A 230686-nucleotide genomic window follows, 5' to 3' on the forward strand; every position below is an offset into this window, starting at 1 on the left:
ATAATTCTGATATGTAATGACCTCCTGTCAAGAGAAAGCTTACAGGAATCCACCACATAATTATTTAGTTGTTTCTGAAGGCACCTTGAAAGGGCCTCGGGGTATCAGTTCCCGGCATTGGCCACTCTGATATACGTGGATTGGTTACCGACAGGTCAATGGTCCGCCGTGAGCTCTACCGTCTACCATCGTGGATCACAGATTGCTCCGTGCCAACATAGAATTATCGTAGATAGCTCGAACCTTGAAATGGCCGAAGCCCTTTCAAGATGTCTTCAGTTGTTGCTTTTGTTTTGGCCAGATGTAAATGGCGTAAGCCATCTTACATCTGCTTGATTACCCACTATAACAGTGGGATGATGATGTCAAGGCTGCGAAGCACCGCCTTGGGCGGCTTGGCCTTGAGATTAGCAGCGCACTGTTATAACAGATTAAGCTATATTATCGGTCATCATGCCCCACATAAAGCAAGCGAGTTCTCTTGCAACTGCCATTATTGCCACATTTCGCTTTTTTCCATTATTTAATACCATTTTGTAGTATTTGCGTTTCAGACGTTCATTAGCTTTATCTGCATATGCAATAACTTGTGGAGTATTTCCATTTTGACGAGCTTTGATTGTTTTGGATTTGTAACCAACTCTGCCTCTAGTATAGCATTGAGATGCTTCTGTTAACAGAGTTCGTACGTGACTATTTCCTGCTTTTGTAATGCTAAGCCTAGTGGTATCGTCTCCACTGGATGCTTCGCCAGGAACAAGTCCTATATATGAGGCAAACTTTTCTGCGGAAGAAAAACGATTAAAATCTCCGACCTCAACAATAACTGATAATGCAGAATGAGTCTGAATACCAATGAAACAACATAGCTTTTTTACAGATTCTCTGTATTCATCTACTGATGCAAGTTCTTCGATTCGCTTATCAAGACGTTCTATTTTATCAGTAAGCGTAGCATATGTAAGCAAGTACTCATCAAGAATCTCTTTATATAAACCTTCGGGTTTTAATGCTTTTAACCAATTGATATGTGCTATTGTCCAGTGACTTTTACTTTCGTATCTATAGTCGTGGCGAAGGCAAAAAGACTGAATTTGTTGTTTGATCTTTTTTAGTGCAAGTTTATGATCATTCCGCATGCGCAGATATTCTTTAGTCTGTTCATCTTTGGCAGTAGGAATATGTACTGGACTATAATTGTTTTGACACAAACATCTGCCAATAAGCTCAGCATCACGCTTATCAGTTTTTATTCTCTTGTTATTACGCTGAGAAAGCATGGTAGATGGCGCTAGTATCACACAGTTAACATTTCGGTCTGTTAGCTGATGATATAAAGTATAGCCAAGACACCCGGCTTCATAACCGCATATAAATGTAGTATCGTTACCGTAGATTGAGCGAAGGAATTCAAGATACTTTAAAACTGCTTTGTAATCTGCTGAAGTACGCTGGTAATACAAACCTTTTTCGACTTCAATTGTATAAGCGCAAAGTGTAAAACTTTCCTTATGGACATCCATACCTACGTAAACTGTGTTATTATTCATTTAGTGACCTCCTTTTGTATGCGGTAATCCCTGTTACCATTGACTCGACATCTTTAGTATACAGGTGAATCCACGTTGCTACAAAATGGAGGTCATTACATATTGTCTACTATCTGACTGAATTTAACATCCTTGTGATAAGAACCATTTCTTGGTTTTAGATTTAGGCTAAAGGCTTTTATAAGCCTAAAATAGGATATGTCATTCAACATCCTTTTTGCATATTCTTCATTATCTATTTGCAACCCTAACGATTTAAGATTCTCAATCTGTTCGTCAATTGTCATGGCTTGTTGATGCTTTTTTAATGTTTCTGCCATATTTTCATCCTTAAAAAAATGACCCGACGTGGTCCGCATCATAATGAGAGGCGTGTCGGGTTCTGTTAGCTATATTATATGTATGATTTTTGGGCTAGTCAACCTTTTCTTAATTGATGATCAACTTCTATTTGAGAGCATGGCTCTGTTTAGTTGAAATAAACATTTTGTCGATTTATTTTCTGCGTTTTAATGCTTTAAAAAAGTGGTGCCAGTCACCGTGAACAGAAAAAGAAGTAGTATGTAAGTGATTAATATAACTAGCCCCTCAGGTGCGTTACTTTGAGGGGCTGTAGTTAACGAGGAAATACATATAAAAAGTTACTATGCTATTTTTCAACGCAAAGAATTACTGCTGGAGCTGGTTTATCATATCCTTTAAGAAACAAACCTCTATCTTTTGCTTCGCTTATAATTGCTGAAGGAAAATAACTACAGCACACAAGATATTTTAGCCAGTTAGGAACTGACTTAAGATGCTTTGGAAGTTTAACCGGCTTTCTAACAAGTTCTATCATTTTGCCGTGATAGGTTTCAACAATTTCCTTTTTATATTTATTACTAAGTGAATACAATTCCCACCTGTCTGACATAGTAATGACTGGAATATTGACTTTTAACTTACCTTCCTCATCACGATACATGATACTGAATTCCAGAATCTGATTAATGTCTTTCAGCATCTTATTATCAAGCATCTCCATCATGTCTGTTTTTCCTAGATATATAGAATATACAAATTTTAGATAAGCATCATCGCTGTTGTCATGATAGTTTGCTCCCAAAACAGATGAATCTGTATCATAGCTACACATACTCACTTCTTTTGCACCGAGGAGATTTTGCTGTGTATGAACGCATTCACCACTCATATTGTATCTGCTGTAAGGACAATTTTCATAATCATAACCATGTGGATAAAGGTTCCCCATAGCATACCATTTCCCTCCATTAGGTCTCTCCGGGTAATGCTCTGAAGGTTCTCTTCCTCCGCCGGCTTCATCTCTAACGTCTAATGTAGCTGATGTAATGGTTCTCAAAAAGAAAAAGCTTTCTAATTTAAGCGCTTGATCCATACTTTGTTGTTTATAAAACTCATTCTGACGTAGTTTCACAAGACCTTCGGAAACAATATGCCATATTCCATCGCAAAGCTCTTTTGCTAGTTTTAACTGAAGGTCAAGATTAGCCATTCGGTCTTGCTCCGAGTAGATAATAAAATCAGTATATACTTTATCAGATACCCGCTTCATCAATTGGCCTGCAACAAGCTTAGCGACTATTGGTTCAATATAAGCAGTTGGGATGCCGATAGCCTTAGATAATTCACTTAGTGTAATTGGTTTTTTATAAGCCAATATCAACAAGTTCATAGTAATACGATCATCCCTTACAAGAGAAAAAGGTTCATCATTATATCCAATCAGACCTGAGTTAGAAATAAAAAGATCATCCGGTTCATAACTTTGCTTAGTATAAGTCTCCATTGTAAACTCCTTCTGAATATGCTTTCTGCCTGTGAATAATCTGGTTTTAACTGTATCTTCAGGAATTTTGAGCAGCTGAGATATATCTGATACACTCTTACCATTCATATAGTATTGTACTAGGACTTCACGGTAGGTACCGGTAAGTGTAGCAAGGCAACGACGAATGTTCTCTGCGTCTTCAGCACTTTCATCAAAAGTGCTTTCATCAGGTATTTCGCCAATTTCATCAATGCACACAGTTGGTTTTCTATATTTTTGTCTAAGCATATCGTAATACTTGTGGTTTAGTACCGTCATAAGCCAGTTCTTGGTATCAGATATCTCTTTTCCTTTATTGATGGATGTAAGTGCAGCTAATAACGTCTCCTGTACAAGATCCTTAGCATCTTCGAGATTGTCACATTTACTTATGGCAACTTTCATTAGTATGTCGGCATATTCTGTTAATTTGTTTTTGTTCATTTGGTACCCCTTTTGAAGCTTCACTTATAAGTCGCAAAATAATCCGACAAGTTTGATGGATTGTAAAAATTTATTTCTTTTTCCCTCTTCCTTTAGAAGGCTGTTGTAAACGGCAAGTAGTTTTCCATAAATTACGGCATTTTATTTTCCATACCGACAGTTACTATAATATCAGCATTTGTGGGCTCCGCCCACAAATACCGGTAGTATTCTTGATTAAAGAATTGCTGCGTACTTGGGATTGCTTCGCAGTTTAGAAATGACATCTTCTGAGAAAAGCCCGATATACTGTTTAAAAGTTCCTTCATTAATATAGACAAAACGGGAAGGCAATTCAGTTGCGTTACTTATGCCTGCACTGGTCGGCCTTTTTATGGGCTCTTTGGCGGCTTCTGTAAAGCAATCACCATGATCATGGGCTTTTTCAAAGCAACTTATGGCTTGTTCATAATCTTTATTTCTGTTACAAATACGTGCTGCATTCAAGTAAAGCAAGCATATATCGCTATTAAACCATCCATAATTACCATCTCCAAAAGCAGACTTATAAAGCATAACAAGCGAAAGATAGATCTCCGGATTGTTGGTAGTTGCAAAGTGTTCAAAATTCATGTTTAGCACATCTGCCAGTTGATGAAGTAGTGCAAGAAAAGCTTCACTTACATATCGGTCATAATTGCTGTCGTGTAACAGCACTGTACGCACCAACTCTCTGCAACTTGATAAAGAAGAACTTTGACCTGCAATCTCTTTTATCTTCTGATAATCTCTGAGTGTACCAAGTACGCCAATAAGTGAGGAATGAATACGCTCTTTCATGTGAGCATCGTCACTGTTCTGATAAGCTTGCTCAAATAGTTCAGCAGCGTCTTTTAATGTCGCAGTATCATTCTTTTTCCTTTTATCAGCCGAAGCCATTATCCAAAGAATCATTCCAAGTCTTTCCTGTAAATGCCATTCGTTTGGAAATTCAGATAATGCTTCTCGAAGAAACTGTTCGTGCCTTTTTAATTGCTTTTTATCAGGAATAGCGCCTGGCTCCAATAGTCTGTTCGCTTTCTCAATGTATCTTGAAAGAGTACTTTCACGATCATTGTTGTAACCGAACAGTTCATCGATTGAAACATGGAAGTAGTTGGCTATAGCAGGAATCATTTCCATATCTGGATATGCCTTATTGGCCTCCCATCGCGATACAGCTTGATTTGTTATTCCTAGCGCTGTTGCAAGATCATCCTGCGTTCTTCTGTCTCTTTTACGTAATTCCTTGATTTTGTCGCCTAACATTATCCTCATATTTAATCTCTCCTTAGATGAATTCACCGGTGTGATTTCATTATATCGAAGGATATGTAGCAGACCAATAATCAATTAATTGTTTGATACTAAACTATTAATTTATACAACTGCTTATAAGTCAGAAAATATCGATTTCTTCAGAACCATCCGAAAAGTGGTGCCAGTCACCGTGAACAAATTGTGAAAACTCTTGACATAAGCCATGGGTGCGCTCCCTGGGGCTTTTTCAATATGGATGGTGTAAAATAGCAATACAGGAAATCCTGAGACGTGATTCGTGATGTATGCTTTTTCATGTAGCTACGAGAAACATAAGAAAGGAGGTGACGACGTGTACAAAGATCAGATTCAGAACGTTATTGATTATATCGATCAGAACCTGAAGACAGAACTGAGTGCAGTAGAACTGGCGGACTTGGCAGGGTATTCAGTGTTTCATTTCTACCGAGTTTTTCAGAGCGTCATAGGAATGCCCATCATGCAGTACATCCTTAGAAGGCGACTTCTGTACTCCATCTATGAGATCGGCTCAGGCCGCAAAAAGACGGATGTGGCGCTGGAGCACGGATTTGATACCTACGCCGGATTCTACAAATCATTTGTGCGCGAGATCGGATATACGCCGGCAGAATACCTCCGGAAGTTTACGGCGAAAAAGCCATACAGGATCAACGTTTTACAGGAGGAACAAATAATGGTAAGCAGTAAAAAGATAGCAGAAATACTGAGTTTCTGGGGACTGCAGGATGAAAAAGTAGCTGACGTGGTCTTTGGAGATACAGGCAAGATAAGCGAGACTGCCAAATATGTTGGAGAGGATCACGTCATCAAGTACACCAACAATCTGGGCAACGTGCTCAAAGCAATCGATATATCCAAAGCCCTCGAAAACGTGGGGCTTGCTTCTCTTATGATCGTCCCGACTTTGGAGGGAAAAGAGTATATCGAAAACGGAGAGTTATACTTCTATCTGGCCAAGAGAGTGCAGGGAGAGAGCATCCTGGCAAGCAATGTCTATCTGGATGAATATGAGAAAAAAGCTCGTTTCATAGGCGAGATCGTGGGTCAGCTTGATCTTTCGCTGGAGAAAATAGATGTAGTTGTAGATGAAGGAGATACTCTGAGTGTAGTACGAGACCAGGCTCTTCCAAAGTTAAAAGATATGTTCCCGATTAACGGACTCATAGGTGAAGAGCTTATGAAGGCACTGGAAAGACTGTATCCTCAGCTCCCAAGGCAGATAATCCACAGAGATCCCAATCCTCATAACATAATTGTAGCCGAGGATAAATGGGGCTTCATCGACTTTGACCTCAGCGAGAGGAATGTAAGGATCTTCGATCCCTGCTACGCAGCAACAGCGATACTATCCGAGACCTACGAAGATGGCAACGAAGAGAAACTCATTAAGTGGACCAAGGTCATGAAGGAGATCATGTACGGATACGACTGCGTAGTGCACCTCTCAGAAGAGGAAAAAGAGGCTGTTCCCTACATAATTTTGGCAAACCAGCTCTTGGCAACTTCCTGGTTCGAAGGGAAGGATAAGTTCGCAGAGCTGTTTGAAGTTAACAGGAAGATGACAAGCTGGATACTCTGCAATTTCGAAAAAATGCAGCTTGAAGAAACCTGACAGAATACCTTGTTTTAAGCAACAAAAAAGCCCGGATCAAAAGATCTGGGCTTCTCTTATATAGAGCGATAGACGGGGCTCGAACCCGCGGTCTCCACCTTGGCAAGGTGGCGCTTTACCAACTAAGCTACTATCGCGTATATATAAAACGAACTACGATGCGTCAGCTGGTACATCAAGTTCGCTAGAGCGATAGACGGGGCTCGAACCCGCGGTCTCCACCTTGGCAAGGTGGCGCTTTACCAACTAAGCTACTATCGCATTTCGCCGTCCACATTTATTAGTGGCGACAACGAATTGATTTTAGAATAAATTTGTTGTATTGTCAACATATATTTTAAAATTTTTTTGATTTGTTTGTAGAAAGGTGAAATATATATGAGTAAAATAATCTGTTCCGACGCACAGGTAATCCTGAAAAAGCGCGAGGGCCGTGAGTTTAAGGCAGGCGGAGCCTGGATATATGACAACGAGATCGACAGGATCGAGGGTAAATTCGAAAACGGAGATATCGTGGAGCTCCACGACTTTGACGGATATTTTCTGGGATACGGCTTTATCAATATGAACTCCAAGATCAGAGTTCGCGTCATGTCCAGGAAAAAGGAGAATCCTGTGAACGAGGAGCTCATCGAAAGAAGAGTCCGTGACGCCTGGAACCACAGGAAGGAAGTCATGAAGAGCTACATGCAGGAGTATCTTTCTGCTGACAGGACATCCCCCGATTACAGGCCCGGAGCAGATGAATTTACCAGACTCTCCACAAGACTCATATTCGGAGAAGCTGATTTCCTCCCCGGAATCACCATAGACAAATTTTCAGATGTTCTTGTCATCGAGTCTCTGGCTCTTGGTACGGATCGCATGAAGGACCTTATCATCGACAAGTGCAAAAAGGTCTTTGCGGAGGACGGTGTCAAGATCCGCGGCGTATATGAAAGAAGCGATGCCAAGGTAAGAGAGCTGGAGGGCCTTGAGAGATGCAAGGGCTTTATCGGAGAGCCCTTTGACACCAAAGTAATGATAGAGGAGAACGGCGTTAAGTATTATGTTGACGTTGAGAACGGCCAGAAGACCGGATTTTTCCTGGATCAGAAGTTCAACAGACAGTCCATCAGAGGCCTCTGCAAGGGTAAAAAGGTTCTGGACTGCTTCACCCATACAGGTTCCTTTGCTCTGAATGCGGCGGCAGCAGGGGCCAGCTCAGTTATCGGTGTTGACGCCTCGGACCTCGGCTGCAAGCAGGCGGAGGAGAATGCGGCTCTCAACGGCCTTGAAAAGGTGGCAACATTCCAGTGCGCAGACGTTTTCGAGCTCCTTCCCGACCTGGAGAAAAAGGGCGAGAAGTTCGATGTTGTTATTCTTGATCCTCCTGCCTTTACCAAGTCCAGAGCATCCATCAAGAAGGCCGTTACCGGCTACAAGGAGATCAATCTCCGCGGTATGAGACTGGTTAAGGACGGCGGATACCTGGCAACCTGCTCCTGCTCTCATTTTATGGATGAGGAGCTCTTCCTTAAGACCATCGCCGATGCGGCAAGGGATGCCCATAAGCGCCTTAAACAGGTGGAATTCCGTCAGCAGGCAGCAGACCATCCCATTCTCTGGGGCGGAGCCGCTTCCTACTATCTGAAATTCGTGATCTTCCAGGTATGCGACGAGCTGTGATCTCTTGTTTATAATGCATAAATAATTGCTTAATTATTTGTTAATTTGCATATATAATTCATCGAAATTACAATTATACTATGAGTAATTCCGATGAAAAAATGCTCGATAGAGCCAAAGCAAATCTCGACAAAGAGGTCGGCGACTACCTATCCTGGAAACAGTATCTGTGGGTGGCGGCCACTCTTGGCGTGACCCATTGTTTTCTGGAAGTTTTCTATCTGTGGTTGGGCTGCACCCCAATGATCATCATCAACATAGCAAGTATTCTGAGCTATGTTGTCAGCATTGCTTATATCCTCAAAGGTAATACGACCATCACAATATATATCATGGAGCAGGAGGTCTTTCTCCATGTTATTCTGGCGACGATTTTTCTTGGAATAGACTGCGGATACCATCTGTGGCTCTTCGGAATCTTCGCCAGTGTTTTTTTGCCCTTTTTCCTTCCGGGAGTTGAGCGAAAGCCCAGGGCTCAGATAGGGCTTTTTGCGGTGCTGGTCATTATCGCTTTTGAAGTATTGGTGTTTCTGGGAAATCACCATATGCTGCCTACGACCTATGAGCTGAAGGGGGACATGGCTGAATTTATTTATCATGTGAATTCTTTCCTGACCTTTGCATCCATCATGGCCTACACCTCCTTCTATAACTACAGTATGTTCCTGAAGGCAAAAGAGCTCCAGTGGGCCGCGGATCACGATTTCCTCACGGGACTTTTTAACAGACAGAAGAGTCAGGAGATCCTGTCCCAGGAGATTGAAAGTGATACTGAGGATAAAAAGCTTTCCATCGCTATCCTTGATATAGATTTCTTTAAGCAGGTCAACGACAGCTATGGCCACGCAGCAGGGGATGCTGTGCTTCGGGGGCTGGCGGAGATATTCAGAAGCTACAAAAATAAGGGCATTATCTGCGGAAGATGGGGCGGCGAGGAGTTTATTCTTATTTCGTCGCAGCATTCCTATGAGGACTTTGTAAATGTTTTGGAGGATATCCGAAGAGAGACGGAAAATATCACTTTTACTTCAAGAAAAAATCACATGAATGTCACTGTTTCCATGGGAGCTGTGGCCTATGAAAAGGGCATCAGCGCCGAGAAGCTGGTACACAGAGCCGACGACAGGCTCTATGAAGCCAAGGAATCAGGCAGAAACAAGGTTGTGGCCGGATAATAAAGAGAAGAAATAAAAGATTGTGCACAAGATAAAAGCGTGCTAGAATTTGGGGTATGAATTCATTGGATTCATACTCTTTTTTACGTAATTATTTTGGATATTTGCGAGGAAAAAACTATGACAGATTACAGATTACTGACACAGCAGCTTAAGTCCCTGGCTGAGGATGAGCCCAATTTTATCCCGGTTTTATCCAACGCCTCGGCTTTGATCTATGAGAACCTTGAAGACCTTAACTGGGCAGGTTTTTACCTGATGGATAAGGGCGCTCTGCTTCTGGGACCCTTCCAGGGAAAGGTTGCCTGCATCAGAATTCCCCTGGGAAAAGGAGTCTGCGGCACAGCGGCAGGAGAGGATAGAACCCTTCTTGTGCCCAACGTCCATGAGTTCCCGGGTCACATCGCCTGCGACGGAGCCTCCAACTCAGAGATCGTGGTTCCTATCCACAGAAAAGACGGCAAGGTCATCGGAGTTCTTGATATCGACAGCCCCAGCCTTAACAGATTCAGCGAAGAGGACAGAGAAGGCCTTGAGAACCTGGTGAAGGCTATAGAGGACGTGACAGAGTTTGACGGAATCAGCTTTGAATGATTTTTTGAGTAAAAAGAGGTGCGGATAAAATGATATCTTTTTCAAGTGATTATACAAAGGGTGCCCATCCACAGATTCTTAAAAGGCTGGCTGAGACCAATATTGAGCAGAACCCGGGCTATGGCACCGACGACCACTGCAAAGCAGCTGCAGAGAAGATAAAAGAGGTCATCGGCATTAATGATGCCCAGGTGTTCTTTCTTGTGGGCGGAACCCAGACCAACCAGACCATAATCGACATGCTGCTTAAGCCCTATGAGGGCGTGGTGGCAGCTTCCACGGGACATATCGCAGCCCACGAGGCCGGCGCCGTCGAGTTTTCCGGACATAAGGTCCTGACACTGGACTACCGCGGGGAAGAGACGGATACAGACAAATACGGGGACAATATAGGCAAGATCTCCGCCAAGGCCCTGACAGAGCTTCTTGAGAGATTCTATGGGGATGACAACCATGAGCATATGGTGTTCCCGGGAGCGGTTTACATCTCCCATCCCACAGAGTATGGAACTCTTTACACCAAAAAAGAGCTCACTGATATCTCCAAGGTCTGCAAACAGTATCAGATCCCTCTTTTCCTGGACGGAGCAAGGCTTGGATACGGCCTTATGAGCCGCAGGACCGATGTGACAATCAAGGATATAGCAGAGGCTGTTGATGTGTTCTACATCGGCGGAACCAAGGTGGGAGCCCTCTTCGGAGAGGCGGTGGTGTTCACAGGGCCTGAGGCTGTAAAGCACCCAACCCCTATCATCAAGCAGCACGGAGCCCTTCTTGCAAAAGGGTGGCTTCTGGGACTTCAGTTTGAGACCCTCTTTACAGACAACCTCTATTTTGACATCAGCAAAAATGCCATAGATATGGCGGAGCTTCTTAAGGAAGGCCTGCTTGCCAAGGGCTACAAGCTCTTCCTGGATTCTCCCACCAATCAGCAGTTTGTCATTATGGACAACGCCAAGCTTAAAGAGCTTGACGGAAAAGTGGGCTACAGCTTCTGGGAAAAATATGATGACACCCACACTGTTATCCGCTTCGCCACAGACTGGGCCACAACTAAAGAAGATGTGGACACATTGATGTCTATATTGTAAATAAGCAAAAAATTACCCTGATTAGGGCTTTTTTATGCTTATTTAGTTCTCGGAACGCTGTGGATCCTGTCGAAGCTCACATTCTCGCAGAACTCCATGTGTATGGAATCCACGCCCGCAGCGGGATTCTCCATGGAAATGTCTCTGAACATGACATTTTTCAGCTGGAAGCCCGGTGTGTCGAAGCCCCGAAGGTCAATGGAGGGGCAGTCGTGCCAGGTGTTGCTTCCGTTGTTGTTATCAAGATACCTGCCCAGCAGATGCATACGCTCGAACAGGCAGTTCTCGAATACCGGAGGCACGGGAGCGCCCTCTCCGTCGTCGTTGTAGCCCACGGAGTGCATCTGAACATGGGATGCGGTGATGTCTCTTACAATAATATTTCTTACGTAGCCGCCGCGCTTTTTGGTGGCCTTTATCTCAATGCCGGACCAGGTGGGACCCATATCGCAGTCCCAGAGCCTTACATCCTCAACGCCTCCGGACATCTCGCTTCCGATGCAGAGGCCGTGGCCGAAGTGGCAGATGCTGTCAAAGACACGGATGTGCTCAGTGGGCCTGTTTATCACATTCCCCTCAGGATTTTTGCCGGATTTAATAGCCACGGAATCATCCTCTGTATAAAAATCGCAGGCATAAAGGGTGGAGTTGGTGGAGGAATCAGGATCCCAGCCGTCTCCGTTCCAGACACCCTGGGATTTGATGGTGCAGTGGTCCGTAACTATCTGGTCCGAGTAGATGAAATGCAGGTTCCAGGCCGGTGAAAAACCAAGGGTCAGGCCGTGGATCCAGATGTTCTGGCAGTTACTCATGTTGATAAGGCGGCCTCTTGCTCTGTTAGCAAGAGTTTCCGGCTTCTCATACTCTTTTATCCGATCTCCCAGAGAGTTGATAAAGTCCTTGAGACGAACCTCCTCCAAAGAAGCAATGGACTTGCCAAGGGTGGAGCCTCCGCCTAAAATGGAGCCCTTTCCCCGGATGACCACGTTGGAGCAGTTGTAGCCCTGGGTGTGGTCCAGAAAGCCCATATTTATAAGGCTTCTGTAACATTCCATCTCATAGCCCTCAAAGCGGCTACGAATCCTGGGGAGATAGTCCTCGGGATTCACACTTCCCTGCAAAAGAGCTCCTTCCTCCAGGTAGAGTTCAGAATCGGAGTGCATATCAAGGGCTCCCGTCAGGAAATCTCCCTTGGGAATATAGACATAGCTGCCGGGGCCGCAGTCGTTAAGGGCCATCTGAATGGCAGCAGTGTTCATGGTCATGCCGTCGCCTACGGCGTTGTAGGGGGCGGCGGTTATATCAATTCTCTTTTTGGTCTTGCCGGTGCAGAAATACACTCTTCCCAGAGGCATGGGCGGCATGCCGTTTCTGGCATCCTCGGGGGTGGCCAGAAGGATCTCCACCTCATAGTCTGTCTCGGGAGTCAGCCCGGTGAGAGAAATGTGGGTCTTTTCGATGGCGTCTATGTTGGCGCCGTTCAGATTGATAAGATACCTGCAGCCGGGAACAGCCTCCAGGGGCATATCCCAGAAAATCTCAGCTTCTGTATCGGTGGTGCGATAGTCCAGTAAAAAATCGAAGTCCATAGAAGTCCTTTCCGTAGCAAAACAAGCAGTGATGTGCATCTGAGAATACAAGTTCTATGTTAAATCATACCGTTGCCGGCGCCATAATTCAAATGATAAGTTTATAAAATTCAGAAGTTTAAAATAATCAGTAAATAAGCGGATTTTAGGGCTTTTGACGGTTGACGTTACAGCAGTTGCGGCATAAAATTAGTATGTTTGATAACATATTTTATTAAGGGAGAAATTGTGTATGAAAAGAAATTTTATGGGAAAATTTCTTGGCTTGACCCTGGCTGCCGTTATGGCTGTTTCGTCAAGTGTCCCTTCATTAGCGGCTGAGGAGCTTTCTGAATTCGCCTCAGAGGAAGCCGTTTATGAGGAAGTTCTGGAAGAAATCCCGGAAGAAGAAAATGAAGAACCCGAAGCTGAGGCTGAGGAGGATTATCAGGAGCCCGAGGATACTCAGGAAGAGGAATCCGAGGATGTTCAGGAAGAGGAGGCTGTTTCCGAAGAGGCTGTTTCCGAAGAGGCTGTTTTGACAGAAGAGCCTGAGGCACCTTCAGAGGAGCCTGAACAGAATCCCGCAGAAGAGCCTTCTCTTGAGCCCGAGGAGGAGAGCACCTGGGCCAATGAGGAATATACCTTTGTCTATCACGACAAGACCAAGACCAAGGACTATCAGGAGAAAAAGACTTATACCTTCGCCGATAAGGATCAGGAGCTTGCAGCTTCTTTTATCAAGACAGGTTATAAGATAACAGGCTGGACCTACAAATATGCCAAGGGCATGCTTGAGAGCGGAGCCACTGTTGATGACGTGGTTGCTCTGGCAGATGCAAACAAGGATACCAAGATCGATCTTTATACCAACTGGGATCAGATCCGGTATTCTATCGTTTTCTATGGTTCAGACGGAAAACAGCTGGAGTTCCAGCCTGAGGGATACACAGGAATCAAGTACACAGATTCCGTTGATTTTACTTCCGCTGCAAAGCAGATCAGTAAAACCCTTCCCGAGGGCGTTGCCGTAGTTGGATTTTCCAAGAGCAATACCGGCAAGGTTGAATATGCCCTTGGCAAGAAGTTCAGCAAGCTCATGAACACAGAGGGCGAGATCGTTCTTTACCCTGTTCAGGGTGCAGGCGAGTACTCCATCAACTATGAGCTGGAGGATGGCGAACTTTCCAAGGAAGTTATATCCTACATGCCCGGCAAAAGAGTTGTACTTCCTACAGCTAAGAAGACCGGCTACAGATTCCTGGGCTGGGAGCCTGAAGATGACATTGACAGCACTATCTTCGAGACCAAGACTGTCAAGGACTACGATGGCGAGAAGCATGAGGTAGTGGTTGCTCTCAAGAAGACAGCCAAGTCCGCCGTTAATCTCAAGGCCATCTTTGAGCCCATCAGATTCACACTTTATATCGATCCCAACGGAAAGGGCGTTGTTGACGGAGAGACAGCCCTTAAGAAAAAGATGAAGGTTGGTGTATTTGATTACGAGGGCACTCTTATAGAAGAGGGCAAATACCTTCCTGAATCACCTGAGAAGAGAGGAAGCATCTTCATTGGATTCTCACTGGATCCCAAGGCAACAGCGGAAAAGGGTGAGTTCGTTTCCGGAGATGACCTTTCAGCTCTTACAACCAAGAAAAGTGCTACACTTTACTGCATTTGGGAGAAGATTCCTTACGAGATCATGTACCTGAATGAGGTTGTAATCATCGACTCAAAGTCATTTAATGAAGAAGAAAAACTCTATGATTACTCTTTTAACTGCATAGATGAAGAGGCAGGAGAATTCGCCAAGGTTGAGACAATCTATTACGGCAGCAGCTATTCTCTCAAGCCCATCCAGATTCCCGGATGTACATTTATGAAGTGGGCAGTGGAGGAGCTTAATGATGCTTCACTGGTAGTTGACAAGAATACAGGAAAAGTTTCCAAGGTAAAAGCAGACAATGAGAGCAGCTTTGTTGTTCGTGGTTTCTATACTGAAAATGCCTGCAAGATCAAGTTCAATACAAACGGCGGAACCTATACAGAGAACAAAGTTACCAAAAAAGGCGCTGTTTCACTTATCGAAGGTTATGCAAAGCCTTTCACCAACCCTGACGAGATCTATTCAGCAATGGACAAGTTTGAGAACGGTCTTAGCAGAACAGGTTACACCCTCAAGGGCCTTTACCTTGACGCCAAGGGCAAAAAGCCTGTACCGGCAGACCTTCGCGGACTTTCCAAGAAGCTCAACGGCACTGTTACAATCTACGCAGTATGGCAGAAGGGCAATGCTCCCAAGAACGTAAATTCTGCTGCATTTGAGGAAGAGACCTCTGAGGAGGAGACACCCGGTGAGGAGACTCCCGGAGAGGAAACTCCGGGCGAGGAAACACCCGGTGAAGAAACACCCGGCGAAGAAACTCCCGGGGAGGAGAATCCTGCGCAGACTGCTACATATAATGTGAAATTCCATATCGATGGACTTACATTTACAGCTGCAGTGGAATATGACAGCAAAGATCCTGAGAAGCAGTCCACCATTGAGGATGCAAGACTTATTGCCGCTAAGGAGGATGATGAAAATTATCTTCTTAAGTGGATCTACAAAAACGGATATGACGATTTCTGGTTTTATGACGAGGCATGCACACAGGAAGCGGATATGAAGGCTGTTGTGTCTGACAACCTTGAGCTTTTCGGCAAGTGGGTCAATGTCACCGACTGGGAGGATGAAGTATATACCTTCGTATTCCATGAGAATAACGGCGGCAAGAATCGCACCGTAAAGAAGACTTATAATTTCGAAAACGCAGATGATATCATCGGTGAAGGCACAGAATCTTTCAGCAAAAAGGGATATACTCTTGATGGCTGGAGAACAAAGGATGAGGAGTGGCATTTTGAGAAAAATTCTACAGCTACTGAACTCATAGGCTTTGCACACAGAAAAACTCTTCATCTTTATGCTGAATGGAAACCGATCAGCTATACAATGAAGTTCTACTACAGCGATGGCAAAGAGTTTGAGACTCAGCCTACACACTGCTTTGAATACTTTTCTACTGAACCGGTTTTCAGTTATGAGGATGTGATTGATTTCACTGCTGCAGCAGATTATTTAAATGATTATTATGACGCAGGAACCGCTATTGTAGGTTTCTCCAAGACAATGGGCGGCAAGGCAGACTTTGCTGTAGGAAAGAAGTATAGAGGCTGCTACGATAAAGAGGGAGAACTGGCACTTTATGCTGTAACCAAGACAAAGACTTATCCCATCTCCTATTACACTGACGGCGGTGAGCTCACCAAGCCTGTAAATTATTACAAGGCAGGAAAAAGAGTTGTGCTTCCCAAGGCTGTTAAGCCCGGCTATGTATTTAAGGGATGGCATGGGTCTGAAGATGAAGACAACATTTTTGAAAAGAAGAAATACATAAATGAAGAGGGCGATGTTGATTATTTTGTTACAGCCATAAAGTCAAAGGCCAGGACAGCAGTTTACCTGGAGGCAGTATATGAGCTGGCTTATTACGACATCAGCGTTGATCCCAATGCAAAAGGCGTAACCTATTACAATGAACCCTTCAAGAAAAAGCTGAATTTGGGAATTTATTCCGGAGAAGGCGACAGAGTAGATGTAAAGGCAAGCTTCTCAAAAGCAGGAGTTGCAAGAAAAGGTTATGAGTTTGTGGGCCTGTCACTGAATCCCAAGGCAACAACAGAGGATGAATGCATTTTTGAAGATGATTATTCCTGGCTTACAGATAAGTCCAAAGCAACACTTTACTGCATCTGGGCAAAGAAAGAGTATCACCTTAGACAGGACCTGGAGGCACTGATCATTTCTCCTGAGTCTTCTGATGATATAGAAGATACAAGAACAACAATAGAATATGATCTTGAGGCTGATTCCACTGATCTGTACTCTTTTGATCAGTCAATCTATTACGGAAAGAAATACAAGCTCAAGAGCCTTCCGAATCTTGTTGGAGCAGATTTTGTAGGTTATGTCCTTGTAGAGTCTGACTGTGAGGGAACCCCAAGCGTTAAGTATAAAGAGAAGTATGGCTACAAGACTGTTACACAGATAAATGCCGATAATGAGGCAGATATTACAGTGATACCTGTATTCCTTCAGAAATACTACACACTTACCTTTGATACCAACGGCGGTGTATACGAGGATTATGAGGGCACCAAGACCGGCAAGGTATCAGTTTTAGAGGGATACGCTTTCCCTGTTACAGATTATCAGACTGTTGAAATGGCAGTTGAATGGTTTAGAGAGGGAGTATCAAGAGAAGGCTATACCTTAAAGGGACTTTCCCTTGATCCTAAGGGTAAAAAGCCACTTCCTGCAGACCTCAGAACATTAGGCAAGAAGTACAAGGATGAAGTGACTGTTTACGCTGTTTGGGAAAAGGCTGAGAAATAAGAATAATGTGCGGCAAAGCACATAAAATAGGAGGAAAGAAAGTATGAAGAAATATGTTGCTGAATGTATTGGAACCTGTGTACTTGTAGTAATGGGCTGCGGAACAGCAATGCTGGTAGGTTGCGATGCCATGAGCGGCAGCGGTTATCTTTTAACTGCTCTTGCTTTTGGTCTTACAATCGTTGGAATGGCTTACTGCATCGGTAATATCTCAGGCTGCCATATCAACCCTGCTGTATCACTGGCAGTTTTCCTTACAGGTGGAATGAACCTTGCTCAGTTTATCGCTTATGTTATCGCCCAGTGCCTGGGCGGCGTTGTTGGATCTGCTATCCTTGCAGGCATCTTTGCCCTGGGCGCAGTTGATGATGCTACAGGCGGATTCGGTGCCAACGGCCTTGACGGCGTAAGCGGAAACCCTATCGCTGGTCTTATCGTAGAAATTGTTCTTACATTTATATTCGTTCTTACAATCCTTGGTGTTACATCACCTAAGGCTAAGCACGGATCAGTAGGAGGCCTTATTATCGGTCTTACACTTACTCTGGTTCACATCCTTGGCATCGGCCTTACCGGAACATCCGTTAACCCTGCAAGAAGCCTTGGCCCTGCAATCTTCGCAGCAATCGGAGAGAACACAGCACCCATCATCAGCTTATGGGTATTTATCGTAGGACCCCTTGTTGGTGCAGCTCTCGCAGCATTTACCTACAAGTTCCTGGACAAGGAGTAATCTGACATTCTAAATATGTCTTCAAAGAGCTTGTTTCCGCCAATAACGGAAGCAAGCTCTTTTGCGTTATTTTGCGAATTTTCTGTGTATATTCTGATGTAGTGGTGGTTTTTTGACAGATTTTTGTGTACTATTCTTTTGCTATGTGAGACTTTTTTAGTTTTCATAAATAAATGAGAATTTGTTGAGGGTTATTTATGTCAGAACAAAAAGAAAAGAAAAAGAAGAGATTTCCAATTTTAAGGACAATTGTATCGCTGATCATTATACTTACCATCTGGTTTGAAGTGCCGGTAACGGAGGAGATTACCCTTGGAGATGCGGAGAATAGTGGGGATTCCGCCCGCTTTGCACTTGTAACGGACCTTCACTCCTGTTTTTACGGGAAGGACCAGAAGGGTCTTTTGAAGATGATCGAGAAGGGCAATGTGGACGCAGTTCTTTTATCCGGGGATATCCTTGATAACAAGTTCAAGAACGACAATGCCAAGATCTTCCTTGAGCAGATAGCTGAGAAATGCCCCTGCTATTATGTTACAGGAAACCACGAGATCTGGAGCGGCATGGAAAAAGAGTTTAAGGAATACCTGACAGGTATTGGGGTAACCGTGCTTGATGGAAATTACGTTACCACTCAGATAAAGGGAAAGACCTATGAGATCTGCGGTGTGGACGATCCCACATACATGAGCGATGAGGAGTGGAGAGCGCAGCTGGAATCGGCAAGTTCAGGTTCCGATAACTACAAGATTCTTTTATCTCATCGCCCTGAAAGAGTGGATTACTATGACGACTACGACTTTGATCTGGTAGTCTCCGGCCACGCCCACGGCGGACAGTGGATAAATCCTTTTACCGGCATTGGAACATTGGCTCCGGATCAGGGATATTGGCCTAAATATGTGGACGGCCTCTACACCCTCAGTAACGGAACCAATATGGTAGTCAGCAGAGGCCTTTGCAGAGAGCGCATGCCCTATCCCAGATTTTTTAACCATCCTGAAATCGTAGTGATAGAGGTAAGGGGTTAACTTATGAAAAAAATAGAGGGGCATATAAGTCATAATTAAATGTGATTGGGAGCGAAAAAAGTATGTGGGACAAGAAGTTGGGGAAAGTATTTACAAGTGCAGTCTGTGTAGGCCTTACGGCTACAATGCTTGCGGGCTGCGGCAAGGCAAAAGAGGATTCTTTTGTTGCAGAAGAATATGAGGATGACTTTTTTGACAAGCTGCTGTTTTATCCGACTGAGCAGGATGACAAGCCGGTATATGTGAATCTGAAGGATGAAACTGTAGCCAAATACGATCTGGCTGATTTCAAGACTATTTTTGAAGATAAGGGCAGTGAATATGAGCCTGTGACTTTGCTTCTGGAAAAGGGCGGTATATTGTACTTGCTGTGCTCCAAGAAAGATGCTGAGAGCTCGGCAAGAGAAAGAGATGCAGTATTTGCGGTTGATAAAAGATCCAAAGAGATCAAGATGATAGTTGACCGTGACCACTGGGACACTCTGGTAGCCTTTGATTATTATGACGGGGCTTTTTATGCAATATATGATACTTCAGAGCAGTACATCGTCTATAAGATCCTCAAGGAGAAAGGCGAACTGAACTATCATGGAGAAACGGACAGCAGTATGTATCCCTTTTTCCATGAGCTGTACAATTATGAATGCATATTGCCAGGTGAGGAATATGAACTTGCATGTTATGAGCGAATCCTGGGAGAATACGGATTTATTGTTGGAAAAAAGGATGATGGATTTTACAGGATAAATGCTGATGGAGAGGCTGCTCTGCTCAAGGGTTTTCCCGATGAAGACGATATTGAGATAATAGATTATGATTCGAAGTATGTTATTTTTTCATCCCGTTTCGATTATCCGAAGTGCTCTTTTTATCTTGATATAGATAAGGAAAAGTATGATTATCTTCCTCCGATAGAAGGTTCAGTGGGCTATTCCCGCTTCTTTTTGGAGTATCAGAACGAAAAGGTGTACTACAAATATTTTAATGGCAGCTATGTAATTGATCTTCATTCCTATGATATAAAAAGCGGCGATGATAAGATGTTGGTTAGCAAAAGTGAAGTAATAGGTTCCCTGTTAGGCTACTATAGCGGAGGGGTTCCGCTGGATTCGCTTATCATTAGGAATGGCAAGCTGATATTTAGGGACCGTGTTGACGGTGTTGTGGACTGGTGTATTGCAGACATGGATGATGCCGATAATACGCAGCATAGTCTGGGCATAGATCCGATGGATTTCGGACTGGCAAGATATGGACATGTTGAGTCTGTGACAGCCAAGGCTGTTTGCCCTCGCTGCAATGCGGTTATTGATGAGCTTGTGTCAGAGTACTATGTATTCGAGGGATGGTATTCAGAAACAGTAGATCAGGCTAATGAAACCTTGATGGCGCACACAAATGAAAGAGTGGCCGAAATTGAGAAGCTTAATGCCCAGTACGCAGCGGCGGGATATACCGAGGATGATTGCAAAAAGCATACCCATAAGAGTGAAATATACCGGATTTATTCAGTAAAGCTTATTGATGATACATATCTGGCTGTATCCGAGAATTGCACCCGGATGGCGGAGGGTGAAGAAACCTCCCATGATGCTTACCATCTTTACAATCTTCAGACCGGAGAAGAGCACAATATCATGGACTTTTATCCGGGAACTGTGGAGGAGCTTCAAAAGCTTCTTTCGGACAAAGCCGGAGATGCAGCTCTTACGCCGGACATATCCGGGATCGCCTTTGAGGAAAAAGGCATTAAGTATTCGAAAAAGGATAATTCGGGATATAATTTCTTAAGCTATGAGGAGCTCCTCGGAAGGCAGACTTTGGCTGATTTCCCCCAGGAAGATGACGATTACAGCCATTTTTCCGGAGGCTTCAGTGCCGGAATGGAGGCCGGTACACTTTCTGTTAATGAAGAGGGAAAGGTCGTTGTTAAAAGAGGCCATGAGGAGCCTATGGAAGATGTGCCGGTGGATGAGATGGTTTTGTATGATGAGCCTGAAAGAATATGCGAACTGGCTGATGATGTATATATCTCCCTGTTTTATCCTGTAAACGATGTGTACGGTGCCCGTGTTCCGAAACAGAACTTCATTAAACTTATGAAGAATTACAGCGTGAATTGCTATTACAGATTTGACGAGAACGGAAAGCTTATCGAAATCCTGGGAATCTATTATTCATGATGGTATCCGGTCCATAGATTAATTCTAGTTGCAATATACAGTAAACAGTAGTATTATATGTGCAATATATGTAAAAAAGGCTGTGACGAAGACAGTAGCAGGTTTGAGAAAGCTCCAGAGAGCTGCCGGCAGGTGAGAGGCAGTGCAAGTAACTACCATGTGAAAATCACTTCTGAGCTGCAGGATTGAAGGTTACATCAGTAGATCCTGACGTATTCTTTGGCGTTAACGAAGAGCGTATTCAACCGAAACAGTGTTTTGGCGCGTATGTGTAAACAGGTGGTATAACGAGATTATTCATGAGTCTTGTCCTTTTTACGAGGGCAGGACTTTATTTTTTGCGTGAGAAGCAGAGCCATGCAGTGATGTACAAATACATGCTCGCATGCATTTGTACATCAATATATGGCGAGCAACACGAACGAGGAAATGCGTAGCATTTTCGAGTTTGGGGCTGATTCTAACGCAAAGGGAGAAAGGAGAAGATATGTATAACAAAGTCGAAACTGACATGAACTTTGTCGGCAGAGAGAAGAAGATTGAAGAGTTCTGGAAAAAAGAAGACATATTCCAGAAGAGTGTGGACACAAGAAGCAAGGGTGAGATGTATATGTTCTATGACGGACCCCCTACAGCTAACGGTAAGCCCCACATCGGACACGTTCTTACACGTGCCATCAAGGATATGATCCCTCGTTACAGAACCATGAAGGGTTATACAGTTCCCCGTAAGGCTGGTTGGGACACACACGGTCTTCCTGTAGAGCTGGAAGTTGAGAAGATGCTTGGCCTCGACGGCAAGGAGCAGATCGAAGAGTACGGAATGGAGCCCTTCATCAAGAAGTGTAAGGAATCCGTATGGAAATACAAGGGAATGTGGGAGGATTTCTCCGGCACAGTTGGTTTCTGGGCTGACATGGATCACCCCTACATCACTTATGATGACAATTTCATCGAGTCCGAGTGGTGGGCTCTTAATGAGATTTGGAAGAAAGGCCTCCTTTACAAGGGCTTCAAGGTAGTTCCTTACTGCCCTCGCTGCGGTACCCCTCTTTCATCTCACGAGGTAGCACAGGGCTATAAGGTATTAAAAGAGCGCACAGCTGTTGTACGTTTCAAGGTTGTAGGTGAAGATGCTTACTTCCTCGCATGGACCACAACACCCTGGACACTTCCTTCAAACATCGGCCTCTGCGTAAACCCTGACGAGACTTACGTTAAGGTTAAGGCAGCAGACGGCTATACATATTATCTTGCACAGGCTCTTGCTGATACTGTTCTTGGTTCTCTCGCAAAAGAGGAAGGACAGGCAGCATACGAAGTTCTCGAGACCTACGTTGGTACAGACCTCGAGCACAAAGAGTATGAGCCTCTTTACCAGTGCGCTAAGGACGAGGCTGACAAGCAGCACAAGAAGGCATTCTTCATCTACTGCGACAACTACGTAACTATGTCAGATGGTACAGGTATCGTACACATCGCTCCTGCATTCGGTGAAGACGACGCAAGAGTAGGACGTAAGTATGATGCTCCTCTTGTACAGATGGTAGACAGCGAAGGTAAGCTCAAGCCTGAGACTCCTTTTGCAGGCTACAGATGTAAGCCCACTCAGAAGGAAATGGACGAGGGTGCCATCAGTGCAGATCCTGAGGTTCTGAAGGACCTTGACGCAAGAGGACTTCTTTTCTCCGCACCTAAGATGGAGCACGATTATCCTCACTGCTGGAGATGCGGCACACCGCTTCTTTACTACGCTCGTTCATCATGGTTCATCAAGGTTACAGAGGTTAAGGATGACCTTATCCGCAACAATAAAGAGATCAACTGGGTTCCTGAGTCAATCGGTAAGGGACGTTTCGGCGACTGGCTTGAGAACATTCAGGACTGGGGGATCTCCCGTGACAGATACTGGGGAACACCTCTTAATATCTGGGAGTGCGATGACTGCGGCCATCAGCTTTCAGTAGGTTCAAGAAAAGAGCTGGCTGAGCTTTCAGGAGATCCGTCCGCTGAGACCACAGAGCTTCACAGACCTTATATCGATCAGTTTGAGATCACCTGCCCTAAGTGCGGCAAGAAGATGCACAGGGTAAAAGAGGTTATTGACTGCTGGTTCGACTCAGGAGCAATGCCTTTTGCACAGCTCCACTATCCATTTGAGAACAAGGAGCTCTTCGAGAAGCAGTTCCCTGCTGAGTTCATCTCAGAGGCTGTAGACCAGACAAGAGGATGGTTCTACTCACTTCACGCAGAGGCTACACTTCTTTTCAACAAGCCTGCATTTAAGAACGTTATCGTTCTTGGTCTTGTTCAGGATGAGAACGGACAGAAGATGAGTAAGTCAAAGGGCAACGCCGTTGATCCTTTCGACGCTCTTGAGAAATACGGTGCAGATGCCATCAGATGGTACTTCTACACCAACAGCGCACCATGGCTTCCCAGCAGATTCTCCGGTGACGCCGTTATGGAAGGACAGCGCAAGTTCCTTGGAACTCTTTGGAACACCTACGCATTCTTCGTACTTTACGCTAATATCGACGGTTTCGATGCAGCTAACTACAAGCTGGAGCTTGATAAGCTTACCGTTATGGATAAGTGGCTTCTTAGTAAGCTTAACAGCTGCGTAAAAGCTGTAGATGAGAACCTTAATAACTACAGAATTCCTGAGGCTGGTAAGGCTCTTGACAACTTTGTCGACGAGATGTCCAACTGGTATGTACGCCGCAGCCGTGAGAGATTCTGGGCTAAGGGAATGGAGCAGGACAAGATTTCTGCTTACATGACTCTTTACACTGCTCTTGTAACAGTATCCAAGGCAGCAGCTCCTATGGTTCCTTTCATGACCGAGGAGATTTATCAGAACCTTGTTCGCAACAGCTTCAAGGATGCACCTGAATCAATCCACCTCTGCGACTTCCCTGCAGTAGATGAGTCACTCATCGATTCCAAGCTTGAGAAGGACATGGAGGAAGTTCTTGATATCGTAGTTCTTGGCCGTGCAGCAAGAAATGCAGCTAACATCAAGAACCGTCAGCCTATCGGACAGATGTATGTTAAGGCTGAGCAGACTGTAGGCGAGTTCTACACAGACATCATCAGAGAAGAGCTCAATGTTAAGAACGTAGCATTTACAGATGACGTTCGCGACTTTACAAGCTACACCTTCAAGCCACAGCTTAAGACCTTAGGACCTAAGTATGGCAAGAACATCGGAGCTATCAAGGCTTACCTTGAGACCCTCGACGGAAACGCTACAATGGATGAGCTTAACACCAACGGCGTTATCAAGTTCAATGTGAACGATGTGGATGTAGAGCTTGTTAAGGAAGATCTTCTTATCGAGATGGCTCAGAAGGAAGGCTTCATTTCTCAGGAGAACTGGGGAATCACAGTGGTTCTTGATACCAACCTTTCAGAGGAACTCATCAGAGAGGGCTTCGTCCTTGAGGTTATCAGTAAGGTTCAGACCATGCGTAAGGATTCAGGCTTCGAAGTTATGGATCACATCAAGGTTTCACTGAACGGAAACGACAAGCTTGCTGAGATCGTTAAGGCCAACGAGAGCAGCATCGCCACCAAGGTTCTTGCAAACGAGGTGGTTTACGGTTCAGACGTTGCCAACGCAAAAGAGTGGGATATCAACGGCGAGAAAGTAACAATCGGTGTTGAGAAGGTTTGATAAAAAATAATATTCAGGGAGCTGACTTTTATCGAGTCAGCTCTCTTTTTTTTTGTGGAAATTTTTAAAAAGTGTTATTCGTCCGATTTCAAGTGTCATTCGTCAGAAATCCAACAAACTATAAAAAACAAGTGCTACAATGACTACGCATTACAAAAAGAGTCAAAAGGAGATTCAAATGTCACGTTTTAGTATTAAACCATCACTTGTATTACAGAATTGCAATGTTCTTGATAATGTGTCCCAGGCACTTAATAAACATGCAGTTGAGATAGATCAGGTAAAATGTGAGCTGGATACCAGTTTGGCAGAACTGGCCCCGGCCCTTGAAACTTTATCATTAAATACAAAAAATGAAGCAACAGCCATCAATGTGCTGTCCGATGCTCTGAGAAGAATTGTAACTATCTTCACAGATGGAGAGAAGAAGATTAAGGAGTTCTTCGTCAGGAAGGATCCTATCAATATTCCTAAACCCGAGCCTGTACCGGATCCAACACCACAGCCTACACCGGATCCTAAGGAGGAAGTAGAGCCTACACCTGCACCCACACCTACACCGGATCCAGCACCTACACCGGATCCAACACCTACTCCCGACCCGACACCATCACCGGAGCCTCAGGATGGACCTGCTAACGGCCTCAGCGATGAAGGCTTTGATATTCTGTGCGCATACGAAGTAGGAAGAGCCGGTGTTTATGATGAAAACGGCAATCTTGTTGGCCTGAAGATAATGGATATCGGCGATGGCAAGTACACCCTTGGCTTCGGAATAACAGTAGACAAAAACGACGCTGACGCCATCCAGTGGTACAAGGATAATTACGGAATAGATGTAACTCAGGTTGGTCAGGTAATTGATGCCGATACCAGCTACAAGATCTATAAGGCAAAAGAGACATACTACAAGGGCGTTGTAGACGGACTCTGCTCCAGAACAGGATTTACACCTACTCAGCAGCAGTATGACGCATTGTATCTTGCAATCTATAACAGACCTGCCCTTGCCAACGGCGGACATGCTTTAGACAACTTCCTCAGATCCGGCGGCAAAGACCGTGATGGCTTCTATAATGAGCTTATCAACGAGTATAAGGGACTTGAGAAGTGGGGTGATTACGGAGATGGCTGGACAAACAGAATCCTTGATGAGTTAGAGCTCTTCTTCGATGGTGATTATGCAAGAACCCACTGATAGTTCTTTGAAATAAAATGGTTACAAAAGGAGATTTAAATGTCACGTTTTAGTATTAAACCAACAGTTGTATTACAGAATTGCAATGTTTTGGACAGTGTTTCCCAGGCACTTAACAAACATGCAGTTGAGATAGATCAGGTAAAATGCGAGCTGGACAGCAGTTTGGCAGAACTGGCCCCGGCCCTTGAGACCTTATCGGTTAACACTCAGAAGGAAGCAAGTGCCATCAATGTTCTGTCTGATGCACTGAGAAGAATCGTTACTATCTTCACAGAAGGAGAGAATAAGGTTAAGGAGTTCTTTGTTAAGAAGGATCCTATGAATACTCCTGCACCACAGCCCACACCGGAGCCTACACCGGAACCTACTCCTGAGCCCACACCGGAGCCTACTCCCGAGCCTAAGCCGGAACCTACTCCGGAACCTACACCGGAGCCTACACCACAGCCCACACCGGAGCCTACTCCTGAGCCCACACCGGAACCTACTCCTGAGCCCACACCGGAGCCCACACCCGAGCCCACACCGGAACCGAATCCGGATAACGGCGACAGAGCACTTTCACCTGAACAGAGACAGGCTCTTGTTGATAAGGGTATCTACTATACTCAGGAAGGAAATGGCGAGTATATTTACGGAGCTGACGGCGGAGATGCTGACGGCGACGGAATAATTGATTTCGACTGCTCAGGATTTGTTCGCACTCTTTACAGAGAGCAGGGAATCAACTTCGACTACCGCAGAGCAACAGATCTGTACTACAAGGATTCACACATCCAGCACCTTAGCAGCGAGAGCGAGCTTCAGCCCGGAGACCTTATCTTCATGGATAACGGCAGTGGAATCCACCATGTTGTTGTTTATGCAGGTAACGGAATGGTTGTTGAGGCTGCAAGCACAAAGAGCCAGATGAAGTACAGACCTCTTCATCCCACATGGGACAAAGAGACATTGCGTTTTGCAAAGGTAGTAAATAACTAAATAATTCGAGGAGTCATTATGAAAAGAGTTTTATCAGCGTTTTTAACCGGAGCTTTGATCTTATCCATGACAGCCTGCGGCAAGGATGCTACAGAAACACAGGTTGTATCAAAGGATGAGGTGGTTTCCGATATTTCCCTGGAAGATATTGCAGTGCAGTCTGAAAGCCTTGAGGCAGAGCCTGAAGAGGGACAGGTCAATCAGATTGAGCAGGTTGGCTCTGGGGAATCTGAGGTAGCACTTACACAGGAAGAACTTAGTGAGATAGAGCAGATCATCGGAACAAGCGAGTACGGCAGCTTTTTGATGTCAGAATATGAGACAGCCCAGGATATCGACTGGAATGATGTTTTCTACAGCGGCGCCGGCATCGCAGTAGTTGGGGATATTTCCGATGAGGAGTATGCTGCATTTGAGCAGGAGCTTGGTTATGAGCCGACAGGAGATGTGCTTGCGATAAAGAGGGGAGATCTGGAGGCTTTTGTAAAGAAGAACACAGGTCTTGATTATTCAGAGGCCAGAAAGCCTTACAAGGCTACTTACATTGAAAAGTACGATAGCTACTATGTAGAGCGCTCAGACGGATGCTTCCCCAGGTTCAAATGTGTATCCGGAACCAAAAAGGGTGATGTTTACACCGTTTACACAGAGGATGAGGAGGGCTACAGAGGCAGAAATGCTTCCTATTTCACCTTCAAAAAGGATGGAAAGAATCTGGTTGTGATATCTCACAGATTTGCATGACCATTAATGTTTACTGTTATTTAATAAAATAGTAACCGCTTTTGCGGTAAAATAAATACGTACATGTTTGCCCTGTTCAAGGAAAGCTTGATTTTTTGGCAAAATGTGCGTATTTTTTATTGTGATAGGAAATGAGGAAAAATCTATTACACGCAATAACGAGGAGGCTTTATGAAGAAAAAACAACTATCTTTTGACAAAGACCTATTCAAACGAAGCGTGCAGTACAACGTTAAGACACTGTACAGGAAGACTATGGAGGAGGCTACGCCCCAACAGCTCTACCAGGCATCAGCCTACGCCATCAAGGATGCCATAGTTGACCACTGGATGACCACCCAGAAAGCTGCGGATGAGCAGGATCCCAAGATCGTCTACTACATGTCCATGGAATTCCTTATGGGAAGAGCCTTTGGCAACAACCTTATCAACTTACAGGCTTACAAGCCGGTAAAAGAGGCTTTGGACGAGCTGGGAATTGATGTAAACCTTGTTGAGGATCAGGAGCCGGATCCGGCCCTTGGAAACGGTGGTCTCGGAAGACTTGCCGCATGTTTCCTGGATTCCCTTGCAACACTTGGATATCTGGCTTACGGCTGCGGTATCCGCTACAAATACGGAATGTTCCGTCAGGTCATTCAGGATGGCTACCAGGTTGAGGCCCCGGATACATGGCTTGAGAACGGCAATCCCTTTGAGCTTAGAAGAAACGAGTACGCCAAGGAAGTAAAGTTTGGCGGCTACGTAAATGTATATACAGATGACTATGGCAGAACCTGCTTCAGGCAGGAGGGCTACCAGGTAGTAAGGGCGGTTCCTTACGATCTGCCGGTTCTTGGCTATGGCAACGGCGTTGTAAATACCCTCAGAATCTGGGATGCGGAGCCTATTCAGTGCTTCCAGCTGGATTCCTTCGACAAGGGCGACTATCAGAAGGCTGTAGAGCAGGAGAACCTTGCCAGCCAGCTCTGTGAGGTGCTTTATCCCAATGATAACCACATCGCAGGTAAGGAGCTGAGACTTAAACAGCAGTATTTCTTTATCTCTGCTTCTGTTCAGACAGCCCTTAAGAGATATCTTAAGCACCACGACGATATCAGATATTTTTACGAAAAAGCTGTATTCCAGCTTAACGATACACATCCTACCGTTGCGGTGGCAGAGCTTATGAGGCTTCTCATGGATGAGTATTATCTCTCCTGGGATGATGCATGGAATGTGACCATGAACACCTGCTGCTACACCAACCACACCATCATGTCTGAGGCTCTTGAGAAATGGCCTATGGATCTGTTCCAGAGACTGCTTCCCAGAATCTTCCAGATCGTTGATGAGATCAACAGAAGATTCGTTGACCAGATCATGCGTCAGTACTCAAACAGCGCAGGAATCGATGTTCAGGCCAAGATCCGCAGCATGGCTATTCTTTATGACAATCAGGTCAAGATGGCTCACCTGGCTATCGTCGGCGGTCATTCCGTTAACGGCGTTGCCAAGCTCCACACAGAGATCCTGAAAAAGAGAGAGCTTAAGGATTTCTACGAGATGATGCCCGAGAAGTTCAACAACAAGACCAACGGTATCACCCAGAGAAGATTCCTTTTACATGCAAATCCGCTTCTGGCTGACTGGGTAACAGAGAAGATCGGCGACGACTGGATCACAGACCTGTCCCAGATGGAAAAGCTGAAAGAATTTGCCAACGACAAGAAGGCTCTGGCTCAGTTCATGGATATCAAGCTCAAGAACAAGGAGCGCCTTGCCGCTTATATCTTAGAGCACAACGGAGTTAAGGTTGATCCCAAGTCAATCTTCGACGTACAGGTTAAGAGACTTCACGAGTACAAGCGTCAGCTGCTCAACATCCTGACAGTTATGTACAAGTACCACGATATCAAGACTCATCCGGGAAAAGATTTTTATCCCAAGACTTATATCTTCGGCGCCAAGGCTGCTGCGGGATACCTCACAGCCAAGCTTACCATCAAGCTTATCAACTCAGTTGCTGATGTTATCAACAACGACAAGGATATCAAGGGTAAGCTCAAGGTAGTATTTATCGAGGATTACAGAGTATCCAATGCGGAGCTTATCTTCGCTGCGGCTGATGTTTCAGAGCAGATCTCCACAGCTTCCAAGGAGGCTTCCGGAACAGGTAACATGAAGATGATGCTTAACGGCGCGGTTACCCTGGGAACTCTTGACGGTGCTAACGTTGAGATCGTCAATGAAGTGGGTGAAGAGAACGCCTTTATCTTCGGTCTTACTTCTCAGGAGGTTATGGACTATGAGAGAAACGGCAACTACAATCCTCAGGATATCTACAACAGCGATCCTAACGTAAAGGTGGCGCTGGATATGCTGGTGGACGGCACCTTCTCCAAGGACAGAGAGCTCTTCAGACCGCTTTATAACTGCCTCCTTAATTCGGTAGGCGGCAACAGGGCTGACCAGTACTTTATCCTCAAGGACTTCGAGGCATATCTCGAGGCCCAGAACCGTATCTCCGATGCCTACGCTGACAAGAAGCGCTGGGCTAAGATGGCTCTTCTTAACACCGCAAGCTGCGGCAAGTTCTCATCAGACAGAACAATCCAGGAATATGTTGATGAAGTATGGCATCTTAATAAGCTCAATATAGAAATTAAGTAATGATCATAAAAATACGCCTTGGCGGCCTAAAAAAGTCGCTAAGGCGTTATTTTTTGGAGAAAGTCTGCTACAATAGAAGTGATGGGAGGGACGGCTATGGAAAGTGCTTATCTTACAGCGGAAAGTATTTTGAGGTACGTGGTTGAGTTTTCCACGCTTCTTTTGGAATTTTTCGGAATCTGTATCCTTGTGTTCACCGGCGTCAAGAGCTTTATTCTGTGGATAAAAAAGAGCGACTTCATCAGACTGGAACTGGCTCAGGGCATTGCTTTGGCATTGGAATTCAAGCTGGGAGGCGAGGTCCTTAGAACCGTTGTGGTCCGGGACTGGGCTGAGCTTGGTATCCTTGGAGCCATCATAACCCTCAGAGCTGTGCTGACCTTCCTTATCCACTGGGAGATCAAGAACGAGAAAAAGGCTCTGGAGCCCGGCAAAGAAGTATAATTTGAGAAAATTAAAGGCCTCAACCACTTGCGTGGACGAGGCCTTTTGCTATGTCTGAATTTATTTGTTCTCGTGCTCCAGTGAAGCCTTGATGAATCCTGAGAAAAGAGGATGTGGTCTGTTAGGTCTTGACTTAAGCTCGGGATGAGCCTGTGTAGCCATGTGGAATGAATTGGAAGGAAGCTCGATCATCTCAACGATTCTTCCGTCAGGAGATAATCCGCAGAGCTTCAGGCCGTTCTGTACAAGAACTGCTCTGTAGTCGTTGTTAACCTCGTATCTGTGACGATGACGCTCTGTGATGTTCTCTGAACCAAAGAGCTGGAAGGCCTTGGACTCTTTATCAAGAACACAGGGATATGAGCCAAGTCTTAAGGTTCCGCCGATATCCTCAACTCCGTTCTGGTCAGGTAAAAGAGCGATCATAGGATGCTGTGTGTTAGGATCAAACTCGATGGAGTGAGCATCTGTGAAGCCTACTACATTTCTTGCAAACTCTACGATGGCAAGCTGCATTCCAAGGCAAAGACCAAGGAATGGAAGGTTGTTCTCACGGGCATATTTGATTGAGGTGATCATACCCTCGATACCACGGTCGCCGAAGCCCCCGGGAACAATAAGTCCGTCTACATCTGAAAGAATCTCTGCTACATTATCGGGAGTAACAGTTTCTGAATCTACCCACTTGATATCTACTGCGGTCTGATTGGAGATACCGCCGTGTTTAAGAGCCTCAACAACTGAAATGTATGCGTCGTGAAGCTGTGTATATTTTCCTACAAGAGCAACTCTTACTTCGTGTTTTAATGAATAGAGAGTGTCAACCATTGCCTTCCAGTCTGTAAGGTCGGGCTCGGGACAATCAAGCTTGAGGCACTCGCAGGCAACCTGAGCCAGGTGCTCTTTTTCCATGGCAAGAGGAGCTTCATATAAATACTCAAGGTCAAGGTTGTTAAGAACGTGGCTGCTGGGAACGTTACAGAAAAGAGCGATCTTGTCCTTGGTCTCCTGGTCAAGCTCCATCTCACTGCGGCATACGATAACGTCGGGCTGAAGTCCCATTCCCTGCATGGTCTTAACTGCTGACTGTGTGGGCTTGGTCTTGATCTCCTGGGAGCAGCGAAGGTAAGGAATAAGAGAAACAAGGATAAGCATTGCGTTCTCATGTCCAACCTCGTGCTGGAACTGTCTGATGGCCTCAAGGAAAGGCTGTGACTCGATATCTCCCACGGTTCCGCCTACCTCGATGATGGCGATGCGGGTCTCGTCGTCTGTAAAGTTGCGATAGAACTTGCCTTTTATCTCGTTGGTAATGTGAGGGATAACCTGTACGGTGCGTCCGCCGTAATCGCCGCGACGCTCCTTCTGAAGAACGGACCAGTAAATCTTACCGGTTGTAACGTTTGAATTTTTATCAAGATTCTCGTCAATAAATCTTTCGTAATGTCCAAGGTCGAGGTCAGTTTCTGTACCATCTTCGGTCACGAATACTTCTCCGTGCTGAACAGGGTTCATGGTTCCGGGGTCGATGTTGATATAGGGGTCAAACTTCTGCATCGTCACCTTGTAGCCTCTTGCCTTGAGAAGCCTTCCCAGTGATGCGGCAGTGATCCCTTTTCCAAGTCCGGACACAACTCCACCTGTAACAAAGATATACTTGACAGCCATTTTCTTTTTTCCTCCTGATTTAAGACGAGATATTAGTTAATGATAATTTAATAGAAATAGATATTACGAATCAAAACAAAGTCATATTATATAATTTTAGCAGGGGAAAATCTACTGCTAAACTACAATTTTATTAATAAATCTTATATAATTAATGAGTATTGATGTTGAAATATTAAATTGTGTGCGATATAATATCGCAAAATAAGAAATATAAAAGTACGTAAGTTGCAGAAACCTACGTAGACATCATAACACATTACGTATTATATTAAACAGTAGTATTTAACAAGGAATGGAAAGAAAATATGGATAATAATAACAAACAGAGGAACAACAATCCCATGGGGGACGGTTCCAACTCACCAAGAAGACAAAACCTGATTCTTCTTCTGGTTGCGGCACTTATCACCATGCTGCTCATGACTTATTTCCTGAGAGCTTTCTCAGAGAACACCAGCAAGGAGATCACCTATTCCAAGTTCATTGAGTACGCCGAGGGCGGCTATGTTGATCACATTGTCATTGAGTCCGACAGGATCAACATCACAATGAAGACTGTGGATGAGATCAAGAAGCTCAACAAAGAGCAGGGCAAACCAGCCAACTATGCATTGGAAGAAACCGACGGCGAAGAGCTCGCAGATGAGGGCTACGGAAGGCTTTCCATCTGGAGCATCGGCAATATGAAGAATACCCGATATACAGGTATTGCCGAGGAATATACGGAGCTTACCAACAGGATGCTGAAGCTGGGAGTTACAGTCAGCAGCGAAGTTCCTGACAGTTCGGGAGTTATTCTCAACTTCATCCTTTTGTACATCGCACCTATCCTTATCATGTGGTTCCTTTTGTCCATGATATTCAGAAAAATGGGCAAGGGCGGCGGTCCTTTAAGTGTCGGCAAGAGCAATGCCAAGGTCTATGTTCAGAAAGAGACCGGAGTTACCTTTAAGGATGTAGCCGGTGAGGACGAGGCAAAAGAGTCTCTGGTGGAGGTTGTAGACTTCCTTCACAATCCCGCCAAGTACGCCAAGATCGGTGCCAAGCTTCCCAAGGGAGCCCTTCTTGTGGGACCTCCCGGAACAGGTAAGACTCTTTTGGCAAAAGCGGTTGCAGGCGAGGCCCATGTGCCGTTTTATTCCCTGGCAGGTTCAGACTTCATCGAGCTTTACGTCGGTGTTGGTGCCAGCCGTGTAAGAGACCTTTTCTCAGAGGCAAGTAAAAATGCCCCCTGTATCATATTCATAGACGAGATCGATGCCATCGGCCGCAGCCGTGATAACAAGTATGGCGGCGGTAACGAGGAGCGTGAGCAGACTCTTAACCAGCTCCTTTCCGAGATGGATGGTTTCGATTCCTCCAAGGGTGTACTTATCCTTGGTGCCACCAACAGACCTGAGATCCTTGATAAGGCTCTTCTTCGTCCCGGACGTTTCGACAGACGTATCGTGGTTGACAAGCCTGATCTCAAGGGTAGAGAGGATATCCTCAAGGTTCACTCCAAGGATGTTAAGATGGATGAGACCGTTGATCTTAAGGAAGTTGCTCTTGCCACAGGCGGAGCCGTTGGTTCAGATCTTGCCAACATGATCAACGAGGCGGCCATCAATGCGGTTAAGGCAGGCAGAGAGTATGTTTGCCAGCAGGATCTTATGGAGGCCTTTGAGCAGGTTATCGCAGGAAAAGAGAAGAAGAATTCAATCCTCAGCAAGGAGGAGAGAAAGCTTGTAAGCTATCACGAGGTTGGACATGCCCTTGTAAGCGCTGTTCTTACCAATACAGAGCCCGTGCAGAAGATCACCATCGTTCCCAGAACCATGGGATCTCTGGGATATGTGCTCCATGTGCCGGATGATGAGAAGAACCTCAATACCAAGGAAGAGCTCCTTCAGGAGATCAAGGTGCTTCTGGGCGGACGTGCTGCGGAGGAGATCATCTTCAATACAGTAACCACCGGCGCTTCCAACGATATCGAGAAGGCCACATCCATTGCAAGAGCCATGATCACCCAGTACGGTATGAGCGACAGATTCGGTCTTATGCAGCTTGAGTCCATCCAGAACAGATATCTGGACGGCAACAGGATCCTTGAGTGCAGTGATGAGACCGCAACTCTTATCGATGAAGAGGTTAAAAAGCTTCTGGCTGAGTGCTATGAGGAGTCCAAGAAGGTTGTCAGCGCACACCTTGATACCATGGACAAGATCGCAGCCTTCCTTATAGAAAAAGAGACCATCACAGGTAAGGAGTTCATGAAGATCTACCGCGAGGCGGAGGGTCTTACAGAGCCCACCGAGGAAGAGGTAGAGGCAGCTAAGAAAAAGAGAATTTACGCCACAAGAGCTGAGTCAGCACTGGTTGGCGCCAATATTCCCGATAAGAGAGAAAGAAAGGAAGAAGAGGAAAAGAAGGAGGAGCCCGGTCAGGACGACCAGTCAAAGCCTTCATCCGAAGCCCCTTTCGAGGATTCTACCGGAATCGATTATAACGAGGGAATCTTTGCCAATGAGAATTCATCACAGTCTCAGGCCCAGAGCGGCGGAAGATTTTCACACGCACCGGAAGATTTTGACAAATAAGATAATAAAGTCCCGCAGACTTAAGGTCTGCGGGATTTTTTGCGTTCTATTACTTAATTATGGAAGAAGTCGAAGATCTGCTGTGCCACTTTCTCGTTTATTTCCGGAACCTGGGACAGCTCCTCCACGGAAGCGTTCTTGATATCTTCTATGGAATGGAAGTGCTTCATCAGAGCTTTTCTTCTGGCGGGCCCGATGCCCGGGATGTCGTCCAGGGAGCTCTTTACCTGGGCTTTGCTCCTGAGGGAGCGGTGGTACTCTATGGCGAAGCGGTGGGCTTCGTCCTGGATACGGGTGATGAGCTTAAAGCCCTCGGACCTGGTATCTATGGGAAGTTCCACATTGTTAAAGTAGAGGCCCCTTGTCCTGTGGTTGTCATCCTTGACCATGCCGCAGACGGGGATGTTTATGCCCAGCTCATCCAGCACCTGAAGACAGATATTGACCTGGCCGCGACCACCGTCCATGAGAATCAGATCCGGGAACTTGGTAAAGCTGCCGTACTGAGCATCTATGTCGCGAACCTCCATATCGTGGCGCTCCTCGATGCCGTGTAACAGGCGCCTTGTGAGAACTTCGTGCATGCAGGCGTAGTCATCGGGGCCTGCCACGGATTTTATCCTGAACTTTCTGTAATCACTCTTTTTAGGCTTGCCCTTTTCGTAGACCACCATGGAACCTACGTTGGCAAAGCCGCTGATGTTGGAGATATCGTAGGCCTCCATTCTGTTGAGGCCCTTTATTCCTAAGAGATTCTCTATCTCTTTTACCGCGCCGATAGTTCTTCCTTCCTCGCGCTTGATGCGCTCCTTATCCTTGGAAAGAACAAGGGCAGCGTTCTGAGCGGCCAGCTCCATGAGCTTTTCCTTCTCGCCGCGCTCGGGAACTGTGATGTATACGCGGCTTCCCTTTCTCTGGGAGAGCCATTTTTCTATGATCTCCATATCCTCAATGGGCTCCGGAAGAAGGAGCTGTCTTGGGATGAAAGGAGTTCCCGCGTAGAACTGTTTTACAAAGTTAAGAAGGATCTCCGCCTGGGGATTTTCAGACACGTGTGTCATATAGAAGTGTTCTCTTCCTATGAGACGGCCGTCCCTGACAAAGAAAACCTGCACCACAGCGTCCTTTTCATCGGAAGCAATGGCTACAATGTCCTTGTCCTCCATGGAGGAATCCGTCATCTTCTGCTTCTGGGCCACAACTTTTACGCTGTTTAGAAGGTCTCTGTACTTGGCGGCGGACTCAAAGTCCAGCTCCTCGGAGGCACTTTCCATCTTTTGCTGAAGGTCTTTTATTATAAGGCCGTAGTTGCCGTTTAAGAATTCCAGGGCCTTGTCGATGCGTTCCCGGTATTCCTCTTTGGTCACATTGCCGGTGCAGGGGCCGCAGCACTGCTTCATATGGTAGTTGAGGCAGGGCCGCTCCAGGCCGATGTCCCTGGGCAGAACCCTGTTGCAGGTCCTAAGGCCGTAGATCTTGTTGATGAGATCGATGGTATCCTTAACCGCAGCGGCGCTGGTGAAGGGGCCGAAATATCTGGACTTGTCTTTTTTCATAAGTCTGGAAAAAAGGACTCTGGGATAATCCTCGGACACTGTTACCTTAATATAAGGATAGGTCTTGTCGTCTTTTAACAGAGTGTTGTATCTGGGGCAGTGCTCCTTGATGAGGTTGTTCTCCAGCACCAGAGCCTCCAGTTCGGAATCCGTGACGATATATTCGAAGCGGGCGATCTGTTTTACCATCTGATCGATTTGAGGTCCGCGGCCGATGTTGGCGCGAAAATAGGACCTGACACGATTGTGCAGATTCACCGCTTTTCCCACGTACATGATGGTATCGTTCTCATCATGCATGATATAGACTCCCGGTTCGTTGGGGAGCTTTTTTAATTCTTCTTTGATATCAAAATTGCTCATGTCACTATTATAAATTCTGCGGGGAAAAACAGCCAGCAGAGATTGGCACCAGTGGAAAAAGTACCACAACTGTGTTATTATGAAGCCGTGTGAGTTTGGTTCACGTGCACACTTTTCTTGGAGGAGGATAATAATGGCAAGCGTAAGTCTTAAAACTATCATTGAAAAAATGAAGCTTGAAAACCTGACCCCTGAGCTTGATATCAAGAAGATCAGGATCAGTCAGCCCGATATCAACAGGCCCGCCCTTCAGCTGGCAGGCTACTTCGAGCATTTTGAGGCCACTCGTCTTCAGGTAATCGGCTTCGTTGAGTATACATATATGGAATCTTTTCCTGATGACAAAAAGGAAGAGATGTACAGGGAATTCCTTTCTTTCGATATTCCCGGTGTTGTTTTCTGCAGGGAGCTTGCTCCGGACCCGCTGTTTATCAAGATAGCAATGGAGGAGAAGGTACCCGTTCTTTTGACCAAGAAATCCACTTCAGCCTTTATGGCAGAGATAATCAGATGGCTTAATGTCAAGCTTGCTCCTTGTATTTCCATACACGGAGTTCTGGTAGATATCTTCGGTGTCGGCGTTCTTATCACCGGTGAGAGCGGAATCGGTAAGTCCGAGACCGCCATCGAGCTCATCAAGAGAGGACATCGTCTTGTATCGGACGACGTTGTTGAGCTTCGCCGTGTAAGTGAGGAGACCCTTATCGGTACAGCCCCTGATATCACCAAGCACTTCATCGAGATGAGAGGTGTAGGTATCATCGATGTTAAGACTCTTTACGGTGTATCCAGCGTAAGAGAGACCCAGACCATCGACCTGGTTATCAAGCTTGAGGACTGGGACAAGGATAAAGAGTATGACAGACTGGGCCTTGAGGAGGAGTATACAGAGTATCTTGGAAACAAGATCGTATGCCACAGAATCCCCATCAGACCCGGACGTAACCTGGCTGTTATCTGCGAGTCCGCAGCTGTCAACCACAGACAGAAGGCCATGGGCTACAACGCAGCTCAGGAGCTTTACAACCGCGTACAAAATTCGCTCGCACGTCGAAGAAATGAAGACGAAGATGACGAGGCGGATGACTAAATAAAATAGAGGAGACGAAAAAAGATGGCAAGATACGTATTCGGAGCAGACATTGGAGGCACAACAGCAAAGATCGGACTTCTTACAGAGACCGGCGAGAAGGTGGATTTCTGGGAGGTTCCCACAAGAACAGATAACGGCGGCGAGTTTGTTTTAACAGACGTTGCCGAGGCTATCAGAGCCAAGATAAATGAAAAGGGCATCAACGACGCAGACGTAGTCGGTGTCGGAGTAGGCGTTCCCGGTGCCGTTAATGTTGACGGCCTCTGCTATCAGGCAGTTAACCTGGGCTGGGAGAACAGAGCCGTTGTCAACGAGCTTCACTCCAAGGTTAAGCTTCCCGTTAAGGCAGGAAACGATGCTAACGTAGCAGCTCTCGGAGAATCCTGGAAGGGCGGCGGACAGGGCTATCAGAACATGCTTCTTGTAACTCTCGGAACCGGCGTTGGCGGCGGAATCATCAACGAAGGCAAGATCTTAAGCGGAGCCAAGGGCTCAGGCGGAGAGATCGGACATATCCATCTTGTGGATGATGAGCCTGATACCTGCGGATGCGGCAAGCACGGCTGCTTTGAGCAGTATGCCAGCGCGACAGGCGCAGTTAGAATTGCCAAGAGAATCCTGGCTGAGACCAAAGAGGACAGCGTTCTTCGCGGCGGCGCTTTCGAGTGCAAGGACATCTTCGATGCAGCCAAGAAGGGCGATGCTGTAGCCACCAAGATCGCAGAGAGATACGGCTACTACCTTGGAAAGGGTATTGCCATCACAGCCAGCGTAGTTAACCCTGAGATCATCGTTCTGGGCGGCGGTGTATCCAAGGCAGGAGACATGCTCTTTGACCTTCTTATGCCAAGCTTCAAGAAGTACGTATTCCCGGGCTGCGGCGATGCAAAGTTCGCTCTGGCCAAGCTTGGAAATGACGCAGGCGTATACGGCGCAGCAAAGATGCTTTTATACTAATGGAGAGAAGTCTTTTGAAGGAAGAATTATTAGAGTCCCTACGGGGGATACTTTCGGAAGAAAACATATTAATAGACGAACCCATGAGCAGGCACACCACGTTTAAAACCGGTGGGCCTGCGCGCCTTTTTATAAGGCCCGATAACAGGCAGCAGCTGCTGGAGGCCCTGGATATCATCAGGAAGAGCGGAGAGCAGCACTATATCCTTGGTAACGGCAGTAATCTTCTGGTTTCTGACAAGGGCTACGAGGGAGTTATCATTTCTCTTTCAAACCTCAAGAACCTTGAAGTTGTGGATGAAACCAGGATCCGTGCCGAGGCAGGCTGTCTCAACTCACAGATCGCGGCCCTGGCCAGGGAGAATTCCCTTACGGGCTTTGAGTTTGCGGCAGGAATCCCGGGAACCATCGGCGGCGCCATGATCATGAACGCAGGAGCCTACGGCGGTGAAATGAAGATGATCACGGAGAGTGTCACGGTTCTAAGTCCTGAGGGAGAGATCGAAATCTTCAGCAACGAAGCCATGGAGTTCAGCTACAGAACCAGTGCCATCAAGAACAAGGGCTATGTGGTCCTTGAGGTGATCCTTTCCCTGGAAAAAGGTGACAAGGACGCCATCATTGCAACCATGAACGACCTGGCTCTCAAGAGAAAAGAGAAGCAGCCCCTGGAATACCCCAGTGCAGGCTCAACCTTTAAGAGGCCCGAGGGCTATTTTGCCGGAAAGCTCATTGAGGATGCTGGGCTTCGAGGCTACCAGGTGGGTGGCGCAAGGGTTTCCGACAAGCACTGCGGCTTTGTGGTGAACATGGGAGAAGCCACTTCTGCCGATGTTTACAGACTTATCTGCGATGTAAAAGAAAAGGTACTTGAAAACTCAGGGGTAACACTGGAACCTGAGGTCATAATGCTGGGAGAATTCTGATTATGAGATTTGTTATTGTTACAGGAATGAGCGGAGGTGGTAAATCCACAGCCATACATATGCTTGAAGATGCCGGCTATTACTGCGTTGACAACCTTCCGGTTTCACTTATAGAGAAATTTGCCGACCTTATAACCATGCCCGACAACGCCATCAACAAGGTGGTTCTGGGAATCGACGCCAGAGCCGGACAGGCCTTTGAAGAGGTGGCGGGAATGATCGACTCCTTTAAGCAAAGGGGGATTCCTGTGGAGGTCCTCTTTATGGAGGCCAGCGATCAGGTGTTGATCAAGCGCTACAAGGAGACAAGACGTGTACATCCCATGAATGTCAATGATGTGGGAGCCAGGATCGAGGACGGCATTGCCAAGGAGAGAGCGGTTCTTTCCGAGGTAAAAAAGCGTGCGGATTACGTTATCGATTCTTCACAGCTTCTTACCAGGGAACTCAAGGAGGAGCTTGACAGAATATTTGTAAAAAACAAGGCCTACAATTCACTGATGGTGACCATCCTTTCCTTCGGATTCAAATATGGAATTCCATCAGATGCGGATCTTGTTTTTGATGTAAGATTTTTACCCAATCCTTTTTACATTGATGAGTACAAGCACCAGACCGGAAACGACAAGGGAGTTCAGGACTATGTAAAGAGCTTCCCGGAGTGCGGACAGTTCCTGGACAAGCTGGAGGATATGCTCAAATTCCTTATCCCCGGATATGTTCAGGAGGGAAAATACCAGCTGGTGGTGGGAATCGGATGTACCGGAGGTCAGCACAGAAGCGTAACCATAGCCAATGAGCTTTTTGACAGACTGAGGAACAGCGGCGGCAACTTCGGACTTAAGCTTGCTCACAGGGATATTAAGAACAATAAATAGGATAGCTAAATATGTCTTTTTCAGCAGAAGTTAAGGAAGAACTTGCTGCCAAAATAGGAAATTCCAGGCATTGTCAGCTGGCGGAGATTTCTGCCATCATTGCCTGCGAGGGTTACATAGCCTCCGACGAAAGCGGCGTGGTTGCGCTGTTTTTGCAGGATGAGAATGAGCTGGCAGTTAGAAAGTTCTTTACATTATTAAAAAAAGCATTTAATATAAGAACTAGCTTTTTGGAGAATGCCCCTGAAGTTAAGGACGGAGGCAGAGTTTACCGCCCGGTTCTTACCGACAGACAGAGTTTAACGTCTGTCCTTGGTGCCATCAGGATGTTGGATGAGGACCATCACGTCAGAGGTTTTGAAAACGGGGCGAGCCCTATGGTCACCAGGAATTCCTGTTGTAAAAGGGCTTTTTTACGTGATGCATTTTTGTGCACAGGCTCCATCAGCGATCCAAACAAGGGATATCATTTGGAGTTTGTCTGTAACTATGAGGGACAGGCACTTCAGCTCCAGCAGCTCATTGAGAGCTTTGACATAGAGGCAAGGATAGTCAAGAGGAAGAAATACTTCGTACTGTATGTCAAGGAAGGCGCCGGAATCGTGGATCTTCTTAATATAATGGAAGCTCCCGTGAGCCTCATGAATCTTGAGAATCTCAGGATTGTCAAGGAGATGAGGAATTTCATCAACAGGCGTGTCAACTGTGATGTGGCCAATATTGCCAAGACTGTAAACGCAGCCACCAAGCAGATTGAGGATATCACTTATATCAGAGACCATTACGGATTTAACAGGCTTCCGGAGGGACTTAGGGAGATGGCCGAGGTTCGGCTCGAACATCCTGAAGCAACGCTTGGTGAACTAGGGAAGTTCCTTGATCCACCGGTGGGTAAGTCCGGAGTCAATCACAGACTTCGCAAGCTCAGCGAACTGGCTGAGAAAATTAGGCTCTGATACAATGTATCTATGAAACACCTGCATTTTTAGCTTACACAGTGTAAGCTCGCAAGGAGGGGAATTATGATCACAAAATCTATCGAAATCAAGTTACCAAGAGGACTTGAAGCAAGACCGGTTGCAGAGCTTGTTCAGCTTGCATCCAAGTACGAGAGTACAATGCACATCGAGGCTCAGTCAAGAAAGGTTAACGCCAAGAGCATCATGGGAATGATGACACTTAACTTAAATTCCGGTGAGGAAGTTACAGTTATCGCTGAAGGAAGCGATGAGGAGACAGCAGTAGCAGATCTTGAGAGATTTCTTCAGGGTAATGCTCAGTAATTATTCTAGGGATTAATAAAAAAAAGACCCTGTAAAAAGGGAGGATGCCAGGTAAGCTTCCTTACCTGGCATATTATGAAAAAGTTTTTTAATTTGGTATTGTCTTAACTCATCTGACAATATTATATTAACAAGCCGATATGTACAAAAGATGATTCTGAGTAACGAATCTTTTAATTATTTGTAAACAATTTATGAACGTGGCCCAAGGCAGTAAATATGCGGGCTGCGTTTTTTTGATGTTTATTAAATGGAAACGTTGCCTTATAATGAAGGTGATAAACATGTAACGAGGTAACAGAATTGCTGAAAACAGTGGCTTTTGTGCTGAAGGATGGCACGAAAAAGAATGAAAAAATAGTCGGAGATATAAAAGAAACTCTTGAATATATAAAAGAAAACGGCATCGAAGCCGGGTCCTGCTTCATTTCTGAAGAGGATGATTCATTTGTATTACCCGGGGATAAAAAGGAAATGCTGGTGATCTGCGATTCCGGCAGGCTGGCGGAGAGGCTTTTTGACCAGGGGTATTATGTAATAGGCCTCTGGCATGAACTTAATACCGGGGAGCATTTCAGGAATCTTAAGTATATTTTTTCCAATCTTACAGATATTGATTTCGATTCTTTTGTTAAGACCTATCAGAGATACGCCGGGGAGCCCTGGGAGGTGATCCGTACCGACAGGCTTATCATAAGGGAGACCACCCTTGAGGATATAGATGAATTTTACAAGATCTATGCGGACCCTGACATGACCAGGTATATGGAGGGGCTTTTTGATGATCCCGCGGATGAGAAGCGTTATCAGAAGGATTATATAGAGAAGGTTTACGGCCTGATGGGCTTCGGAGTGTGGACACTGGTCCGCAGAAGCGACGGAAGGATCATAGGAAGGGCCGGATATTCCGTCAGGAACGGTTTTGAGGATGTGGAGCTGGGATTTCTTATCGGAAAAGAGTTCCAGAGGCAGGGCTATGCCTATGAGGCCTGCAGCGAGATCCTGAAGTTCGGCCAGGAGATTCTTTTATTTGATAACGTACAGACTCTGGTAAAAAAGGAAAACGAGGTTTCCCTGCACCTATGTGAGAAGCTGGGATTTACCCCGGTTGAGGAGACCGAAGTCGAGGAAAATATCTACGGACACAGCTACGACGGCACCAAGGTGGCCCTTAGCCAGTGCAAATACGGAACCTATATAAAAATGGTTAAGCACTTCCTTTGACTTTTGACACCTTTATCATGTAATATGTATCTGTAGCAATAGAAAAGGTAAATAAAATTGTAGGTACAGAGCGGTGTGTGGGCCGTTTGGGAGAGAGTACCTATCGGAGGAAAAATGACAACACTAGAAATGTTCAGTTTGGTAGCAGGACTTGTAGGCGGTCTTGCCATGTTTCTTTATGGAATGAATGTTATGAGCGGAGGCCTTACCAAGGCAGCGGGAGGTAAACTGGAGGCGGTTCTTGCCAAGGTTACCAAGCATCCTGTCATAGCATATCTTTTCGGAGTCGGAGTAACGGCTCTGGTTCAGTCTTCATCAGCATCAACCGTAATGGTTGTAGGTCTTGTTAATTCAGGAATCATGACTCTTAAGCAGGCAGTAAGCGTTATCCTCGGTGCCAACCTTGGTACAACCTTTACCGCATGGCTGCTTTCATTAAACGCAATCAGCAGTGACAACTTTGTTATAAACCTTTTGAAACCCGCTTCTTTTACACCTTTCCTGGCGATCATCGGTATCGGACTTTACATGTTTGCCAAGACTGATAAAAAGAAGAATATCGGAACCGTACTTCTTGGTTTTTCCGTTTTGATGTTCGGTATGAACAGCATGTCCAGCGCGGTTTCACCCCTTAAGGAAGTGGATTCCTTCGTGGAATTCCTTACAACCTTCTCCAATCCGCTTATCGGATTCATGGTAGGTATCATTTTTACAATGGTAATTCAGAGCTCCGCAGGAACCATCGGTGTACTGCAGGCTTTATCCCTTTCTGTTGATGTTAAGTACAGCATGGCTATCCCCGTGGTAGTAGGCGCTGAGGTTGGAACCTGTATTACAGCCATCCTCTCATCCCTGGGAGCCAACAAGAACGGTAAGAGAACAGCTCTCATGCACCTGTACTTCAATGTTATCAAGGCTTCACTGTTTATGATCATCTTCTACACAGTCAACGCCTTTGTACACTTCGCATTTATGAACAATCAGAGCGGTATGGTGGGCATCGCCGGAATCCATACACTTATCAATCTGGTGGCAACACCGCTTATGATGCCCTTTGCAGGTATTCTTGTCAGCATGGCTCTTAAGACTATTCCTATCGATGATAAGGAGAAAAAGGAGCAGGAGGAGCACGAGAGTATCCGTACTCTGGACGAGCGCTTCCTCAAGAACCCGCCCTTCGCGCTTCAGCAGGCCAGAACTGCAGCCGTGGAAATGGCTACCATGTCCAGAGATGCGCTGGTTAAGGCTGTGGGACTTATCAATGACTTTAATCCCGAGATCGCGGAAGAGGTTGACTACCTTGAGAGAAAGGTGGACCGCTACGAGGATCAGCTGGGAACCTATCTTATGAAGATCAACTCCCACCACCTGGGTGAGGAGGACAGCCATACACTTTCCGTTCTTCTGCACTGCATCACTGACTACGAGCGAATCAGTGACCACGCCCTCAATATCATGCAGAAGGCAAAAAATATGTCCGACAACAAGAGACAGTTCTCTCCCAAGGCCCAGACAGAGATGGATATCTTCTCTGCAGCGGTTCAGGAGATCGTGGAGCTGTCACTTCACAGCTTTGAGAACCTTGATATGGATGTGGCCAAGCAGATCGAGCCTCTTGAGGAGACCATCGACGGCATCCAGAAGGAAGTTAAGCGCCGTCATGTAAGGAGACTTCGCAAGGGCAAATGTACCATTGAGCAGGGCTTTGACCTCTCCGACATCGGAACAGACTTTGAGAGGATCGCGGACCACTGCAGCAATATCGCAGTTGGTATCATCGAGGTCAATGATGATGCCTATGATGCCCACGGCTATCTTGAGGCATTGAAGGCTGAGAAGAGAGACGACTTCGACAAGGCAGTTGATTTCTACCAGAGGAAGTACGAACTTCCTGCAGTTAAGTACTGATTGGACGATTATAATGTGTTAGAAACACAGGAGAAGTCAATGCTCCTGTGTTTTTCAATAGCTATAGATATTTGAGAGGATAGATATGAACATAAGGAAATTATCAAGGCTCACAACTCTCCTGGAGAGTCAGAGAGAGAAGGGCCGGATTCAGGGCTGCGGCCTGGTGGTTGAGCATAAGGGAAAAAGAGTTTATGAAACCCACATAGAGCCGGACCGTGAGGACAGCATATACAAGATCTTCAGCATGACCAAGCCCATTACAGCCATGGCAACCATGATGCTCTATGAGAGAGGCGAACTGGATCTCATGAGCAGAGTATCGGATTATCTGCCGGGATTTAAGGACTGCAAGGTGGCATCTCCCGAGGGCATCAAGAAGGCTGAGAAGCAGATCCTTATCAAGGACCTTCTGAACATGACCTCCGGAATCGTTTACCCCGGGGACTTCGGCGAAGCCGAGAGATCCATGGGCAAGGTCTTCAAGGAGGCAACAGCCCAGAGACAGTCAGGAATCCTTAAGTCCAACGTGGATTTCTGCAACAAGCTGGCGGAAGGATATCTTGCCTTTGAGCCGGGAATGGGCTACAGATACGGCTTTTCAGCGGATATCATGGCCGGTGTCATCGAAGTTATCACCGGAATGAAATACTCTGAATTCCTGAAAAAAGAGATTTTTACCCCTCTTAACATGGAGGATACAGGCTTTAAGATCGATGAGAGCAAGGCCTTCAGAGCTGCAGTTCTCTACAGAAGGGACAAGACAGGCAAGGCAGTGAGAGCCGAGGATGACGTAAGAAGACGTCTTTCCATGGAGCATCCCACAAGGGAGCCCCTTTTTGAAAGCGGCGGAGCTGGCCTTTACTCTACCCTCAATGACTATTCCCATTTTGCCCAGATGCTCCTTAACAAGGGCTCCTATCACGGCAAAGAACTAATCGGCAAGAAGACCCTTGCCTTTATGACAAGCCCTCAGCTGAACGCCCTTCAGCAGGATGCGCTGGATCTGGAGAGCTGCATTGGCTACAGCTACGGCAATTACTTCAGAATTCTGACAGACCCTTCAGCAGCCACCTCCAACGGAAGCATCGGAGAGTACGGCTGGGATGGCACCGCGGGAACATATTTCTTCGTGGATCCCACCGAGGAGCTGATAGTTATTTACATGCAGCAGATCGAGGGCGGAGTTGATTACAATTTTGTCCGCGCGCTGAGACAGATTGTCTACGGAGCATGCTAAAAATCGCGATAGTATGATGGAGTAAACTAATGGAGTTTCAATACCTGGAGAAGAAGGAGCAGGGCCACTTTATCACCCGCTACGACCTTCATTACAAAACAGTGGATAATCAGGACAAGGTCTATGAGATCATCAGCAGAAACCCTGATCTCAAGGGCTTTGATGACATACATAACAAAAAGGCTGATGCCGTTGTGCTTATTATGCATGACGAGACCGGAGAAAAGATCCTTATCAACAAAGAGTTCAGAATGGCTGCGGGGGCCTGGGTTTACAACTTCCCTGCGGGACTTATCGATCCCGGTGAGGTTCCGGAAGAGAGCGCACGCCGTGAGCTCAAGGAAGAGACGGGCCTGGATCTTCTTGCCATCGACGACTGGATCGGCGAGAGCTACAGTGCAGTGGGATTTTCCAATGAAAAGAATGTGTGCTGCGTAGGAAAGGCAGAGGGAACTTTTGCCAAGAGCAGTTCTACTCTGGAGGAGATAGAACCCGGCTGGTACACCAAAGAAGAGGTCAGAGAACTTCTAAGGACTGAGCCCTTTGCAGCAAGAACACAGGCTTACTGCTACCTTTGGAGCAGACAGTAAAAAATTATGAACGAGAAAAAAAGTAACGGAATTTACAAAAGAAATAGCGAAAGCCAGACAGATGAGCTTAAACGAGGCATCGTAGGCCTCAACATCTGTGAGGAATGCGGTGGATTCTGCACCGAGAGCGTGCCTCTTATCGAGGGACTTCCTGTTAATGCCCAGGTGAGTCTGATGGAACACTCCGTTCACGAGACCCTGAAGAAGAACAGCTATCTTTTCAGAGAGGGTGAGCCGGTAGATTCCATCTGTATCATCAGGAAGGGCAGGGTCAAGCTCTGCCGCTATGACTCCCTGGGAAGAGAGCAGATCATCACCATCCTGGCGGATCACGATATCATCTGGGAGGGCATGTTCCTGGACGGCAGTATTTATCCCTACTCCGCGGTGTGCCTTACCAATGCTTCCATCTGCCAGATCCACAGGGATGATTTCATCAAGGTGGTAAATGACCCTACGGCGGCCATGAACACCATCATCCTTCTGAGCAAAAAGCTTCACGACGCCAACGAAAGAAACATGCTTCTTTCCACCAAGGATCCCATGGCAAGACTGGCGGGATTTTTGATGTACAGAGTTGACCGAAGCGCCACAGACGACATTGTTCTGAAGCTGGACGACATTGCAGCCAGTGTCAGCCTTAGAACCGAGACCGTCAGCCGCAAGCTCCGGGAGATGGAAAAAATGAAACTCATAACCCGCACCGGCCACGGCAAGATCAAAGTTTTAGATCGCGATGCCCTGAGGGAAATCTACGTATCACAGTGATTTTAGGACGGACAAATTGTGTATTATTACCCGTTTAGAATGGATCTGGCGTTTTCGACGCGGTCAGCGGTGGGGGATTTAACTCCCTCAAGCTGGTAAGGTATTCCGAGAGCCTCGAACTTGTGTTGTCCCAGGGTGTGATAAGGAAGGACATCAACTCTCTTTACATTGGAAAGAGTGTCGATGAATTCTTTTGTCTTGTGGAGATACTCATCGTTGTCGGTAATGCCCGGAACCAGCACGTGGCGGATCCAGATGGGCTTGCCTATTTCAGACAGATACTTCATTCCCTCCACGATGTTGTCGTTGGGAAGTCCTGTGAGCTTGATATGCTCTTCCCTGTCGATATGCTTGATATCCACAAGAAGCAGATCTGTATATTTCATGAGTTCTTCGAACTTTGAAAAGAAGGGCTCTTCCTTTGTAAAGGGCTGGAGAGCGGTGTCTATGCAGGTGTTGATGCCACGCTCCTTGGCCATCTTGAAAAATTCCAGAAGGAAATCTATCTGAAGCAGGGGCTCTCCGCCGCTGACGGTGATGCCGCCATCCTCACCCCAGTAGGTTCTGTATCTCTCGGCAAAGTCCAGCAGCTCCTGGGCTGTACGCATATCCTCTGAACCCGGATCCCAGGTATCTGCGTTGTGGCAGTACTTGCACCTGAGCTTGCAGCCCTTCAGGAATACTAAAAATCTAATGCCCGGCCCGTCAACACTGCCGAAGGTCTCTATTGAATGAATTGCGCCTTTTATCATTAACAAACTCCTTTTGATCAGATACTTATGTTATGGATTTCTCCACTACCATAAAGTATAACAGAACAGTTCTTTGCGTTGAATCAAGTTTTTGAAAAAGCGAATTTTGGAAAATAAAGTAAATGAACGGCCGTCAAAGTTGGGGTGCAAATTGGTAAATAGTGCGACAATAAAACTATGAAATACCGAGTATTTTGGCACAATTAATACAATTCAACTGCCAATTAATAAAAGTTATTACAATGCTGTTAGAAGTGTAGACCAATACACGATAGTCCAATAGAATATCATTTATCAAGAATATATAAATTAAAGAGTTGGAGGAGATTTACAATGAAGAAATGGAACACACCTGAGATCGCAGCACTTGATCTTAATGCAACAGCTAATGGTTTTTGGCCTTTGGACAGAGAGGTTTGTCCCCTTATTTTGGGTGGTGCACATGATGCTACAGGTTGCAATCCGCCAGAAGAGCATGGCAAGGGCCAGGAAGCCAATACTCAAGATCCAGAGGATCCAACAAACGATTTGTCATAATTATTTTATTATTATCAGAGCTCATCAAATTGATGAGCTCTATTTTTTTATGTTATATTAGAAAAAAATAAATGGATGGAAAACTATGAGTGGGATATATGGATGCGTTTCTCAAAACGCTATTGATAAAGAACTGTATAAAGGCCTTTCTAGGTGGAATGACAGCTATGGGGATTGTGATAAGCAGGAATACTTTGATGAGAAGTTATTTTTGGGCATCAAACCGGAAGCTTTAAAGAATTGTGAAGACAAAGAAAGACTCTTTACTACTGATGAGAATCGGAGTGTTTTTGATGCGCTGATATATTCTGATACCGAAAAGGGTATGTCCGATGAACGTTTTTTGTTTGATCGCATATGCCAAAAAGGGATTAATGCCCTGGAGAATATCAATGGAGACTATTCAGGTGCATTATGGGACAATTCCAGGAAAGAACTAACTCTTTTTAGGGATCATTTAGGAGTAAGACCTCTGTTTTACTACTTCGATGGTAACAGAGTGATTTTTTCAACTGATATAAGAGGCATACTGTCAGTAGGTGACGTTGATGCCGAGGTTAACGAAGACTGGCTGTTTGCATATTTGTATATGGGCAAGTCCCAGATTGGTAACAGGACAGAATATGAAAATATAAACTGTGTGCCATTTGGCGGGTGGATAACTTTTAATTTTTGTGAAGATAAAGTAATTGCCAAGGAAGGTCATTACTATATACCTGGCCAAAAGAAATATCGAATGAAGAACCGGGATGCTTATGCAAAGGAACTTAGACGTCTGGTGGAGGATGCGATAAAGATTCGTGCCAATGCTACGAATTGTAAAATTGGAGCTGAACTGTCAGGAGGTCTTGATTCAGGCGTTATAGACCTTGTCTTGGCGAAAATGGATAAAGAATGTCTCTATTATTCCTGGTCGCCTGATGAAAGCAATTTGGCAATGGCTGAAAATGACGAACGATTGGTTGTCAAAGATATATGCGAAAAAGCAGGGATTACCTGTAATTATGGCGGGCTTTCTGTCAGCCTCGATACACCGTTGATGAATGAGAGTTTTCCGTTGGACAAAGGCAGTTATAAAGAGCTTCCGACTATTATATCATTTGCATTTCCACAATACATCAATACGCCATCTATTTTTGAAACGGCATCTTTTATGAAGAATCATGGAGTGAAGTTTGTATTTACAGGTCATGGTGGAGATGAAGGTGTAAGCCACAGGTCAAACCCCTACGAATTGTATTACAATCATGAATATTATCGGTATCTTAGGCTGATGTTTTCAAGGACCTGTTTTTCAAAGCATAGGATAGCTAAGACGATAAAACTGATTTATGAGAATCAGAAGCTTGCCAATAAAAAGCTGAAAGCACCTTATTTTGCGGAACATACTGCGTCAGATGTCTTCACACCGGAGTTTAAAAAAAGATTTGAAAAAAAGAAGATCAAGCCTCTTACTTTTGCCTATGACCCAATAGAATATGTTAAAGAAAGCGGTAGCCGGAACAGGCTTGATGTCTTGGCATTTTTCTCTGCCTGCACCGGTACGAGATATTTGATTCCATACCTTGATTACAGGGTTTTAGATTTTGCGTTGGGAATTCCAAGATATCTGTATCATGATTGCTTTATAAACAGATTTATATTCAGAGAAGCATTTAAAGATCTGATGCCTAAGTCTTTGTATTCCTTGAAAACAAAAGAAGATTTTAGTTATAGTAATCTGCCCAAAGTATCTAGGGAGGAGTATGAAAAGAACAGGGTCAGCGATGAAAGCATAAACAGGAGAAAAAAATATTTGGGATACCTGGACAGAGAGTATTGGCAAAAGTACTTGAATTTTGAAATTCTGGAAGACTGGGTGTATGGCCGAAATAAGGTAGAGGATGATAGTCGTCTGGATAGAGCGATTTTAACTTGTTTACAGGTGGAGCATGTGGTTAAGCGCTCAAGGGAAGTGAATAATGAAAGAAAGACTAAAGAATAAACTTCGCTCCAAACTTAAATATTCATCCAATCCGGTGTTTAGATGTGTCTGGGCGCTTTTTCATGGCGCGAAGTCTGTGCTGAGAGTGGTACTTATCCCTTCCGTACGTTCACAGTGGGCCATGGAAACTTTTAACAAGGACAGGGTCCAGCAGACCACGCAAAGAACCTGGGCTAACAGATATCCTGAGATATTTGCTGCATGCAGAGATTTTTTTGCTAAGCAGAATAAGAAAAACATCAGAATATTGTCTTATGGCTGCTGCACAGGGGAAGAAGTGGTCACCCTGCGAGAATATTTTCCGGATGCGGTTATTGTCGGAGCGGAGCTTAACAGAGACAGTTTAAGGATCTGCAGAAAAAGAAAATGCGACAGCAATATACATTTTATCTATTCGAAGCCGGAAAACATAAGAAAATACGGCCCTTATGATGCTGTCTTTTGCATGGCTGTGCTGGAGCGACTTCCCATGGAAGTTATTAGAAAACATATCACAGATTTGAAAGATATGTATCCCTTTGAAAAATATAATGCGCACCTTCATGAAATTGATACTTATGTAAAGGATGGCGGCCTTCTGATCGCCCATAACACACATTATGACATTATGGACACAGACCTGGCCTCCGGTTATAGTGCGCTTGGCAGCCACGGTTTTACCGGAATGATATTTGACAGGGATTCAAAGCTTAAAAAGGACAATGAATTCCAGCAGAGTATTTTTATCAAAAAAACATCCTGTTAAAAATGTGACTAATTTGTGAACATGTCAAAACTTGATTACAATCAATGTTAGAAAAACTCCTCTTTGCTAATATACTCTTCGGAAAACGAAAGTGACAAATTATTAACAAGCAAAAATTGTTTGAAGAAGAGGAGTTTTATATTATGAAAGAAGCATGGAGAGGTTTTAAAGGAACCCACTGGCTTGATGATGTCAACGTACGTGACTTCATCCAGAACAACTACACACCTTATGATGGAGATGAGAGCTTCCTTGCTGATGCTACAGATGCTACCAACAAGCTTTGGGGCAGATTACAGGAGCTTCAGAAAGAGGAGCGCGAGAAGGGCGGCGTTCTTGAGTGCGAGACAGAGGTTGTTTCCAGCCTTACAGCTTACGGCCCCGGATATATTGACGAGTCCATGAAGGATCTCGAGACAGTAGTAGGTCTTCAGACTGACAAGCCTCTTAAGAGAGCATTCATGCCTTACGGCGGAATCAAGATGGCTGAGGAAGCTGCTGAGACTTACGGTTACAAGGTAAATGAGAAGTTCCACAAGATCTTCACAGAGTACCACAAGACACACAACCAGGCAGTATTTGATGCTTACACACCTGAGATGAGAGCTGCAAGACACAGCCACATCGTAACAGGACTTCCTGATACATACGGCCGTGGACGTATCGTAGGCGACTACAGAAGAGTTGCTCTTTACGGTATCGACTACCTCATCCAGAAGAAGCAGGAAGATTACAACAACTGCGGCGACGGAACAATGCTTGATCACATCATCCGTCAGAGAGAAGAGATTTCCGAGCAGGTTAGAGCTCTTAAGGGCATGAAGGAAATGGCTAAGGTTTACGGCTTTGATATTTCCGAGCCTGCCAAGAACGCTAAGGAAGCTGTTCAGTGGCTCTACTTCGGATACCTTGCAGCTATCAAGACTCAGAACGGTGCTGCAATGTCAGTTGGACGTGTTTCAACTTTCCTTGATATCTATATTGAGAGAGACCTTCGTGAGGGTACTCTTACTGAGAAGGAAGCTCAGGAGCTTATTGACCACATGACAATGAAGTTCAGAATGGTTAAGTTCGCTCGTATTCCTTCATACAACAACCTTTTCTCAGGAGATCCCGTATGGGCAACACTTGAGGTTGGCGGACTTGGTATGGACGGTCGTCACATGGTTACAAAGAACGACTTCAGATTCCTTCACACCCTTGAGAACATGGGACCTTCACCTGAGCCTAACCTTACAGTTCTTTACACATCAAAGCTTCCTGCTACATTTAAGAAGTATGCTGCTAAGATCTCTGTTACAACATCTTCTATCCAGTACGAGAACGATGATGTTATGAGACCTATCTGGGGCGATGACTACAGCATCTGCTGCTGCGTATCTGCTACACAGACAGGTAAGGAGATGCAGTTCTTCGGAGCAAGAGCTAACCTTGCTAAGTGCCTTCTTTACGCTATCAACGGCGGTAAGGATGAGAAGTTCCTTACAAAGGACGGCAAGCACATGCAGGTAGGACCTGAGATGGCTCCTATCACCTCAGAGGTTCTTGATTACAACGAGGTTATGCACAAGTATGACATCATGATGGATTGGCTCGCAGGACTTTATGTAAACATCCTGAACCTTATCCAGTACATGCACGACAAGTACTACTACGAAGCAGCTGAGATGGCTCTTATCGATACAAACGTAAGACGTACATTCGCTACAGGTATCGCTGGTTTCTCACACGTTGTAGATTCACTTTCAGCTATCAAGTATGCTAAGGTTTCTACTGTTCGTGACGAGTCCGGACTTGTTATCGACTACAAGGTAGAGGGTGACTTCCCCAGATACGGTAACGATGATGAGAGAGCAGACGAGATCGCTGTATGGCTCCTTAAGACCTTCATGAAGAAGATCGAGAAGCACCACACATACCGTGATTCTGAGCCTACAACATCAATCCTCACAATCACATCTAACGTAGTTTACGGTAAGGCAACAGGTGCTACACCTGACGGAAGACCTGCATTCGCTTCATTTGCTCCCGGTGCATCACCATCTTACGGCGCAGAGAAGAACGGACTTCTTGCTTCACTTAACTCCGTTGCTAAGATTCCTTATGAGTACGCTCTTGACGGAATCTCAAATACACAGACCATGAACCCTAACGCTCTTGGTCACGACGACGAGGAGAGAGCTAACAAGCTGGTTAACGTCCTTGACGGATACTTCAACCAGGGCTCACACCACCTCAACGTTAACGTATTCGGTAAGGAGAAGCTCATCGATGCTATGGAGCATCCTGAGAAGCCTGAGTACGCTAACTTCACAATCCGTGTATCCGGATACGCTGTTAAGTTCATCAACCTTACTAAGGAACAGCAGCTTGACGTTATCGCACGTACATGCCACGAGGCACTTTAATAGCAGGACGATGATAGGCAGACAACATAAAAAATACTTGTTTTCGTCTGCGTCGTAATTCATTAGAACTCAAAAACGGAACACCGCTTCCTATCGACTTCGCTCAGAGAAGTCAGCGGTGTTCCGTTTTTGAGTTCTATGAATTATCTCCTCGTCCGAGAACTGCGGATTTTTTATGTTATCTGTCTCTCATCTGTGTATTGGCTAATGAAAGGTGACGGAGTCATATGTACGCACTCTACTTTGCGTCTCGCAACAATCTTTTTTGATCGGGTAAAATGTGAATTCTTTGTGTCTGAGGTTGCGCAAAAATCGCTGCAAAGCAGATGGACTCTGGGATGTATTTTATTTCATTTCTGCACGCCGTTAATGAATTATTGTTTTTCCGGATTTTGCATTTACAAGTATAAGCGTATTTGATATATTGTCACTTGTCGGAAACAGTTAATAAATTTTTTAGATTTAGTTTACACGGAGATAAGAAATGAAAGCTTTAGTTATTACTTTTACATCAGTACTTGTTGGAATGGTTATGGCAATCACAGGACACCAGAGTTTTGCTGAGGCAAACATCGAGCGTGATACAAATAATGTATTTGTTGTAGAGTTCAACGAGGATGTTGATTATAACAGCAGTGCTGTTGCTAATGTAGAGAATATGGCAAATGCTACTATGGAGTATCGTCCTTACGGAAGCTATTATGTGTTCTCTGTAGAGGATGGTTCATATGAGCAGCTTCAGAGCATCTGCAAAAGCCTTGAAGAGCTTCCTGAAGTAAAGAACGCTCACACAAGATGGGTTAAATAATTAAATGATAAAAATGATAAGCTCGAGACTTCTTTGAGAGAAGCCCCGAGCTTTTTTCCTTCTTATTTATACATCTTCATCAGATTTGCAATCTCTGTCTTATATCTCTGTCGTACGTCTGCAGGTTCCAGTATTTCCACATTTGTGGCCAGGGAAAAGATCCAGCCAAAGAACTGGTCGCTGATGGCCACTTCCACGTTGGTTTCGGACCAGCCCTCTCTTTTTGAGGGGCGGATGGTCATGTCCTTACCGAAGCGGTCTATCATGATGCCCACAAAGCTGTTGTTGAAGGCAATCTTTACCATTGTCTCTTTTCCGCCGAACATTCCAAAGTTCATTCTGGCCCAGGCGGCCATGTCATATTGCTCGAATTCCTCACGGCCTTCCCTTTTTTTATCCATAATGGTGATATTTCTTATTTTATCCACACGGAAGAATTTGATCTTCTGCTGGGGCGTATCGTAGCTTATAAGATAATAATTCTCGTCATCCCAGGTAAGGGCCCAGGGGCTCTCTTCATAGAGACCTTCTTTTCTGGGGACCATTTCCTTATTGAGATTCCAGGTAAGATACTCGAAGGTGATGCGCTTGTTACTGAGCATGGCGGTCTGGATCTCGTCCACAAGATAATAGATACTCTCGTTCATGGTCTTGACGCGGCCCTGAACCACCACCTGGCGCTTGAGCTGGGCAGCCTCATATTCACTTACAAGGGCAGTGAGCTTTTTTATCAGCTCCGAGGACTTTCTCTCGGTTATGAACTTGGAGGACTGGATGGCATCCACCAGGAGCTTTAGTTCCGCCAGCTCGAAGTGCTTGCCGCCAACATAATAGTAGTATTTGCGGCCCTGCTGCTCGCCGATGACGTCGATGCCCAGGACCCTTAAGGCCTCCATGTCGTCATAAAGGCTCTTTCTGTCCGCAGAGACCTCGTATTCTGCCAGGAGCTTTTGAATCTCCGGCATGGTGAGATAGTGGCTGTCGTCGGTCTTTTGCACCATTATTTTCGCAAGGTAATATAGTTTAAGCTTTTGATTGGATCCCTTTGGCATGATCGCCTCCTGTGAAATATGTTCTATTACTATGATAACCCAATTTTGTTTTCCATGACACATAAAGGAATTTATGCTAGAATGTCTTCGCTGTGTTGTAAAAAAATATTTTGGAGATAAAAAAGTATGAAAAGAGTTCTTAAGACCCTGGCACTTATGGGGATAAATGTAGTGCTGGCGGTTTCATCACTGGAGCCCTGCGCAATGACCGCAGTGGCTTCAGATTATTCCATTGAGGGATCCGAGGAAATACATGTTTTCACCGATGAGGATGAGACATCTGAGGATGCTATAGAGGGGGATGAGGGAAACAAAGAAGAGATATCCTTGGAGGACGAGGATGAAACTATTCTCGATATCGAAGAAGATGCAGAAAATGCCGAAGACGCGGAAAATGCCGAAGACGCGGAAAATGCCGAAGACGCAGAATTAACTGAAATTACTGAGGCATCCGGTAAGTGCGGTAAAAATGCCACCTGGTCCATCGACAATTACGGCACCCTTTTTATCAAGGGAACCGGCGCCATGTATGACTATACCAAGGAGGAACCGGCGCCTTGGCATGAATATAATGCCAAGATCCAGATGATATCCGTAGGCGATGGCATAACCAGAATCGGAAACTATGCTTTTGAACGTGTAGGTTATAAGGGCTTGAATGGGATGCTGTTGTCAATTTACATTGGTTATTCCGTTACTGAGATTGGAGACTATGCCTTTAAGGACTGCTCTTTTAACAGTTTTAGTGATACCGTTAAAATTCCGGATTCTGTAACCAAATTGGGAAAGGGCTCCTTTGAAAATTTTAATATGAATGCTAGTAAGGATGGTCCTCATCATTATTCGGGTGGAACAATTATAATAGGAAAAGGTGTAAAGGTAATTCCTGAGGAGTGTTTTTCCAATGCGGTGGCATTAAAACTTGTTATTCCAGAGGGCGTTGAGAGGGTTGAAAAGAAAGGCCTTTATTCTTTTAGGGGGCCGTATGACATAGAATTTCCTTCAACACTTAAGTATATTGCAGAAGAGGGATGTGCCTATTATAAAAGTGACAATCAAAGTAGTTACTTTAGGAATATAACCTTTAAAGGCAATATGCCGAAGCTGGAAACAAATGCCTTTGGAGGACATACTAGTTATGTTTTTTATCCTGCAGGTAACAGTACATACTCTGAGAAGTCCATCGCAAATGCAAAGAAGGCTTTTGTGGCTTCAACCTGGAGGCCCTCTGATTATGTAACAGACCACAAAGCAGGTAATGACATAACCTGGAGCATGAGCACTTTTGTCGCAGGAGAGTACATATATCGTGTACTTGAGCTTAATGGAACCGGGACGATGTATGACTATTCTCTGGATAATCTTCCGGACTGGTTTCCCGAGAGAGATGATTATGATGTTATCAAGCTGGATTCAAGGATTACCAGCATCGGTGATTATGCTTTTTACGATTTTCGTAGTGTGAATAATGATTACGGTTATCCATTGGTTCTTCCTCCTAAACTTACCAGGATAGGAGATCATGCATTTGAGAATGATTTTATAATGGAAATGGTACTTCCGGAAGAGGTGGCTTATATCGGTGATTATGCTTTCTGTTCAAGCACTCTAATGGATGACTATGATGCGATTTTTCCAAAGGGCGTAAAATACATAGGCGATTATCCTTGGCCTGATAATATTCGTATGAATGTTGATTTGGAAGGGATAGAGCACATCGGCCGTGGTGTGTTTGCTGGGAATAGATACACTATTGAGTCTCCGGCCCTTCCGGACAGTCTTACCTACATCGGGGCTGGTGCATTTAAGAATAACACCACCCTGTCCGGAGAGCTTTTTATTCCAGACAGCGTAACCTATGTAGGAGCAAAAGCTTTTTACGGTTGCACCAAGCTGACAGGAAAAGTTAAGCTTCTTGGTGTCACCTCTATTGAAAATCAGGTCTTTACCGGAACGGAGATTACTGAGCTTATTTACGGAGGTAGGGTGACATCTGTAGGGACAATTGAAGGATACAGTTTTTCAAAAGCTCTTACCCAGGTGACTTTTTATAACAAGTATTTTAAGAATATGCAGGATGTCTTTAAGTCCCTGAACAAGTCGGGACATAAGATAAGTGTCTGTTATCCCAGCGGAAAAGGGTGGCCTGCCAAATATTCATACAATAAACTTGATTTTAATGTTTTCAGTGACTGTCAGGTAAAGTTTGTATACCCAGATGGACACACAAGTACAAAGTCAGTTGCATCGGGTAAAAAGGCCACTGATCCTACAGATATTAAGCTTACTGAAGGGACTTCCTTATTAGGATGGTTTACTGAAAACAGAATCTCAAATAGCTCCAAATGGAACTTTAACACCACGGTGAGCCATGACATGACCCTTTATGCCAAGACCACTGAAGATAACTGCAGGGTACAATTTGTTACTCCATATAACGCAAATGACTTGAATGACACTTACAGCAGTAAGAATATAGACGTGAAATACGGAGAAAAGACAGCTTATTACCCTGTTGCGATGAATGGTGCCAGATTCCTTGGATGGTTTGCCAACGAAAAGTGTACAGTGGCTTTTGATTTTGAACAGCCCATCGCTGAAGATACAATGGTCTATTCAAAGTGGGAAAAGGCTGATGTTATCAATTTTTCCAAGGATACCGATAAGATTTCATATGAAAAAGTGATTTCGATGGAGTTCACGGGAAAACGTAAGAGGCTCTCTCCTGTTATCAAGGTTAAGTATAAAAATGGATACGATACACTGCATGAAGATGCGGATTACACTATTGAAGCTGTAGACTATTACAAAGACAATAACTTTATTGGTGTCGGAGATTATACTCTTAAGATAAAAGGAAAGGGTAACTGTACCGGCGAGCTTGAGATAACTCAGCATATTTCTGCGGTTGATCTTGGAAACAGAAAGCGGTTTCGCACGATTTCTGATCCGACCTATAAATATGATGGCAAAGTACATAAATTCGCCCCCACGCTTGTATTGATGACAGGGGATGCGAAGTATGTCCTGAAAAAAGGTGTCGATTATAACTTGCATTATGTGGATGAAAATAAGTCCGGATATTTCAAGAAGCCTGGAAAATATATGATTCAGGTTGATGGAATAGGTAATTTCAAAGGCAAATTAGAGATAACTGAGATAATCGAAGATAAAGCTGAAACAACCCCTACACCTAAGGTGAAGGCCAGAGCCATTTCCAATGCTACGGTAACCGGCCTTCAGAATTGTGTGTTTGACGGTGCGCCCCATAATGACCAGGAGCTGACTGTTGCGTACGGCGACGAGATTCTGGAAGAAGGCGTTCACTACACTCTGGAATGGAATAAGTACAGATATCCTGGAACCGGAACCGTAGTGGTCAAGGGGATTCAGGAGAACGGTTATTCCGGAAAGAAAACCCTGAAATTCAAGATCGACAAGGCTGATATCAATGATGTATGCACTGTCACTGTGCCTCGATATGCAACCTACACCAAGGACAAGACAGAGCCTGTCGTAACGGTTAACTTTAAGGGCGCAAACGGACAGGTAATACCTCTTGAAAAGGGTGTGGATTATAAGCTTACCTACAAGAACAACACCCAAGTAAACAATGGAACCGGAAAAGATGTTCCCACCGTCATTATAACCGGCAAGAAGTACTTCAAGGGCACCATCAAGAAGAACTTTAAGATAAAGCTCTCACACATTGCATACTGTACAGCTACTGCAAAGAACGTAAAGTACAAGAAGTCCAAAGGTAACTTTAAGACAACTATAGTAGTAAAAGACTCCAACGGCAAAAAACTCACACCCGGAAAAGACTATGATTCCAAGAATATGAGTTATTATAACGCTTCCACAGGCAATTACTTATTCGGCAAGGAAATTCTACCAGTGGGAACCAAGATCAGAGTAAGAATCAGGGGACTTGGTAATTACAAATCTGTTTATGCAATAAGTTGTACCTATGAAATAACCAAATAACATGAATACAATAATTGCTTGAAGCTATAGTGTGTTGACACCGGAATAGGATAAAACTCTACAGTTTCAATTGTTTTATCCTATATTTTTTTTACAAAAATAGGATAAGATTCTTTAATATGAGGCGTTTTATCCTATTTTATTTTCAAAAACGCTACATTCCAACTATTGAGTGACGTTATAGCGATAAAATATAGGATAAGATCAGCATTTTCCCCGAATCTTATCCTATTTTCATGCCGTAGGGAAACCAGTAACAGAAAAATTTTGCACAGAGTTCTGTCACTGTGATATAGTTAAAGTGCGTGGAAATGCGATTCTTCCATGTAATCTCGAAGCGAAAGGTGGTGGTTTTTAATGAAGTCGGATTCACATAAATGCGGCAGTGATCCTGCTCCCGGTCGAAGTACCATAAAAACCACATACAAAGGAGATTACCATGGAAGAAGAAAAGACAATCGTTGAAGTTTTACAGGATCTTCTCTCTAGCAGGCAATACACACTGCTTCGTCAGACCATTTCCGAAATGAACACAGCAGATATCGCTGCTGCGATGGGTGAGATGGAAAATGAGGAATCACTTAAAATGTTCCGAATCCTCCCCAAGGACATGGCAGCTGATGTTTTTGCTTATCTTGAGCTTGATGCACAGCAGTACATCATCCGTTCACTGTCAGATCGTGAAGCATCCAATATTATCGATAACCTGATGGCCGATGACGCTACGGACCTTTTGGAAGAAATGCCCGCCAACGTCGTTAAGCGTATCCTGGCTAATGCCAGCCCTGAGACAAGAGCTGATATTAACCATCTTTTAAGATACCCTGAAGACTCCGCCGGAAGCATCATGACCGTGGAGTACGTGGACCTTCGTGAGGACATGACCGTAAGCGACGCTATAGACCGCATAAGGCAAAAGGGCGTGGATTCCGAGACCATCAATATCTGCTACGTCGTAACAAAACAGAAAATCCTTGTGGGCACAGTGGCCCTTAGATACCTTCTTATCATGAAACCCGAGGAGATCATCGGGGACATCATGAACACTAACGTCATCAGCATCAACACCATGACCGACCAGGAAGAAGCGGCCAGAATGTTCCAGAAATACGGCTTCACCGCCATGCCTGTTGTGGACAATGAGACCCGAATGGTGGGAATCATCACCATCGATGACGTAGTGGACATCCTGGAAGAAGAGGCCACCGAGGATATCGAGAAGATGGCAGCTATCGTGCCATCCGACAAGCCCTATCCCAAGGTTGGTATATTTGAAACCTACAAAAACAGAATGCCCTGGCTGCTGCTCCTGATGATAAGCGCCACCTTTACCGGTGCCATCATCACAAGCTTTGAGGAGGCCCTGGCAGCTTATGTTGTGCTTACAGCCTACATTCCCATGCTGATGGACACCGGAGGAAATGCCGGTTCCCAGGCCAGCGTATCAATTATCCGTGGACTTTCACTGAAAGAGATCGAGTTCGACGACATATTCAAGATCATTTGGAAAGAGATGAGAGTAGCGTTCCTCTGCGGAGTGACTCTTTCCGGGGCCAGCTTCATCAAGCTTCTTGTGCTGGACAAGCTGGAGGTTCCCGTGGCAGCAGTTGTCTGCCTGACACTGCTTATCGTAGTGCTCATCGCCAAGCTGGTAGGCTGTTGCCTCCCTATGATAGCATCCCGCATCGGCTTCGACCCTGCGGTTATGGCGTCGCCAATGATCACAACCATCGTAGATGCGCTGTCACTTCTGGTTTACTTCAACATCGCAACCAGGATGTTACACCTTGTGCTATAACGAGGTTTGCCTGATAATATATTTATACAAAAAGGAGAAGGTAATTGGGGAAATAATCATATAGAGGAAATCTGTTTATGACTTACTTCACATGCTTTTTTCTGGATAACGAAAAAGATATTATTGTTAGTCTGTATAAGGACCTGGACAAGATGCGCTATGTCTTGTCCACACCTAATCACGGTACAGGCAATCTTATAAGGAATCTTGCGGGAATCTGCGGCCTTCCCCTTTCTCAGGACGAGAAGGGGATGCTGGTGATCCGGGGCGAGGTTCCTTGTTTTATTGATGCCAATAATGAGGAGAGCTACATCTTCAGCCTGGGAGACATCGAGGTTGCCAGGATCTATTCCGACGCCCGGGTCGAGATGAAGGCCGCCATCCCCGCTATTTCCAAGACTCTTATGAGTCAGACCAAGGATTACAGGCTGGGCATTGACAAGACTGTTTTCAAGACCTTTGTGAAAAAAGAACTGAAATTCCGGGCGGATCTTCATACCCACATGAACGGCAATCTCACGGGAGACATGCTCATCGCCCTGGGAATCTGCCATCAGATCAGATACCCCCTTTATTATGTAAAAAAACTGGGACTGGAGCTCACCGAGGAACAGTGGATAAGGGTCAACGCCCAGAGAAGCAAGGTCGCCAAGCAGTTCATAACCTCAGAGCTCACCGGCAAATACCTGGATCGAAAGATCAACGACAACACCTATATCAATTTTGCGGACCTTATCCTTAACAACCTGGGTAACGCCGAGATGAACATCGTCAAGATCCGGGGCTCCCTGGCTGTTATCAAGGACGGACAGGCCGTTTTTACCAATCTTGAGAAGGTCTACCTCTACCGCTATGTTTTTTGCAAGGGAAAAGAGAGCGATGAAAAGATCGAGCTTCACAACGTGGAGCAGATCCCCGATGAGGACGTTAAGCGCTACCTGAAGCAGATGCTCATAGACAGGGAAAATCCCGACTATTGCAACAATACCATATTCCAGGACAAGCTCCTGTGGATCGCCCGCTACTACAAGCGCCAGGGTGTCTGCTACGCCGAGATCAGTGATACCACTCTGGTAAAAAAGTATGAGTCCATCGAGATGCTGCAGCAGGTCCATGAGGTCATGCCTAAAATATATCAGGAGACCGGCGTGATGATCCGGTTCCTGGCTGCCATGCGAAGGATTCCCCTCACCATTGTAAAAGATGCCGTGACTCCCGCGGATTATCTGGAGCAGAACCTGGCTGTTCTAAAGGCCACCGCTCTGGATCCTTATGTTGCGGGCTGCGACTTTGTGGGAGAGGAGATAAACGATATCAGCACTCTTCGGCCTGTGTTCAAGGAAATCGTGAAGATCGCCGCCAAGGATCCCAGCTTTGTCATCAGGGTCCATGCGGGAGAAAATGACAGCCACAAGGACAACATCGCCAAGTCCATTCAGTGCGTCCAGGACTTTCTGGCGCCGGGGCAGCAGATGCCAAGGATGAGGCTCGGACACGGACTTTATACCTATTCCCTCAGATCCCAGAAGGGAAAAGAGGTTCTTAAGAAGCTCAAGGAAAACAACGTGGTGCTGGAGTTCCAGATAACCAGCAATGTAAGGCTAAATAACCTGAACTCCCTGGACAAACACCCTCTTCGTCAGTACTTAAAGCAGGGCATAAAGTGCGTTCAGGGCTCAGACGGAGCAGCTCTTTACGGCTCCAACTCCATCGATGAGGAGCTTTCACTGGAGCGTATGCTGGAGCTTTCAGAGAAGGACCTGCGGCTTATGAAGGAGACGGAGAGCGACATCATCGAAAAGAGCCGCATAGCTTATTCCGAGAAAAAAGCAGCCTTTTACGAGATGCTCAAGGGCCGTGACATGGAAGAGGTTCTTCTTGAGAAGATGCAGACCGTGAAGATCGCCAAGGGCAATGAGAAGACCGTTCCCAAGTTTGACGCCAACAGGGAGCTGAAGGATGAGATCGAGGAGCTTTCCTGGGAGCGCTTCCCCATTATCCTTTTGGGAGGCAGCTTTAACACCGAGAGCCGCGCCACCAAGGTGACCCCGGAGGGGGCCAGGCAGCTGGAGGATCTGATGAAATTCGCGGATCCCGAGGAAGCCTTTTTCATAATCGGACACAAGCTCTCAGGCTACGAGAAATATCTGCTTGAACATAATAAGAAAAAGTTTAAAATATATTCTGTTGTGCCTGCGCTCCTGACCCGAAAAGAGATAGACCGGTTAAAGGAAGCGAAGGTCAATATTCGTGTGTCTACGGAGACTGAAGGAATGGGCATCTACAAGAGCTTTAACTATGAGGTCTTTGAAAGACGCCCTTCGCTGGTGGTGGCCTTTGACGGAAACAGCGCCGGAGCCAATCTGATCCAGGAAGCCAAAAACGGAAAGGGAAGGTCTGCGATCCTGGTTTGGAGCCACTCCAGAACCCTGCAGCAGAAGGCAAGATCCCTGCAGGGATACGTGGAATTTTTTGATGAGAACGCGGGACTTGTGGCCCGGATAAAGGAGCTGCAGGCACGGTTTGAACCGCCTAAGCGTTGATTATAACGAGGAGAAGTATGAAGAAAAGGATTTGTGCATTAATACTTAGTTGTATGGTGGCCTTTACCGGGATGCCGGTAAGCGCTGCAGAGGATACAACGGAAGAGATAATTATTGACAGTGATGCCGATTTTGTGGATTACGAAAGCCCGGAAACGGAGACAGTCGAGGATGGTTTGGAGTCAGACTCCGATTTGGAGGAGTGGCTTCAGAGATACAACCTGACCATGAACGAGGACGGGGACTATCAGAGCATCGATGAGGAGGGACAGGTCTGGACCTACTACAGCGATGATCCGGAGCTTTACAAATATTTCCCCAGGGAAGAGACGGAGCAGGATTCCATTCCCCTTCTGCTTCCCGAGGATGGGGATTATTCTTTTTTATCAGGTGGGAATACTGACCCCCATGTATTCAAACTCAATCCCAGTCGGAAATACAGTTACCCCAAGTATTACAAGACTGATGATGACAGCAAGAGAGTGGATATCCACTACGGAATAGATATTTCCTCCTATCAGAAAAATGTTTCCCTGGAAAGCTTTCAGCGAATGAAAAATGAATACGGCATAGAGTTCGTATTTATCAGAGCAGGCCTTAGAGGCTGGGGCGATGCGGGCAATATGAAGCCCGATGACTGCTTTGCCAATAACGCTCAGAATGCAGCTGCAGCAGGACTTAAGGTGGGAGCGTACTTCTTTTCCCAGGCTACATCAGAGGACGAAGCCAGAGAGGAAGCGGAGTATTGTGATGACCTCATAGAGCCCTACAAAAATATCCTGAAGCTCCCGGTTATCATTGACTACGAATACAGCGGAGACCCGGGACGACTTCGTAAGGCGGGACTTACCCCTGAGCAGCATACAGCGATCGTAAACCGCTTCTGCTCCGTCATGAGAAGCAAAGGCTACAGTGCCGGAATCTATGCCAACAAGAGCATGCTTGCCCAGGACATGGTGCTGTCGGATATAAATTCTTCCAATTACATCTGGATGGCCAATTACGTGGAACCCAATTCCGCAGGGATTTATGAGACCAGCTACAGCGGAAGGCTGGAGGCCTGGCAGTTCACCAGCTCCTTTACAGGCTTTCCCTCAGGAATGGTGGGCACTGCCAACGTGGATTTTGATTTCTGGTTCGGACCTTTTTCCAGAGTCAGCGACCAGTTGAAATATGATGCCAACGGCGGAACCGGCAAAACCGCAGCCACCAAGGGCTACACAGAGCAGGATGTCACCGTGGCCAAGTGCGGCTTTACCAATGCGGGCCACGAATTCGTGAAATGGAATACCGCAGCTGACGGCAGCGGTGATTCCTATCAGCCCGGAAATAAATATACTCTCACTGAGGGCGAAGATCTTCTGTATGCCATCTGGGAGATACAGTACTACACCCTGACCTTTGACAGCCGCGGAGGCAGCAGCGTTGACAGCGTTACTGCGGTTTATGATTCTCTAATAGGAGAACCCAAGGCACCGGTTCTCAAGGACTATATCTTTACAGGCTGGTACAAGGATGCGGCCTGCACTCTTTTGTGGGACTTTGAAAATGACAGACTTCGCCGGGACACCGTGCTCTATGCCGGCTGGAAGCTGGAGGAGAAGCTGGACTGGGGAGACCTGGATCTTCCTGAGAACGCCGATATCAAGGCCCTGTACGAGAGCCCTGATCAGGCCCCTCTTGAGATCATGGTTTACGACGTGGAAAAGAGCGTAAGCTACACAGGAAAGCCTGTGACCTTCCCGGGAATAAGAGTCTTTTACGGGAAAAAGCAGTTAAGGCCTGCTACAGACTATACTGTTAAATACAAGAACAATACCAACGCAGGAACAGCAAGGCTTATCATAACAGGCAAGGGTAACTACGACAGCACCAGAACTGTGGAGTTTGAGATCGCACCTCTGGAGATCACAGGAAAGGTCATGGCTCCAGATATCAGGCTTTCATACACCGGCAAAGTCCAGAAGGGCAAGACCGATGTATCCTATATTAAAGAGGACGGCTCCGGAACAACACTTCTTACAGCGGGCAAGGATTATGACTACAGCTATCAGGGAGACTTAAAGGGTAGAGCAGATGAGGACACAGACTATATCGTGACCGTGATAGGTAAGGGCAATTACAAAGGAACAGCCACCTTTACCGAGACGATCCTCAAAAAGCAGACAGAGCAGATTCCTGTAAGCAAGCTGAAGGTAAAGGCCATCAAAGCCCAGAAACTTGCTCTGGATGAGGAAGGAAAGCTCCAAAGTGCGGAACCCCTCCTTACAGTGACCTATAAAAAGGCGCCTGTAGCCTTAAGCGAAGAGGACGGCTATGTCATTGAGAAGTACACCGACAACGACAGGGCCGGCACCGCATCGGTATATATCCGGGGAACCGGCAGATTTACAGGAACCGCCAGGTTCACCTTCAAGGTCAGCGCGATTCCCATGAAGAATGTGAAGGTAGAGGGAATCAGCCCGCAGAAGGACTTTACAGGAAGCCCCGTTACCCAGGAGGGCAATTACAGACTCACTTACACAAGTCCTGAGGGAAGAACTTTCGAGCTGAGAGAGGGAGAGCATTTTGAAGTCTCCTATCTTAACAATATCAAGGCAGGAAAAAAGGCTTCAGTGGTATTTACCGGAATAGGAGCCTTTGGTGGCACTAGCAAAAAGTCTTTTACCATAAATAAAGTGTCCCTGGGCAGCGGCACTGTGAAAAGCCCTGAGATCACAGTGGGACTGGAAAAGATTCAGTACTACAGCATGGGCGGCGTAAAGCCCCAGGTGAGCCTTGAGTATAACAAGGACGACGTCAGCTACAAGCTGGTAAAGGGCAAGGACTACAGCCTTAAATATGCCAATAACACAGCAGTGACCGGTGCAGGAAGCAAGGCCTCCGTCACCATAACCGGCAAGGGAAGCTTTAAGGGAAGCATCAAAGAGGAATTTGAGATAAAGCCAGAGAACCTGGGAATCCTTAAGGTCACCGCTTCTGATGTGGTTTATAAATACAAGAAAAACATCTGCAAGACCACAGTGACCATCACCGACCTTCAGGGCAAAAAGCTGGCGGTGGGCACGGATTTCAGTAAGAAGATTCAGTATACCTACGCCCAGGCAGTGGAGGTTAACGGAGAAATCAGAAATGAGGGAGACTTCGTTCTTTCCACGGACATCGTTCCGCCGGGAACCCGCATCAAAGCTACGGTTATAGGTATCGGTAATTTCCAGGGAGAGGGCAGTGCCATTTTCCGTTTTGTGGGAACCAGCATAGCCGGTGCCAAGGTCAAGATCGCCGATCAGTATTACACAGGACGTCCGGTTTATCTTGATAAGGATGACATCATTTCCGTGACTCTGGGAAAAGAGCTGATACTTCCTGAGAACTACGAGATTGTACCGGGAAGCTATGTGAACAATATAAATAAGGGAACCGCATCTGTCACACTTCGCGGAGTGGGGGACTATGGCGGAACCGTTACGGCAACCTTCAAGATAGCGCCAAAGAGCATAACAACAAAATAAGAGAATAAAAATCGGGACGGCTCCCTGTTTACCGGGGAACCGTCCCGTTTAATATATTTAAAGGATGTATTATGACTTGAAGAATTCCATTTCCTTATTGAGTTCCTCGGCAACATCTTTCAGGCTGCTGGCGGAACCTGCAAGGGTAGTAACTGTTGCGGAGAGCTCCTGCATGGAAGCACCGGTCTCTTCTGAGGATGCTGCATTCTCTTCGGAGATGGCGCTCAGAGCACTCATGGTGTCAACAACGGCATTCTTGGAAGATTCGCAGGTGTCTGCACCCTGGGAGATAAGCTTTACTCCGCCTACGGTGCTGCTGATATCAGCTAACATTCCGTTAACGGCGTCAAGGGTCTCACCGAGAGCGATCTGCTGATCCTGGTTGCCCTGCTTAACGTCCTCAGCGGCCTGAACTGCAGCCTGGGACTGGTCGAGAAGGATATCCATCTCTTTTCTGATATCATCAGCCATTTCCTTGGAGTCATCTGCAAGCTTACCGATCTCCTCAGCAACAACCGCAAAGCCTTTTCCTGCTTCGCCGGCTCTTGCGGCCTCGATGGAGGCGTTCAGTGACAGAAGGTTGGTCTGGGTGGCGATGGATGCGATACCCTCAACCTTGTTGTTGATATTAGCAACAGCTTCCTGAGTAGCTGCGATAGTCTTTGAGATCTCGTCGATCTTGGCTGTCATTCCGGCTGAGGAATCCTGCAGTGAAGAAAGGGAATTGCTGGAAACTTCTGAAGCTTCCTTCATCTTTTCTGCCAGATTGGAGAGACTGTCTGTTGAGGACTGAACATCGGCAACCGCATCGCCGATTCTTCCTACATTCTCAGAAGCGTTCTGAATCTCGTCAGCCTGCTGGGTAGCACCGGAAGCAATTTCCTGAACCGCATTGGATACGTCCTCTGCGGTCTGGGAGATCTGATTGGCCATATCCGAGAGTTCCTCGGAGGAACTGCCCACACTGGCAGCTGAGGATTTGATATTTGTAACTATGGCGCTCAGTCTGTCTACAACAGTGTTGGTGCTGTTTATCATAAGGCCGAACTCGTCTTTTCGACCTTGGAATTTATCTATCTTATGGAAACGACCTTCTGCCAGTTCTGCTAAAGATTCGCTGACAACGTTGAGAACGTCGGTAAAGGCTTTTCCTACAAATACAGAGATCACGGCTACAATGATGGCCATTACAACAGCCAGAACTATGAGGATCATAGCGGACTGTCTTGCAGAAGCAAGAACGGAGTTGGAATCTGTTGCTGCACATACCATGAAGCCGGTGTTGGGCTCTTTTGAATATGCAACATAGGCATCATAGCCCTTGCCGGTATCGACAAAGTAGAAACCGCTGTCCTTGCCGGAGGTCATGAACTCAGATTTATCTCTCATTTCCTCTTCATGCTCACCGTTTCCGATCTTATACTGGGAATGAGCGGCAACACGGCCTGTTCTGTCAACGATAAAGGCATCCTTGGCCTCTTTTTCCAGGAAAGTATGAAGGTCATCCAGATTGTAGTTTCTCTGGATGATGGCGTAAACATTGGTTCCGTCGGTGACAGGAGCTGAGAAGGTAACCTGTCTGGCACCGGTGGAAGAACTGATGATTACGTCAGAAATATAGGCATGACCTGCCATTGCCTGCTTGAAATAATCTCTTTCATGAACATCAACCAGCTTACCGCCATCAGTACGGAAGAGCTGCATGCCGTCTGCGCCGGTGAGAGTTGTGGCATTGCCGTCATTAAGAACCGAATCTACACCCTGAAGTGTACTTAGGATAACGTCGTCTCCGATACCGGCTTCAGGAGCTGTAACATACGCGATGATGGTAGGGTTTTGCCCGGCCTGACGGATAAGGTCCATGTTCTGCTCAATAATGGACTCGAAGGAAGCCCTGATATAAACTGCCTGCCATTCCAGGGATTCCTGGGCATCCTTCATGGCTTTGTTGGTGGAAGTGAAGTAGCTCACCGCGGTGGAAATTACCAAGGGAACCACTGCTATAGCCACCAGCAGCATAATGAGTAAGCTTTTGATACTGTTAAAAAAACCGATTTTTGGAGCATTTGTTTTCTTCTCTTTGATTTCTTTCGCCATAATACCCTCCATTTTTGCCATTAAGGCATCGTATACAAGGATTATAGTCCAAATTATAAAGAAAAGTTATCAGTTTAGCGTATTATAATAAACATTTAATACTTTATTGACCAATCCGCAGTAAACGATTTCGGTTAGTAGCCTCCGAGAAGTATGCTATAATGTTGAAGTATAGGTGCAAAATGCCCAAAATATAAGCAAAGAAGGTTATATTATGCCCCTTAATAACGACGAGAATAAAAAGGCACCCCTGGCCAATACTGACTTTATCAGCGAGAAGATAAAGCAGCGTCCCATCAATAAAAAGAAGCTCTTTCGGAGAACCATGATAACGGTGACTCTGGCAGTGCTGTTTGGCATAGTTGCCTGTTTCACATTTCTTTTTCTTCAGCCTGTTTTCAGTGACAGGATGTTCCCGGAAAAGGAGCCTGAGGAGGTATCATTTCCTGCGGAATCAGCCAGTGACGAGCTGACACCGGAGGAGATGTTTGCGGATGACAACGAGATTGCCGCCAGTGAGGCTCAGAGCTTTGAAGCCAGCCAGAAGGATCAGATCGATGAAGCCATTGCTTCCTACGCCTTTGATTCTTCCGATTACGGCAAGATGATGAATTCTCTTAAGGATCTGGCCACCACCGCCAACCGCAGCATGGTTAAGGTAACTGCAGTGACCAGCGATGCCAACTGGTTCAGCGAATCCTTTGAAAACAGCGGAACCACCTCCGGTGTTATTGTGGCGGACAACGGCATCAGCATTTTTATCCTGGCACCCTACAGCGCGGTGGAGGAAGCAGAGAGCATCAGGGTTACCTTCTGTGATAACACTTCAGCCCAGGCCACTATACGCCTGGCGGATTCCATCAGCAGATTCTGCGTTATAACAGTGAGACATTCCGTTATTCCTGATGGCACCATGGATCATATTCTTGTGGCGCCCCTTGGAAGCTCCAATTCCAACAGCATCACCGGAAGACCGGTAATCGCGGTGGGAAGCCCCATCGGAGTCCAGGATTCCATAGCTTACGGCATCATCACTTCTGAAAAGATGCCCCTGGACATGGCGGATTCGGATTACAAGCTCCTGACCACCGACATCCTTGGAAGCAGCTCCGGCAGCGGTGCACTGATCAACTTGACAGGACAGGTTGTGGGAATAATCGATATGTCCCATGCCACGGAGGATCTCAAGAACAATATCTGTGCGGTGGGAATTACTGAGCTTAAGAGCCTTATCGAGGACCTTTCCAATCTTCACGAAAGGGCATACCTGGGAGTTCACGGAACCACGATTCCTGATGATATCCGGGCGCAGCAGAACATTCCTGCGGGAGCCTATATAACCCAGACAGAGCTTAACTCCCCGGCCATGAAGGCGGGCATTCAGAGCGGCGATATCATAACTGCCATAGATGACGTGGAAGTTGCGAGTTATGAACTTTTGGTTAATAAGCTTGCAGGCTTTAAACCGGATGATATAATTACAGTTACTGTTATGAGACAGGCGCCTTCCGACTATATCAGCCTTGATATTGAGGTGACTTTGGAGAGCTCCACCCATAATTGATTTTTGGAAAAATAAATATTTTTTAGATTTAGAAATGAGGAAATATTAATGAAGTTCATCAAGGACATGAAACCCGGCGACAGAGTTGCAGATATCTATATGTGTAAGCACAAGCTTTCCGCCACCACCAAGAACGGCAAGGAGTACTATTCTGTAACCCTTCAGGACAAGACCGGAACCGTGGACGCCAAGGTCTGGGAGCCCAACAGCGAAGGAATAGATGAGTTCGATGACACCGACTGCATCGACGTATTCGGTGAAGTTACCAGCTTTAACGGAGCTCTCCAGGTCAATATAAAAAGAGCAAGAAAGTGCCGGGAGGGTGAGTTTGATCTCGCTCTTTATCTTCCCGTATCCTCCAAGGACATCGAGGTGATGTACAAGGAGCTTCTGGGAATCATCGGCACCATCGAGAATACATATCTGAAGCAGCTTTTAGAGCTTTTCTTTGTAAAAGACGACAGCTTTATCACTTTGTTTAAAAAAAGCAGTGCTGCCAAGACAGTGCACCACGCCTTTATCGGCGGACTTCTGGAGCACACCTTGAGTGTGACCAAGCTCTGCAACTACTATTGCACAGCATATCCCATGCTTAAAAGGGACCTGCTTCTCACCGCAGCTATGTGCCACGACATCGGTAAGGTAAGAGAGATCAGCCTTTTCCCTGTTAACGATTACACCGACGAGGGACAGTTCCTGGGACACATCGTCATGGGCTGTGAGATGATCGGTACCAAGGCAAGCCTTATTCCCGGTTTCCCTGAGCTTTTGAAGCAGCAGCTCCAGCACTGTATCCTGGCCCATCACGGGGAGTTCGAGTACGGCTCACCCAAGAAGCCTTCCATCATCGAGGCGGTTGCCCTTAATATGGCAGACAACACCGATGCCAAGATGGAGACCTTTACAGAGCTTCTTGGCAATATCACCGAGCCCGGCTGGCAGGGATACAACAAATTCTTTGAAACCAATATTTTTCAGACCAAGATAGACTAATAAGGACCAGACACCAATGAATCAAAAAGCACTACACGTACTTGAGTACGACAAAATTATAGAAAGGCTCACTGACCATGCCAGCTCCGAACCGGGCCGGAAGATGTGCCGTGAGCTGGTTCCAAGTTCCGATATTAAAGAGATCAGAAAGAACCTGGAAAAGACAGGTGACGCCATCGCCAGAATTTTTAAGAAGGGTTCCACCTCTTTTGGCGATAACAGAGATTTCACAGGAAGCCTCAAGGCCCTGAAGATCGGGGCAGCCCTTGATATGGGAGCCCTCCTCAGGCTGGCTTCATTTCTTGACAACGTAAACAGGGTAAAAAGCTACGGCCGTCCCGCCAGAGATGATGAGAACACAGACTCCCTGTCAGAGATGTTCAGCATGCTGGAGCCCCTGACCTTTGTTTCAGCGGAGATCAGACGCTGCATTATTTCCGAGGATGAGATCGCGTCCGACGCAAGCCCCGCCCTTAAGCACATCAGAAGGGGCATCATGCTCACCAACGACCGTATCCATGAGCAGCTCAACAGGATGATCAACGGTTCCCTTCGAACCTACCTGCAGGATGCGGTGGTCACCATGAGAGGCGACAGATACTGTATCCCTGTCCGTTCTGAGCACAAGTCTCAGGTCAGCGGTATTGTCCACGACCAGTCCTCCTCAGGCTCAACACTTTTTATCGAGCCCGCGGCAATTGTAGAGCTGAATAACAAGCTCCGGGAGATGGCACTGCAGGAGCAGGCCGAAATTGAGAAGATCCTTCAGGAGCTCAGCCTAAGGGTTGCGGAGCACGTGGATGACATCAAGTTTGACTCCGATATCATGACGGAGCTGGATTTTGTTTTTGCCAAGGCATCCTATGCCCTGGAGATAAACGGCATGGTTCCTACCTTTAATGAGAATCACGCCATCGACATCAAGAAGGGAAGACACCCTCTTATCGATAAAAAGAAGGTTGTCCCCATCGATGTTTATGTTGGAAAGGATTTTGACATGCTGATAATCACCGGACCTAACACCGGTGGTAAGACTGTAACCCTCAAGACAGTAGGTCTTTTGACACTGATGGGACAGGCCGGTATGGCAATCCCCGCGGGAGACCACTCAGAGCTGTCTGTGTTTGAGGAGGTTTACGCCGACATCGGAGATGAGCAGAGTATCGAGCAGTCACTGTCCACCTTCTCATCCCATATGACCAATACTGTTTCCATCCTGGAGAACGCCGACGAGAATTCGCTTTGTCTTTTCGACGAGCTGGGTGCAGGAACTGATCCCACAGAGGGTGCGGCCCTTGCCATTTCCATACTGAACGACCTCCATTCCAGGGGCGTTCGCACCATGGCAACCACCCACTACAGCGAGCTGAAGGTCTATGCCCTGAACACACCGGGCATTCAGAACGCCAGCTGCGAATTTGATGTTGAGTCCCTGCGCCCCACCTACAAGCTTCTTATCGGAATCCCCGGAAAGAGTAACGCTTTTGCTATTTCCCAGAAGCTGGGCCTTCCCGAGAGGATCATCGAGGCCGCCAAGGGACAGATCAGCACCGAGGATAAAAAGTTTGAGGACCTTCTGGCAGATCTTGAGAGAAGCCGCAAGGTCATCGAGAGCGAGAGACTTGAGATAGAGCAGTACAAAAAGGAGACCAAGGAGCTCCATCAGCGCCTGGAGGAAAAGACCGACAAGCTGGACAGACAGCGTGAGGAAATCCTTCGCGAGGCCAACGAGCAGGCAAGAGAGATCCTGCAGGAGGCCAAGGACCTGGCGGACGACACCATCAGGACCTTCAGAAAGGCAGGCCCCGGAGCATCCATCGCAGACCTGGAGAGAGCAAGGACCAGCGTTGGTCAGAAGATCTCTGACAAGAACAAGGCTATTGCAGGTTCCTCCAAGAGCCAGCAGGCCAAGGAGACCCATCCTATCCTCAAGGAGTCACAGCTCAAGCTGGGCGAGTCCGTAAAGATAGTATCCATGGGACTTAAGGGAACCATCAGCTCCAAGCCTGACAAGGACGGCAATCTTTTTGTACAGTGCGGAATCATGAAGACCAAGGCCAATATCCGTGACCTGGTGCTGGTTTCCGATGACGACGGCAAGACTGCCATGAAGAAGTTCTACGGAAGACATACCTCCGGCGGTGGCGGCAAGATGGACCTTTCCAAGGCTGCCAACATCAGAACAGAGATAAATCTTATAGGTAAAAACAGCGATGACGCCATTGCTGCTCTTGATAAATATCTGGACGACGCTTACATGACTCATCTTAATAACGTCAGAGTCGTCCACGGCAAGGGATCCGGTATCCTCAGACAGGCAGTGCACAACTACCTGAAGGGCGTTCCTTATGTGAAGTCCTTCAAGCTTGGGGAATACGGCGAGGGTGATGCCGGCGTTACAATCGTTACTTTTATAAAATGATCATTATTGCGGGGGTTATACGATGGTAAACAAACAGAAAATCTTAATTGTTGATGATGACAACAATATCGCAGAGCTGATCTCTCTTTACCTTATCAAGGAGTGCTTCGAGACCAGGATCTGCAATGACGGTGAGTCTGCGATCAACACCTATGACACCTTTAATCCGGACCTTATTCTTCTTGATCTGATGCTTCCGGGAATCGACGGATACCAGGTCTGCAGGGAGATCAGGACCAGATCCCAGATTCCCATTATCATGCTTTCTGCCAAGGGAGAGGTCTTTGACAAGGTTCTCGGTCTTGAGATGGGAGCTGATGACTACATGGAGAAGCCCTTTGATTCAAAGGAGCTGGTGGCAAGGGTTAAGGCGGTCCTTCGAAGATCCAAGGTACAGGCTCCGGAGCCTGAGAAGCCTAACGACAAGGTGGTAAGATACCCTGATCTTGAGATAAATATGACCAACTACTCCGTAACCTATCAGGGTGAGAGAGTTGATATGCCCCCCAAGGAACTGGAGCTTTTGTATTTCCTTGCGGCTTCACCCAATCACGTTTTTACAAGAGAACAGCTTCTTGACCAGATCTGGGGCTACGAGTACATCGGAGATACCAGAACCGTTGACGTACATATCAAGCGTCTTCGTGAGAAGTTAAGCGATCACGCCAGCTGGCGTCTTGCAACAATCTGGGGAATCGGATACAAGTTTGAGGTACAACAGTAAATGAAGAGAACTCTTTATTTAAAATTTCTGCTGGCCTATCTGCTGTTCGGAATCTTCGGATTCATAGTGGTGGCGACCTTTGTCTACAGCATGACCTACGAGAGGATACGCCGTGACAGGGCTGACACCATGTATCAGATCGCAACCCAGATAGCCAATACCTATGCGGCAGATCTATACAACAGTGAGACCTCACTGGAGGCGGTGCACACGCAGATGGTGGCTCTTTCCAAGTACATGTACGGAGCAACCATCTGGATCATCAACCCCTCGGGCCGACTGGTTCTTGACTCCTCAAGAGTTTTTGGCCCCGGCGATGAGATCGTGGTAAATGGCTTCGACCCCACCGTCACGGGAAGCTACTATTACACCACCGGTGATTTCTTCGGAGCCTTTGACGAGGATATGCTCAGCGTTTTTGCCCCCATAACCGGAGGTTACAAGGTTCAGGCCTATGTGGTGGTACATGAGAGGATAGCTGATATTCAGGTCACTGCCAATGACTTTCTGAATATTTCCTACCTGATGCTGATAGTGCTCTTTCTGCTGTCCATGATAATCCTTATCTTCTTCACGGAGCTGGTGTACGTGCCCCTTCGCAAGATCACCAAGGCCACGGAGCAGTACGCTGCCGGCAATATGGCCTACGAGTTCACTGTGGAGTCCGAGGATGAAATGGGATATCTGGCAGCTTCCCTGGCCTACATGGCAGGCGAAATTGCCCGTCAGGAGGACGACCAGAAGAAGTTCATCGCCAACGTATCCCACGATTTCAGATCTCCCCTCACTTCCATCAAGGGGTATCTGGTGGCAATGCAGGACGGCACCATCCCTGAGGAGATGTACGACAGATATCTTGGCATTGTTATCAACGAGACCGACAGACTTACCAAGCTCACCAACGAGCTTCTTACACTTAACAACCTGAACACCAGGGGCATGCTTCTGGACAAAAGCGATTTTGACATCAACCAGGTAATCCGAAACGTTGCTGCTTCCTTCGAGGGAACCTGCAGGGATAAGCGGATCGCCATTGAGCTGGTGCTGACAGATGAGAAGATGCTGGTCAACGCGGACATCAGCAAGATCCAGCAGGTGCTCTACAACCTTGTGGACAACGCCATCAAGTTCAGTCATCACGATTCCTCCATCAAGATCGAGACCACGGAGAAGCACAGCAAGGTCTTTGTCTCCGTCAAGGACAGCGGAATCGGTATTCCCAAGGAGGACCAGAAGCTTATTTTTGACAGATTCTACAAGTCAGATGCTTCCCGCGGTAAGGACAAGAAGGGAACAGGCCTTGGCCTTTCCATTGTAAAAGAGATAATCAAGGCCCATGAGGAGAACATCAACGTCATCAGTACCGAGGGCGTGGGCACAGAATTTATTTTCTCACTTCCAAAGGCTAAAGCCATGGATGAGGAAGAGGAGTAATTTTTATATGCATATAGTTTTACATCAGCCGGAGATTCCGCAGAACACGGGAAACATCGGAAGAACCTGCGTTGCAACCAACACAAGCCTTCATCTTATCGAGCCCCTGGGCTTTCGCCTCGGGGAAAAAGAGCTAAAGAGGGCAGGAATGGACTACTGGGACAAGCTTGACGTCACCAGATACGTGGACTATCAGGACTTCTGTGAGAAGCACCCGGGAGCGAAGATCTGGTACGCCACCACCAAGGCTAAGAAGGCTTACACGGAAGTGAATTTCGGCATGGACGATTTTATCATGTTCGGAAAAGAGAGCGCCGGAATCCCGGAGGAGATACTGGTGGAGAACGAGGAGACCTGCATCAGGATCCCCATGGGGGAGGAGATCAGGTCCCTGAATCTTTCCAATTCGGTAGCCATTGTGCTCTACGAGGCTCTGAGACAGAACGATTTTGCAGGGCTTGAGAGAGAGGGCGACCTCCACAGATTGCACTGGTCAAATTGATCGAGGTTTATAATATGACAAAAGAGAAGATGCACGTTAAAGACGACATTCTGGAAGTAACAATTACAGATATAGGTAGCGACGGAGAGGGCATAGGCAAGATAGAGGGCTATACCCTCTTTATTAAAGATGCGGTAATCGGAGATACAGTCAGGGCCAAGATCATGAAGGCCAAGAAAAACTACGCCTACGCTCATCTTGAGGAGGTGATTAAGCCCTCCGAGTACAGAGTTGAGCCCAGCTGCCCCATTGCCCGCCAGTGCGGCGGATGTCAGACCCAAAGCATGAGCTACGAGAGGGAGCTTTTGTTCAAGCAGAACAAGGTTCGCAACAATATCGTTCGCCTTGGAGGTTTTGAGGAAGGCTTTGTGGACTCAGTTATGGAGCCCATCATCGGAATGGAGGAGCCCTGGAGATACAGAAACAAGGCTCAGTTCCCCATTGGAAAAGATAAAAACGGCCGCATCATCGCAGGCTTTTACGCAGGAAGGACCCACAGCATCATTCCTGTCAGTGACTGTCTTATAGGCACGGTTGAGAATAAAGAGATCCTGGAAATTATCACAGGACATATGGAGAAGAACAATGTTCAGCCCTATGACGAGAAGTCCGGAAAGGGCCTGGTTCGTCACGTTCTTATCCGCAAGGGTTTTAAGAGCGGACAGATCATGGTCTGCCTTGTAATTAATTACAGGGGGTCAAAGAAGGACGGAGCTGAGTTTATCTCCGGACAAAAGGCGCTTTGCGAGGCTTTGTCCAAGGTTACCGGAATGACCAGCATCTCCGTCAGCATCAACACTGAGAACACCAACGTTATCATGGGCTACGAGATACATACCATCTGGGGAGAGCCCACAATTCGTGACACTCTCTGTGGTCTCGAATTTGAGATTTCTCCACTGTCATTTTTCCAGGTAAATCCTGTCCAGTGCGAGAAGCTCTACGGACAGGCCATTGAGTATGCGGGCCTTACAGGCAAGGAGACCGTATGGGATCTGTACTGTGGTATAGGAACCATTACTCTTTCCATGGCCAAGGCAGCAGGCCACGTCTACGGTGTTGAGATAATAGACGCTGCTATTGAAGATGCTAAGAAGAATGCTGTCCGAAATGGACTTTCAAATGCAGACTTTTTCTGCGGAAAAGCAGAGGAGGTTCTTCCTGATTTCTACGAGAAGCAGATGAAGGAAAACAAAGAGGCCGCCAGCCTCCACCCCGACGTTATCGTGGTGGATCCGCCCCGCAAGGGCTGCGACGAGAAGTGCCTGGAGACCATGCTGAAGATGGGCCCAGACCGCATCGTATATGTCAGCTGCGACAGTGCCACCCTTGCCCGTGACCTTCGAATCCTGGTGGACGGCGGCTACGAGATCAAGAAAGTCAGGCCCTGTGATATGTTCGGGCATACTGTGCATGTTGAAACCGTCGTCCTGTTGACGAAGGCGAGCGGTAGCGAAGGCTGAGTGCTACAGGCGCGGTTGTTCCGGCGAGCTCCGAAGGAGCGAGAGCGGAACTTCCTTGTGAAATAGCGAGTGGAAACAGCGAACCGCTGAAACCGTCCCTACTGGGGCACCTAAACTCTTATGCGTCCTTGTAATCCTCTGCGGATTCACCTGTTACACTGCAGTATTTATCAAGAAGGGCTTTATCGTCCAGCCCCTTAAGTTCATCTGCATTTCCTCCGCCAAACTCAACTATCAGTTTAATTGCCTTTTCTCTGAATTCATCGCTCATACAGGGTACCTCCGGTATTTTTGATTTATTGGAACTGACCATTACATCATACGACATGAATATTACTTCCGCCTTTAAAATCTATTAAAGAAATATTATTTTTTTAGTTTGAGAAAAGCCATAAAATTTCATACAATGATGTAGTATGTTGTGATGACATAAAAACGAAATTTAAAAGGCATAAAATACATGGAAAAAAGGAAACAATTCTTCAAATATTTATACTTCATCCTGGCTGCGGGCCTGTGTCTGATGCTGGCTTCCAGGTCCTCGTTCCTGTATCCGCTGAACAACTGGGACGACGCCAACAGCTACTTCAGCGTGGGCAAAGGAATCTTCAACGGCAGGATGCCCTACAGGGACATTTTTGACCAGAAGGGCATGTATCTGTATTTCTTTTACGGCCTATGTTATCTGGTGTCCCACACCACCTTCCTCGGCGTCTTCATCATGGAGATAATCCTGGGAGCCCTGGATATCGCCGGCTTCTACAGCATCATAAGTCTTTACGGCAAAAAATGTATCGCCTTTGCCCTGGCGCCGGTAGCCTTTGCAGCGACAGTGTGCTCCAGGTGCTTCTGGTGGGGCGGAGCCGCTGAGGAGGTATGCCTTCCCTTCTATATCTGGGGGCTGTATCTTGTGACGGATTATTTTAAAAACAAATATCCCGGGGAGGTCATGTCCTTTAAAACGGTATTCATCAGCGGCATCCTTGCCGGCATGGTGGCCAACATCAAATACACCGGTCTTGGATTTTTCTTCGCCTGGATGATGATGGTTTTCTTCTCCTATGTGGCAGAGAAAGAATTTTTGAAGGGCATAAAGGCCTGTTTTGTCTTCCTTTTTGGCATGTTCGTCCCCTTCGTTCCCTGGATAATCTATTTCGGAGTTCAGGGGGCTCTCTACGAGTGGTACTGGGGATATGTGTATATCAACGTGTTCCTTTACAGCAAGTTTGATGACACCGGAGCGGGGCTTTACGATAAGGTCTACAACCTGGCCAAGGTCCTGTACTGGCGAATCATTGCCAACTGGCAGTATTTCATCTTCGTTATCCCGGGGCTTATGTTTACATTTTTCGGAAAAGGGAAAAAGCTCCTGCAGAGACTTATTGGGCCGGTTCTCTTTGCCTTCACATTCCTGGGCATATTCGGAGGAGGAAGAGAGATTCCATACTACTCCCTGCCCCTTTCAGCATTTGCGGCATTCGGAACCTGCCTTTTAGCGGTGATACTTGAGAAACTTCTTAACACTAATTCAAGGACTTCCCAGACTGTACTTACTGCTCTGTGCCTGGCTTTTTCAGTGGCCTTTGTTTACACAAATTCCATGAACATACCATTTATGAAGGTTTCCAAGGACGACTTTTTCCTTTTCAGATTCAGGGACGAGGTGCTTCAGACGGAGGATCCCACACTGCTGAACGTGGGATGTCTTGACGCGGGACTCTACACCCTCTGTGATATCGTCCCCAGCTGCCGATGGTTCCAGACCCAGACCCTGGATATCGACGAGCCGGAAAATAACCCCTATATGGAGCAGGAGCGCTACGTGAGGGAGGGCCTGGTGGACTATATCCTTGTCAGGGACTACATTCCCGAGTTCATTGACGACCACTACCAGCTCATTGATTCAGAGGATTACGGCTGGTACGGCTACGATTTTACCTACTATCTTTACAAAAAAATTCAATAATGTGCAAAAAACTACTTTTCATAAATCCAATCTATTGATACAATCTATGCTAATGTGAAAAATAGCCGGCGGTGAGAGTACTAAATATAGGGCCGGCGAGGAGAGTGAAAAAGCATGGGAAGTATCAAGAGTTTTTTTAAGAAGAAAGACATCGAAATTTCCTTGAAGCGCTACGGAATTGATGCGCTGGGAGCAATGGCACAGGGACTTTTTTGTTCCTTGCTGATCGGAACCATCATCAACACCATCGGAACACAGTTCCACATTCCGTTCCTGACTCAGACCGTTGCAACAATCGCAGGAACTGACTACACAGTAGGCGGTCTTGCATCTGCTATGAGCGGTCCTGCCATGGCAGTAGCTATCGGATACGCACTTAAGTGTCCACCACTTGTATTGTTTTCAATGATCACTGTTGGCTTTGCAGCTAACGCACTGGGCGGAGCAGGCGGCCCTCTTGCAGTTCTTTTCGTAGCTATTCTTGCTGCGGAATTTGGTAAGGCAGTTTCCAAGGAGACCAAGGTTGATATTCTTGTAACTCCTCTTGTAACCATCGGCGTTGGTGTATTTTTCTCATGGCTTATCGCACCTCCGCTGGGCAAAATCGCTATGAAGCTGGGCGAGCTCATTATGTGGGCAACAGAGCTTCAGCCATTCCTTATGGGAATCCTTGTTTCCGTTATCGTAGGTATGGCACTTACACTTCCGATCTCATCAGCAGCTATCTGCGCAGCCCTTGGCCTTACAGGTCTTGCAGGCGGAGCAGCCGTTGCCGGATGCTGTGCACAGATGGTAGGCTTTGCTGTTATTTCCTTCAAGGAGAATAAGTGGGGCGGCCTTGTTTCACAGGGAATCGGAACATCAATGCTTCAGATGGGTAACATTGTTAAGAACCCCAGAGTTTGGATCGCACCTACACTGGCTTCAGCCATCACAGGTCCTATCGCAACCTGCATCTTCAAGCTCAAGATGAACGGTGCTCCTGTTTCATCAGGAATGGGAACCTGCGGACTGGTAGGTCAGATCGGTGTTTACACAGGCTGGGTTAACGACGTGGCAAGCGGCGCCAAGGCTGCAATCACAGGCTTTGACTGGCTTGGCCTTGTACTTATCTCTTTTGTTCTTCCCGCTGTTTTATCTCTTGCAATCCATGCGGTTGTTAAGAAGCTTGGCTGGGTTAAGGAAGGAGATCTCAAGCTTAACTAACAGAAAGGTACTGACTTTTTATGACCATAACGGCATTTTCTTTTGCATATGCTATAGCTGTTGCCCTGCTGTTCTACATCCTGCGGGGCAGTGCCAGGAAGGTGCTTCTTATGCTGGCAGGCATCTGTTATATCTTCGGACTTAACAGAGCTGCCGGTGTAAGCGTTATTGTGGTGTCAGTTCTGGCCTGGGCAGCAGGCCTTTTAGTGGAAAAGACTGCGGAGCAGGGTAAAAAGAGGCTCTCTTTGGGGATCACCTACGGGGCTATCTTCCTTGCGGCTGCCAGTCTTTTTATTCTTAAATATATTCCTGCCTACTTCGGCAGATTCGCGGAAGACTCAGAGCTTTTCAAAAAGCTCTTCATGCCGGCGGGTTATTCTTTCTATATTTTCCAGGTTATTAGTTATATAGCGGATATCAAGCGGGAGAACGTTCCGGCGGAGAAAAATCCTCTGGATATTATCCTGTATCTTACTTATTTCCCCAAGTTTGTCAGCGGACCCATAGAGAGATGGGAGAATTTTTCCAAGGAGCTGAAAAAAGCATGTGACGCCAGGTTCTTTGATCCTGAGAGATGGAAAAAAGCCCTGTATTTCATGCTCTTTGGATGCTTTATGAAGGTGGTGATCGCAGACAGGCTTGGCATCTACGTGGATAAGCTCTTTGAGGGCTATGCCCAGTGCAGCGGCGTGGTGCTCTTACTTGGTGCCATAGCTTATACATTCCAGATCTACTGCGACTTTGCGGGCTATTCCTATGTGGCCATGGGCCTTTCCAAAATGTTTGATATTGAGCTGATGGTGAATTTTGATCTTCCTTATTGCAGCAGCAATATCACCGAGTTCTGGAGAAGATGGCACATATCCCTTAGCAGCTGGTTTCTTGGTTACATCTACATTCCCCTGGGGGGCAACAGAAAAGGCAATTTCAGAAAAGTACTGAACACCATGATCGTATTCCTTGTGTGCGGCATGTGGCACGGAGCGGGATTTAACTTCATTTTCTGGGGACTTCTCCACGGGATTTATTCAGCCTTTGACCTGGAGGCCAGAAAGAGAAAATGGACCGCAATTAGAAGCGGCGTCTCCGGAAGGCTCATAACCTTCATAGAAGCGGCCTTCGCCTGGATCTTTTTCAGGGCCACCTCCTTTACCGGAGCCTTGAGATACATAGCTTCTATCGTTACCAATGGCTTCTGGTTCAAGACTTTTACAGAAGAAATGGAAAATCTCCAGCTTAAGACTGTGGAGATATGGGTGATGGCGATACTTGTTGTTATCATCAGTGTTTTGGACAGATTCGCCTACAACAGACAGACCAACATGCCTGAGATACTGGCAAAGCTTCCCCAGGGAAGGAGATACATCTGTTTTTACCTGTTGGCGGTGGCGATCATTATTTTCGGAATCTATGGCCCGGCTTTGGAATCAAGGCTTATTTACATGGGCTTTTAACATATTTTTGAAAGGATATTATGAAATCTCGGATAGTAAAAGGGATCAAGTTCATAGCGCTTTTACTGGCACTTTCGGTGACCTTTGTTTTTGCGGACAGGCTTCTTAGCTTCAAGACCATCCATGGCATCCGCCAGGCCAGGGACCTCTACGCCCAGCCCGAGGACACCATCGATGTGGTTTTCCTTGGCTCCAGCCATGTCCACTACGACATCAACACCGCTCTTTTATGGGAAAACTACGGTATCGCGGCCTACGACTACAGCGCCGCGGAGCAGCCTCTGTGGATCACATATTATTACCTGCAGGAGCTCTGCAAAACTCAGTCTCCCAAGCTGGCGGTGCTGGATCTCTATGCGCCGGCATTGTTCCATGACGAGTATCAGTACTATTATCTGTCGGACAACCTTAACGGCATCAGATTTTCACAGAACAAGATCGACATGATAAAGGCCTCCTGCGAGCCGGACAAGCTCTGGGACTACTTCCCCTCTTTTGTGACCTATCACCTTAGATACAAGGAGTTCAACAAATATGACTTTGAGTATCTTTTCATGTCCCGGGAAAAGAGGCAGGAATTCAAGGGCTTTACCCCTCACTTCAAGACAGAGGTCTTTGAGGAGCCCTACCACGAATATGAGCATGTTACGGATATTCCGGAGAAGACCAGGGAGTATCTGCTGAAGATAATTGCTTTTTGCAGGGAAAACGGCATCGAGCTGTATCTGGTGGTGAATCCCTACTATATCAACTACGAAGAGGCGGGCTGTTACAACAGGATAAAAGAGATCGCCGATGAGCAGGGTGTGCGCTTCGAGGACTTCAACGACTGGTATGACTCCATGGGGCTTGATTTCAGCACATGTCTCAACGACGGATCCCATCTTAACTATCAGGGAAGCTGCGTATATTCCGACTTTTTGGGACAGGTGATAAAAGTGCTTTATGACATTCCCGACAGAAGAGGGGATGAAAAATGGGAGTCCTGGGACAGGCACGCTGAGTACATCCGGGGCCAGGCAGAGAGACAGGACAGCGAAGATATAAACGAAAACTAAAGGGGGCGTCAGATGATAGGACAGATAACATTTCTTTTTATCGGAATGGGTATAGTACTTCTGGCGGTCCTTTTGTTTTGGATCATCAGAAAGCGAAAAAACAGGCCTCTTCCCATGGACGAGATGGAGGGCCACGATTTTGAGTATTACTGTGCGGATCTGCTCAAGGCCAACGGCTTTGTGGAGGCGGAGGTCACCAGGGGCAGCGGAGATTTCGGGGCCGATATATTGGCGGAGAAGGACGGCATAACCTATGCGGTCCAGTGCAAGTGCTACGACAAGCCCATCGGTGTCAAGGCAGTGCAGGAGGTCTACGCCGGCCGTGACTACTACGGCAGAATGGTGGGTGTGGTCATGACCAATCAGTACTTCACCCAGCCTGCGGTGGAGCTGGCCACCAAGCTGAACATCATGCTCTGGGACAGAGGATATCTGGACAGCATGGAGAAAGTAGGAAAATAATGAAGATTACCATAAATGATGATTTTGATCTTTTGAAGATTGCCGACAGCGGCCAGTGCTTCAGGTTTAATGCCTGCGGCGAGGGCTTTACTGTCATGGCTCTTGATAAGTATCTTTTTATAAAGAAGGTCGGAGAAAAGGAGTACGAGCTTAGCTGCAGCGAGGAAGAGTACGAGGGCTTTTGGAAGGAGTACTTCGATCTGGGCTTAAGCTACAGCGAGCTTCGGGGAAGGATAGACCCGGCGGAGGATCCCTACCTCTATGCAGCCGCAGAATATGGCAAAGGAATCAGGATTCTGAAGCAGGACCTCTGGGAGATGCTTATCTCCTTTATCATTTCCCAGAGAAAGAACATTCCCGCCATCAAGGCTTCCATCGAGAAGCTCTGCGCAAAGGTGGGCCGCAAGGCAGGAGAAACACCGGAGGGCGAGATTCTGTACGCTTTCCCCACTGCAAAAGAGATCGCATCCCTGTCTATGGAGGACCTGGCCGCCTGCAGCCTGGGCTATCGCGACAAGTACGTCATGAAGGCCGCCCGGGAAGTTGCCAGCGGCTATGTGGATCTTGAGAGCTGGAAAGACCTGGACGATGCCGGCCTTATGGAGCGCCTCCTGGAGCTCTTCGGCGTAGGCGTAAAGGTGGCCAACTGCGAGATCCTCTTCGGCTACCACAGACTCGACGCCTTCCCCAAAGATGTCTGGATCAACCGCGTCCTGGACCGGCAATATCCCGGCGGCTTCATGTTCGATAAGTATACACCATACAACGGCATAATGCAGCAATACCTATTTTTCTACTCAAGAACCACTATGTAATGGTATAATATCTAGAGGTAGCACGTTGGTTTGGAGGGCGATTTTATGGATATTAAGATTAGTAATATCACACCTACCAATCAGCCCCAGGCACCTGAACAGGTTCAGGAAGCCAATGGGGATTTTAAATTTGTGCTCACAAGTAAGCTTGAGGATACCGGCCTGGCGGAGCGCCTGAACCTGATGCTGGAGGACATAGTCCAGCAGGGGGACCGCATAAAAAAGCGCAACGACATCAAGGACATGCAGCGGTATCGCATACTTATCAAGGATTTCTTAAACGAAGTCGTAACAAGATCCCATGAATTCAGCAGAGAGAACTTCCTGGACAGGAAGGGCCGCCACAGAGTATACGGAATCATCAGACAGGTGGATGATGAGCTGGATGCGCTGGCCAGGGAGCTTGTTAAGGACGAGAAGGACAATATAGCCATTCTGGCTAAGATAGGGCAGATACAGGGACTTTTGCTGGACATATTCACGTAAGACGTGGCAGGAAAAAGGTCATTGGAAGTCATGCTCGATATATAAGTTTGTAATCAGGAGTGGGGACGAAAATGGCAGATTTTTCCGATATCATAGATCAGCAGCAGATGAAGGAGCATATGCAGAATGCTCTTAAGACAGGCAAGGTATCCCACGCCTATATCATCGCAGGGGAGAACGAGTCGGGAAAAGAGTACATCGCCAGGATCTTCGCCAAGGCTCTCCAGTGCGAGCACCGAAGGGACGACGGCAGATACATCGAAGCCTGCAATGAGTGTCCCTCCTGTATCAAGGCACTTTCCGAGAATCACCCGGATATCATCACAATCACCCACGAAAAGCCCAACAGCATAGGTGTAGACGACATCAGGGGCAAGCTCCGTGATGATGTTGTTATACGTCCCTACGAGAGTCAGTACAAGATCTACATCATTCCCGAAGGGGAAAAAATGACTCCCGCGGCTCAGAACGCTCTTTTGAAAACCCTGGAAGAGCCCCCGGCCTACATAGTGATGATAATCCTTACCAATAACATCAACGCATTCCTTCCCACCATCACCAGCAGATGCATAGTGCTTCCCATGAAGCCTGCCAAGGACGACTCCATTACCAGGTTCCTGATGGAGCAGTGTCAGATCGTGGACTACAAGGCCATGGTCTGTGCCTCTTTTGCCAGAGGAAATGTGGGAAAAGCCATAAGCTTAGCCTCCAATGAGAGATTCGACAAGTTAAAGAACGAGACCATAGAGCTAGTAAGCAAGCTGAAAAACCTTGAGATCTACGACATCATGAACAGAGTTCACGCCATTTTGGAGCCCGAGGAGGAAGATTCCAAGACCGCCAAAAAGGGTATCGACCTGGGAGCCCTGGAGGACTTCATGGATGTGCTTCTTTTCCTGTTCAGGGACATGCTGGTCTATAAGGCTACAGGTGAGGATGTTCACTTGATTTTCACCGACAAGGTATCGTATATTAGTAGTGTTACGAAAACTGTCTCCTATCAGGGAATCGACAGTATCATCAAGAACATGGAAACTGCGAAAAATCGCATAAAATCCAATGTTAATATAGATTTAGCCCTGGAGCTGATGCTTCTGGGCATTAAGGAGTATTTATGACAAGAGTAATCGGCGTAAGATTCAGATCCGCCGGAAAGATATATTTCTTTTCACCGGGTAAGTATGAGATCAAGAAGGGTGACCACGTTATCGTAGAGACCGCCAGAGGCGTTGAGTACGGCACCGTAGTGGGAGAGCCCAGGGATATCCCCGACGAGGAGGTTATCAAGCCCCTTAAGACAGTCCTTCGAACAGCCAGCACCAGAGATGATGAGCAGGAAAAGGCCAACAGAGAAAAAGAGAAAGAGGCCTTCAAGATCTGCCTTGAGAAGATCAAAAAGCACAATCTTGAGATGAAGCTCATCGATGCAGAGTACACATTTGATAACAACAAGATTCTTTTTTACTTCACTGCCGACGGCAGAATAGATTTCAGAGAGCTGGTAAAAGATCTGGCTTCTGTCTTCAAGACAAGAATCGAGCTCAGACAGATCGGCGTAAGAGACGAGACCAAGATCATCGGTGGCTACGGCATTTGCGGAAGACCCCTTTGCTGCCACTCATATCTTTCAGATTTCGTGCCGGTTTCCATCAAGATGGCCAAGGAGCAGAGCCTTTCCCTGAACCCCACCAAGATCTCCGGTGTTTGCGGAAGACTTATGTGCTGTCTTAAGAACGAAGAGGACGTATACGAAGAGCTCAACCGCAAGATGCCCGGCGTTGGCGATTTCTGCAAGGCTAAGGACGGCCTTGAGGGCGAGGTTTCCAGCGTTAACATCCTTCGTCAGACCCTGAAGATCCTGGTTGAAGTGGACGACGAGAAGGAAGTACACGAGTACAAGCTGGATGAGATAGAGTTCTTCAAGAAGAAGCAGAAGAAAAAGAACAACAACGGAAAGAAGAGTGCCCAGGAAGCCGAAGAGATGAAGGAACTGGAGGCACTTGAGAAGATAGAGAAACAGGAAGGAAAGTCAAAGCTTGGGGACAATTGATCTTAAGCCCGGTGAACGACTGGACGATCTTCAAAGGAACGGATATAAGATAATTCAGGATCCGGAGAAATTCTGTTTTGGAATGGATGCGGTTTTGTTGTCAGGCTTTGCCTCAGCTCCCGAGGGTGGGAGAGTGCTTGACCTTGGCACCGGAACCGGTATTATTCCTATCCTTATGGCCGCCAAGACCAAGGCTTCAGAGCTGATTGGTCTTGAGATTCAGGAAGAAAGCGCTGATATGGCTAATAGAAGCGTTTTACTTAACGACCTTCAGGATAAAGTTAAAATAGTTAATGGCGATATCAAGGAGGCAGGACATTTATTTGATGCTGCCTCTTTTGACGTTATAACAAGCAATCCGCCCTACATGATAGGAGGCCACGGCCTGCAGAATCCCGACGCCCCCAAGGCCATCGCAAGACATGAGGTTCTCTGCGACCTGGAGGACGTCATCGCGGCAGCAGCCAGATGTCTTAAGAGCGGCGGCAAGTTCTACATGGTCCACAGGCCCTTCAGGCTGGCGGAGATCATGGTTCTCATGCATCAGTACAAGGTGGAGCCCAAGAGGATGCAGTTGGTGTACCCCTACGTTGACAAGGAGCCCAGCATGGTGCTCATAGAGGGAGCCAGAGGCGGCAGGTCCAGACTCACCGTTGAGAAACCCCTGATCATTTACGAGAGTCAGGGCAAGTACACTCCCGAGATCTATGATATCTACGGGTATTGAGGAAATTATATGGCAGGAAAGTTATATTTATGTGCGACTCCCATAGGCAATCTGGACGACATGACCTTCAGAGTCCTGGAGACCCTCAGGAGCGTTGATCTGATCGCAGCGGAGGACACCAGAAACAGTATCAAGCTGCTTAATCACTTCGATATACATACAGAGATGACAAGCTACCACGAGTACAACAAGTATGACAAGGCTCAGTGGCTTATTCAGAAAATGCAGGAGGGCACCAATGTGGCCCTTATTACCGATGCGGGAACCCCGGCTATCTCGGATCCCGGAGAGGTGCTGGTGGCAGAGTGCCAGAAGGCGGGAATCACTGTAACTTCCCTGCCCGGGCCCGCCGCTTGCATCACGGCCCTTACCCTTTCGGGCCTCAGCACCAGAAGGTTCTGCTTCGAGGGCTTTTTACCCTCCCAGGATGATAAAAAGGCGAGAAAAAGGATCCTGGAGGACCTTAAGGACGAGAGCAGGACAATGATAGTCTATGAAGCGCCCCACCATCTGAAGGCTGTGTTAAAGGACCTTCTTGAGACCTTGGGTGACAGGCGTATCACCATCTGCAGGGAGCTTACCAAGAAATTCGAGGAGGCCAACCCTACTACAATTCAGGAAGCAATCTCTTTTTATGAAAAAAATGAGCCCAGAGGCGAGTACGTGCTGGTCATCGAGGGCAAGAGTCTCCAGGAGCAGGATGCTGAGAAGCAGCTTTCCTGGCAGGAGATGAGCATAGAAGAACATATGAAGATCTACGAAGATCAGGGAATATCCCACAAGGACGCCATGAAGAAGGTGGCAGCAGACAGAGGCGTGGGAAAAAGAGAGATTTATCAGGCATTGTTAGATAAAGAATGATTTGGCGGTACAACGGGGAGATTACTATGGCAGAGAAAAATTATGTAGCAAAAAGGCCCCCAATGGGGTGGAACAGCTGGGACTGTTACGGAGCCAGCGTAAATGAGGAGCAGCTCCTTGGAAATGCTCAGTATATGGCAGATCACCTTAAGGAATTTGGCTGGGAGTACGTGGTCTGCGACATTCAGTGGTACGAGCCCACGGCGGATTCCCACTGGTATCACAAGTTCACAGAGCTGGAGATGGATGAGTATTCAAGACTTATCCCCGCAGTGAACAGATTCCCCTCTTCTGCAGGGGGCAAGGGCTTTGGGCCTATCGCTGAGAAGATTCACGACATGGGCCTGAAATTCGGAATCCACATCATGAGAGGAATCCCGAGACAGGCTGTCCACAGGAACACCGGGCTTCTTGGAACCACAGCAACAGCCAGAGATATCGCCCAGACAGGCTCCATCTGCATGTGGAACACCGATATGTACGGAGTTGACGCTTCTGTCATGGGAGCCCAGGAATACTACAATTCTATTTTCAAAATGTACGCCGAATGGGGCGTTGATTATGTAAAGGTGGACGACATCGCCAGAGTAGACGTTGGCCCTGAGGCGCCGGGAGCAGGCTTTTCCGAGATCGCCATGATCAAAAAGGCCATCGAAAACTGCGGAAGACCCATGGTTCTCAGCCTTTCACCGGGGCCCGCAAGAGTGGATCAGAAGGACTTCCTTCTGGAAAATGCCAACATGTGGCGAATGACCGACGACTTCTGGGATAAATGGGAGCACCTCTACGGCATGTTCGAGAGATGCCACGCCTGGGAGGGCATCGGCTGCAAGGACCACTGGCCCGACTGCGACATGCTTCCCCTTGGCAAGCTCTGCCTTATAGAAAAAGAGGGCGGCGGTCACTATACCTCTTTTACAGAGAATGAGCAGAGGATCCTCATGACACTGTGGTGCATGTTCAGATCCCCGCTTATGTTCGGCGGAGAGATGCGTGAGAACGACGACTTCACCCTGCATCTTATGACCAACACAAGAGTCCTTGATATGCACCGCTACGGAAGGAAGGCAAAGCAGATATCCCGTGAGGACGACCTGGTGACCTGGAAGAGCCAGACCAAGGACGGACAGAAGGCCTACGTGGCCTTCTTTAACATCAGCGAGAACAAAAAGAAGTTCAAGATAAAATTCAAGAATCTTGGGATCAAGGCCAAGGGCGAGCTTCCTGCAGCCAATATGTGGACCGGTGAGGGCGTGATGCTGAAGGATAAGACCCAGGTGGAGATGGAACCCCACAGCGTGCTGTGTTTTGAGCTGGGGATTTCTGAGTAAGCCCGAATGTTACTATGAGCAGTCGTAAGACTGTGAATAGTAACGAATAATGATCAAGAGGGGCAAATTTACAGTTATTTTATACAAATTTGCCCTGAAATTCTTGTGAAAATCTTGCCTTTGTAGTATAAATGTAGTAGTGGGCTCAATTTGGCCCAACCTTTAACAGTGTATCTGCGAATTTTCTGCATATTGTTTAATTTAATAACTTTAAACTGATAATATCAGACTATTTGCGCGAAAAAATATTATAAGAAAAGAGGTCACAGAATGGCAAACATTGATTTAACTCAGTATGGCATCACAGGCACAACCGAGCTGGTTTACAACCCTTCATACGAGCTTCTTTACGAAGAAGAGAAGAAGTCAGATCTTACAGGATACGAGGTAGGTGTTGACACAGAACTCGGTGCAGTAAACGTTATGACAGGTATCTACACAGGTCGTTCACCTAAAGATAAGTATATCGTAATGGATGCTAACTCAAAGGATACTGTTTGGTGGACTTCTGACGAGTACAAGAACGATAACCACCCTATGAGCGAGGAAGTTTGGGCTAAGGTTAAGGACATTGCAAAGAAAGAGCTTTGCAACAAGAGACTCTTTGTAGTAGATGCTTTCTGCGGTGCTAACAAGGATTCCCGTATGGCAGTTCGTTTCATCGTTGAGGTTGCATGGCAGGCTCACTTCATCAAGAACATGTTCATCCAGCCTACAGAGGCAGAGCTCGCTGAGTTCAAGCCTGATTTCGTAGTTTACAACGCTTCCAAGGCTAAGGTTGATGACTATCAGGCACTTGGACTTAACTCCGAGACTTGCGTAGCATTCAACATCACAAGCCGTGAGCAGGTTATCATCAATACATGGTACGGCGGAGAGATGAAGAAGGGTATGTTCTCAATGATGAACTATTACCTTCCTCTTAAGGGCATGGCTTCCATGCACTGCTCAGCTAACACAGATATGGAAGGTAAGAACACAGCTGTATTCTTCGGCCTTTCAGGAACAGGTAAGACAACACTTTCTACAGATCCTAAGAGACTTCTCATCGGTGATGACGAGCACGGCTGGGACGACAACGGAGTATTCAACTTCGAGGGCGGCTGCTATGCTAAGGTTATCGGCCTTGACAAGGAGTCTGAGCCTGATATCTACAACGCTATCAAGAGAGACGCTCTTCTTGAGAACGTAACTGTAGCTGCAGACGGCAAAATCGACTTTGACGATAAGAGCGTTACAGAGAACACTCGTGTATCTTATCCTATCAACCACATTAAGAACATCGTTCTCAACGTTAATCCTACATCTTCAGGCCCTGCTGCTAAGAACGTTATCTTCCTTTCAGCTGATGCGTTCGGAGTACTTCCTCCTGTATCAATTCTGACACCTGAGCAGACACAGTACTACTTCCTTTCAGGCTTCACAGCTAAGCTTGCAGGAACAGAGAGAGGAATCACAGAGCCTACACCTACATTCTCAGCATGCTTCGGACAGGCATTCCTTGAGCTTCATCCTACAAAGTACGGTGAGGAGCTCGTTAAGAAGATGCAGAAGAGCGGAGCTAAGGCTTACCTCGTAAACACAGGTTGGAACGGAACAGGTAAGAGAATTTCCATCAAGGATACTCGTGGTATCATTGATGCCATCCTTAACGGCGATGTAAACAAGGCTGAGACCAAGAAGATCCCGATCTTCGACTTCGAAGTTCCTACATCACTTCCGGGAGTTGATCCTGCAATCCTTGATCCTAGAGATACATACGCTGATGCTTCTGAGTGGGAGACAAAGGCTAAGGATCTTGCAGAGAGATTCATCAAGAACTTCAAGAAGTACGAAGGCAACGATGCAGGTAAGGCACTTGTTGCTGCCGGCCCTAAGCTTTGATTTAAGAGCCTGTGCTTAGAATAATATGATTATCAGGGGATGGTTTCCTTCGGGAGACCATCCCTTTTTTAGAGACTTTTTTAATGCTTAGTTTATAAAAAAGTTATCGGCTATATGTTATAATATTATCGGTTCGAAGCGCTTTGCGATTATGGATATACTTTATGGAAAATGTAGAGCAAGAACATCTCACAAATATAATAGATAGAACGCTCATAATAGCGATCCTTGTTTCTTATGGGTGCTTTTGCATCAGTACCTTCTTAAGAAACAATTTTTTTATGCTCCTGTTTTCGCCGGTAACGGTTACGCTGACAGGCGTACTTATGCTGTTTTGTTTAAAGAGGCTTGGGAGATACTGGGTTTCTTCACTTATCCTGGCCTGCGGAGTGCTTTTCTATGCACTGGCGGATATCATAATGTTCTTTGATGAGGCTGTAACCGGGAAATTCGCCATGGGCGAACTTATAGCCACAATATATCTTTTTCCCAATTATCTCTTTGGCACATCAGTCGCTGTCTATTTCCTGCAAAAATTAAAAAGAACAGAGCTATACCAGTTTCTTGTAAATGTGTTTGTCTTTACAAGCTTTGGCTTAGTGGCTTTCAGACATATTCTTATTTATCTCGGCTCCTACGAGATTCTTACACGATCTGAGCTTCTAAGAGTTTATCTTTATTTCAGCATCAATTTTTTTATCCTGATAATGCTCTTTAACATGTACTGTATGATTGCGGCCGGAGGCGGAATCAAGCCCACAAATATCATGATCCTGGGTATTTTTGTCTATATCATATTTGATATTCCCTACACCTATCTGCAGGCCATAGGGCAGGATCCGGAAAATGACTATACAAACCTGTTTTACGTGCTGTGCATGATGCTCATGGCCTGTGGATTGTATTTTCAGGTCAAAAAAGAATATGATTTCAAGCTAAAGGGCTATGAATACTCGGAGAGAACTGCCAAGCGAACCAGTATTTTTGTTACTGTAGGCATCTTGGCTTCTCTTGTTTTGCGTTGTACCAATCATATAGACAGGGACGAATTCTTCTTTATCGTGCTGCCTATGCTGGTTTACTGGCTGACATATTCGGTACTTCATAACGGAGCCCTGAACGAGCAGCTTTTGAAACAGAGGGATATTCTGACGGGGCTTTACAACAGGCGATATAGCGCTGTCATCCTGGCGGACTCCGTAAGACAGGCCCAGGACAGCGGCAGGAAATTTGCGATCTTTTATGCCGATCTTAACTCCTTCAAGCCCATCAACGATTCCTATGGCCACGATATGGGGGACAGGGTTCTTAAGGAATTTGGATCCCGTATGCTGGCCCTTCCTTCGGATTATGTTTCCTTCAGAACCGGAGGAGACGAGTTCATGATTGTAAAAAATGGGGTTGAGTCCGAGGCGGACCTAGATGCCACGGCGGTCCATCTTCAGAGGCTTTTTAACACGCCCCTTAACCTGGATACATACATTTTTACCCTGTCCGGAAGTATTGGCTATGCCCTTTATCCCGATGACAGCAAAGAGACTGATAACCTGATCCGCTATGCGGATGCGGCCATGTATTCCGTCAAGCACAGCGCCAATAAGGATGATTTCAAGAGGTTCGACAAGGGGCTGGTGGCCAGTGTTGAGAAGCATAAATCCCTTGAGAACAGGCTAAAGGATGCAGATCCGGCAAAAGACTTTGAACTGCGATATCAGCCAAGGATAGATGCCGGCACCGGAAAGACCGTGGCGGTGGAGGTGCTGCCAAGATTAAAGTCCGAGGAGGAATGTACCGCCTATGAGCTTCTTCCCATAGCGGAAGAGGTGGGACTTATGAACCGCCTTGGCAAGTGGATAATTGAGACAGCCCTTGATCAGCAGAAAAAATGGCGGGATGAGGATGGGAAAAATATTGCAGTTTCTGTGAATCTGTCGCCACTGCAGCTTTTGGACAAGGATTTTCTCACAAGGCTTAGAAAGATCACAGAGAGCGACGGCCTTGATCCATCGGGGATCCTTTTGGAGATCAGCAATGAAGCCATTATGGGAGCTTCAACAGCTGTGAGGCAGACCCTCTGGGACCTTAATAAGTACGGCTATCACCTGGTGCTCAATGACTTCGGCGGTGGAAATATCAACCTTAGTCAGATGCAGGACTGCGGCCTTACTGCCATCAATCTGTCCCCATCCCTGGTGCTGGGAGAAGAGGACAAGAAGGTAAAAACACTGATAAAGGCCATTGTGAGCATGGCAATGGAGCTTGATATCAAGGTCTGCGCCATAGGTGTTGAGAGCAGGGAACAGGCAGAGGCTCTTGGGAAAATGGGCATCACCTGCCTTCAGGGATTCTACTATGGCAAACCTCTTTCTGCAGAGGATTTTAAAAATTCCCAGTACTTTTAGGACAAAAAATGCAATGTTTTTTCGAAATAAGGCAAAAAAACGAGTATAAAATGTGATACAGCCGGGAATTACCTGAGCCAGCGGCTTCAATTTCTTAATTTACTACCTTAGTGAGGATAACATGGAAAAAAAAGAGTGCGTAATTTTACATGCCCCAATTTTGTATATGGATGAGAGAGAACCTTTCAGTATACGTAAGGTTGGGTATGAGGTGTATGAGGAGGATGGCGCGGGAAGCGTGTCCTTCAACAGAAAGTTTGATTTTCAGAATTATAAGGGGACTGTGAAGGTCATAGAATACGCTTACTATCTGGACTATGACATTCAGCATCTCTACGATCTGGAGCATATCTGGATTTATATGGATGAGGACGAGAACATGGTGGGAGCGGAAGGAAGCTACCACGGAAGGTTCCTGAGGGCAACGGCCCCGGGATTTACCAGCGTTTTCAAGAAGGGTGAGATGGATGAGGAATATCTGATCCATGACGGGGCAGCCTCAAGGGTTATTTATCCGAAGGGCAGCAGGCTTATCATGTACTCCCAGCCGGGAAAGCACGCCATGCTGTCAAATCCAAAGCTTATGTACCTCTATCCGGAGCTCTTTGAAGCCTGCGACAGGCTATGCGGCATAAACGGCCTTGATGCTCCCGAGAAATTTTTGAAGGACATACATTTATCCCAGGAAGAGAACCGGAAGGTGGCCCGGTACATAAAAGAAAAGTTCTCCTTTGAGCCTGTGATGAGATTCCAGGAAAGAGAGATAAACCACGATGACTACATCCCCTGGCAGGAACTTGAATGGGAGATCCCCGGTTTTATCAAGGAGCAGTTAAAGATAATACTTGAAGGATAAAACGGCATTTAGACAGGAGCGCAGATGCAGATTTTTTCTGATGTTATGCCCATTGAGAAGGTCATGACAAAGGAGGGCGTCAGGGTTATCGAGATTCCCTACGACAGCAGGGAAAGCATAAAAAGCGCGTAGATTGTGCACTGTAACATCCATAAAATGGGTAGTATAAGTGGAGGCAATATGAGTAAAGAAACGAAATTTCTGTCTATAGCTATAGGTTTAATGCAGGGGATCCAGAAGGAGAGAGGCATCTCAGACCCGGTTCTTGAGAACATGACCGCTGACCGCCTGGACAACTTCATCCGCTGCGCCAGAGTGGTCTGCCCAAGCGCTCCAAGGCGAACCAACGAAGTGGACTACCCTGCCAAGAACTTCAGGAACCGCTTCCACAGAAACGGAATTCCCGAAGGCTGCAAAGCTCTGGGAGACGTATTTGTCGAGACCACCCGCCACGGCAGGGGAATTCCCGCCCAGGTGAAGTTCTTCAAGCTCCTGGAAAATGAGACCCCGGAGGAGTTCGACCGTGTAAACGGCAAGATCACCATGATAAGGGATATCACAGGCCTGGACGGCGTTCTTCACAGATTCCTTCCTGTGGGAAGATATGTGGTTGAAGTCTCCAGGGGCAGTGAATATGAAATTATAGAAGACTATATAGAGGTGGAAAAGGGCGGCCTGGTTAAGAAAAACTACGAGCTGAACCGCTTTATCAACCTGGATAAGATGGGCTTTATCGCCGGAGACATCCATCACCACAGCATTTACTCAAGCCCCACCTTTGGGGGCGATGACGACGTGGTGGAGGCTCCCTCAGAGGTGGCCAATTCTATGATGGCCATGGGGCTTGGCTTCGGAGCACTTTCCGACCACCACAACATTCTTTGCCACAAGGCCTGGAAAGCCGGGGAGAGATACGATTTCATCCCTATTATTTCCAAGGAGATTTCCACTTCCAACGGCCATGTTATAGCCCTCGGCGTGGATACCGACGTTATTTACAAGATACCGGAACCTGAGGACAGAACCGATGAGTACCTCAGAAGCGAGTTTGTGAGAATTACGGACGAGATCAAGGAAAAAGGCGGACTGGCCCAGATAAATCACCCAAGGGACCTGCAGAAGGCCATCTCCTGGAACCCTGATTTTAACGATATGCTGGATATTTTCGAGACCATGGAGATCTGGAACGGCTCCAATCCCATGATGAGCGGCAGCACCAATGACCTGGCAAGAACCCTGTGGCATCAGTGCATGCGAAAGGGGCTTTTCCTTCCTGCCACCACGGGAAGCGACACCCACAACATCTGCGCCGATGATTATCACGTTTTGTATGACGAGATCATGGACCTGAGAACCATGACTCAGCTGAACACAAAGGAGCTTTCCGAGAAATATCCGGAGGAAGTTCAGGTCTTTTCACAGATATTTGAAAACCTGCTTCCAATCCTGGAGAAATGGGCAGAGACCAACCTCACCAGCGGCGGCGTAAGGACCTATGTAAATCTTGGAACCAATAAGCCCAGAGAGGAGACCCATACAGCTCAGAACGTGATGGATGCCCTGCGGGCGGGACACAGCTTTTTGACCAACGGACCCATTCTTATGACCACCGTAAACGGCAAGGGTCCCGGGGAAAAACTGTCCAAGGGAGCGAATGCTCTTGAGATAGATATAAAGCTCTATGCCAACAGGCCACTTTCCTGTCTTCAGATCTGCACCGAGAACGGTGTGGTAAAAGAGCTGGAGCTGAAGGCTGCGCCGGAGAACGGATTTTACGATTACAGCATGGAATTAACTGAGAACATAGATGACTACAGTGATTCCAATTACATATATTTCCTGGCAAAGGACGACTGCACGAACCTGGCCATCACCAATCCGGTGATTCGCTGAAGATCAGCGGGCGTAGGACTGGGTCTGGCGATACTCCCTGGGTTCCCGCTTCCATATTGCAGCTTCACCCTGATTTTACTTTGGTTGCGGATGATGCCGCTTTGAGCCTGATGAATATCTAGTTTCCTTCACAGAAAATTCGAAATTTTATAGTTTTTATTTTCGCTTCATTGATGTTATGATGATTCTGGTTTTATTTTGGGAATATTTTGGAGCGAAGGTATGGAAACAATAGCACTTTACGAGAATCTGTCTGTAGTCCTGGGAGTTCTGGGATTTATCCTGCTGCTGGCAGCGGTATTTCTTTGGTTCTTTCTTGATGTCAGACATTATATAGCTGTTCTTACAGGTTCGGAGGCCAAAAAGGAAGTGGGCATGATCAGACAGGCAGCCACCTCCGGTCAGGTTCAGGCGGATATGAAGTACAACCGCACTTCCGGAGCCGTTATTTCCTGGAACACTTCAGGACAGCTCAACAAAAATAATACCGGCAACACAGGCAGGATGATGCTCGGAATGAATCCCGGTCTTCAGAACAGCGGCGCCATGACAGTTCTTATGACTGACAACGGCGACGAGACACAGCTTCTTATGCCATAAAAAATTAAGGTCTATCGTATCGGATCAACCGGTGCGACAGACCTTTTTTATGTAATAGGAAATTGCTTCCTATTACATAAAAACGCTCCGCTATGGATGCGCACTACTGTGTATGACATTTCACTAGGCTCGAAAAAACCTCGCCAAGTGATCTGCACATCGCGCGTTAGGAATGTGTTGCATGAATGCAACCGCGCTCGGCGCGAGAATGTCGCTAGCGACATTCATTTTATTGCAAAATGATCAGTTGGGATCGTTGGATTCGTGGCTTCTGGCCTCGATGAGCTGCTCCATGAGAAGCAGGTGGTCCTCATCCATCACGGGATTGCTCTTGGGCAGGGACTTGCGGTAGGCGGAGGGGGACATCTTCTTTTCCTGGCGGAAGGCCTTGGAGAAAACAAGAGGATCCGAGTAGCCGCAGGATATGGCGATGGATTCTATGGGGAGCTGGGTCAGCTGCAGCAGCTCTGTGGCCTTGGCTATTCGATAGCTGGTCAGGTACTGCTGGGGGGAGATCCCCAGGGTTTTTTCAAACAATGTGTAAAGATAACTTCTGTTGATGCAGACGTAGTTGGCGATGTCCGTGACCTTGATGGGGTTGCAGTAGTTGGAGCGGACAAAGGCCTGGGCCTTGGTTACATAGTAGTTGGCGCTTCCCTCATCGCTTCTCTGGGAGACGCTGATACCGGAGGCAATAACCGACAGGAACAGGGACAAAAGGCCGTTTCTTCTCAGGGAGTCCTCCACGGAAAAGGTGTTGTGGTCCATCATGTCCTTCACCAGGTCATAGATGGCGGGGCCGCAGTCGCTCTTAAATACCGGCTGCTGCAGGGACAGACCCAGCTGCGACACGATGGCCTCGGCTCTTCTTCCCCCAAAGCCCACCCACACGTAGGTCCAGGGATCCTTCTCATCTGAGACATAGTAGGCCAGCTCATCCGGCACGATAAGAAAGCCGTAGCCCTTCTGCAGCGGGTAGTTCTTGCCGCCGATGGTGAAGCTTCCCTTGCCGTTCATAACGAAATGTATCATGAAATGGGGCTTTAACGCCGGGCCGAAACTGTGATTCGCCAAAGTCTGCGAAAGTCCACAGCAATATACGTATAAATCGTCGGATTCCTCCGTCCCAAATAGCAATTTATATGCTTTTTCCATTGAATAACCTCTGCTAAACTGATAATCAGTGAAACTAACTCTAATAATATCATATATGTTGAGGAGGGCAAACTCTATGAAATTAGAACGTAGTTCCACTGCTTTACACTATACCAACCCATTCAACGCAAAAAGCACCCACCCAGAGTCCCTCACTCCTTAAGGGAAACCAAAACCCTAAGCAGTGAGTCAAAACCCCAAAGGGACTCTGCGTAACTTATAAAATCTCACAATATTTTTACAGCATGTACTTTACTAAAGAACAAATGAAATCTTAGCCCTGACTATTTAAACTGCACAGGTTGGTGATAGGTGGTGGGGTTGCCATGTCTCCGTAAAAATGAAATATGTGAGACATTCGAACGACGACCATGATTTAAGAGCACTGCAGACAGGAAGTCAGGCGAGTGTTCTGAGCAACGTCGAAATGAGCCTGACTTCCTGGATGCAGTGCCTTAAATCAGTGAGTCGGGCGATGCGAACAGATTTTATTTTTGCGGGGGCAGGGCGAAACTACCGCCATCACCACCCGTCCGGATAAAATTTCTGGGGCCAAGATTGCATTGTTATTTTGCAATGAATGCTGTAAAATTGTGAGATGTAAAAGTGTTTTATTATGGAGGAAGACGTGGATAAACAGACACAGGACCTGATTGATGCGGGAAATGATATTTTAAAAAGTGTTACCAGCGCCATCGACAGAAACGATTACAGCACGCTGGCGGCAGACATCAGCAGGACTTTAAAAACAGTTAGCATAGAAAAAAGAACGACCTACGCAAGCCGTAATTACAGGCAGCCTGCCAGGACAACATATACTACAAGAGGTAATGCTGCACCCCAGGTCAGAAAGGTCACATATCCTTTTTTACAGAAGAGGATCAGTAAGTACAACGGAGTCGGAGAGATCATCTTTGGCGGATCTGTGGGACTTACCATTGCGCTTCCCATTTTCGCCGGAATGGTGGCATCCAATCTCATTCCCGGCATGATCATCAGCGGAGGATTACTTGCAGCCTGCGCATTTCTGACTTTCAGAGGCATCGGCAAGCTCAAACTGGCCAAGAAGCTTTATCTCTACGGAAATGTTCTCAAGGACGCCGAGTATTTCAAGATCAGCGACCTTGCCAAGGTTACACTTAAGACCGATGAAGAGGTCCTCAAGGACATCAAGGCTCTTATCAAAAAGGGATACGTTCCCAGAGCCAAGCTTGATTCTTCCGAGACCACCTGCATGATCACAGACAATGCATATCAGATGTACCTCGGAGCCGAGCAGGACAGACTCGCCAGAGAAAAGAGAGAAGAGAAACAGCAGGAAGTTACAAGAAGCAAGGCTCTTACCAAGGAGCAGTCAATTCTTGCTGAGGGCGAGGACTACGTTAAGTTTGTCAGAGAGATCAACGACATCATTCCTGACACCGACGAGATGTCCGACAAGCTCTATCGCCTTGAGAATATCATGAACAGGATATTCGCTCAGGTTGAGAAGGATCCCGACAGCGCAGATGAGCTTCACAAGCTTATGAATTATTATCTCCCCACCACCAGAAAGCTCCTTACAGCTTATGTTGAGCTGGACAAGCAGCCCGATGTGGGAGAGAACATTGTTAAGACCAAGAAAGAGATCGATTCCGCCATGGATACCATCAATGAGGCCTTCGAGAATCTTCTGGACAGCCTCTTCCAGGATATGGCATGGGACATCTCTTCAGATATCTCCGTTATGAAGTCCATGATGGCTCAGGACGGACTTACTACAGAGGGACAGGGTGTTGCAGCTCAGATGCAGATGAAGCCCTGATTGAGAGCGTTACATAATAATAGTACATAAAAACATAATATTGTTTTGGAGGAGAATAAGATGGCAGAATTAGAATTTGAATCAGCTCCCGCAGCACCTTCACTTTCATTCGGTGCGGAAGCACAGGCTCAGGCAGCACCTGAAGCACCTAAGGCTGAGGCCAAGGACAACGGCAATGTAGCCCTTGAGGCACAGCTTTCACCTGAAGAACTCAAGCAGGTTGAGGACTTCAGCAAGCAGATCGACATCAACAACAGCACAGGCATCATGAACTACGGTGTCGGCACACAAAAGAAATTGGCTGACTTCTCAGAGAAGGCCATCGACAACGTTAAGACCAAGGATATGGGCGAAGTTGGCGATATGATCACAGGCCTTGTTACTCAGCTTAAGAGCTTCGAGATCGACGAGGACGAGAAGGGCATCAAGGCATTGTTCAAGAAGAGTGCCAACAAGATCGAGGCCATGAAGGCTAAATATGCCAAGGTTGAGACCAACGTTCAGACCATCAGCAATGAGCTGGAGAGACATCAGGTTACTCTTATGAAGGACGTTGAGCTCCTTGACAGAATGTATGACCTTAACCTCAACTACTACAAGGAGCTTTCAATGTACATCCTTGCAGGTAAGAAGAGACTTGAGGAGGAGCGTGCAACTACTCTCGTAGAGCTTCAGAAGAAGGCTGCAGAGTCAGGACTTCCTGAGGACGCTGAGAAGGCTAAGGACTTCGCAAGCAAGTGCGACAGATTTGAGAAAAAGATCTACGACCTTGAGCTTACAAGAACCATCGCAATGCAGACCGGACCACAGATCCGTATGGTACAGTCTTCAGATACAGTAATGGCTGAGAAGATCCAGTCAACCATCGTTAACACCATTCCTCTTTGGAAGAACCAGATGGTTATCGCCATCGGTATCGAGCATGCTACACAGGCAGCTCAGGCTGAGAGAGAAGTTAACGACATGACCAACAAGCTCCTTAGAAAGAACGCAGACGCCCTTAAGGTTGCTACCATCGAGAGCGCTAAGGAAGCTGAGAGAGGCATTGTTGATATCGAGACTCTTAAGCACACCAACGAGACTCTTATCACAACCCTTGATGAAGTTCTTAAGATCCAGACAGAAGGCAAGGCTAAGAGACGTGAGGCCGAGGCTGAGCTTGCTCAGATCGAGACACAGCTTCGTGACAAGCTCCTTGAGACAGCCAAGCTTCAGAACAACTAAATCATACATGAGTATATGCGGAGAGCCACGCAGAGATGTGTGGCTCTCTTTTTCTATCTAACATTTTGACAGCTTTCGGAAACAAAGCGTCATGGTAAAAGGAGCGGAAATATGTATTATAATGATATAGGTGCCAAAAGTCATGGAGCAATTCGTATATCATTATAATAGAGAAAAGATGGAATAAAACATAAACAACATATAAAAGGGTATGATTTACAGGAGGTTTTTATGATCGACCAGAAAATGAAGAAGTCAGTGCTGGAGAATTTTGAGAAGCAGTTCGGCAAAAAAGAAGGCGTTAAGGCTTATTTTGCACCGGGCAGAGTCAATCTCATCGGTGAGCATACCGATTACAACGGAGGACACGTTTTTCCCTGCGCACTGACCATCGGAACCTATGGCGCTGCAGCCAAGAGAGATGACAGAATGATCCAGCTGTTTTCTGTTAACCAGGACAGATTCGGAGTATACAAGGTTTCTCTGGATGACATTGAGACTCCTTCACCTAAGGCCGGATGGACCAACTATCCCCTGGGCGTGGTTTGGGCTTTTGCAAAAAGAGGAATGAAGCTTGATAAGGGCTTTGACATGGTCATCAACGGCAATATCCCCAACGGCTCAGGCCTTTCTTCATCCGCTTCCCTTGAGGTTCTCACAGGCTTTATCTTAAGAGACCTCTACGGATTTGAGGTAAGCAATCAGGATATCGCTCTTATCGGACAGTATTCCGAGAATAACTACAACGGCTGCAACTGCGGAATCATGGACCAGTTTGCTTCCGCCATGGGAAAAGAGAATAATGCTATTTTCCTTGATACAGCAGACCTTTCATTTGAATATGCACCTATTAAGCTTGAGGGAGCCAAGATCGTTATCGCCAACACCAACAAGAAGCACAAGCTCACAGATTCCCAGTACAACGCAAGACGAAGCATGTGCGAGGCAGCTCTGGCTATCTTTCAGAAGAGCCTTGATATAAAGGGACTGGGTGACCTCTCCATCGAGGAGTTCGAGGCAAATAAGCACCTTCTCACAGATCCCGATATGCAGAAAAAGGCTAAGCACGCTGTTTACGAGAACCAGCGCACCATCGAGGCTGTTAAGGCCCTTAAGGAAGGTAACCTTGAGCACTTCGGAGAGCTCATGAGACAGTCCCACGAGTCCCTTCGTGATGACTATGATGTAACAGGTGTTGAGCTTGATACTTTGGCTGAGGAAGCCTGGAAGATCCCCGGAGTCATCGGTTCAAGAATGACCGGCGGCGGATTCGGAGGCTGCACAGTTTCCATCGTCAAGGATGAAGCCATCGAGAACTTCAAGAAAACTGTGGGCGAGAACTATAAAAAGAAGATCGGATATGATGCAACCTTCTACACCGTAGAGATCGGCAACGGACCAATGGTGGTGTAATGAGGTAAATGCCATGAAAATTCAGGAAGCAATTAACAATCTTACAGCCTACGGCCTTGCCACAGGCTTAATAGAAAAAGAAGATATCATCTACACCCTCAACAGCCTTCTGATCCAGATGGGACTTGATGCTGCTGACTATGAAAAGGCAGATATCGTAGCTCTTTCAGAGAAGGTTCCGGCTGCGGGAATCGAGGACGGCACTTTTCTTGAGGAAGTTCTGAAGGTCCTTGACGACTATGCTGCTGAGAGCGGCCTTATCGAAAATGACAGCGTTGTCTACAGAGACCTTTTTGACACAAAGCTCATGGGCACACTCACAGAGAGACCCAGCGCTGTAATAAGGAAGTTCAACCAGCTCTACAAGGAGAGCCCTGAGAAGGCAACGGACTTCTATTACAATTTTTCAAAAAATACTGATTATATCAGAAGATATCGTATCTCAAAGGATATGAAGTGGATCGCGCCCACAGAGTACGGGGATCTGGACATCACCATCAACCTCTCCAAGCCGGAGAAGGACCCCAAAGCCATCGCTGCTGCAAGAAATGCCAAGCAGTCAGGCTATCCAAAGTGCCAGCTTTGCTGGGAGAACGAGGGCTACTCAGGAAGAGTTGACCATCCCGCCAGGGAAAACCACAGGATCATTCCTGTAACCATCCAGGACAGCCCCTGGGGATTTCAGTATTCACCTTATGTTTACTACAACGAGCACTGCATCGTTTTTAACTCAAAGCACATTCCTATGAAAATCGAGCACGGAACCTTCTGCAAACTCTTTGACTTTGTAAAGCAGTTCCCTCACTACTTCGTGGGCTCCAATGCGGACCTTCCCATTGTTGGAGGTTCTATCCTGAGCCACGACCACTTCCAGGGCGGACATTACACCTTCGCCATGGCCAAGGCTCCCGTGGAAAAAGAGTTCATCATCAAGGGCTTTGAGGATGTTAAGAGCGGTATTGTAAAATGGCCTATGTCCGTAATAAGGCTTTCAGCCCCTGACACAGACCGCATAATTGCTCTTGCGGACGTGATCCTTGAAAAGTGGAGAGGCTACACCGATGAAGCTGCCTTCATCTTTGCTGAAACCGATGGAACACCTCACAATACCATCACTCCCATCGCCAGAAAACGCGGAGACAACTACGAGCTTGACCTGGTGCTGAGGAACAATATCACCACCGAGGAGCATCCTCTTGGGGTATATCATCCCCACGCCGAGCTTCATCATATCAAGAAGGAGAACATCGGCCTTATCGAGGTAATGGGTCTTGCAGTACTTCCCGCCAGACTTAAGGGCGAGATGGCAGACCTTAAGGAGGCTATCCTTGCAGGAAAAGACCTTCGCGCCGACGAAGTCCTTGAGAAGCACGCAGACTGGGTGGATGAATTCAGCAAGAAATATGACAAAATAGATCAGGATAATATCGACGAAATTGTTCAGAACGAGATTGGAGAAGTATTCATGCATGTCCTTGAGAATGCAGGAGTTTACAAGAGAACTCCCGAGGGACAGGAAGCGTTCATGAGATTTGTGGAAAGTATATAACTGAGAACCGTCCCCATTGACTCAGTTACGCTCCGATGTCATCTTCACTTTCGATGCCTTCTGCGGCCAGCATGTTGAGGATCTGGTTGCGGCTCAGGGCGTTAAGATTTTTGGCGATGGGAAGCAAGCCTTCAAGCTTGCTTTTTATTGTGGCTTCATTGAAGCCCAGCTTAGTTTTGTACAGATCGATGAGAAGTCTGTAGGTGGCGGAGATGTCAGTTCTTGTTTTAACTGCGAATTCCAGTACCTGGCAGGCATCCTCGAAGCGGCCCAGGTTGTAGAGGGCTTCGCCCCATTTCTGCAGGGAAACCACCAGGGCTGTATAGTTCTGGTCGAACTGGGTGAGAGCTGTGATATTGGCAGTGCCGTATTCCAGCTTAAGGTCAGTATTGGAAATTCCGGTGAAATTTACAATTTTTTCATCTTTCAGAGCCAGCAGTTCCTCTTCGGCAGATAAAAGGATGCCGTTGTCCTCGGCGGTACCGAAGGGAAGAAGGTCGTAGGGGATGTGAATGTACTCCAGGGTGTCGAGACTTTTTTTCCTGACATTATTGGATTCCCGTTCTCTTTCCCAAAAATTTTGTTCCTTTTCTTCGAACTTCCGAGAGGTCCTTCTCATGCCGATTGCAGAGAATATGCACAGTAGTATGAAACTTGCTAAAATAGGGAATTTCATCTATAATATCCTTTCAGTAAAATCATGGATTCTCTTTTTACATAATAGCACAGAGGAAGCATTATGAAAAAACTATTTGGAGGAGCGGTGCTTGTGTTGCTGCTGACATTCCTATTGCCGGGAATGGTTACAGAGGCGGCGGATACAAGGACTATTGCAAACGGTGTTTATATCGGAACCGTTGATGTGTCGGGAATGACAGTCAGTGAGGCCAGCGCAGCCGTGGAGCAGCGCGTGGAGGAGCTTCGCAGCAGGAAGCTGACACTGGCGGCAGCAACGGACCAGTCTTTAACGGTAACAGGCAGCGAGCTTGGCATTGCCTGGGCCAATAAGGGTGTTGTCAATGAGGCCTATCAGCTTGGCCACAACGGCAACATTGTCCAGAGATATAAGGTTCTGAAGGATCTTCAGAATTCAAGCAAGGTATTCGATCTCAATCTTTCATATGATAACGAGGCCCTTACAGCCATCTTAGACAGATGCAGTGAGAACTTCAATCAGGAAAAGGTGAATTTCTTACTTACCAAAACTGCAGAGGGCTTTAATATAACAGACGGACAGGCGGGCTGCTTTGTTGATACAGCAGAGTCCGCAGGCATCATCAAGAACGTCATCGGCAGCGAGTGGAGCCAGGATGCGGAGCATATTCAGCTTTCGGTAAAAGAGGATAAGCCCCTGGGAAGCCACGAAGAGCTTGCCCTGGTCAAGGATGTTCTGGGAACCTTCACCACCAGCTACAAGACATCAGGTTCAGCCAGAAGCGCCAACGTGGCCAATGGCTGCTCACTTATAAACGGAACCACGGTTTATCCCGGAGAGGAGTTCTCTGTACTTGAAAAGATCACACCTTTTACAGAGGCCAACGGATATTTTCCCGCAGGTTCATACCTCAACGGCCTTGTTGTTGAGAGCGTAGGCGGCGGTATCTGCCAGGTATCCACAACTCTTTACAACGCAGTGCTTCTGGCGGAGCTGGAGGTCACTGAGCGCCACAACCATTCAATGATCGTCAATTACGTTTCACCCTCAGCGGATGCGGCCATTGCCGAGTCCGGAGGCAAGAACTTTAAGTTTATCAATAACACGGAGCACCCCATCTACATCGATGGATACACAACTCCGGATAAGCACATTACCTTCACCGTATACGGCGTAGAGACAAGACCTTCCACTCACCAGGTTGCTTATGAGAGTGAGGTTCTTGAGACCATCCCCGCTTCCGCAGACGAGTTCAGATTTGACAGCTCCCAGGGAATCGGATACGTGGGAACCCAGTCAGCACACCTTGGCTACAAGGCTCAGCTCTGGAAGATCGTCAGGGAAAACGGCGAAGTTACCGAGAAAACAGTAGTTAACTCCAGCACCTACAAGATGGTTCCCAAGATTGTTACCGTAGGAACCGCAGGCGCCGACGAAAATGCCATGGCACAGCTTAACACAGCCATCGCCACAGGAGATGTGGGAACAGTCAAGGCTGTGGCAGGAGCTATTCTGGCAGCCAGGAACGCCGCAGGTACAGAGGGTGCAGAGGCAGCCAATCAGGCAGCCGCCGATGCGGTGAACGCAGCCAATGCCCTTCTTGCACAGCAGCAGGCAGCTGCCGCAGCAGCACAGCAGGCCCCCGCTGAGGATCTGGAGTCAGTAAACAACGGATAAGAAAGCCGATACCATGAGAATTGGAAAAATAACAGAGAACGCTTTGAAACGCTCAGTTTTAAAGCCCTTAAAGACAGAATATAAAAAGAATGCAAGCGCAGCTGTAGGGACAGACTGCGCTTTTTCTTCAGATAAAAAGAGCTTTTCCGCCATGAACACGGTGACTGCGGATATATCAGACGCAGGCTACTATGCGGTTATGAAGGCGGCGGGAAGCCTCTTTTCCCAGGGAATCACCCCGGATCATGTCAGCGTAAATGTCCTCCTTCCTGCAGAGGCGGAGGAGCAGGAGCTGAAAAAGATCGTGGCGGACTGCCTGGAAGCAGCAAAGCAGCTTGAAGTTATGTACGCAGGAGGCCACACCGAGGTCACCACAGCGGTTAACAGAGCTGTTATCACAGCTGTCTGCGTGGGATATGCGGAGGATGACAAGGCCGCTGCCATAGCGGAAGGCAAGGGTAAGCCCGGACAGGCCATTGTTGTCAGCAAGTGGGCGGCCCTGGAGGGCACAGCCATGCTGGCGGCGGAGCGATATGATGAGCTGACAACCAGATATCCTGCGCCCTTTGTGGACGACGCAGTGAGATTTAAAGGACTTATGGATATCAGGAAGGAAGCGGAGATCGCGATCAAGGCGGGAGCCACCTCCATCCACGACGCTTCCAACGGCGGCATCTTTGCTGCTCTCTGGGAGCTGGCGGCCCGAGCGGGATGCGGCCTCAAGGTAGACCTTAAGGCCATTCCAATGAGACAGGAGACCGTGGAGATCTGTGAGTTTTTTGAGATAAATCCATATCAGCTTTTGTCGGGAGGAGCCCTTCTTTTTACCGCAGAGGACGGTGAGAAGCTGGCCGATGAGCTGAGGCAGGCGGGCATTCCGGCGGCGGTTGTAGGTTATCTGCAGGAAGGAAACGACAAGATCATTGTGAATAATGACGAGAGCAGGTTCCTGGAGATGCCTCAGGCTGACGAAATCCACAGAACTCTTTCATAACGACAATTGGCGCTTTAGTAATGTACTAAAGTAGTGTAAGATTAGATATAACAGAGTTTAGCATAGAATAGGAGAATACAATGGGGACAAGAGAAGAAATCCTTAAGGTTATTGAGAAGAACAGCCGAATTGACATCAAGGAACTGGCAGTTTTGATCGGCGCGGATGAGATCGTTGTGGCCAATGAGCTCAAGGCCATGGAGGATGAAGGCGTTATCTGCGGCTTCAATACAATGATAGATTGGTCCAAGACAAGCCTGGAGAGGGTTGACGCCCTTATCGAGGTTAAGGTTACACCCACCAGGGGCCTTGGCTTTGACAGCATCGCTGAGAGAATCTACAAATATCCCGAGGTTACCAGCGTATACCTTATGAGCGGCGGCTTCGACCTGATGGTCATCGTTGAGGGCAAGAGCCTTCAGGAGGTTGCGGGCTTTGTCAATAACAAGCTGGCCACCCTGGACACTGTTCAGAGCACAGCTACCCATTTTATCCTTAAAAAATATAAGGACCACGGAACTATTTTAACCAAGCAGTATGAAGATACAAGGGAGATGATGTCACTATGAGAAACCCCATAGGAAGTAAAGTCGTAGACATCAAGCCCTCCGGAATAAGGAAGTTTTTTGACATAGTTCATGAGACTGAAGGCGCTATCTCTCTGGGCGTGGGCGAGCCGGATTTCGACACACCCTGGCACATCAGAGATGAGGGTATCTATTCCCTGGAGAAGGGTCGTACCTTCTACACCTCCAATTCCGGACTTGTTGAGCTGCGAAAAGAAGTTGCCAATTACATAAAGAGAACTCAGGGAATCGACTATGATCCCATGAGTGAAGTATTTATCACCGTGGGCGGATCCGAGGCCATTGACCTGGCTTTCCGCGCCATGATAGATCCCGGGGATGAGGTTCTTATTCCTCAGCCCAGCTACGTTTCCTATGAACCCTGCGCTATTCTGGCGGACGCCAAGCCCGTTATCATCGAGTTAAAAGAGGAAAATGAATTCCGTCTGACTGCAGAAGAGGTTCTGGAGAAGGTTACAGACAAGACCAAGATCCTGGTACTTCCTTTCCCTAATAATCCTACGGGAGCCATTATGGAGAAGGAGGACCTGGAGAAGATAGCCAAGGTTGTCATCGAGAAGGATCTGTACGTTCTTTCCGACGAGATCTACGGCGAGCTTTCCTATAAGAGCAAGCACGTGTCCATCGCATCCCTTCCGGGAATGAAGGAGAGGACCATCCTTATCAACGGTTTCTCCAAGGCCTACGCCATGACCGGTTGGAGACTTGGCTATGCCTGCGGACCGGAAGTCATCATGAAGCAGATGGTGAAGATCCACCAGTACGCCATCATGTGCGCTCCCACCACCAGCCAGTATGCGGCTGTGGAGGCCCTTCGCAACGGCGACGAGGACGTGAAGGTCATGAGGGAAGAGTACAACAGAAGAAGGAGATACCTCCTCAATGAGTTCAAAAGACTGGGACTTCCCTGCTTTGAGCCCTACGGAGCCTTCTACGTGTTCCCCTGCATCAAGAAGTTCGGTATGAAGAGCGACGAGTTCTGTACTAGACTTCTTCAGGAGGAAAAACTTGCAGTGGTTCCCGGCAATGCCTTTGGAGACTGCGGCGAGGGATATATCAGAATTTCCTACGCCTATTCACTGGAGAACCTCAAGACCGCTATGGAGAGGTTCGAGAGGTTCATATCTAAGTTTTAATGTAAAGAATGCCCCGAAATGCAGCTTGATGCACTTCGGGGCTTGTTTTTATTTTACTGTGTATGTGCCTGTTATCATGGCGTTTTCGTCGTCGAGGTAGAAGCCGCTTTTGGCGGTGAGCTTCACAGCCTTTGCGGGAATGCTGACCTTGATGACGGTTCCGGAAAGTACAAGGTCGGTGGCGGCAACAATGTCTCCGGCGGCTCTGGTGGTGTTATCTCCCAGAGTTGTGTCTGTAGCATAGGTGTAGACCAGGGCCGACTTGTCATAGGTCTCCGTCAGGGCTTTGTTTTCCTGATAAAGGGCAGCCTTGGAAAGGAAATATCCCTTTTTGCCCTTGGCTTTGTACTTCACATCCTTTGCAACAAGCCTTGTGTCTGACACGGGAGCCGGTGCAATGGCAAAGGTATCTGTGGCCTTTCCCTTGAAGTTACCGATGCCCTTAACTACTACGGTAGGAGCCTTCTTGTCGCTGCTGGCGGCGGGCTTTTTGTTGTTCTTATAGGAGAGCTTGTAGTCTACCCCTTCCTTTAATTCGATTGTTTCAATGCCGTTAAAAAATGTAACGGTTACGGCGGGGGTTGCTCCGGCCTTGCTGTATATGGCGTTCTCTGCACTTACGTTAAGGCGTCCGCCGTTGTTTTTATTAAAGTCGTAAGCCTTGATGGTTACAGTCTTTTTAATGCTTCCCTCAAAACCATTGATTCCTGTGAAATATATTGTGGCTTTGCCGGCCTTGTCTCCGCCGGTGATGCTTACGGTGTAGTCTCCGGTGATGCCGTCATCGGATCTTGTGAGAACTACTCCCTTTTTGGTGCTCTTATCCACGTAGTAAAGAACTGCGGTGTCAGGAACCTGGTAGGGCGTGCCGTTGTACTCGGTAGAAGCAGGAAGATCTGCAACCTTAACCTTGCTCATCTTGATGCGGGTGGCATATTGCCCGGGATTTGCTGGCTCGTCCTTGGGATCCTCAGGATCCTCTCCGGGAACGTCAGGCTCACCGGGATCCTCTGAAGGGTCATCGGGAGTTTTTTCTACCTGATAAACATATGCGTAGAGATCAAGATCTTTATCAAGGTCTCTTGTAATATTGCTGATATTGTTCTTGTGCGCAGGATCTGTGGACCAGAAGCCGAAAGCATAGCCCTCATCCGGGGTGGGAACGTAGAGCTCATAGTAGTTGCCGGTTACGTAGCTTGTGGGATTCTTGGGATTCTGAGTGGCATGTTCGATGTGGTAAGTAATGGTGTGGGTATTTCCAAAGGTCACTGTGCAGGGAACGGTGCTGCGGTAGCCTGTTTTGCCCGGGAGGCCGTAGATAACATCCAGCTTGTACTCGGCGGATGTATCGCTTTTTCCCACGTAGTAGCTGTCTGTGAATTCGTAGCTGTCGCTGCCGTCTCCGGTGAAGGTTGTAACCACTCTTTCCCCGTCATACAGGGTATATTCTCTTTCTCCCGCAAGGCGATCCCAGCTGAAGGTCACCGACTTGTCGGAAGCTATGTCATATCTGATAAAAGAGGAGGTGGGTGCGTAGGCGTAATCCCTGGAGCCGGTAATGCCGTCCAGCTCTGCGGTTATGGTGTAGCAGCCGGGGCCGAATTCCTTGGCCTTTCCATCCTCGGAGATGTCGATCCCCTTGGGATCAGAGGAGGACCACTTTATCTTGTTCTCAGACTTATAATCGCTGGGTGTGGTAGTAGCGAGGAAGGTGATCTCTTTTTCTGGATAAAATGAAATGCTGTAACCGCTGATGGCAATGGCGATGAGCTCACTTGTAACATTTACGGTAAAAGAGTTCCGGACCTCAGTACCCTCTACTTTTGCAGTGATGGTGGCTGTTCCCGCCTTTTTACCCACAAGGAATCCTGTGTTGTCCACAGTAGCAACAGCAGGATCTGAGCTGGACCAGGTGATGGTCTTTCTGGTGGAGGAAGCGGGAAGAACCCTGGCGGTGAGCTTGTAGCGCTGCTCGCTGGAGATCTTGAGGCTTTCCTCCGTTATATTGGTAAATTCAATATCTGTAGGAAGCACCTCATCTTCGGAGGTGAGATTATTGGTGAAAGCCTTTATCACAAAGTTGCCGGATTCCGCATAGTCCTGCCAGACTCCGTTAGTGTAAAGGTAGCTCTCCCCGGCCCTGGCGGTGGAATGATAAGTGTCATAGTCATAGTTGAAGGCGTAAGTTACGCTGCCCTCAAGGACAACGGCGAACTTTTCTCCGGCGGCCAGGCTCACCGGTTTATCCAAAGCTACAGTTGCATAGCCCGGATTTTCTGTGACATAGGTAGTGGTGGCCTCGGGTACGAGAGTTCCGGTGTCAGGGGTGGTATCTACATTCCTGTAGACCCTGATGGTAACAGTCTGTCCCTTGGCATAGGCCTGAAAGCCCACAGCCTTCAGCTCTTCGCCGTAGTAACCTCCCTCTGCGTGGGCGGTGTAAACATTGGCGGCCACAGCATCTCGAAGGCTAACGCCGGAGGTGAGCTGATACTGGTAGTTGTTGTCATAGTTGGCGGCATCCTCCACATCAATGGAGTAGACGTCAGGGTCAATGGTATTGGTGTAGTAGGACATCCAGAAATAGCCTGCGTATTCCATATCATTAAGGCCCCCCTGGGTGGTCCAGCTGTTTCTTATAAGCCATGCGCCGTTTCCTGCGGGGGTTTTTGAGAAGTTCTCTTTTGCAAAATTGTCATCCCAGCCCACGATGGTTACGGCGTGGTTGGCATAAAGATTTGAATCGTCGTAAAAGGCTGCATACTCGGGATTGTAGACATCACTGGTGGTTGTGGGGGAGTAGCCGTTGGGTGAGCGGTAGGAGATGCCCACAGCCCCCTGTTCCATGATCTCTTTTTTCATGGGGGCAAGGATATCAAGATCTCCGCTTTTTATAAAGCTGTCGAAATCCATGCGAATAAGGTCAAAGCCCTGAACGTGGATTCTGTCCTCATAGGCCAGCTCATTCTGGATTCCGCGGGATGCCACGTAGGATGAGGTGCCATAGGGAACCAAAGACTCGGAGGCAAGGCCCAGCCAGTTAGTCACTGTATTCATGGCGTTGGAATAGTGGTTACCGTCCAGGGCGTTCTCGGGGTCACTTATATAGTCCCCCACTGTGCCTCCCAGGGGGTCAGTTACGTAATTGGAATTAAAATAAGCAAGGTGGAGCTCGGAAAGATTGATATCTGAGGCGATGCCTTTTTTCAGGGCATTTATCTCGGCCAGGGCAACGGTGGAAAAAGCCCAGCAAAGACCCAAAGATCCCTGGCTTCTGAGGGGCGGAAGAAGGCTTGTGGTGTAGGATGCGGGAAAAGACTCATTTCCGAGAAAAGAGTTATCGCCCTCGGTGTAGTCAAAGATCTCCTGGCGATTCTCAGGAAGCACATAGCCTGTGGCGCCCTGGATGTAGTCTTCGGGGAGATCGCCACTTTCTTCGCTGAATGCAGCCTCTTCGAATTCTTCGGCTTCACCAGATTCTTTGGATTCTTCGGGTTCTGCAAAGAGAAGGCTGTCATCCGGATCTTCTGCCTCCGCTACAAATATATCTTCGCTCAGTTCAAAGTCAGCTTCCTCTGCAGCGTAGACCGGGCTTGCATTTGTCATGAACATTGAAGCTGCCATAATTATTGATAATAATCTTTTCTTCATCTCACTTTGCCTCTTTTATATAGAAAAAACAGTGAATTATTTTACTCCAGCACTTTAGTTTAACCGGGAAACAGAGGGGGATTCAATTGGTTTAACACGAAATTCTGTGCAAAAACACGACGTTATTTCATACAAGAATCTTGCTATTGAAAGTATTTTTCTTATTTTGAAAATGCATTTTACTTAAAAATTACGAAATAGTTCGAAAATTAGCAACACATGCGTAACATATCGCAACATCTGGGGAGTATACCCGGTGCCTAATTGCTATGATTAATTCGCTATAGCAAAAACGCCTTTTTGCTGATGGTTGGGGGATTATTGGCAACTCGGAAGGCGGCATAATTTAATAAGGAGAGAAGGTAAAAAGTATGAAAAAAGTGTGTAAAAGTTTTTTTGCAAAACTGATGATTCTTGTTCTTCTCGTCAGTACACTGGGGTTATCTGTAAAGACTGATGTCAACGCAGCCAGCTACAACTTTATGGAAACCTACGGAGCTAAGTATGGCTACTCAGGAAACTGCGTACATACCTACATGCTCAGGAATCAGAGCACAGTAAATGCTATCAAAAAGGATTCCAACATCGTAACTCTTGGTAATGAGTTCAAGCCGGATTATCTGCTGGGCAGCAGACAGGCAACTCTTATCTCTGTGAATGAAGCCAAGAACCTTGGCTACTACATTCCATCCAATTACAGAGAGAGCTATGTACCCAGGATCGACTTCTCAACAGTTGATGAGGCTATGAAGCTCTGCTATCAGAACGGACTTAAGATGAGAGGCCACACTCTTGTATGGCACTCACAGACTCCTACATGGTTCTTCAGAAACAACTACTCCGGCAACGGCGGATTTGTTAATCAGAGCACCATGGACGCTCGTCTTGAGTTCTATGTAAAATCAGTTCTCAATCACGTTTATTCAAGCCAGTACGGCCAGGTTGTTGTTTTCTGGGACGTTGCTAACGAGATCATGCACGCATCAAACTCAGGCTGGGAAGCAGTTTACGGCAACAACAAGACCAACGCTACATATGTAAAGAAGGCTTTCAATTATGCCTATGAGTGCCTTGAGTACTTCAAGCTCACTGACAAGGTTAAGCTTTTCTACAACGATTACAACACCTACATGGTAGTTAACGATGAGATCAAGCTTGTTAACTACATCAACCAGGGCAAGAAGGTATGCGCAGGTATCGGCATGCAGTCACATCTTTCAACAAGCTATCCTTCAGTAAGCTACTACACTCAGGCTCTTAACGCATTCCTGAAAGCAGGCTTTGAGGTTCAGATCACTGAGCTTGATATCAAGAACAAAGGCGACCAGGATCTTAACAACTACACATACAATCTTTTCAAGAATATCAACCAGGCTAAGAAGAACGGTGGAAACATCTCCTGCATCACATGGTGGGGACCTTCAGATGCAGAGACATGGCTCAGAGGCGAGAAGCCCCTTCCATGGTCAACCATCGGCAATCCTAAGGGCGCTTACGATGCACAGATCAACGCTTATCTCGATGTATTCGGCAAGCCCGGACAGGGTGGCGGCTCAACACAGCCTACTCCCGATCCTTCACAGGATCCTCAGCCTTCAACATCCTTCACAACAGGTCATGTTGACAACGGCTGGTACTATGTAAAGAACACTCTTTCACAGAAATACCTCACAGTTGACGCAGACAATGCAAGCGGCTGGAAGAACGTAGTTATCAAGTCCGGCACAGGCGTTGACGCTCAGAAGTGGTATCTCAACAATGTTAACGACGGTTATGTAACACTTACCAACAAGCTTGGCAATGTAATGCTTGACCTTGCCAACGGCGAGACAGACAACGGAACCAACGTTGGTATTTATCAGGCTTACGGCGGCAATGCTCAGCAGTTCGTTCTCAGAGCAACTGACAAGAGCGGCGTATACGCAATCGGAACCAAGCCTACATCAGGTGCCAAGGTTCTTGATGTTTATGAAAAGAAGACAGCAGACGGCACCAATGTATGCCAGTGGGGCTACAACGGTGGAAACAACCAGATGTGGCAGTTTGAGAAGGTTGATTCTTCATCTTCTCAGCAGCCTGTAGTAGAGCCCGATCCCGAGCCTACTCCTGAGCCTACACCGGATCCGGAGCCTACTCCCGAGCCTATCGTAGTTGAGGGCGGCCTTGAGCTCGACTATTCAATCAACAGCTGGGGATCAGGATACCAGGTTACTTACAAGATCTCCAATAACACAGGAAGCACAGTTGATGGATGGACCCTGAAGCTCAACAAGAGCCAGGTTAACATCGATTCCATCTGGAACGTAAATCTTGCAACAAGCGGTGATTACTATGTGATCAAGCCTGTTGACTGGAACAGAACAATTCCTAACGGAACAAGCATTGAGTTTGGTTCAATCGGCGTTGGCCAGATCGGCAACTCTTTTGGTTACACCCTTGAGAGCAACGGAACAAGCTCATCAGGCGGATCTTCTGAGACACCTCAGCCTGAGCCTCAGCCACAGCCTGAACCCGAACCAGAGCCGGAGCCCGAGCCTGTTTATCCTACAGTTGATCCTTACTCTGTGATCAAGAACTCAATTCCTTCACAGTACTCAGCAGTAAGAAACGGCCAGGGATCAGGAAGAATTGTAAACATTTCCTACACAGCACATGACTACTCAAACAACAACCGCACTTACACCAAGAAGGCCAACGTTTATCTTCCTGCTAACTACAGCAGCAACAAGAAGTACAGCGTTCTTTACCTTCTTCACGGTATCGGCGGTAACGAGAACGAGTGGGGAATGACAGGTAACAACTCAACAGTTAAGGCTATCATGGACAACCTTGCATACTATGGCGACATCGACGGCTTTATCGTAGTTACACCTAACGGCAAGGCATCAGCCAGCGGCTCTGTAGACTCTTTCTATAACTTCGGAAAAGAGCTCAGAAACGACCTTATTCCTTACATCGATTCACACTACAGCACCTACACAGACAGAGACCACAGAGCTTGCGCAGGTCTCTCCATGGGTGGAATGCAGACCATCAACATTGGTATCGGCGAGTGTGTTGACCTGTTCAGTTACTTCGGAGCATTCTCCGCAGCACCTACCAGCAACACAGCAGCTACAACAGCTAATAAGCTTAACGGCAATCCTTATCCTATCCACATGTTCTACAACATCTGCGGACTTCAGGATGGAACTGCTTATTCAAGCGCATCAGCTGCAGCCAAGAATCTGCCTTCTGTCAGCAACCAGTTTGTAGACGGACAGAACTTTGTATGGCAGGAAAGAAGCGGCGGACACGACTTCAACATCTGGTATCTTGGCTTCTATAATTTTGCACAGCTGGCGTTTAAGTAATTGGTAGTCAGGACGGGGGGGCTTGTGGCGGACCGCATCATGTTAAGACGAAAATTGTTCGCATAGCCCTTCTCCTTGATTTATTGAGACATAAAAAAGATCGGAATAGAAAGCTTTCACGTTGTTCAGAGCAGCTTACTATTCCGACTTTTTTATGTATATAAATCATAGTCGAAGCGCTAATGACTCACACTTTCCGCCTTAACATGATGTGGCCACGCCACAAGCTCCCCTGTGCATTGATACAAAATAGTTACGAAAAGCCAGGGTGCACGACTTACAGGAAGGGCAAAATTATATCAGGAGATACCCTGCTGGACCTTTGGGGGATGACTGGTATAGGCTACTGTATGGGGAAGAAATGGGTATTAAGATTATGGATTGCGTGTAGAGAAAGGCGCTGGAACGTGTTAAACTAGAGAAAATTAGTGTAGAGAAGGTAATTCTATGGATAATAATTTCGGGCAGAATAATTACGGGCAAAATAATTATGGACAGGATAATTATCAGCAATACCAGCAGTACCAGCCCAATTACAATATGGATCCGCAGTATCAGGCGTATCTGCAGCAGCAACAGTATCAGCAACAGATGATGGAGCAGGTAAAGGAGAAAAGGGCTAATCGTCTTTGCACTATTTCACTGATTCTGGGGATTCTGGGGGTTGTAATACTTCCGTTAATAGCTGCATCTACCGAGACGCTTTTTACTACTTCTTCGGATGCGGGCTTTTTTATGCAGGAGTTTGTGGCAACAGCCAATCTGCTTCCTTCCTTTATCTCAGGATCCTGCACCATTGCAGCTGTGGTCTTTATGATAATAGCCAGGACCACCGCCCCCAGGAACAAATTCGCGAAGATCCTCATGTGGCTCTACATCGCAGCCTTTGTGCTCTACCTGATCCTGGTGACCCTGGCAATCGCCGGCATCTTCTGGATCCTGAAGCAATTTATCCCTTAAAGGGACTGCCGCGCATCTCATGAGAAAATTCGCCCTTCCGGCAAATCATGTACATTGGCTTTTAATAATCCTTTTGTATCAGCGGCAGGAGTACTTACGGCTTAACATGACGCTCTTAGTCTCCGCCGGTCCCCCTGGCGAGAAGGTTATGAAGCCCATCTATAACATTAAGGCCTAGAACTGGCCTCGTCCGATAAAATATCCCAGCGCCATAGTAATAGTTGCAAAGGCAATCGGTCCCCAATAAGCAAGAGAATCCCGGATTTTTCTATTTCTCATTTTGGAAATCCGATTTTTGGATTTCCAAAGAAGCGCGGCTATCTGGTGCTTTTTCTCCAACAGGTAGCGCTTGTGCACCTCCCGGCTGTTCTTGCATAAGGAACGTTTCTTGGAAAGCGGATCCTGGTGATTCAGAATCCTATGATAAAATACGTTGAGATATTCCAGATCTTCCTTGGTGAATGCAGCACCGCGAGCGGAGTTCCGGTTTCGCACATTTCGCATCTGCCTCAGCCTTTTTAGATTTTTCAGGTCGGATTTCCATCCGGTTATGCTTCTTGAAATGTACAGCGGAGTATCTTCCATATCGGAAATATACTGTGAAACTCCGTGCTTTTTACCATAGATCCTGCCGCATAGCCGGTCCAGATGTTTATATTCGTCAATTACTTCTTTCAATGTACACCCCTTAATACTGGCAGTGAAGCATGTTTACCGTACTATTCACAGTCCTTCGGCTGCTCATAGTAACAATTCGGGGCGATATTAGAGTTTTGCCTCATAAAAGATCGCCCCTCACTCACGTATAATATTCTCACTGCATAATTACTCTCTCTCTCACATAGTATAATAAACATGCCTTAGTTTGATAATATATTGAAACAAAGTTTCACAAACTATTCACAGATTAAATGAGGATACATAATAAGGAATGCCGCCCATTATCATATAGCAACGAACAATGTCATATCGAGATCCTCTGGATGCAGTAAAAGAGGGATGATTGTAATAACTCTGGAATCAAAATTTGATTAGTTGATGTCCGGAGTTATTTTTTTTTGCAACATAGTCATTAATGTTTTTTTTACACTTGTTAACGCATGTTTTAGTAAGTATTCTTTTATAATAAAAGCAGAAGTATATTTTTTTTTCATATATATATGGGCAGAAAATAGTGAATATTGCACGAAAGATTACGGTAACGGTAAACTAACAAAAACAAAATTCAGTGAAGGAGGCTCTCGAATGTCAAAAATATTATTACTGAATGGAAGTGCTCATGTGCATGGATGTACTGCAACCGCTTTGGAAGAAATGATTGGAATTTTTGAAGCTGAAGGATTTGAGACAGAACTTATCCAAGTGGGCAATAAGGCAATACGTGGATGTATTGGCTGCGGCTCCTGCAGCTCGACGGGAAAGTGTGTCTTTAACGATGATCTTGTGAATGAGGTTGCTCCAAAATTTGAGTCGGCTGATGGGCTTGTTGTCGGAAGCCCGGTATATTACGGCTCGCCTAACGGTACTATCATATCTTTCATGGACAGGCTTTTTTACAGCACTTCTTTTGACAAGCACATGAAAGTTGGGGCGGCTGTTGTCAGCTGTAGAAGAGGTGGAAATACAGCAAGTTTTGATGTCCTGAATAAGTATTTCACGATCAGTGGAATGCCTGTTGCATCGAGTACATATTGGAATATGGTGCATGGATTCTCTGCTGAAGATGTTAAAAAAGATCTGGAAGGCTTGCAGACCATGAGGAATTTGGCTAGGAACATGAGCTTTATGATAAAAGCTTTCGCAGACAAAAAAAGCGAATACCCGATAGTCGAGAAAGCTTCATTTACTAGTTTTACGGACGGGAAATAAAATCACAGGATGAAAACTTACTTGAAAGGAGCATCTTATGAGGGAAATTAGAAAAGCTGCCTTTTTATCATGCGTGTCGGTTGCTACACTTTTGGCAGTATCCATGACCGGTTGTGGTTCAAAAGCGCCGACATCAAAAGAGCCGGGGGCAGAAGAAACAGCATTAGAAGAGCCGGTTTCTCTAAAATTTGAAGATGGAGAGGCTCAGCCAATTCTTGAATTCTCAGATCTCAGAGATCCCTATTATACAAATGAAAATAGCGATATCCTTAGATATTGCGTATATGTCGAGACAGATTTCGACACGGATGCTGACGGTAATGCAGATCTTGTTAAAGTGCTTATGCAGGTGCCACGGGCAGCGGCAGAGGGCAATTTTAAGGCTGCAACCATATATGATCCAACACCATATGGCGCCGGTACTGTAGAAGATAACGATGAATCCGATAGACAATTATATAATCCCACGCCTTTTGATTATGACAACCTATATGGTGCGGGACAAAAGCGTGTGCCGGCAGATAAGATGACAACTCTGGAAGCTGCAGAAAATGCCGATCCTGAAAGCTGGAATTATTATGTCCCCAATGGAGACGGTGCGCAGGGTTTTTACCTGGCAAATTCCTATGACTATTACCTGATCAGAGGATTTGCGGTAGCTGAATGTGGAGGCATAGGTACATATGGCTCAGAAGGCTTTGAGCTTTGCGGTATGGATCTTGAATGTGACTCCCATAAGTGTGTAGTTGAATGGTTGGCAGGTAACAGAGTTGCATACACTGATCCGTATAACAATGTTGAGATTGAGGCAGACTGGTCTAATGGAAATGTGGCTATGACCGGATGCTCTTATGGCGGAACTTTGCCCTATGAGGTAGCTACTACCGGTGTTGAAGGGTTAAAAACTATAATTCCTTTTGCCGGAATAGCAAGCTGGTATGACTATACTAATTCTCAGGGTGCGCCTACGAATTATGATGTAAATTATGAGGATTATCTTGCCGCTTATAATAGCGGCGCAGCATATTTAGATGATGACTGGACCGTTATTAATGATGACTATGCATCATTTCTGTGGCAGATGTCACAGGATCAGGAAGCAACAAACGGTGATTATGCAGAAGTCTGGGATTGGCTTGATTACTCACATAAAACAGATGATATTAACTGCTCAGCGCTTATTGTACACGGGCTCAACGATTTTAATGTTTTTACCAAACAGGCTGATCTTATGGCGCAGGCCTTTGAAAAAGCAGGGCAGACTTTTAAGCTGGTGCTGCATCAGAACGGTCACGCTTTACTAGACGGTATTATGGTTGGGAATGAGCTGTGGCAGGAGATTATGAATAAGTGGCTATCCCACTATCTCTATGATGTCGACAATGGAATAGAAAATATGCCTGAGGTTACTGTTCAGAACAATCTTGACGGCTCATTCAGGACATATGAGAATTGGAGAGATTTTGAATACACATCTGTTGACTATGTCAGCAAGAGTACAGAAGGGGAAACATCAACTGTTGATACCAATGATATAGCGGAATACTATGATCAGTATGTGAACTCAACGGATGATTATGGTAAGCCATTTACACGAGATGAATATTATCTCAATCTTTCTGAAGGAACAGGAGTCAGCTATACATACAGTTTTGAAGAAGATCAGACAATTTACGGTGTTCCCGAGATTCATGTAAGGATGGCAACAAATGATGTAGACATGGATGGGCTTATGGTATCAGCAATGCTGATAGATACTATAGATTATGAGACAAACTTTAAGGCATACATGACCAAGCAAAGACTGCATGACACAGTACCTGTCAAAACAATAGAAAAAATTGATGGCGGAAGTATTGGTCATGTAGACATAAAGGAATATGTACAGAGCAATACCACTGCAAAGCTTATAACTTTTGGATACACAGATCTGAAAAACTACGGTTGTGGATACGATTCATCCGAGTACACTTTGAAAACTGAGGAGATGAATGGTGGAGAGTACTATGACTACACGTTTTACCTGCAACCCACTGTATATACTGTTGAAAAAGGACATTCACTTGTACTTGTTATAACCGGCTGGGATCCCTATAGGGCGGGTCTTGACGAGGATTACAATTCAGGTCTTGTAACAGAATCAAATCCATCAAGATATACATATTCATTTACGATAGATGATAGCTCTGTTGATTTCCGAATGCCGGCAGCATCAGGAGAATGATGACCCCCGGGGACGGGGGCATAGGACCATTTTGGCTACGTGAGGGAGTGGTGGTGTTTTTATAGGACACCTTCGGGTGCAAACTTAGGATGTAAGCTAAAGATATTGGATTACATCCTGAGTTTGAGGAAGGAGTGTGTGTTATGAGTAAAGCATTGATGGCAGCGGCAAAGATGTATGATGATCCGAGATTTTTATCCAAGAGCGAGATCAGAATTTATAAGAATAAGCTTCGCAGACAGCGTATTGTGAGACGCCAGAAGATGGCACTGGCTCTTATTGCGGCGGCTATAGTGTTCACAGTTTCTTTTCTGGTATCAACACTGATGCTTGACGCTCAGGACAACACCTATACTCCTGAGTTCAAATATTATAAGGAGATCACCGTTCATGCCGGAGATACCATGTGGGATATCGCCTGCGAGAACATCTCCTATGATCATTACAAGGATGTTGCCGCCTATATCAATGAGGTCTGCAGCATCAATCATCTCGCCCAGGACAGCACTCTTCTGGCCGGCGAGAGCCTTATCATTCCCTATTACTCAACCGAATATAAATGATAGTCCCCGAAGGTATGGTAAACTTATGATATGATGTAGGTGTCAAAAGTACTATCGGGGGAATTGCTTTGAGAAAAAGAAAGATTCTATCACATAGAATACCGGCGCTTCTGCTGGCCCTTGTCCTTACGGGCTGCGGCGGGGCAGGTGATACGCCCGTTGATGAGGCGGCAATATTTGAAACGGTGACTGAGAGCGGAGAGCAGGATTCAGGCACCGCTTCTTCTGTATCTAAAGAGATGACAGCTTCTGTTGAAGAGGAGAAAAATAGCTCCGAGGTAGCCTCGGAGGCTTCATCGGTTCAGGAAGTGACGGAAGAGGAAGCACCGCAGGAGGAAGATGATCCCAGGATCGCGGAGATTCTTTCCGGCATGACCACCAGGCAGAAGGTCTCCCAGATGATCATGCCTGCTATCCGCCAGTGGGAAGGCAACAATCTCACAGTTCTTAATGAAGAAGTCTCAGATTTTATCAGTAAAAATCAGTTCGGCGGCGTTATCCTTTTTGCCTACAATATGGAAAGCCCGGAGCAGACCGCAGTACTTACCTCTGGCCTTCAGGCGGCCAATGCAAGTGGCGGCGCAGCGGCAGGTCTTTTTATCGCAACGGACCAGGAGGGTGGCCCCGTTACAAGATTATGCAACGGCACCACCATGCCCGGAAACATGGCCCTTGGCGCCACGGGAGATCCTCTCATGGCCCGGAAGTGCTCTCAGGTTATAGGAAAAGAGCTCATTTCCTGCGGCATCAATCTGGATTTTGCCCCGGACAGCGATGTCAACGACAATCCAAGTAACCCCATTATCGGAGTCAGGTCTTTTTCCGATGATCCCGAGACTGTGGCGGAGTTTGCTTCCCTCTATATCCAGGGACTTCATGATGAAGGCGTGATGGCAGCAGTCAAGCACTTTCCCGGTCACGGCAACACAGAGACCGACAGCCACACAGGCTTTCCTACAGTGGAAAAGAGCCTTGAGGAGATCAGAAGCTGCGAACTGGTGCCCTTTGGGGAGGCAGCCAAGACCACGGATTTCGTCATGACAGCTCACATCAGATTTCCCCAGGTCACCGGAGATGCCGATGAGACCTATACTTCCATAGCCGACGGGGAGGAGGTCATTTTGCCTGCAACCCTGTCAAAGACCATGATCACCGATATCCTTCGGGGAGAGCTGGGCTACGAGGGCATTGTCATAACCGATTCCCTGGAGATGGAGGCGGTTTCCAGGCACTTTGCGCCCCTGGACAGCGCAAGACTTGCCATAAATGCCGGTGTGGACATGCTGCTGATGCCCGGATACATCGCAGGCCCCACCGGAGCTGCGTCAATGGAAAAATACATCGACGATATCGCAGCCATGGCGGAGGACGGCCGGATTCCCATGGAGAGACTGGACGAATCCGTCACAAGGATCCTGAGACTTAAGAGCAAATACGGCCTTCTTGAACCCCGGACAGAGCCTGATACCGAGACCATCACCTCTCTGGCAAAAGAGACAGTGGGCTCAGCGGAGAATGCGGAAACAGAGTGGGAGATCTGCCAAAAGGCAGTAACCCTCGTTAAAAATGACGGTGCCATTCCCATAGCTGATGGGCAGAAGGTTGTGATCGCCTACTACAGCGGCACCCAGAAGAAATATATAAATGCAGCCCTTGAAAGACTGAAAACAGAGGAGCTTATCACCTCCTCCGATAACATAACCCTTATCCAGTACAAAGGCCGGGGCACCGGAAGTGCTGCAGCCGATGTGGCCGGCGCGGAGGCAGCAATCATCCTGTCCTCCACCGACAACTACAAACTTTCGGAAACAGGCAGCTACACCGGATCAGCAGCGGACTATATCGACGCTTTTATATCATCCGCCGCAGAAAAAGGCGCAGAATCCGTCCTCCTCAGCACCGCCCTGCCCTACGACTTATCCCGCTTCCCAGGCGTCGACGCCCTCATGGCCTCCTACAGCGACAGAGCCGTCACCGCCGCAATTTACGCCGCCTTCGGAGCATATGAACCCACAGGCAAGCTGCCGGTCAAGCTTGAAGAAGAATAAGACTTTCACCACATAAAAATGCAGAGTGTTAAACGTAAACGTTTCCGAAAAAGTGAACAAAAAAATCCCGATTTTATCGGCGTTATTGGCATTTCCACCAAACTCCCCATAGTTTACAATAAAATTATCTATAGGGGGTGGTGCCTATGAGTAAAAAAAGTATTTTGGGTCTTATAACTACAGGACTTTTAGTTTTTATAATGTGTGTAGGATGCAGTGGCAATGGTGCTTCTGCCGGAAACGGTGATTATGGCGTAGATGAGAAGCCTGTCATCTATCTTTATCCGGAGGAAGACAATACTGCAGTTTCCGTGCGTCTTGATTACAACGGAGATCTCACGGAGCTCATTCCTGAGTTCAATGAGCCCAATGTATGGAACTGCACAGCCAACAAGGACGGCAAGATCACCTTTGAGGGCAAGCAGTACGATTACCTGTTCTGGGAGGGAGCTCCCAAGTTTGAGTATGACTTCTACTCAGGCTTTTGCATCAAAGGAGCTGATACAGAGGCTTTCCTTAAGGAAGTACTTCCTCAGCTGGGACTTAACGACAGCGAGGCCAAGGAGTTCATGGAGTTCTGGGTTCCCCAGATGGAGCACAACGCTTACAATATGATCAGCTTCCAGGGCAAGACCTATAACAAGAACGCCAAGCTTACCGTAACTCCTGAGCCCGACACCATGATCCGAGTATTCATGGCCTGGTACCCCACAGAGCGATTTATCAAGATCAATCCTCAGTTCCTCAGCGCACCACAGCGTAAGGGCTTCACCGTAGTCGAATGGGGCGGAAACAAAGTAAAGTGATCCACAATTTCATATGTTGATGACCCGGCATTGGATTATTCCGATGCCGGTTTTTTGTTTTATGACGGACTGCAACCGGTCCGGGGATTTGTCGTGGCCCGGGGGAATATAAAATACTCGCGTCGTCCTTGTCCTGGTTATATGGCACTTCATCTATCCGGTCCGGCTCATTTCACGTTGTTCAGAGCACTCGCCGGACCGAATATCTGAAGCGCTCATAAACCATAGACTCGGTCCGAATGTCTCGCATTTCATATCCCCCCGGCCCCCGCCAAATCCCCGGCCCGGTTGCAGCCCGGCCAAGACTATGAACAACCGGACCCTCTGAACCAATCAACTCCCGCCATCAAAACATAATGAAATTGCGAAATCACGAAGCAAGAGAGTCTAGAGAAAAATGACAGTTGCAACAACTTAGATGTTGTTCTACAATGTATTGCGTGATATTGCACGATTATTCGGTATCACGTAAGCTTACGTGTCATCAACACGTAACCTCAGAGCACAAATTAGCCGGCCGACAGCAAACATCTACCAGCTCAACACACACAAATTTGTACCGGCTAATAGTAGCAGATATATTTATCAATTATTTAATTTCTAACGCTGTAAGTGAGCAAGCGTCGTTTTATGATACGTATAAGGAGCGATTTTAGTGCTACGGAGATAAGACCTATATCGTGAGTGCCCTTGCACGAAGCGATATGCTCAGGGCTTAGCGGAGTGTCCAGCGCTATGAGCGACGTTACGGATTATAAAATGAGGATTGCGGACTATAGGGTAGGATAAAACAAGGAGTAAAAATATTATGATGCAATCACGTACACATAACTGTGGTGAGCTCCGCATGGCAAATGTCGGCGAAAGTGTTAAGCTTGTCGGCTGGCTGGAGAACATGCGTGAAGTCGGCGCCAACCTTGGCTTCGTAGTTCTTCGTGACTTCTACGGCACAACACAGATTGTTCTTGAGACAGAAGAGATGGTTAAAACAGCCAAGGCCATCACCAAGGAATCCACAATCTCTGTTAAGGGTGTTGTAAGAGAGCGTAGCTCCAAGAACCCCAAGCAGGAGACCGGTGATATCGAGGTGGTACCTGAGTCTATAGAGGTTCTCGGCAGATGCCGTTACAACGAGCTTCCTTTTGAGATCAATCACTCAAGAGAGGCTGATGAGACAGCAAGACTTAAATATCGTTATCTCGATCTCAGAAATCCTGAGGTTAAAAAGAATATCATCCTCAGATGCAACGTAATCGCAGCCCTTCGTCAGTCCATGATGGAGCACGGATTCATGGAGATCACAACTCCTATCCTTACAGCTTCTTCACCTGAGGGCGCAAGAGATTACCTTGTACCTGCAAGAAAGCACCCCGGCAAGTTCTATGCTCTGCCCCAGGCTCCTCAGCAGTTCAAGCAGCTTCTTATGACAGCCGGCTTTGACCGCTACTTCCAGATCGCACCCTGCTTCCGTGATGAGGACGCAAGAGGCGACAGAAGCCCCGGAGAGTTCTATCAGCTTGATATGGAGATGGCTTTCGCTACTCAGGAAGACGTTTTTGCTGTATGTGAGGATGTACTTCCTCCTGTATTTGAGAAGTATGGCACCTATGACCGTGCTTCCAAGTCTCCTTTCACAAGAATTCCTTATCTTGAGGCTATGGAAAAATACGGTTCTGACAAGCCTGACCTTAGAATCGACCTGACAGTTACAGACGTAACTGAGGCTCTTAAGGACTGCGGTTTCGGACCTTTCGCAACCAAGGCCGAGGGCGGCACAGATACAAAAGTAAGAATCAAGGCTGTTGTAGTTTCTGACTTCAAGGAGAGCCGCAAGTTCATCGACAAGACCATCGGCGATGTTGAGGTTCAGTCAGGAAACAAGGCTTACTGGTTCAGAATGGATGAGAACGGAGAGCTTGCTGGAGGTATCTCCAAGTTCGTTGCTCCTATCAAGGACAGCGTAGTAGCAGCTCTTTCACTTAAGGCAGGAGACCTCGTAGTTCTTTCTGCAGGCAAGCTTTCAGCTGCTCAGAAGACTGCAGGCGTTATCGTTAAGACCTTCGGCGCAGCAGTTCCCGGACACATGGACAAAGAGAAATATGAGTTCTGCTGGATCGTTGACTTCCCTATGTACGAGATCGGCGAGGAGTCAGGAGAGCTTGAGTTCTGCCACAATCCATTCTCAATGCCTTCAGGCGGTCTTGAGACCCTTCTTAAGGCTGAGAGAGGTGAGATCGATCCTCTTTCCATCACAGCAGATCAGTATGACCTTGTTGTAAACGGAATCGAGCTTTCATCAGGAGCTGTTCGTAACCACGATCCTGAGATCATGATCAAGGCCTTCGAGATGGTAAGACTTGGTGAGGATGACGTTAAGGCTAAGTTCCCTGCCATGTACAACGCATTCTGCTATGGAGCACCTCCGCACGCAGGAATCGCTCCCGGCGTAGATCGTATGGTTATGCTTCTTGCAGGAGAGGATACAATCAGAGAGATCATTCCTTTCCCTATGAACAAGAACGCACAGGATATCATGATGGGCGCTCCCGGATATGTAACAGACAAGCAGCTTGAGGAGCTTCACATCAAGACAACAGCAGTAGAAGAAAACGAGTAAACAGAAAATACAACTGATAAAATTTGATTTTGGCAAATTAAATTTGTTAAATTTCGACAATCAACCAGTTGTGATAAGGAATCCGGTAACCACAAGCCCTAGGGGGCATGTATGGTTACCGGTATTTTTTTTGTGCTTTTTTTCCAAAAAACAGCGATTATTTTCTACTAGTAAAAAGTGCCTAAGACTCTAGTTGTAAGCTCTTACATGTGTTAGGATGTAAGTGCTTACATTATAAATTGGGGATACATGTCATAAGTAAGTGTGTACAATCACTATCGAAAGGAGAGAGAAAGTGAGAAAGACAAACATGAAGATGCAGCGACTGCTTGCAACCGTTCTTAGCGCATTCATGATCGTTACGGCTATTCCGACGAACGTGGCATACGCAGCTGAGCAGGATACTGCGCTTACAATGGTCGAGGACGAGCAGCTCCTCGAGGACGTTTTGGAAGACGAAATTCAGGACGTTATGGACGCTCAGGAGACTGAGGAAGAAGTAACAGAGCCTGAAGAGGCGGAGTCCGAAGACGCAGAGGCTTCTGAAGAAGCTTATTATGAAGAAGAGGCTACCTTTGAGGCAGCATATGACGACATGGTAGATTTTACCACTTCTTCAGCTACAGAAGACGGTATCAAGACCACTACAAGCAAGTGGAACTTTGCTACCGAAAAGAATAAGGGACAGAAAACCGCAGCCGGTGACAGCTTAAGCGGAATCATCGTTGGCGGTGGCAGCGGAAGAGTTATTCTCGATGCCAATACTGACCTTAATGTAAAGAATAATACTACAGCAGACACCACAGGTGTTATCTATCTTCCTATCGCAGAGGATACCAACGTAGTGACCATCACTATTGTTCCTCAGGATAAGGATTCTTCAAGATATGTAACTCTCGGTGACTTTGATTCAACTGTTAAACTGGTGGACAATGCTGATGATGCTGAGCACCAGACAGTTACTTTCAAGGCAGATCTTGCTGATTATGTAGTGGACAAGGCCGGTGATGCAGAAGGCCGTTTCATTCCACTTTTTTCCCATGGTAACTTCAAGATCAAGAGCCTTGAGCTTGTTGAGACTGATGCAGTAACCATCGTTGATGTGGCCGGAAAGATCACAGGCGAGGGCGCTGATAAGGTTACAGGTCTTAAGTTCAAGAACCAGGAGACTGAGGAGATCATTACCGCAGCTGTTGCAGAGGGCGCTTATTCAGTAAGCCTTCCCAACGGATTCAAGTATATTGTCAGTGTAGCAGGTACTCTTGAGTACGGTATCGACAGCGCTGAGGGCGGCAATGAGCTTGACCTTACAACCGGCAATGACAAGACCAAGGAAAGAGATTTTGCACTGGTAGCCCAGGATGTTGTTGGTCTCACCGGTACATTCAAGATCAATAAGATCGACAATGCCAATGATGTTAAGGCTGAGGACTTTAAGGTTACTCTTGTTCCTGCCAAGACTTCACTTGACAGCGTTGACCTTATACTTACCAAGGGTGAGGATGATTACAACTATACCTATACAGCAGTAGTTCTTAAGGATGAGGAGTACTCTGTAAAGCTCACAGGTGCCAACGACTATGAGTGCACCGATAAGGTTCAGAAGACAGAGACCGAAGAGGTTAATCTCGAGGCAACAGCCAAGGCTCTTTACAAGGTAAGCCTTGAGGCAGTTACACACAACCTTGTTGCGGTAGACACTGTAACAGCACTTACTGTTAAGAACCTTGATGATGATTATGAGTACAGCTTTGCTGATCTTAAGGGCAGCACCCTTGAGCTCAATCTTCGTGACGGTCTCTATGAGGTAACACAGGTTACTTCCGAGCGTCCTTACGAGCCCTATGAGCACTTCGAAGTAAAGGGTGCAGACGTAAGCGAGAAGATGTATCTCAGAGATATTGCACTTAAGCCTGCCGTAGCTTACAAGGCAGAGATTACAGTCGGCAAAGAAAAAGCTGACTATACAACTATCTATGATGCTCTGGAAGCAATTAAGCTTATGGAGCGCGCTGATGACCAGAGAGTAGCCATCGTTCTTGCAGATGAGTACTATCAGGAGCAGGTAGTTGTTGACGTTCCCAACGTAACACTTAAGAGTGCCCGCACTGAGGGTTCAACCATCAGCTGGTACTACGGACTTGGCGGCGATGCATACTACAGTGCATACCTCAACACTGATATAGACAAGAATCATCTTTTCTATGATGAGGCACATGCTGTTGACCAGTATGATAGCGCAACCATCGGTCAGACTCCCGGTAACTGGGGATCAACCGTCAACCTTAAGAGCACAGCAACAGGCTTTAAGGCTGAGAACATCACATTTGAGAACTCTTTCAACTTCTATATCTCAGAGGCTGAAAAGAATGATATAGCTACATCCGGAAGCCTTCTTGACAGAAAGGCTGAGGGAGCAGATCCTACAACCTACAAGGCTAAAGAGCGTGCTTGTACAATGTACAACCGTGGAGCAAACAATATTGAGTTCTATAATTGTAGCTTCATCAGCAGCCAGGATACCATCTACACAGGTGATAAGGACGAGTATTCTTACTACTACAACTGTGTACTTGAAGGAACCACAGACTTTATCTGCGGTGACGGCAATGCTGTTTTTGACAACTGCCAGCTTGTTCTTGACGGCTTCTCAGACAGAAAGGCAGAGAATCTTGTAATCGTTGCCAGCAAGGGCAGCGCAACCAAGGGATATCTCTTTGACTACTGCAGAATCACTACAGATAAGAGAGAGGGCATCGAGCCGGTTGCTTCCGCATATCTCGGAAGACCTTGGGGAACCACCGACGAGAAAGTAGCATTCATGAACACCGTTATTGAGAAAGAGGGTCTTATCCTTGACAAGGGCTGGACAACAATGAACACAGTTCCTTCTTTCAACAAAGGACTTCATGAGTACAGAACAAGACTTACAGACGGTACTAAGGTAGACCTCACAGGCCGTGTTGCTACCAACATCGGTTCTGACAATCAGGGAACCGCTGATAACTATGAACTTAAGAGTGATGAGGGATACACAAGAGCTGATTATCTCAGCCCTGACTGGACTCCTTCCTACCTCGGCGCAGATTATGCAGATGTAAATGAGCAGCTTCTTCGCTACTTTGCACTTGATGAAGCAGTTATAGCAAATGCTAAGCCTAAGCAGAAGGATGCACTTATCAAGGCTATTGATACTGTTTCTTTCGGACTTCTTGTTGAAGACCAGGCCAAGGTTGACGCCATGGCAACAGCTCTTACCAAGGCTCTTGATGACATCGCAGGCAAGCAGGCAGCAGCTCCTGTAGCCAACTTAAAGAGCGGCTCTTATACCCTGAGCCGTGCTATCACTCTCAGCACAGAGACAGAGGGTGCTGACATTTACTACACAACAGACGGAAGCGATCCTACAGATGAAAGCACACTTTACGAAAGACCTATCATTATCAGCAAGTCAACAACCATCAAGGCTGTTGCTATGGCTGAGGGTTGCGCAAACAGTGAGATCGCAACCTTCGAATATGAGATCGTAGATCCTAACGCAGGACAGGGCGGAACCTTCGTCCTTGATGCACAGGACCTTACAGCTTTCGCAGCAGGTGCCAAGGCAGACGGCGATGCTGAGAAGGCAGGAACAGATGGCTTCTTTAATGTCATCTACAGTGCTAAGTCCAAGGTTGACGCAAGCAACAAGACCTTCGAAGACGGATTTGCATCCGCTCAGAGAATCAACTTTGGCGGTGTAGCATCAACAACCAAGAATGCTATTCAGTTCACAACCAACGGTTCAGCTACCGTTAAGGTATGGTGGGCACAGGGCGGCGACGACAGCCGTCAGATCACAATCCTTGATGCTGAGGGAAATGAAGTTGCTACAACCTCCGGCACATGGACCAAGAATTCACCTTATATTTCAGAGTTCACTCTTGATGAAGCAGGAACCTACTATCTTGGTAACGCTGTAAACAATAACTACATCTTCAAGGTAGAGGCAAATGTTGTTTCATCAGCTACCACAGAGTATGATCTTCAGTCTTCAGACCTTACTGCATTCGCAGCAGGAGCAAAGGCTGACGGTGCCTCCGAGAAGGCAGGAACCGGCGATTACTTTGAGATCCTTTACAGTGCTAAGTCCAAGGTTGACGCAAGCAACAAGACCTGGGAAGACGGATATGCTTCAGCTCAGAGAATCAACTTTGGTGGAACAGCTTCAACATCCATGAACGCTGTTAAATTCACAACATCCGGTGCCGCAACCGTTAAGGTATGGTGGGCAGAGGGTGGCGACGACAGCCGTCAGATGACAATCCTTGGCAGTGACGGAACTGCAGTTGCAACAACTGTTGGCACATGGACCAAGAACTCTGCTTATATTTCAACATTGGAGCTTGCAGATGCAGGAACCTACTACCTGGGAAGCAGCGGCGGAAACAACTATCTGTTCCGTGTAACTGTTGCTGAGTCAGGTTCAGCTGAGAAGCCTGAAAGAGGCGCATGGTCAGATGTTCCCGGCCCTGTTATCAGAGAGATCATTGCCGATGGCACCAAGATCAATCTGACAGTAGAAGCATTTGTAAACTACAACGGTGGTGATTATATTGCCGTTGAAATGAAGGATGAAAAGGATGACGTTGTGGCAACAGCCAAGAGTGCTGAGTCCAACGACAAGCTTGAGAAGAAGGTTTCCTTCGATCTCACAGCTTCAGGAACCTACACCTTTGTTCCTTACCTCTGCCGTGAAGGCGAAGAGGACAAGGTTGGCGCTGAGTCATCACCTACATTCTTTGCACTTCCTCTTGTTAAGCCCAACATCACTGCTGTAACCAACAAGGGTACAGACAAGGCAGGCAAGGCTAAACTTGAGGTTACATGGACCAAGGTTAACGAAGCTAAGACTTATGACGTTGAGATAGTTACAGTTTCCGGTGAGGAAGAAAAGATCGTTGCATCCGCTAAGGGACTTACCCAGCGTGAGGCAGTTCTTGAGGGACTTACCGTAGGAGAGACTGTAACAGTTAAGGTATATGCAGTAAGAGATAAAGAGAGATCCGATGCTGCAACCAAGGAAGTTACAGTAACAGGCGCTAACGACAGAACCTGGAGCTTTGCAAGCTACGGAAGCAATGCATCCACAGGAGACAAGGCAACAGTTAATGCTGACGGAAGCGTTTCAATCGACACACCAAGCTCAACCAAGATCGTTCCCGGAAGTACAGACGGACTTGGATACTACTACACCAAGATCGATCCTGCAGACAACTTCACTTATACTGCTAAGCTCAAAGTTGAGAAGTGGCCATATGACAACGGTCAGGAAGGCTTCGGTCTCATGGTTGCCGATGCAGTAGGCGAGCATGGAGCAAATGTTGCATTCTGGAACAACTCTTACCAGGCAGCAGCTACTCAGATCCAGTACACCTGGGATCCTGCGATCAAGGATGCTGAGGGCAATTATGTGGGCGGTGTCGTTAAGAACACCTCAGACAATGAGAACTATTTCCAGGAGAAGATGAGACTTGGTCTTGGCTGGATCGCAAGAGACGGCGTAACCTTCGATCAGAAGAACAAGGCAGAAAGCGGCCAGATCACAACTCCTGAGGGATTCACAACAGAGTCAGGAACCTTTGAGACTACAGTTGCAAGCACAGTACAGGCTCAGCTTCCCGGAATCACCAAGGACAGCACAGCTGAAGAAGTAAGAAGTGCTTTCAAGAATTTTGCAATTGAAACAATTGGTAACGCAAATGCAGTTCCTTACGGACAGCTCAATATCATTGATCCTTCCAAGGCTGCAAAGGCAGTTAATGAGACTGTTAAAAAGATCGGCGAAGTAGAAGTTACACCTATCAGCGAGATCAGATATCAGATCCAGAGAAACAACACCGGTTATGTACTTCGTTATCTCTCAACCGATGCAATCGGAACAGAGGAAGAGATCGAGGTAGTTTACGACAAGAATGCTTCAGGAAAGCGCATCTCCTATGTCGGAACATACAACGGACAGAATGTAGTAGCAGTTGACGGCAAGGTTTATGCAGTTCTCAGCCAGAAGGTTATCTATGACGAGAACAGAACAAACCTTACACAGATCGACAAGAAGAACATCTATGTCGGTGTATTCAGTGCTCGTAAGTCAGCAGTGACAGAGCTTGAGTATACTCTTGAGACAGTTGATCCTGACAGCGATTATCCTGCTGAGGAGCGTGCTATGGAACCTGTAGCCCTCACAACAGAGGTTATGTCAGCATCAAGTGCAAACTCAGCTAATTACGACTTTATCCTTAATGCTAACGCAGACGGTAAGCTCACAGTTACCTGTGGCAACAAGATCGCAGTTCAGGAAATGGACGTAAAGGCTGGTAAGTGGGCAACAGTTGGAACTAACCTCAAGGTTGGCGACAACAAGATCAGCTATGTATTTACTCCTGCAGCCGGATATAAGCCCGGTGAGTATCAGTATCTTGTAATTAACAGCGCTGATCCTGAGGCAAAGAGCGTTTCAGGTGAATTCACAGTTAAGTACAAGACCTTTGCCGGAGATATTATCTATGTAGCACCCGGAGCAAAGGGAGAAGGTACTGTTGAGTCTCCTGCATCAATTTACGACGCAGTAAGCTTTGCAGCTCCCGGCCAGACAATCTACCTGGCAGGCGGCACATACAACCTGGGAAGAGATAACGACGGAAGCGACAAGAACATCCGCATCAACAGAGGTACAGACGGAACTGCTGCAGATTATATCACCATGGAGACAAACCCTGAGGATGTAGCAGCAGGAAACAGAGCGGTTCTTAGCTTTGCAGGCGCAACAGGTTCAGGCAGTGCATTTGTTCTTTCAGGTAACTACTGGTTCCTTAAGAACTTCGATGTTACAGCTTCCAAGAACGGTGAGAAGGGTATCCTTGTCGCCGGTAAGCATAACATCGTAGATCGTGTTAATACATACAAGAACGGTAATACAGGTCTTGAGATCGCCCGTGACGGTAACGTTGGACGTGACCTGTGGCCTTCAGACAACCTTATCCTCAACTGTACTTCATACCTCAACTATGATGCAGGTTTCGAGGATGCGGACGGATTTGCAGCTAAGATCACCTGCGGCGAAGGCAACGTATTCGTAGGCTGCGTATCAGCATACAACGCTGATGACGGTTGGGATCTTTTTGCAAAGGTTCAGACAGGAAGCATCGGAACAGTAACCCTTGACGGATGTGTCACATACAAGAACGGATACCTCCTTGGTTACAGAAACGGCGCTGATTATGAAGTATTTGAGAGCCCTGAGCTTTCAGTTAACCACAAGGATGCTGCCAAGGCAGTAGAGTTCGAAGCCGGTAACGGTAACGGATTCAAGCTGGGCGGCGACGGCATGAGCGGATACCATGTACTGAGAAATTCCTATGCATTCTACAACAAGGCAAACGGTATCGACTCCAACAGCTGTCCTGATATTCAGGTATTTAACAGTACCTCTTATGCAAACGGAACAAACCTTACACTTAACAACTATGCTAAGTCAGTTAATTCCGATTACACAGTAAAGGGACTCCTTTCAATCGGTGACAAGAAGACAGCCAAGGACAGCATCAGCATGCTTGGCGCTCAGATCAGATCAAAGATTTACAATGAGAACAACTTCTTCTGGAATGGAAATGAGTCTGTAAATGCAGTTGATTCTTCACTTAAGGCAACAGACAAGATCTTCGTAAGCACAGATATGAAGGATCTGGGTGTTGATACTGCAAACAGCAAGTTCGTAAACAGAAATGAAGCCGGTTTCATCGACTTCAACGGATTCTTACAGGTTCGCAGCTCAGAGGACGTTGAGGATCCCGATCTTAAGGCACTTCTTATGTTCATCGAGGACAGAGAGATCGGTGCAACAGCAAATGGTAAAGACGTTGCCGAAACAGTAGAGTTTACTGTATTCGCAAAAGAAGTTAAGACCCTTGCAGACGTTGAGGCTAAGGCATTGAACGGTGCTAAGCTTCCTGAGGGTTATGACTGGGTAAACAAAGATCAGGCTACAGCTCCTTACAACGGAACAACAGCTTCCTTTGATATCATCTCAAAGGCTGGTCAGCTTGATACAGCAGTTGTTAACTTTGTTGAGGTTAAAGGTGTAACACTTATTTCCGACGATGCTGAGACAGGTCTCTTCGGAGATATTGATGACAAGCAGGAAGTAACTGTTTCAGCAATTCCTGTATTAAGTCCTATGGTTGAACTTGAATCTGTAGACAAGCTCTTCACCTTCAGCTTTGCTGATAAGAACAAGATGGGACTTAAGGAAAATGCAACAGGCAGCATGATCACACTTTCAAGACAGGCTACATCCAAGGATGGTCTTGCAAGCTATGTTGTAACCATGAAGTATACTGTTGGCGGCAAGAAGTTCACAGCAACAAGTGATCCTCTTACATTTGCCACAAGAGCAAATTCCTTCCACTTTGAATTTAATGTAGAAGGCGCAACACTTGATGAGGATGGCACTATCGTTGTTGAGAAGGCCGGAGATCTCTTCAAGCTCAATGGACTTAAGGTAGTAGGCGTAGGCTACAACGAGTCAGTTAAGGTTTCTGTAGCTGACACCAAGGTTGTTAAGTATTCCGCAGGCGTATTCAGAGCAGTTGCCAACGGAACAACAGGTATCAACCTCACAGCATTTACTGACAGCACAGTTAAGACAACAGTTAAGGTCAAGGTAAAAGGACCTAAGTTTGATATCAACGTAAGCGAGCTTACAATTGATAAGGCTAAGAACGACACAGTATCATTTGTTGTTTCACAGCTTGAGGACACAGCACTTTCAGAGGTTACTGTATCCAAGGTATTCAAGGGATCCAAGGAAATGAAGGATCTCAAGGACATCTTCGAAGTAACCGAGGTTACCGGCGGTGTTTACGCAATCGGCGTTAAGGCTGATACAGACAAGGACGGCAAGGAAACAACAAACGCACCTAAGATTGCCAACGGCAGCTACAAGGTAGTGCTTACCAGCGGCGAAGATGAGATCGGACCTCTTTCTGTTAAGATCACAGAGAGCAAGCCTTCTGTAACACTTAAGCAGACCAAGAAGGTAAATCTCTTCTACAAGGCAGGCAGCAGCAAGAACTCAGGTGCACTTACAGCAGTATCCAAGGATGCTTCAGCTAAGCTTACAGCTTCAGCAGGTGACTTTGTTCTTTCTTCAAACGGCAGTGATTATCAGATCATCATGACAAATGCTGCACAGAAGAGATTCAACAGCGGAGAGAAGCTTAACAAGAAGCTCACAGTAACAGTAAGCTTTGCAGGATACAAGAAGGCCTATGACAAGACAGTCAAGTTCACTGTTAAGACAGAGACCAAGGCTCCTAAGTATCAGATCGAGCTTGATAACAGCACACTTTACTCACAGCTTGGAATCAAGGACACTGAGTTCAGAGTTCTCAACAAGACAACCGGTGAGTATTTGACAGATGCAGCAGTAACACTTGCAACCTCCAAGAAGTCCTATGTAAAGGCTAACGCAAGCTTCACATTGGATGAGAACAATGGAGTTTACACACTTACAACCACCAAGAGCGGCACAGCCAAGATCAGCGTTGTTGATCCTGATTTTGCAAAGGATCCTAAGACAGCATATGCAACAGACAGAGAAGTTGTTGTTGATGCAAAACTTACACTCAATGACAAGAAGCCTGTTGTTAAGATCGGCAAGGCAAGCCTCAACAGTGATGAGTATATTGCAGAAATAAGCCGCGCAGAGGCACCTGTAACCGTTAAGAATGCATTGGATTACACCATCAGAAATCTTGAGCTTACAGGAAAGAACAAGAAGGCAAATGACATTCTTGCATTCCTTGATTACAGCTTTGAGAAGAATGCACTTGGTCAGCCTGTTATCGTAGTTTCCTTCAAGGATTCAGACACCATGACTGTTGATGAAGCTGTCAGCAAGGGCATTATCAAGAAGGGAAGCTACAGCTTCACAGCAAGCTATGCGATCAACAAGATCCAGGGTATGACTTCAAGCTTTACTCTTAAAGTTACAGCAGGAGCCAAGGCTACCGGCAAGGTAAAGGGAAGCATCAATCTCATTGACCGCACCAATACCTATGTAACAGTTACACCTGTTCTTAAGAACGTAAATGCAGAAGTAGTAGGCATGGAGTTCTACGGAAATTCAGATCTCTTTGAGATCAAGTGGGATTCAGCTGCAGGCGTTGCAAAGGTTTACGCAAAGGCTGACGAGGATTACCGCGCAGGCAGCAAGTACAAAGTAGTCCCTGTATTCAGGATCGCTACAGCTCTTGGCGAATCATTCGTTGATGCTAAGCCTGTAAGCATCACTGTTAAGCAGACAACTGTTAAGCTTTCCAAGTTTACAGCAGTTGAGGTTAAGCTCTCTGACATGAGCACAGAGGGAATGACTGTTACAAAGGTTACAGCACCTAAGGGCGCAGCAATCTTTGCTCTGAACCAGCTGGATCAGAAGGATAAGTTTAACGTAAGCTATGATGTAAAGAGCGGAAACCTCTTCGTAGCAATTGCAGATCCCGGAGCCATCAAGGCAGGATCAAGCTACAATGTCAAGCTTGCAGTTATTCCTGAGGGAAATGGCGTTGCAGCTAAGAGCCAGACCATCACTCTCAAGGTGAAAGTAGCTAGATAATAGCCGAAATTTTGATAAAAGTTTTATAAAAACAAGGCCGGAGATCGCACGGGCACAGAGTCTGCGTGGTTTCCGGCTTTTTTATACGAAATCATGAAAAAGCCACAAATTGTCTAACATTTATTGCTGAATCAGGGGAAAAAGTGTATTATTAATTTGTTATACTATCATTAGTATGCGCATATTTTGGCTTTGTTTCACGATTTTTCGATAAGCCATAAAAGAAAGGAGAGTGGCAGGACTTAACATGGATATGAAAGGGATGTCAAAACTTGTAGGTCAGTTCGCGATGGTAGGCCAGCTGGGCCTGTCGCTTATTATGCCGCTTCTCATGTGTCTGTTTGTCTGTTATCTGCTTACCACCAAGGCATCTGCGCCGGCGTGGGTTTACATACCGGGCTTTATCATGGGCCTGGGATCATCTTGGATGACCGCCTACAAGGTGTACTTATCAGTCACCAAAAAGGAAGAAAAGAAAAAGATTAAACGCGGAAAGGATGAAGTGTACTTCAGCAGGCATATCTGATGCCTGATCCGTAGTTTAAATAGCGGTCTTCATCAAAAATATTTCGGGGAGAAGAGTTAAATAGTATGAAATTACAGGATGCTGTAAAGAAGGAAACGGGGAATATTGCGCTGGGCACAGGAGTCTGCGTGATAATAATGCTTTTAGTGTTTTTTGTTTTGCACATGGTTATTCCGGAGAACTGGACACCATTTAATTATAATATTCCATTTAATTACACTGTGATCCTGGGAGCCATTGGAGGCTTTCTGGTTGCGGTGGGTAACTTTTTCTGGATGGCTGTTACTGTGCAAAAGGTGGCATCCATGGATGATGAGAAGATGGCAAGGGCCAGAATGGGCGTCAGCTACAGGAACCGCATTCTTCTCCAGCTTCTATGGGGGATACTGGCTATTGTTTTACCGGTATTCAACGCAGCGGCGGGAATAATTCCGCTGTTTTTTCCAAGTTTATACATAAAACTACGCGGAATCGTTTCTGCGGGGAAAGGAGGTTGAAGGCGAAAGCATGAGTAATGGTTTCGAAGTTGATTACGCCAAGGTCTATTTTACCATCAAGACTGGCATTCCTGTCCTGGGAGACATCAAGATAACCCAGACACTGATTGTTAGCTGGATCGTGATGATCATTCTCACGGGGTTATGCATTTTCTTAACCCGGAACCTGAAGGTAGAAAACATTTCGAAAAGGCAGGCTTTTGCAGAAATGCTGGTTGAAACGGGCAACAATTTTGTCCGCAACAACACAGGAGGTAATAAGTTTGATAAGCTGATACCTTTCGTATCTGCTCTCTTTGCCACGAGCGTTATATCAAATCTTATTAGCCTTATCGGACTTCGAAGTCCGACAGCTGACCTATCAACAGAAGCAGCCTGGGCAGTTGTGGTATTCGTAATGATCACATCTACCAAGATCAAGACCAACGGATTTGGCGGATATTTGAAGGGATTCACGACTCCAATTGCAGTTATGACCCCGTTTAATATTCTGTCAGAGTTGGCAACGCCTGTTAGTATGGCTTGCCGTCACTTTGGAAATATCCTTTCCGGAGTAGTAATCGACGGCCTTATCTACTGGGCACTTGGACTTGCATCTGCAGCACTCCTTAAGCTTATACCCGGAGCTGTAGGCGCATTCCTTTCAAACATCCCTATTCTGGGATTGGGAATTCCTGCTGTGACCGGTGTCTATTTTGACTGGTTCTCAGGATGTATGCAGGCATTCATTTTCTGTATGCTGACAGTAATGTACATTGCTAATGCAGCAGAAGAGGGGTGATATAGGGATTCAAAGTTTTTTAGCAATCCGGATATCACGCCTAAAAGTAAAATTCATCAAAAATTGAATAACAAAAAAACACATAAAAATCATTTTAGGAGGCAAAATTATGGGTGATTTTCAGTTACTGGCTAGAGGTATTGCACTTGCAGGATGTGGTATAGGTGCAGGATGTGCACTTATCGCAGGTATCGGACCTGGTATTGGTGAAGGAACTGCCGTTTCTAAGGCTCTTGAAGCTATCGGACGTCAGCCTGAATGTAAGGGCGACGTAACAGGTACCATGCTTCTTGGTTGTGCGGTTGCTGAGACAACCGGTATCTATGGTTTCGTTACCGGTCTTCTTCTTATTTTCGTTGCACCCGGAATGTTTATGAACTACTTACAGTAATCAAATATTCTAAGGAGGTGCTGCTTCTATGAACGAGAAGAACAAAGCCGGAAAATCCTTATGGCTTTTCATTGCGCTTCTTGCCCTGTTTGTAGCAGTCCTGTTTTATACAGGTTATACCAAATCCGTGACAGAAGATCAGGATCTGGTTACATTGGTACCCTGGACCTTTATCATTCAGATCTGTAACCTGTTTTTACAGGTTTATCTGATCAAGAAATTTCTCTTCAAGCCTATCAACGACATTTTGCAGAAGAGACAGGATCTTGCGGATAAAGAGATTCGAGAGGCAAGAGAGGCTAAGACAGAAGCCGATTCCTTAAAAGAACAGTATGAGAGCAGCCTTACAAATGCTCATGCCGAAGCTGCACAGATCGTATCCGACGCCCAGAGAGAGGCCCAGAACAAGGCAGACACTCTGGTTCGCGATGCGCAGGAAGAAGTAGCCGGCATCAAGGCAAGGGCCGCAGCTGATATCGAACAGGAAAAGAAAAAGGCTATCAACGAAGCCAAGGATGAGATCAGCTCCCTGGCAATGGATATTGCAGGAAAAGTTGTTGAGAAAGAGATCAACGAAGCTGATCATAAGAAACTTATCGAAGACTTCATAAGCAAAGTCGGAGCATAAGGATTTTTCGTAGAAAAGGAGTAAGGAAAATGAGTAAAGCTGGAGATCTTTATGGGCAGAGCCTGTATGATCTGGCAGCGGAAGAGAACCTTACGGAGAAAATACTGGGCGAAATGGAGACGGTGAGAGGGATCCTCAGAGAGAACCCCGATTACATCACCCTCCTGTCGGAGCCTTCAGTCCCAAAGAATGAGAGGTTATCCCTTGTGGATCAGGCCTTTGACGGCAGCCTCGAAGCTTACCATCTGAACTTCATCAAGATTCTTATAGAAAAAGGACTGCTTCGTGAGTACTCAGCGTGTTATAAGAGATTCAGAAAATCTTATAATGAGGCTCACGGGATAGCGGATGCACTGGTTACAGCAGCGGTTAAGCTGTCAGATGCTCAGCTGTCGCAGCTTAGAGAGAAACTTGAAAAGATCAGCGGTAAGAAGGTTCTGCTAGAGCAGAAGACAGATCCTGATATCCTTGGAGGTGTCAGAGTAGATCTTGAGGGACAGCTCTTTGACGGATCAGTCAAAGGAAGGTTATCCGAGCTTCGCAGAAAAGTTGATGACATAGTCATCTAATCTTTCAACTATTACATCGGAGGATGATATGGAACTAAAACCAGAAAAAATATCCGAGGTCATTCGAAGCCAGATAAAGAATTATCAGAATGCAATCATCCAGAATGAGACCGGTACAGTGCTTACCGTTGGTGATGGTATCGCCAGAGTAAGCGGACTTTTGAACTGTATGTCCGGTGAGCTTCTGGAGTTCGAGAACGGTACATTCGGAATGGCCCAGAACCTCGAGGAAACAGTAGTATCTGCGGTTTTGTTCGGCGAGGATGTCGGAATCAGCGAAGGACAGACCGTTAAGCGTACAGGAAGAGTTGTATCTGTTCCTGTAGGCGAGAAGATGATTGGCCGTGTTGTTAACGCTATCGGACAGCCCATTGACGGACAGGGCCCCATCGAATCATCAGAATTCAGACCGGTTGAGTCACCTGCTCCCGGAATCATCGCAAGACAGCCCGTTAAGGAGCCTCTCCAGACAGGTATCAAGGCTATCGACTCCATGATCCCTATCGGAAGAGGACAGCGTGAGCTTATCATCGGTGACAGACAGACAGGTAAGACCACAATCGCTATAGATACCATTCTTAACCAGAAGGGAAAAGATGTTATCTGTATTTATGTAGCTATAGGACAGAAGCGTTCTACAGTTACTTCACTGGTAGAAGACCTGAAAAAGGGCGGCGCCATGGACTACACCATCGTAGTTGCCGCTACAGCTTCAGAGCCCTCACCTCTGCAGTACATCTCTCCATACACAGGCTGTGCTATGGGTGAGTACTTCATGAACAAGGGCAAACACGTGCTTTGCATCTATGATGACCTTTCAAAGCACGCTGTAGCATACCGTGCACTTTCCCTTCTGATCAGAAGACCACCGGGACGTGAAGCTTATCCCGGAGACGTTTTCTACTTACATTCAAGACTTTTGGAAAGAGCAGCCAAGCTCTCTGATGAGAACGGAGGAGGTTCACTTACAGCCCTTCCTATCATCGAGACCCAGGCCGGAGACGTTTCAGCATACATTCCTACCAACGTTATCTCCATCACAGATGGTCAGATATTCCTTGAGACAGAGCTTTTCCACTCAGGAATCATGCCGGCGGTTAACCCCGGTATCTCAGTATCCCGAGTAGGTGGTAACGCTCAGATCAAGGCCATGAAGAAGGTTGCCGGAACTCTGAAGCTTGTTTATTCACAGTATCGTGAGCTGCAGTCCTTCGCACAGTTCGGTTCAGATCTTGATGAAGATACCAAGAACCGTCTTGCACAGGGTGAAAGAATCGTTGAGGTTCTTAAGCAGGACAAGAACCAGCCCGTTGCTGTAGAGAAGCAGGTTGCTATCCTCTATGCCGTAGTCAATAACATCCTGATGAAGGTAGAAGCTACCGACGTAGCTGAATACGAAGCAGGACTTTATGACTTCCTTGATGCAGATCCTTCCGGAATCGCAGCCATGCAAGGCATCCGTGAGACAGGAAAGCTCGAGGGTGATACAGAGACTAAGTTAAAAGAGGCACTGGACGCTTATACAGATAAGTTCCTTAAGCAGAAGGGCTGATTACGATAGGAGGAAAAAATAATGGCTGGATCAATGAAAGCTGTTAAACTCCGAATCAAGAGCGTTCAGAGCACAATGCAGATCACGAAGGCCATGCAGCTGGTGGCTGCATCCAAACTTCGTAAGGCAAAGGAAAGAGCCGATGCCTCCAAGCCCTATCTGGAGACCATGCTTGGAACCCTGACAGATATAGCCAATTCCAACTCGGATTTCCGCTCCCCTTACACAAAGGCAGGAGCCAACGAGAAATGGCTGTACGTAGTAATTGCCGGAGACAGAGGTCTTGCGGGCGGTTACAACTCCAATCTGTTTAAGTTCATGGAGCAGGAGACCAAGGGCAGAGATGACGTAACGGTTCTTCCCATTGGAAAAAAATCTGTGGAATACTTCAAGCACAGAAACGTACCTCTTTTCACAGAGGAGTACGCGGAGGTTGCCAAGATAACCGTTTCAGATTGCTTCCAGATTGCCAAGATTGTCTGCGATGCATACTGTTCGGGAGAGTTCGGACATATTCATATCTGCTATACGAACTTTATTTCCATGCTTTCCCAGGTTCCCACAGCTTCATCACTGCTTCCTTTATCCGATCTTAGGACAACGGGTAAGGAGTCAGACGGTAAGCCAAGAGAACTGATTCTGTACGAGCCCGATTCAGAGACAGTGTTCAATGCAATTGTTCCGGAGTACTTGGCGGGAATCCTTTATTCCAGTATCAACATATCCTATGCCAGTGAGCTTGCTGCCCGTAGAACAGCTATGGAAGCAGCCACCGACAACGCAGAGGAAATGATCGATACCTTGAGTCTGTACTACAACAGAGCCCGTCAGGCAAGCATTACGCAGGAGATCACAGAAATTGTGGCCGGTGCTGAAAGCTGAGAACCGGGCGAAGTTTTTTTTGAGCCCAGGTACGAAGCTTGTTCTGTCGAGCACGAAGTGCGAGAGCAGAACTTCCTTGCGAGAGCAGAACTTCCTTGCGAGAGCAGAACTTCCTTGCGAGAGCAGAACTTCCTTGCGAGAGCAGAACTTCCTTGCGAGAACAGAACTTCCTTGTGAAAATGCTTGAAATACATAACAATATTAAGGAGTTTAATAATGAGTGAAAATCATATTGGAAAGGTAATACAGGTTACAGGCCCTGTACTTGACATCCGCTTTAAAGAGGGTGAGCTTCCGGATCTTCACAATGCTATAGAGATCATGATCGGTGACCGCAGACTTATAGCTGAGGTTGCTCAGCAGGTAGGTGACGATGTAGTTCGCTGCGTTGCCATGAGTTCCACTGACGGTCTTGTTCGTGGTGTAGATGCTAAGGATACAGGAAGCCCAATCACTGTGCCGGTTGGTGACAAGTGTCTGGGAAGAATTTTCAACCTTCTTGGAGAGCCTGTAGACAATGAGCCTGCTCCAGAAGGGGTAGAGAGATGGGCAATCCATCGTCCCGCACCTTCCTTTGAAGATCAGGTTCCTGCTACAGAGATCTTTGAGACAGGTATTAAGGTCGTTGACCTTATCTGCCCTTATGCCAAGGGTGGTAAGATCGGTCTGTTCGGCGGTGCCGGCGTAGGTAAGACCGTACTTATCATGGAGCTTATCAATAACGTAGCTAAGGCCCACGGCGGTATTTCAGTATTCACCGGCGTTGGAGAGCGAACCCGTGAAGGAAACGACCTTTACGGCGAAATGAAGGAAAGTGGAGTTATTGACAAGACCGCTCTGGTTTACGGTCAGATGAACGAGCCCCCCGGGGCTAGAATGAGAGTAGGTCTTTCAGGACTTACCATGGCTGAATATTTCCGTGATGTTAAGAATCAGGACGTGCTTCTTTTCATCGATAACATTTTCCGTTTCACACAGGCTGGTTCAGAGGTTTCAGCGCTTCTGGGACGTATGCCTTCAGCCGTAGGTTATCAGCCTACACTGGCTACTGAAATGGGTGCTCTTCAGGAGCGTATCACATCAACCAAGAAGGGTTCCATCACATCGGTTCAGGCCGTATACGTACCTGCCGATGACCTTACAGACCCTGCTCCTGCTACAACCTTCACTCACCTGGATGCTACCACCGTTCTTTCCAGAGATATCGCATCAAAGGGTATTTATCCTGCGGTTGATCCTCTTGATTCAACCAGCCGTATCCTTTCTCCCGATATCGTAGGAAAAGAGCATTACGAAGTAGCAAAGGGAGTTCAGCAGGTGCTTCAGAGATATCGTGAACTTCAGGATATCATCGCCATCATGGGTATGGACGAGCTTTCTGAAGAGGATAAGCTCACCGTTTACAGAGCTCGTAAGGTTCAGAACTTCCTGTCACAGAGCTTCTCAGTTGCTGAGCAGTTCACAGGTCTTCCCGGAAAGTATGTGCCTCTCAAGGAGACCATCCGCGGCTTTAAGATGATCTTAAACGGCGAGTGCGACGATCTTCCTGAGTCAGCATTCCTTCTTGTTGGAACCATTGACGAAGTATTTGAGAAGGCTAAGAAGTAACGCCGGATCACGAAACGAGGAATAATATGGCAACTTATCATTTAGAGATCGTCTCCATGGACGGCTTGGATTTTGATGGAGAAGTGGAGAAGCTGCTTCTGCGTACAATAGACGGAGATGTTGAGATACTTGCCCGTCACACCGACTACTGTACCGCCATCGGAATGGGCACAGCCAGAGTCACCATGGCAGACGGCAAAGAGAGAAAAGCAGCCTGTATCGGCGGAATGCTTTCAGTCATGAAGGGCCAGGTCAAGGTTTTCCCCACCACTTGGGAGTGGTCTGAGGAAATTGACGTAGAGAGAGCCAAAGAGGCCAAGGCAAGGGCCGAGGAGAGACTGAAGGATCAGATGCTGGACAAGGAAGCTCGCGTAAGAGCAGAAGCCAAGCTGTATAGAGCTCTTGTAAGAATCGGTTCCTCCGAACATGGTAAGGATCATCACAATTAAATCTATTATTATAGCCACCGGAGTCACTACCGGTGGCTATATTTAATGGCGGGATGGTGATAGAATTAACTCAGGTCTTGCTGTTAAGAGAGGATAAAACATGTTTTGTTCAAAATGCGGATGTGAAATTAAAGAGGGTGATAAGTTCTGCGGAAACTGCGGTGTACCTGCGCCAAACATTGTGAATTCCGGAAATCAGCCGGTAAATCCAATGCAGAATCAGCCCGTTAATCCTATACAGAATCAGCCTGTTAATCAATATTACAGGCAGCAGCCGGCTCCGGCGCCCAATAATAATAAACGTACCTTGATCGTGGTTTTGATCATTGCGGCGGTGCTTGTTATGTTGATCAGCTTTGTCTCTGCCGCCTGGAAGCTCTATAAACGCACCAGGGAGATCGTGGATCCCCTTCGCTCGTTGTATGAGGAGTATGAGGATTTATTCGAAGACTATGAAAACTACTCCTACGATTATGATGATGACGATGATTACGACTACGACTATGATGAGGAGGAAGCAGAGGACGAAGAGAAAAAAGAGATAGAGTACGTCCATGTGGATGCTCCCAAGTACGAGGGTGATCATAACTATTTCACCGGAGAAAAATGGATCGTGGCCATCGAAGACTTAATTGTAAATTCAGAGGGCAAGTCCAATGACAAGCTTTTCGGTCAGGACTGCGATATGGCCACCAACAGAAGCTTCACCCAGGGCATGGCTCTTTCCGATGAAGGCAAATTCTACTACATCAATTCCGATACTGCTGCGGCAGAGTTCGCTCCGGGAGCCAAGTGTGCGGAGCTGGCCCTGGACGGCGGCGAGATGTTCTATCTTATCCCGACGGGCGAAGCCCTGGGAAAGAATAAAGATGTCAATGTGGGAAGCCTTTACCTCTTTGATACATCCACCGGCCTTAGCCAGAAGGTGGCTGACAATGTGGAAGAGCTGTCACCGGTTATCTCTCCCGACGGACAGACAATTGCTTACACCAGATTCACGGATTCCAAGAACATGGTCCTTTGCATAGCAGGCCCCGACAAGGAGGAGAAGCAGCTGGAAAAAGGCTACCTGAGGGCATGTTCCGTAAATAATGACGGCAATCTTTTTTACACCAACAGCGATCAGACCGAGATTTACAGATACATTGACGGCAAGTCAAAGAAGGTCCTTACCTGCGAAGAGTTCAACAACTATTTCGTGGACGGTGATCTGGATGAGATCCTTGTGAGCTGCAAAGACGGCGCTTACTACTGCGACTTTGAGATGGATGAAGCAGCCAAGGTCTACGATGGAACCTATGTGACCAACATGCACACCGAGGCTATCCACCAGGCCTACGGCCAGTTCTGGGCAACAGTTCTGGATGTAAAATCACTTAAGGATCTGTTCTTCATATCAAGAAAAGGCGACGTGTTCATCGTAAACTCCGACGGCAAAGGCGCAGCGGTCCTTGATTACAACTACGATCAGGTCAATAACATTTTGTTTGATGCCTCAAGCAGGAAGCTTCTTTACGGCTTTAAGGGAGTTGTGTACGAGTCCAAAGTCACCGATGAAGGCATCGAGAACGAAGTTTTATATGATGCTGATTATGTCGAAATGTTCTATGCAAGCTATGATTTCAAGAACATCTGGCTCTGGATCGAGGATGACATCTACTACCTGAATGACGGTGAATTGGAGTGCGTGGTTCCCGATTACTATTATGATGAAGAGGACTACGGTCTTATCTTCACCTGGAACATCGAGGATAACAAGCTCTATTTTGTGGAAGACGGCAGGCTCTACAGCGTATACAACACCGAGAGTTCCACCGAGAGAGTCTCCGATGACTGTGTCACACTGGCCAAGTACTATGGCAAACTGGCATATTCCGATTCAACCGGTTCCATATTCGTTTATATCGATGGAGAATTTGTAGAAGTATATTGATTTGATCAACTAACTAGTGGCGGCAGTATTCATGCTGGTAACAGGATTTTGTTAACAAAAAATTCGAAATTAAAAAGGGTATATTTTGTCCAATTTATGGTATTATTGTTCCGTATTTTTTTATTAATTTATATAAAAAGGTACGGAACATTTTTTGTTGGGAAGAGAAAAAAGTAACATGGGGACAGTTTTAACGATATACAGTCAGAACGCTTTTAAGCGTTTTCTTTTACCTGCTATCAATGATGCAGATCATACAGTTCTTATTTCTGAGAATCTTTTTGGCATCAGCAAGGATATAGAGCTCAGGATGGAGGTTCGGGACAACAAGTGGTATTTCCGCATGTCCGAGCGATACGACCTTGAGTGTCTTGACCCTGAGGTCGACTGCTATGCCAGCCCGATTCAGGACGATGCAAACTGCAAAAAGAACGAGTTCAAGCTTCTTGTTGAAGGAAATCATATCATCACCGTGATCGCCAACAACGTAGAGGACTATTTTGCTGCCTACAATCACTATTACGTTCCATCCCAGGGTTCAACCATAACCATAGGCAGAAACAGCGACACAACCCTTTGCTACGACTACATGAATACCAATCAGGTTTCAGCTATTCATGCGGCTATTTTCATCAATAACGGGGATGTGATCCTTTCAGATAACGAGAGTGCCAACGGAACTTTCCTTAATAACAGGAGACTTATCGGCAGCCAGAAGCTGGTTTTCGGCGACTGCGTGGACATTTTCGGTCTTCGCATGGTATTTCTTGGCAACAAGTTCGCTGTCAATGTTTTTGAGAGCGGGGTAAAAGTGGATGAGAACGTCCTCCTGCCTGCGGAGGAGAAGGAAGTTCCTCTTCAGAAGGTCAATAAAAAGAGACTATTTACCATGTTCAACAGAGCCCCCAGAAGGCTCAGTCAGATAGATTCAGAGCCCGTCAAGATCGACGAGCCACCGCAGCCCAAGGATGAGGTCAGAAAGACAGGTATCTTCGGCGCCATCGGAGGAGCCCTGGTTATGGCCCTTCCCATGATGGTGGGCTGTACCTTTATGGTGGTGGCATCCAGACTCTCCGGCGTTAACCGAGGCGTGTTCATGTACATGGGTATGGTAACCGCCACAACCTCAGCAACCATCGGCGCTATCAGAGGTATCACCGGTATGAAGCGCGCCCGCAGGGAGTATGAGGAATACGAGAAAAAGCGTAACGAGAAGTACGGCGAATACCTCAGACAGAAGGAAGAACTCATCAGATCAAAGTATGAGAGAAACACAGAAATCCTCAGAGACAGATACGTTCCCGCAGAGGAGGCCTGCATGTACGGCCCCAACACACCGGTTTTATGGGGAAGAAACATGAGTCAGCCTGACTTTTTGTCCCACAGAGTAGGAATCGGCGACATGCCCTTCCAGGTGGACATCGAGGTGCCCGCTGAGAAGTTCTCCATGAGCGAGAACAACCTGACTCTGATCCCTGAGAACCTGAAAAAGACTTACGCCACCCTTAAGGATGTGCCTATCTGCGTAGACCTGCTGGAGGAGAGACTGGTGGGCGTTGTAGGCGGACGTACCATGGCCGGCGGCGTTCAGGTGGTTCGAAGCCTTATTACCCAGATCGCAGCCAACGACTCCTACACAGACGTCAAGATCGCCCTTGTGTATAACGAGAAAAAGACCAGTCTCAGCGGAGAGTGGGATTTCGTAAAGTGGCTGCCCCACGTATGGAATGAGTCCAAGAAATTCAGATTTATCGCATCCAACAAGGAGACCGTAAGCGAGGTCTTCTTTGAACTTAACAAAGTGATCCGTCAGAGGATCGAGAACGGCGGAACACCGGAACAGGAGGATGATCAGCTTCCCAAGCCCTATTACGTGGTGATCGTGGCAGCTCCCGAGTTCCTTGAGGGAGAGCTTTTGACCCAGTACCTGCTTTCACCCAAGCCTGAGTACGGCCTTTCCACCATCTATATGGTTGAGAACTACGAGCAGCTCCCCAACGCCTGCGAGTATATCATCGAGAACGACAACATTTACAGCGGTATCTACAGAACTTCAGAGGACCTGGAAAAGGGAACCACGGTGAAGTTTGACAGCATCACCACCAGGCAGGCCCACGATTTTGCCCAGCGCATTGCCTGTGTTGAGGTTCAGGAGATGGAGACCGGCGGTGATGTGCCCGGCTCCATAACTTTCTTTGAGATGTACGGCATCAAAAAACTGGACGACCTGGATGTTCTCACCAGATGGAAAAAGAACCGTACCTACGAGTCCATGAAGGCTCTGGTGGGCCAGAAGGCCGGCGGAGCGCCCTGCTATCTTGATATTCACGAGAAGTACCACGGACCCCACGGTCTTGTGGCGGGAACTACAGGTTCCGGTAAGTCTGAGACACTGCAGACCTACATTCTTTCACTGGCCATCAACTACAGCCCTGATGATGTCAGCTTTTTCATCATCGACTATAAGGGCGGTGGTATGGCGAACCTCTTTGAAGAGCTGCCCCACATGATCGGACAGATCTCCAACCTCTCCGGAAATCAGATCCAGAGAGCCCTTCTTTCCATCCAGAGTGAGAAGGACAGACGAGAGGCCCTTTTTGCGACCTACGGTGTAAAAGATATCAGAGACTACACCAAGTTATATAAGAACAACGAGGCCAAGGTTCCCCTGCCTCACCTTATCATCGTTATCGACGAGTTCGCGGAGATGAAGAAGGAAGAGCCTGAGTTCATTCAGGAAATCGTCTCCGTATCCCGTGTAGGACGTTCCCTGGGTATCCACCTTATCATGGCTACCCAGAAGCCTGCGGGAAGTGTCAGCGATGATATCTGGGCCAACTCCAGATTCAAGCTCTGCTTGAGGGTTCAGAGCAGACAGGACTCCATGGATATGCTCCACAAGTCCGATGCGGCTTACCTCACCCAGTCAGGAAGATGTTACCTGCAGGTTGGTAACGACGAGCTCTATGAGCTGTTCCAGTCAGGCTTCTCAGGAGCTGTATACTACGACGACGAAGAGGATGTCAGCACAGACATCGCAACCATGCTGGATATCAACGGTACCTCCTTTATCGAGGGTAACCACGCCAGAACCATCCGTCAGAAGGAAAAGAAGATGGAGTGGATCGGCATGCTCCTTGATGTGGTAAAGGAAGTCTACGGGGATGATCCCGAGGCCCTTAACAACGCCACAAGAGAGGAAAAAGAGCATATCGCAGGCCGCGTCCTGGATAAACTCTTCAGCCGTAAGTGCGACTATCCTGATACAGAAAACAACAGAGAGAATCTCATTACTCTCTTTGAATGCATAGGAATACAGGGCTTTGATCCGGAGAAGATCCTGGATGTGGAGGCCCAGTTCACCAACGCCAAGAAAAAGCTTCCTCAGAAGCCCGAGAGAACTCAGCTGGAAGCTGTTGTGGGCTACCTCAAGATGATGGCCAAGGCCAACGATTATAACCACGACTTCAGCCTGTTCCTGCCTCTTCTGCCTATGCTTATGGCAGTTGATGAGCTGCCTCAGGGTTCACTTCCAAGGAATCCCGAGACCATTTTTACCAACGGTGCATGGCCCGACCACGGCGGCAAAAGAGATATCAATGTGGGACTGGGACTTTATGACGATCCCGAGAATCAGAGACAGGATATGTACACTGTCAGCTTCCCCAAGGCAGGAAGCCTCCTGCTTATCGGTGCACCCGCCACAGGTAAGAGCTCATTCCTTCAGACCTTTGTATATGAGCTTATTACCAGATATTCACCGGCAGAGGTTGTTATTTACGCTCTGGAGTTTTCAGTTCGTAAGTTCTCACCTTTCAAGGCGGCGCCTCACATCGGAGGTATCGTCACTGAGAATGACACCAACGAGAAGCTTGAGAAGTTCTTTATCATGATGACTCAGGTCCTGGCGGAGAGAAAGCAGAAGCTGGGCGAGACCGGTTACGAGCACTACGAGGCTGCTTCAGAAGTGGACAGCATGCCCGCTATGTTCATCATCATCGATAACTTCGCAGCTCTTATGAACAGAGCTTCCGACAGATACAACGGAATCCTTCAGCAGCTTATCAAGGAAGGTGCAACCCTGGGAATCTTCCTGGTGGTTTCAGCTGCGGGCTGCGGTAACGGAGAAGTGCCCAACAACATGGCACAGAACTTCAGGACAACCATCTGTCTTGAGCTTAACAATTCCTATGACTATACAGGCTATATGAGAACCTCCCGCCTGAGAATGAGACCCGAGGCCGGAATCCCCGGACGTGGTATCGCCAAAGTGGGTGAGAGAGTTCTTGAGTTCCAGACCGCTCTTCCTCTTAAGAGCAGAAATGATGCTGAGTGCGCCAAGGTATTCAACACCATGGCCGCCAAGATGGAGGAGGCATGGACCTCCCGCGGAGACGACATCTTTATGCCAAGACCCATACCGGAGATCCCGGAGGAGCCTGTTTGGGACGAGTTCAGAAAAGTGCCGGATGTCAGACGTATGCTGGGCACAGAGAACAAGCTGCCCCTGGGCTACGATGCCAAGACAGCGGCTATATACGGCATCGACTACTCAGAGGTTTATTCCTACCTCATCACCGGTGCCAAGAAAAAAGGAAAGACCAATACCCTCAAGGTTATCGCCTGTGCTGCCAAGGCTAAGGGTGCAAGAGTTGTCATCGTTGACTTCGAGAAGACCCTGGCCAGATTCGCAGAGGAGCTTGGTGTTGAGCATATCAGCACAGAGCTTGATTTTGCAGGCTTCCTGTCCAAGCTTCTTGTACAGGATATATCTGTGAGAAACAAGTTCAAGGCACAGCTTCTTGGACAGAATATGGAAGAAAAAGAGATATTCAGGGAGATGCAGAAGTTCGGCCAGATCTTCGTGCTTATCAACAACCTGCCTGACTTTGTCATCAGGGTTACCAAGCCTACAGAGCCGAATGTTCCAGCCAACCTGAACCTCAACATGGAGATGATCATGAGCAAGGGATATCTCCACAACCTGTTCTGGTTCTCCACTGTGGACAAGGAGAATCTGGGCATGGCTCCTTCACTGCCGCTCTACAAGATGTATGTGGGCGACAAGAAGGGTATCCACTTCGGTGGAACCGTACACTCAACGTCGGTTGCCGGCATGAGTTTCGAGAATCAGGAAAGAAGAACCGTGGACAACGCCCGTCCTGCCGGCAGAGGTATGCTGGCGGCCGATAACGGCGATGTTACACAGGAAGTAGTACTTCCACTTGTTAAAGGTAATTTGAAATGATATCTGCCATTTTATTTGACAGTGATGAAAAAGAACTGAATAAGATAAAAGATCTCGTTTCTGATGCTGTTTCCATGCTCACCGATGACGAAATCAGATTCTGTGCCTGCTCCGGGGAAAAAGACCTGGAGAAGGCCCTGCAGACCATGGATCTGTGTGATGTAGTCATCGCGGAGTTCGGAGAAAACGGAAGCGCCATAGACAGGATAAGGGCAAGGTTTGCCACTGCGCCCCTTCTTCTTGCGGTGGATGTGACCGTTTCCCCCATGAAATACATCAGGCCCGGAATTATGCCTTCAGGACTGATCCTGCGGCCTCTTTCCGAGGAGGATCTGGAGAAGAACATCAGTGAATTCCTGACAGCTTCTCTTGATATCAGGAACACGGAGGATGAGACCCAGATCATGGTGGAGACCAAGAAGGGCAACATCAAGGTCCCCATTTCCCAGGTCTTCTACTTTGAGTCCAAGGCCAAGAAGGTGTACCTGAGGCTTAGGAACGAGGAGTACGGCTACTACGACACCCTGGAGCATCTGGAGACGGTGCTTCCGGGCAATTTCCTCAGGTGTCACAGAGGAATCATTGTAAACATGGACTATGTGACGCAGTACAAGGCAACAGAGAAAACACTGTATCTGGAGGGGGATATGTTCATCCCGGTTTCCAGAAGATACAACGCCGATGTCAGGGGGAGAATGAAAAATGAGTAATATAGGAAGCAAAGCTATTTACATGTCCCTTCAGCAGCTTCTCATCATCTTTTACCAGAGAAAGGTGGACGGCATTCTGATGCCGGACGCCATAAGCGAAGTGGAAGCCGGCGACAGGCAGCTCAAGGAGGCTATGGCAAAAATGATAGGTGACGGCCTTCTTGTTCCGGATAAGTCAGGTCAGCTGGCCCTTTCCGAGGATGCAAGGGAAATAGCGGATATAATCGCGGGAGCAGCCAGGATCTACCATATAGGTAACGGCGCCATGCCACAGCAGTTTTTGTATGAGAAGGACGGCCGCGGGGTTCTCATGAACCTGGACACCATGAACTCTGAGAGAGCAAGGCTTGAGATCGGAGATGCCAGGGAGCTGATTGAGAACATCACGGACTACGAGGGCATGCCTGCCAAGGAGCAGACCGGCGAGGCTGCGGCCGCTGAGGAGATCCCGGCAGATAAGCCCATGGAGGAGGTTCTGGACATCCCCGAGGTGGTGACCGTGGTTGACAGATATCTTCGAGGCGCAGAAAAAGCACAGCTCAGAGTGGTGGTCAGAGAGGGCGAGCCCTTTACCATCACTGCCACCGGGGAGGGAAACACCCCCAAAGTCTATGACAAAGAGCTGTTTGTGCGCTTTTTGACGGAGGAACAGAAATGATAGTAGTAGATGTATTTGTACCTGCCCTCGATAAGACCTACAACTTCAGTCTTAACGAGAAGGTAAGAATCAACTCGGTGATAACTGAGATAACAGACATGATAGAGCAGAAGGAGAAGATGACCTTTATCGGGGATCAGACAAAGCTAAGGCTCTACAGCACTGAGACCGGGAGCCGTCTTCCCATCGACAACACCCTTTCGGAGTGTGCCGTTCGGAGTGGAAAAAAGCTCATTTTGATATAAAAAAGTGTCATTCGTCCGATTTCAAGTGTCATTCGTCAGAAAAGCAACATTTTTTTTCCAGAAGTGATAGAGTAATTTCAGACAGAGGGAGATAAAAAATGTTCTACATAAATACCGGGAATGTTCGCTCGGCGGTGGTTTCATTTTCTTCCGTAGAGCAAACGCTAAGGAGTCTTAAAGGTCAGGTTGATGACGTTAGTCACAACATTGCGGATCTTAGCGGAATAGCAGAAGTTCTTCCGACTCTGGAGTACATAAGCAGCAGGATACTTGAGGAGTCAAATGCACTTGGCAGATTGTATGATGCCGGTGTCAGGGTCGTACGTGAGTATGAGAACGCTGAGGAGAACATATTAGACAATCAGGAGGGACGTGGCTGGACCTTCGGAGGCGGTTCATCGCTTCATGACTTTACCGGCAACGGTGGGGAGTCAGCCAATTCTAATAAAATAGATTATGGGACACTTGAAGAGCTTTCAGGGCTGTTTCACTAATCGGAAAGGGTAAATGGATGGACGTTATTGCAAACAACCTGCCACAGTTTGATGGCGATATTCAGGATTATGATGCCGGAAATAAGGGATTGGCACAGTCCTTTGATCAGATGGTAATTCATATGAACGAGCTTAATAATATGTGGGAAGGCGAAGCTCATGAGCAGTTTAAGACTACTTTCAATGAGGATAAACTGAAAACACAGCAGATGCTTAGCGATGTGCTCAGAGTGTACAATGAATTGAAATTCGCTCATTCCGAGTACACAAACTGCGAGAACAACGTAGCAGGAATAGTTAACGACTTGTAATTTAGAAGGAGATAATCATGGCTTTTTCATTAGCACTCGGTGTAACACCTGAATCTATGAAGACTAAGTCAGCAGATATCAACACAGATATCGACGACATGCAGAAATATGTCAATGCTCTTCAGCAGGAGGTTTCCGGAACCGCTTCTTACTGGGAAGGTGAGGCAGGAAATACTCAGAGACAGAACTTTGAAGATCAGGTAACAGAGATTAACAATTTGATTTTAAGACTTCGTACTTATCCAACAAGAATTCTTCAGATGGCAGGACTTTATGAGGACGCTGAGGAGACTGCAGTAGGATATGCACAGGCATTGTCAACAGATATAGTAATGAAGTGATAAAAAGTGAGGAGAACCGGTAATGAAGACTGAAGCACAAATTTATATGGACTTCAAAAGAGCCCAGGCTCAGGCTGACCGACTTCGCCAGATTGCTTCTAATATGGACAATGTGGCAGAAGACGAGATGGCAGGCGCAATCAGCAAGGTCCGCTCAGATTGGACAGGAGAAAATGCTGATACCTACACAAGTAAGGCAGACAAAGAAAAGACAAAAGTAATTAAGACAGCCGCTGACGTAAGAAGAGTGGCAGACACAATCGAAGCAATGGCAGCCAGAATAATGCAGGCAGAGCTGGATGCTATAAGAATAGCCAGTCATTAAAGGAGGAAAATTAAAATGGCAGAAATTTATGTACAGAGTTCACAGGCATTACAGGATATCATCGATCAGTTAACAAAGCTTAACGCAACATACCAGGGATACACCCAGGATATCGACACAGAGGTAAAGAACCTTACAACAAAGTGGGAAGGTAAGGCAAGCGAGACTTTCCAGGATACTTACAGCAAAGAGAGACATTGCTACGCTGATTTCTTTGACGGAGTTGGAACATATATCAAGGCTCTTACAGAGATCCTTGCAAAGTATGAGGCTACTGAGACAGCAAACATCAGCATCGCATCAAAGTAATTTTTGAAAATTATCAACCTACAGGAGGATTAATATAATGGCAGCAGTATTAGAGAATTTAAGAGTATCAGACGTAGCTGACTTAAGAACAGAGGCTACTAATTTCCAGACACACGCAGATGACCTTAGAAAGGTTACAGGAGAAATGCTTACACTTATCGGCGGAACATTAGGTGTATGGCGTGGCGAGGCTCAGAAGAGCTATACAGACAGATTCGCTGATCTTTCAGACGATATGGACAGACTTTACAACCTTTGCTCAGCTTACAGCACAGACCTTATCGACATCGCTAACAAGTACGAAGAGGGCGAGACAGATAACATCTCTAAGGCACAGGCTCTTTCAGCTGACATCGTAATGGAAGTTTAATACCTAAATTTGTATATTCTTGACCGGGAACAGTGCCTTCGTGCACTGTTTTTGGCGTATCCGGAAATAATGGGAGTTTTTTATGAAGAGTTTTAAGAAATTAATCAATCTTGCACTTGCTGCATGTATAGCATTTTCTCTGATAGGAGGTTTATTTACCGTGGAGGTCAGGGCCGAGGGTGAGGCCAAGCTGATGCAGTCCTTCGTAATTGACGATACAGTCAGAGCATATATCAGAAACGGTGCTGTTGACGGAAGTAGTACCTATCAGATCGGAAAGGATTTTTGTACAGATATCGGTACATGTGGCCTGGGCGAAGATGTAAGTCCTGTAAGGACTCTCATTCTTCTGGACAATTCTCTGTCTATGACCAAGGCATTAATGGAACCCATCAAGGATTCCATCAGGAAGATCATCGAGGCTCACGGACCCAATGAACTTTTTAAGGTGGGAACCTTTGATGAACAGGTGCACTACCTCACCACAGACTTTTCAGAGGACTATGTGGCTCTGGACAAGCTGGTGGAGGGCATAGAATACCATGATCAGAAGACATATCTTAACACAATTCTCTACGACATCATTCATGAGATCGATTCCCGTGATTACGAGGGATATGTGAGGATCATCCTTTTTGCCGACGGAGTAAAGGATGAAGAGATCGGCTACACCAACGGTGAGCTGGCAGATCTTCTGGCAAACAGGAACTATCCTATCTATTCCTTTGGTGTAAAGAGCGGCAAAAACGCTCCTCTTCTGGAGGACATGTTCGCTCTGTCAAGAAAGACAGGAGCTGAGTGTCTTCTTATAGATAAAGATAATATCGGCGATGTGCCGGCTATTCTGTCTGCGGATTCGGGAATCACCGTGCTTACGGCCAAGATCCCTGAAGATGCCTGGGACGGTGAGAGAAAGAACAGTCAGCTCAAGCTTGCTGACGGCAGCAGCATTTCCTTTATGGTTCAGACCCCTTTCCCTGTTTATCAGGAGAAAAAGGAGGATAAGCCTCTGCCTCCCGTGGAGCTCATTGAAGAGTCCGAACCGGAGCCGGAGCCAACCCTCTGGGATAAGCTCAGACAGCCCCATATCATTGCGGCTATAGTAGGATGCCTTCTTATCCTTATTTCACTTATTATGTTGCTGGTTCATTTTATAAGAGCCAAAAAGAAAAAGCCGGAAGAGGTTATGATGCCCACAGTCAACCTGGGCTCAGGGGCAGGAGAAACAGAGCTTTTCGGCTATGGAACAGGAGCCCAGAACAACGGAACAGAGCAGCTCACACCTGCTGTTTCCGACGGAAGAAAGAAATATATGTTCCTTCTTACTGACAAGGATGATGAGTACAGGAGCTTCAGATGCGAGCTTATCGATGAGCTCACCATCGGACGTATGGAAGACAACCATATCATTATCGGAGATGACAATTCGGTACACAGACATCATTCGACAGTAACAGCCAAGAACGGAACTTTCTATTATACAGACCTTAAGGACGTTAAGAATCGTAGCGCTGTCAACGGAGTATTACTTAAACCCACAATCCCGCAGCTTATTGTTAACAATTCTGTTGTGACAATAGGAAGACACTCCTACACAATAACAATTACGGAAGGTCATTGATGATGAGATTATTAGCAGCCAATTATACGGATAGAGGATCAAGAGACGGGATCAACCAGGACTCTGTTTTATCACTGATCACAGAGAATCTGGCTATATTCTGCGTCGCAGACGGCATGGGAGGACACAGGCATGGGGAACTGGCCTCCAGAGAGATTGTCGGAAGCCTGAGGATGTGGCAGCAGGCCAATAGGGACAGGGTTTTTGATAAGCCCCTGGTACTTTTTGATGAGATCGAGGAGATCCTTTCAGCTGTCAACAAAGAGATCTTCCACAGGTACAATGCTCAGGGACCCTGCGGCAGTACATTGGTATGTCTGGTGATCAGCGGGGACAGATATGCTGTGTATTCAGCCGGGGACAGTCGTCTTTACAAGAAGAAAAAGCTTCATATGTATCAGATAACGCGTGATGACGCTGCTGCTAACGGCAAGCTTACCAAGGCTGTGGGAGTCAGTGAAAACATCAAGTATAACAGGAGCATGGGCAAGCTCAAAAAGAACGACGAGTTCTTCCTTTGCACCGACGGCGTGTACAAGGAGCTTAATCCTGCCACAATCAAAAAGCTTCCCGGAAAGGTCTTTTTTACCGGGAAAAACAGAGGCATCGAAAAGCTGATAAACTCAGTACAGAAGCAGGTTAGCAGAAAGGGTGCCAGCGACAATCATTCTGCGATTTTCGTTAAGTGCGTGGAGAAATAATTAATTATCAGAAAATACTCCGGCATATATTGCAATTATTCAGACAGTAACTTATAATCGGTCATGTGTTTATATAAAATTTATAAAATGGTAATATAATTTTTATTTTATAAGTGCAATCAGGAGGGTGTATGAAATTTGACAGAATCAGGTCTTTTCTGGGGAAAAGGCTTCTTACTGTACTACTGGTTCCGGCAGTTCTGGGGTGTAATTTCACTGCCATTTCGGTATCAGCCGACGAGGTTGCAGCAGTTGCGGATTCAGTAGAATATGGGGAAACTGCTGAAGAGAATTCAGGTGATGAAACAAATAATGATGGACAGGACTCTGAGCCTGCTGAGAATACAGAGGACAGCAGTCAGGATTCCGGAGAGCAGGAGGACCAGGGTTCAGAGTCTGAGCCTGAGGCTTCCGATGCTTCATCTACCGGCGCTTCCACTGAGGAAGGCGGAGATACAGGCGCAGGTGAGGGCGCTTCAACCGGTGCCAGCTCTGATGCTCCGGGAACAGACAGCTCAACTGACGCTTCTTCTTCCAGCTCATCTGATGCTTCCGGCAGCGCTTCTTCAGGGGCTTCCGATGCTTCAGGAGATGCTTCAAGTGATGCGTCAAGCGATGCTTCATCCGAGGACAGCGCAGATGCTGCCAGCAGCGCTTCCAGTGAGGAATGGAAGGATGAGGATATCTCCGAGAATTCCGGGGATATCAGTGCCAATGACTCTGAGGATGCGGAGTTTGAAGAGGAAGAGGTAGAGGCTTTCGTTGAAGAATTGGAAGTATACATGACTGACAACGGTGATGGTACTACAGACATATGCTTTAGCAGTGACTGTACAATTCCCGGATGGCAGCTCATTGGTTTATACAGGAAAGAGGGCAATACCAAACGCGAACTGGCATGTAATAATTACTGGAATTACTCTTATACCTGTACTGAGTTTATGGGCAGCGTGATCTACCACGTTAATGAAAATCTGAGTGATAAACAGTTCTTTCTTGCTGCGGCTCCCTGCGACAGGGATGAGAGCAGTGACTATGCTGTCAGCTGCTTTAATCCTAAATGCGGCAATTTCACAGGATATAGCCGTAAGGGCACAGAAAGAGAGCTTGAGGGATACACAGTCTATTCTTCCAAAGGAAAGAATAAGAGAGATCGTGAAGATGTGTATGATACCCATAATACCTACTATGTCAATCCCAAGAGATCCGGTATCAAGGATCTGAAATATTCTGTTTCCAATGTCAGCAGATATGATGCCGCTGAGAATGGAATAGATGTCATGGTTGAGGTTGGCGCATCCCTCATTCAGGATGGAGATGGCTTAACACCTACCAAGATACTGCCTGCCCAGATCTGCAAGATAGTTGCCGCAGACAACCCTTCAGTGGTTTATATGGATATGACCAAGAACCCCAAGGTCGACAGAATGTCAGAGGCACCCATTATTCGTCCTCTTAAATATATCTATAGCGTTGTTCCTGTAGAGGAGTCCGAAGAAGAGTTTTTAGCTGAATTTACAGACAGCAACGGTAATGTTCAGGTTCCTGCAAGAATCATGTGCACGGACACCAGAAGAATCGGCAGCGATGCCAAAGTAACCAGAACTGAGAACTACCTGGTGGTTGACAGCGTCAACCCAACTGCTTCCGTGGAATATGTAGAAAAGAATCCATGGTGGCCCATTGACTGGAGCAAGTCTACAGATAAGAGCAGTCCTGTACTTAAGAATTCGCCCAATGTAGACAAACTTATTACCGACAACAATACCACGGTTTATATCAAGGTTAAGGATGATTACCTCAAGGATTTCGGCGGTTATTCCTATAATTTCAAGGGTGGCTTTGGTGATAACGAGAGCGGAAAGACTGTATCTGTAAATAAGAGCACAGATGGCGATAAGACAGAATTAAAAGAAGAGTTCAAGTTCGACAAGCCGGGACTTTATATGATCAACGGTGCTGAGGCTTCAGACTATGCCCTGAACACAGTTGATAACGAAAGCTTTAACTCTGTAACCATTGCCTATGATCCGGTAGCTCCGGAACTTACCGTACACAAGGTTTGGCCGGAAGCCAAGATCTGGAATCCTATTTTCCAGAAGATTCCTTCCTATGAGACCGGAACAGAGGTAGTTATCGAGGTTGGCATCAAGAACGGTGTATATTTTGACAAGGCCAGTCTTGAAAAGAACGTTAAGGAAAGTATTGTTGTAACAAGAAGCGATATAGGCGCCAAGTACCAGAAGCCTGTGGACTTTACAGTAAGCGGAACAACCAATGACGGCACAACCAAGATCGTCATCGGCGGAGAAGGAGAGTACACTGTTTCCTATTCAGATGCTTCACCTGTGGATGACTGCGGTGTTACCCTTAAGAAGAAATCAGGGGAAGTGATAACCCAGTTTACCATTGAGCCTGCGGTTCCTGAGATGAAGTCCACTCCTCAGTCCAAGATCAAGCCCAAGAACGGCTTCTACTACAACCAGAGCGTTGTGGAGGAGATCACTGTTAAGGCCAGATACTCCAGGGTAAAAGACCATGTTAAGGTCCGCAATGATGACGCCAAGACACCCAATGCCTCTCCTACACTGGAATTTATCGACAAGGGTGAAGAGACACTGGTCAGGGTCAAGATGGAAAAGGACGGAAAGTATGCTTTCCAGGCATATTATTCCCAGGGCGGTGTGGAATATAACCCCATCAACTTCGGCCCCTATGTAATTGATAAAGAAAAGCCTGAAATTGTTTATTCAGAGGTTGAGAACTACTCAGCCAATAACGGTGTTGTCGCACCGGTTATCACCTGTAAGGATGTGAACCTTCCCGAGAAGGCAGACAGCGTCAAGACAGAGGTTAAGCTCACCGGCTATAACAACGGAGCAGTTTCAGTAAAGAGCAAAAAGTCCCGTTCAGCAGGCGGTCTCGTTATTTCCTACGACGACTTTGCAAGGGAAAAGAAGAACGACGATCTTTATATCCTTGAGGTTACTGTAACGGACCTTGCGGAGAATACAAGTACAGAGAAGCTGGTATTCTCAGTAAACCGTTTCGGATCAGTATTTATTCTTGGCGAAGGCACCAAGGCCATGAATGAGAAGTATTACACCAACGAGCCTCAGGACGTTACCATAACCGAGATTAACGTTGACGATCTTGTGACAAGAGATGTTTCTTTAACAAGGGATGACAGCATCAGGAAGCTCAACAGCGAGACTGATTACAGAGTAAGCAGACAGGGTGATGACACCAGCTGGAAGACCTATTCCTACAATGTTAGCAGGAACAATTTTGACAAGGACGGTGTGTACTCTGTATCACTTTATACCAAGGACAGAGCCACCAACGAGATGGATAACAAGAGCAGAAATGCTGAGATCGAGTTCGCTGTAGACAGGACAGCACCCAGTATCGTAGCTGCCGACATCGAGGACAGAGGCGTATACAAAGAGAAGAAGCACGAGTTCAACGTGGACGTAACAGACAACATGGGCATTGTAAGTCTTACAATATTCAACAACGGTAAAGAGATCGGTAAATATACCGGAGAGCAGCTCAAGGCTGATGACAACATCGAGACCATCACTCTTGAGGAAAACAAGAAGCCTCACAACGTAACACTTGTTGCAGTGGATGTGGCAGGAAACAAGCAGACAGTGGTTTACAAGAACATTGTTGTCAATGCCAAGGAAGCTGACAAGATCGTTGAAGAAGAGGAAGAGATAGTAGAAGAAGTTGAAGAGGCAGTAGTTGATACTCCTGAGGTTCTTGGAGCAGTTAAGGAGCCTGAAGCTGAGTTGAAGCCTGAACTTCCCGCTAAGCTTCCAGAGGTGATCGAACCTGTTAAGCCTGAAAAGCCGGGCTTCCCATATAAGAAAGCAGCAGCTGCTGCAGGTGCGGCTGCATGTGTAATGGCAGCAGGCGGAGCAGGAGTTTTAGTCCGCAGAAGAAAGCTCACTAAAAAATAATCGTTTGTATAGTAGCGTGAAATGCGCGCCGGAAGTGTTTCGCCGGTGCGCATTTTTCGTAGGAAACAGCATGGAAAGGGGACAAAATGATCCATAAAAGACTTGTAAGGATGACAACAGCAGTAGTAATGGCGGCAGCATTGATGATGCAGACACCGGTCGCTTTTGCTGCGGAGGAGGACTTTTTCCCGGAGGAGGAAGAGTACTGCTGGGAGATAGAAGAGGAGATTCCGGAGGAGGACAGCGACCGGAATTTGGATGAGGAAGCAACTGAGGAGACTGAAGAGGAATTCGAAGAGGAGTTGTATGATTCCGTTTCGGAAACAGAGGAAGAAGAGATCACTGTGGATCTGGCAGAGGAGGCTTCGGAGGCTGCTTCATATGAGGCTTCTGAGGAAGACATGGAAGAGTCAGACGTTTCAGGGGATGAATCATTCGTAGAAGCGGCGGAAATCACAGATGTCACAGCTTCCAAGAACCCCATAACCAAAGTTGTGATACAGAGCGGTATGGCAAATTCCACCGCTGTACAAGAGCACTATAAGATCGTAAGCGACAAAAACGGAACGCTTAAGTCTGCGGCTCTGACCCTGGGCTCAGAGTATAAAACAATGAAACTTCAGGCAGTGCAGACCCGCAAGGACAACAGCCAGGCCAAGGATGCTCCCTCCTGGAAGTCATCCAATCCGAAGGCTGTCACGGTGGAATCCACCGGCAATACAGTAACCGTCAAGGCTGTGGGAAAGGGAAAGGCCAAGATATCCTGTGTGGCCTCTGACGGCTCAGGAAAAAGCGCTTCTGTGACCATCACTGTCAGGCAGAATGCCACAGACCTTGAGATCAGCGGAAATACCTGTATTTCAGCAGGAAAGAGCGCAAGCTATAAGGCCACTCCGGTTCCCTCCAATTCCGATAACAAGAAGGTTACCTGGGAAATCGAGGGCAAGGTTGACGGCGTCAAGGTTGGTTCGGACGGCAAAGTAAGTGTAGCCAAAAATGTAAAATCCGGAACCAGGATCACTCTGGTTGCTCATGCCACCGAGATTCCCGGAATCCCCACGAAAGTAAGCAGCAAAAAGGTTATCACCGTAAAAGACAAGGCCAAAACTCTCACTCTGAATGCTCCGGAGGATACAAATCTTGTCACCGAAGCGGCCAAGGGCTATAAGACAAGCCTTACTCTTTCAGCATTCACGGATAATAACGAAACGGTTTCCTGGAAGATGGATAAGCAGGGAATTGTCAGCATCAAGGAGACCGAAAACAACAAGGTCACCGTAAAGGCTTTATCCACAGGCAGTGTCAAGGTCACAGCCTATACTACCGACGGCTCCAAGCTGAGTAAATCCGTGAAGATAACGGTAATTGTTCCCGTGACATCGATTGACCTCACTGTGCCTGAGGACAGAAGCGACAACTATCTGGCCCTGGGCTGCAGCCTGAAGTTCACTGCGGTACTCAATAAGGGAAAAGAAGCCCCCACTATTTCCAAGCTCAAATGGGACTATGAGATCGTGGGCTTTGACTCCAAACAGGAGAAGAAAATAACCTTAAGCGATAAGACCCAGAAGCTTATAAAGGATAAGAAATATTTCTTTACCCTGGATAAGAGCGGAAAAGTCACAGCGGCTTCCCCCAAGGACTTTGAGAAGCAGGCTGCAAAGCTCTGGGATGAGACCGGGGCTTACCAGTACGCCATTGTGGTGAAGGCAGAAACCACCGACGGCTCCGGAATATCAGCTCAGAAGCTGGTAAAAAGGGTGAAGAAAAATACAAGTATTTCTATCAATAAGACATCCTGTAGCGTCCATGTAAACGGAACCAACACAGATGTCATTGTTCTTAAAACTGCCCACGGGGTAAAAGAGTTCTACGTCTCATACAGCAATCCCGGAGTGGCAAATGCCTGGGTGGATTCCGGAAATCAGGTATGGATAAAGGGCCTTTCTACGGGAAGTACCAAGGTGACCTTTAAGGCCAAAGACGGAACCGGAGACAAGATAAAAGCCACTATTTCAGTGAATGTTGTCAGGTAAAAAAAGGGAAAATTAATTTTTGAAAATTCTGTGATTTTTGGTTTCAGATATGGTTTAATAATACCATCAATGATATCATTAGTTGCAAAATATCGTCGAAATCTAGATTTGTAAAGAGATAGGAAGAGTATGAAATCATTTTTTTCTAAGTGGTATATAAAGCTTATATTGTGGTTTGGAACCTGCGGAGCAATCATTGCTCTGGGCATTTTCGCAGTGGGCAGAATGGTATACTCCAGCGTATGCATCGATGCGAACCCTTCTATTACGGTTAAATTGGACAAGGACGGCTTTGTTCTTACCGTGGTAGGTGAGAATGAGGACGGCAAAGAGGTCCTGAGGCAGCTTGAGGAGACCTATAAAGAGGACTATGAAGAGAGCATTAAGGGTCAGGACGCCGAGACCATTGTAAGCGAGATCGTATATAAAGCCCTGGAACTGGGTTATCTTAATGACGAGCAGAGCGCCATGCTTTTATCTGTAAAGAGCAGAGACGAGGAAGTTGCCGATGAGCTCCAGTTAGATCTGGCATATGTGGCTTCCGACGCCATGGAGTCCGAGCTTGATAACGCTGTGGTTCTTGATCAGACCATCACCGCAGACAGCTCAGTCAGAGCTATTTCCGGCATTTACCATATTTCTCAGGGCAAGGCTTTCCTTGTTTGGCAGCTGTGTATGTCAGAACCTGAGCTTCAGGTTTGGGACCTGGCTGACATGACCATCACTGAGCTGATCCTTGAGTGCATTGACAAGGATGTGAACCTGGCTGAGTATGTTGACATCATCGGCGAAGGCCTTGAGGATTTTTACTCTGATTATGATGACGAGGACTTGGAAGAGGGTGACGAGTATTATGACAATCTTCCTGCCCCTGATTTTGACGAAGACTATGAAGATGATGACTTCGAATCCGATTACGCCGACGACTATTCCACAGTTGATGATGATTTCGAGGAAGACTGGGAAGACGAGGACGAAGATACAGAGCTTGATTTGGATGCCTTAAAGGGCAGCAGGGCTGCAGGCAACAGGGGAAGCGCTTCCGCATATGATACTTCCGATGATGACGATGAGTTATTGGAAGAGATCTACGAAGAAGACGAAGAAGATGAAGAAGATGTAGAAGACGTTGAGGAAGCTGATGATGACTGGGGAGATGATTACAACGAAGGTGATTATCCCGATGAGCAGCTGCCCGGTGAAGTATATTATGATGATGGCACCTGATAGGGGCTGAAAGAAGTATTGTTATTATGTTACAGATCGGAAGTTTAGTTGATGGAAAATATAAAGTCCTTAGCGTTATAGGACAGGGCGGTATGAGTACCGTTTACCTTGTTATGAACGAGAAGGCAAATAAACCCTGGGCGATCAAGGAGGTCCGCAAGGACGCCGTTGCCAATTATCAGGTGGTCAGACAGAGTCTTATTACCGAGACCAATCTTTTAAAGAATCTGTCCCACCCATATCTGCCCAGTATCGTAGATGTTATTGATGATGAGGGACGATTCCTCATCGTTATGGACTATATAGAAGGCAATACGCTGGATAAGGCCCTGGCTACCATGGGGCCTCAGCCTCAGGAGTACGTTATCGAGTGGGGTATCCAGCTTTGCGATGTCTTTGAATATCTTCATAGCAGGACTCCTGCTATTATCTACAGAGATCTCAAGCCGGGGAATATCATGCTTCGTCCCAACGGACGTATCTGCCTGGTGGATTTCGGAACAGCAAGAGAATATAAGGCGAATCATGCCGGGGACACTTCATATCTTGGAACAAGAGGATTTGCGGCTCCCGAGCAGTTCGGAGGAATGGGACAGACAGACGCCAGGACGGATGTCTATTGTCTTGGTGCCACCATGTACAATCTTTTGACAGGACACACCTCCAATGAGCCGCCTTATGAGTTCTATCCCATCAGGTATTGGAATCCCAATCTTTCCTCAGGCCTTGAGAAGATCATTGCCAAGTGCGTTCAGAATAACCCCGCAGACAGGTATCAGTCCTGCGCTGAGGTTATGTATGATCTTCAGCACTACAAACAGCTTGACAGAGATTATAAAAAGACAGCAAAAATGAGCGTTGCTGCTGTGGCTCTTTTGACAGCAGGGGCAGTGCTATGCGGTTCCTTGTCCTATTACTTCCACCAGGCTGCCACGGTTACAGCCACAGAGAGCTACGAGGATATGATCCTGGATGCCCTTGGTGTAGAGGATGATGCAGAGGCAATCCAGAAGTTTGCGGGAGCCATCAGGCTTCAGCCCACCAATCCGGAGGCCTTTGAGGAGATGTTGGACAACAGGATCCTGGCGGATGACTGTTTTACCGCAGAGGAGGATGAGAGTCTTCGAAGGCTCCTTATAACCGGCTGTGACGGAACCACCATTGAGAAGGCTTTTGCTGCCAACCGTGCAGCCTATGATGATTTTTCCTACAAGCTTGGAATGGCATATTTTTACTGCTACGAGGATGTGGGAAACAAGCAGCTTTCCCTTAAGTGGCTCAAGATAGCCATGACCTCCCAGTATCTGGATGACAGCCAGAGAGACAGGGCTGCAAGGCTTCGCATTATAGCTGAGTATTACAATTCTATCGGCGGAGATCCCAAGACCGGTGACCCGGGACTTCCTTTTGATGTTTTCTGGGAGAATCTGGTAGAGATTGCCGACGGAAATATTGCTGAAATAGATAATTCCATCACAGCGCTGATGATCTACAACGAGATAGCGCTGCAGGTTTTCCAGCACAACAATAGATTTGTGGCTGCCGGAGTTTCCTATGATGATATGGAGCAGGAGCTCAACTCCATCAGTGCCCATATTGCTTCTGATATTGAGGCTAAAGGGGATCTGGGGGAGCATATCAGTAGTTTGGTTGAGGAAGCTAAAGATAATGTGGAGCAGGCACAAAAATCCATAGAGATGGCACGCCGCCAGGGGTGATTTTTTGTGAGGACGAATTCGCCAGTGTACCTACCTACCAAAAAAAACAAAAATCTGGAGAAATGTATGAATAAAAAGAATATTGCAATAATAGGCCTTCTGGCCACCATAGCCCTTTCCGGCTGCGGAGAGAAAGCGCCGGTCAATTCCGATCTTACCGCAGAATCCAGTTCCATAGAGGCCACCACTGAGTCTGCATCACAGACCGCATCATCGGACGCTACAGAGTCAACATCCGCCTCCACAGAGGCTTCCGTCGAAGCCAAAACAGAACCCGATTACGACATCCCCCTTATGAACGACCTGGGGGAAACAGCATATCTTGAGAAAGTCGGCGCAAAGAAATACGATTACACCGAAGCTTTCGAACTCACCGATGACCTCAGGGGGACAATAGAAACCCTCTTCCTCGTAGTTGGAAGGTATGATTCTGAAAGCCTCGTTAAAAAGGCCGACTGGAAGGACATTTTTGTCGACAGATTCCTCAAGAATTCATGGTACAGCTGCAGTTATCTGTCAAATATATACGATGGCGACAGCCTTATGGATAAAGATCAGATCGAGTACTTCCAGTACAGCATCACCGGCAAATACGTCGAATTCCCTGAGTATGCAAACAGCCCCCTGGACACCGCAGAGGCTTCCAGCGGCTTCAACACCGCCAACATTATCGATTATGAAGTAGCTGAATCCGGCGATGAAATTCACCTTTCCGCCAATGTGGGAATGTGCGAGGGCATAAAAGAGGATTACGATTACACCTACAAGATGGATGTAGTCCTTGTTAAGAACCCCTACAGCTGCTTTAACGGCTACAACATAGTCTCTTTAGACTATGAAGAGAATACATCCTATCAGGCCCCCGACGGCAAATAGCACGAGGACGCGGAAGGCTATTTTACATACAAGATCACCTTCATCTTTAACGATGAAAACCCTGCGCCCTTCGAGACCATCAAGCCTATAGCAATAGATGTTAAGGAATAAACGGTTATACTGAAAAAAGTATTGTGGGAAGAAAAAATGAAAATTAAGGGATTATCAAAAGCCGTTTTAGCCATGGTTATGGCAGCAGCTCTCTGCGCAAACACCGGGGTAGCGTATGCCGCAGAGGAAACATGCATATTTGAGGATAGCATTTCTGATGATGCAGATTTCATAATGGAGGAATATCCTGAGGATGAGGAACTTTCCGAGGAAATATATGAGGAATTTCCGGATCCCATTACCGAGGATGAGTCTGTGGAATCTGAAGAGGAATATTCTTATGAGATCCTGGAGGAGCTTACAGAAGACAGCGAGTGGCCCTCCGATGAGTTCGAAGAAGATTACTTTATTGATGAGAATGATGTATCCGACAATGATGTAGTTGGAATAAGCGCAGAAAAAAAGGAAAAGCCTGTAAAGGATGTGGATATCACAACCTCAGGTGGAACCGTGATTGCAGTGAAACCCTTTAAAGGAATAAAAGATACAGTTGTACTGAACGCTGCAGTTAGTCATGGAGGAAAGGTTACCTGGAAATTTAAAAACGAAGGCGTTGCTGATATAACTACAAAGGGCAACGAAGCCACGATCAAGGCCATAAAGCCCGGAAAAATAACCGCAACAGCTATTTCCGTGGAAAATCCCAAAAATAAAGCCAAATTAAAAATACAGGTAATTCAACCTGTTACTGAAATACAAATAACAGGCAAAGACGAAGTATATGTCGGAAAAAAGGCACAGTATGAGGCACATCTCACACCGAAAACAGCGAGCAATAAAGAGGTTACCTGGTCTATAAGTGAAAAGACACAGATTGAAGGAGTTTCTATCGGTGCCACCACCGGCAAGCTTACTGTGAAGAAAACAGTCGGGGCGAATCAGACGATCACTATTGTAGCCACAGCAAAGGACGCCTGTGGTCTCAGTGTGGAAAAAAAGGTCAAGCTTATAAAGGATGTGGATATCACAGCCTCCGGAAATACCACTATTGCAACCCACGCCATAGGAGAATTGAAGGAGACAGTGGAACTGACTGCTTCAGTGCATAGTGGCGGCGATGTTTCCTGGAAATTTGAAAACAAAAATGTTGCGGATATCAGTTACAAAGGTAACAAGGCAACCATAAAGGCCAAAAATCCCGGAACTGTAATAGCGACAGCCATAGAAAAGAATCCTGACGGAACCGAACATAAAGCTAAGATTAAAATAAAAGTTATCACACCTCCCTCAAAGCTTAGTCTGACAGTCCCTTTCGACAGAATGGAAGATTATGTGGCCATGGGATGCAGCCTTAAATTTACACCTTCCTTTGAAAATAAGTATGGCAAGCCCACTGTCAAAAAAATTGCCTGGGATTATGAGGTTGTCGGTCTTGACAACAAACGTGAGCAGAAGATAAATCTCAGCGCGGATGCCCAGCAGAAGATAAAGGACAAAAAATACTTTTTTACCTTCAAAAAAGGAACTGTTAAGATGGTCGGCGAAGAGGCCTATGAAAAACAGTCCAAGGAGCTATGGAAAGAAAACAGGAGCTATCATTATGCTATTCTGGTGAAGGCATCCACAACTGACGGTTCAAATCTTACAGCGAGTCAGCTGGTAATGCCTATTCCGGGAAACAATACTATGACGATAGCAAATAATAAGCGGACAGTATGGGAAGGACAAAAAAATCTGGACTTTATTTATATCCATACCAATAAAGGATTAAAGCGAGTTTATATTACATATTCCAAAAAAGGAATAGCAGATGCCCACGTTGATGGGGCAGGTCTGGTATGGGTCAAGGGGTTAAAGGCCGGAACTACAACCGTTACAATTCATTCAATGGATGGCACGGGGGTGAAGGCGACTTTAAAGATAACCGTAAAAAAATAGATGAAAAAAGAAACAATATAGAGAAGAGATTGCAAATTGTCAGTGATTTGTAATCTCTTTATTTTTGTTGTAAAAATTCTCGTTTAATTGATAGAATTGCCCGCCGGTTTTAACAATATTACGAATATATTTTTCACAAAAAATTCATTGCTTTTTGAATCTCCTTTATTTTATAATCGGCGTACTGTTTTATAAAAAGTTTATATTTAGTTAATTTATTTTTAACCGAATATGAACCGAGGTTTTAGGAGGAAATATGAAATTTGAAAGTATGAAGTCTTTTTTTGGCAAAAGACTTATAACGGTATTGTTGGTTCCTGCAATTCTTACCTGCAATTTCACAGCTATCCATGCATCTGCTGATGAGACAATAGCAGCCATGGCAGAAGCTGAGTCTGAAGAATCTTCACAGGAAAATGCAGAAGAAACCCCAGAAGAAAACACAGAAGAAAACCATGAGGAGCAGTCCGACGACAGCGCCCAGGATCAGGGCGAGGAGTCCCAGGACAACAGCGAAGGCGGAGATAACTACGAAGAGTCCGATGAGAGCTCTGACAGCGGCGAAGGCTCAGAAGAGGGTGAGAACTCCGAAGGCGAGGACGCTTCTTCTACAGGTGCATCCACCGAGGAAGGCGATAACACAGATTCAGGAGAGGGCGCATCTACAGGCGCAAGTTCTGATAATTCAGGCTCTGACAGCTCTACAGATGCCACATCCGCTGACTCTGCAGACGCTTCAAGCAGCGCATCATCCGATGACAGCGCCGATGCCTCCAGCAGTGCATCATCAGAGGAAGCTGCAGATGCTGCCAGCAGTGCTTCCAGCGATGAAGAGTGGGAGGATGAGGACGTATCCGAGAACTCTGAAGGTGATGTAAGCGAAAATGATTCTGAAGATGAGGAAGAAGAGGACGAAATCGCCTTCACTTCAGAAGAAGATGTATTCGAAAACTTTGAACTTTCTATCGTTTATTATTTTGATGGCAGCAATGTTACAACCAAGGTATGCTTTCCCCGGGACTGCATCAAAGACAGGGATTTCAGTCTTAAGGGTGTAAGCGGCGAAGGCAAGGTACATTCTTTATTCACTATCGGAAGAATCAACAGTTCTTACGAGGAAGAGGGATCATATTACATCTATACCTTTGAGGGCTTTGTAAAATCATCGGATGTTTATGTTGTTGCACACAAAATACTGAGCTATGCAAACTATGGACACAATCGTGTAACCTACGAGTTTAGGGACAAAGTAAAGAAGCTTGAGGACTACAGCCCTTATCCTTCCCTTGAGGAGCTTGATTTCGGCGACGAACCTGAGGAGGTCCAGGAGGACGAAGAAGGTGGAGAAGGCGGCACAACCGACGAGACCTATGACAACACCCAGCTCTTTTACATCAACCCTTCTCAGCTTAAGAGCGATTATCTGACATACAGTATTTCATACATGAATCATAGTGATGACGCCTGCGTATTTTCACAGTTTGACGGTGAAGATGGATGGGGCGAATCCCTTTCGGTTGATTATATTGAAAATATGAAAACCGGCGAAGTTGTGTCAAATGCCTTTGGTGAGCTTCCTGAGGGTATGATGCCCCTTACACCTCTTAAGGTTGTATATGCCATCAAGCCCCGTGATACAGGCTCCATCAACGCACATCTCATGGCAAGACCCGGCGGACCCAGTACCCACTGCAAGATCATTGCCAACACCGATGGCAACACATCCATGAATATTGTAAATATCGATGGTGTGTATCCTGTAACCGATGTTGTAAAAGCAGCTGAGGAAAAGAATGATGACAACCTCACCCTGACAGCGGGAAATACCATCGTTATCAACACCGAGGGTACCTGCCTCACAGCCCGTGCTACAGATGACCACATCAAGGATATTGAATACATTACCTATAACTTTAGGGGTAACCGTAAAGACTGCATCGATCAGAGGTACGATTTTTCCGCAGATCAGAAGTCCTCAGTACGAAATGTCGAGGGCAATACAAAACAGATAACTGCAAATATCGGCTTCAGCGAACCCGGTGAGTACATCATCACCAATGTCAAGGGAAAAGATTACGCTGAGAATGAGAGCATAGATGAAAACTTCTCCACTGTAAAAGTACTCTATGCACCTAACGCACCTGTTCTTTCCCTGGATTCTCTTCATCCCGAACCCATGATCGAGGACGGTGAAAAGATCTACGAATTCGGTACTGAAGTTACCATGCAGGTAAAGATATCAGGCGGAATCATTTTTACAGATGACCGTTTTGTAGAGATGGTAAAGAGCTGCATTAAGGCAAAATGCGACGTTGAGTGCGGCAACAGCGGAAAGGCCTACGATTATGACGTAACCGATGTCAGCTATGCAAACGGCGTAAACAGCGCAACAATTCATTTCAGAGGCACAGGAAAGTATGTTGTTTCCGTAAGCTCCGGCAATGTGACAGATGATTGCGGCACAGCCATTATCTGTGATGGAGTTTCAGGTGATACCTTCACAATTGAGCCTGAGGTTCCAAACGCTGCAAAGAAGACTGTTCAGAAGAGCGCACCAAAGAACGGTTTCTACTACAATGAAGCTGTAATAGAGAGCGTTGTTTTCGACAGAAAGAACATTGAAAAATACATTTACATCGAGAATATCGAGGCAGGTCTTCCTACCAAAACTCCCAAGCTTGAGTTTGAGACAGCAGGAAAGCAGACCATTGCCAAGGCTGTCATGGACGAAGACGGCAGATACTGCTTCAAGATCTGCTACAGAAGACGTAAGCACAGCAAAGTAGTTGAGATGGAATTTGACACCTATGTCATCGACAGAAAGGCTCCTTTCGTAAGCTTTACTGAGGTTGAGAACTTCTCAGCCAACAACGGCAAGGTTGCTCCTGTCATCAACTGCACCGATGAGAATATGGATAAAAAGGTTACTTCCATCAGAGTCATCGGCTCCAACAACGGCGAGGTTCAGTTAAAGAACTCCGTATCAGAATCCATGGACGGAATCATTATCTCCTGCGCGGATTTCGCAAGGGATAAAAAGACCGACGACCTCTATACCCTTGAGGCCACTGTAATGGACCTTGCAGGTAACGAGACCAAGGAGACCCTTGTATTCTCCGTTAACCGTTTCGGCTCAGTATTCGTTCTGGGCGAAGACACCAAGGCCATGAATGAGCAGTACTACACCAACGATCCTACAGATGTAACCATCACAGAAATCAACGTAGATGACCTTGTTACCCGTGACGTATCTGTAACCCGTGACGGAAGCCTCAGAAAGCTCAACAGCGAGACTGATTACAGGGTAAACAGACAGGGTGACAACACCAGCTGGAAGACCTATACCTACAACGTAGACAGACTCAATTTTGATAAAGACGGTGTTTACTCTGTAACTCTTTACACCAAGGACAGAGCCACCAACGAGATGGACAACAAGAGCAGAGATGCTGAGATCGAGTTCGCTGTTGATAAGACAGCTCCCAGTATCGTAGTTGCGGACATCGAAGAGCACGGAATCTACAAGGAAGAGTCCCATTCCTTCAATGTTGACGTAACAGACAACATGGGCATTGTGAGCTTCACGGTTTACAACAACGGTAAGGCTGTAGACAGCTTCACGGGAAAAGAGCTTGAGGCAGACGGAAACGTTGAGACCATCACTCTTAAAGAGAGCAAAGAACCTCAGAACATCACTCTTATTGCCAAGGACATAGCAGGCAACAAGCAGACTCTTGTTTTCACAGACGTAATGATCTCAACCAAGGAGATCAAGACAGCGGAGACTCCTACCAGCAGTAAGCCAAGCACTACTCCGGCTACAGCTGAGCAGCCCATCACTGTAACAGGCACAAACGACCAGGAAAATAACGACACAGAAAATGCCACAACCGGCATCTCCGGCGAGATCGACAAGAAAGAGTTCCCTTACAAGAAAGTGGGAGCTGTGGCAATGGCACTGGCATGCGTTGCAGCCGCAGGCGGAGCAGGATTCATGATCCGCAGAAGAAAACAGAAGAAAGCGTAAGCTTTATATTTGAGAAAGTGAGGCCTTAGACCTCACTTTCTTTGCTTTACGATGGGGGACATTGATGTTATTATGTTGGGGAAATTCTGAAGAAAGTTATGTTGGGAAAATGAGAATAAAAGGATTGTTTAAGACAGGTTTGGCCACGGCTCTGGCTTATCACTGACCAAAAATATTAAGATTGTTCCATAGGAGGCAAAAGATGAAAATAGTAGTTGCAGATACAGACAGCATCGGATCAGATATGGACTACAGTATCTATGACGAGCTGGGAGAAGTAGTTTATTATGAGGACAAAGTAACAGAAGAAAACGCCAAGGAAAGGCTCAAAGGCGCACGGATCCTGATGATCAACAAGAGTCAGATCACGGACAAACTCCTGGATGATGCTCCTGACCTTGAGCTTATCTGCGAATTCGCAACGGGCTTTGATAACGCCAATATTCCCGCCTGCGACAGGCACGGAGTCAAGGTGGCCAACGTGGTGAATTACTCCACCGCGTCAGTGGCACAGCACACCTTCGCAATGCTTTTTTACCTGATGGAAAATCTCCGTCACTACGACGAGTTTGTCAAAAGAGGCGACTATGCGGCCCAGTCCCATTTTTGCTGCCTGGATATTCCATTCGAGGAGCTGGATGGCAAGACCTACGGTATCGTGGGAATGGGAAATATCGGCAGGAAGGTGGCACAGATCGCCACTGCCTACGGAGCAAAGGTTATATTCTATGCTTCCTCAGGTAGCAGCGACTGCACCGATTATGAGCAGGTCAGCTTTGATGAGCTTCTAAGGAGAAGTGATGTAATCTCCCTTCACTGCCCTTTGAGTGACAGAACCCGCAATCTCTTTAACAAAGACGCTTTTGACAAAATGAAGAAAAATGCGATCCTTATAAATGTTGCCAGAGGCGCCGTAGTCAGCGAGCAGGATCTTTTCGATGCGTTGGATCAGGGAAAGATAAAGGCAGCAGGCCTTGATGTTCTGAGCCCCGAGCCCATGGCCAAGGATTCGCCCCTTCTTAAGATTCAGGACAGCGGAAAACTTATCGTGACACCGCACCTTGCCTGGGCCAGCACCGAAGCCCGCACCAGATGCCTTATGGAAGTTAAGAAAAACGCTCAGGCCTGGATGAACGGCACTCCCAGGAATTTAGTGAACTGACAGTCATTTATTTTACATTGACCTTATGTAAAGCTCTCCCGTATAATATTTGTTAAGAAATGTTTAACAATATTGCGGGGGAGTATTATGTTGGGAAAAATAGGGAAGAAACTATTATCTTCAGGAATGCTGCTTTCATGTGTGGCACTCCTTTCTTTTTCGCCTGCGGCGGCTGTACATTCACAGGCAAGAGGCGCTGAAGTAGCTGTGGGAATCGATGTTTCCAAGTATCAGGGAGGCATCAACTGGCAGCAGGTCAGAAACTCAGGCGTTCGTTTCGCCATGATCAGAGTAGGTACCACCAAAAAGGGACTGGATGAACAGTTCGTCAACAATATAAACGGAGCAAATGCAGCGGGAGTAAGGACCGGTGTTTATATCTATTCCTATGCCACAACTCCGGAGCAGGCAGCAGCGGAGGCCAATCAGGTTCTTGCCTGGATCGCGCCCTACGCCATCACCTTCCCGGTGGCAATAGATATAGAGGACTCCTGCCAGAAGGGCCTTAGTGCGGTGCAGCTTCAGGCCATCGCCGACACCTTCTGCGGCATCATCAACGCCAACGGCTATGAGCCCATGGTTTATTCCAATAAGAACTGGTTCCAGAACAGAATGCCCAATGTGGCTTCCGCCAAATGGATAGCTCAGTACGGTCCTGTCTGCGAATATGCCGGCGAGTATGCTATGTGGCAGTCTTCAAGCCGCGGCAGCTTTGCGGGAATCGCAGGAAGGGTTGATGTTAACCACCTTTATTCAGACTATTTTTCAAGGATAATAGGTGAGGGCTTCAACAGCTGGGGCGGACATACCTTCTACTATCACAACTGGCGCAAGACCTATGGCTGGATCAATCTTGAGACCGGTAGATATCATGCCGAGGCCAACGGCTTTATCCAGACCGGCTGGTTCCAGGACGAAAGCGGTATCTACTACCTTGATCCCAATGAGGGAGGCCGCGCCAAGACAGGATTTGCGGATATCGACGGAGCTCGTTTCTACTTTAATGAAAACGGTGTGAGATGTACCGGACTTCTTAATCTGGGAGGCCCTGTTTATTACGCAAATGCAGACGGTGTCTGCCAGAAGGGCTTTGTTACCCTGGAGGACGGTGTTCACTATTTTGGCGATGATTATGTAATGCTTGTGGGCCTTCAGCCTGTAGGGGATGCTTATTATCTCTTCGGTGAAAACGGCGTGATGTTCACCGGATGGTCAGGAGATGTCAGTGCAAGATACTACTTTGGTCCCGACGGAAAAATGGTAAAGGGCTGGAATGCCATCGACGGCAAGTCCTTCTACTTCGGTGAGGACGGTCGCATGGTTCTTGGTCAGGCCGGAATCGGAGACGGCATCTACTATCTTGATCCCGCAGACGGCCACCAGGTTGTGGGCTGGGTACAGCAGCCCGACGGCTGGCACTACTACGACGCCAACAACGGCAAGATGCTGGCCAACGTGACAGCACTTCTTGATAACGTAAACTGCACCTTCGACAAGAACGGTGTGCTGGTTGATCCCGCAGGCTGGACACCGGGACAGAAATAACATAGAATTGGGTCAGGCTACTGTAGATTGCTATAGTACCTGACTCTTTTTTTGTGTGAACGGTATCGAGCTCATTCGGAGGCCCTACTCTGCTTATTATGTTTTTGTCAAAAGAGCCACAGTTGTCAGATACAATGGTAACTAAATAGCTCTCTTTGACTTATAGTTCATTTGTGATAGAATAAATCGGTTGATTTTAAAAAAGCGCTTATGACACATTCAATAGGAAAGGAAATAGCTATGAATTACGGGGAAGCAAAAGCAAAGCTTGAAAAATTCGGGCAGACACATGTACTTAAGTACTATGATGAGCTCACAGAGGCTGAGAAGGCAGAACTTCTTCAGCAGATAGAGGAGACAGATTTCGCGGTTCTTGAGAACTGCAAGCTCCTGGGCAAGGGCGGAGAAAGAGGAGTGTTCGAGCCTCTTGCTGCTATGCAGGTGAGTGAGATCGAGGCAAGAAAAGAGGAGTTTGAGAAGGCCGGAGTAGAGGCACTTAAGGCCGGCAAAGTTGCTGCATGTCTTCTTGCAGGCGGCATGGGCACAAGACTTGGCTCAGACAACCCCAAGGGAATGTATGACATCGGACTTACCAAGCCCGTTTATATTTTCCAGAGAATCATCGAGAACCTTCTTGATACAGTGAAGGCTGCAGGCGGCAGCTACATCAGACTCTTTATCATGACCAGTGAAAAGAACAATGATGCCACTATCGGCTTCCTGAAGGAGCACAACTTCTTCGGATATCCTGAGGAGAAGATCACTTTCTTCAAGCAGGACATGGCTCCCGCTTCCGATTACGACGGAAAGGTTTATATGGAAGGCAAGGGCAGAATCTCCACATCTCCCAACGGCAACGCAGGCTGGTATTCATCCATGCTTAAGGCAGGCCTTCGTGACCTGATCCTCAAGGAAGGTATTGAGTGGATCGATATTTTTGCAGTGGACAACGTTCTTCAGAGAATCGCAGATCCCTGCTTCGTTGGTGCAACTGTAAGCGCAGGCGTTGACTGCGGCGCCAAGGTTGTAAGAAAGAACGCTCCCGATGAGAAGGTAGGCGTTATGTGTCTTGAGGATGGCAAGCCTTCAATCGTTGAGTACTACGAGCTTTCACAGGAGATGGCTGATGCCAAGGACGAGAACGGTGATCCCGCTTACAACTTCGGCGTTATTCTTAACTATCTTTTCAACGAGAAGGCTCTTTACGAGATTTCACAGAACACACTTCCTCTTCACGTAGTTGAGAAGAAGATTCCTTATATCGATGAGAACGCAGAGCTGGTTAAGCCGGAGGCTCCCAACGGCTGCAAGTTTGAGCAGCTGGTTCTTGATATGATCCATGAGCTTGATTCATGTCTTCCTTACGAGGTAGTAAGAGAGCACGAGTTCGCACCTATCAAGAATCCTACAGGAAAAGATTCTGTTGAGTCCGCAAGAGAGCTTTGCAAGCTTAACGGCATTGAACTGTGATCTAACATTTCGACAGGTCTTGGTAACAAAAGAACGTTGCCATAGCGGCGTTGTATCACTACAATAAGACAAAAGTAAACATAAAATTAGACTTGATAAAGAGAGGTAGAAAATGGCTATTCTTGTTACAGGTGGCGCAGGCTACATCGGATCCCATACAGTAGTTGAACTGCAGAATGCAGGCTACGACGTTGTCGTTATGGACAACCTGGCTAATTCCAGCCAGAAGGTTATCGGCAGGGTAGAAGCCCTCACCGGTAAAAAAGTTCCTTTTTACGAGGCAGATATCAGAGACCGCGAGGGTCTTGAGAAGATCTTTTCCGCTGAAAAGATTGACAGTGTAATTCATTTCGCAGGACTTAAGGCCGTTGGCGAGTCAGTGGCCAAGCCCTGGGAGTACTACGATAACAATATTACAGGAACCCTTACACTGGTTGATGTTATGAGAAAGCATGGCTGCAAGAACATCATCTTCTCATCATCAGCAACAGTTTACGGCGATCCCGCGATTATCCCTATCACAGAGGAATGCCCTAAGGGAACCTGCACCAATCCTTACGGCTGGACCAAGTCCATGCTGGAGCAGGTGCTTACAGATATTCAGAAGGCCGATCCCGAGTGGAACGTGGTTCTCCTTCGTTACTTCAATCCTATCGGAGCCCACAAGTCAGGCACCATCGGTGAGAATCCTAACGGAATCCCCAACAACCTGATGCCTTACATCACACAGGTTGCAGTTGGCAAGCTTCCACAGCTCAGTGTTTTCGGTAACGATTATGACACTCCTGACGGCACCGGAGTTCGTGATTACATCCACGTTGTGGACCTGGCCCAGGGCCATGTTAAGGCTCTTAAGAAGCTTGAGCCCGGCAGCGGACTTAACATCTACAATCTTGGAACCGGCGTTGGCTACAGCGTTCTTGATATCGTCAATAACTTCCAGGAAGCCACAGGGGTTAAGATCCCTTATGTGATCAAGGACAGACGTCCCGGGGACGTTGCAACCTGCTACTCCAATGCCGACAAGGCCAAGAGAGAGCTGGGCTGGACTGCAGAGAACGGAATCAAGGAAATGTGCGCTGATTCCTGGAGATGGCAGAGCCAGAATCCTAACGGATATGAGGATTGAGCCTTAACAAAATTAAAGTTTTGACCGATATAATAAGCGATAAAAGGTAATAAAACGAAATGCTTACATGCTTGCATAGTAAGCATTTTGTTTTAATTCCCGTATATCGCCTAAAACTGGGGGAGTATTTGGGGATAACAGGAAAGAGGTAAATATGTATCGAATCGAATGTGATACCCATACTCATACTTTTTATTCAAGGCATGCCTACTCCACTATTGAGGAGAACGTGAAGGCGGCCAAGAAGGCGGGCTTAAAGCTCCTGGCCAGCACCGATCATTTCAGCGATATGCTTTATGCGGATTATAAAAATATAAAGAACTACCAGTATTTCTTTGGTGTGGACCAGTGGCCCAGGGAGTGGCACAAGGTGACTCTCCTTCGGGGCTGCGAAGCTGATGTGGTGGACCTGGAGGGACATCTTTTCGGCCATGACATCATCTGCCCGGAATCCATAATCGGGGACCCCTACGAGGGTGACCCTACCCTGCAGGAGCTGGTTTTCAAAAAGATGGACTTTGTCATTGCCAGCGTCCATTCCAAGCGTTTTGCGGAAGGGGCGGGCATTGCCAGGACCACGGAGATGTATCTGAAGATCCTGGAGAATCCGAAGGTGTACTTCATCGGACACATCGGACGGGCGGGAGTTGCTTTCGACATGGACACGGTCCTTAACCGGGTAAAAGAGCTCCACAAAGCCATCGAGATCAACGAGCACAGCTTTGTGTGGGAGGGAGACCACCAGGAGCTCTGCGCCAAAATCGCCGAGAGGTGCGCAGAGCTTGGGGTCAAGATCTGCGTCAACACCGATGCCCACATCGCCTGCGACATCGGCAAATTCGACAGAGCCCTGAAAGTGCTGGAGACCGTGCACTTCCCGGAGGAGCTGATAATCAATCACTCAAGAGAGAGCTTTATCAGCGGCCTCAGTGCCAGCGGAGTATTACCAAGGCCGATACTGTGAGGAATATTGTTTAGTTGGCTCCCCTTCCGCCCTTCATAACCTCCCGCATCAAAATCCATTGTCCCAACCTTCCCGATTGTATATAATTGTGGCTGAGTGTGCACAAAGCATACCCAGCCAATTTTTTTACCGGAGAGCAATAATGCTAAAAGAGTATAGGAAGATAATAAAAGAACTAATGGGACCGGAACAAAATGTATCTGGTAAAGGAAAAGGGAGAATACAATAAATTATTTGGAGAAAAATTATGTTTAGACTTTGGGTAAAACTTATAGATAACAACCACCTTCTGCGTGACACTGTGATCTGCGACGATACAGTAGACACCAGAACTCACAAGGTGATGAATTCCATAGAAAAGGCCTGCTACGAGCTGGACCTCTCCAAGCCCATCTGGCTTGATAACATCGTCAAGGACTTCCAGCTCCACAACAAATGCCGCTTCGGCAAGGACGCTTTCATAGAAGAAATCTCTTTTGACTACATGGAAATCCAGGTCCTGGAGGAGGACTATTAAATTTCTTAATTTTTATATTAGATTTGCAACACAATTTCTTCACAAACTGCCTCTATACTTTAAGTCATAATCGAAAGGAAGAGGTGATATACCATGTATGAACAGAACGACAATGAACTGAAAAATGGTGTGGGAAATGAAAATACTTCTTCAACAGAGGAACTTACAAGAACAAATTCTTCTGCAAGCAGCAATTCTTATGTAGATAATACCTACAATAACAGTCCGAACCCCAACCCTAATTACAGGGGTTATGACTACGGACAGAATCGCCAGACATATGTTGGTGGGACATATGGGGCGCAGCAGGGACCAAGACCTTATGGCACTCAGCCTGATCCGAGAACCTATGGTGCTCAGCAGCCGGGAACCTATGGCGCTCAGCAGCCCGGAAACTATGGCAATGCACAGCCGGTGAACAACTATGACGCCGGACAGCCTGCAAGAACTTACGGCGGCTATAGCAGAGCAGCACAGGATACTCAGGAGACACAGAGCAGCGCTGAGAACACAACAGCCATCAGCGAGCCCAAGCCTGCATTTGGCGGATATACAGGTTCCAACGCAACAGCAAGTCCTTTCAGCGGACCTTATGGCTATGGACAGACTCAGACCCAGAGCCAGACACAGACTCCCGAGAGAGACGCGGTAACAGGCCAGACCTACGGCACTTACCAGTATGCCAGCGCAACAACCAATTCCACTGCGACTTCCAAGCCTGAGGCTAAAAAGAACAATGCCTGGAAGATAATAGCAGCTTCTCTTGCAGCTATAACGCTTCTTGGAGTCAGCATCGGATCAGCATATTACACATACAACAAGATCTCAGGAAGTAATCAGGTAGCACAGATTGAAGAGAAGGAGACAGCTCCCGAGACAGAAGAGGTTCAGGAACAGCCTGCTCAGAAGTCTGTTACCAAGACTGATTCCAACAACATTCAGACAACAACAGTTACAGGCCAGACAATGGCAGTAGTTACCGATGTTACCGAGGTGGTAAAAGAGGTTATGCCTGCCCTTGTTATGATCCACAACAACTATACAGTTTCAGGCAACTATTTCGGATATACCTACAAGGATGAAGCAACAGCTTCAGGAAGCGGAATCATCGTAGGACAGAACGATTCAGAGCTTCTTATAGCAACCAACTACCACGTTATCGAGGGTGCGGATACTCTCGAGGTTATCTTTTCCGATGACTCAACAATCGAGGCGGTAGTTAAGGGTACAGCTTCAGATATGGACCTTGCGGTTATCGCAGTATCCCTTGATGCCATCGGTTCAGATACTCTTGATACCATCAAGATCGCAACCCTTGGTGACAGCGATGCCCTGGCTCTCGGAGAGCCCTGCGTAGCCATCGGTAATGCCCTTGGCTATGGCCAGTCCGTTACAACCGGTGTTATCTCAGCTCTTAATCGTGATGTTGAGATCGCAGAAGGCGTTACCCGCAGCTTTATCCAGACAGATGCAGCCATCAACCCCGGTAACTCAGGCGGAGCCCTTCTTAATCTTCAGGGCGAAGTAATCGGAATCAACTCCAACAAGCTTGGCGGAGACACAATCGAAGGAATGGGATATGCTATTCCTATTTCAGCAGCACAGCCTATTATTGAGAAGCTCATGAACGAGCAGACCAAGTTAAAAGTAGCTGAGAGCCAGAGAGGCTACATCGGCATCAGCGGCGTCAGCGTAAGCTCAGATGTTTCAGAGATCTACGGACTTCCTCAGGGAGTTTATATCGCAGAACTTCAGAGAGGCGGCGGAGCAGAGGCAGCAGGCATTCAGAAGGGTGATGTTATCACATCCTTTGACGGCGAAGAGATCACTTCCATGGAGGATCTACAGAACAGACTTCAGTACTATGCTGCAGGAACCGAAGTTACAATAACTGTAATGAGACAGAACGGAAATGAGTATGTCGAGGAGACATATGATGTGACCCTTGGCGGAGCGAACAGCGATGGCTCCAGCCAGAGCGAAGGCGACAGCAACGGAGCAAGCGGCCACTACGACGGACAGCAGATGCCCGGCAAGCCAGAAGACAGAAATTCCGGGTCCGGTCACCAGCGCGGAGGTAACTAAATTGTATCCCGGAAGTCCGGGGCTACTAAGCAAAATAGATTTACTCAAAAATAAAACGAAGCATTGATGGTTTTCACAGTGTTCAGACTGGCCATCAATGCTTCGTTTTTTGCCATGAATCATCGTCCTCGCCTAAAGGTCTAAAAGTATAATAGTAAAGAGAATTGACGACCGGAGGACGTTCTTGGAGGGAACCTTCGAGAAGCTTCCCTCCGCCACTTGGGCATCCTCTCTGTAAGCTTTATCTCTGGGCGCTGCCCAGACACGTCCTCGCCGGAAGGCAGGAGGGCCGGCGAAAAAGATGCCGGCCCCCGCCCGGAATAGGATTTATCCGTGTCATGATATCAAGGGCTTTCGCGGCATAAATCCTCGCGCGAGATAGTATATGGCTCTCCGCCAAGCCTTTGGCGCTGCGGTTTATTCCACGGTCCCTTGACATCATTCCCGCTCCGGGAAGTGGCGTGAAAGATGAAGAAAAGGTTTGATCTGTTGCTGATTCTGTACTAACCACACGCACAGAGCTCATAATATAATTCCTACGTGTAGTGTTTTTCAGAAAACAACACGCAGAAAGAGCATAATTGTTCCGAAACACGTGTAGTTCTGGCATTGAATAGTACACGCAGAATGGTAGCCTCTATATTCTGGCGTGTTTATGGGGGTGAAAAATCAGGAAAATAGGATAAGATCTATGTGTATCTTATCCTATTTTGCTCTCGGGAAGAGATCTCTGCGTTACTTCAGCAGCCATATTTTCCCTGAGCGGGAATGAAGTCAAAGAACCGTGGAATAAACCGCAGCGCCACAGCCTGAAGAGAGGACTTTGATTACCCCGAGCGAGGATTTATGCCGCGAAAGTCCTTGACGGAATGGAGCGACCAATCCTTATCTTCCGGGATGGCACCTTTAGTGCCATCCCTTGATTACCCAGGGGGAACTTCGCTATCCACAATCTTATGGGAGGCCAAATGTTTCCTTACCTCGCCAATAGCTTCCGTCCCCCTTGCAAATACCACCCAGCCTTGTTAAGAGAAACTTAACTTGATTAGCGTAAGTAGCGATAATATAATAACCCCATAGGTTTAACCTACTTTGAGAGAATAATAAGGAAACTAAATAGATATAGAGGAGTAAGTAATAAATGACAGATAACAGAAATGACGATTTTGATTTCAGAGAAGTAACTGATGATGAGAGGGTTGATATCGAGGACAGACCCTACACTGTAGAATATGATAAGAACAATCAGTTTACTTCAGATTTAGATGGCGACAATTCAAGTAGAAACACAGATGATTCCGGCAAGACTTCTGCCGGCACCGGCTCAGGCAACAACACCAATAACAACGATACCGGCTACGAGGATGTCTGCTTTATCTGCAGAAGACCTGAGAGCAAGGCTGGCCAGATGTTCCATCTTCCCAACAACATCTGCATCTGCAATGACTGTATGCACAAGACCATGGATACAGTTACCCAGTTCGACTATCAGAACATGCTCAACAATCCCAACCTCATGAACGAGCTTAACAAGAACACAGGCGGTTTCCCGGGAATGGGCCTCTTTGATATGGGTATGCCAGGCGGTTTCAACTTTGGAGGCGGCATCCCCAATACACAGAAGATCAAGAAAAAGAGCGAAAGCACAGTAAAACCTGCTTTTGACATAAAGAACATCCCGGCTCCCCACAAGATCAAGGCCAAGCTTGACGAGTTCGTCATCGGACAGGACCAGGCCAAAAAGGTCATGTCCGTTGCGGTTTACAACCACTACAAGAGAGTTGCCACAGACACCATGGACGATATTGAGATCGAGAAGTCCAACATTCTTCTCCTGGGTCCCACCGGAAGCGGCAAGACTTATCTTGTTAAGACCCTGGCCAAGCTTCTGGATGTGCCTCTTGCCATCGCAGATGCCACCTCCCTTACAGAGGCAGGCTACATCGGCGACGATATCGAGAGCGTAGTAAGTAAGCTTCTTGCGGCTGCAGGCAATGATGTGGAGAAGACCGAGCACGGAATCATCTTCATCGACGAGATCGATAAGATTGCCAAGAAAAAGAACACAACTTCAAGGGATGTCAGCGGCGAATCCGTTCAGCAGGGAATGCTCAAGCTCCTGGAGGGCTCCAATGTGGAGGTTCCCGTAGGCGCAGGCAGCAAGAATGCCATGGTTCCCCTGGCAACAGTTAACACAAGAAACATCCTCTTTATCTGCGGCGGAGCATTCCCGGATCTTGAGGAGATCATAACCCAGAGACTTAACAAGCAGACCTCCATCGGTTTCGATGCGGACCTCAAGGACAAATATGAGAACGACCCGAACCTTCTCACCAACGTAACCGTTGATGACCTGAAGAAGTTCGGCATGATCCCTGAGTTCCTGGGACGACTTCCCATCATCTGCACACTCCAGGCTCTCACCAAGGAGATGCTGATCAAGATCCTGAAGGAGCCCAAGAACGCTATCCTCAAGCAGTACCAGAAGCTCTTGGCTCTTGACGAGGTGGACCTTCAGTTTGACGACGGCGCCCTGGAAGCCATCGCGGAGAAGGCCATGGAAAAAGACACCGGAGCCCGTGCTCTTCGTGCTATCATCGAGGAGTTCATGCTGGATATCATGTATGAGATTCCCAAGGACGAGAACATCGGCCGCGTGACCATAACCCGTGACTACATAGAGGGCAAGGCTTCTCCTCTTATCGAGATCCGCGGGGATGTGGCACAGCCAAAGCTCCCGACACTTAACACAGAACAGGCAACATCTGTTTGATTAATCCTTTCAAATACAGCGGGGATGGGGTAAAATAGGAATATCTTTTTTATACACGGAGGGTGATATGGAAAATATTAAGGCGGTAGTTTCTCTTGGACACGAGGCACTTGGTGTTACCACCAATGAGCAGAAGGATGCCACCAAGAAGACAGCGAAGGCGCTGGCGGATCTTGTTGAGGCAGGATATCAGCTGGTTATTACACACAGTAACGGACCTCAGGTCAGCATGATCCACAAGGCCATGACTGAGCTTCACAGAATTTATATCGACTACACAGCAGCACCCATGTGCGTTTGCAGCGCCATGAGCCAGGGCTATGTGGGCTACGATATTCAGAATTCACTGAAGGCAGAGCTTACCGGCCGCGGTATCTCCAAGCCTGTCAGCACTATCCTGACACAGGTTACAGTTGATCCCTATGACGAGGCCTTTTATGCGCCCACCAAGGCCATCGGACGTAACATGTCAAAAGAGGATGCTGATGTAGAGATCAAGAAGGGCAACTTCGTAAGAGAAGAGCCCGGCAACGGCTACAGAAGGATCATCGCAGCACCCAAGCCCATAGATATCGTTGAGATTGACGCCATCAAGGCTCTCGTTGATGCGGGGCAGGAAGTTATCGCCTGCGGAGGCGGCGGAATTCCTGTAATCCAGCAGGGACATGTCCTCAAGGGCGCATCCGCTGTTATCGAGAAGGATGCCATTGCCGGTAAGCTGGCAGCTGACCTTGGCTCCGACAGACTTATCATTCTTACCTCTGTTCCCTGCGTTTACAAGAACTTCGGGAAAGAGGACCAGGAGCCCATCACCAATATGACCGTTGCCGATGCAAAGAGATACATCGAAGCCGGACAGTTCGGCGAAGTAGACATGCTTCCCAAGATCGAGGCAGCCATCGAGTTCCTTACAGCCAACAACAAGGGCTCAGTTCTCATCACATCCCTGGATGCTGTTGCAGACGCACTTAAGGGCAAGGCAGGAACGCTTATCACATATTAAAAATATTATGAGTACAAATTCTAAGACAAATAATATAAAAGACCTTACTGTGGGCGATCCCATGAAGCTCATTTTCGGATTTGCCATTTCTCTTTTATGGGGAATGCTTTTCCAGCAGCTTTATAACATCATCGATACCGCCATCGTTTCCTGGTTTCTGGGAAAAGAGGCCTACACCGGCATGGGAACCACAGGGGCCGTGAACTTCCTTATCATGGGCTTTTGCATGGGTGTGTGCAACGGTTTTGCCATCCCCGTGGCCCAGAGATTCGGAGCAAAAGACTATAAAAGCATGAGAAGGTTCGTCTCTCATGCTATTATTCTCTGCAGCATTTTTGCTGTAATCATGACCGTCATCGTCAGTATCTTCTGCAGGCAGATCCTGGTGGCCATGAAGACCCCGGCGGACGTTCTTGAATATGCTTATCAGTACATCATCGTGATCTTTATCGGAATCCCCGTAACCTACATGTACAATCTGCTCTCCGGCATCATCAGAGCCCTGGGAGACAGCAAGCACCCGGTTCAGTTCCTCATCATCGCATCCATCATCAACATCGGACTGGACCTTCTCTTTATCCTGCCCTTCCACATGGGAATCACGGGAGCAGCCCTGGCTACGGTTATTTCACAGTTTATTTCAGGCCTTATGTGCCTTATTTTTATCATCCGTAAGATCGAGATCCTTCACCTGAAAAAAGAGGACTGGAAGCTGGACAGATCCCATTTCTTCATCCTCTTCAACATGGGTGTTCCCATGGGACTGCAGTATTCCATCACTGCCATCGGCAGCGTGATCCTGCAGACCGCAATCAACAGTCTCGGCACCGATGCAGCAGCAGCGGTGACCACTGCCGGCAAGGTGGGAATGTTCTTCTGCATTCCCTTTGACGCTCTGGGCTCAACCATGGCCACCTATGGCGGACAGAACGTGGGAGCCAAAAAGCTGGATCACCTGTCCCAGGGCCTTGTGGCAGCCATAAAGCTGGGCTGCGGCTATGCTATCCTGGCCTTCGTGGTACTGTTCTTCTTCGGCCGATATTTTGCCATGATCTTCCTTGATCCCGGCGAAGTTGACTGCCTCAACAATGCCCACAAGTTCCTGATCCTGAACTCCGCATTTTATATACCACTGGCACTGGTAAATATAGTGCGATTCCTTATTCAGGGCATGGGCTACTCCATGTTCGCCATCTTGGCAGGAGTAATGGAGATGATAGGCCGAACCCTTATAGCAGTTTTACTTGTGCCTCTCATTGGCTTTACAGCCATCTGCCTGGCAAGCCCCGTGGCATGGGTTCTGGCGGATGCTTTCCTTATCCCGGCCTTCATCATTGTCCGGAACAGGCTAAAGAAGATCTTCAGCGGGCAAGTGGAACTATATTAAACCTTGAACAAAAATTAAGCCAAGTCAGTTGCTGTTTCAGCATCATGACTTGGCTTTTTCTTAGCTATTCAGATTCTTGGACATATTCGGATCAAGATTAGGATTTACCTTGGTTATCCTACGGTCATAGGTCATAAGGCCGTTGACCTCTTCCTCCACATCGCTGACCTGGGTATAAACCGCCCCGGACAGGCCCTTGGGAATCAGGGGCTTAAGGGATGCGTTGATAAGGTTGTAGTAGGCAACTCCGAAGGAGTCAAGGGTGTCGAATTTTTTGTAGCCGTAGACTCTGTCCACGCTGGAGTGGCCGTCTATATGACAGGTGAGACCTCCGTACTCGGAAATAACAAAGGCGCGGCCCTCCTTGTCGATCTCTACGGAAAGGGGTCTGAAGTAGTTGTGAACACTTCTAAAGCTGCCGCTGCCCTCATCAAACCAGCCGCTGGCCTGATCGATGGGCCTTGAGTCATCCAGCTCTTTTGCCATAACGGTGGCACCGGCGGCGTTGAACTGTCCCCAGCCCTCGTTAAAGAGCACCCAGGTGCCGATGGAGGGCACGTTGTAGAGATAGCGGATGGTGTTCTGCATCTCGCGAAGCCACTCGCTGCGGCCCTCTGCGGAACCTCTGGAGAAGGTCTTGTAGTAGGCGGGACCGTCGTTCATCCTTCCGAAGACCTTCGGGAAAAGAGTGGGAAGGTAGCTCACCACGGGCTTGGCGTAGGAGGAGCCTCCGCTTACCATGTCCTGCCACACGATCATGCCCAGTCTGTCGCAGTGGTAGTACCAGCGGGCTGACTCGATCTTGATGTGCTTTCTCATCATATTGAAGTGGAGACGTTTCATCTCCTTGATATCGAAAATAAGAGCCTCGTCGGAGGGGGCGGTGTAGAGCCCGTCCGGCCAGTAGCCCTGATCCAGAACGCCCATCAGGAAGTAGGGCTTGTGGTTCAGGCAAAATCTGGTGATGCCCTTGTCATCTTTTTCCGTAGAAAAAAATCTGATGGCGAAATAGGAGCGGACCTTATCCTCCTCAGCCTCGATGTGCAGAGGATAGAGATAGGGATCCTCCGGGGTCCAGAGATGGGGCTCCTTAAAGGTAAGTCTGAAATGGTAGTAGCAGTAGCCGCTGCCTATGTTATCCTCTCCCATGCTGGGATATGTGTCCGAGGAAAAAGAGGCATCTGCTGCAAATACAGTCTCGTAGCTGTCGCCGGAGGCGGGGGACTTCACCATTTCCTGGCCCGGTGCCTTCAGTGTGACCTTGCAGGGGCGGTTGGTGGAGACCTCGATGGAAACTGTCTGCAGGTCCTCCTCCGGTCTTATGTGGATTTCCCTGATATAGGTGGCGGGGACTTCTTCGATCCAGACAGTCTGCCAGATGCCGCTCTGGGCGGTGTAGTACATGCCGCCACGGCGAAGAGTCTGCTTGCCTCTGCTGTGGTAGGAGGAGTCACTGGTATCTTTTACCCTGACAGCAAGGCTGTTGCCTCCTGCTGTAGCGCCATCCTCGGAGAAATTAAGGAAACCTGTGATGTCCACCGTAAAGGGAAGATAGCCTCCGCTGTGGGAGCCTATGAGCCTGTCATTGACATAGACATCGGCGAACTGATCGACAGCTCCGAAGTGGAGCAGGTATCGTGAATTTGCAAATTTTCTTGTGAGGGTGGGAAGTTCTCTTTTGTACCAGAGATACTGATCCGGCTCAAGGCGCCTTTCCACCTCTGAGAGCATGGACTCCGGTGAAAAAGGAACCAGGATCTTACCCTCCATGATGTCCTGTGAGGGAATCTCCTCACCTTCCTTATCGGGAACAATGCAGTAATCCCAGAAACCGTTGAGATTCACATAGCTGTCCCTGACAAACTGAGGTCTGGGGTATTCCTTCAGTACATTATTTTTATTAAGCTTCTCGCCCCAGGGGGTAAAGAGTCTGTTTAAAATGTCGTCCTCGTGTGGCTTATCGATAGCTTTGATTGCATCAATTAAGTCCATTTTCACCTTCTTCTTTCTGCGCTGCGGCGCCGGACATCAGGTCCTGATAAAATGCTGCCATGGTGGCATAGGTGTAAACATTGACCCAGAGCAGTGGTATGAAAAGGGTAATGATACCCAGAAAATACAGTGGAAGGAAGCTCAGGTTAAGAAGGAAATATTTGAGCTTTTTGCCCTTCATCATGTGAAGAGCGGTGGTGACAAGCTGCTGCACGGACCAGTCAGGGAAGTCGTGGAGCAGGAAGTAAACCTGGGAAAATGCGATCTTGACGTAGATGATGGCCAGCAGGGTCACAAACAATACCAAGAGATAAGTCATGGGATAACCGGATCCCCCCTGGGTTCTGGAAAAGAACAGCACCAGGTAGGAAGGCAGCATAAGGATGTTGAGGATGACCTCCAGAATACCTGTGATGGCCACGGCCTTCTGGGGCTGCTGCTTGAATCCGAAGAAGATATCCGAAACGGTTATGGTCTGGGAATAGATAAGATTCATATAAAGATAAGCCTCACCGGATATAAAGACTCCGAGAAGCGTGTTGACTACTATTGTGATAAGCCATGAGAGGATAAGCGGGACGATTCCTGTGGCACCTGCGGTAAATGCTGAAGTTATGCTGCCCACAATGAATCTGATGGTGATGAGAATTAGCGTGGCCCCGATCAAAGTGCCATACCTTCCTAAAGACCTTTCCTTGGCGATAGCCTTAAGCTGTGATGATGTTTTGAGTTCTGACATTGGATGTGCTCCCTGCCTTAGCCGGCAAGGTCGATATTTGCTCCCACAGTGCCCTGTCTGTCCAGGGATTTTCTGGCCTGCTGGTAAGGATTTTCTTCATTGGTATATTTTATCTTGGTGGCGGTGGTTCCGCCGCTGACATAGGTTCTGCCGCACTCGGGGCAGATAGCTGTTTTTATTGAAACGGATGCCTGAAGTACCTTGCCGTTATTCATGGCTGCATCCTTGTAGGCGTTACTTACATGCTCGGCTTCGTGGCCGCGAACTCTTGCTGCTGCGGCCTGAGGGCTTATGTGTTGTGCGGTTTTGAAGGATACCATTTCGTCGGAACCGTCCTGATATTTGCGCTCCTTGCAGGTCTGACATTCCGCAGGGGAGGACTTCCTTCCGGGTTGAACCTCGGTTGATTCGGAAGGATTAAGAATGGGTTTGGAGTCTTCAGCCCGAGCGGCGCCGGGAGATCCGAAGAATCCCACTGCTCCATATCCACTATTTACAGCACCGATAATACTCATAGGCACCTCTTTTCCGAACGCGCGTCAGTTGCCGGGGGTTCCCATTAACTCCTGCAGCGTCTCGTCAAAGCTTACTCCGTAAAGCTGTTCCGAAAAAGTATTTACCTCTTTGCGCATCTCGGGATTGGTCATAACCATGTGGAAGCTGGATATTATCACTGCATATCCCACTATGATGCCCAGTGTTCCGTAGAAAATACCTTTTTTGGCCTGGGGAAGGAGCTTTTTTGCCATGCCCTTGGAAAGGATGGCCATCATGATAGCTACGCCTCCCAGCACGATGCCAATATATCCGAAAAAGCAAAACGGAACGGATAAAAGTCCTGCAACCATGGCCACATTGGCGAGGCTCACATGCTGATCCAGTTCGTTGTGCTCCTGGTTGTAGTTGTAATTGTTGTAAAAATACTTATCGTCCCCGTTTTCGCCCATCAATACTTCCTCGCATATTTACTCATTGTTACTTTGATAATACATTAAAACCGCGTTTTTTACAACGTTTCGGGGCTTTTGTAAAGTCTTGAAAATGGCCGCAAAGGCTTGGTATAATAGGGGAGTGCGTGCTGTTTATGAAAAGTTCAGCAAAATTTACCGCTGAGTTTATCGTAAGCGGCTAGAGTTTTTTCAGTTAGTTAGCGAGGATAGTATGGATATTGTATTAAAGATCAAAGAAGAGCTTGGAGTTGAGAAATGGCAGGTTGAGGCTGCGGTGAAGCTTATAGATGAGGGCAACACCATTCCTTTCATCTCCCGTTATCGTAAGGAAGTGACAGGTTCACTCAACGACGAGCAGCTTCGTAATCTGGACGAGAGACTTAAGTATCTGAGAGGTCTGGAGGAGAGAAGAGAAGCGGTTCTGGCTTCCATCGAGGAGCAGGGCAAGCTTACAGATGAGCTTAGAGAAAAGATCATTGCGGCTGAGACCATGGTTGCAATCGAAGACCTTTACCTTCCTTATCGTCCGAAGAGAAAGACAAGAGCAAGCGTTGCAAGGGAGAAGGGCCTTGAGCCTCTGGCACAGATCCTTCTTGCCCAGGAGACAACCAAGCCCCTTCAGGAGGAGGCAGCAGCCTTCGTCGATCCTGAAAAGGGTGTCAATGATCCCGCGGAGGCCCTTCAGGGCGCCATGGACATCATCGCCGAGGATGTTTCCGACAACGCTGACTTTAGAACATATATAAGAGAAGCAACAATGGAGCAGGGCAAGCTCACCAGTAAGGCTAAGGATGAGAAGGCCCAGAGCGTTTATGAGATGTACTACGACTACGAGGAGCCCGTGGGCAAGGTTCTTGGCCACAGAGTTCTGGCCCTCAACAGAGGCGAAGCCGAGAAGTTCCTGGTGGTCAAGATCGAGGCTCCCGAGGAGCAGATCCTTCAGTACCTGAACAAAAAGATGCTCAAGAACGACAATCCTGTCACAACTCCCGTTATCGAGGAGATCAACCAGGATGCATACGAGAGACTTATCGCTCCCGCCATCGAGCGTGATATCAGAAACGAGCTCACAGAGAAGGCTGAGGACGGCGCTATTTCAGTATTCGGCAAGAATCTGACACAGCTCCTTATGGCCCCGCCCATAGCAGGCAAGACTGTTCTTGGATGGGACCCCGCCTTCAGAACAGGCTGCAAGCTGGCCATCGTAGATGCCACCGGCAAGGTTCTTGACACCAAGGTCATCTACCCCACAGCTCCTCAGTTCAAGGTGGATGAGGCCAAGGCAGAGCTTAAGAAGCTCATTGATAAATATGATGTAGACCTTATTTCCGTAGGTAACGGAACAGCTTCCAGAGAGTCCGAGCAGGTGATCGTGGAGCTGATAAAAGAGCTGGACAGACCCCTTCAGTACGTTATCGTCAACGAGGCCGGTGCTTCCGTTTATTCAGCAAGTAAGCTGGCTACCGAGGAGTTCCCTCAGTTTGACGTGGGACAGCGTAGTGCCGCTTCCATCGCAAGAAGACTTCAGGATCCTCTGGCAGAGCTTGTTAAGATCGATCCCAAGTCCATCGGTGTAGGCCAGTACCAGCACGACATGAATCAGAAAAAGCTTGGCGAGACCCTGGAGGGCGTAGTTGAGGACTGTGTTAACAAGGTAGGTGTTGACCTGAACACCGCATCAGCTCCTCTTCTTCAGTATATTTCAGGTATCAGCAAGGTTATTGCCAAGAACATCGTTGATTACAGAGAAGAGCACGGCAAGTTCGAGAAGAGAGCAGATCTTCTCAACGTTCCGAAGCTGGGACCCAAGGCCTATGAGCAGTGCGCAGGTTTCCTTCGTATCGCAGACGGTGAGAACCCTCTGGATGCCACCAGCGTACACCCTGAGTCCTACGAGGCTACACTGAAGCTTATGGACAAGCTGGGCATCACTTTTGACGACGTAAGAGCAGCTCAGAAGAACGCAGCCAAGGCGGTTCTTGAGAAAAAGCCCGCTCCCGCAGAAAAGCCCCGTCCTCAGAAGAAGCCCAAGCAGGTTGTTATCAAGAATACAGGCACAGCCATGGGAGCAGCCCTTGCGGCAGCTCTTGCAGGCAGCAATTTTGCAGTGGTAGAAGACGACAGCAAGGATTCCGGCAAGAAGTCACAGCAGGCACAGCCTCAGGCAGCCGGAGCTTCTGTAGGTTCCCTTTCCAAGAAGGTTACAGAGGCTGAGAAAAAGAAGCTCTCTGAGGAGCTTGGAATCGGTGAGATCACCCTTACAGATATCCTCTCCGAGCTTGAGAAGCCATCCCGTGACCCCCGTGAGAGCATGCCCGCACCTATCCTTAGGAGCGATGTCCTTGACATGAAGGACCTTAAGCCCGGCATGGTTCTTAAGGGCACAGTCAGAAACGTAATCGATTTTGGTTGTTTCGTAGATATAGGCGTTCACCAGGACGGCCTTGTACATATCTCCCATATCACAGACAAGTTCATCAAGCATCCTCTTGAGGCTGTCAGCGTAGGAGATATCGTAGATGTTCAGGTCCTTGATGTGGAGCTGGATAAAAAGAGAATCTCTCTTACCATGAAGCTTCAGGATCCCGCCAAGGTTGCGGCAGAGGCAGCAGCCAAGGCAGCTCAGCGTCCCGCACCCAAGGCAGCCCCGGCAGCAGAGAAGAAGGCTGCTCCCAAGAAGACTTCCGTAGTTGCCCAGGTGGCAGCAGCATCCGGAGTTACCAAGAAGCCGGCAGCACCCAAGGCAGCTCCGGCGCAGAAGGTGGCAGCACCTAAGACAGCAGAAGCTTCAGCTGAGCCAAAGCCCGTTAAGAAGGTAGTTAAGAAGCCCGTTTCTGCAGATGGCGCAGCTACCGCAGAGACTCCTAAGAAGTTCAAGAAAAAGGGCATCGTTATCTTCAAGGGCAATGCCAACGACTAAAGGCCTGATAATTTAATTACAGATACAAAAGAGTAAGCGGTAAATAATATTGAGAAAATGTGCTAATAATTTATTCTTTCTATTGATTTATTCCTATTCTTGCGTTATCATTCAGTAACGGACATGAAAATGTCCAAATTAGTTTACAACTTAATGTTCTCTTATTCAGAGTGGTGGAGGTACATAGGACCTGAGAAGCCACGGCAACCCCTTAACAAGGAAGGTGCCAACCTGAGCGTGCAACCCAATTATTTTGGACAACGAGCAATAAGAGGATCTGAAATCGGTCAGTTCCGCTTGTTTGTGTAGCACGCACCAGACAAGCGGATTACTTTTTGTTTAGGCGCTTATGCGCAAGAAAGGAATAAGAATGGATAAATTTATTTTTACTTCTGAGTCAGTTACTGAGGGACATCCTGATAAGATCTGCGATAACATCTCTGATGCTATCCTTGATGCCTGCATGGCACAGGATCCCATGAGCCGTGTAGCCTGCGAGACAACAGCCTGCACAGGTTTCGTACTTATCACAGGTGAGATCACAACCAAGGCTCACGTTGATTATGCCAAGATCGCTCGTGAGACCATCTGCGAGATCGGTTATGACAGCTCTGCAAAGGGCTTCGACGGCAACACCTGCGCAGTTCTTGTAGCTCTTGATCAGCAGTCAGCTGACATCGCTATGGGTGTTGACAAGGCTCTTGAGGCCAGAGAGAACAACATGACAGATGAGCAGCTCGAGGCAATCGGTGCCGGCGACCAGGGTATGATGTTCGGCTATGCAACCAACGAGACAGAGGAGTACATGCCTTACGCTATCAGCCTTGCTCACAAGCTTGCCAAGAAGCTTACAGACGTAAGAAAGAACGGAACTCTTCCTTACCTCAGAGCAGACGGCAAGAGCCAGGTTTCTGTTGAGTATGATGAGAACGGCAAGGTTAAGAGACTTGAGGCCATCGTTATCTCAACTCAGCATGATGAGAAGGTTACTCAGGAGCAGATCCACGAGGATATCAGAAAGCATGTTATCGATACAGTAGTTGATCTTTCTCTTGTTGATGAGAACACCAAGATCTACATCAATCCTACAGGACGTTTCGTAATCGGCGGACCTCAGGGTGACGCAGGACTTACAGGACGTAAGATCATCGTTGACACCTACGGCGGAGCAGCTCGTCACGGCGGCGGAGCTTTCTCAGGTAAGGATTGCACCAAGGTTGACCGTTCAGGCGCTTACGCAGCAAGATATGTTGCAAAGAACATCGTAGCAGCAGGCCTTGCAGACAAGGCTGAGATCCAGCTTTCATACGCTATCGGTGTAGCACAGCCTACATCAATCCTTGTTGATACCTTCGGCACAGGTAAGGTTTCAGATGAGAAGCTCACAGAGGCAGTTCGTAAGGTATTCGACCTTCGTCCTGCAGGAATCATCAAGATGCTTGACCTTCGTCGTCCTATCTACAAGCCTACAGCAGCTTACGGCCACTTCGGACGTAACGACCTTAACCTTCCTTGGGAGGCTACAGACAAGGTTGAAGAGCTCAAGGCAGCAGTACAGGGTTAATTTAATCCGCAATAATAACGGGCGAAACCCGCAGAAATGCTGGTTTTCGTCTGTGTCGTAATTCATTAAAATTCAAAAACCAGAAACAGCCTCATTTCGACGTTGCTCATAGCAATCGGCTGTTTCTGGTTTTTTCATTTTATGAATTATCTCCTCGTCCGAGAACTGGCGCATTTTTGCGGGTTTCGTCCGTTATTATTGCTCATTGAAATAATTTCATGTTCCGGCTGCGGTAAGAGTTTTGCGATTTGAGTCTGCCTCCCATTGCCACACCCAGCCAGGTACTACTTTGGGTGACTCCCCACTGACTCCTTTGTCACATCTAGTTATGTCAGCTGCACGTTCTCTTTGCCGAGGAGGGCTGAGAAGCGCTCCAATATGGCGGTGTCGGCTTTGATGCTGAACTGTTTGCCGAGTTTTTTGATCTGTTTGGTGTCGGTGAGGTAGATGGCTACCTCGTCCCTGCCGTCGCTGTAGGCGATGAGCTTATCCAGCTGTTCAGCCTTCTCTTCGTAGGCTTCTTTGCTGGGGAAGCGGATCCAGACGGTCTTGGGGATCTCGTCAAAGGTGGTGACTTTGGAGGCAATAAGCTTGGCGTCTCTGTCGTCCTCCACGGAGATCCTTCCTTCTATGAAGACCTTGCCGTCCTCGTTAAGGCGCTGGGCGTTGGCTTCATAGGTCTTGGGAAATACTATTACTTCCACGGAACCCACCAGATCTTCAAGAGTGATGAAGGCCATTATCTGGTCGTTCTTGGTGTATTTTATCTTTTTCTCGCTGATGATACCGCCGATGCAGGCGTTGGCATTATCACGAACTGCGGGAACTCCGGTCTCTTCATCCAGGTAGAAGTCCGTGGTCTTATTGGAGATCTTCTTTTTCCAGATGCCAATGTACTCTTCCAGGGGATGGCCTGAAACGTAGATTCCAAGCACTTCTTTTTCAAATTCCAGCATGAGTTCACGGGGGAACTCACCTACATTTGGAAGGGGGATCTTGTACTGATCCTTGTGGGCGTCTCCTGCGATGTCAAAAAGTGAAAGCTGGCCAGCCATGCTGTTTTTGCCTGCGTTGTGGAGACGGTCCATGATCTGGGCGTATACGGTCATCTTCTGTTTTCTTGTGCCCTCGAAGCAGTCAAAGGCGCCGGCCTTGATGAAGTTCTCGATGGCGCGCTTATTTACTTCGCTGTCCTTGCCCTGCATTCTGGTGAGGAAATCATCCAGGTCACGGAATTTGCCCCGGGCTGTTCTCTCCCTTACGATGGCGGCGATAACGGGTCTTCCTACGCCCTTAATGGCTGTGAGGGCGTATCTGATGGCTTTTTTCTTGCCGGGAGGGCAGGTCACGACTGCGCCCGGGATAGGCTTGTCATTTTCATCCGCATCTATTTCCGTAACGGAGAAGCCGTCAAAGCCCTCGTTGATATCCGGTGGCATCAGAGGAATATTCATATTTCTGCAGCTCATGATGTAGCCGGAAACCTTGCCTGAGTTGTCGATGACTGAGGTCATAAGGGCTGCCATGAACTCCACGGGATAGTAGTATTTAAGCCAGGCGGTCTGTATGGCCACAACGGCGTAGCAGGCTGCGTGGGATTTGTTAAAGGCGTACTTGGCGAAATCCATCATGGAGTCGTAGATTCCGTTGGCCACCTCGGCGGATATGCCCTTGGAGGCACAGCCGGGAACGTTCTCTGCGGCATTGCCGTTTACGAAGTTCTCACGCTCGATGACCATTTCGTCCTCGTGCTTCTTACTCATGGCGCGGCGCACCAGGTCCGCTCTTCCGAGGCTGTAACCCGCCAGCTGCTGAACGATCTGCATAACCTGCTCCTGGTAAACGATACAGCCGTAGGTGGGCTTCAGGATAGGCTCCAGCTCCGGTGTGGAATAGGAGATGGAAGAAGCGTCATTTTTTCCCTTGATGTACTTGGGAATGAAGTCCATGGGGCCGGGACGGTACAGGGAAATTCCCGCTATTACGTCCTCCAGGGACTGGGGCTTAAGCTCCTTCATGAAGGACTGCATTCCGCCGGACTCCAGCTGGAACACGCCGTCGCACTTGCCGCTTCCGATGGAAGAAAGCACTGCAGGGTCGTTGTAATCTATACGGTCGATATCTATAAAGCCCTCATCACCGGGCTTTTTGCCCAAAGATTCATTGGCAAATCTCGCCGCGTCCTTGATAACGGTGAGGGTTCGAAGGCCCAGGAAGTCCATCTTGAGAAGTCCCAGCTTCTCAATGGTGGTCATGGTGAACTGGGTTGTGATATTTCCTTCAGCGGAGCGGGACAGGGGCACCAGGTCCTCTGCGGGAGCCTGGCAGATAACTACGCCCGCCGCGTGGATAGAGGTGTGGCGGGGGAGGCCCTCAAGCTTTTTACACATGTCGATGAGCTTGTGAACGGTCTCATCCTGCTCGTACTGGGCACGGAGCTCGGGATTCATCTCCAGGGCCCTGTCCAGGGTAATGTTGAGCTCTGAGGGAACCATCTTGGAAATGGTGTCGCCGAAGCTGTAGGGCAGGTCCATAACACGGGCCACATCCCTGATAACGCCCTTGGCTGCCAGGGTTCCGAAGGTGATGATCTGAACAACCTTGTCGGCGCCGTATTTTTCTGTGACGTAATCTATAACATCCTGACGTCTCTCGTACTCGAAGTCCACGTCTATATCGGGCATAGATACTCGCTCCGGGTTCAGGAAACGCTCGAAGAGAAGGTCATATTTGATGGGATCGATATTGGTGATGTGCATGCAGTAGGAGACGATACTTCCTGCTGCGGAGCCACGTCCGGGGCCTACGGCGATGCCGTTCTGACGGCAGTAGTTGATGTAGTCCCATACTATAAGGAAGTAATCCACATAGCCCATTCTCTGGATGACGGAAAGCTCGTAGTCAAGCCTTTTGCGCAGGGTGCCGTCATCATCGGGATAGCGCTCGTTAAGTCCGTCGGTGCAGAGTTTATTAAGGTAGGACCAGGAGTCGTAGCCTTCAGGCACTTCGTAGTGAGGGAGTTTGGTAACGCCGAACTCAATCTCAACATTGCACCTGTCTGCGATCATCTGGGTGTTGTCGATGGCCTGCTGAGCATAGGGGAAAAGACGTCTCATCTCCTCCTCACTCTTGACGTAGTACTGGCCGCCTTCGTAGCGCAGACGGTCCTCGTCGGAGACTTTTTTACCGGTCTGGATGCACAGAAGCAGGTCATGGGCCTCCGCGTCGTCAGCATAGGTGTAGTGGCAGTCGTTGGTGGCAACCAGGGGAATATCCAGCTCCTGGGAAAGGGCCAGCAGATAGTTGTTGACAGTTCTCTGCTCCGGAATGCCGTGGTCCTGAAGCTCCAGGAAAAAGTTGCCGTGGCCGAATATATTGTCCAGGCGCATAGCAGCCTCTTTTGCCTTGGCAGGCTCGCCTTTTACCACGTTCCTGGGAATCTCTCCCGCAAGGCAGGCGGAAAGGGCGATAATGCCCTCATGGTACTGCTCAAGAAGCTCTAAGTCCACACGGGGCTTGTAGTAGTAGCCCTCGGTGAAGCCGCGGCTGACGATATGGGAAAGATTGGAATAGCCTGTATTGTTCTCCGCCAGAAGCACCAGATGGTAGTATCTGTCGTCGGTCTGGGCCGCCTCCTTGTCAAAACGGGAGCCGGGAGCCACATAGACTTCGCAGCCGATGACAGGGTTGATGCCCTCTGCCTTGCAGGCCTTGTAAAAGTCGATGACACCGTACATGACGCCGTGGTCTGTGATGGCGCCGGCGGTCATGCCCAGATCCTTAAGTCTTTTCACATATTCTTTTATCTTGTTGGAACCGTCCAAAAGGCTGTACTCAGTGTGGACGTGAAGATGCGTAAATGCCATAATAATTCCCCAAATTGTAAATTTCTGTAACGATTATAACATTGACACCTAAATAAATGTAAAAAAAACCTGAATTTTAGAAACGTTTCCGTTGCAGATTCAAAAAATGTGCGATAATATATTGTAGAAAAAAATGTCACAAAATTATCAATCATTGTTTTGAAATAGAAACATAGGGATTATTTATAGGAATCGAGGAAGCAAAAATGGCAAAGCAGATCAAAACAATCGGAGTTCTTACCAGTGGTGGTGACGCACCGGGAATGAATGCCGCAATTCGTGCGGTAGTGCGTAAGTCACTTGCCAACGGACTTAAGGTTAAGGGTATCAAGAAGGGATATCAGGGTCTTCTTAATGAGGAGATCATCGACATGGACAGACGCAGCGTTTCAGATATCATCCAGCGCGGTGGTACAATTCTTGGAACAGCTCGCTGCATGGAGTTCACAACACCTGAAGGACAGGCTAAGGGCGCAGAGATCTGCCGTAAGCATGGAATAGACGGAATGGTAGTTATCGGCGGTGACGGATCTTACCGCGGAGCTCAGAAGCTTTCACAGCAGGGCATCAACACTGTAGGTGTTCCCGGAACAATCGACCTGGACATTTCCTGCACAGACTATACAATCGGTTTCGATACAGCCATCAATACAGCAATGGATGCTATCGACAAGATACGTGATACATCATCATCCCACGAGCGTGTCAGCATCGTAGAGGTTATGGGACGTCACGCAGGATACATCGCTCTTTGGTGCGCAATCGCCAACGGTGCGGACGATATCCTTCTTCCTGAGAAGTATGATTACAATGAGCAGCGCATCATTGACAATATCATTGATAACCGTAAAAAGGGTAAGACACACCACATCATTGTTAATGCCGAGGGTATCGGACATTCAACTTCAATGGCTCGTCGTATCGAGGCTGCTACAGGTCTTGAGACAAGAGCTTCAATCCTTGGTTACATGCAGCGTGGTGGTAGCCCTACATGTAAGGACCGTGTATATGCTTCTATGATGGGATGCTATGCAGCTGATATCCTTGCAGCAGGCAAGACCAACAGAGTAGTTGGTTACCGCAACGGCCAGTTCGTTGATTATGATATCGACGAGGCTCTTGCAATGAAGAAGAACATCAACGAGTATATGTACGAGATTGCTCGTATCCTTTAATACCCTGACGAATGGTTCTGTAATAAAAGTCATTTGATTCATTAAATTTCAAAAAGCCCACGTGGTCTCCTTTCGACGTTGCTCAGAACAGTCGACCACGTGAGCTTTTTTCAATTATTTGCGACGGCAATGTCGTTTTTTTCTTGGACGGAGGTTCTTGCTGCGATCAGCCTGCTCTACCATGAGCTCTAAGCGTCGCTGAGGATCTGCTTCGGTTTCAAGGGCTTTCTTCAGGTCACTTTTTCGATATTCTTTCAGGTCCTCCTCCACAGTTGTGTAGTCCCGTTCAAAGAGGAGTTCTGAAATCTTTAGGTGAAGAAGCTCAGGATATATCGGATTCTTCGGGAGTTTCTTTTCTGAAGGATCAGTCGTTTCATCCGGGATGCGTTCCAGAATCTTTTCTATAACAAAATCCTTTCGTTTCTCCTTATATTTAGGCATTTCAGCCCACTGTTGCAATTTGTACAGTTCCGGTCTCCAGAGGATAGAGAGCTTTTTTGCAAGATCTGCCTTGGGATTGGGGCGGGGCTTTCTGAGTTCGTAGAAGTCCAATGCATCATCAACTTCTTCAACGGTGATTATTCCCCAGTATTCCGGCACATGTTCTTCAATATGTAGGGCATGGCTGCTTCCAACTACAACGATATTTTCATCGAAAAACTTATCGTAGTCCTTTACCTGACTGGATAATCTGGCATAGGTGTCAGCGTCACTTTTTATCTCAATCCCGCAGAGTCTGTCAGGCCGCACCATCACAATATCCGCCCGGGACTTTCCCATGGTCTTTTCCTCTATGATTCTTATCTTGCCGTAGATTTCTTCGAGGTAATCGAAGAGGGGCTCTCTTATTTCATTATCATGAAGTGTGCCGTTCATTTGCGCTCCAATCCTATAAGGTTATGCTTTCATTCTACCTTTTTTGCGGTTGCATGTCTAAATTGTGTTATACTAATAACTAACCCACAAACAGGTTTAAGAGGAATACATATGATCACAAGTGTAAACAATGACCGCGTGAAGCAGGTCGTTAGCTATATAGAGAAGAGTAAGGCCCGCCGTGAGGACGATGTCTTTGTCATCGAGGGCATGAAGATGCTGAGGGAAGCACCGGTGCTGCAGGTCAGGGAAGTGTATGTCACAGAGCGCTTTTTGGACGGAGCCAGCGAGGATGACAAGGAGATCCTCTGGAGATACGGCGCGGAGCCGGTTTCCGACGAGGTTATGAAAAAGATGGCTGCAACCCAGACACCCCAGGGTGTTCTTGCGGTGGTAAGGCAGTATCATTACACTGAGGAAGAAGTTATAGAGGGCTACAACGAGGCCGACAAGGAAGCGGCGCCTCTGATCCTTGTTCTTGAGAATATTCAGGATCCCGGCAATCTGGGAACCATGCTCAGGAGCGGAGAGGGAGCCGGAGTTACAGGAATTATCCTTAGTAAGGGCTCTGCGGATATCTACAATCCCAAGGTTATCAGATCCACCATGGGTTCCATTTTCAGAATGCCTTTTATCTATGTGGACGATATCCCCGGAATGCTGGATAAGCTCCACAAAAGCGGCATCAGCACCTACGCCGCCCACCTCAAGGGTAAAAAGAACTACGACGAATTTGACTATACAAAGCCCACAGCTTTTTTGATAGGAAACGAAGGTAACGGTCTTACAAAAGAGACCGCGGACGCAGCGGGAGAGTACATTCTGATTCCCATGAAGGGCAGCGTGGAATCCATGAATGCGGCCACATCATCAGCTATTTTGACATTTGAGGCATCAAGACAAAGGAGGAGCTAAGAAATGACTGTTGGATTTATTGGACTTGGAAACATGGCGAAGGCCATGATCGGTGGTGTTTTGGCAAAAGGACTTATGGGTCCCAACGAGATTATCGGAACTGCGGCTACAGAGGCCACAAGACTTAAGGCTGCAAACAAGTACGGCATTCAGGTGCGGGAATCCAACGCAGCCGTGGCAAAAGAGGCTGATATCGTCATTCTTGCTGTTAAGCCCCAGTATCTCAAGGTTGTCATCGCAGATATCATGGACAGCATTGATGAGAACAAGATCGTGGTAAGTATCGCTGCCGGCAAGACCATCAGCTGGCTGGCAAAAGAGTTTGAGAAGCCTGTTAAGATCATCAGAGTTATGCCCAACACACCGGCACTGGTGCTGGATGGCTGCTCCGCAGTCTGCAGAAACGATCTTGTAGGGGATGACGATTTCCATTTTGTCATGGAGCTTCTTGAGAGCTTCGGTAAGGCATACACTGTGCCTGAGTCACTGATGGATGTTGTGGTTGGTGTCAGCGGATCCTCACCTGCCTATGTATTTCTTTTCATCGAGGCTATGGCTGATGCGGCTGTGGCAGAGGGAATGCCCAGAAAACAGGCCTATGAGTTTGCTGCCCAGTCTGTCCTTGGAAGTGCAAGAATGGTTCTTGAAACCGGCAAACATCCGGGAGAGCTCAAGGACATGGTCTGCTCCCCTGCCGGAACTACTATTGAGGCGGTAAGAGTATTAGAGGAACAGGGCTTTAGAGGCACTGTTATGGACGCTGTTCTGGCCTGCATTGACAAGAGCAAGAACCTTTGATTCTTGTAAAAATGCACATAAAATTTGACAAAATTTAATAATTTTGGTAATATCGACTATGTTTTGAGGACATTAACAAATTGCAATAAATTTGTAATAATTTAAAACATTCGAGGTTATTAAGATTATGAAACAAGTAAACAGGTTATCCGCCGGGATAACGAGACTGATTTTAACAGTCGGTCTTTGCACTACTATTGTGGCTGGCGGCGGAGTAACCGTGGAGGCTCGCAATGCAGGAACATTCGGAGAGCCTTCAACCGGTATTTCAAACATTTTAAGCCCCGTGGCACCACTTGGTTTGGACAAAGATGCAGCAGAGGTTAAGGCAGCACAGAATGCAGATAAGTCATCAGCCGCTGCGAGTTCCGCCCAGACCACGGAGGAAACAACAGAATCAACTCTTGTCATGGCCAATGTTACAAGAGCCATGAATGTAAGAGAGAATCCCAGCGAGGATGCGACCAAGGTCGGAATGCTCTACAAGGATTGTGGAGGCAGGATCCTGGATAGGAAGGACGGCTGGACCAAGTTACAGTCCGGAGATCTTATCGGTTGGGCCAAGGATGAATACTTATTGTTCGACGAGGAAGCAGAGGCACAGGCACTTGACGTAGGCAGACAGGTAGTCAAGAGTCTTGGAAGCGCGCTTAATGTCAGATCAGACGCATCCGAAACCGCTCAGGTTATCGGAGTTCTCCCCCAGAACACATTTGTAGAGATGATCGAAGATTTGGGCAATGGCTGGATCACCGTTGATTTTAACGATGAGACAGGTTTTGTTCAGAGTGATTATGTCACCAAAGAGTTCAGGATCGACCAGGGAGAGACTGTGGCAGCCATCAAGATCCGTGAAGAGGCGGAGAAGAAGGCAGCTCTTACCAAGAACCGCGGCAGAGTGGCAGCAGATGCAGATGAGGTCAAGCTTCTCGCAGCACTTATTCAGTGTGAGGCAGGTAATCAGCCTTATGAAGGTAAGCTTGCGGTAGGCGCGGTAGTTATGAACCGTGTTAAGAGCGGTGCATATCAGAACAGTATTTACAGTGTAATCTATGCTTCAGGCCAGTTTACACCGGCCCTGAACGGAACTGTTGCCAATGTATATAACGCAGGCAAGATTTCAGATTCCTGTTATCAGGCAGCTCAGGCGGCCATCAACGGAGAGACCACAGTAGGTGGGGCACTCCACTTCAGAAGAGTTAACGGTCGAGAAGGCATTATTATTGGAGCACATGTCTTCTGGTGATAAAGGGATTCAAAGTCATGCGTATATCACCAGAATAGTAGTGGGTATCACATAAAAACCAGCAAGAGCATTCTTGCTGGTTTTTTAGTATCTGTTGTGGCTTTGCAAAAAAAATATTTATGCATAAAACTTGCATAAATATTCATTAAATGTTAAAATTATGCATATTACGAATTTTCAATTCATTAACGGAGGAAAAGACAATGAATCTGTACGGACGCGACTTTTTGAAACTGCTTGATTACACACCGGAGGAGATCCTTTATCTTATCGACCTGGCTGCAGAGCTTAAGGATAAGAAGAAAAAGGGTATTCTTCATGATGAGCTTAAGGGCAAGAACATTGCACTTATTTTTGAAAAGACCAGCACCCGTACCAGATGTTCTTTCGAAGTGGCTGCCAGCGATCTTGGAATGGGTTCCACATATCTGAATCCCACAGATTCCCAGATTGGTAAAAAAGAGAGTATCGCAGATACTGTAAGGGTTCTGGCGGGAATGTTCGACGGAATCGAGTACAGGGGCTATGGCCAGGATATTGTTGAGACCATGGCAAAATACAGTAAGGTTCCCGTGTGGAACGGTCTTACCAATGAGTTCCATCCCACACAGATGCTGGCTGACCTTCTCACTATCAGGGAGCACTTCGGCAAGCTCAAAGGAATTCACCTGGTATACATGGGTGATGCCAGATACAACACCGGCAATTCACTGATGGTTGCCTGCGCCAAGATGGGCATGCATTTCACCGCCGTTTCCAATAAGAAGTATTTCCCTTCTGAGGCTCTGATAAAAGAGTGCAAGGAGATTGCAGAGGGAACCGGCGCAGTTATAGATTTCTGCGAGGATCCCATGGAGGGGACCAAGGGCGCGGACGTTATCTACACTGATATCTGGGTATCCATGGGCGAGCCCGATGAGGTCTGGGAGGAGCGTATCAAGGACCTTGAGCCCTATCGCGTAACCATGGACATTATGAAGAACGCCGGCGACCAGTGCGTATTCATGCACTGCCTGCCTTCTTTCCATGATCTCAACACCGGAATCGGTAAGGAGATCAAGGAAAAATACGGACTGGATGAGATGGAGGTTACAGACGAAGTATTCGAGTCTGAGAACTCTATAGTATTTGAAGAAGCCGAAAACCGCATGCATACCATCAAGGCGGTCATGCTGGCGACACTTAAGCAGAACTAAGGACAACCAAGAGGCGAAATGGACCTGGGGGACGGCGAAATGGACCTGGGGGACGAGGGGCTGCGAAAATGGGCTGTGGGGACGGGGTTATGGGATCATTTTTCTTAAAAATGATCCCATAACCCCGTCCCCACAGCCCATTTTCGCAGCCCCTCGTCCCCCAGGTCCATTTCGCCTAGCCACATTACTTCGCATTTGTGTTACAATATTCACTGGAAGCAACACTATTCAAAAGAAATCAGGGCCTACAAATGCTAAGTAAAGAGCATATCACCGAGCAGCTTCAGACAAAATGGGCTGCTCGTAATATTCTGTATAAAGATATAACCGGCTCCACCAATGATGATGCAAAACTTCTTGGAGAAGAGGGAGCACCCCACGGCACCCTGGTGGTGGCGGACAGACAGGACAAGGGCCGTGGTTCCAGAGGAAGAAGCTGGGAGACCCCCAGCGGTACCAATATTGCCATGAGCCTACTTATAAGGCCCACAGCGCCTCCGGATCGCATCTCCATGCTGACCCTTATCATGGGGCTTTCCGTGGCGGAGGGCGTGGAGGAGGCCATCGGTCACAGCACGAAAACCTTCATCAAATGGCCCAACGACGTGGTTCTTGCCGAGAGAAAAATATGTGGTATACTAACAGAGCTTCACATGAACCCCGATAACACCATAAATAACGTGGTCATCGGCGTGGGCATCAACGTCAACATGACAGATTTTCCTGAGAGTATCAGGGACATCGCCACATCACTTTTTTCCGTAACCGGTAAAAAGGTGGACAGAAGTCTTGTGGTGGCCTGTGTCATGAAACGTTTTGAAGAAAACTATGAGCTGTACAATAAGACCTACGACCTGACTTATCTCAAGGACAGCTATGAGAAGCGCCTTATCAGTATGGGCAAAGAAGTCAGGATCCTGGATCCCAAAGGGCAGTACGAGGCGGTTTCAAAGGGAATAACCACAGACGGAGCCCTTATAGTAACAGATACCAAGGGTATTACAAGAGAGATAAACGCCGGGGAAGTCACAGTCCGGGGACTATATACTTACGCTTGAAACACTGCATTTTTTTACAAAAGGAGAAATGACATGATTCTGGTCGTTGATGTAGGAAATACCAATATAACCTTCGGAGTGTATGACAAGGAGACACTGGTCTGCTCTTTCCGCATGATGTCGCAGACCGCCCACACCTCCGACGAATACGGAGTTCACCTTCTTGCCATGCTGGGCATGAACAAGATCGACAAGGAAAAAATTGAAGGTGTCATGATCGCCAGCGTTGTGCCGCAGCTGATGCACGCTCTTGTCAATGCAATCCTGAAATTCATCGGCAAGAAGCCCTATATCGTGGGCCCCGGCATCAAGACCGGCATCAAGATCGTCACCGACAACCCCAGGGAGATCGGCCCCGACCTTATTGTTGACGCCGTTGCAGGGTACGAGCTCTATGGCGGCCCGGTGCTGGTGGTGGACTATGGCACCGCTACCACTTACATAGCAGTTAATGAAAAGGGCGAGTTTTTTACCGGAGTGGTATCTCCCGGAATCAGGATCTCTGCCAAGGCCCTGTGGGAGCAGACAGCCAAGCTTCCTGAGATCGAGATCAAGAAGCCCGCATCCATACTGGCAAAAGAGACCATTTCCAGCATGCAGGCCGGACTTATCTACGGTCAGATCGGCCAGAGCAAGTACATTATCAACGAGATGAAGAGAGAATCAGGCCTTACCAATATGAAGGTTGTGGCCACAGGAGGCCTCGGAAGGCTCATCGCCGAGTCCACGGAGGAGATCGATGTCTACGATCCCACATTGACTCTCCACGGACTGCAGATTCTCTATGAGAAGAACAGAAGGACCAAGCCTCAGCTCAAGGACCTTGAGAACACTGAGGATCCGGAGTGATATTCGGAAGGTTTTGACAGATATAATAACAGAATGAGGATTTATTCATGAACGCTAAGGATTTTGAGAACGAGTTTAAAAAAGAATTCGAGGAAAAAGAGATAAAGGAAGGCGGCGAGGAGCTTTTCATCGATGAGATGCAAAAGACCAACAAGGGCCGCGTTTTTGAGGAGACTGCGGGAGGCAGGATCGTGCTTTGCGGAGCCAATGCCTATGAGCAGAAGTATTATTTTAACCCTGTATTTAAGCAGATTCCCGAGAGCATCAAGAAGGAGCTGAACATCATCAGCGTTCTTTTTACCCAGGAAGCAGGCGGAATCTTTACCATCGTCTTTGAAGAGGACGGAACCATCAGTATCGAGACCAATGCTGACGAGGAGGATATCACCTACGACGAGATCACAGCGGGCCTCCTTGTTGGAGAAGTCAGAAGAAAGAGACAGGATCTTTTCGAGGCCCTGGGACTGTACTACAGGATATATGTGCTTCATGAGAACCCGGCGGATATCTTAGATGATGAAAGCTAATCACCTGGGGAGGTATTTTCGAGCCTGGTGTACCAGCTTGTTCTGGCGAGCAAAGCGAGAGCAGAACTTCCATATGAAAGAAAGATAGAACTATGAGTGGATACGGCAAGCTGCAGATTGGCAGCGTAACCCTTGAAAATAATATAATCCTTGGACCAATGGCAGGCGTATCCGACCTGCCCTTTCGTCTTTTATGCAGCGAAATGGGAGCAGGTCTGGTGTGCATGGAGATGGTCAGCGCCAAGGCCATAATCTACAAGAACAGAAACACCAACATGCTTCTGGAAATCCATCCTGAGGAAAAGCCTGTTTCACTGCAGCTTTTCGGCTCGGAGCCTGCAATCATGCAGGAAGCTGTGGAGATGATCAAGGACAGGCCCTACGACATTCTCGATGTGAATATGGGATGTCCCGTTCCCAAGGTTGTGGGAAACGGAGAGGGCTCAGCCCTTATGAAAAAGCCTGAGCTCATTGAAGAGATCGTGGCGGCTCTGGTGAAGGTTTCCGACAGACCTGTCACAGTCAAGATAAGAAAAGGCTTTAACGAGGATATGGTAAATGCTGTGGAATGTGCCCTTGCAGCTCAGCAGGGCGGGGCAGCAGCTGTGGCGGTCCACGGAAGGACCAGAGAGCAGTACTACTACGGACAGGCCGACTGGAGCATCATTCGTGATGTTAAAGAGGCCCTTAAGATTCCTGTTATCGGAAACGGAGATGTGGTGGACGGTGAGAGTGCCCAGAGGATGTTTGAGGAGACCGGCTGCGACGGTGTTATGGTGGCAAGAGCCGCCCAGGGCAATCCCTTCCTTTTCAGGGAGATAAAAAGCTTTTTTGAAACGGGGAAAGCCTGTGAGCGCCCTTCCAATCAGGAAATTTACGATACTGTCATAAGACATGCGGATCTTCAGCTACAGTACAAGGGTGAATATATCGGAATCCGGGAGATGCGTAAGCACGTATCCTGGTACACCACAGGCATGACAGGAAGTGCCAAGTTCAGAAATGAAATCAATCAGATGACGGATATGGAGTCACTGAAGGAAGCCTGCAGGAAAGTAATGCTGCAGTGAATGGCCCTATAACCCCGTCCCCCAGGTCCACTTTCCGCCCCGTCCCCCAGGTCCACTTTCCAACCACAGCCCCCAGGTCCATTTCTTTTTTTTATCTCGTCATCGTAAATTCATACGCCGTATTGTACGTCGCCACATAAAGCGTATCATCCACAATCTCAAACACGTAAGGCGCAGATCTTACGGGAATCTGCTGAACCATTTTGCCTGTATATCTGTCAAGAAGGTAGATGTAATCTGGTTCTGCCGTGAAGCCGTAGCCGCAGATAATGGTGTCATCCACAACCTTGAAGTTGTAGCCGTTGGCCCTGAGGGGCTCACTTCTAAAGATAACCTCATTGGTGTTCAGATTGATGGCGACGATGTAAGCATTGTCAGGCCCTTCCGAAGCATATCCCCAGTGGCTTATTTCTACATAGAGGATGTCATCCACAACTTTTGCATAGCGGATGAATTCTGTCTGATCTGAGGAGCGGTTTTCTTTTTCATCATAGCCGTTGCAGACCTTTGCCAGGTTATAGTCGATAATGGTCTCGCCGCTTTCCACAGAAGATATCACCAGTGAGTTGTACATATAGCCGTCCATATAGGGATTGTAGGCTTCATAGTGGTAGGTCTCGTCATCATAAGGAAATTCCGGCATTGCAAAGCCATGGTTCGCTGCCCAGACTTCAGTATCCAGCCAGTCGGAGCGCTCCTCCTTGGTCTGGGTGAGAGTAAGGTAGTGGCTCTTTGTATCTCTTTTGTAGGAATCATTGAAGTAGTAGGCCCAGGTGGGATTGGCTACCTCGATGGCGCCTTCATGTCCGGCCTCCCCATCAAATTCCTCGGTATTATAGGCACTCTTGGCTTCCACCTCTGTGGTGTCGCCATCTACTCTTTCGATGCGGCTCTCCAGGTCAGCGGGAGCGGTCATTCTGAAGGACTCTGTCACAAGCTCGGGATATTCTTCATAGGAGAAGTCCACCTCAATGGTGCCTGCGGCGTAGCTTGCTACTTCGTAAGGGGAAAAGATAATGTGAAGACCCTTGTCATCCACGGTAAAGGTGTAGGTGTCATTATCCAGTTTGTCTGCAAAAACATCCCCGTCTTCATAATAGAAGCTGTCGATCTCCTCCAGGAGCTCGGGACTTTCTTTTTCCATCCTGGTTCTGATAATAGCGGGGAAATCACTGGGACTTGCCAGTACATCCCTCAGGTTGTAGGTCATTCCTGTGACAGGATCTATGTTGTAGCTGTAGGTGGAATGATTGGGATGCGCCCCTCCGCCGTAGCTCTCGTCGTTTGACAGAATTGTGAAGAGTCTGTCGTCAAATCTTACGATCTCAATACTTTGGTCGTTGTAAAAAGTAATGTCAAAGGAATATTCCTCATCATACCAGTAGGCGAAATCCCCAACGGTATCTCTGACAGAGCTCTCCCAGTTGTCAGTTATGATGTTCACTATCTCTGCCAGCTTGGGATACTTTTTTTCCAGCTCCCTTGAAAAGGTGATATCGGTGTAATGACCGGTGCATCTTTCAACGTCGTCTTTCTTGGAACTGTAATAGTAGGTGGTCAGAATTATGTCTTTTTCCAAAGGAGCGGTGTCCTCGGAGGCAGGTGCTACGCTGGCTTCGGCGGAGCCTGCTGTATCTGAAGTGGCTGCCGAGGCGCTGTTTTCCTGAGGCTCAGGAGTGTTGTTGCTCCCTGCAAAGGGGCTGCCGCATCCAACCAGGGAAGCGGTCATAAGTAAAACAGAGGTGTAAGATAATAGCTTTTTTACCATAGTTGTCATATCCTTTTTCTTCTTAATAAAAGTTTTATACTCACCTTTTTATTGTGGAACTAAATCGGAGAAATGTAAAGAAATAGCGCCATATCGCAATTGCGTACACTCTTATATGCCGCATAATCAGAGTAATGCTGAATTTTAGGTGATTGACAGATATTTTTATAAACATTATAATACCAAAGTTGAAATAGATTTCTAAGAAATATCAATATATATGCATGTATTCAAATCTCAGATGAAGGGTAGGAATAAAGATGGAAGAGAAGAAGAACATTTTAACTTATGAAGGTCTTAAGAAATACGAAGACGAACTCCATGAGCTTAAGGTAGTTAAGAGAAAAGAAGTTGCTGAGAAGATCAAGGAAGCAAGAGAGCAGGGCGACCTTTCTGAGAACGCTGAGTACGATGCAGCTAAAGATGAGCAGCGCGACATCGAGGCAAGAATCGAGGCTCTCGAGAAGATCCTTAAGAACGCAGAAGTAGTAGTAGAAGAGGACGTAGACCTCAACAAAATCAGCATCGGCTGCAAGGTTAAGATCAAGGACCTTGAGTTTGACGAGGAGCTTGAATACAAGATCGTAGGTTCATCAGAGGCTAACAGCCTTAAGGGTAAGATCTCAAACGAGTCACCTGTGGGAAGAGCACTTATCGGCGCCAAGAAGGGACAGACCGTTTCAGTTGAGACACAGGCCGGCGTTCTTAAGTACAAGGTACTTGAGATCACAAGATCAGAGGCTTGATTTATAACATGAAACAAGGGCCAGCGATTTACATATTTCGCTGGCTTTATTTACTTAATCAGTAGAAAAAAAGAGGAGAAAAACAGTGGCAGAGAATAATCAGCAGAACAATCAGCAGAATGCACCCGCAGAAGACGTTGGACGCCTTCGTCAGGTTCGTAGAGACAAGCTTGCCGAGCTTCAGGCTCAGGGAAGAGATCCTTTCCAGATCGTAAAATATGATCAGACACATCACACACAGCAGGTCAGAGACAACTTTGATGCTCTTGAGTTTGTAGTACCTGTAGACGAGGAGGGCAAGGCACTTCCCGTTGCTCTTTCAGATGTTCCCGCAGAGAAGGTTATTTCTCTTGCAGGCCGTATGATGTCCAAGCGTGTTATGGGTAAGGCTTCTTTCGCAGGTCTTCAGGACAGAGACGGACGCCTTCAGCTCTATGTTTCAAGAAATGACCTTGGAGACGAGGCATACGCTGATTTCAAGAAGATGGATATCGGTGATATCATCGGTGTTAAGGGCTTTGCTTTCAGAACCAAGACCGGTGAGATCTCAGTTCATGTAAAAGAGCTGGTTCTTTTATCCAAGTCTCTTATGCCACTTCCTGAGAAGTTCCACGGACTTACAGATACAGAGATCCGTTACAGACAGCGATACGTTGACCTTGTTATGAACCCTGACGTAATGGAGACCTTCAAGAAGAGATCCGCCATCATCCGCGAGATCCGTAACTTCCTTGCAGGCAGAGATTTCATCGAGGTTGAGACTCCTATGCTTGTTGAGAATGCGGGCGGAGCTGCTGCAAGACCTTTCTTCACACATTACAACGCTCTTGATGAGGAGAGAAAGCTTCGTATTTCTCTTGAGCTTTACCTCAAGAGACTTATCGTTGGCGGCATGGAGCGTGTATTCGAGATCGGCCGTGTATTCAGAAATGAGGGTACAGACACAAGACACAACCCTGAGTTCACACTTATGGAGCTGTACCAGGCATATACAGATTATGAGGGAATGATGGAGCTTACAGAGTCCATGTTCCGTTACCTTGCCGAGAAGGTTTGCGGCACAACCCAGATTCCTTACGGCGACAATATCATCGACCTTGGCAAGCCTTTCGAGCGCCTTACCATGAACGATGCGATCAAGAAGTATGCAGGTATCGACTTCGATACCGTTAAGACAGACGAAGAGGCCAAGGCCCTTGCAAAAGAGAAGGGCATCGAGTTCGAGGATCGTCACACCAAGGGCGACATCATCAACCTCTTCTTCGAGGAGTTCTGCGAGAAGAACCTGATCCAGCCTACATTCATCATGGATCATCCTCTTGCAATTTCACCTCTTACCAAGAAGAAGCCTTCAGATCCTGAGAAGGTTGAGCGTTTCGAGCTCTTCATCAACACCTGGGAGATGTGCAACGCATACTCAGAGCTTAACGATCCGATCGACCAGCGTGAGCGTTTCGCAGCACAGGATGCCAACGCAGCAGCCGGTGACGAAGAGGCTGAGCACACAGACGAAGACTTCCTCAACGCCCTCGAGATCGGTATGCCACCTACAGGCGGTATCGGCTATGGTATCGACAGACTTACAATGCTCCTTACAAACAGTGCGGGAATTAGAGATGTACTGCTGTTCCCGACACTTAAGAGCATTCAGTAAGAAAACAGCGTAAAATAAGGTGTTAAGAGGTGTTGAATAATCAAAAACACACCCAGTTTACACCCAAATAGTGCAAAGTGACAGAAAGTTGACTTAAAGACCAGTGGAATCCCCACTGGTCTTTTATGTTGCATCGGTTGTTGCTTATAGTCCGTTGTCTTATATACAACAAGAAATTAATCTATGACTGGAGGTAGAGGAATGATACAGAAGAGCTTCGGATATGCATGTAAGAAAATAAGAGAAGGCAAAGGATTAAGTCAGGAGAAGTTCGCTTTGCTTATTGAAATGGATCGAACTTATTATGCATCTGTTGAATCCGGTAAACGTAATATTTCCATTCAGAATATTAAAAAAATCGCTGACGGTTTTGGGATCAGTATTTCTGAATTATTTGAAACTGTTGAAAAAGGATAATGGATAAGGAGATAAAATGATGTCACCATATGAGAATTTAAGTGAAAGCAAATGGCTTGATAAAACAAAAGAATTGGTAGATAAGCATCCTCTTACAAAGGATGATATAGTAGAAGTTGTTTTGGATTCTTGGGAAGGAATTCTTAAAACGAAAATTGCAGGAGAGTTACAAATTGGTGTAGATATTTTCCCTTCTCCACAGATACTTGGAAACTATTTACACGAATTAATTCCAGTTTTTCTGGAAAAAAAGTATCCGGGAAAGTGGACTCGAGATCTTGAGAAGAAAGATAAAGATTTAGTTTGCCTTACAGATTCTCAATTCTCATCGGAAATAAAAACATCCTCCAATCCAAATAATATATTTGGTAATGCTAGCTACGGACAGGAAGATAGCTCAAATGCTTCGTCAAAAACAAAGGATGGGTACTATATTGCGGTAAATTTTGAAAAGTTTAATCCGAAGAACAAAAATTTTACCCCAAGAATTAAGAAAATAAGATTTGGATGGTTAGATCATAGCGATTGGCATTCTCAAAGTGCTTCGTCAGGACAAGCAGCTACGATTAGTACAACCGTAAGAGATAATAAGCTTTTACTTATTTATGATGCTGATAGAGGTGGAAAACAATACTAGAGTCAAAATGGGAAATGTTGGTTACATTTCCCATTTCTTTTTGTACAGTTCTGACCACCAGCCAGATCGTCTTTCTGTGATTGTGTATTCATCGAAGTATAGATATAGATTATCAATGCTTTTTTGAAGATCAGAAATTGAATTGCTAATGACTGAATCCAATAATATGTTGTTATGTGTACATTCACAGAAGAACTCAGAGACAAAAATATTGCTTATATCTGGTAGCGTTATTTCAGCATCTACAGCGAGTAAACGTTTTATTATTTGTTCAGTATGGTTATACGCTGTTTTTTCAATTTCTTTATGTAAGTCTTCGGTTATGGTTACGAAAGCGTTGTTGTTTTTCTTTCTGCAAATAAGCATAATATCAAGAGCGATTGAATTCTTATTTGAGGTATGAGCTCCAGTTCTACTTTCAGCGTGAAGAGGATATGTTTTTTCCAAAATAAAACCGGCGTTATTAATGCTTTGTAAGATAGATAGCCAACTTTCAATACTGTTGTCATGGAATGAGAAAATCAGGAACCCATTATCGAATAATACACGGTGACATTCGCTGAATACATCGGTTAACCCGTTCTCATAATCTTTTTGAGTTTTCCCTCTTGTGGAATTAACTATTATTTCATCTTCCTTAGGAGATAATGGTTGATCAAAACCTAGCTCGCTTGACAAAGAGCTTTTGCTATCCCATGAATGAAAGAAGTCTATTAATTCGGAGTACATGACATTAGCTCCGAAGGGAGGATCAGTAATAACAAGGTTTACGCTTTTATCTGGAATAAAACTCAGATGGCAAGAATTACCACAACAAATTAAAGGATTATTAACACTCAAATCTGCATATTTTGATGTAGGTTCTGCTAAAACTGATTCATTAGTATATTTTTTTATTACTTCAATTTTGCCGTTGCGTTTTACGGTTGAAATATCATAAATATTTGTACAGAAATCTTTCCCACGGATTATCTTATCTATTGTTTTGGTAAAATTACCTGTTCCAAGTTTAGTGCCCCAGACATTGTTTTCAACAGGCATAGTAATCGGGACATAAGCATGATTAAAGAATATGTTGCAAATCTTATATGCATTAGCTTGGTAACGACAAAACATATTATTCATTTCCAACATACCGGAAAAAGCCAGCTGGAACCAGAACTTAATATCATTATCGTCTATTTCGTTTATTGCTTTAAGGAGAAGCCCTAAACCAAGCAGTTGTCTTTTATTGAATAGCTCGTAGAAATACTGATAGTGGTGATTAAGTATTTGGTTTGTGTTGTAACCATTAGGTATAATCTGATCAGGCGTCGGTAAAGTATCCTTAATTTCATCGTATTTGTTGCATGCTTCATCATAAAGGGCTTGGTCTTCGTCATCAATGCGTTTGTAGTCGTGAGAATTGCACTCGGGACAATAGTATTCTATAGCCACTAATTCTGTATCAAGCGGATATCCTTCTTCCGGGGTGTAATCGCTTATAACTTTTGATTCTCCGCATTCATCACATGTGAAAACACCGTGATTAACAAATCCCTCCTTAGGGTCATGGATTGTAAAACCACAGTCACATACAGCTTCGCCATTTTCCTTGAAATTATGCTTAATGATATTTCCGCATTTAGGACAGACTAATGTAAAAATATCTTGTTTAAGGGCTAGAACAAAGTTTGAATATAGTCTATGACTACCACAGTCTGTCTTGCTTTTGACTTTCTTAACGTGGAATGTATACATTATATCAGCGGTTTTATTACAACACGGACATTTAGTATGCTGATAGTGCATAATGTCCTTTGCAACAGTTTTTTCAAGCAATTTCTCATATTTCTTAATTTTGCTTTTATTCAGTTCTTTTATCAAAGCCATTGTTGCGAATTTAGATAAAGGTTGAAGATCGTTACCTATTACCTTGGTATTCAATCTAAGTGCCTCAAAAATGGTAGTTCCACCACCCATGAAGGGATCGAGAATTGTGATATCTTCGAGTGACTCATCAGAAAAATCATCATAAAGATAATCCCAAATATCGGCATCGTAAGGAAGAAGACATCCAAGCATCATCATACGGAAACTACTTGTTATTCTTCGAGCAAAATATTTATGAACGAAAAAAACAGGCTTTTTACGACTGGCTTCTTTTCTGGCTGCATCATAGATTTTGTCGTATGGCAAATCTCTTAAAATGGCAGGATTGTTTATATTTTCTTTGCTTAACTTTGTTTTGGGCTTATCAAATAGAGATAACTGTTCCAAAATTATTTCCTCATTTCTTGATTTATTATTCGTTGTTGCTGTGGCACCATGCATACAGTTCATTAGGATTATCAGTTGATTCAATGCAACCTAAGAGCAAATCTGTTTCACATCCATTTTCATCTATAACATTTATCACAGCTTCTTTTTTGAGTTCTAATAGTAGTTCATTTATTTTGTCGATTTTCTCTTTATGTGTCATGATTATCTCCTCCTGATTCGTTTGATTTGTTAAATAGAGCAATCAAGTCATATATATAATCAACTTGTTTCGGAGATAGTGTTTTTTTAGGGATTTCATCCGTGCTAAAAGGGGCATGTTTTGTATTAGTTAATCCAAGCAGATAATCGGACGAAATATTATAATACATGCATAGACGCTTTAGCATTTCTTCATTCGGGAAACGACTGTCACTCTCATATTGGGAAATAGCAGTAATAGAGATACCTATATCATCTGCGACTTCTTTTTGGGAAGAGTTACGTTCTATTCTCAATTCTTTTAATCTGCTTCCAAAAGACATAGTCTTACCTCCGAGAATATATCTTAACACATTATTCTCAGAATGAAAAGAGAAAATTCTCAAATTGAGAAATTAGTTAGTTTCATCGGAAGGGTAGTCTGAGTATAAAGCGGCATCTATAACCTGATGCAAGTATTTCTCTTTTTCAACAGTATTGGTCACTATCTCAATAAAATTGTTTCTTGGGATAAGAACATACTCTTTGGGATCAGGTTCAGCCTCATATAGTTCTTTGAGAGATTCTTTCTCATTTTCAAAAGATGATATTCCATCATCAGTCACCTTTTTTACCTTATACAATTCGATTAAAAGATCAACGATATTCTTATCTATAGTTAGGTGTAAGTATTCATTAGAATCGCTCTTTAGAACATTCCAATCATCAATAACATTCATAAAGCTTTCTATTTTTGCTTCAAAAGTATCAAATATACAATCAGACTCCATTTTAAGATACGCCGGATTTATATTGTATTTTTGATGTAAAGCCTTGATAAGTTCATCAGGAATGTTTTTTCTTTTACCTGATTTAATACTTGAAAAGTATGTTTCATCAGTAATAAAGCTCAGGTCTAGTTCATCCATTATTCTACGCTGTGAAACACCTTTGTTTTTAAGTGCTTTTAGAACAGTAGAAAAACGAGTATTAAGTGTATCTGCATTCTTATTCGACATTTTCTTTCACCTCCGGAAAACATTATAACACAAAAACTTGGAAAAAACTTGGAGAATTCCCAGAGGGGTAAATTCAAGCAAAATAAAAAAAGAAGTATCCTTAATTCGTAATCGAGATTACAAGGAACAGCCTTCTATAGCATGCAAGGGAAGGCGAAACAACAGATTATGTTTGGTGCTAATAAAGAGGCACCAGAAAGATTACGAGGTATATAAAAATGAAAAAATTAACAATGTTTACTTATTTTGATTTTGAAGGGTTTATGAAAGGTAAAACATTAATGTGTACTGGTGTTACACCGTGGAAAGATCATGAAACTGGAGCTATTCTTGGCACAAAAGTGGAGACAGCGATCTTTAAGGATAAAACCAATTATGGTCCTTCAAAAGATGGATCACAGGTTACTAATCTTTTAGAGAAGATCACTTTTAAAGTGTCTAAGCAGATTGATGTACCTACGGGTGTTGAGGTAGTTCCTGTAAACCCGTTTGCAAAGGTTTATGGCGAATACAATGACAAGCTCAGTGTAACAGCAGATGATGTTCAGGTGGTAACTAAGTAACAAAACAGGTGCGGTGGCTAGTCGCCGTAGGCGATGAAGCCACTGCATTTTTTGAGACAAGGGTGTGCCACTACGACACACACCCTTGTGATCATTGTTCAATGATCGGAGGGAAGACAATGCAAGAAAGAACAAGAAATTTTGCGACTGTCGTATATCCGGAATCAGCTTCTGAAGATTGGAAACGTACTTTAGAAGAGCATTGCGTACCGGCATTTATATCGCCTCTTCACGATAAGGATATTGATGATGAAGGCAAAATGAAAAAAGAACATTATCATGTGATGATTATGTTTGAAGGTTGTAAAACGAAAGATCAGGCAAAAGAAATATTCGATTCAATAGGCGGAGTAGGTGTAGAGGTGGTAAAAAACTCGAAAGCCTATAGTAGATACCTTTGCCATTTGGATAACAAGGATAAAGCTCAATACGATGTGAATGACGTTATTTCGTTATCAGGTGCTGATTACAATACGATGATTTCTCTTGCAAGAGACAAGTACACAGCCATTGGAGAAATGATAGAGTTCTGCCTTGTAAATGATATGGTTTCTTATGCAATGCTTTTACTTTATGCAAAAAAGAATCGTTTCGATTGGTTCAAGGTTTTATGCGACAGTGGCACTTTAACAATTGTGCAGTTTCTTAAATCAAGAAGCTGGGAAATAGAAAAGTACGGAGGAAAAAAAGAGAATGAATAATCAGAGGCTTAAAGCAGGAGCAAGACGTATCAAGAAAAAGAAAGCCCTTATCTTAATCCCTGTGTTGTATTTGGCTTTAATGATTGTAGCAATGCTTTCGTTGAGGATTCTTTTGCAGAAAATGGGAAGTCCGTATTCTGGAAAGGTATTTAAGATCGTGTTATATGTTTTCACTGCGGAAATGATCTTTGTAGGAGTGTTCGGGATCATACAGTTTCTTGGAAAGCCGTTTGGAAGTAAGAAGATTGAAGGTGAACTTCTGGACATAGGATTTACTGATAATGAAGGTGAATCTCCTATGCTTATTTCAAGAACCAAAGATAAAAACGGAATGATTTATGAGTTTTACTCTCCAAGAATTCCTTTTATAAGGTATGAAGATCACATTGCAGAAATAGAGACAGCTTTGAATATTAAGATTGTCGATGTATTACCCGGAAAAGATAAGCAACATACAGTTATTAAGGCAGTAAATGGCAATGGAGGAAAGAAAAATATGATTTTGTGGAATGATGAATATTTAAGTAATGATGATTTTGTTCTGGTACTCGGAGAAAGCTATTTTGGTATTGAGAGTATTGATATCTCGACAACGCCTCATTTACTTATTGGAGGCGGATCGGGATCAGGTAAATCAAAGTTGTTAAAACTTCTGCTTATGGAGGCAAAAAAGAAAAATGCGATTATCTATCTTTCAGATTTCAAGGGCGGATTAGATTATCCGGCTATTTGGCATAAAGCTTGTCATATTATTACCGAACCGGAGGAACTTGATAATCAGCTTGAAAGAATCTTGCAGATAATGGAAGAAAGGAAGCATTTGCTCGTTGATGCAGGAACTCCAAATATAGCAGAGTATAACAAAAAAACGGGATCGGATTTGTGTAGGATTATTGTAGCATGTGATGAGATTGCGGAGGTTCTTGATAAGACTGGACTTGATAAAGATCAGAAGGCTTTGGTAGGTCAGATTGAGAGCAAGTTCTCAACAATAGCTCGCCTGGGAAGAGCCTTTGGAATCCACCTCATGTTTGCTACCCAGAGACCGGATGCAGATGTATTAAAAGGTCAGATCAAGAATAATATCGGGTACAGAATATGTGGTAGAGCTGATAAAGTGCTTTCGCAGATCATTCTTGATAACTCAGAGGGTGCGGAAAAAATATCTCCTAACGATCAGGGAATGTTTTTGACAAATACCGGAGTGCTGTTCAAAGCGTATTATGTTGAAGATGATTGCTTAAAAGGAGTTGATTAGGATGGAGAAACTGGAGATTAAAGACAAGCCGACACTTACAATTGAAGAAGCTGCTTGCCTGTATAATATTGGCGAGCATAAGTTAAGAGAATTAACTGATTCAGATAATTGTAATTTCGTTCTGTATGTTGGTCGTAAAAGGCTCATTAAGAGAAAACAGTTCGATGATTATATATCAAAATCATTTTCAATTTAGAGTGTTGGAAGAAAGCTGATGTGCTATAATGATGGCAGTCAGCTTTCTGTCATTTATGAGAAAGGAGATATCAAAATGGCAGAGAGAAGAAAAGACTCTAAGGGCAGAGTGCTTAAAGAAAACGAAGTACAGAGAAGTGACGGATCGTATATGTACCGTTGGAGGACAGCGGATCATGAGAGGCATACGATTTATGCTCCGACTCTTGATGAACTTAGGGAGAAGGAACAGAAGGTCTTAAGGGATAAGAGCGATGGAATTAAGACCGGATCAAAATCAACTCTTAATGATGTATATGATCTGTGGGTACAGCTCAAAAAGGGATTGAAAGATAATACCTTTATGAACTACCAGTATATGTACGAGCAATTCTGTAGGGACGATATCGGACAGCTTAAGATCGTAACCTTGAAGAGATCAGATATCAGAAGGTTCTATAATAGACTGATAGATGAGAGGTGCTTAAAGATCGCTACCGTAGATAATATTCATACGGTATTGCATCAGGTTTTAGATGTAGCTGTTGAAGATGGATATCTCAGAAACAATATTTCTGATAATGCACTTAAAGAATTAAAGCAGTCAAGGAATCTCTTTACAGAGAAAAGAAAAGCTTTGACGGTGCAGGAACAGGAATTGTTTGTTAACTTCCTCAAGAATAATGCTCAGTATAATCACTGGTACCCGATCTTTACTTTGATGTTGGGAACTGGTTTGCGTGTTGGTGAGGCGGTAGGACTTCGTTGGGAAGATGTTGATTTTGAGAATAATTCTATCAGCATCAATCATACGTTGATTTACTATAATCATGCAGAAGGTGGATGTTACTTTGGGGTAAATACGCCTAAGACAAAAGCCGGAGAACGTACAATTCCTATCATTGAAAGTGTAAAAGAGGCACTTGAACAGGAAAAGGAGTATCAGAGATTAGCAGGAATTAAGTGTACTGCAAGAGTGGATGGATTTACCAACTTTATTTTTGTGAATAGATTCGGTAATGTTCAGCATCAGGGAACGTTAAACAAGGCTCTTCGTAGGATCATTAGGGACTGCAATCAAGAGGTGCTTGATAAAGCAAAGGATAATGAAAACATGATCCTGCTTCCTAAGTTTTCCTGTCATACTTTAAGGCATACGTTTACAACACGCCTTTGTGAGTCCGGTATCAATATCAAGGTGATCCAGTCGGTTCTTGGTCATTCGGATATCAGCACAACATTAGATATCTATGCGGATGTAACCAAAGATTTAAAGAGAGCTGAAATGGAGCATTTTGATGATTTTATGAAGAAAAAGAAGAATGCGGTCTAATACACCCAGTTTACACCCGACATACACCCAATTTGTGAAAATAGGTGTAAATTTTTGAGAAGAGACGGAGATAAGGGATGTGATTAAGGCAGTAAGTGAGCGCATCTGAGAAGTAATGAAAAACAATGAATGAGCGGGGAAGGATTTCCCGACCTTGAAATCACAGAAGTAACACACGGACTCATTAGGAATCACTGAAATCCATAGACGTACTATGTTATCCAAAAATGCAACATTTTTACAACGAATTCATTGGACGAGTACGGAGCTATTTGGACTTGTATGTAGTTTTTATCTAAAATAAATAGGACATCAGTGGTGTGTCAAAAGACAATTTCTACTTGCTTAAAAATCGCATTTTGGGATAGGAACTTTTAAAAGTTTCTATCCCAGGGTAATTGTCAAAGGAATAATCGGTTCAGACACATCACGCATTTGACCACATTTCTCGAAGGAAGAGAAGATGTGGTTTTTTTGTACCCAAAATTCTGATCTTCTTAATTGCATCTCGTAACACCAGAAACGGAGGTTACAGATGAATCGTGGAAAATCCCCACCAGTTGACTTAGACAAGTATCTTGTCGGAAAAGAACATCGATATTGCACCTATCAGGACGGAGCCAGACTTTACAGCATGGCATATTGGTCATTTGTGACTCTGGCAAAAGAAGCCAAAGCCAATATAAAGCTTCGGAAAACTGCCCTTGTGGATTTAGATTTGATCGAGCAGTACATTGAACAATTTTGTGAAGAAGGAAACGAAAGTGAGGAAGTATTCATGGCTAGAAGAAAGAAAATCGAAGATTTAGCAGAAATCGTTAAGGAAGGCAAAAAGAAATATGTCAGGTACGCGGAGGGAGCAGAGCTCTATTCAATGGGACTTCATACTTTTGAAAGCCTTGCAAAGGAAGCCAAGGCAACAAGAAAGGTAAAGGGAGTGGTCCTCTGCAACACAGAAAAGATTGATGCGTTTATTGAGTCATTTGATGAATAAGGGGGAAAAGAGATGTCTAAAGTTATAGCAGTTGCGAACCAAAAAGGCGGTGTAGGGAAGACAGTAACAAGCGTGAATCTTGGTATTGGGCTTGCCAGGGAAGGTTACAAGGTACTCATGATAGATGCGGATCCTCAAGGGAGCATGTCAATAAGTCTTGGATGCGATGAACCGGACAGACTTGATTATTCTCTTGCCACAGCCCTTGTAAATATCATCAATGATGAGCCTGTGGATGTATCAAAAGGAATTATCCACCATGCAGAAGGTGTTGATCTGATGCCGGGGAATATTGAACTCTCAAGTTTGGAAATTAGCATGACTGGAGTTATCAGCAGGGAAACAATTCTCAGAGAATATGTGGATAACGCCAGAAATACTTATGATTTTGTGATTATTGACTGTATGCCATCCCTTGGAATGATGACGATTAATGCACTTGCCTGTGCGGATTCGGTAATTATTCCGTGCCAGGCAGCATATCTTCCTGTAAAGGGCCTTCAGCAGCTTATAAAGACAATTGGAAGAGTAAAACGTCAGCTCAATCCAAAACTCGAAATAGAGGGGATTCTCATCACTATGGTGGATAACAGAACCAATTATGCAAAAGATATAGCGGCTCAGATCTACGAAGCTTATTCATCCAGCATAAATGTTTTTGAAACAGAGATCCCTCTTTCAGTAAGAGCTGCAGAAATAAGTGCTTCAGGAAGCAGTTTGTATCAGTACGATCCAAAAGGAAAAGCAGCATTTGCTTACACATCATTTATCAGGGAGGTTATGAACAATGGCACAAAGAGTTGGTCAGAAAGTAAAGCTATCTAGTATAGATGAGCTCCTCGGTGTTCCAAGCACCGAGGGGACTGTAGATCTTGATGTAATGACTATCTATCCTTTTGAAAACCACCCTTTCAGGGTCGTTGATGATGAAAAGATGGAAGAACTTGTTGAAAGCATCAAGGAAAGCGGAGTGCTTACTCCTGTTCTTGTAAGACCAGATGATGAAGGAACTTACGAGATGATTTCAGGGCATAGAAGGCTTCACGCGGCTAAACGAGCTGGGCTTCGAAAGATACCGGCAATTATCAAGGAAATGACCAATGATGATGCAACAATCGCCATGGTTAACGCAAATATGCAGAGGGAAGAGATACTTCCGAGTGAAAGAGCCTTTGCCTTAAAAATGAAGATGGATGCGTTAAATCATCAAGGTAAGCGTTCTGATTTAACTTTGTCTCTTGAAGAGACAAAGTTGCATTCGGCAACAGAAGTTGGCGAATCAGTGGGAATGAAAAGAGCACAAATTCATAGATATATGCGATTGACATATCTAATTCCCAAGTTATTAACAATGGTTGATGAAGGAAGATTAGCTATTGCAGTAGCTGTAGAAATCTCCTATTTTAACCCAACCTATCAACAGTGGATTTGGGAGTATATCCACGAAAACGGCATGATTAAACAGGAACAGCTCATGGACCTTCGCCAATATCGTGATGATGACTCTCTTACACAGGAACAGATGATAGACATCCTTATTCAAAAGAGATCCACGCCACAGACCAGGAAGAAGATCCTTATCACAGAACGTAAGCTTAACAAATACTTCCCTGCTTATTATTCACAGTCAGAGATTGAAAGAGTAATTGTAAGTCTATTGGAGCAATGGAAGGCATCGCAGGAAAGTGAGGAACAATAACATGATGGACTACTTTTATAATACCCAGGCACAGCAATTTGCTTCTGTAGAGATACCAAGGGAGTTGCTTACAGGGAAGAGTTTTTCTTCCCTGTCGGCTTCATCAAAAATGCTTTATGCAGTTCTTTTGGACCGCATGGGCGAAGCTAAAAAACACAATTGGTTTGATGATGAAAACAGAGTTTACATCATATACCCATTAAGCAAGATTCAGGAAGATATCAATTTCTCCAAGCACACAATTATTGATTGTATGAATGAACTGGAAGAATTTGGACTTATATATAAGCTTCAGGCAAAAGGTAAGCCAAGCAAGATCTACGTTAAAAATTTCAATCGTAGATACAGATTTCAACTGATTGGGTAGTGCAGAAATTGCACCACTTAAATCCATGGAACGTCGCAGAAAATCATTGAAGGGAGGAAAAAGGAGTGAGCGAAAGAATTATTTTTGACTATTTCAGCGGTCAGGAATCAGAAATGCTTGCCTTTTACAGAATACCAAAGCTTTTGTTCACAAACACCTATTTTAGTGGGCTTGATGCGCTTGCTAAGACTCTTTACGGTCTTATGCTTGATAGAATGTCATTATCCCTCAAAAATAAGTGGTTTGATGAGCTTCAGAGGGCATATATATACTTTGCACAGCAGGAAGCCGCAGAAATGCTGGGGTGTGGGGAAGATAAGATCAGATGTCTTTTTAAGAGTCTTGAGGAATATGGGCTCATAGAGCGCAAAAAGCAGGGCCAGGGGAAGCCTACCAAGATCTATCTCAAGAACTTTGCTTCAAGAGAAAATGAAGATGTTCAGACCTTGGAAAAACCAAGTTCTGGCACAAACATAGAAATTTCAGACCCCGGAAATATCGGGGTCAAGACCACGGAAATTTCGGGTTCTAGACCAAGCGAAAATCCGGTTCTAGACCACGTAGAATCCGACCCTAATTATATTAATATTAATAATACTAAAAGAGATATAAATACTAATCATATCTCTTCGATGAAAAGCGATTTGAATGATGAGTATAACGCTTATGCCGAAATAGTCAGGGATAATCTCTGCCTTGATACCATGCTTGAAAGATATCCTCATGATACAGAAATCATCGAAGGAATCTATGATCTGGTGCTTGAGACAGTTCTTTGCCAGAATCCAACAATCTGGATTTCCAAGAACGAGTATCCTACAAACTTGGTTAAGTCCAAGTTCCTTAAGCTCAACCACATGCATCTAGAGTACGTAATGGACTGCATGAGGGGAAATACTACCAAGGTTCGGAATATAAAGAATTATCTGCTTTCAGCTCTTTTCAATGCTCCTACCACCATGGGCAGCTACTATCAGTCCGAGGTAAGTCATGATCAGGCATGCAGAGCCATGTAGAGCATTTGACATATATGTTCAACACTCATATAATCAAAATATAACATAACTGTTCAACACTCATAGGAGGATGAAGACATGCCAAGAGTAAATCTATCACTTACACAGGATATGTATGATTGTATTGAGAAGGAAGCTAAGAAGCAGAACATCACAGTAAACTATTTTATCTGCGAGATGCTGGAAGAGCGCTTCGGTAAAAGAACTACCTACGACTATACAGTGGCCGTTGGTGAGATGATCAAGGAAGCCAAGAAGATGGATAAAGAGTTCACTCTGGCAGATCTTCCTACCTTTGCAGATGTTAATGAGATCCTTGTAGAGTACAAGATCAAGGAATCTCCTGCACAGGTAAGAGCACGCCTTGGCAAGATGTTCAACGAGGCAGTCAAGAAGGGCACAGCCAAGGGAATCGAGAGAGCCACAACTATAAAAGACGGAGAGGAGCAGCTCAAGTTCTATTGCAGAGCTGCAGTTTATGTGAATCAGTTTAACAAGCTGAAAAAATGAGGATAAGAATATGGCAGCTGTACTAGATATTTTTCTATTACCGTTTATGTTGCTTCTCAGGGTAGCAATGTACCTGATCAGAAGAGTTGATGTCACTAATTCCATTTTTATCGGAGCCATTCCTGTATTTCTTGTAAGGAACCAGGGCTATGATAAAGTAACCAACTGGATTATTTTCGGCATAACAGTGTTCTTTGCGCTTTTACTGCAGCATATGTTTGTAATTGCCAAGATACTTGCTTCTGTCTTCAGTTGCATGACTATTGCTTTTTTATGCTCAATCTGGAAGAACTATGACACTAAGGCAGCGCAGATGACCGTGGTTACAATTGGAACAATCA

Annotated in this window: 170 protein-coding genes, 2 tRNA genes, 1 pseudogene, 1 riboswitch and 1 other annotated feature (1 of these 175 cut by a window edge); of the genes and pseudogenes, 145 read left to right on the top strand and 28 right to left on the bottom strand. The window is 46.6% G+C overall.

The annotated features are described in order from the left end of the window. Positions 1–431: 431 nt before the first annotated feature. The 4 genes from T359_RS0110825 to T359_RS0110840 form a co-directional block, all read right to left on the bottom strand. Complete coding sequence (locus tag T359_RS0110825; RefSeq protein WP_026517506.1) at positions 432–1550, bottom strand: IS110 family transposase; 1119 nt, start codon at positions 1548–1550, stop codon at positions 432–434. 95 nt (positions 1551–1645) lie between these two features. After that, the gene (locus T359_RS0110830; RefSeq protein ID WP_026517507.1) at positions 1646–1870 is read right to left on the bottom strand and encodes a hypothetical protein; all 225 of its coding nucleotides are present in this window, start codon (positions 1868–1870) and stop codon (positions 1646–1648) included. A gap of 329 nt (positions 1871–2199) precedes the next feature. Continuing rightward, positions 2200–3822, bottom strand: coding sequence for an RNA polymerase sigma factor (locus tag T359_RS0110835; RefSeq protein WP_026517508.1), 1623 nt, complete (start codon positions 3820–3822; stop codon positions 2200–2202). A 216-nt stretch (positions 3823–4038) separates the two neighbouring features. After that, entirely contained in the window at positions 4039–5118 is a 1080-nt protein-coding gene (locus T359_RS0110840; RefSeq protein WP_026517509.1) for a helix-turn-helix domain-containing protein, read from the bottom strand. Between the two features lie 334 nt (positions 5119–5452). Between T359_RS0110840 and T359_RS20055 the strand changes: the two genes are divergently transcribed. Continuing rightward, positions 5453–6754, top strand: coding sequence for a helix-turn-helix domain-containing protein (locus T359_RS20055; RefSeq protein WP_051545279.1), 1302 nt, complete (start codon positions 5453–5455; stop codon positions 6752–6754). Between the two features lie 64 nt (positions 6755–6818). Here the strand turns inward: T359_RS20055 and T359_RS0110850 are convergent. Together T359_RS0110850 and T359_RS0110855 are read right to left on the bottom strand one after the other, a co-directional pair. Continuing rightward, positions 6819–6891: transfer RNA gene (locus tag T359_RS0110850), tRNA-Gly, on the bottom strand. 51 nt (positions 6892–6942) lie between these two features. Further along, a tRNA-Gly gene (locus T359_RS0110855) sits at positions 6943–7015 on the bottom strand. A 117-nt stretch (positions 7016–7132) separates the two neighbouring features. On the opposite strand from T359_RS0110855, the gene T359_RS0110860 reads away from it, so the two are divergent. The 4 genes from T359_RS0110860 (at position 7133) to T359_RS0110875 (ending at position 11282) form a co-directional block, all read left to right on the top strand. After that, the gene (locus tag T359_RS0110860) at positions 7133–8422 is read left to right on the top strand and encodes a class I SAM-dependent rRNA methyltransferase (protein ID WP_035784303.1); all 1290 of its coding nucleotides are present in this window, start codon (positions 7133–7135) and stop codon (positions 8420–8422) included. 80 nt (positions 8423–8502) lie between these two features. Continuing rightward, the gene (locus T359_RS21610) at positions 8503–9597 is read left to right on the top strand and encodes a GGDEF domain-containing protein (RefSeq protein WP_081795550.1); all 1095 of its coding nucleotides are present in this window, start codon (positions 8503–8505) and stop codon (positions 9595–9597) included. Between the two features lie 120 nt (positions 9598–9717). Next, a complete protein-coding gene (locus T359_RS0110870) occupies positions 9718–10191 on the top strand; it encodes a GAF domain-containing protein (protein ID WP_155840096.1) in 474 nt (157 codons plus the stop codon). A 29-nt stretch (positions 10192–10220) separates the two neighbouring features. Beyond that, positions 10221–11282 carry a threonine aldolase family protein gene (locus tag T359_RS0110875; protein WP_026517513.1) on the top strand — a complete coding sequence of 354 codons (1062 nt, stop codon included), beginning with the start codon at positions 10221–10223 and terminating at the stop codon, positions 11280–11282. 38 nt (positions 11283–11320) lie between these two features. On the opposite strand, the gene T359_RS0110880 is transcribed toward T359_RS0110875, so the two are convergent. Further along, positions 11321–12871: a glycoside hydrolase family 28 protein gene (locus tag T359_RS0110880; protein WP_026517514.1), complete on the bottom strand. Its 1551-nt coding sequence runs from the start codon at positions 12869–12871 to the stop codon at positions 11321–11323. A gap of 232 nt (positions 12872–13103) precedes the next feature. Between T359_RS0110880 and T359_RS21615 the strand changes: the two genes are divergently transcribed. The 10 genes from T359_RS21615 (at position 13104) to T359_RS0110930 (ending at position 30936) form a co-directional block, all read left to right on the top strand. Next, the gene (locus T359_RS21615) at positions 13104–17288 is read left to right on the top strand and encodes an InlB B-repeat-containing protein (protein ID WP_051545283.1); all 4185 of its coding nucleotides are present in this window, start codon (positions 13104–13106) and stop codon (positions 17286–17288) included. Between the two features lie 43 nt (positions 17289–17331). Beyond that, entirely contained in the window at positions 17332–18021 is a 690-nt protein-coding gene (locus tag T359_RS0110890) for an MIP/aquaporin family protein (RefSeq protein ID WP_026517515.1), read from the top strand. Between the two features lie 197 nt (positions 18022–18218). After that, a complete protein-coding gene (locus T359_RS0110895; RefSeq protein ID WP_026517516.1) occupies positions 18219–19052 on the top strand; it encodes a metallophosphoesterase in 834 nt (277 codons plus the stop codon). 62 nt (positions 19053–19114) lie between these two features. Next, complete coding sequence (locus tag T359_RS22815) at positions 19115–21235, top strand: hypothetical protein (protein ID WP_026517517.1); 2121 nt, start codon at positions 19115–19117, stop codon at positions 21233–21235. Between the two features lie 73 nt (positions 21236–21308). After that, positions 21309–21552, top strand: a binding site (T-box leader). Positions 21553–21722: 170 nt separating this feature from the next. Next, a complete protein-coding gene (gene ileS, locus T359_RS0110905; protein WP_026517518.1) occupies positions 21723–24914 on the top strand; it encodes an isoleucine--tRNA ligase in 3192 nt (1063 codons plus the stop codon). Between the two features lie 178 nt (positions 24915–25092). Further along, entirely contained in the window at positions 25093–26112 is a 1020-nt protein-coding gene (locus T359_RS22820; protein WP_026517519.1) for a hypothetical protein, read from the top strand. Positions 26113–26151: 39 nt separating this feature from the next. Further along, positions 26152–27096, top strand: a complete 945-nt coding sequence (locus tag T359_RS0110915) for a C40 family peptidase (protein ID WP_026517520.1) — start codon at positions 26152–26154, stop codon at positions 27094–27096. 18 nt (positions 27097–27114) lie between these two features. Further along, positions 27115–27840, top strand: coding sequence for a hypothetical protein (locus T359_RS0110920; protein WP_026517521.1), 726 nt, complete (start codon positions 27115–27117; stop codon positions 27838–27840). Positions 27841–28011: 171 nt separating this feature from the next. Further along, a complete protein-coding gene (locus T359_RS0110925; protein ID WP_026517522.1) occupies positions 28012–30492 on the top strand; it encodes a glycogen/starch/alpha-glucan phosphorylase in 2481 nt (826 codons plus the stop codon). A gap of 96 nt (positions 30493–30588) precedes the next feature. Further along, on the top strand, positions 30589–30936 hold the full coding sequence (locus tag T359_RS0110930; RefSeq protein ID WP_026517523.1) for a DUF1622 domain-containing protein: 348 nt from the start codon (positions 30589–30591) through the stop codon (positions 30934–30936). A 60-nt stretch (positions 30937–30996) separates the two neighbouring features. Here the strand turns inward: T359_RS0110930 and T359_RS0110935 are convergent, their stop codons facing one another. Beyond that, entirely contained in the window at positions 30997–32604 is a 1608-nt protein-coding gene (locus tag T359_RS0110935) for a CTP synthase (protein WP_026517524.1), read from the bottom strand. 308 nt (positions 32605–32912) lie between these two features. Between T359_RS0110935 and ftsH the strand changes: the two genes are divergently transcribed. Continuing rightward, entirely contained in the window at positions 32913–35186 is a 2274-nt protein-coding gene (gene ftsH / locus T359_RS20070) for an ATP-dependent zinc metalloprotease FtsH (protein WP_035784306.1), read from the top strand. Between the two features lie 53 nt (positions 35187–35239). Here the strand turns inward: ftsH and uvrC are convergent, their stop codons facing one another. Further along, positions 35240–37105, bottom strand: a complete 1866-nt coding sequence (gene uvrC / locus T359_RS0110945) for an excinuclease ABC subunit UvrC (protein ID WP_026517525.1) — start codon at positions 37103–37105, stop codon at positions 35240–35242. 133 nt (positions 37106–37238) lie between these two features. On the opposite strand from uvrC, the gene hprK reads away from it, so the two are divergent. The 11 genes from hprK to T359_RS0111000 all read left to right on the top strand — a co-directional run bounded on the left by hprK (position 37239) and on the right by T359_RS0111000 (position 47972). Further along, positions 37239–38195, top strand: a complete 957-nt coding sequence (gene hprK / locus T359_RS0110950; RefSeq protein ID WP_026517526.1) for an HPr(Ser) kinase/phosphatase — start codon at positions 37239–37241, stop codon at positions 38193–38195. 24 nt (positions 38196–38219) lie between these two features. Continuing rightward, positions 38220–39155 carry an ROK family glucokinase gene (locus tag T359_RS0110955; protein ID WP_026517527.1) on the top strand — a complete coding sequence of 312 codons (936 nt, stop codon included), beginning with the start codon at positions 38220–38222 and terminating at the stop codon, positions 39153–39155. Positions 39156–39169: 14 nt separating this feature from the next. Further along, on the top strand, positions 39170–40081 hold the full coding sequence (gene murB / locus T359_RS0110960) for a UDP-N-acetylmuramate dehydrogenase (protein WP_026517528.1): 912 nt from the start codon (positions 39170–39172) through the stop codon (positions 40079–40081). 2 nt (positions 40082–40083) lie between these two features. Continuing rightward, positions 40084–40959: an RNase adapter RapZ gene (rapZ, locus tag T359_RS0110965; protein ID WP_026517529.1), complete on the top strand. Its 876-nt coding sequence runs from the start codon at positions 40084–40086 to the stop codon at positions 40957–40959. Between the two features lie 11 nt (positions 40960–40970). Next, a complete protein-coding gene (gene whiA, locus T359_RS0110970; RefSeq protein WP_026517530.1) occupies positions 40971–41915 on the top strand; it encodes a DNA-binding protein WhiA in 945 nt (314 codons plus the stop codon). Positions 41916–41981: 66 nt separating this feature from the next. Next, positions 41982–42242 carry an HPr family phosphocarrier protein gene (locus T359_RS0110975; protein WP_026517531.1) on the top strand — a complete coding sequence of 87 codons (261 nt, stop codon included), beginning with the start codon at positions 41982–41984 and terminating at the stop codon, positions 42240–42242. A 303-nt stretch (positions 42243–42545) separates the two neighbouring features. Further along, on the top strand, positions 42546–43466 hold the full coding sequence (locus tag T359_RS0110980) for a GNAT family N-acetyltransferase (RefSeq protein ID WP_026517532.1): 921 nt from the start codon (positions 42546–42548) through the stop codon (positions 43464–43466). A gap of 114 nt (positions 43467–43580) precedes the next feature. Further along, positions 43581–45374 (top strand): Na/Pi cotransporter family protein, encoded by a 1794-nt coding sequence (locus T359_RS0110985; RefSeq protein WP_026517533.1) that lies wholly within the window; start codon positions 43581–43583, stop codon positions 45372–45374. Positions 45375–45459: 85 nt separating this feature from the next. Further along, on the top strand, positions 45460–46614 hold the full coding sequence (locus tag T359_RS20075; RefSeq protein ID WP_051545285.1) for a serine hydrolase domain-containing protein: 1155 nt from the start codon (positions 45460–45462) through the stop codon (positions 46612–46614). 29 nt (positions 46615–46643) lie between these two features. After that, positions 46644–47204 carry an NUDIX hydrolase gene (locus tag T359_RS0110995; RefSeq protein WP_026517534.1) on the top strand — a complete coding sequence of 187 codons (561 nt, stop codon included), beginning with the start codon at positions 46644–46646 and terminating at the stop codon, positions 47202–47204. A 6-nt stretch (positions 47205–47210) separates the two neighbouring features. After that, entirely contained in the window at positions 47211–47972 is a 762-nt protein-coding gene (locus T359_RS0111000) for a Crp/Fnr family transcriptional regulator (protein ID WP_035784308.1), read from the top strand. Positions 47973–47998: 26 nt separating this feature from the next. On the opposite strand, the gene pflA is transcribed toward T359_RS0111000, so the two are convergent. Continuing rightward, entirely contained in the window at positions 47999–48724 is a 726-nt protein-coding gene (gene pflA / locus T359_RS0111005) for a pyruvate formate-lyase-activating protein (RefSeq protein ID WP_026517536.1), read from the bottom strand. A gap of 333 nt (positions 48725–49057) precedes the next feature. Between pflA and T359_RS0111010 the strand changes: the two genes are divergently transcribed. The 5 genes from T359_RS0111010 to T359_RS0111030 all read left to right on the top strand — a co-directional run bounded on the left by T359_RS0111010 (position 49058) and on the right by T359_RS0111030 (position 55206). Beyond that, complete coding sequence (locus T359_RS0111010; RefSeq protein WP_026517537.1) at positions 49058–49261, top strand: hypothetical protein; 204 nt, start codon at positions 49058–49060, stop codon at positions 49259–49261. A gap of 85 nt (positions 49262–49346) precedes the next feature. Continuing rightward, positions 49347–51245, top strand: coding sequence for an asparagine synthase-related protein (locus T359_RS0111015; protein WP_026517538.1), 1899 nt, complete (start codon positions 49347–49349; stop codon positions 51243–51245). Further along, entirely contained in the window at positions 51223–51990 is a 768-nt protein-coding gene (locus T359_RS0111020) for a class I SAM-dependent methyltransferase (RefSeq protein WP_026517539.1), read from the top strand. Before T359_RS0111015 ends, T359_RS0111020 begins: the two co-directional genes overlap by 23 nt. A 143-nt stretch (positions 51991–52133) precedes the next feature. Beyond that, complete coding sequence (pflB, locus tag T359_RS0111025; protein WP_026517540.1) at positions 52134–54398, top strand: formate C-acetyltransferase; 2265 nt, start codon at positions 52134–52136, stop codon at positions 54396–54398. A gap of 484 nt (positions 54399–54882) precedes the next feature. Further along, positions 54883–55206 (top strand): hypothetical protein, encoded by a 324-nt coding sequence (locus tag T359_RS0111030; RefSeq protein WP_026517541.1) that lies wholly within the window; start codon positions 54883–54885, stop codon positions 55204–55206. A gap of 62 nt (positions 55207–55268) precedes the next feature. On the opposite strand, the gene T359_RS0111035 is transcribed toward T359_RS0111030, so the two are convergent. Beyond that, a complete protein-coding gene (locus T359_RS0111035; RefSeq protein ID WP_026517542.1) occupies positions 55269–56258 on the bottom strand; it encodes a helix-turn-helix transcriptional regulator in 990 nt (329 codons plus the stop codon). 126 nt (positions 56259–56384) lie between these two features. On the opposite strand from T359_RS0111035, the gene T359_RS21620 reads away from it, so the two are divergent. The 4 genes from T359_RS21620 to T359_RS0111055 all read left to right on the top strand — a co-directional run bounded on the left by T359_RS21620 (position 56385) and on the right by T359_RS0111055 (position 68098). Further along, entirely contained in the window at positions 56385–60245 is a 3861-nt protein-coding gene (locus T359_RS21620) for a leucine-rich repeat protein (protein WP_051545288.1), read from the top strand. A 439-nt stretch (positions 60246–60684) separates the two neighbouring features. Then, positions 60685–62043, top strand: a complete 1359-nt coding sequence (gene mgtE / locus T359_RS0111045; protein ID WP_026517543.1) for a magnesium transporter — start codon at positions 60685–60687, stop codon at positions 62041–62043. Positions 62044–62120: 77 nt separating this feature from the next. Beyond that, the gene (locus T359_RS20085; protein WP_035784311.1) at positions 62121–64586 is read left to right on the top strand and encodes an adenosine deaminase; all 2466 of its coding nucleotides are present in this window, start codon (positions 62121–62123) and stop codon (positions 64584–64586) included. Positions 64587–64603: 17 nt separating this feature from the next. Continuing rightward, on the top strand, positions 64604–68098 hold the full coding sequence (locus tag T359_RS0111055; RefSeq protein ID WP_081795552.1) for a GH25 family lysozyme: 3495 nt from the start codon (positions 64604–64606) through the stop codon (positions 68096–68098). Positions 68099–68167: 69 nt separating this feature from the next. Here the strand turns inward: T359_RS0111055 and T359_RS0111060 are convergent, their stop codons facing one another. After that, complete coding sequence (locus tag T359_RS0111060) at positions 68168–70195, bottom strand: methyl-accepting chemotaxis protein (RefSeq protein ID WP_026517545.1); 2028 nt, start codon at positions 70193–70195, stop codon at positions 68168–68170. A 214-nt stretch (positions 70196–70409) separates the two neighbouring features. Here T359_RS0111060 and T359_RS20090 point away from each other — a divergent pair, with 214 nt between their 5' ends. The 7 genes from T359_RS20090 to rlmD are packed head-to-tail and all read left to right on the top strand — an operon-like array spanning position 70410 to position 79297. After that, positions 70410–71759: a S1C family serine protease gene (locus tag T359_RS20090; RefSeq protein WP_051545290.1), complete on the top strand. Its 1350-nt coding sequence runs from the start codon at positions 70410–70412 to the stop codon at positions 71757–71759. A gap of 48 nt (positions 71760–71807) precedes the next feature. Next, the gene (locus tag T359_RS0111070) at positions 71808–72752 is read left to right on the top strand and encodes a 3'-5' exoribonuclease YhaM family protein (protein WP_026517546.1); all 945 of its coding nucleotides are present in this window, start codon (positions 71808–71810) and stop codon (positions 72750–72752) included. Positions 72753–72768: 16 nt separating this feature from the next. Continuing rightward, positions 72769–75174 carry an endonuclease MutS2 gene (locus T359_RS0111075; RefSeq protein ID WP_026517547.1) on the top strand — a complete coding sequence of 802 codons (2406 nt, stop codon included), beginning with the start codon at positions 72769–72771 and terminating at the stop codon, positions 75172–75174. Positions 75175–75196: 22 nt separating this feature from the next. Beyond that, the gene (locus T359_RS0111080) at positions 75197–75898 is read left to right on the top strand and encodes a response regulator transcription factor (RefSeq protein WP_026517548.1); all 702 of its coding nucleotides are present in this window, start codon (positions 75197–75199) and stop codon (positions 75896–75898) included. Next, positions 75899–77332, top strand: coding sequence for a sensor histidine kinase (locus T359_RS0111085; RefSeq protein WP_026517549.1), 1434 nt, complete (start codon positions 75899–75901; stop codon positions 77330–77332). A 7-nt stretch (positions 77333–77339) separates the two neighbouring features. Beyond that, on the top strand, positions 77340–77834 hold the full coding sequence (locus T359_RS0111090) for a tRNA (cytidine(34)-2'-O)-methyltransferase (RefSeq protein ID WP_026517550.1): 495 nt from the start codon (positions 77340–77342) through the stop codon (positions 77832–77834). Positions 77835–77848: 14 nt separating this feature from the next. Further along, entirely contained in the window at positions 77849–79297 is a 1449-nt protein-coding gene (gene rlmD, locus T359_RS0111095) for a 23S rRNA (uracil(1939)-C(5))-methyltransferase RlmD (RefSeq protein WP_242839084.1), read from the top strand. A gap of 118 nt (positions 79298–79415) precedes the next feature. Here rlmD and T359_RS22500 read toward each other — a convergent pair whose 3' ends face one another. After that, positions 79416–79568 (bottom strand): hypothetical protein, encoded by a 153-nt coding sequence (locus tag T359_RS22500; RefSeq protein ID WP_155840098.1) that lies wholly within the window; start codon positions 79566–79568, stop codon positions 79416–79418. Between the two features lie 189 nt (positions 79569–79757). Here T359_RS22500 and T359_RS0111105 point away from each other — a divergent pair, with 189 nt between their 5' ends. The 18 genes and pseudogenes from T359_RS0111105 (at position 79758) to T359_RS0111190 (ending at position 99348) form a co-directional block, all read left to right on the top strand. Continuing rightward, positions 79758–81263, top strand: coding sequence for a hypothetical protein (locus tag T359_RS0111105; RefSeq protein WP_026517552.1), 1506 nt, complete (start codon positions 79758–79760; stop codon positions 81261–81263). A 114-nt stretch (positions 81264–81377) separates the two neighbouring features. Next, entirely contained in the window at positions 81378–82469 is a 1092-nt protein-coding gene (locus T359_RS0111110) for a PTS transporter subunit IIC (RefSeq protein ID WP_026517553.1), read from the top strand. Between the two features lie 20 nt (positions 82470–82489). Beyond that, positions 82490–83923 carry an MBOAT family O-acyltransferase gene (locus T359_RS0111115; RefSeq protein WP_026517554.1) on the top strand — a complete coding sequence of 478 codons (1434 nt, stop codon included), beginning with the start codon at positions 82490–82492 and terminating at the stop codon, positions 83921–83923. Positions 83924–83943: 20 nt separating this feature from the next. Beyond that, on the top strand, positions 83944–84981 hold the full coding sequence (locus T359_RS0111120) for a hypothetical protein (RefSeq protein ID WP_026517555.1): 1038 nt from the start codon (positions 83944–83946) through the stop codon (positions 84979–84981). A gap of 12 nt (positions 84982–84993) precedes the next feature. Then, positions 84994–85443 (top strand): restriction endonuclease, encoded by a 450-nt coding sequence (locus tag T359_RS0111125; RefSeq protein WP_035784313.1) that lies wholly within the window; start codon positions 84994–84996, stop codon positions 85441–85443. Further along, positions 85443–86258, top strand: coding sequence for a DNA-3-methyladenine glycosylase family protein (locus T359_RS0111130; protein ID WP_035784315.1), 816 nt, complete (start codon positions 85443–85445; stop codon positions 86256–86258). The genes T359_RS0111125 and T359_RS0111130 overlap by 1 nt, the downstream gene beginning before the upstream one ends. Positions 86259–86303: 45 nt before the next feature. After that, positions 86304–86744, top strand: a complete 441-nt coding sequence (locus T359_RS0111135; RefSeq protein ID WP_026517558.1) for a YaaR family protein — start codon at positions 86304–86306, stop codon at positions 86742–86744. A 71-nt stretch (positions 86745–86815) separates the two neighbouring features. Then, a complete protein-coding gene (locus T359_RS0111140) occupies positions 86816–87862 on the top strand; it encodes a DNA polymerase III subunit (protein WP_026517559.1) in 1047 nt (348 codons plus the stop codon). Then, complete coding sequence (locus T359_RS0111145) at positions 87859–88794, top strand: PSP1 domain-containing protein (protein WP_026517560.1); 936 nt, start codon at positions 87859–87861, stop codon at positions 88792–88794. The genes T359_RS0111140 and T359_RS0111145 overlap by 4 nt, the downstream gene beginning before the upstream one ends. Before the next feature lie 82 nt (positions 88795–88876). Next, positions 88877–89521, top strand: a complete 645-nt coding sequence (locus tag T359_RS0111150; RefSeq protein WP_442856234.1) for a tRNA1(Val) (adenine(37)-N6)-methyltransferase — start codon at positions 88877–88879, stop codon at positions 89519–89521. Between the two features lie 9 nt (positions 89522–89530). Further along, the gene (gene rsmI / locus T359_RS0111155; RefSeq protein ID WP_026517562.1) at positions 89531–90382 is read left to right on the top strand and encodes a 16S rRNA (cytidine(1402)-2'-O)-methyltransferase; all 852 of its coding nucleotides are present in this window, start codon (positions 89531–89533) and stop codon (positions 90380–90382) included. A gap of 26 nt (positions 90383–90408) precedes the next feature. Next, on the top strand, positions 90409–91713 hold the full coding sequence (locus T359_RS0111160; RefSeq protein ID WP_026517563.1) for a glycoside hydrolase family 27 protein: 1305 nt from the start codon (positions 90409–90411) through the stop codon (positions 91711–91713). A gap of 270 nt (positions 91714–91983) precedes the next feature. Further along, on the top strand, positions 91984–93597 hold the full coding sequence (gene pckA, locus T359_RS0111165; protein ID WP_026517564.1) for a phosphoenolpyruvate carboxykinase (ATP): 1614 nt from the start codon (positions 91984–91986) through the stop codon (positions 93595–93597). A gap of 281 nt (positions 93598–93878) precedes the next feature. Then, complete coding sequence (locus T359_RS0111170) at positions 93879–95999, top strand: putative bifunctional diguanylate cyclase/phosphodiesterase (protein WP_026517565.1); 2121 nt, start codon at positions 93879–93881, stop codon at positions 95997–95999. Between the two features lie 121 nt (positions 96000–96120). Then, on the top strand, positions 96121–96855 hold the full coding sequence (locus tag T359_RS21625) for a hypothetical protein (RefSeq protein ID WP_051545292.1): 735 nt from the start codon (positions 96121–96123) through the stop codon (positions 96853–96855). 180 nt (positions 96856–97035) lie between these two features. Further along, entirely contained in the window at positions 97036–98748 is a 1713-nt protein-coding gene (locus tag T359_RS0111185) for a CehA/McbA family metallohydrolase (RefSeq protein WP_026517566.1), read from the top strand. 32 nt (positions 98749–98780) lie between these two features. Further along, positions 98781–98870 (top strand): annotated as a pseudogene (locus T359_RS23360) (glucosamine-6-phosphate deaminase); the annotation flags it as partial. A gap of 100 nt (positions 98871–98970) precedes the next feature. Then, positions 98971–99348, top strand: a complete 378-nt coding sequence (locus T359_RS0111190; RefSeq protein WP_026517567.1) for a hypothetical protein — start codon at positions 98971–98973, stop codon at positions 99346–99348. Positions 99349–99591: 243 nt separating this feature from the next. Here the strand turns inward: T359_RS0111190 and T359_RS0111195 are convergent, their stop codons facing one another. After that, entirely contained in the window at positions 99592–100503 is a 912-nt protein-coding gene (locus T359_RS0111195) for an AraC family transcriptional regulator (protein WP_026517568.1), read from the bottom strand. 628 nt (positions 100504–101131) lie between these two features. Here T359_RS0111195 and T359_RS21630 point away from each other — a divergent pair. The 4 genes from T359_RS21630 to galT all read left to right on the top strand — a co-directional run bounded on the left by T359_RS21630 (position 101132) and on the right by galT (position 106493). Beyond that, positions 101132–102307 (top strand): 5-bromo-4-chloroindolyl phosphate hydrolysis family protein, encoded by a 1176-nt coding sequence (locus tag T359_RS21630; RefSeq protein ID WP_051545294.1) that lies wholly within the window; start codon positions 101132–101134, stop codon positions 102305–102307. Between the two features lie 60 nt (positions 102308–102367). After that, positions 102368–103531 (top strand): toxic anion resistance protein, encoded by a 1164-nt coding sequence (locus tag T359_RS0111205; RefSeq protein ID WP_051545297.1) that lies wholly within the window; start codon positions 102368–102370, stop codon positions 103529–103531. Positions 103532–103762: 231 nt separating this feature from the next. Further along, the gene (locus T359_RS0111210; protein WP_242839085.1) at positions 103763–104944 is read left to right on the top strand and encodes a galactokinase; all 1182 of its coding nucleotides are present in this window, start codon (positions 103763–103765) and stop codon (positions 104942–104944) included. 13 nt (positions 104945–104957) lie between these two features. Then, the gene (galT, locus tag T359_RS0111215; RefSeq protein ID WP_026517571.1) at positions 104958–106493 is read left to right on the top strand and encodes a UDP-glucose--hexose-1-phosphate uridylyltransferase; all 1536 of its coding nucleotides are present in this window, start codon (positions 104958–104960) and stop codon (positions 106491–106493) included. 25 nt (positions 106494–106518) lie between these two features. Here the strand turns inward: galT and T359_RS0111220 are convergent, their stop codons facing one another. Next, a complete protein-coding gene (locus T359_RS0111220; protein ID WP_155840100.1) occupies positions 106519–107169 on the bottom strand; it encodes a hypothetical protein in 651 nt (216 codons plus the stop codon). A 63-nt stretch (positions 107170–107232) separates the two neighbouring features. Between T359_RS0111220 and T359_RS20105 the strand changes: the two genes are divergently transcribed. The 4 genes from T359_RS20105 (at position 107233) to T359_RS0111245 (ending at position 111542) form a co-directional block, all read left to right on the top strand. Then, positions 107233–108825, top strand: coding sequence for a VanW family protein (locus tag T359_RS20105; protein WP_035784319.1), 1593 nt, complete (start codon positions 107233–107235; stop codon positions 108823–108825). A gap of 13 nt (positions 108826–108838) precedes the next feature. Continuing rightward, the gene (locus T359_RS0111235; RefSeq protein ID WP_026517573.1) at positions 108839–109819 is read left to right on the top strand and encodes an AIR synthase-related protein; all 981 of its coding nucleotides are present in this window, start codon (positions 108839–108841) and stop codon (positions 109817–109819) included. Between the two features lie 80 nt (positions 109820–109899). Then, positions 109900–110388 carry an Lrp/AsnC family transcriptional regulator gene (locus T359_RS0111240; RefSeq protein WP_026517574.1) on the top strand — a complete coding sequence of 163 codons (489 nt, stop codon included), beginning with the start codon at positions 109900–109902 and terminating at the stop codon, positions 110386–110388. Next, a complete protein-coding gene (locus tag T359_RS0111245) occupies positions 110385–111542 on the top strand; it encodes an aminotransferase class I/II-fold pyridoxal phosphate-dependent enzyme (protein ID WP_026517575.1) in 1158 nt (385 codons plus the stop codon). Before T359_RS0111240 ends, T359_RS0111245 begins: the two co-directional genes overlap by 4 nt. 48 nt (positions 111543–111590) lie before the next feature. Here T359_RS0111245 and T359_RS0111250 read toward each other — a convergent pair whose 3' ends face one another. Then, positions 111591–115193 (bottom strand): lectin like domain-containing protein, encoded by a 3603-nt coding sequence (locus tag T359_RS0111250; protein ID WP_026517576.1) that lies wholly within the window; start codon positions 115191–115193, stop codon positions 111591–111593. Between the two features lie 371 nt (positions 115194–115564). On the opposite strand from T359_RS0111250, the gene T359_RS22190 reads away from it, so the two are divergent. Then, positions 115565–118546: an endo-1,4-beta-xylanase gene (locus T359_RS22190; protein ID WP_081795555.1), complete on the top strand. Its 2982-nt coding sequence runs from the start codon at positions 115565–115567 to the stop codon at positions 118544–118546. Positions 118547–118993: 447 nt separating this feature from the next. Continuing rightward, a complete protein-coding gene (locus T359_RS0111260) occupies positions 118994–119506 on the top strand; it encodes a hypothetical protein (RefSeq protein WP_026517577.1) in 513 nt (170 codons plus the stop codon). 174 nt (positions 119507–119680) lie between these two features. On the opposite strand, the gene T359_RS0111270 is transcribed toward T359_RS0111260, so the two are convergent. Then, positions 119681–120184, bottom strand: a complete 504-nt coding sequence (locus T359_RS0111270; RefSeq protein ID WP_026517578.1) for a DUF6548 family protein — start codon at positions 120182–120184, stop codon at positions 119681–119683. Between the two features lie 567 nt (positions 120185–120751). On the opposite strand from T359_RS0111270, the gene T359_RS0111275 reads away from it, so the two are divergent. The 47 genes from T359_RS0111275 to T359_RS0111510 all read left to right on the top strand — a co-directional run bounded on the left by T359_RS0111275 (position 120752) and on the right by T359_RS0111510 (position 191309). Next, positions 120752–121375, top strand: coding sequence for a flavodoxin family protein (locus T359_RS0111275; RefSeq protein ID WP_026517579.1), 624 nt, complete (start codon positions 120752–120754; stop codon positions 121373–121375). A gap of 37 nt (positions 121376–121412) precedes the next feature. Continuing rightward, positions 121413–123599 carry a CocE/NonD family hydrolase gene (locus T359_RS20120; RefSeq protein ID WP_051545298.1) on the top strand — a complete coding sequence of 729 codons (2187 nt, stop codon included), beginning with the start codon at positions 121413–121415 and terminating at the stop codon, positions 123597–123599. Positions 123600–123742: 143 nt separating this feature from the next. Further along, positions 123743–124162 (top strand): LysM peptidoglycan-binding domain-containing protein, encoded by a 420-nt coding sequence (locus T359_RS21635; RefSeq protein WP_051545300.1) that lies wholly within the window; start codon positions 123743–123745, stop codon positions 124160–124162. Between the two features lie 68 nt (positions 124163–124230). Then, on the top strand, positions 124231–126210 hold the full coding sequence (locus tag T359_RS20130; protein ID WP_051545302.1) for a glycoside hydrolase family 3 protein: 1980 nt from the start codon (positions 124231–124233) through the stop codon (positions 126208–126210). Between the two features lie 146 nt (positions 126211–126356). Next, positions 126357–127016 carry a hypothetical protein gene (locus T359_RS23045; RefSeq protein WP_026517580.1) on the top strand — a complete coding sequence of 220 codons (660 nt, stop codon included), beginning with the start codon at positions 126357–126359 and terminating at the stop codon, positions 127014–127016. Positions 127017–127824: 808 nt separating this feature from the next. Next, entirely contained in the window at positions 127825–129633 is a 1809-nt protein-coding gene (aspS, locus tag T359_RS0111300) for an aspartate--tRNA ligase (protein WP_026517581.1), read from the top strand. 295 nt (positions 129634–129928) lie between these two features. Then, positions 129929–140287, top strand: a complete 10359-nt coding sequence (locus T359_RS0111305) for a pectinesterase family protein (RefSeq protein ID WP_026517582.1) — start codon at positions 129929–129931, stop codon at positions 140285–140287. Between the two features lie 262 nt (positions 140288–140549). Next, positions 140550–140813 (top strand): AtpZ/AtpI family protein, encoded by a 264-nt coding sequence (locus tag T359_RS0111310; protein WP_242839086.1) that lies wholly within the window; start codon positions 140550–140552, stop codon positions 140811–140813. Between the two features lie 65 nt (positions 140814–140878). Beyond that, positions 140879–141310 carry an ATP synthase subunit I gene (locus tag T359_RS0111315; RefSeq protein WP_026517584.1) on the top strand — a complete coding sequence of 144 codons (432 nt, stop codon included), beginning with the start codon at positions 140879–140881 and terminating at the stop codon, positions 141308–141310. Positions 141311–141320: 10 nt separating this feature from the next. Further along, positions 141321–142091, top strand: a complete 771-nt coding sequence (locus T359_RS0111320; RefSeq protein WP_026517585.1) for a F0F1 ATP synthase subunit A — start codon at positions 141321–141323, stop codon at positions 142089–142091. 109 nt (positions 142092–142200) lie between these two features. Next, positions 142201–142482 (top strand): ATP synthase F0 subunit C, encoded by a 282-nt coding sequence (gene atpE / locus T359_RS0111325; protein ID WP_022779223.1) that lies wholly within the window; start codon positions 142201–142203, stop codon positions 142480–142482. A 28-nt stretch (positions 142483–142510) separates the two neighbouring features. Further along, entirely contained in the window at positions 142511–143110 is a 600-nt protein-coding gene (gene atpF, locus T359_RS0111330; protein WP_081795556.1) for a F0F1 ATP synthase subunit B, read from the top strand. Between the two features lie 29 nt (positions 143111–143139). Then, a complete protein-coding gene (gene atpH / locus T359_RS0111335) occupies positions 143140–143679 on the top strand; it encodes an ATP synthase F1 subunit delta (RefSeq protein ID WP_026517587.1) in 540 nt (179 codons plus the stop codon). Positions 143680–143707: 28 nt separating this feature from the next. Further along, positions 143708–145231 carry a F0F1 ATP synthase subunit alpha gene (gene atpA / locus T359_RS0111340; RefSeq protein ID WP_026517588.1) on the top strand — a complete coding sequence of 508 codons (1524 nt, stop codon included), beginning with the start codon at positions 143708–143710 and terminating at the stop codon, positions 145229–145231. Positions 145232–145252: 21 nt separating this feature from the next. Then, positions 145253–146113 carry an ATP synthase F1 subunit gamma gene (gene atpG, locus T359_RS0111345; RefSeq protein ID WP_026517589.1) on the top strand — a complete coding sequence of 287 codons (861 nt, stop codon included), beginning with the start codon at positions 145253–145255 and terminating at the stop codon, positions 146111–146113. 216 nt (positions 146114–146329) lie between these two features. After that, positions 146330–147721, top strand: coding sequence for a F0F1 ATP synthase subunit beta (gene atpD / locus T359_RS0111350; RefSeq protein WP_026517590.1), 1392 nt, complete (start codon positions 146330–146332; stop codon positions 147719–147721). Between the two features lie 26 nt (positions 147722–147747). Further along, positions 147748–148170, top strand: a complete 423-nt coding sequence (gene atpC, locus T359_RS0111355; RefSeq protein ID WP_026517591.1) for an ATP synthase F1 subunit epsilon — start codon at positions 147748–147750, stop codon at positions 148168–148170. 100 nt (positions 148171–148270) lie between these two features. Next, positions 148271–150103 carry a TolB family protein gene (locus tag T359_RS21640; RefSeq protein ID WP_051545304.1) on the top strand — a complete coding sequence of 611 codons (1833 nt, stop codon included), beginning with the start codon at positions 148271–148273 and terminating at the stop codon, positions 150101–150103. Positions 150104–150281: 178 nt separating this feature from the next. Further along, positions 150282–155351 carry a type VII secretion protein EssC gene (gene essC, locus T359_RS0111365; protein WP_026517592.1) on the top strand — a complete coding sequence of 1690 codons (5070 nt, stop codon included), beginning with the start codon at positions 150282–150284 and terminating at the stop codon, positions 155349–155351. After that, complete coding sequence (locus T359_RS0111370; protein ID WP_026517593.1) at positions 155348–156061, top strand: LytR/AlgR family response regulator transcription factor; 714 nt, start codon at positions 155348–155350, stop codon at positions 156059–156061. The genes essC and T359_RS0111370 overlap by 4 nt, the downstream gene beginning before the upstream one ends. Next, positions 156054–156719 (top strand): hypothetical protein, encoded by a 666-nt coding sequence (locus tag T359_RS0111375; RefSeq protein ID WP_026517594.1) that lies wholly within the window; start codon positions 156054–156056, stop codon positions 156717–156719. Before T359_RS0111370 ends, T359_RS0111375 begins: the two co-directional genes overlap by 8 nt. Beyond that, the gene (locus T359_RS0111380; RefSeq protein ID WP_026517595.1) at positions 156716–156964 is read left to right on the top strand and encodes a hypothetical protein; all 249 of its coding nucleotides are present in this window, start codon (positions 156716–156718) and stop codon (positions 156962–156964) included. Before T359_RS0111375 ends, T359_RS0111380 begins: the two co-directional genes overlap by 4 nt. A gap of 98 nt (positions 156965–157062) precedes the next feature. Beyond that, a complete protein-coding gene (locus T359_RS0111385) occupies positions 157063–157458 on the top strand; it encodes a hypothetical protein (RefSeq protein WP_026517596.1) in 396 nt (131 codons plus the stop codon). Between the two features lie 17 nt (positions 157459–157475). Continuing rightward, complete coding sequence (locus T359_RS0111390; RefSeq protein ID WP_026517597.1) at positions 157476–157769, top strand: WXG100 family type VII secretion target; 294 nt, start codon at positions 157476–157478, stop codon at positions 157767–157769. 17 nt (positions 157770–157786) lie between these two features. Further along, a complete protein-coding gene (locus T359_RS0111395) occupies positions 157787–158110 on the top strand; it encodes a WXG100 family type VII secretion target (protein ID WP_026517598.1) in 324 nt (107 codons plus the stop codon). A gap of 22 nt (positions 158111–158132) precedes the next feature. Continuing rightward, positions 158133–158435, top strand: coding sequence for a hypothetical protein (locus T359_RS0111400; protein ID WP_026517599.1), 303 nt, complete (start codon positions 158133–158135; stop codon positions 158433–158435). A gap of 15 nt (positions 158436–158450) precedes the next feature. Next, on the top strand, positions 158451–158744 hold the full coding sequence (locus T359_RS0111405) for a WXG100 family type VII secretion target (RefSeq protein WP_026517600.1): 294 nt from the start codon (positions 158451–158453) through the stop codon (positions 158742–158744). A 37-nt stretch (positions 158745–158781) separates the two neighbouring features. Next, positions 158782–159114 (top strand): WXG100 family type VII secretion target, encoded by a 333-nt coding sequence (locus T359_RS0111410; protein ID WP_026517601.1) that lies wholly within the window; start codon positions 158782–158784, stop codon positions 159112–159114. Between the two features lie 82 nt (positions 159115–159196). Next, entirely contained in the window at positions 159197–160735 is a 1539-nt protein-coding gene (locus T359_RS0111415; RefSeq protein ID WP_026517602.1) for an FHA domain-containing protein, read from the top strand. Next, the gene (locus tag T359_RS0111420) at positions 160735–161436 is read left to right on the top strand and encodes a PP2C family protein-serine/threonine phosphatase (RefSeq protein WP_026517603.1); all 702 of its coding nucleotides are present in this window, start codon (positions 160735–160737) and stop codon (positions 161434–161436) included. The genes T359_RS0111415 and T359_RS0111420 overlap by 1 nt, the downstream gene beginning before the upstream one ends. Positions 161437–161567: 131 nt before the next feature. Next, entirely contained in the window at positions 161568–165401 is a 3834-nt protein-coding gene (locus T359_RS0111425; protein WP_026517604.1) for a hypothetical protein, read from the top strand. A gap of 86 nt (positions 165402–165487) precedes the next feature. Then, positions 165488–167437 (top strand): Ig-like domain-containing protein, encoded by a 1950-nt coding sequence (locus T359_RS0111430; RefSeq protein ID WP_026517605.1) that lies wholly within the window; start codon positions 165488–165490, stop codon positions 167435–167437. 129 nt (positions 167438–167566) lie between these two features. Then, positions 167567–168664: an anti-sigma-I factor RsgI family protein gene (locus tag T359_RS21645; RefSeq protein ID WP_051545305.1), complete on the top strand. Its 1098-nt coding sequence runs from the start codon at positions 167567–167569 to the stop codon at positions 168662–168664. Between the two features lie 26 nt (positions 168665–168690). Then, positions 168691–170382: a serine/threonine protein kinase gene (locus tag T359_RS0111440; protein WP_026517606.1), complete on the top strand. Its 1692-nt coding sequence runs from the start codon at positions 168691–168693 to the stop codon at positions 170380–170382. A 66-nt stretch (positions 170383–170448) separates the two neighbouring features. Next, positions 170449–171258 carry a hypothetical protein gene (locus T359_RS0111445; RefSeq protein ID WP_026517607.1) on the top strand — a complete coding sequence of 270 codons (810 nt, stop codon included), beginning with the start codon at positions 170449–170451 and terminating at the stop codon, positions 171256–171258. Between the two features lie 147 nt (positions 171259–171405). Further along, complete coding sequence (locus T359_RS0111450; protein ID WP_026517608.1) at positions 171406–173247, top strand: hypothetical protein; 1842 nt, start codon at positions 171406–171408, stop codon at positions 173245–173247. A 256-nt stretch (positions 173248–173503) separates the two neighbouring features. Continuing rightward, entirely contained in the window at positions 173504–177274 is a 3771-nt protein-coding gene (locus T359_RS0111455; protein ID WP_026517609.1) for a hypothetical protein, read from the top strand. 202 nt (positions 177275–177476) lie between these two features. Beyond that, on the top strand, positions 177477–178436 hold the full coding sequence (locus T359_RS0111460; RefSeq protein ID WP_026517610.1) for a D-2-hydroxyacid dehydrogenase: 960 nt from the start codon (positions 177477–177479) through the stop codon (positions 178434–178436). Between the two features lie 87 nt (positions 178437–178523). Continuing rightward, a complete protein-coding gene (locus T359_RS0111465) occupies positions 178524–179981 on the top strand; it encodes a GH25 family lysozyme (RefSeq protein ID WP_026517611.1) in 1458 nt (485 codons plus the stop codon). A gap of 240 nt (positions 179982–180221) precedes the next feature. Further along, positions 180222–181451 carry a UTP--glucose-1-phosphate uridylyltransferase gene (locus T359_RS0111470; protein ID WP_026517612.1) on the top strand — a complete coding sequence of 410 codons (1230 nt, stop codon included), beginning with the start codon at positions 180222–180224 and terminating at the stop codon, positions 181449–181451. 112 nt (positions 181452–181563) lie between these two features. Next, positions 181564–182580, top strand: a complete 1017-nt coding sequence (gene galE / locus T359_RS0111475) for a UDP-glucose 4-epimerase GalE (RefSeq protein WP_026517613.1) — start codon at positions 181564–181566, stop codon at positions 182578–182580. 154 nt (positions 182581–182734) lie between these two features. After that, a complete protein-coding gene (locus T359_RS0111480) occupies positions 182735–183544 on the top strand; it encodes a phosphatase (RefSeq protein ID WP_026517614.1) in 810 nt (269 codons plus the stop codon). A 247-nt stretch (positions 183545–183791) separates the two neighbouring features. Further along, a complete protein-coding gene (locus T359_RS0111490; RefSeq protein WP_026517615.1) occupies positions 183792–184061 on the top strand; it encodes a hypothetical protein in 270 nt (89 codons plus the stop codon). Between the two features lie 93 nt (positions 184062–184154). Next, a complete protein-coding gene (locus T359_RS22195; protein WP_081795557.1) occupies positions 184155–186146 on the top strand; it encodes a S1C family serine protease in 1992 nt (663 codons plus the stop codon). Between the two features lie 1141 nt (positions 186147–187287). Next, the gene (gene clpX / locus T359_RS0111500; protein ID WP_026517616.1) at positions 187288–188919 is read left to right on the top strand and encodes an ATP-dependent Clp protease ATP-binding subunit ClpX; all 1632 of its coding nucleotides are present in this window, start codon (positions 187288–187290) and stop codon (positions 188917–188919) included. 67 nt (positions 188920–188986) lie between these two features. Further along, positions 188987–189922: a carbamate kinase gene (gene arcC / locus T359_RS0111505; RefSeq protein WP_026517617.1), complete on the top strand. Its 936-nt coding sequence runs from the start codon at positions 188987–188989 to the stop codon at positions 189920–189922. A 7-nt stretch (positions 189923–189929) separates the two neighbouring features. Next, positions 189930–191309: an MATE family efflux transporter gene (locus T359_RS0111510; RefSeq protein ID WP_035784323.1), complete on the top strand. Its 1380-nt coding sequence runs from the start codon at positions 189930–189932 to the stop codon at positions 191307–191309. Between the two features lie 60 nt (positions 191310–191369). On the opposite strand, the gene T359_RS0111515 is transcribed toward T359_RS0111510, so the two are convergent. From T359_RS0111515 to T359_RS0111530, 4 genes are read right to left on the bottom strand one after another with little or no spacing between them, the layout of a single operon-like run. Beyond that, on the bottom strand, positions 191370–193301 hold the full coding sequence (locus T359_RS0111515) for a glycoside hydrolase family 2 protein (RefSeq protein ID WP_026517619.1): 1932 nt from the start codon (positions 193299–193301) through the stop codon (positions 191370–191372). Next, positions 193288–194040, bottom strand: a complete 753-nt coding sequence (locus T359_RS0111520; RefSeq protein WP_026517620.1) for a DUF975 family protein — start codon at positions 194038–194040, stop codon at positions 193288–193290. Before T359_RS0111520 ends, T359_RS0111515 begins: the two co-directional genes overlap by 14 nt. Positions 194041–194057: 17 nt before the next feature. Next, on the bottom strand, positions 194058–194555 hold the full coding sequence (locus T359_RS0111525; RefSeq protein ID WP_026517621.1) for a hypothetical protein: 498 nt from the start codon (positions 194553–194555) through the stop codon (positions 194058–194060). A 24-nt stretch (positions 194556–194579) separates the two neighbouring features. After that, positions 194580–194987, bottom strand: a complete 408-nt coding sequence (locus tag T359_RS0111530) for a DUF4190 domain-containing protein (protein WP_026517622.1) — start codon at positions 194985–194987, stop codon at positions 194580–194582. A gap of 214 nt (positions 194988–195201) precedes the next feature. Between T359_RS0111530 and T359_RS20150 the strand changes: the two genes are divergently transcribed. Together T359_RS20150 and metK are read left to right on the top strand one after the other, a co-directional pair. Beyond that, a complete protein-coding gene (locus tag T359_RS20150) occupies positions 195202–197910 on the top strand; it encodes a Tex family protein (RefSeq protein WP_035784325.1) in 2709 nt (902 codons plus the stop codon). 158 nt (positions 197911–198068) lie between these two features. Next, a riboswitch (SAM riboswitch) is annotated at positions 198069–198184 on the top strand. 96 nt (positions 198185–198280) lie between these two features. Beyond that, the gene (metK, locus tag T359_RS0111540; RefSeq protein ID WP_026517623.1) at positions 198281–199474 is read left to right on the top strand and encodes a methionine adenosyltransferase; all 1194 of its coding nucleotides are present in this window, start codon (positions 198281–198283) and stop codon (positions 199472–199474) included. Positions 199475–199800: 326 nt separating this feature from the next. On the opposite strand, the gene T359_RS0111545 is transcribed toward metK, so the two are convergent. Further along, the gene (locus T359_RS0111545) at positions 199801–203340 is read right to left on the bottom strand and encodes a DNA polymerase III subunit alpha (RefSeq protein ID WP_026517624.1); all 3540 of its coding nucleotides are present in this window, start codon (positions 203338–203340) and stop codon (positions 199801–199803) included. A 206-nt stretch (positions 203341–203546) separates the two neighbouring features. Between T359_RS0111545 and pfkA the strand changes: the two genes are divergently transcribed. Beyond that, the gene (gene pfkA / locus T359_RS0111550; protein WP_026517625.1) at positions 203547–204515 is read left to right on the top strand and encodes a 6-phosphofructokinase; all 969 of its coding nucleotides are present in this window, start codon (positions 203547–203549) and stop codon (positions 204513–204515) included. Positions 204516–204629: 114 nt separating this feature from the next. On the opposite strand, the gene T359_RS0111555 is transcribed toward pfkA, so the two are convergent. Continuing rightward, positions 204630–205391: a sce7726 family protein gene (locus tag T359_RS0111555; RefSeq protein WP_026517626.1), complete on the bottom strand. Its 762-nt coding sequence runs from the start codon at positions 205389–205391 to the stop codon at positions 204630–204632. A 111-nt stretch (positions 205392–205502) separates the two neighbouring features. Between T359_RS0111555 and T359_RS0111560 the strand changes: the two genes are divergently transcribed. The 8 genes from T359_RS0111560 to dusB all read left to right on the top strand — a co-directional run bounded on the left by T359_RS0111560 (position 205503) and on the right by dusB (position 213050). Next, entirely contained in the window at positions 205503–206306 is an 804-nt protein-coding gene (locus T359_RS0111560) for a TrmH family RNA methyltransferase (protein ID WP_026517627.1), read from the top strand. A gap of 3 nt (positions 206307–206309) precedes the next feature. Next, positions 206310–207104 carry a pyrroline-5-carboxylate reductase gene (proC, locus tag T359_RS0111565; protein ID WP_026517628.1) on the top strand — a complete coding sequence of 265 codons (795 nt, stop codon included), beginning with the start codon at positions 206310–206312 and terminating at the stop codon, positions 207102–207104. A 127-nt stretch (positions 207105–207231) separates the two neighbouring features. Continuing rightward, positions 207232–208350 carry a cell wall hydrolase gene (locus T359_RS0111570; protein ID WP_026517629.1) on the top strand — a complete coding sequence of 373 codons (1119 nt, stop codon included), beginning with the start codon at positions 207232–207234 and terminating at the stop codon, positions 208348–208350. A 203-nt stretch (positions 208351–208553) separates the two neighbouring features. After that, positions 208554–209546 (top strand): ornithine carbamoyltransferase, encoded by a 993-nt coding sequence (gene argF / locus T359_RS0111575; RefSeq protein WP_026517630.1) that lies wholly within the window; start codon positions 208554–208556, stop codon positions 209544–209546. A gap of 251 nt (positions 209547–209797) precedes the next feature. Continuing rightward, on the top strand, positions 209798–210604 hold the full coding sequence (locus tag T359_RS20155; RefSeq protein WP_051545308.1) for a biotin--[acetyl-CoA-carboxylase] ligase: 807 nt from the start codon (positions 209798–209800) through the stop codon (positions 210602–210604). Between the two features lie 33 nt (positions 210605–210637). After that, positions 210638–211453: a type III pantothenate kinase gene (locus T359_RS0111590; protein ID WP_026517631.1), complete on the top strand. Its 816-nt coding sequence runs from the start codon at positions 210638–210640 to the stop codon at positions 211451–211453. A gap of 47 nt (positions 211454–211500) precedes the next feature. Beyond that, entirely contained in the window at positions 211501–211980 is a 480-nt protein-coding gene (locus tag T359_RS20160; protein WP_242839087.1) for a DUF6145 family protein, read from the top strand. A 92-nt stretch (positions 211981–212072) separates the two neighbouring features. After that, positions 212073–213050, top strand: coding sequence for a tRNA dihydrouridine synthase DusB (gene dusB / locus T359_RS0111600; protein ID WP_197027090.1), 978 nt, complete (start codon positions 212073–212075; stop codon positions 213048–213050). A gap of 91 nt (positions 213051–213141) precedes the next feature. Here dusB and T359_RS0111605 read toward each other — a convergent pair whose 3' ends face one another. Further along, positions 213142–214827 carry an RsiV family protein gene (locus tag T359_RS0111605; protein ID WP_026517634.1) on the bottom strand — a complete coding sequence of 562 codons (1686 nt, stop codon included), beginning with the start codon at positions 214825–214827 and terminating at the stop codon, positions 213142–213144. A 251-nt stretch (positions 214828–215078) separates the two neighbouring features. On the opposite strand from T359_RS0111605, the gene greA reads away from it, so the two are divergent. The 4 genes from greA (at position 215079) to T359_RS0111625 (ending at position 218272) form a co-directional block, all read left to right on the top strand. Beyond that, on the top strand, positions 215079–215564 hold the full coding sequence (gene greA / locus T359_RS0111610) for a transcription elongation factor GreA (protein ID WP_026517635.1): 486 nt from the start codon (positions 215079–215081) through the stop codon (positions 215562–215564). Positions 215565–215649: 85 nt separating this feature from the next. After that, the gene (gene lysS, locus T359_RS0111615) at positions 215650–217218 is read left to right on the top strand and encodes a lysine--tRNA ligase (protein WP_026517636.1); all 1569 of its coding nucleotides are present in this window, start codon (positions 215650–215652) and stop codon (positions 217216–217218) included. Between the two features lie 201 nt (positions 217219–217419). Further along, positions 217420–217635, top strand: a complete 216-nt coding sequence (locus T359_RS0111620) for a helix-turn-helix domain-containing protein (RefSeq protein ID WP_026517637.1) — start codon at positions 217420–217422, stop codon at positions 217633–217635. 19 nt (positions 217636–217654) lie between these two features. Then, positions 217655–218272 (top strand): ScaI family restriction endonuclease, encoded by a 618-nt coding sequence (locus tag T359_RS0111625; RefSeq protein WP_197027091.1) that lies wholly within the window; start codon positions 217655–217657, stop codon positions 218270–218272. 21 nt (positions 218273–218293) lie between these two features. Here the strand turns inward: T359_RS0111625 and T359_RS0111630 are convergent, their stop codons facing one another. The 4 genes from T359_RS0111630 to T359_RS0111645 all read right to left on the bottom strand — a co-directional run bounded on the left by T359_RS0111630 (position 218294) and on the right by T359_RS0111645 (position 221730). Beyond that, positions 218294–220531, bottom strand: a complete 2238-nt coding sequence (locus tag T359_RS0111630; protein ID WP_026517639.1) for a DNA methyltransferase — start codon at positions 220529–220531, stop codon at positions 218294–218296. A 25-nt stretch (positions 220532–220556) separates the two neighbouring features. Then, complete coding sequence (locus tag T359_RS22510) at positions 220557–220733, bottom strand: hypothetical protein (RefSeq protein ID WP_155840102.1); 177 nt, start codon at positions 220731–220733, stop codon at positions 220557–220559. Further along, positions 220723–221055, bottom strand: a complete 333-nt coding sequence (locus tag T359_RS21650) for a helix-turn-helix domain-containing protein (RefSeq protein ID WP_051545310.1) — start codon at positions 221053–221055, stop codon at positions 220723–220725. Before T359_RS21650 ends, T359_RS22510 begins: the two co-directional genes overlap by 11 nt. 72 nt (positions 221056–221127) lie before the next feature. After that, positions 221128–221730: a hypothetical protein gene (locus tag T359_RS0111645; RefSeq protein ID WP_026517640.1), complete on the bottom strand. Its 603-nt coding sequence runs from the start codon at positions 221728–221730 to the stop codon at positions 221128–221130. A 218-nt stretch (positions 221731–221948) separates the two neighbouring features. Between T359_RS0111645 and T359_RS0111650 the strand changes: the two genes are divergently transcribed. From T359_RS0111650 to T359_RS0111705, 12 genes are all read left to right on the top strand, one after another. Then, positions 221949–222293 carry a hypothetical protein gene (locus T359_RS0111650; protein ID WP_026517641.1) on the top strand — a complete coding sequence of 115 codons (345 nt, stop codon included), beginning with the start codon at positions 221949–221951 and terminating at the stop codon, positions 222291–222293. Positions 222294–222412: 119 nt separating this feature from the next. After that, on the top strand, positions 222413–222994 hold the full coding sequence (locus T359_RS20170; RefSeq protein WP_051545312.1) for a replication protein: 582 nt from the start codon (positions 222413–222415) through the stop codon (positions 222992–222994). Then, a complete protein-coding gene (locus tag T359_RS20175) occupies positions 222987–224252 on the top strand; it encodes an FtsK/SpoIIIE domain-containing protein (RefSeq protein WP_026517642.1) in 1266 nt (421 codons plus the stop codon). Before T359_RS20170 ends, T359_RS20175 begins: the two co-directional genes overlap by 8 nt. A 1-nt stretch (position 224253) precedes the next feature. Further along, positions 224254–224448: an excisionase gene (locus T359_RS0111665; protein WP_026517643.1), complete on the top strand. Its 195-nt coding sequence runs from the start codon at positions 224254–224256 to the stop codon at positions 224446–224448. 75 nt (positions 224449–224523) lie between these two features. After that, positions 224524–225759 carry a tyrosine-type recombinase/integrase gene (locus tag T359_RS0111670; RefSeq protein ID WP_026517644.1) on the top strand — a complete coding sequence of 412 codons (1236 nt, stop codon included), beginning with the start codon at positions 224524–224526 and terminating at the stop codon, positions 225757–225759. Between the two features lie 535 nt (positions 225760–226294). Continuing rightward, on the top strand, positions 226295–226753 hold the full coding sequence (locus tag T359_RS23470) for a DUF6462 family protein (protein ID WP_330370187.1): 459 nt from the start codon (positions 226295–226297) through the stop codon (positions 226751–226753). A gap of 12 nt (positions 226754–226765) precedes the next feature. Then, complete coding sequence (locus tag T359_RS0111680) at positions 226766–227578, top strand: ParA family protein (RefSeq protein ID WP_026517646.1); 813 nt, start codon at positions 226766–226768, stop codon at positions 227576–227578. After that, positions 227541–228452 carry a ParB/RepB/Spo0J family partition protein gene (locus T359_RS0111685; RefSeq protein ID WP_026517647.1) on the top strand — a complete coding sequence of 304 codons (912 nt, stop codon included), beginning with the start codon at positions 227541–227543 and terminating at the stop codon, positions 228450–228452. The genes T359_RS0111680 and T359_RS0111685 overlap by 38 nt, the downstream gene beginning before the upstream one ends. A 1-nt stretch (position 228453) precedes the next feature. Then, on the top strand, positions 228454–228819 hold the full coding sequence (locus tag T359_RS0111690; RefSeq protein WP_026517648.1) for a replication initiator protein A: 366 nt from the start codon (positions 228454–228456) through the stop codon (positions 228817–228819). Between the two features lie 65 nt (positions 228820–228884). After that, positions 228885–229835, top strand: a complete 951-nt coding sequence (locus tag T359_RS0111695) for a DUF6017 domain-containing protein (RefSeq protein WP_026517649.1) — start codon at positions 228885–228887, stop codon at positions 229833–229835. 78 nt (positions 229836–229913) lie between these two features. Then, positions 229914–230345 (top strand): hypothetical protein, encoded by a 432-nt coding sequence (locus tag T359_RS0111700; protein WP_026517650.1) that lies wholly within the window; start codon positions 229914–229916, stop codon positions 230343–230345. A gap of 10 nt (positions 230346–230355) precedes the next feature. Next, positions 230356–230686: the 5' portion of a hypothetical protein gene (locus T359_RS0111705; protein ID WP_026517651.1), read on the top strand. The gene runs 56 nt beyond the window's last position; 331 of the gene's 387 nt are visible here — the first part of the coding sequence; its start codon is at positions 230356–230358; its stop codon lies beyond the right edge, outside the window.

Source organism: Butyrivibrio sp. MC2021 (assembly GCF_000621605.1).
Classification (GTDB): Bacteria; Bacillota; Clostridia; order Lachnospirales; family Lachnospiraceae; genus Butyrivibrio.

Coding starts and splice junctions, on each gene's coding strand:
- T359_RS0111520 (WP_026517620.1), bottom strand. CDS start 194,040: ATGTCAGAACTCAAAACATCATCACAGCTTAAGGCTATCGCCAAGGAA.
- T359_RS0111460 (WP_026517610.1), top strand. CDS start 177,477: ATGAAAATAGTAGTTGCAGATACAGACAGCATCGGATCAGATATGGAC.
- T359_RS0111060 (WP_026517545.1), bottom strand. CDS start 70,195: ATGGCGAAAGAAATCAAAGAGAAGAAAACAAATGCTCCAAAAATCGGT.
- rsmI (WP_026517562.1), top strand. CDS start 89,531: ATGGCAGGAAAGTTATATTTATGTGCGACTCCCATAGGCAATCTGGAC.
- pflB (WP_026517540.1), top strand. CDS start 52,134: ATGAAAGAAGCATGGAGAGGTTTTAAAGGAACCCACTGGCTTGATGAT.
- T359_RS0110880 (WP_026517514.1), bottom strand. CDS start 12,871: ATGGACTTCGATTTTTTACTGGACTATCGCACCACCGATACAGAAGCT.
- T359_RS0111125 (WP_035784313.1), top strand. CDS start 84,994: ATGATAGGACAGATAACATTTCTTTTTATCGGAATGGGTATAGTACTT.
- T359_RS22510 (WP_155840102.1), bottom strand. CDS start 220,733: ATGACACATAAAGAGAAAATCGACAAAATAAATGAACTACTATTAGAA.
- T359_RS0111140 (WP_026517559.1), top strand. CDS start 86,816: ATGGCAGATTTTTCCGATATCATAGATCAGCAGCAGATGAAGGAGCAT.
- T359_RS0111410 (WP_026517601.1), top strand. CDS start 158,782: ATGGCAGCAGTATTAGAGAATTTAAGAGTATCAGACGTAGCTGACTTA.
- T359_RS0111235 (WP_026517573.1), top strand. CDS start 108,839: ATGAGAATTGGAAAAATAACAGAGAACGCTTTGAAACGCTCAGTTTTA.
- T359_RS0111195 (WP_026517568.1), bottom strand. CDS start 100,503: ATGGAAAAAGCATATAAATTGCTATTTGGGACGGAGGAATCCGACGAT.
- T359_RS0110860 (WP_035784303.1), top strand. CDS start 7,133: ATGAGTAAAATAATCTGTTCCGACGCACAGGTAATCCTGAAAAAGCGC.
- T359_RS0111415 (WP_026517602.1), top strand. CDS start 159,197: ATGAAGAGTTTTAAGAAATTAATCAATCTTGCACTTGCTGCATGTATA.
- T359_RS21620 (WP_051545288.1), top strand. CDS start 56,385: ATGAAAAGAGTTCTTAAGACCCTGGCACTTATGGGGATAAATGTAGTG.
- T359_RS0111490 (WP_026517615.1), top strand. CDS start 183,792: ATGTTTAGACTTTGGGTAAAACTTATAGATAACAACCACCTTCTGCGT.
- T359_RS0111510 (WP_035784323.1), top strand. CDS start 189,930: ATGAGTACAAATTCTAAGACAAATAATATAAAAGACCTTACTGTGGGC.
- T359_RS0111055 (WP_081795552.1), top strand. CDS start 64,604: ATGAAGAAAAGGATTTGTGCATTAATACTTAGTTGTATGGTGGCCTTT.
- T359_RS0111085 (WP_026517549.1), top strand. CDS start 75,899: ATGAAGAGAACTCTTTATTTAAAATTTCTGCTGGCCTATCTGCTGTTC.
- T359_RS0111035 (WP_026517542.1), bottom strand. CDS start 56,258: ATGCCAAAGGGATCCAATCAAAAGCTTAAACTATATTACCTTGCGAAA.
- rapZ (WP_026517529.1), top strand. CDS start 40,084: ATGAGATTTGTTATTGTTACAGGAATGAGCGGAGGTGGTAAATCCACA.
- T359_RS0110995 (WP_026517534.1), top strand. CDS start 46,644: ATGGAGTTTCAATACCTGGAGAAGAAGGAGCAGGGCCACTTTATCACC.
- T359_RS0111620 (WP_026517637.1), top strand. CDS start 217,420: ATGATACAGAAGAGCTTCGGATATGCATGTAAGAAAATAAGAGAAGGC.
- T359_RS0111190 (WP_026517567.1), top strand. CDS start 98,971: ATGGAAACAATAGCACTTTACGAGAATCTGTCTGTAGTCCTGGGAGTT.
- T359_RS0111080 (WP_026517548.1), top strand. CDS start 75,197: ATGGTAAACAAACAGAAAATCTTAATTGTTGATGATGACAACAATATC.
- T359_RS0111015 (WP_026517538.1), top strand. CDS start 49,347: ATGAGTGGGATATATGGATGCGTTTCTCAAAACGCTATTGATAAAGAA.
- uvrC (WP_026517525.1), bottom strand. CDS start 37,105: ATGAGCAATTTTGATATCAAAGAAGAATTAAAAAAGCTCCCCAACGAA.
- T359_RS0110975 (WP_026517531.1), top strand. CDS start 41,982: ATGATCACAAAATCTATCGAAATCAAGTTACCAAGAGGACTTGAAGCA.
- T359_RS0111685 (WP_026517647.1), top strand. CDS start 227,541: ATGGCACAAAGAGTTGGTCAGAAAGTAAAGCTATCTAGTATAGATGAG.
- T359_RS0111645 (WP_026517640.1), bottom strand. CDS start 221,730: ATGTCGAATAAGAATGCAGATACACTTAATACTCGTTTTTCTACTGTT.
- pckA (WP_026517564.1), top strand. CDS start 91,984: ATGGCAAACATTGATTTAACTCAGTATGGCATCACAGGCACAACCGAG.
- T359_RS21635 (WP_051545300.1), top strand. CDS start 123,743: ATGAGTAAAGCATTGATGGCAGCGGCAAAGATGTATGATGATCCGAGA.
- T359_RS0110875 (WP_026517513.1), top strand. CDS start 10,221: ATGATATCTTTTTCAAGTGATTATACAAAGGGTGCCCATCCACAGATT.
- mgtE (WP_026517543.1), top strand. CDS start 60,685: ATGGAAGAAGAAAAGACAATCGTTGAAGTTTTACAGGATCTTCTCTCT.
- T359_RS0111245 (WP_026517575.1), top strand. CDS start 110,385: ATGAGAAACCCCATAGGAAGTAAAGTCGTAGACATCAAGCCCTCCGGA.
- T359_RS0111120 (WP_026517555.1), top strand. CDS start 83,944: ATGAAATCTCGGATAGTAAAAGGGATCAAGTTCATAGCGCTTTTACTG.
- T359_RS22815 (WP_026517517.1), top strand. CDS start 19,115: ATGTGGGACAAGAAGTTGGGGAAAGTATTTACAAGTGCAGTCTGTGTA.
- T359_RS0111150 (WP_442856234.1), top strand. CDS start 88,877: ATGGATGCGGTTTTGTTGTCAGGCTTTGCCTCAGCTCCCGAGGGTGGG.
- T359_RS0111075 (WP_026517547.1), top strand. CDS start 72,769: ATGAATCAAAAAGCACTACACGTACTTGAGTACGACAAAATTATAGAA.
- T359_RS0111210 (WP_242839085.1), top strand. CDS start 103,763: ATGATCGACCAGAAAATGAAGAAGTCAGTGCTGGAGAATTTTGAGAAG.
- T359_RS0111320 (WP_026517585.1), top strand. CDS start 141,321: ATGAGTAATGGTTTCGAAGTTGATTACGCCAAGGTCTATTTTACCATC.
- T359_RS20105 (WP_035784319.1), top strand. CDS start 107,233: ATGAAAAAACTATTTGGAGGAGCGGTGCTTGTGTTGCTGCTGACATTC.
- atpC (WP_026517591.1), top strand. CDS start 147,748: ATGGCAACTTATCATTTAGAGATCGTCTCCATGGACGGCTTGGATTTT.
- atpH (WP_026517587.1), top strand. CDS start 143,140: ATGAGTAAAGCTGGAGATCTTTATGGGCAGAGCCTGTATGATCTGGCA.
- whiA (WP_026517530.1), top strand. CDS start 40,971: ATGTCTTTTTCAGCAGAAGTTAAGGAAGAACTTGCTGCCAAAATAGGA.
- T359_RS0111665 (WP_026517643.1), top strand. CDS start 224,254: ATGGAGAAACTGGAGATTAAAGACAAGCCGACACTTACAATTGAAGAA.
- T359_RS21625 (WP_051545292.1), top strand. CDS start 96,121: ATGGAAAAAAAAGAGTGCGTAATTTTACATGCCCCAATTTTGTATATG.
- T359_RS0111145 (WP_026517560.1), top strand. CDS start 87,859: ATGACAAGAGTAATCGGCGTAAGATTCAGATCCGCCGGAAAGATATAT.
- T359_RS0111680 (WP_026517646.1), top strand. CDS start 226,766: ATGTCTAAAGTTATAGCAGTTGCGAACCAAAAAGGCGGTGTAGGGAAG.
- T359_RS0110870 (WP_155840096.1), top strand. CDS start 9,718: ATGACAGATTACAGATTACTGACACAGCAGCTTAAGTCCCTGGCTGAG.
- T359_RS0111515 (WP_026517619.1), bottom strand. CDS start 193,301: ATGGACTTAATTGATGCAATCAAAGCTATCGATAAGCCACACGAGGAC.
- T359_RS23470 (WP_330370187.1), top strand. CDS start 226,295: ATGAATCGTGGAAAATCCCCACCAGTTGACTTAGACAAGTATCTTGTC.
- T359_RS0111420 (WP_026517603.1), top strand. CDS start 160,735: ATGATGAGATTATTAGCAGCCAATTATACGGATAGAGGATCAAGAGAC.
- T359_RS0111545 (WP_026517624.1), bottom strand. CDS start 203,340: ATGGCATTTACGCATCTTCACGTCCACACTGAGTACAGCCTTTTGGAC.
- hprK (WP_026517526.1), top strand. CDS start 37,239: ATGGCAAGCGTAAGTCTTAAAACTATCATTGAAAAAATGAAGCTTGAA.
- T359_RS21640 (WP_051545304.1), top strand. CDS start 148,271: ATGTTTTGTTCAAAATGCGGATGTGAAATTAAAGAGGGTGATAAGTTC.
- T359_RS0111480 (WP_026517614.1), top strand. CDS start 182,735: ATGTATCGAATCGAATGTGATACCCATACTCATACTTTTTATTCAAGG.
- atpG (WP_026517589.1), top strand. CDS start 145,253: ATGGCTGGATCAATGAAAGCTGTTAAACTCCGAATCAAGAGCGTTCAG.
- T359_RS0111260 (WP_026517577.1), top strand. CDS start 118,994: ATGGATAATAATTTCGGGCAGAATAATTACGGGCAAAATAATTATGGA.
- T359_RS0111370 (WP_026517593.1), top strand. CDS start 155,348: ATGATATCTGCCATTTTATTTGACAGTGATGAAAAAGAACTGAATAAG.
- T359_RS0111090 (WP_026517550.1), top strand. CDS start 77,340: ATGCATATAGTTTTACATCAGCCGGAGATTCCGCAGAACACGGGAAAC.
- T359_RS0111555 (WP_026517626.1), bottom strand. CDS start 205,391: ATGAACGGCACACTTCATGATAATGAAATAAGAGAGCCCCTCTTCGAT.
- T359_RS0111380 (WP_026517595.1), top strand. CDS start 156,716: ATGATAGTAGTAGATGTATTTGTACCTGCCCTCGATAAGACCTACAAC.
- T359_RS0111700 (WP_026517650.1), top strand. CDS start 229,914: ATGCCAAGAGTAAATCTATCACTTACACAGGATATGTATGATTGTATT.
- clpX (WP_026517616.1), top strand. CDS start 187,288: ATGACAGATAACAGAAATGACGATTTTGATTTCAGAGAAGTAACTGAT.
- dusB (WP_197027090.1), top strand. CDS start 212,073: ATGAGTGGATACGGCAAGCTGCAGATTGGCAGCGTAACCCTTGAAAAT.
- T359_RS0111310 (WP_242839086.1), top strand. CDS start 140,550: ATGTCAAAACTTGTAGGTCAGTTCGCGATGGTAGGCCAGCTGGGCCTG.
- T359_RS23045 (WP_026517580.1), top strand. CDS start 126,357: ATGAGTAAAAAAAGTATTTTGGGTCTTATAACTACAGGACTTTTAGTT.
- T359_RS20155 (WP_051545308.1), top strand. CDS start 209,798: ATGCTAAGTAAAGAGCATATCACCGAGCAGCTTCAGACAAAATGGGCT.
- T359_RS0111450 (WP_026517608.1), top strand. CDS start 171,406: ATGAAAATTAAGGGATTATCAAAAGCCGTTTTAGCCATGGTTATGGCA.
- T359_RS0111650 (WP_026517641.1), top strand. CDS start 221,949: ATGAAAAAATTAACAATGTTTACTTATTTTGATTTTGAAGGGTTTATG.
- T359_RS0111105 (WP_026517552.1), top strand. CDS start 79,758: ATGGAAAAAAGGAAACAATTCTTCAAATATTTATACTTCATCCTGGCT.
- T359_RS0111110 (WP_026517553.1), top strand. CDS start 81,378: ATGGGAAGTATCAAGAGTTTTTTTAAGAAGAAAGACATCGAAATTTCC.
- proC (WP_026517628.1), top strand. CDS start 206,310: ATGACTGTTGGATTTATTGGACTTGGAAACATGGCGAAGGCCATGATC.
- ileS (WP_026517518.1), top strand. CDS start 21,723: ATGTATAACAAAGTCGAAACTGACATGAACTTTGTCGGCAGAGAGAAG.
- T359_RS0110825 (WP_026517506.1), bottom strand. CDS start 1,550: ATGAATAATAACACAGTTTACGTAGGTATGGATGTCCATAAGGAAAGT.
- atpF (WP_081795556.1), top strand. CDS start 142,511: ATGAACGAGAAGAACAAAGCCGGAAAATCCTTATGGCTTTTCATTGCG.
- arcC (WP_026517617.1), top strand. CDS start 188,987: ATGGAAAATATTAAGGCGGTAGTTTCTCTTGGACACGAGGCACTTGGT.
- T359_RS21610 (WP_081795550.1), top strand. CDS start 8,503: ATGAGTAATTCCGATGAAAAAATGCTCGATAGAGCCAAAGCAAATCTC.
- T359_RS0111560 (WP_026517627.1), top strand. CDS start 205,503: ATGATCACAAGTGTAAACAATGACCGCGTGAAGCAGGTCGTTAGCTAT.
- T359_RS0110835 (WP_026517508.1), bottom strand. CDS start 3,822: ATGAACAAAAACAAATTAACAGAATATGCCGACATACTAATGAAAGTT.
- T359_RS0111375 (WP_026517594.1), top strand. CDS start 156,054: ATGAGTAATATAGGAAGCAAAGCTATTTACATGTCCCTTCAGCAGCTT.
- T359_RS0110895 (WP_026517516.1), top strand. CDS start 18,219: ATGTCAGAACAAAAAGAAAAGAAAAAGAAGAGATTTCCAATTTTAAGG.
- atpE (WP_022779223.1), top strand. CDS start 142,201: ATGGGTGATTTTCAGTTACTGGCTAGAGGTATTGCACTTGCAGGATGT.
- T359_RS0110930 (WP_026517523.1), top strand. CDS start 30,589: ATGGAAAGTGCTTATCTTACAGCGGAAAGTATTTTGAGGTACGTGGTT.
- T359_RS0111395 (WP_026517598.1), top strand. CDS start 157,787: ATGGCTTTTTCATTAGCACTCGGTGTAACACCTGAATCTATGAAGACT.
- T359_RS0111070 (WP_026517546.1), top strand. CDS start 71,808: ATGAAGTTCATCAAGGACATGAAACCCGGCGACAGAGTTGCAGATATC.
- T359_RS0111030 (WP_026517541.1), top strand. CDS start 54,883: ATGAAAGCTTTAGTTATTACTTTTACATCAGTACTTGTTGGAATGGTT.
- T359_RS22500 (WP_155840098.1), bottom strand. CDS start 79,568: ATGAGCGATGAATTCAGAGAAAAGGCAATTAAACTGATAGTTGAGTTT.
- T359_RS0111390 (WP_026517597.1), top strand. CDS start 157,476: ATGGACGTTATTGCAAACAACCTGCCACAGTTTGATGGCGATATTCAG.
- T359_RS0111250 (WP_026517576.1), bottom strand. CDS start 115,193: ATGAAGAAAAGATTATTATCAATAATTATGGCAGCTTCAATGTTCATG.
- T359_RS0111470 (WP_026517612.1), top strand. CDS start 180,222: ATGAATTACGGGGAAGCAAAAGCAAAGCTTGAAAAATTCGGGCAGACA.
- atpA (WP_026517588.1), top strand. CDS start 143,708: ATGGAACTAAAACCAGAAAAAATATCCGAGGTCATTCGAAGCCAGATA.
- T359_RS22190 (WP_081795555.1), top strand. CDS start 115,565: ATGAAAAAAGTGTGTAAAAGTTTTTTTGCAAAACTGATGATTCTTGTT.
- T359_RS0110955 (WP_026517527.1), top strand. CDS start 38,220: ATGGCAAGATACGTATTCGGAGCAGACATTGGAGGCACAACAGCAAAG.
- aspS (WP_026517581.1), top strand. CDS start 127,825: ATGATGCAATCACGTACACATAACTGTGGTGAGCTCCGCATGGCAAAT.
- T359_RS20075 (WP_051545285.1), top strand. CDS start 45,460: ATGAACATAAGGAAATTATCAAGGCTCACAACTCTCCTGGAGAGTCAG.
- T359_RS0111240 (WP_026517574.1), top strand. CDS start 109,900: ATGGGGACAAGAGAAGAAATCCTTAAGGTTATTGAGAAGAACAGCCGA.
- T359_RS0110890 (WP_026517515.1), top strand. CDS start 17,332: ATGAAGAAATATGTTGCTGAATGTATTGGAACCTGTGTACTTGTAGTA.
- T359_RS20170 (WP_051545312.1), top strand. CDS start 222,413: ATGCAAGAAAGAACAAGAAATTTTGCGACTGTCGTATATCCGGAATCA.
- T359_RS0111205 (WP_051545297.1), top strand. CDS start 102,368: ATGGCAGAATTAGAATTTGAATCAGCTCCCGCAGCACCTTCACTTTCA.
- ftsH (WP_035784306.1), top strand. CDS start 32,913: ATGGATAATAATAACAAACAGAGGAACAACAATCCCATGGGGGACGGT.
- greA (WP_026517635.1), top strand. CDS start 215,079: ATGGAAGAGAAGAAGAACATTTTAACTTATGAAGGTCTTAAGAAATAC.
- T359_RS20090 (WP_051545290.1), top strand. CDS start 70,410: ATGCCCCTTAATAACGACGAGAATAAAAAGGCACCCCTGGCCAATACT.
- T359_RS0111130 (WP_035784315.1), top strand. CDS start 85,443: ATGAAGATTACCATAAATGATGATTTTGATCTTTTGAAGATTGCCGAC.
- T359_RS0111000 (WP_035784308.1), top strand. CDS start 47,211: ATGAACGAGAAAAAAAGTAACGGAATTTACAAAAGAAATAGCGAAAGC.
- T359_RS0111605 (WP_026517634.1), bottom strand. CDS start 214,827: ATGACAACTATGGTAAAAAAGCTATTATCTTACACCTCTGTTTTACTT.
- T359_RS0111275 (WP_026517579.1), top strand. CDS start 120,752: ATGTCAAAAATATTATTACTGAATGGAAGTGCTCATGTGCATGGATGT.
- T359_RS21615 (WP_051545283.1), top strand. CDS start 13,104: ATGAAAAGAAATTTTATGGGAAAATTTCTTGGCTTGACCCTGGCTGCC.
- T359_RS0111385 (WP_026517596.1), top strand. CDS start 157,063: ATGTTCTACATAAATACCGGGAATGTTCGCTCGGCGGTGGTTTCATTT.
- T359_RS21645 (WP_051545305.1), top strand. CDS start 167,567: ATGAAATCATTTTTTTCTAAGTGGTATATAAAGCTTATATTGTGGTTT.
- T359_RS0111010 (WP_026517537.1), top strand. CDS start 49,058: ATGAAGAAATGGAACACACCTGAGATCGCAGCACTTGATCTTAATGCA.
- T359_RS0111570 (WP_026517629.1), top strand. CDS start 207,232: ATGAAACAAGTAAACAGGTTATCCGCCGGGATAACGAGACTGATTTTA.
- T359_RS0111445 (WP_026517607.1), top strand. CDS start 170,449: ATGAATAAAAAGAATATTGCAATAATAGGCCTTCTGGCCACCATAGCC.
- T359_RS0110920 (WP_026517521.1), top strand. CDS start 27,115: ATGAAAAGAGTTTTATCAGCGTTTTTAACCGGAGCTTTGATCTTATCC.
- T359_RS0111315 (WP_026517584.1), top strand. CDS start 140,879: ATGAAATTACAGGATGCTGTAAAGAAGGAAACGGGGAATATTGCGCTG.
- argF (WP_026517630.1), top strand. CDS start 208,554: ATGAATCTGTACGGACGCGACTTTTTGAAACTGCTTGATTACACACCG.
- T359_RS21650 (WP_051545310.1), bottom strand. CDS start 221,055: ATGTCTTTTGGAAGCAGATTAAAAGAATTGAGAATAGAACGTAACTCT.
- T359_RS20160 (WP_242839087.1), top strand. CDS start 211,501: ATGAACGCTAAGGATTTTGAGAACGAGTTTAAAAAAGAATTCGAGGAA.
- T359_RS0111135 (WP_026517558.1), top strand. CDS start 86,304: ATGGATATTAAGATTAGTAATATCACACCTACCAATCAGCCCCAGGCA.
- pflA (WP_026517536.1), bottom strand. CDS start 48,724: ATGATAAAAGGCGCAATTCATTCAATAGAGACCTTCGGCAGTGTTGAC.
- T359_RS22195 (WP_081795557.1), top strand. CDS start 184,155: ATGTATGAACAGAACGACAATGAACTGAAAAATGGTGTGGGAAATGAA.
- T359_RS0111525 (WP_026517621.1), bottom strand. CDS start 194,555: ATGAGTATTATCGGTGCTGTAAATAGTGGATATGGAGCAGTGGGATTC.
- T359_RS0111465 (WP_026517611.1), top strand. CDS start 178,524: ATGTTGGGAAAAATAGGGAAGAAACTATTATCTTCAGGAATGCTGCTT.
- T359_RS0111115 (WP_026517554.1), top strand. CDS start 82,490: ATGACCATAACGGCATTTTCTTTTGCATATGCTATAGCTGTTGCCCTG.
- T359_RS20120 (WP_051545298.1), top strand. CDS start 121,413: ATGAGGGAAATTAGAAAAGCTGCCTTTTTATCATGCGTGTCGGTTGCT.
- T359_RS0111185 (WP_026517566.1), top strand. CDS start 97,036: ATGAGTAAAGAAACGAAATTTCTGTCTATAGCTATAGGTTTAATGCAG.
- T359_RS0111170 (WP_026517565.1), top strand. CDS start 93,879: ATGCTCCTGTTTTCGCCGGTAACGGTTACGCTGACAGGCGTACTTATG.
- T359_RS0111590 (WP_026517631.1), top strand. CDS start 210,638: ATGATTCTGGTCGTTGATGTAGGAAATACCAATATAACCTTCGGAGTG.
- T359_RS0111690 (WP_026517648.1), top strand. CDS start 228,454: ATGATGGACTACTTTTATAATACCCAGGCACAGCAATTTGCTTCTGTA.
- essC (WP_026517592.1), top strand. CDS start 150,282: ATGGGGACAGTTTTAACGATATACAGTCAGAACGCTTTTAAGCGTTTT.
- galE (WP_026517613.1), top strand. CDS start 181,564: ATGGCTATTCTTGTTACAGGTGGCGCAGGCTACATCGGATCCCATACA.
- T359_RS0110935 (WP_026517524.1), bottom strand. CDS start 32,604: ATGGCTGTCAAGTATATCTTTGTTACAGGTGGAGTTGTGTCCGGACTT.
- T359_RS0111400 (WP_026517599.1), top strand. CDS start 158,133: ATGAAGACTGAAGCACAAATTTATATGGACTTCAAAAGAGCCCAGGCT.
- T359_RS0111405 (WP_026517600.1), top strand. CDS start 158,451: ATGGCAGAAATTTATGTACAGAGTTCACAGGCATTACAGGATATCATC.
- T359_RS22820 (WP_026517519.1), top strand. CDS start 25,093: ATGTCACGTTTTAGTATTAAACCATCACTTGTATTACAGAATTGCAAT.
- T359_RS0111530 (WP_026517622.1), bottom strand. CDS start 194,987: ATGGGCGAAAACGGGGACGATAAGTATTTTTACAACAATTACAACTAC.
- T359_RS0111220 (WP_155840100.1), bottom strand. CDS start 107,169: ATGAAATTCCCTATTTTAGCAAGTTTCATACTACTGTGCATATTCTCT.
- T359_RS20175 (WP_026517642.1), top strand. CDS start 222,987: ATGAATAATCAGAGGCTTAAAGCAGGAGCAAGACGTATCAAGAAAAAG.
- galT (WP_026517571.1), top strand. CDS start 104,958: ATGAAAATTCAGGAAGCAATTAACAATCTTACAGCCTACGGCCTTGCC.
- T359_RS0110830 (WP_026517507.1), bottom strand. CDS start 1,870: ATGGCAGAAACATTAAAAAAGCATCAACAAGCCATGACAATTGACGAA.
- T359_RS0111425 (WP_026517604.1), top strand. CDS start 161,568: ATGAAATTTGACAGAATCAGGTCTTTTCTGGGGAAAAGGCTTCTTACT.
- T359_RS0111430 (WP_026517605.1), top strand. CDS start 165,488: ATGATCCATAAAAGACTTGTAAGGATGACAACAGCAGTAGTAATGGCG.
- T359_RS0110985 (WP_026517533.1), top strand. CDS start 43,581: ATGACAACACTAGAAATGTTCAGTTTGGTAGCAGGACTTGTAGGCGGT.
- pfkA (WP_026517625.1), top strand. CDS start 203,547: ATGGCAAAGCAGATCAAAACAATCGGAGTTCTTACCAGTGGTGGTGAC.
- T359_RS0111670 (WP_026517644.1), top strand. CDS start 224,524: ATGGCAGAGAGAAGAAAAGACTCTAAGGGCAGAGTGCTTAAAGAAAAC.
- T359_RS20150 (WP_035784325.1), top strand. CDS start 195,202: ATGGATATTGTATTAAAGATCAAAGAAGAGCTTGGAGTTGAGAAATGG.
- T359_RS0111440 (WP_026517606.1), top strand. CDS start 168,691: ATGTTACAGATCGGAAGTTTAGTTGATGGAAAATATAAAGTCCTTAGC.
- rlmD (WP_242839084.1), top strand. CDS start 77,849: ATGACAAAAGAGAAGATGCACGTTAAAGACGACATTCTGGAAGTAACA.
- T359_RS0111625 (WP_197027091.1), top strand. CDS start 217,655: ATGTCACCATATGAGAATTTAAGTGAAAGCAAATGGCTTGATAAAACA.
- T359_RS0110915 (WP_026517520.1), top strand. CDS start 26,152: ATGTCACGTTTTAGTATTAAACCAACAGTTGTATTACAGAATTGCAAT.
- T359_RS0110840 (WP_026517509.1), bottom strand. CDS start 5,118: ATGAGGATAATGTTAGGCGACAAAATCAAGGAATTACGTAAAAGAGAC.
- T359_RS0111020 (WP_026517539.1), top strand. CDS start 51,223: ATGAAAGAAAGACTAAAGAATAAACTTCGCTCCAAACTTAAATATTCA.
- metK (WP_026517623.1), top strand. CDS start 198,281: ATGGATAAATTTATTTTTACTTCTGAGTCAGTTACTGAGGGACATCCT.
- T359_RS0111160 (WP_026517563.1), top strand. CDS start 90,409: ATGGCAGAGAAAAATTATGTAGCAAAAAGGCCCCCAATGGGGTGGAAC.
- T359_RS0111455 (WP_026517609.1), top strand. CDS start 173,504: ATGAAATTTGAAAGTATGAAGTCTTTTTTTGGCAAAAGACTTATAACG.
- T359_RS20085 (WP_035784311.1), top strand. CDS start 62,121: ATGACTTACTTCACATGCTTTTTTCTGGATAACGAAAAAGATATTATT.
- atpD (WP_026517590.1), top strand. CDS start 146,330: ATGAGTGAAAATCATATTGGAAAGGTAATACAGGTTACAGGCCCTGTA.
- T359_RS0110925 (WP_026517522.1), top strand. CDS start 28,012: ATGAAGAAAAAACAACTATCTTTTGACAAAGACCTATTCAAACGAAGC.